This window comes from Halomonas sp. MCCC 1A13316 (genome assembly GCF_014931605.1).
In the GTDB taxonomy this organism is placed as follows: domain Bacteria; phylum Pseudomonadota; class Gammaproteobacteria; order Pseudomonadales; family Halomonadaceae; genus Halomonas.
This window is the reverse complement of sequence record NZ_CP053382.1, coordinates 1015160-1245845: the sequence shown is the minus strand read 5'-3', so window position 1 is coordinate 1245845 and position 230686 is coordinate 1015160. Positions and strand designations below refer to the sequence as shown.

203 protein-coding genes, 1 tRNA gene and 5 pseudogenes (2 of these 209 cut by a window edge) are annotated in these 230686 nt (G+C 60.9%); 97 read left to right on the top strand and 112 right to left on the bottom strand.

Features of this window, described 5'->3' with window-relative positions:
- Nucleotides 1-250: the beginning of a cytochrome b gene (locus HNO52_RS05865; protein ID WP_197568252.1), read on the bottom strand. 254 nt of this gene lie to the left of the window's left edge; only the first 250 of its 504 coding nucleotides appear in the window; the start codon lies at nt 248-250; the stop codon falls past the left edge of the window.
- Nucleotides 251-428: 178 nt separating this feature from the next.
- Here HNO52_RS05865 and HNO52_RS05860 point away from each other — a divergent pair, with 178 nt between their 5' ends.
- The 3 genes from HNO52_RS05860 to HNO52_RS05850 all read left to right on the top strand — a co-directional run bounded on the left by HNO52_RS05860 (nt 429) and on the right by HNO52_RS05850 (nt 3255).
- Nucleotides 429-1181, top strand: coding sequence for a response regulator (locus HNO52_RS05860; protein WP_197568251.1), 753 nt, complete (start codon nt 429-431; stop codon nt 1179-1181).
- Complete coding sequence (locus HNO52_RS05855; RefSeq protein ID WP_232090755.1) at nt 1181-2536, top strand: ATP-binding protein; 1356 nt, start codon at nt 1181-1183, stop codon at nt 2534-2536. Before HNO52_RS05860 ends, HNO52_RS05855 begins: the two co-directional genes overlap by 1 nt.
- Nucleotides 2537-3048: 512 nt before the next feature.
- A complete protein-coding gene (locus HNO52_RS05850; protein ID WP_197568249.1) occupies nt 3049-3255 on the top strand; it encodes a hypothetical protein in 207 nt (68 codons plus the stop codon).
- A 182-nt stretch (nt 3256-3437) separates the two neighbouring features.
- Here the strand turns inward: HNO52_RS05850 and HNO52_RS05845 are convergent, their stop codons facing one another.
- Genes HNO52_RS05845 through ftsH form a run of 4 tightly spaced genes read right to left on the bottom strand, consistent with a single transcriptional unit; the run spans nt 3438 to nt 8442 of the window.
- A complete protein-coding gene (locus HNO52_RS05845; RefSeq protein ID WP_197568248.1) occupies nt 3438-4154 on the bottom strand; it encodes an ABC transporter ATP-binding protein in 717 nt (238 codons plus the stop codon).
- 10 nt (nt 4155-4164) lie between these two features.
- Nucleotides 4165-5370 carry an ABC transporter permease gene (locus HNO52_RS05840; RefSeq protein ID WP_197568247.1) on the bottom strand — a complete coding sequence of 402 codons (1206 nt, stop codon included), beginning with the start codon at nt 5368-5370 and terminating at the stop codon, nt 4165-4167.
- 5 nt (nt 5371-5375) lie between these two features.
- Nucleotides 5376-6578, bottom strand: a complete 1203-nt coding sequence (locus tag HNO52_RS05835) for an efflux RND transporter periplasmic adaptor subunit (protein WP_197568246.1) — start codon at nt 6576-6578, stop codon at nt 5376-5378.
- 37 nt (nt 6579-6615) lie between these two features.
- Nucleotides 6616-8442 (bottom strand): ATP-dependent zinc metalloprotease FtsH, encoded by a 1827-nt coding sequence (ftsH, locus tag HNO52_RS05830; RefSeq protein WP_197568245.1) that lies wholly within the window; start codon nt 8440-8442, stop codon nt 6616-6618.
- Between the two features lie 216 nt (nt 8443-8658).
- Here ftsH and HNO52_RS05825 point away from each other — a divergent pair, with 216 nt between their 5' ends.
- Nucleotides 8659-10473 (top strand): PHA/PHB synthase family protein, encoded by a 1815-nt coding sequence (locus HNO52_RS05825; RefSeq protein WP_197568244.1) that lies wholly within the window; start codon nt 8659-8661, stop codon nt 10471-10473.
- A 53-nt stretch (nt 10474-10526) separates the two neighbouring features.
- Here the strand turns inward: HNO52_RS05825 and HNO52_RS05820 are convergent, their stop codons facing one another.
- Together HNO52_RS05820 and HNO52_RS05815 are read right to left on the bottom strand one after the other, a co-directional pair.
- The gene (locus HNO52_RS05820; protein ID WP_197568243.1) at nt 10527-13883 is read right to left on the bottom strand and encodes a cellulose binding domain-containing protein; all 3357 of its coding nucleotides are present in this window, start codon (nt 13881-13883) and stop codon (nt 10527-10529) included.
- 124 nt (nt 13884-14007) lie between these two features.
- The gene (locus HNO52_RS05815; RefSeq protein WP_197568242.1) at nt 14008-14703 is read right to left on the bottom strand and encodes a ZIP family metal transporter; all 696 of its coding nucleotides are present in this window, start codon (nt 14701-14703) and stop codon (nt 14008-14010) included.
- Nucleotides 14704-14849: 146 nt separating this feature from the next.
- Here HNO52_RS05815 and HNO52_RS05810 point away from each other — a divergent pair, with 146 nt between their 5' ends.
- Nucleotides 14850-15335: a phosphate-starvation-inducible PsiE family protein gene (locus HNO52_RS05810; RefSeq protein ID WP_197568241.1), complete on the top strand. Its 486-nt coding sequence runs from the start codon at nt 14850-14852 to the stop codon at nt 15333-15335.
- A 46-nt stretch (nt 15336-15381) separates the two neighbouring features.
- Here the strand turns inward: HNO52_RS05810 and HNO52_RS05805 are convergent, their stop codons facing one another.
- Together HNO52_RS05805 and HNO52_RS05800 are read right to left on the bottom strand one after the other, a co-directional pair.
- On the bottom strand, nt 15382-15969 hold the full coding sequence (locus tag HNO52_RS05805; protein ID WP_197568240.1) for a YdeI/OmpD-associated family protein: 588 nt from the start codon (nt 15967-15969) through the stop codon (nt 15382-15384).
- A gap of 180 nt (nt 15970-16149) precedes the next feature.
- Nucleotides 16150-16638, bottom strand: a complete 489-nt coding sequence (locus HNO52_RS05800) for an Lrp/AsnC family transcriptional regulator (RefSeq protein ID WP_197568239.1) — start codon at nt 16636-16638, stop codon at nt 16150-16152.
- A 135-nt stretch (nt 16639-16773) separates the two neighbouring features.
- Between HNO52_RS05800 and HNO52_RS05795 the strand changes: the two genes are divergently transcribed.
- Nucleotides 16774-17400, top strand: coding sequence for a LysE family translocator (locus HNO52_RS05795; RefSeq protein WP_197568238.1), 627 nt, complete (start codon nt 16774-16776; stop codon nt 17398-17400).
- A gap of 23 nt (nt 17401-17423) precedes the next feature.
- Here HNO52_RS05795 and HNO52_RS05790 read toward each other — a convergent pair whose 3' ends face one another.
- From HNO52_RS05790 to HNO52_RS05760, 7 genes and pseudogenes are all read right to left on the bottom strand, one after another.
- A complete protein-coding gene (locus HNO52_RS05790; RefSeq protein ID WP_197568237.1) occupies nt 17424-18134 on the bottom strand; it encodes an LrgB family protein in 711 nt (236 codons plus the stop codon).
- The gene (locus HNO52_RS05785; protein WP_197568236.1) at nt 18131-18508 is read right to left on the bottom strand and encodes a CidA/LrgA family protein; all 378 of its coding nucleotides are present in this window, start codon (nt 18506-18508) and stop codon (nt 18131-18133) included. Before HNO52_RS05785 ends, HNO52_RS05790 begins: the two co-directional genes overlap by 4 nt.
- Before the next feature lie 208 nt (nt 18509-18716).
- On the bottom strand, nt 18717-19721 hold the full coding sequence (locus tag HNO52_RS05780; RefSeq protein WP_232090598.1) for a nucleoside recognition domain-containing protein: 1005 nt from the start codon (nt 19719-19721) through the stop codon (nt 18717-18719).
- A 68-nt stretch (nt 19722-19789) separates the two neighbouring features.
- On the bottom strand, nt 19790-20200 hold the full coding sequence (locus HNO52_RS05775) for a VOC family protein (RefSeq protein WP_197568235.1): 411 nt from the start codon (nt 20198-20200) through the stop codon (nt 19790-19792).
- Nucleotides 20201-20247: 47 nt separating this feature from the next.
- Nucleotides 20248-20866, bottom strand: a pseudogene (locus tag HNO52_RS05770) (LysE family translocator).
- 57 nt (nt 20867-20923) lie between these two features.
- Nucleotides 20924-21463 carry a GNAT family N-acetyltransferase gene (locus tag HNO52_RS05765; protein WP_197568234.1) on the bottom strand — a complete coding sequence of 180 codons (540 nt, stop codon included), beginning with the start codon at nt 21461-21463 and terminating at the stop codon, nt 20924-20926.
- 17 nt (nt 21464-21480) lie between these two features.
- Nucleotides 21481-21831 (bottom strand): annotated as a pseudogene (locus HNO52_RS05760) (GNAT family N-acetyltransferase); the annotation flags it as partial.
- 269 nt (nt 21832-22100) lie between these two features.
- On the opposite strand from HNO52_RS05760, the gene HNO52_RS05755 reads away from it, so the two are divergent.
- Entirely contained in the window at nt 22101-22691 is a 591-nt protein-coding gene (locus HNO52_RS05755; RefSeq protein WP_197568232.1) for a YqaA family protein, read from the top strand.
- A gap of 200 nt (nt 22692-22891) precedes the next feature.
- Here the strand turns inward: HNO52_RS05755 and HNO52_RS05750 are convergent, their stop codons facing one another.
- Nucleotides 22892-23515, bottom strand: a complete 624-nt coding sequence (locus HNO52_RS05750; RefSeq protein ID WP_197568231.1) for a cell division protein ZipA C-terminal FtsZ-binding domain-containing protein — start codon at nt 23513-23515, stop codon at nt 22892-22894.
- A gap of 440 nt (nt 23516-23955) precedes the next feature.
- Between HNO52_RS05750 and HNO52_RS05745 the strand changes: the two genes are divergently transcribed.
- Nucleotides 23956-25371: a PhoH family protein gene (locus tag HNO52_RS05745; protein ID WP_197568230.1), complete on the top strand. Its 1416-nt coding sequence runs from the start codon at nt 23956-23958 to the stop codon at nt 25369-25371.
- Nucleotides 25372-25460: 89 nt separating this feature from the next.
- Here the strand turns inward: HNO52_RS05745 and HNO52_RS05740 are convergent, their stop codons facing one another.
- From HNO52_RS05740 to HNO52_RS05690, 11 genes are all read right to left on the bottom strand, one after another.
- Entirely contained in the window at nt 25461-27257 is a 1797-nt protein-coding gene (locus tag HNO52_RS05740) for a complex I subunit 5 family protein (RefSeq protein ID WP_197568229.1), read from the bottom strand.
- Nucleotides 27254-28759, bottom strand: coding sequence for a proton-conducting transporter transmembrane domain-containing protein (locus HNO52_RS05735; RefSeq protein ID WP_197568228.1), 1506 nt, complete (start codon nt 28757-28759; stop codon nt 27254-27256). The genes HNO52_RS05740 and HNO52_RS05735 overlap by 4 nt, the downstream gene beginning before the upstream one ends.
- Nucleotides 28756-30246, bottom strand: a complete 1491-nt coding sequence (locus tag HNO52_RS05730) for a complex I subunit 5 family protein (protein WP_232090591.1) — start codon at nt 30244-30246, stop codon at nt 28756-28758. Before HNO52_RS05730 ends, HNO52_RS05735 begins: the two co-directional genes overlap by 4 nt.
- Entirely contained in the window at nt 30243-30911 is a 669-nt protein-coding gene (locus HNO52_RS05725) for an NADH-quinone oxidoreductase subunit K (RefSeq protein WP_197568227.1), read from the bottom strand. Before HNO52_RS05725 ends, HNO52_RS05730 begins: the two co-directional genes overlap by 4 nt.
- 10 nt (nt 30912-30921) lie before the next feature.
- The gene (locus tag HNO52_RS05720; RefSeq protein ID WP_197568226.1) at nt 30922-31149 is read right to left on the bottom strand and encodes a hypothetical protein; all 228 of its coding nucleotides are present in this window, start codon (nt 31147-31149) and stop codon (nt 30922-30924) included.
- Nucleotides 31150-31255: 106 nt separating this feature from the next.
- Nucleotides 31256-32458, bottom strand: a complete 1203-nt coding sequence (gene trpB, locus HNO52_RS05715; RefSeq protein WP_197568225.1) for a tryptophan synthase subunit beta — start codon at nt 32456-32458, stop codon at nt 31256-31258.
- An 86-nt stretch (nt 32459-32544) separates the two neighbouring features.
- Entirely contained in the window at nt 32545-33477 is a 933-nt protein-coding gene (locus HNO52_RS05710) for a prenyltransferase (protein ID WP_197568224.1), read from the bottom strand.
- 6 nt (nt 33478-33483) lie between these two features.
- On the bottom strand, nt 33484-34149 hold the full coding sequence (locus HNO52_RS05705) for an alpha/beta hydrolase (RefSeq protein ID WP_197568223.1): 666 nt from the start codon (nt 34147-34149) through the stop codon (nt 33484-33486).
- 130 nt (nt 34150-34279) lie between these two features.
- Nucleotides 34280-36049 (bottom strand): SLC13 family permease, encoded by a 1770-nt coding sequence (locus HNO52_RS05700; protein WP_197568222.1) that lies wholly within the window; start codon nt 36047-36049, stop codon nt 34280-34282.
- 204 nt (nt 36050-36253) lie between these two features.
- On the bottom strand, nt 36254-36460 hold the full coding sequence (locus tag HNO52_RS05695) for a cold-shock protein (RefSeq protein ID WP_010629501.1): 207 nt from the start codon (nt 36458-36460) through the stop codon (nt 36254-36256).
- 175 nt (nt 36461-36635) lie between these two features.
- Nucleotides 36636-38312, bottom strand: coding sequence for a GMC family oxidoreductase (locus HNO52_RS05690; RefSeq protein ID WP_197568221.1), 1677 nt, complete (start codon nt 38310-38312; stop codon nt 36636-36638).
- Nucleotides 38313-38480: 168 nt separating this feature from the next.
- Here HNO52_RS05690 and HNO52_RS05685 point away from each other — a divergent pair, with 168 nt between their 5' ends.
- The gene (locus HNO52_RS05685) at nt 38481-39386 is read left to right on the top strand and encodes a LysR family transcriptional regulator (protein WP_197568220.1); all 906 of its coding nucleotides are present in this window, start codon (nt 38481-38483) and stop codon (nt 39384-39386) included.
- A 6-nt stretch (nt 39387-39392) separates the two neighbouring features.
- Here the strand turns inward: HNO52_RS05685 and HNO52_RS05680 are convergent, their stop codons facing one another.
- Nucleotides 39393-40289: a cation diffusion facilitator family transporter gene (locus HNO52_RS05680; RefSeq protein ID WP_197568219.1), complete on the bottom strand. Its 897-nt coding sequence runs from the start codon at nt 40287-40289 to the stop codon at nt 39393-39395.
- Between the two features lie 210 nt (nt 40290-40499).
- On the opposite strand from HNO52_RS05680, the gene HNO52_RS05675 reads away from it, so the two are divergent.
- From HNO52_RS05675 to HNO52_RS05650, 6 genes are all read left to right on the top strand, one after another.
- On the top strand, nt 40500-41021 hold the full coding sequence (locus HNO52_RS05675; protein ID WP_197568218.1) for a cytochrome b: 522 nt from the start codon (nt 40500-40502) through the stop codon (nt 41019-41021).
- Nucleotides 41022-41103: 82 nt separating this feature from the next.
- On the top strand, nt 41104-42294 hold the full coding sequence (locus tag HNO52_RS05670) for a glycosyltransferase family 9 protein (protein ID WP_197568217.1): 1191 nt from the start codon (nt 41104-41106) through the stop codon (nt 42292-42294).
- Entirely contained in the window at nt 42269-42940 is a 672-nt protein-coding gene (locus HNO52_RS05665) for a response regulator (RefSeq protein WP_197568216.1), read from the top strand. Before HNO52_RS05670 ends, HNO52_RS05665 begins: the two co-directional genes overlap by 26 nt.
- A complete protein-coding gene (locus HNO52_RS05660) occupies nt 42937-44337 on the top strand; it encodes an ATP-binding protein (RefSeq protein WP_197568215.1) in 1401 nt (466 codons plus the stop codon). Before HNO52_RS05665 ends, HNO52_RS05660 begins: the two co-directional genes overlap by 4 nt.
- Before the next feature lie 58 nt (nt 44338-44395).
- A complete protein-coding gene (locus tag HNO52_RS05655) occupies nt 44396-45160 on the top strand; it encodes a phosphatase PAP2 family protein (protein WP_197568214.1) in 765 nt (254 codons plus the stop codon).
- Complete coding sequence (locus tag HNO52_RS05650; protein WP_197568213.1) at nt 45160-46878, top strand: phosphoethanolamine transferase; 1719 nt, start codon at nt 45160-45162, stop codon at nt 46876-46878. Before HNO52_RS05655 ends, HNO52_RS05650 begins: the two co-directional genes overlap by 1 nt.
- A 105-nt stretch (nt 46879-46983) precedes the next feature.
- Here HNO52_RS05650 and HNO52_RS05645 read toward each other — a convergent pair whose 3' ends face one another.
- Both HNO52_RS05645 and HNO52_RS05640 read right to left on the bottom strand, forming a co-directional pair.
- Entirely contained in the window at nt 46984-47457 is a 474-nt protein-coding gene (locus HNO52_RS05645) for a PepSY domain-containing protein (RefSeq protein ID WP_197568212.1), read from the bottom strand.
- A gap of 156 nt (nt 47458-47613) precedes the next feature.
- Entirely contained in the window at nt 47614-48087 is a 474-nt protein-coding gene (locus HNO52_RS05640; protein WP_197568211.1) for a PepSY domain-containing protein, read from the bottom strand.
- Between the two features lie 148 nt (nt 48088-48235).
- Here HNO52_RS05640 and HNO52_RS05635 point away from each other — a divergent pair, with 148 nt between their 5' ends.
- Genes HNO52_RS05635 through HNO52_RS05625 form a run of 3 tightly spaced genes read left to right on the top strand, consistent with a single transcriptional unit; the run spans nt 48236 to nt 50642 of the window.
- Nucleotides 48236-48613, top strand: a complete 378-nt coding sequence (locus tag HNO52_RS05635; RefSeq protein WP_232090589.1) for a PepSY domain-containing protein — start codon at nt 48236-48238, stop codon at nt 48611-48613.
- The gene (locus tag HNO52_RS05630) at nt 48610-49281 is read left to right on the top strand and encodes a response regulator transcription factor (protein WP_197568209.1); all 672 of its coding nucleotides are present in this window, start codon (nt 48610-48612) and stop codon (nt 49279-49281) included. The genes HNO52_RS05635 and HNO52_RS05630 overlap by 4 nt, the downstream gene beginning before the upstream one ends.
- Nucleotides 49278-50642 (top strand): ATP-binding protein, encoded by a 1365-nt coding sequence (locus tag HNO52_RS05625; protein ID WP_197568208.1) that lies wholly within the window; start codon nt 49278-49280, stop codon nt 50640-50642. Before HNO52_RS05630 ends, HNO52_RS05625 begins: the two co-directional genes overlap by 4 nt.
- Here the strand turns inward: HNO52_RS05625 and HNO52_RS05620 are convergent.
- The 4 genes from HNO52_RS05620 to HNO52_RS05605 all read right to left on the bottom strand — a co-directional run bounded on the left by HNO52_RS05620 (nt 50639) and on the right by HNO52_RS05605 (nt 54980).
- Nucleotides 50639-51445, bottom strand: coding sequence for an ABC transporter permease (locus HNO52_RS05620; protein ID WP_197568207.1), 807 nt, complete (start codon nt 51443-51445; stop codon nt 50639-50641). The two genes, HNO52_RS05625 and HNO52_RS05620, sit on opposite strands and share 4 nt — an antisense overlap.
- Before the next feature lie 169 nt (nt 51446-51614).
- Nucleotides 51615-52502, bottom strand: a complete 888-nt coding sequence (locus HNO52_RS05615) for an ABC transporter permease (protein WP_197568206.1) — start codon at nt 52500-52502, stop codon at nt 51615-51617.
- The gene (locus tag HNO52_RS05610; RefSeq protein ID WP_197568205.1) at nt 52495-53664 is read right to left on the bottom strand and encodes an ABC transporter ATP-binding protein; all 1170 of its coding nucleotides are present in this window, start codon (nt 53662-53664) and stop codon (nt 52495-52497) included. The genes HNO52_RS05615 and HNO52_RS05610 overlap by 8 nt, the downstream gene beginning before the upstream one ends.
- Nucleotides 53665-53864: 200 nt before the next feature.
- A complete protein-coding gene (locus tag HNO52_RS05605; RefSeq protein ID WP_197568204.1) occupies nt 53865-54980 on the bottom strand; it encodes an extracellular solute-binding protein in 1116 nt (371 codons plus the stop codon).
- Nucleotides 54981-55377: 397 nt separating this feature from the next.
- Here HNO52_RS05605 and HNO52_RS05600 point away from each other — a divergent pair, with 397 nt between their 5' ends.
- A complete protein-coding gene (locus HNO52_RS05600) occupies nt 55378-56574 on the top strand; it encodes a GGDEF domain-containing protein (RefSeq protein ID WP_197568203.1) in 1197 nt (398 codons plus the stop codon).
- 9 nt (nt 56575-56583) lie between these two features.
- Here the strand turns inward: HNO52_RS05600 and HNO52_RS05595 are convergent, their stop codons facing one another.
- Entirely contained in the window at nt 56584-57663 is a 1080-nt protein-coding gene (locus HNO52_RS05595; RefSeq protein ID WP_197568202.1) for an NAD(P)-dependent alcohol dehydrogenase, read from the bottom strand.
- Between the two features lie 111 nt (nt 57664-57774).
- Nucleotides 57775-58332 carry an NnrU family protein gene (locus HNO52_RS05590; RefSeq protein WP_232090754.1) on the bottom strand — a complete coding sequence of 186 codons (558 nt, stop codon included), beginning with the start codon at nt 58330-58332 and terminating at the stop codon, nt 57775-57777.
- Between the two features lie 115 nt (nt 58333-58447).
- On the opposite strand from HNO52_RS05590, the gene HNO52_RS05585 reads away from it, so the two are divergent.
- Nucleotides 58448-60373 (top strand): metallophosphoesterase family protein, encoded by a 1926-nt coding sequence (locus HNO52_RS05585; protein ID WP_197568200.1) that lies wholly within the window; start codon nt 58448-58450, stop codon nt 60371-60373.
- 49 nt (nt 60374-60422) lie between these two features.
- Here HNO52_RS05585 and HNO52_RS05580 read toward each other — a convergent pair whose 3' ends face one another.
- Nucleotides 60423-61913: an FAD-dependent oxidoreductase gene (locus tag HNO52_RS05580; RefSeq protein ID WP_197568199.1), complete on the bottom strand. Its 1491-nt coding sequence runs from the start codon at nt 61911-61913 to the stop codon at nt 60423-60425.
- A 173-nt stretch (nt 61914-62086) separates the two neighbouring features.
- On the opposite strand from HNO52_RS05580, the gene HNO52_RS05575 reads away from it, so the two are divergent.
- A complete protein-coding gene (locus HNO52_RS05575; protein WP_197568198.1) occupies nt 62087-63226 on the top strand; it encodes a PQQ-dependent sugar dehydrogenase in 1140 nt (379 codons plus the stop codon).
- Between the two features lie 130 nt (nt 63227-63356).
- The gene (locus HNO52_RS05570) at nt 63357-63848 is read left to right on the top strand and encodes a YciE/YciF ferroxidase family protein (RefSeq protein WP_197568197.1); all 492 of its coding nucleotides are present in this window, start codon (nt 63357-63359) and stop codon (nt 63846-63848) included.
- Between the two features lie 92 nt (nt 63849-63940).
- Here the strand turns inward: HNO52_RS05570 and pncB are convergent, their stop codons facing one another.
- Genes pncB through HNO52_RS05555 form a run of 3 tightly spaced genes read right to left on the bottom strand, consistent with a single transcriptional unit; the run spans nt 63941 to nt 66895 of the window.
- Nucleotides 63941-65140 carry a nicotinate phosphoribosyltransferase gene (pncB, locus tag HNO52_RS05565; RefSeq protein WP_197568196.1) on the bottom strand — a complete coding sequence of 400 codons (1200 nt, stop codon included), beginning with the start codon at nt 65138-65140 and terminating at the stop codon, nt 63941-63943.
- Between the two features lie 47 nt (nt 65141-65187).
- On the bottom strand, nt 65188-66684 hold the full coding sequence (locus HNO52_RS05560) for a sodium:solute symporter family protein (protein ID WP_197568195.1): 1497 nt from the start codon (nt 66682-66684) through the stop codon (nt 65188-65190).
- Nucleotide 66685: 1 nt separating this feature from the next.
- The gene (locus HNO52_RS05555; RefSeq protein WP_197568194.1) at nt 66686-66895 is read right to left on the bottom strand and encodes a hypothetical protein; all 210 of its coding nucleotides are present in this window, start codon (nt 66893-66895) and stop codon (nt 66686-66688) included.
- 128 nt (nt 66896-67023) lie between these two features.
- Between HNO52_RS05555 and otsB the strand changes: the two genes are divergently transcribed.
- Together otsB and HNO52_RS05545 are read left to right on the top strand one after the other, a co-directional pair.
- Complete coding sequence (gene otsB / locus HNO52_RS05550) at nt 67024-68595, top strand: trehalose-phosphatase (protein WP_197568193.1); 1572 nt, start codon at nt 67024-67026, stop codon at nt 68593-68595.
- On the top strand, nt 68592-71018 hold the full coding sequence (locus HNO52_RS05545) for a glycoside hydrolase family 65 protein (RefSeq protein ID WP_197568192.1): 2427 nt from the start codon (nt 68592-68594) through the stop codon (nt 71016-71018). Before otsB ends, HNO52_RS05545 begins: the two co-directional genes overlap by 4 nt.
- Nucleotides 71019-71090: 72 nt before the next feature.
- Here the strand turns inward: HNO52_RS05545 and HNO52_RS05540 are convergent, their stop codons facing one another.
- The 3 genes from HNO52_RS05540 to HNO52_RS05530 all read right to left on the bottom strand — a co-directional run bounded on the left by HNO52_RS05540 (nt 71091) and on the right by HNO52_RS05530 (nt 81174).
- Entirely contained in the window at nt 71091-72056 is a 966-nt protein-coding gene (locus tag HNO52_RS05540) for a zinc-binding metallopeptidase family protein (protein WP_197568191.1), read from the bottom strand.
- Nucleotides 72057-72122: 66 nt separating this feature from the next.
- Nucleotides 72123-80621, bottom strand: coding sequence for a GH36-type glycosyl hydrolase domain-containing protein (locus HNO52_RS05535; protein ID WP_232090587.1), 8499 nt, complete (start codon nt 80619-80621; stop codon nt 72123-72125).
- A 310-nt stretch (nt 80622-80931) separates the two neighbouring features.
- Complete coding sequence (locus tag HNO52_RS05530; RefSeq protein ID WP_197568189.1) at nt 80932-81174, bottom strand: hypothetical protein; 243 nt, start codon at nt 81172-81174, stop codon at nt 80932-80934.
- A 352-nt stretch (nt 81175-81526) separates the two neighbouring features.
- Here HNO52_RS05530 and HNO52_RS05525 point away from each other — a divergent pair, with 352 nt between their 5' ends.
- A complete protein-coding gene (locus tag HNO52_RS05525) occupies nt 81527-81772 on the top strand; it encodes a hypothetical protein (protein ID WP_197568188.1) in 246 nt (81 codons plus the stop codon).
- A gap of 53 nt (nt 81773-81825) precedes the next feature.
- Here HNO52_RS05525 and HNO52_RS05520 read toward each other — a convergent pair whose 3' ends face one another.
- From HNO52_RS05520 to HNO52_RS05505, 4 genes are all read right to left on the bottom strand, one after another.
- Nucleotides 81826-82767, bottom strand: a complete 942-nt coding sequence (locus HNO52_RS05520) for a carbon-nitrogen hydrolase family protein (protein WP_197568187.1) — start codon at nt 82765-82767, stop codon at nt 81826-81828.
- Between the two features lie 91 nt (nt 82768-82858).
- Entirely contained in the window at nt 82859-84259 is a 1401-nt protein-coding gene (locus tag HNO52_RS05515) for an FAD-binding oxidoreductase (protein WP_197568186.1), read from the bottom strand.
- A 280-nt stretch (nt 84260-84539) separates the two neighbouring features.
- On the bottom strand, nt 84540-86564 hold the full coding sequence (locus tag HNO52_RS05510) for a CocE/NonD family hydrolase (protein ID WP_197568185.1): 2025 nt from the start codon (nt 86562-86564) through the stop codon (nt 84540-84542).
- Nucleotides 86561-87943, bottom strand: coding sequence for an ATP-grasp domain-containing protein (locus HNO52_RS05505; protein ID WP_197568184.1), 1383 nt, complete (start codon nt 87941-87943; stop codon nt 86561-86563). The genes HNO52_RS05510 and HNO52_RS05505 overlap by 4 nt, the downstream gene beginning before the upstream one ends.
- A 218-nt stretch (nt 87944-88161) precedes the next feature.
- On the opposite strand from HNO52_RS05505, the gene HNO52_RS05500 reads away from it, so the two are divergent.
- Genes HNO52_RS05500 through HNO52_RS05485 form a run of 4 tightly spaced genes read left to right on the top strand, consistent with a single transcriptional unit; the run spans nt 88162 to nt 91546 of the window.
- On the top strand, nt 88162-88689 hold the full coding sequence (locus HNO52_RS05500) for a helix-turn-helix domain-containing protein (RefSeq protein ID WP_197568183.1): 528 nt from the start codon (nt 88162-88164) through the stop codon (nt 88687-88689).
- Nucleotides 88686-89432 (top strand): AzlC family ABC transporter permease, encoded by a 747-nt coding sequence (locus HNO52_RS05495; RefSeq protein WP_197568182.1) that lies wholly within the window; start codon nt 88686-88688, stop codon nt 89430-89432. Before HNO52_RS05500 ends, HNO52_RS05495 begins: the two co-directional genes overlap by 4 nt.
- Entirely contained in the window at nt 89425-89775 is a 351-nt protein-coding gene (locus HNO52_RS05490; protein WP_197568181.1) for an AzlD domain-containing protein, read from the top strand. The genes HNO52_RS05495 and HNO52_RS05490 overlap by 8 nt, the downstream gene beginning before the upstream one ends.
- 40 nt (nt 89776-89815) lie before the next feature.
- Nucleotides 89816-91546 carry an ExeM/NucH family extracellular endonuclease gene (locus tag HNO52_RS05485; RefSeq protein WP_197568180.1) on the top strand — a complete coding sequence of 577 codons (1731 nt, stop codon included), beginning with the start codon at nt 89816-89818 and terminating at the stop codon, nt 91544-91546.
- Between the two features lie 361 nt (nt 91547-91907).
- Here the strand turns inward: HNO52_RS05485 and HNO52_RS05480 are convergent, their stop codons facing one another.
- Nucleotides 91908-92570 (bottom strand): GntR family transcriptional regulator, encoded by a 663-nt coding sequence (locus HNO52_RS05480; RefSeq protein ID WP_197568179.1) that lies wholly within the window; start codon nt 92568-92570, stop codon nt 91908-91910.
- A gap of 154 nt (nt 92571-92724) precedes the next feature.
- Here HNO52_RS05480 and HNO52_RS05475 point away from each other — a divergent pair, with 154 nt between their 5' ends.
- From HNO52_RS05475 to HNO52_RS05435, 9 genes are all read left to right on the top strand, one after another.
- Nucleotides 92725-93297, top strand: a complete 573-nt coding sequence (locus HNO52_RS05475) for a chromate transporter (RefSeq protein WP_197568178.1) — start codon at nt 92725-92727, stop codon at nt 93295-93297.
- Nucleotides 93294-93824: a chromate transporter gene (locus tag HNO52_RS05470; RefSeq protein ID WP_197568177.1), complete on the top strand. Its 531-nt coding sequence runs from the start codon at nt 93294-93296 to the stop codon at nt 93822-93824. The genes HNO52_RS05475 and HNO52_RS05470 overlap by 4 nt, the downstream gene beginning before the upstream one ends.
- Before the next feature lie 98 nt (nt 93825-93922).
- The gene (locus HNO52_RS05465) at nt 93923-94885 is read left to right on the top strand and encodes a Bug family tripartite tricarboxylate transporter substrate binding protein (protein WP_197568176.1); all 963 of its coding nucleotides are present in this window, start codon (nt 93923-93925) and stop codon (nt 94883-94885) included.
- Nucleotides 94886-94941: 56 nt separating this feature from the next.
- Nucleotides 94942-95424: a tripartite tricarboxylate transporter TctB family protein gene (locus HNO52_RS05460; protein ID WP_197568175.1), complete on the top strand. Its 483-nt coding sequence runs from the start codon at nt 94942-94944 to the stop codon at nt 95422-95424.
- A gap of 14 nt (nt 95425-95438) precedes the next feature.
- Complete coding sequence (locus tag HNO52_RS05455; protein ID WP_197568174.1) at nt 95439-96956, top strand: tripartite tricarboxylate transporter permease; 1518 nt, start codon at nt 95439-95441, stop codon at nt 96954-96956.
- A 19-nt stretch (nt 96957-96975) separates the two neighbouring features.
- Nucleotides 96976-98583 carry a gamma-glutamyltransferase family protein gene (locus HNO52_RS05450; protein ID WP_197568173.1) on the top strand — a complete coding sequence of 536 codons (1608 nt, stop codon included), beginning with the start codon at nt 96976-96978 and terminating at the stop codon, nt 98581-98583.
- A 71-nt stretch (nt 98584-98654) separates the two neighbouring features.
- Nucleotides 98655-99650, top strand: coding sequence for a Bug family tripartite tricarboxylate transporter substrate binding protein (locus HNO52_RS05445; protein ID WP_197568172.1), 996 nt, complete (start codon nt 98655-98657; stop codon nt 99648-99650).
- Complete coding sequence (locus tag HNO52_RS05440) at nt 99647-100186, top strand: tripartite tricarboxylate transporter TctB family protein (RefSeq protein WP_197568171.1); 540 nt, start codon at nt 99647-99649, stop codon at nt 100184-100186. Before HNO52_RS05445 ends, HNO52_RS05440 begins: the two co-directional genes overlap by 4 nt.
- A 36-nt stretch (nt 100187-100222) precedes the next feature.
- Complete coding sequence (locus tag HNO52_RS05435) at nt 100223-101728, top strand: tripartite tricarboxylate transporter permease (RefSeq protein WP_197568170.1); 1506 nt, start codon at nt 100223-100225, stop codon at nt 101726-101728.
- Between the two features lie 309 nt (nt 101729-102037).
- Here the strand turns inward: HNO52_RS05435 and HNO52_RS05430 are convergent, their stop codons facing one another.
- From HNO52_RS05430 to HNO52_RS05405, 6 genes are all read right to left on the bottom strand, one after another.
- Complete coding sequence (locus tag HNO52_RS05430; RefSeq protein ID WP_197568169.1) at nt 102038-102790, bottom strand: ZIP family metal transporter; 753 nt, start codon at nt 102788-102790, stop codon at nt 102038-102040.
- 334 nt (nt 102791-103124) lie between these two features.
- The gene (locus tag HNO52_RS05425) at nt 103125-103565 is read right to left on the bottom strand and encodes a phasin family protein (RefSeq protein ID WP_197568168.1); all 441 of its coding nucleotides are present in this window, start codon (nt 103563-103565) and stop codon (nt 103125-103127) included.
- Between the two features lie 671 nt (nt 103566-104236).
- Nucleotides 104237-105265, bottom strand: a complete 1029-nt coding sequence (locus HNO52_RS05420) for a zinc-binding metallopeptidase family protein (protein WP_197568167.1) — start codon at nt 105263-105265, stop codon at nt 104237-104239.
- Between the two features lie 190 nt (nt 105266-105455).
- Complete coding sequence (locus HNO52_RS05415) at nt 105456-105992, bottom strand: hypothetical protein (protein ID WP_197568166.1); 537 nt, start codon at nt 105990-105992, stop codon at nt 105456-105458.
- Between the two features lie 181 nt (nt 105993-106173).
- On the bottom strand, nt 106174-107397 hold the full coding sequence (locus HNO52_RS05410) for a TauD/TfdA family dioxygenase (RefSeq protein ID WP_197568165.1): 1224 nt from the start codon (nt 107395-107397) through the stop codon (nt 106174-106176).
- Nucleotides 107398-107476: 79 nt separating this feature from the next.
- Complete coding sequence (locus HNO52_RS05405; protein WP_197568164.1) at nt 107477-108445, bottom strand: GlxA family transcriptional regulator; 969 nt, start codon at nt 108443-108445, stop codon at nt 107477-107479.
- A gap of 263 nt (nt 108446-108708) precedes the next feature.
- Here HNO52_RS05405 and HNO52_RS05400 point away from each other — a divergent pair, with 263 nt between their 5' ends.
- The 3 genes from HNO52_RS05400 to HNO52_RS05390 are packed head-to-tail and all read left to right on the top strand — an operon-like array spanning nt 108709 to nt 111040.
- Entirely contained in the window at nt 108709-109629 is a 921-nt protein-coding gene (locus tag HNO52_RS05400) for a beta-keto acid cleavage family enzyme (RefSeq protein WP_197568163.1), read from the top strand.
- Complete coding sequence (locus HNO52_RS05395; RefSeq protein ID WP_197568162.1) at nt 109626-110582, top strand: L-carnitine dehydrogenase; 957 nt, start codon at nt 109626-109628, stop codon at nt 110580-110582. Before HNO52_RS05400 ends, HNO52_RS05395 begins: the two co-directional genes overlap by 4 nt.
- Nucleotides 110582-111040: a thioesterase family protein gene (locus tag HNO52_RS05390; RefSeq protein WP_197568161.1), complete on the top strand. Its 459-nt coding sequence runs from the start codon at nt 110582-110584 to the stop codon at nt 111038-111040. The genes HNO52_RS05395 and HNO52_RS05390 overlap by 1 nt, the downstream gene beginning before the upstream one ends.
- 55 nt (nt 111041-111095) lie before the next feature.
- Here the strand turns inward: HNO52_RS05390 and HNO52_RS05385 are convergent, their stop codons facing one another.
- Nucleotides 111096-112067, bottom strand: coding sequence for a GlxA family transcriptional regulator (locus HNO52_RS05385; protein ID WP_197569110.1), 972 nt, complete (start codon nt 112065-112067; stop codon nt 111096-111098).
- A gap of 98 nt (nt 112068-112165) precedes the next feature.
- Nucleotides 112166-113197 (bottom strand): GlxA family transcriptional regulator, encoded by a 1032-nt coding sequence (locus HNO52_RS05380; RefSeq protein WP_197568160.1) that lies wholly within the window; start codon nt 113195-113197, stop codon nt 112166-112168.
- 102 nt (nt 113198-113299) lie between these two features.
- On the opposite strand from HNO52_RS05380, the gene tmpA reads away from it, so the two are divergent.
- The 10 genes from tmpA (at nt 113300) to HNO52_RS05330 (ending at nt 123481) form a co-directional block, all read left to right on the top strand.
- Nucleotides 113300-114418 carry a 2-trimethylaminoethylphosphonate dioxygenase gene (tmpA, locus tag HNO52_RS05375; RefSeq protein WP_197568159.1) on the top strand — a complete coding sequence of 373 codons (1119 nt, stop codon included), beginning with the start codon at nt 113300-113302 and terminating at the stop codon, nt 114416-114418.
- Nucleotides 114415-115002: an HD domain-containing protein gene (locus tag HNO52_RS05370; RefSeq protein ID WP_197568158.1), complete on the top strand. Its 588-nt coding sequence runs from the start codon at nt 114415-114417 to the stop codon at nt 115000-115002. The genes tmpA and HNO52_RS05370 overlap by 4 nt, the downstream gene beginning before the upstream one ends.
- On the top strand, nt 114999-116597 hold the full coding sequence (locus HNO52_RS05365) for a 5-guanidino-2-oxopentanoate decarboxylase (protein WP_197568157.1): 1599 nt from the start codon (nt 114999-115001) through the stop codon (nt 116595-116597). The genes HNO52_RS05370 and HNO52_RS05365 overlap by 4 nt, the downstream gene beginning before the upstream one ends.
- 94 nt (nt 116598-116691) lie before the next feature.
- Nucleotides 116692-117633, top strand: coding sequence for a glycine betaine ABC transporter substrate-binding protein (locus HNO52_RS05360; RefSeq protein WP_197568156.1), 942 nt, complete (start codon nt 116692-116694; stop codon nt 117631-117633).
- 54 nt (nt 117634-117687) lie between these two features.
- Complete coding sequence (locus HNO52_RS05355) at nt 117688-118899, top strand: pyridoxal phosphate-dependent aminotransferase (RefSeq protein ID WP_197568155.1); 1212 nt, start codon at nt 117688-117690, stop codon at nt 118897-118899.
- Entirely contained in the window at nt 118896-119693 is a 798-nt protein-coding gene (locus HNO52_RS05350) for an ABC transporter ATP-binding protein (protein WP_197568154.1), read from the top strand. The genes HNO52_RS05355 and HNO52_RS05350 overlap by 4 nt, the downstream gene beginning before the upstream one ends.
- A gap of 34 nt (nt 119694-119727) precedes the next feature.
- Nucleotides 119728-120501 (top strand): transporter substrate-binding domain-containing protein, encoded by a 774-nt coding sequence (locus HNO52_RS05345; protein ID WP_232090585.1) that lies wholly within the window; start codon nt 119728-119730, stop codon nt 120499-120501.
- A gap of 84 nt (nt 120502-120585) precedes the next feature.
- Nucleotides 120586-121293 carry an ABC transporter permease gene (locus HNO52_RS05340; protein WP_197568153.1) on the top strand — a complete coding sequence of 236 codons (708 nt, stop codon included), beginning with the start codon at nt 120586-120588 and terminating at the stop codon, nt 121291-121293.
- A gap of 1 nt (nt 121294) precedes the next feature.
- A complete protein-coding gene (locus HNO52_RS05335) occupies nt 121295-122020 on the top strand; it encodes an ABC transporter permease (protein ID WP_197568152.1) in 726 nt (241 codons plus the stop codon).
- A gap of 15 nt (nt 122021-122035) precedes the next feature.
- On the top strand, nt 122036-123481 hold the full coding sequence (locus HNO52_RS05330) for an aldehyde dehydrogenase family protein (RefSeq protein ID WP_197568151.1): 1446 nt from the start codon (nt 122036-122038) through the stop codon (nt 123479-123481).
- A 928-nt stretch (nt 123482-124409) separates the two neighbouring features.
- Here the strand turns inward: HNO52_RS05330 and HNO52_RS05325 are convergent.
- From HNO52_RS05325 to HNO52_RS05300, 6 genes are all read right to left on the bottom strand, one after another.
- Nucleotides 124410-125192 (bottom strand): SDR family NAD(P)-dependent oxidoreductase, encoded by a 783-nt coding sequence (locus HNO52_RS05325; RefSeq protein WP_197568150.1) that lies wholly within the window; start codon nt 125190-125192, stop codon nt 124410-124412.
- A 421-nt stretch (nt 125193-125613) separates the two neighbouring features.
- The gene (locus HNO52_RS05320) at nt 125614-127122 is read right to left on the bottom strand and encodes a tripartite tricarboxylate transporter permease (protein WP_197568149.1); all 1509 of its coding nucleotides are present in this window, start codon (nt 127120-127122) and stop codon (nt 125614-125616) included.
- Nucleotides 127123-127132: 10 nt separating this feature from the next.
- Nucleotides 127133-127636, bottom strand: coding sequence for a tripartite tricarboxylate transporter TctB family protein (locus HNO52_RS05315; RefSeq protein ID WP_197568148.1), 504 nt, complete (start codon nt 127634-127636; stop codon nt 127133-127135).
- Nucleotides 127637-127728: 92 nt separating this feature from the next.
- Complete coding sequence (locus HNO52_RS05310; RefSeq protein ID WP_197568147.1) at nt 127729-128688, bottom strand: Bug family tripartite tricarboxylate transporter substrate binding protein; 960 nt, start codon at nt 128686-128688, stop codon at nt 127729-127731.
- 216 nt (nt 128689-128904) lie between these two features.
- On the bottom strand, nt 128905-129786 hold the full coding sequence (locus HNO52_RS05305; protein ID WP_197568146.1) for a beta-keto acid cleavage family enzyme: 882 nt from the start codon (nt 129784-129786) through the stop codon (nt 128905-128907).
- A 67-nt stretch (nt 129787-129853) separates the two neighbouring features.
- Nucleotides 129854-130567, bottom strand: a complete 714-nt coding sequence (locus HNO52_RS05300) for an SDR family oxidoreductase (protein ID WP_197568145.1) — start codon at nt 130565-130567, stop codon at nt 129854-129856.
- Nucleotides 130568-130844: 277 nt separating this feature from the next.
- Here HNO52_RS05300 and HNO52_RS05295 point away from each other — a divergent pair, with 277 nt between their 5' ends.
- The gene (locus HNO52_RS05295; protein ID WP_197568144.1) at nt 130845-131567 is read left to right on the top strand and encodes a GntR family transcriptional regulator; all 723 of its coding nucleotides are present in this window, start codon (nt 130845-130847) and stop codon (nt 131565-131567) included.
- A 379-nt stretch (nt 131568-131946) separates the two neighbouring features.
- Here HNO52_RS05295 and HNO52_RS05290 read toward each other — a convergent pair whose 3' ends face one another.
- A complete protein-coding gene (locus tag HNO52_RS05290; protein ID WP_197568143.1) occupies nt 131947-132348 on the bottom strand; it encodes a hypothetical protein in 402 nt (133 codons plus the stop codon).
- A 318-nt stretch (nt 132349-132666) separates the two neighbouring features.
- Here HNO52_RS05290 and HNO52_RS05285 point away from each other — a divergent pair, with 318 nt between their 5' ends.
- The 4 genes from HNO52_RS05285 (at nt 132667) to HNO52_RS05275 (ending at nt 134423) form a co-directional block, all read left to right on the top strand.
- The gene (locus tag HNO52_RS05285) at nt 132667-132885 is read left to right on the top strand and encodes a hypothetical protein (RefSeq protein ID WP_197568142.1); all 219 of its coding nucleotides are present in this window, start codon (nt 132667-132669) and stop codon (nt 132883-132885) included.
- Nucleotides 132886-132961: 76 nt separating this feature from the next.
- Nucleotides 132962-133189 (top strand): S-adenosylmethionine synthetase N-terminal domain-containing protein, encoded by a 228-nt coding sequence (locus HNO52_RS21425; RefSeq protein WP_197568141.1) that lies wholly within the window; start codon nt 132962-132964, stop codon nt 133187-133189.
- A 158-nt stretch (nt 133190-133347) separates the two neighbouring features.
- On the top strand, nt 133348-133500 hold the full coding sequence (locus HNO52_RS21420; RefSeq protein WP_442907114.1) for a transposase: 153 nt from the start codon (nt 133348-133350) through the stop codon (nt 133498-133500).
- 107 nt (nt 133501-133607) lie between these two features.
- The gene (locus HNO52_RS05275; protein WP_442907113.1) at nt 133608-134423 is read left to right on the top strand and encodes an IS3 family transposase; all 816 of its coding nucleotides are present in this window, start codon (nt 133608-133610) and stop codon (nt 134421-134423) included.
- A 142-nt stretch (nt 134424-134565) separates the two neighbouring features.
- On the opposite strand, the gene HNO52_RS05270 is transcribed toward HNO52_RS05275, so the two are convergent.
- Nucleotides 134566-135012, bottom strand: coding sequence for a hypothetical protein (locus tag HNO52_RS05270; RefSeq protein ID WP_197568140.1), 447 nt, complete (start codon nt 135010-135012; stop codon nt 134566-134568).
- Nucleotides 135013-135475: 463 nt separating this feature from the next.
- On the opposite strand from HNO52_RS05270, the gene HNO52_RS05265 reads away from it, so the two are divergent.
- The 4 genes from HNO52_RS05265 (at nt 135476) to HNO52_RS05250 (ending at nt 138992) form a co-directional block, all read left to right on the top strand.
- Nucleotides 135476-136426 (top strand): PDR/VanB family oxidoreductase, encoded by a 951-nt coding sequence (locus HNO52_RS05265; RefSeq protein WP_232090583.1) that lies wholly within the window; start codon nt 135476-135478, stop codon nt 136424-136426.
- 28 nt (nt 136427-136454) lie between these two features.
- A complete protein-coding gene (locus tag HNO52_RS05260) occupies nt 136455-137636 on the top strand; it encodes a Gfo/Idh/MocA family oxidoreductase (protein WP_197568138.1) in 1182 nt (393 codons plus the stop codon).
- A gap of 63 nt (nt 137637-137699) precedes the next feature.
- Nucleotides 137700-138185: a MarR family winged helix-turn-helix transcriptional regulator gene (locus tag HNO52_RS05255; RefSeq protein WP_197568137.1), complete on the top strand. Its 486-nt coding sequence runs from the start codon at nt 137700-137702 to the stop codon at nt 138183-138185.
- Nucleotides 138186-138227: 42 nt separating this feature from the next.
- Entirely contained in the window at nt 138228-138992 is a 765-nt protein-coding gene (locus HNO52_RS05250; RefSeq protein ID WP_197568136.1) for a class II aldolase/adducin family protein, read from the top strand.
- A 90-nt stretch (nt 138993-139082) separates the two neighbouring features.
- Here the strand turns inward: HNO52_RS05250 and nadC are convergent, their stop codons facing one another.
- From nadC to HNO52_RS05220, 6 genes are all read right to left on the bottom strand, one after another.
- Nucleotides 139083-139916, bottom strand: a complete 834-nt coding sequence (gene nadC, locus HNO52_RS05245) for a carboxylating nicotinate-nucleotide diphosphorylase (RefSeq protein ID WP_332107662.1) — start codon at nt 139914-139916, stop codon at nt 139083-139085.
- A 45-nt stretch (nt 139917-139961) separates the two neighbouring features.
- Nucleotides 139962-140858, bottom strand: coding sequence for an EamA family transporter (locus tag HNO52_RS05240; RefSeq protein ID WP_197568135.1), 897 nt, complete (start codon nt 140856-140858; stop codon nt 139962-139964).
- Nucleotides 140859-140939: 81 nt separating this feature from the next.
- Complete coding sequence (locus tag HNO52_RS05235) at nt 140940-142856, bottom strand: TRAP transporter permease (RefSeq protein WP_197568134.1); 1917 nt, start codon at nt 142854-142856, stop codon at nt 140940-140942.
- Between the two features lie 34 nt (nt 142857-142890).
- Nucleotides 142891-143889, bottom strand: a complete 999-nt coding sequence (locus HNO52_RS05230) for a TAXI family TRAP transporter solute-binding subunit (RefSeq protein WP_197568133.1) — start codon at nt 143887-143889, stop codon at nt 142891-142893.
- Between the two features lie 100 nt (nt 143890-143989).
- Nucleotides 143990-144982 carry an ABC transporter substrate-binding protein gene (locus HNO52_RS05225; protein ID WP_197568132.1) on the bottom strand — a complete coding sequence of 331 codons (993 nt, stop codon included), beginning with the start codon at nt 144980-144982 and terminating at the stop codon, nt 143990-143992.
- Nucleotides 144983-145069: 87 nt separating this feature from the next.
- Nucleotides 145070-146377 (bottom strand): Rieske 2Fe-2S domain-containing protein, encoded by a 1308-nt coding sequence (locus HNO52_RS05220; RefSeq protein WP_197568131.1) that lies wholly within the window; start codon nt 146375-146377, stop codon nt 145070-145072.
- Between the two features lie 1257 nt (nt 146378-147634).
- Here HNO52_RS05220 and HNO52_RS05215 point away from each other — a divergent pair.
- Nucleotides 147635-149584, top strand: a complete 1950-nt coding sequence (locus HNO52_RS05215) for an FAD-binding monooxygenase (RefSeq protein ID WP_197568130.1) — start codon at nt 147635-147637, stop codon at nt 149582-149584.
- A gap of 123 nt (nt 149585-149707) precedes the next feature.
- Nucleotides 149708-150178 carry a MarR family winged helix-turn-helix transcriptional regulator gene (locus tag HNO52_RS05210; RefSeq protein WP_197568129.1) on the top strand — a complete coding sequence of 157 codons (471 nt, stop codon included), beginning with the start codon at nt 149708-149710 and terminating at the stop codon, nt 150176-150178.
- A gap of 422 nt (nt 150179-150600) precedes the next feature.
- Here the strand turns inward: HNO52_RS05210 and HNO52_RS05205 are convergent, their stop codons facing one another.
- From HNO52_RS05205 to HNO52_RS05195, 3 genes and pseudogenes are all read right to left on the bottom strand, one after another.
- A complete protein-coding gene (locus tag HNO52_RS05205) occupies nt 150601-151593 on the bottom strand; it encodes an IS30 family transposase (RefSeq protein WP_197568128.1) in 993 nt (330 codons plus the stop codon).
- A gap of 495 nt (nt 151594-152088) precedes the next feature.
- Nucleotides 152089-152522 (bottom strand): annotated as a pseudogene (locus tag HNO52_RS05200) (JAB domain-containing protein).
- A 69-nt stretch (nt 152523-152591) separates the two neighbouring features.
- The gene (locus HNO52_RS05195; RefSeq protein WP_232090581.1) at nt 152592-152855 is read right to left on the bottom strand and encodes a PDDEXK family nuclease; all 264 of its coding nucleotides are present in this window, start codon (nt 152853-152855) and stop codon (nt 152592-152594) included.
- 277 nt (nt 152856-153132) lie between these two features.
- Between HNO52_RS05195 and HNO52_RS05190 the strand changes: the two genes are divergently transcribed.
- From HNO52_RS05190 to HNO52_RS05175, 4 genes are all read left to right on the top strand, one after another.
- Nucleotides 153133-155706, top strand: a complete 2574-nt coding sequence (locus tag HNO52_RS05190) for an EAL domain-containing protein (RefSeq protein WP_232090579.1) — start codon at nt 153133-153135, stop codon at nt 155704-155706.
- Nucleotides 155707-155929: 223 nt separating this feature from the next.
- Nucleotides 155930-157360, top strand: a complete 1431-nt coding sequence (locus HNO52_RS05185; RefSeq protein WP_232090576.1) for a PilZ domain-containing protein — start codon at nt 155930-155932, stop codon at nt 157358-157360.
- Between the two features lie 17 nt (nt 157361-157377).
- Nucleotides 157378-158456, top strand: a protein-coding gene (locus tag HNO52_RS05180) for an IS3 family transposase (RefSeq protein ID WP_197568127.1) whose coding sequence is annotated in 2 segments (ribosomal slippage) — nt 157378-157633 and nt 157633-158456 — 1080 coding nt in all. Because the reading frame shifts where the segments join, the coding sequence is not laid out codon by codon here.
- The gene (locus HNO52_RS05175) at nt 158437-158820 is read left to right on the top strand and encodes a hypothetical protein (protein ID WP_197568126.1); all 384 of its coding nucleotides are present in this window, start codon (nt 158437-158439) and stop codon (nt 158818-158820) included. Before HNO52_RS05180 ends, HNO52_RS05175 begins: the two co-directional genes overlap by 20 nt.
- Before the next feature lie 15 nt (nt 158821-158835).
- Here HNO52_RS05175 and HNO52_RS05170 read toward each other — a convergent pair whose 3' ends face one another.
- Together HNO52_RS05170 and HNO52_RS05165 are read right to left on the bottom strand one after the other, a co-directional pair.
- Nucleotides 158836-159195 (bottom strand): MbcA/ParS/Xre antitoxin family protein, encoded by a 360-nt coding sequence (locus HNO52_RS05170; RefSeq protein ID WP_197568125.1) that lies wholly within the window; start codon nt 159193-159195, stop codon nt 158836-158838.
- 214 nt (nt 159196-159409) lie between these two features.
- Nucleotides 159410-159580, bottom strand: a complete 171-nt coding sequence (locus HNO52_RS05165; protein WP_197568124.1) for a hypothetical protein — start codon at nt 159578-159580, stop codon at nt 159410-159412.
- Between the two features lie 660 nt (nt 159581-160240).
- Between HNO52_RS05165 and HNO52_RS05160 the strand changes: the two genes are divergently transcribed.
- The gene (locus HNO52_RS05160) at nt 160241-160594 is read left to right on the top strand and encodes a DUF2442 domain-containing protein (protein ID WP_197569105.1); all 354 of its coding nucleotides are present in this window, start codon (nt 160241-160243) and stop codon (nt 160592-160594) included.
- A gap of 368 nt (nt 160595-160962) precedes the next feature.
- On the opposite strand, the gene HNO52_RS05155 is transcribed toward HNO52_RS05160, so the two are convergent.
- The 3 genes and pseudogenes from HNO52_RS05155 to HNO52_RS05145 all read right to left on the bottom strand — a co-directional run bounded on the left by HNO52_RS05155 (nt 160963) and on the right by HNO52_RS05145 (nt 163837).
- Complete coding sequence (locus HNO52_RS05155) at nt 160963-162126, bottom strand: Fic family protein (protein ID WP_197568123.1); 1164 nt, start codon at nt 162124-162126, stop codon at nt 160963-160965.
- Between the two features lie 631 nt (nt 162127-162757).
- Nucleotides 162758-162943: a helix-turn-helix transcriptional regulator gene (locus HNO52_RS05150; RefSeq protein ID WP_197568122.1), complete on the bottom strand. Its 186-nt coding sequence runs from the start codon at nt 162941-162943 to the stop codon at nt 162758-162760.
- 181 nt (nt 162944-163124) lie between these two features.
- Nucleotides 163125-163837, bottom strand: a pseudogene (locus tag HNO52_RS05145) (integrase core domain-containing protein).
- Between the two features lie 182 nt (nt 163838-164019).
- Here HNO52_RS05145 and HNO52_RS05140 point away from each other — a divergent pair.
- The gene (locus tag HNO52_RS05140) at nt 164020-164550 is read left to right on the top strand and encodes a hypothetical protein (RefSeq protein ID WP_197568121.1); all 531 of its coding nucleotides are present in this window, start codon (nt 164020-164022) and stop codon (nt 164548-164550) included.
- A gap of 381 nt (nt 164551-164931) precedes the next feature.
- Here the strand turns inward: HNO52_RS05140 and HNO52_RS05135 are convergent, their stop codons facing one another.
- Genes HNO52_RS05135 through HNO52_RS05125 form a run of 3 tightly spaced genes read right to left on the bottom strand, consistent with a single transcriptional unit; the run spans nt 164932 to nt 168774 of the window.
- Nucleotides 164932-165537: a nucleotidyltransferase family protein gene (locus tag HNO52_RS05135; RefSeq protein ID WP_197568120.1), complete on the bottom strand. Its 606-nt coding sequence runs from the start codon at nt 165535-165537 to the stop codon at nt 164932-164934.
- On the bottom strand, nt 165527-166504 hold the full coding sequence (locus HNO52_RS05130) for an XdhC family protein (RefSeq protein ID WP_197568119.1): 978 nt from the start codon (nt 166502-166504) through the stop codon (nt 165527-165529). The genes HNO52_RS05135 and HNO52_RS05130 overlap by 11 nt, the downstream gene beginning before the upstream one ends.
- Nucleotides 166504-168774 (bottom strand): xanthine dehydrogenase family protein molybdopterin-binding subunit, encoded by a 2271-nt coding sequence (locus HNO52_RS05125; RefSeq protein WP_197568118.1) that lies wholly within the window; start codon nt 168772-168774, stop codon nt 166504-166506. The genes HNO52_RS05130 and HNO52_RS05125 overlap by 1 nt, the downstream gene beginning before the upstream one ends.
- Nucleotides 168775-169038: 264 nt before the next feature.
- On the opposite strand from HNO52_RS05125, the gene HNO52_RS05120 reads away from it, so the two are divergent.
- Nucleotides 169039-169518 carry a MarR family winged helix-turn-helix transcriptional regulator gene (locus HNO52_RS05120; protein WP_197568117.1) on the top strand — a complete coding sequence of 160 codons (480 nt, stop codon included), beginning with the start codon at nt 169039-169041 and terminating at the stop codon, nt 169516-169518.
- A gap of 36 nt (nt 169519-169554) precedes the next feature.
- On the opposite strand, the gene HNO52_RS05115 is transcribed toward HNO52_RS05120, so the two are convergent.
- From HNO52_RS05115 to HNO52_RS05100, 4 genes are read right to left on the bottom strand one after another with little or no spacing between them, the layout of a single operon-like run.
- Nucleotides 169555-170193, bottom strand: a complete 639-nt coding sequence (locus HNO52_RS05115; protein WP_197568116.1) for an N-carbamoylsarcosine amidohydrolase — start codon at nt 170191-170193, stop codon at nt 169555-169557.
- Nucleotides 170194-170203: 10 nt separating this feature from the next.
- Nucleotides 170204-170956 carry a maleate cis-trans isomerase family protein gene (locus HNO52_RS05110; RefSeq protein ID WP_269476077.1) on the bottom strand — a complete coding sequence of 251 codons (753 nt, stop codon included), beginning with the start codon at nt 170954-170956 and terminating at the stop codon, nt 170204-170206.
- 14 nt (nt 170957-170970) lie between these two features.
- Nucleotides 170971-171789: an alpha/beta fold hydrolase gene (locus HNO52_RS05105; RefSeq protein ID WP_197568115.1), complete on the bottom strand. Its 819-nt coding sequence runs from the start codon at nt 171787-171789 to the stop codon at nt 170971-170973.
- Nucleotides 171786-172952, bottom strand: a complete 1167-nt coding sequence (locus HNO52_RS05100) for an FAD-dependent monooxygenase (protein WP_197568114.1) — start codon at nt 172950-172952, stop codon at nt 171786-171788. The genes HNO52_RS05105 and HNO52_RS05100 overlap by 4 nt, the downstream gene beginning before the upstream one ends.
- A gap of 446 nt (nt 172953-173398) precedes the next feature.
- Here HNO52_RS05100 and HNO52_RS05095 point away from each other — a divergent pair, with 446 nt between their 5' ends.
- From HNO52_RS05095 to HNO52_RS05075, 5 genes are all read left to right on the top strand, one after another.
- Nucleotides 173399-173893, top strand: coding sequence for a (2Fe-2S)-binding protein (locus tag HNO52_RS05095; RefSeq protein ID WP_197568113.1), 495 nt, complete (start codon nt 173399-173401; stop codon nt 173891-173893).
- Nucleotides 173886-176906: a c-type cytochrome gene (locus HNO52_RS05090; RefSeq protein ID WP_197568112.1), complete on the top strand. Its 3021-nt coding sequence runs from the start codon at nt 173886-173888 to the stop codon at nt 176904-176906. Before HNO52_RS05095 ends, HNO52_RS05090 begins: the two co-directional genes overlap by 8 nt.
- Before the next feature lie 2 nt (nt 176907-176908).
- Nucleotides 176909-177097, top strand: coding sequence for a hypothetical protein (locus tag HNO52_RS05085; protein WP_197568111.1), 189 nt, complete (start codon nt 176909-176911; stop codon nt 177095-177097).
- The gene (locus HNO52_RS05080; RefSeq protein ID WP_197568110.1) at nt 177090-178616 is read left to right on the top strand and encodes a sodium:solute symporter family protein; all 1527 of its coding nucleotides are present in this window, start codon (nt 177090-177092) and stop codon (nt 178614-178616) included. Before HNO52_RS05085 ends, HNO52_RS05080 begins: the two co-directional genes overlap by 8 nt.
- 187 nt (nt 178617-178803) lie before the next feature.
- Complete coding sequence (locus HNO52_RS05075; protein ID WP_197568109.1) at nt 178804-179835, top strand: 2,5-dihydroxypyridine 5,6-dioxygenase NicX family protein; 1032 nt, start codon at nt 178804-178806, stop codon at nt 179833-179835.
- A gap of 98 nt (nt 179836-179933) precedes the next feature.
- Here HNO52_RS05075 and HNO52_RS05070 read toward each other — a convergent pair whose 3' ends face one another.
- Nucleotides 179934-180986, bottom strand: a complete 1053-nt coding sequence (locus HNO52_RS05070) for an IS481 family transposase (RefSeq protein WP_197567144.1) — start codon at nt 180984-180986, stop codon at nt 179934-179936.
- A gap of 234 nt (nt 180987-181220) precedes the next feature.
- On the opposite strand from HNO52_RS05070, the gene HNO52_RS05065 reads away from it, so the two are divergent.
- From HNO52_RS05065 to HNO52_RS05040, 6 genes are all read left to right on the top strand, one after another.
- Nucleotides 181221-182240: an IS30 family transposase gene (locus HNO52_RS05065; RefSeq protein ID WP_197565507.1), complete on the top strand. Its 1020-nt coding sequence runs from the start codon at nt 181221-181223 to the stop codon at nt 182238-182240.
- A 284-nt stretch (nt 182241-182524) separates the two neighbouring features.
- Nucleotides 182525-183337, top strand: coding sequence for an ABC transporter substrate-binding protein (locus tag HNO52_RS05060; RefSeq protein ID WP_197568108.1), 813 nt, complete (start codon nt 182525-182527; stop codon nt 183335-183337).
- A gap of 121 nt (nt 183338-183458) precedes the next feature.
- On the top strand, nt 183459-184124 hold the full coding sequence (locus HNO52_RS05055; RefSeq protein ID WP_197568107.1) for an amino acid ABC transporter permease: 666 nt from the start codon (nt 183459-183461) through the stop codon (nt 184122-184124).
- Complete coding sequence (locus tag HNO52_RS05050) at nt 184121-184849, top strand: amino acid ABC transporter ATP-binding protein (RefSeq protein ID WP_197568106.1); 729 nt, start codon at nt 184121-184123, stop codon at nt 184847-184849. The genes HNO52_RS05055 and HNO52_RS05050 overlap by 4 nt, the downstream gene beginning before the upstream one ends.
- 29 nt (nt 184850-184878) lie before the next feature.
- Nucleotides 184879-186168: an NAD(P)/FAD-dependent oxidoreductase gene (locus HNO52_RS05045; RefSeq protein WP_197568105.1), complete on the top strand. Its 1290-nt coding sequence runs from the start codon at nt 184879-184881 to the stop codon at nt 186166-186168.
- A gap of 17 nt (nt 186169-186185) precedes the next feature.
- Nucleotides 186186-186983 carry an IclR family transcriptional regulator gene (locus tag HNO52_RS05040; protein ID WP_197568104.1) on the top strand — a complete coding sequence of 266 codons (798 nt, stop codon included), beginning with the start codon at nt 186186-186188 and terminating at the stop codon, nt 186981-186983.
- Between the two features lie 98 nt (nt 186984-187081).
- On the opposite strand, the gene HNO52_RS05035 is transcribed toward HNO52_RS05040, so the two are convergent.
- Both HNO52_RS05035 and HNO52_RS05030 read right to left on the bottom strand, forming a co-directional pair.
- Nucleotides 187082-189121 carry a TRAP transporter permease gene (locus HNO52_RS05035; protein ID WP_197568103.1) on the bottom strand — a complete coding sequence of 680 codons (2040 nt, stop codon included), beginning with the start codon at nt 189119-189121 and terminating at the stop codon, nt 187082-187084.
- A 103-nt stretch (nt 189122-189224) separates the two neighbouring features.
- The gene (locus HNO52_RS05030; RefSeq protein ID WP_197568102.1) at nt 189225-190241 is read right to left on the bottom strand and encodes a TAXI family TRAP transporter solute-binding subunit; all 1017 of its coding nucleotides are present in this window, start codon (nt 190239-190241) and stop codon (nt 189225-189227) included.
- 277 nt (nt 190242-190518) lie between these two features.
- Between HNO52_RS05030 and HNO52_RS05025 the strand changes: the two genes are divergently transcribed.
- A complete protein-coding gene (locus HNO52_RS05025) occupies nt 190519-191307 on the top strand; it encodes an IclR family transcriptional regulator (RefSeq protein WP_197568101.1) in 789 nt (262 codons plus the stop codon).
- On the opposite strand, the gene HNO52_RS21415 is transcribed toward HNO52_RS05025, so the two are convergent.
- From HNO52_RS21415 to HNO52_RS05005, 4 genes and pseudogenes are all read right to left on the bottom strand, one after another.
- Nucleotides 191250-191429: a hypothetical protein gene (locus HNO52_RS21415; protein ID WP_197569103.1), complete on the bottom strand. Its 180-nt coding sequence runs from the start codon at nt 191427-191429 to the stop codon at nt 191250-191252. The two genes, HNO52_RS05025 and HNO52_RS21415, sit on opposite strands and share 58 nt — an antisense overlap.
- A complete protein-coding gene (locus tag HNO52_RS05015) occupies nt 191426-191821 on the bottom strand; it encodes a hypothetical protein (RefSeq protein ID WP_197568100.1) in 396 nt (131 codons plus the stop codon). Before HNO52_RS05015 ends, HNO52_RS21415 begins: the two co-directional genes overlap by 4 nt.
- A 56-nt stretch (nt 191822-191877) precedes the next feature.
- Nucleotides 191878-192348: pseudogene (locus tag HNO52_RS21410) on the bottom strand (RraA family protein); the annotation flags it as partial.
- Nucleotides 192349-192402: 54 nt separating this feature from the next.
- Complete coding sequence (locus tag HNO52_RS05005) at nt 192403-193656, bottom strand: MFS transporter (protein WP_197568098.1); 1254 nt, start codon at nt 193654-193656, stop codon at nt 192403-192405.
- Nucleotides 193657-193800: 144 nt separating this feature from the next.
- Between HNO52_RS05005 and HNO52_RS05000 the strand changes: the two genes are divergently transcribed.
- From HNO52_RS05000 to HNO52_RS04975, 6 genes are read left to right on the top strand one after another with little or no spacing between them, the layout of a single operon-like run.
- Nucleotides 193801-194577: an enoyl-CoA hydratase/isomerase family protein gene (locus tag HNO52_RS05000; protein ID WP_197568097.1), complete on the top strand. Its 777-nt coding sequence runs from the start codon at nt 193801-193803 to the stop codon at nt 194575-194577.
- A complete protein-coding gene (locus tag HNO52_RS04995) occupies nt 194574-196184 on the top strand; it encodes an acyl-CoA mutase large subunit family protein (RefSeq protein WP_197568096.1) in 1611 nt (536 codons plus the stop codon). The genes HNO52_RS05000 and HNO52_RS04995 overlap by 4 nt, the downstream gene beginning before the upstream one ends.
- 34 nt (nt 196185-196218) lie before the next feature.
- Nucleotides 196219-196614: a cobalamin-dependent protein gene (locus tag HNO52_RS04990; protein ID WP_197568095.1), complete on the top strand. Its 396-nt coding sequence runs from the start codon at nt 196219-196221 to the stop codon at nt 196612-196614.
- Entirely contained in the window at nt 196611-197789 is a 1179-nt protein-coding gene (locus HNO52_RS04985) for a CaiB/BaiF CoA transferase family protein (RefSeq protein ID WP_197568094.1), read from the top strand. The genes HNO52_RS04990 and HNO52_RS04985 overlap by 4 nt, the downstream gene beginning before the upstream one ends.
- 1 nt (nt 197790) lies before the next feature.
- Nucleotides 197791-198702, top strand: a complete 912-nt coding sequence (locus HNO52_RS04980) for an ArgK/MeaB family GTPase (RefSeq protein WP_197568093.1) — start codon at nt 197791-197793, stop codon at nt 198700-198702.
- A gap of 22 nt (nt 198703-198724) precedes the next feature.
- Entirely contained in the window at nt 198725-199288 is a 564-nt protein-coding gene (locus HNO52_RS04975) for a cob(I)yrinic acid a,c-diamide adenosyltransferase (RefSeq protein WP_197568092.1), read from the top strand.
- A 195-nt stretch (nt 199289-199483) separates the two neighbouring features.
- Here HNO52_RS04975 and mobV read toward each other — a convergent pair whose 3' ends face one another.
- Nucleotides 199484-200815 carry a MobV family relaxase gene (gene mobV, locus HNO52_RS04970; RefSeq protein WP_197568091.1) on the bottom strand — a complete coding sequence of 444 codons (1332 nt, stop codon included), beginning with the start codon at nt 200813-200815 and terminating at the stop codon, nt 199484-199486.
- A gap of 575 nt (nt 200816-201390) precedes the next feature.
- Between mobV and HNO52_RS04965 the strand changes: the two genes are divergently transcribed.
- A complete protein-coding gene (locus HNO52_RS04965; protein ID WP_197565507.1) occupies nt 201391-202410 on the top strand; it encodes an IS30 family transposase in 1020 nt (339 codons plus the stop codon).
- A gap of 117 nt (nt 202411-202527) precedes the next feature.
- On the opposite strand, the gene HNO52_RS04960 is transcribed toward HNO52_RS04965, so the two are convergent.
- The 4 genes from HNO52_RS04960 to HNO52_RS04945 all read right to left on the bottom strand — a co-directional run bounded on the left by HNO52_RS04960 (nt 202528) and on the right by HNO52_RS04945 (nt 205434).
- A complete protein-coding gene (locus HNO52_RS04960) occupies nt 202528-202950 on the bottom strand; it encodes a hypothetical protein (RefSeq protein WP_197568090.1) in 423 nt (140 codons plus the stop codon).
- 581 nt (nt 202951-203531) lie between these two features.
- Nucleotides 203532-203717 (bottom strand): helix-turn-helix transcriptional regulator, encoded by a 186-nt coding sequence (locus HNO52_RS04955; protein ID WP_197568089.1) that lies wholly within the window; start codon nt 203715-203717, stop codon nt 203532-203534.
- A 194-nt stretch (nt 203718-203911) separates the two neighbouring features.
- Nucleotides 203912-205195, bottom strand: coding sequence for a tyrosine-type recombinase/integrase (locus HNO52_RS04950; protein WP_197568088.1), 1284 nt, complete (start codon nt 205193-205195; stop codon nt 203912-203914).
- Between the two features lie 162 nt (nt 205196-205357).
- A tRNA-Ile gene (locus HNO52_RS04945) sits at nt 205358-205434 on the bottom strand.
- A 145-nt stretch (nt 205435-205579) separates the two neighbouring features.
- On the opposite strand from HNO52_RS04945, the gene HNO52_RS04940 reads away from it, so the two are divergent.
- Nucleotides 205580-206176, top strand: a complete 597-nt coding sequence (locus HNO52_RS04940) for a hypothetical protein (protein WP_197568087.1) — start codon at nt 205580-205582, stop codon at nt 206174-206176.
- 32 nt (nt 206177-206208) lie between these two features.
- Here HNO52_RS04940 and HNO52_RS04935 read toward each other — a convergent pair whose 3' ends face one another.
- Both HNO52_RS04935 and HNO52_RS04930 read right to left on the bottom strand, forming a co-directional pair.
- Nucleotides 206209-207486, bottom strand: coding sequence for a serine hydrolase domain-containing protein (locus tag HNO52_RS04935; RefSeq protein WP_232090752.1), 1278 nt, complete (start codon nt 207484-207486; stop codon nt 206209-206211).
- 167 nt (nt 207487-207653) lie between these two features.
- Nucleotides 207654-209459, bottom strand: coding sequence for an ABC transporter ATP-binding protein (locus HNO52_RS04930; RefSeq protein WP_197568086.1), 1806 nt, complete (start codon nt 209457-209459; stop codon nt 207654-207656).
- 140 nt (nt 209460-209599) lie between these two features.
- Here HNO52_RS04930 and HNO52_RS04925 point away from each other — a divergent pair, with 140 nt between their 5' ends.
- From HNO52_RS04925 to HNO52_RS04910, 4 genes are all read left to right on the top strand, one after another.
- Nucleotides 209600-210475, top strand: a complete 876-nt coding sequence (locus HNO52_RS04925; RefSeq protein ID WP_197568085.1) for an AEC family transporter — start codon at nt 209600-209602, stop codon at nt 210473-210475.
- Between the two features lie 93 nt (nt 210476-210568).
- The gene (locus HNO52_RS04920; RefSeq protein WP_197568084.1) at nt 210569-210712 is read left to right on the top strand and encodes a hypothetical protein; all 144 of its coding nucleotides are present in this window, start codon (nt 210569-210571) and stop codon (nt 210710-210712) included.
- 82 nt (nt 210713-210794) lie between these two features.
- The gene (locus HNO52_RS04915) at nt 210795-212252 is read left to right on the top strand and encodes a sensor histidine kinase (RefSeq protein ID WP_197568083.1); all 1458 of its coding nucleotides are present in this window, start codon (nt 210795-210797) and stop codon (nt 212250-212252) included.
- Nucleotides 212249-213634 carry a sigma-54-dependent transcriptional regulator gene (locus tag HNO52_RS04910; protein WP_197568082.1) on the top strand — a complete coding sequence of 462 codons (1386 nt, stop codon included), beginning with the start codon at nt 212249-212251 and terminating at the stop codon, nt 213632-213634. The genes HNO52_RS04915 and HNO52_RS04910 overlap by 4 nt, the downstream gene beginning before the upstream one ends.
- Before the next feature lie 215 nt (nt 213635-213849).
- Here HNO52_RS04910 and HNO52_RS04905 read toward each other — a convergent pair whose 3' ends face one another.
- The 6 genes from HNO52_RS04905 to HNO52_RS04880 all read right to left on the bottom strand — a co-directional run bounded on the left by HNO52_RS04905 (nt 213850) and on the right by HNO52_RS04880 (nt 219757).
- Nucleotides 213850-214404 (bottom strand): polyadenylate binding domain-containing protein, encoded by a 555-nt coding sequence (locus HNO52_RS04905; RefSeq protein WP_197568081.1) that lies wholly within the window; start codon nt 214402-214404, stop codon nt 213850-213852.
- A 68-nt stretch (nt 214405-214472) separates the two neighbouring features.
- A complete protein-coding gene (locus HNO52_RS04900; protein ID WP_197568080.1) occupies nt 214473-214958 on the bottom strand; it encodes a hypothetical protein in 486 nt (161 codons plus the stop codon).
- A gap of 284 nt (nt 214959-215242) precedes the next feature.
- On the bottom strand, nt 215243-216094 hold the full coding sequence (locus tag HNO52_RS04895; RefSeq protein ID WP_197568079.1) for an ABC transporter permease: 852 nt from the start codon (nt 216092-216094) through the stop codon (nt 215243-215245).
- Between the two features lie 4 nt (nt 216095-216098).
- A complete protein-coding gene (locus HNO52_RS04890; protein WP_232090569.1) occupies nt 216099-217352 on the bottom strand; it encodes an ABC transporter permease in 1254 nt (417 codons plus the stop codon).
- A gap of 86 nt (nt 217353-217438) precedes the next feature.
- Nucleotides 217439-218560 carry an extracellular solute-binding protein gene (locus HNO52_RS04885; RefSeq protein ID WP_197568078.1) on the bottom strand — a complete coding sequence of 374 codons (1122 nt, stop codon included), beginning with the start codon at nt 218558-218560 and terminating at the stop codon, nt 217439-217441.
- Between the two features lie 51 nt (nt 218561-218611).
- A complete protein-coding gene (locus HNO52_RS04880) occupies nt 218612-219757 on the bottom strand; it encodes an ABC transporter ATP-binding protein (RefSeq protein ID WP_197568077.1) in 1146 nt (381 codons plus the stop codon).
- 433 nt (nt 219758-220190) lie between these two features.
- Here HNO52_RS04880 and HNO52_RS04875 point away from each other — a divergent pair, with 433 nt between their 5' ends.
- From HNO52_RS04875 to HNO52_RS04865, 3 genes are all read left to right on the top strand, one after another.
- On the top strand, nt 220191-220616 hold the full coding sequence (locus HNO52_RS04875) for a universal stress protein (RefSeq protein ID WP_197568076.1): 426 nt from the start codon (nt 220191-220193) through the stop codon (nt 220614-220616).
- Nucleotides 220617-220655: 39 nt separating this feature from the next.
- Nucleotides 220656-222335 (top strand): BCCT family transporter, encoded by a 1680-nt coding sequence (locus HNO52_RS04870; RefSeq protein ID WP_197568075.1) that lies wholly within the window; start codon nt 220656-220658, stop codon nt 222333-222335.
- A gap of 238 nt (nt 222336-222573) precedes the next feature.
- Nucleotides 222574-224358 (top strand): putative bifunctional diguanylate cyclase/phosphodiesterase, encoded by a 1785-nt coding sequence (locus HNO52_RS04865; protein ID WP_197568074.1) that lies wholly within the window; start codon nt 222574-222576, stop codon nt 224356-224358.
- 2 nt (nt 224359-224360) lie between these two features.
- Here the strand turns inward: HNO52_RS04865 and HNO52_RS04860 are convergent, their stop codons facing one another.
- The 3 genes from HNO52_RS04860 to HNO52_RS04850 form a co-directional block, all read right to left on the bottom strand.
- Nucleotides 224361-225086, bottom strand: coding sequence for a 3'-5' exonuclease (locus HNO52_RS04860; protein ID WP_197568073.1), 726 nt, complete (start codon nt 225084-225086; stop codon nt 224361-224363).
- Nucleotides 225087-225089: 3 nt separating this feature from the next.
- Nucleotides 225090-227003 carry a DUF294 nucleotidyltransferase-like domain-containing protein gene (locus tag HNO52_RS04855; protein WP_197568072.1) on the bottom strand — a complete coding sequence of 638 codons (1914 nt, stop codon included), beginning with the start codon at nt 227001-227003 and terminating at the stop codon, nt 225090-225092.
- A 126-nt stretch (nt 227004-227129) separates the two neighbouring features.
- Nucleotides 227130-227519, bottom strand: a complete 390-nt coding sequence (locus HNO52_RS04850; RefSeq protein WP_197568071.1) for a DUF4168 domain-containing protein — start codon at nt 227517-227519, stop codon at nt 227130-227132.
- 213 nt (nt 227520-227732) lie between these two features.
- Here HNO52_RS04850 and HNO52_RS04845 point away from each other — a divergent pair, with 213 nt between their 5' ends.
- Complete coding sequence (locus HNO52_RS04845) at nt 227733-228635, top strand: DMT family transporter (RefSeq protein ID WP_197568070.1); 903 nt, start codon at nt 227733-227735, stop codon at nt 228633-228635.
- Nucleotides 228636-228666: 31 nt separating this feature from the next.
- On the opposite strand, the gene mtgA is transcribed toward HNO52_RS04845, so the two are convergent.
- The 3 genes from mtgA to HNO52_RS04830 all read right to left on the bottom strand — a co-directional run.
- Entirely contained in the window at nt 228667-229380 is a 714-nt protein-coding gene (gene mtgA, locus HNO52_RS04840) for a monofunctional biosynthetic peptidoglycan transglycosylase (RefSeq protein WP_197568069.1), read from the bottom strand.
- 24 nt (nt 229381-229404) lie between these two features.
- Complete coding sequence (gene fghA, locus HNO52_RS04835; protein ID WP_197568068.1) at nt 229405-230259, bottom strand: S-formylglutathione hydrolase; 855 nt, start codon at nt 230257-230259, stop codon at nt 229405-229407.
- 95 nt (nt 230260-230354) lie between these two features.
- On the bottom strand, nt 230355-230686 hold the 3' end of the coding sequence (locus HNO52_RS04830) for an S-(hydroxymethyl)glutathione dehydrogenase/class III alcohol dehydrogenase (RefSeq protein ID WP_197568067.1). The gene runs 778 nt beyond the window's last position; 332 of the gene's 1110 nt are visible here — the last part of the coding sequence; its start codon lies off the right edge, out of view; its stop codon occupies nt 230355-230357.

Sequence of the window (230686 nt, the reverse complement as noted above, 5' to 3'; positions counted from 1 at the left end):
CGACAGGCACGCCACGCTTCAGACGCAGAACCAGTCGCCAAACGACGAAGGCGAGGATCAAGCCGCCACCGACGACATGGGCAAGTATCAGTGGGTCAAAGGCAAAGTTCTCGCCTGCCCGGACCGAATCCCACGCGAGCGAGATGGCGTCCTTGAAGATGTATTGTGCCGCTATCAGCACGGCGACGACCCAGTGCAGGGCGATCTGTGCGGCAGAGTAACCCTGCGGGAATTGGCTTTGGGCGGTCATGGCTCTTCTCCTCTCTTCAACTTATTTCGTTGCAGTCATGACGAGAAGATGAAGGGAGCTTGTCGCAGGTCTATGTCAGCAAGACGAAAATATGTATCAATCTGTCGCAGAGACAGAAGCCGTGGAGAGCTACGCCGCAACTCATACCCAAAGGACGATAACTTGCGTAGAAAATGATATGAACGAACAGACGCACCACATCGCCCATATCCTTGTCGTCGATGATCACCCCGAGATTCGCGATGCCGTGATCCGCTATCTCGAGAAAAACGGTATGCATGCAACCGCTGCCGGAAGCACGGCGGAGATGGATGCTCATCTCAAGGAGGGCCGCTTCGATCTCGTGGTGCTGGACGTGATGATGCCAGGCGAAGACGGGTTATCGGCGGCACGCCGACTTGCCACCTCCAACGGCCCGCCGGTTCTGATGCTCAGTGCCCTCAGCGAGGACACCGATCGGATTGTCGGCCTGGAAGTCGGCGCCGACGACTATCTTTCCAAACCCTTCAATCCACGGGAACTACTGGCCCGCGTTAAGGCGATCCTGCGCCGCACGGCGCGCGCCGTACCGCTGTCGAACGGGCTCGAGGGGCACAAATTGGCCTTCGCAGGCTGGATCCTAGACACCGATACACGAGAACTTAGCCGCGAGGTAAGCGGCCCTGGTGAAAAAGACGAACAGGTCTCACTGACGACGGCAGAGTTCAAGCTTTTGTCGGCGTTTCTCGAGCGACCTAGATTCGTGCTTTCTCGGGATCAGTTGCTGGATATCACAAGTGGACGTACCGCCGATGTCTATGATCGGACCATCGATAACCAGGTCAGCCGCCTGCGCCGGGAAATTGAAGCGGACCCATCGCACCCGCACATCATCGTGACGGTCCGCGCGGGTGGCTACAGTCTGGCCGCAGATGTTCGTGAGGTATCTTGATGCGCCTCGTCCCTCGCAGCCTGCTGGGGCAATTGGCGTTTCTGATCCTGGCCGCTTTTCTTGCTGCGCAGGCGATCAGCGTATGGCTCTTCACCGACGAGCGCAGCGCGGCAATCCGAGCCGCCCAGCGTCTTGAAACCGTCGAACGGGCCACGGCCGTCGCCAGTGCGCTGAAAACTGCGCCGAAAGCGAGCCACGAAAGTATCCTGGCTGCCGCAAATTCACGTCTGGTACGGTTCAGCCTGGACAGGGAACCTCTGGTGACTGGCGATGCTTCTGGCCCAGCGGCAGTGGTTGACCTGCGCACCGAAGAGCTACCCCTTTCGCCCCACAGCGGGGAACTGGCCGAACCACCGGCTGCGCTCGCCTGGCTGCATGAGCGGATGCGGGTTGCCGGGGTCGCGCCAGTAGAGTTTCGTATAACGGTTCCGCTTGCAGATGGCGAATGGCTCAATGTTGCCGCCCGCTTCCAGCGGCCCGACCTGCAGGCGCCACCTGCGATCGTTGGCGCCACGATCCTGTCGCTGGTACTTGTCATGGCAGCGCTATGGCTCGGTTTGCGCCGGATCACCCATCCACTCAGTCAGCTCGCGGCTGCCGCCGACAAGGCCGACCTGGATAGCGGACTGCCGGAAGTACCGGTGGGCAGCCCTCGGGAAGTGCGAGCACTCTCCGAGGCGCTGGCAAGAATGAATGAGCGGATCACCGACATGCTCAACGATCGCACTCGCATGCTTGCCGCACTCGGGCACGATCTGCGCTCCCCGATCACGGCTCTGAAGGTGCGAGCCGAAATGGTCGAAGACGATGAGACCCGCGAGCGGATGATCGCCATCCTCGACGAGATGCAAGCCATGGTCGAGACGACGTTGGCCTTCGCGCGAGGCATCTCGACGGATCAACCTATGGAAGAGGTGGATCTTGCCGATTTAGTGCGCAACCTCGCGGCGGAATTGGCCGAAACAGGCCCCGAGATCATTGTGGAAGCGGAACATCCTGTGATCTCATGCATTCGTCGGGTACCCCTTCGCCGCGCACTACGCAACCTTCTCGAGAATGCACAGTTCTATGGCGGTGGTGCACGGGTTACGGTGCGCGAAACGGCTGGTGCTGCAGAAATTCTGATCGACGATTTTGGTCCCGGCATTCGTCCCGAGGACCTTGAACGCGTCTTCGACCCCTTCACGCGACTCGAAACCTCTCGATCGCGGGAAACGGGCGGGATCGGGCTGGGTCTGCCCATAACGCGGGCAATTCTGCACGCCCATGGTGGCGAAGTCGTCCTGTCTAACAGGCCGAGCGGTGGCTTGCGCGCAAGAATAGGTCTACCGCGAGCCAGTGCCCGGCCTGATTGAACAGACAAACCAAGAGAAGTTTCTGGGCGATTGGCGTTCGGGAGAGAAGCTTACTCCCCTGGGGATGGCGAGCCTGGGGTGAAGCGCCACGGAGAGCGCGACACCGAATGCCCAGCATAGCGAGGGGAAGCCACCCCCACCAGTCAGTGCTTACTTACTTGGCATAGGCTGCTTCAGCGTTATTTGGCTCCGGATATACCTACCAAACGTAACTGGCGGAGGCCACGATCCGGGCCTACGCCAGCACCGCTGTGCCCTTCCAAGGCCTCGCAAAAAAATGCTCAAGATTGCTAGGGGCAAGCCGATAAACTTTATACTAGGCTAAATGAAACTTAATGTTACAAAAAGAAAGTTTATTGTATCTGATCGACGGCGACACCGGTCATGCCTAATAGATGCAGCAGCGCTTTGGCGCCATGAAGCCCGCCGAGCAGACGAAATCAAAGTCGAGCGCAAGCCCGCTGCGGTGAACGGAAGAATCCTGGCGCTGTTGCGCCAGTGGAGGTGACGCCATGAACTGGACCAAACTCCCTGACAACTGGTGGTGCAACGAGTTCGGCGACCAGATCCACCGCTATGAGATCCTGGACGATGACGACCAATGCCAGATCGAGTACCACCTTCACCACGCAGGGGAGCGCCTGCCCTGGAGTGGCAAAACCCACACGCTGGCCGAAGCCCAGCGTCAGCTGGAGCACAGCCGGGCGTCGATGACATGAGGGCCTCAAGTTGGCGACTCGGATGAAAGCGCCGAAGCAGTGTGCACGAGCGCCAAGCCGACACTGTTTCGTCATACCTCGAGCCCCTGCCAGTCAGTGCTTACTTGGCAATTCAACGACACGAACCGCATTCGTCCCCTGACGGCGAGTTAGCCGGCCGACCACGGTGTTCCGCCTGCCTTTCATGGCCTTGTCTCGTCGTGGACGATGCGTCCGTCTACCAGTTCGATAACCCGGTCGCAGCGCGCCGAAATTCTCGGGTCGTGACTGACGATCAGCACCGCGCAATCGTGCTCGGCATTGAAGCGACGAAACAGCTCGAACACTTCATCGGCACTGGCGGTATCGAGGTTGCCGGTGGGTTCGTCGGCGAGCAGCAGCACCGGCTCGCTGACAAGGGCTCGGGCAATCGCCACGCGCTGCTGCTGGCCGCCCGAGAGTTCGTTGGGACGCCGGGACGCAAAGGCAGCCAGTCCTACCGCGGCCAGAAGTTCCCTTGCCCTGCCGATCATCGCTGCGTTCGGGCGACCTTGCCGAATCATCAAGGGCATCAACACGTTGTCCAGCACGCTGAAGGCCTGGATCAGGTGATGGAACTGGAAAACCAGTCCGATCGTGCCGCCGCGCAGTTCGGTGCGTTCCTGGTCGTCCATGGCGCTGGTCGGCCGCTCGAGCACGAACAGCTCTCCCGATGTCGGGGTATCGAGCAGGCCAATGAGGTTGAGCAGCGTACTCTTGCCCGAGCCGGAGGGTCCGGTGAGGCTGGCAAAGGTGCCGCGATCGAGGCGCAGGTCAATCGCATGCAGCACTTCGTTCTCCACCGGGGTGCCTACGTCATAGGCCTTGCACACGCCGGCCAGCCGCAGCACCTCATTGCCCTGAACCTCGTGGGTCTCCATCTAATGGCTCTCAGACATGGCGAATGGCCACCGCGGGGTCGAGCCGGGCCGCGCGGCTGGCGGGCCAGGCGGCAGCAGCGAGACCCGCCATACCGGCCAGCGCCATGGCCGCCGGAATGAGCCATGGGTTGAAGCCGATCACGAACAGGCGGGGACCGAACACGTCGAAGGCCAGCACCAGCAGCGAGCCGAACATCGCCCCCAGTCCCCCGCCGACCAGCCCCAGCAGTGCGCCCTGGATCAGAAACACGCGCAGGATTCGCCCCCGGCCGAGGCCCATTGCCCGCAGAATGCCGATCTCACGGGTTCGCTGCACCACACTGACCGCCAGCACGCTGGCGATGCCGAATGCCACCGAAAGGCTGACGAAGCTGCGAATCATGGTCGTGGAGAGGCTCTGGGAGCGCAGTGCATTGAGTAGCTGCGCATTCGTCTCCATCCAGCTCTCGGCACGCTGCCCAGTCAGTGCTCCGAGGCGAAGCGCCAGCCGGTCGGCAGCGAACACCTCCGCTACGGTGAGTTCGAGCGCCGTCACGCCCCCGGGCAGGTCGAGGAGGCTGCGAGCCTCGTCCAGGTCGAGATACATGAGTCGATTGTCGATTTCGCGCACCCCCAGCTCGAAGACCCCTGCGACGGTCATGACCACGGTGCGCTCCCCGGCGGTGTCGAGGCGCATCCGGTCACCGCTCTGAAGGCCCAGGTCATCGGCCAGCTCCCGGCCAATCAGGATCTCCCCGGGGCGCAGCCGGAACACGCCTTCGACCATGTGGTCGGCAATGGGCAGAATGGCCCGCAGCCGCTCCACGTCGGCCCCGATGATCGAGACCGAGCGATTGGCGCTGCCACGCACCGCCAGGGCCGGACCGCTGATCGTCGGCGATACCGCGGTCACGCCCGGCCAGCGGTCGAGCACGGGCACCAGTGCCTGCCAGTTGTCGATGGAACGCAGACGCTGCGGTCTGCGGTCCTCCAGCACCAGGGCGATCGGCGCTGGCTCCTGCAGCGGCAGTACGCGATTGAACTCCTCGAGCGGCAGCAGGCGAATGTGGGCCTGCGTGCCCAGGGTACGCTCGATGATGTTGGCCTGGAGCCCAGTGATAAGGACACTGATGAAGACCACCACGGCCGCCCCCACCATGATGCCGACCAGCATCAGGGCAGTCTGGGCGCGGCCATCACGCAGCAGGCTCCAGGCAATGAACCCTTCGATCCACATGAGCGTCACCGTATGAAGGAAAAAGGCTCCCGGGACGAGGCGGGCTCCCCCTGCTCCGGGTGGTCGGTTAAGTGAGGCCGGATGCGCTGTCCCGGGCTGAGGCCAGGATCGGTCAGCACGATCTCACCCGCCGTCAGACCTGCGGTGATCTCGGAGTGAAGCAGCCCCCTCAGCCCCAGGGTCACGCTGCGAGGTGAAACACGGCCCGCCTCGACCCCGTGGACCCGGGCAGAGGCGCCCTCGACCCCGAATATCGCATCGTTGGGCACTGTCAGCGCCCGCTCAAGGCGCGCAGTTTCCACATTCACCGAGACGGTCATGTCCTCGCGCAGAAACCAGGGTTCCTGCTCCATGACCAGCCTTACGTCCACGGTGCCGCGGGCGGCGTCGATGATCGGTGCGATCAGACTGATCGTGGCATCGAACGGTTGGTCGGGATAGGCGTCGGTGACGCAACGGGCACGCTGCCCCACGGCGAGTTGGCCGAGGTGTCGCTCGTCGAACGGCACCCGCAGTTCACGCTGCCCGGTGCGAGCGATCTCCAGCAGTACCCTGCCGGGCTGAACCACATCCCCCGGCTCCACGTTACGGGTCAACACCGTGCCGGTAACCGGAGAGTGGATAACGGCACGCTCCAGGGCAGCCTCGGCGGCGGCCAGTCGTGCCCGCAGCAGCGCCTCCTCCGCACCGCCGGGGGCCAGCGCTTCCACGTCGAGGCGCGAACGCTCCAGGGCGGCCCGGGCCGCGGCTTCGCGCTCTTCGGCCTGCTCGACCGCCTGGCGCGAGACCATGTTGCTCTCCAACAGGCGGCGCGCACGCTCATGTTCGCGCCGGGCCTGCTCGAAATGCGCCCTGGCGTCGGCAAGACCGGCCTCGGCCTGGGGCCGGCGCGCGCTCTCCAACTGGCGGAGTGCCGCGCGGGTTTCCTGTACGCGCTCGGCAAGTTCCGTTGAATCGAGCACCACCAGAATGTCGCCGGGTTCGACCTGCTGCCCTTCGCGTACCAGGCGCTCGGTCACCCGGCCCACGATCTCGCTGCCGATCTGCGCCCGCGACGAGGCCACCACCCGACCGCTGGCCACCACCTGCTGGGTCAATGCGCCTTCTTTCACTTCATACGCCGTGGCGGACACAGGCATCCGCCAGGAGAAAAGCCCCGCAGCCGCCAAGGCGACAAGCGCAACGAGGAGAACGATCCATCGGCTCATGGGCATCTCACGTTCTGCCGCCATCCATCGCGTAAAGTCAGGAAGACAGTCCCGTCCCGGACGGTTTCATGGCGGGAAAGTCATTGGCGGTCAGCGTTTCGCGATCCAGCAGCAGAGTAGCGCCGGAGGTCAGCTCATCGTGCCGCCGTTCCAGTATCTGCGATGCTTGGGTATAGGAATCCGCCACCAGGTCGCGCACCGCGAGATCGATCTCTCGCCCAGTCGCTTCGGAATAGTCCTTGGGATGTGACGTGCCGTAGAAATCGCTCCCCAGAAAGGCTTGGCGATCCTCTTCGAAGACTACCTGGCCAACGGAATCCGCCATGCCGAAGCGAGTTACCATGCGCCGTGCAATGTCGGTGACCTTGGCCAGGTCATCGGCCGCGCCAGTGGAAATTTCACCGAAAATCAGCTGCTCGGCGGCCCTTCCGCCCATAAGCACGACCATCCGATTTCTGAGTTCGGTGGTGGTCTGCAGGAAGCGATCCTCGGTCGGTCGCTGGATCGTATAGCCGAGTGCCCCTACGCCACGCGGAATGATCGATACCTTGTGGACAGGGTCCATGCCGGGTAGCGTCGCCGCTACCAAGGCATGCCCCATTTCATGATGCGCCACCACCGCGCGTTCATGCGGGTTCAACAGGCGGCTCTTCTTCTCGAGCCCCGCGACGATGCGCTCGATGGCATTGGTGAAGTCTGCCATGGTCACGGTGTCGGCCTCCCGCCGGGTTGCCAGCAGTGCCGCCTCGTTCACCAGGTTCGCGAGATCGGCCCCGGTAAAGCCGGGAGTAAGCGCCGCCAGGTGGTCGAGATCTACGTCGTCGCTCAGCTGCCAGATCTTCTTTATGTGCACCTTGAGAATGGCGAGACGCCCGCTACGCTCTGGTCGATCGACCAACACTTGACGATCGAAGCGTCCGGCCCGCAGGAGGGCAGGATCCAGGATCTCTGGCCGGTTGGTCGCCGCCAAGAGCACGATACCCTCGGAAGGATCGAACCCATCGAGTTCGGAGAGTAGCTGGTTCAGGGTCTGCTCCTTCTCATCGTACCCGCCCGTAAGCCCGGGACCGCGTGCCTTGCCAAGCGCATCCAGCTCATCGATAAAGATGATGCAAGGCTTGGTACTAGCCGCCTGAGCGAACAGATCCCGCACCCGGGCGGCTCCGACACCGACGAACATCTCCACGAACTCCGATCCTGAGATGGAGAAGAACGGCACCCCGGCTTCGCCGGCAACCGCCCGTGCTAGCAGGGTCTTGCCGGTGCCGGGCGGGCCGACCAGAAGAATGCCCTTGGGGATATGGGCACCCAGGCGGCCATAAGTCTTGGGATCGCGCAGGAAGGCGACGATCTCTTTGAGTTCTTCCTTGGCCTCATCGACACCGGCGACATCATCGAAAGTGACCTTGGTATCGGTTACCACATAAACCTTGGCTTTGGACTTGCCAACGGACATCAGCCCGCCCAGGCCCTGCTTCTCGGCGAAGCGGCGGAAAAAGAACATCCAGAACAGGTAGAAGATGCCGATGGGCAGCACCCAGGACATCAGGTTTCTGAAAAAGGTGCTTTCGACTTCGCCGTCGTATTGGATGCCGTGCTGGGTCAGCATGTCCGCGAGCGGCGGGTCTACCCGATAGGTGATGAAAGAAGTACGACCATCGGGCTGCGGTTGAGTGAACTGGCCAACGATGCGCTCAGGTCCCACCACGACGTCAGTGATCTTGCCTTCATCCAGCAGCTGTACGAATTCCGAATACGGTATTGGTTCCACATGACGCCAGTTCTCGAACCAGTTTAGAAAAGCCAGCCAAAGCAGGACCGCGGCGACTGCATACGCGAGATTGATCCGCTGCTTCTTGTCCATCTCAATTCACCGCCCAAGCGCTCAATGAGATTTACCTGATCATAGCCCACGAAGCCAGAATAGGACGGGGGTAGACCGAGGATCTTGATCCCAGGCAAGTTTGATGAATGTCAATGGCCAAAGCGACGAAGCCTGCAATACTGGTGCTTGAGCTTACCGGACCACCGCGACGGCGTTCGCCCGCGGCCACCCCGCCTCGATCATGGAGGCCATGCCATGTCGCCCGCTTCACCCAACCCGCCCGACCCCGTTATCGCTCCCCGGAACGTTCCTTGTGAACGACCTCCCACTGCCGCGGAACGCCCCAACCCAGGGTTCTACTCCACCCATGCGCTGGATCGAGCCTTTAAGGCCAATCTGGCCAGGCTGACCGCTGGCATCACGCCGGCCGGCCTGGCCAGCGTCTATTTCGAGTGGCTGGTCCACCTGATGCTGTCTCCCGGCAAGCAGCTGGAGCTGGGCGAGAAGTACACGCGCAAGCTGATGCGATTCGGCCAGTACCTCAGCCGCCAGGCGCTCAAGCCGGGTGCCGGGGCCTGCATCGAGCCCTTGGAGCAGGACCGCCGCTTCAGTGGCGAGGCGTGGCAGCGCTGGCCCTACAACCTGATCTACCAGTCCTTCCTGTTGACGCAGCAGTGGTGGCACAACGCCACCAGCGACGTGGACGGCCTGTCGCCGGATAGCGAACGGGTGGTGAACTTCATCACCCGCCAGATGCTGGACCGTTACTCGCCGTCCAACTCCCCATGGCTGAACCCCGAGGTGGTCGGCACCACCCTCGCGACTGGCGGGCAGAACCTGGTGGTCGGCTGGCAGCACTTCCTCGAGGACTGGGAGCGGGCCGTGTCCGGCAAGCCGCCGGTCGGTGCCGAGGCGTTCCGCGTCGGCCGGAACCTGGCGATCACGCCCGGCAAGGTGGTCTACCGAAACCGACTCATCGAGCTGATCCAGTACGCACCGACGACGAAACAGGTCTTCGCCGAGCCGGTGCTGATCGTGCCCGCCTGGATCATGAAGTACTACATTCTCGACCTCACGCCCACCCAATCCCTGGTCAAGTATCTGGTTGATGAGGGCTATACCGTGTTCATGATCTCGTGGCGCAACCCGGGCTCGGAGGAGCACAACCTGGGCATGGAGGGCTACCGCCGGCTGGGGCCGATGGCGGCGCTGGACGCTGTCTCCGCCATCACGGGCAGCAGCAAGGTGCACGGCGTGGGTTACTGCCTGGGAGGCACGCTGCTCTCCATCGCCGCGGCCGCCATGGCACGGGACGGTGACGACAGGCTGGCTACTCTTACTACCCTGGCCACCCAGGTGGACTTCACCGAGGCCGGCGAACTGATGCTGTTCATCGGCGAAAGCCAGGTGTCCTACCTGGAGAACATGATGTGGGATCAGGGCTACCTGGACGGCTATCAGATGGCCGGCGCCTTCCAGATCCTGCGCTCCAACGACCTGATCTGGTCGCGCATCGTGCACGACTACCTGCTGGGCGGCCGTCAGCCCATGAACGAGCTGATGGCCTGGAATGCGGACCTCACCCGCATGCCCTACCGCATGCACTCGGAGTATCTGCGCCAGTTGTTCCTGAACAACGAGCTGGCCAATGGCCATTATCGGGTGGACGAGCGGCCGGTCGTGATCCAGGACATCAAGACGCCGCTGTTCGTCGTCAGCACCACCACCGATCACGTGGCCCCTTGGAAATCCGTCTACAAGATCCATCTGCTGGCGGACACCGAAGAGGTGACATTTTTATTGACCAGTGGAGGCCACAACGCGGGGATCGTCAGCGAGCCGGGACACCCCGGGCGCCGTTATCGGATGGCTACGCAATATCATGGCAAGGCGTACCTGGACCCGGAGACCTGGCAACAGATCACCCCTGAGCAGGACGGCTCCTGGTGGCCGGCCTGGCATCAGTGGCTGGCGGGCCACTCCACGGAACGGGTGGCGCCGCCCGCCATGGGCGGCAACCAGCACCCGCCCCTCGCCGATGCGCCGGGCACCTACGTGCTCGCGCCGTGAGCGGAGGATGATTTGGGCGATTCAACCATCGCTCTCGAGGGCAATGCATGCCCTCAGCTCTGCAGGATGAAGTCGCCCAGCTCGAGCGCGTTGACCCCCAGCACGGCAAGCTGCAGATCGACGACGCCGTCACCGTTGACGTCCGCCTGCACGGTATTCCCCGAATTGCGCAGCTCACCGCCGTCGCCGCTGAAGCCTTCTTCGCCGCGCCAGGTAAACGCCTGGGTGCCCTCCAATTCGCTGTTGGCGTCGATCGCAGAGAGGTCGATCCGGTCGCCTTCGAGGCGGTTGAAATCGAGTAAGGTGTCCTGGCGTTGTGGGGTTGAATCCCAAGTGGAAAGGTATGCGAAGATGTCGGCACCCGCCCCGCCGGTCAGCGTATCGGCACCGCTGCCGCCCACCAGGCGGTCGTTGCCTGCGCCGCCGGTGAGGTAGTCGTCGCCGCGCAGGCCATTCAGGGTGTCGTCGCCGTCGGTGCCGGTCAGGGTACTCCCGGGTTCGCCCGTGACGGGGTTGCCGTCGCTATCCACCACCTGCTCTATCTCCGATGGGTCGAGCTTGGCGGGCTCGGCCTGACCCTCCACCACCAAGTCATCCGGTAGGTGCTGCTGCTCGTCGTAGACACGGTAGCTGAAGCGCCACACCTCGCCGGGCTGAAGCACGGTGGCGTCGTCATTGGAGACACGGTAGCGCTCGCCGTCACGCTCCAGCACGCCGTTCCACAGCGTGTCGACGTCGGCGGGCAGCGCGAAGTCTACGACGGGATCGGCGATGGCATCGGTAGACGTGTTTTCGACCATTACCTCGGTCGTATAGCCGCCCGACCACTCACTGATGATGTTGCTGGTCACGGCGGTCGTCTCGTTCGCCGGCACCTGGGGCGTGCCCTCCACCACGGCATTCGCCGGCAGCGCCTGGCTGGTGTCGTAGGCCTTGTAGGAGAAACGCCAGCTTTCGCCGGGTTGCAGCGTGGCCGGGTTGTCGTCGGAGACAGTATAGCGATTGCCGTCGCGCGTCGCCGTGCCGTTCCATAGCGTGTCGATCTCGCCGGGCAGGTCGAAACTGACCGAGGGGCTATCGATGGCCAGGTTGGAGCTGTTCTCGACGATCACCTCGGCGGTGTAGCCGCTCGACCAGGTACTGGTGAGGTTGCTGGTAATACTCGTTTCGGTGCCGAGCTCGGATTCGCTCTCCCTGCCGGCAACAAGCTGATCCAGGTCCACCTCGAGTTCCTGCCCATCGAGGCGCAGCCTCTGGGGCAGGTGGCTCTCAGGTGCATAGGCCTTGAAGGAGAAGCGCTGGGTCTCGCCCGGCGTCAGCGTATCGTCTCCGGACAGCGCCAGGGAGTAGGTATCGCCCTCCCGCGCGAGCAGGTTTGCCCCATAGAACTGGGTGATCTCGGCGGGCAGCTCGAAGTCGATTCGCGGGTCCTCGATGTTCGAGTCGGTTTCGTTGGTGATCTCGACGGCCATCACGTAGCCGCTCGCCCATCGGCTGACGCTCTCGAAGCGCACCGCCGCGGCAATGTCGTCCGCCGGCGGTTCGCCCGGCGCTTCCGGCGATTCCTCGTCGTCGGGAAAGCGAATGATATCGTCGGCGAGGATTTCATCGGCAGTGGGTATCTCCGGCGCCGCGCCGGTCGTGACGGTGCGCGATACGGTATCGAGCACGGTGCCGTCGCCGAACACCGCACGCTCTACGTCGACCAGCAGGTCGTCATCGCCCCAGCCATCCAGGAACAGGCCACCATCCGGCGTGGGCTGCAGGTCATAGGTCGCGTAGTCGCCCATCATCAGCGCCGTGTCGTTGCCTGGACCGCCCTCTAGCCGGTCATTGCCCGGGCCGCCGCGCAGGATGTCGTCGCCAGCGCCACCGAGCAGGGTGTCGTGGCCCCTGGCCCCGTCCAGATAGACACCATCGTCGGAGCCCGGCACCACGTCGTTGCGCCGTGACCCGACCACGTAGTCGAAGACTACCTGGTTGGCGGTGGGATCGGTCGGCGCACCAAAGCTCTCCCCGCCCTGGTTGATCCACAGGGTAGGCGACATGTTATCGGTCGCCGGGTCGCGCATGGATTGCGAAACCCGCACCGTGTTGTCATGATCCTGGCCGCCATGGAAGTTGATGTCGCGGTCGGTGTACTCGACGTGGATGTCGTTGCCCACGGAGGAGCGCCAGGAGGCGAACAGCGCGCTATGGCGCATGCCGCTGTCGCTCAGGTCGGTGAAGGTGCCGTCGTAGCTTTCGAACAGCTCGTAGGCGTAGCCGTTGCCGCCGCTACCCTTGTTGAAGGCACCCTCGGCATGGAGGTTCTCGGCCTGCATGTCGACGGAGCGATTGGCAACGAAGGCGACCGAAGGGCCGTTGGACACCTCGACATCGGCGACCCGCGCATCCACGGTGCCGTTGAACTCGACGGCGTGATAGCCCAGCAGCGACGGCAGCGTATTGTTGAACGCGCCTGCATCGGGCGTGCCGAGCTGATAGTCGATGGAGACTCCTTCCAGAGCGACGTTCTCAAGGGCATCGACGCGCTGAATCCTGGCCTCGCCGCCGTCGAAATCGAAGTGTACGCCGCGGTCGAGGGTGACTGTGCTGCCGTCGCGCTCGACGACTCGCGCCATGCTGGTGCGCAGCGGCGCGTACTGGCTTCCCTGCCAGGAGATGTTGCCGATCTCCTCGAAGTACTCGGCATCGTTGTCCTGCCAGATGCGCACCATGTCGCCGGTGGCCAGGCCATGGCCACTCTCGAGGGTCAGCGTGTCGTTGCCCTCCGCGGCATCCGCCTGCAGCCGGCCGGCGCTGGCCGTGCCCCTGCCCTCGAACAGCAAACCATGGGCGTCATCGCGCTCCAGCGCCGTGTCGCTGAAGGTGATGTTCGTCTTGCCGCTGCCGGCACCGATCAGCGAGACATCCGAGCGTGTGACGCTCACCGAATCGTCGAAGACGTACTCGCCCTCGGCCAGGCGCACGCTGGCTCCCTTCGGTGCTCCGTTGAGCAGGGTTTCCAGTTCTGCCGCGGAGACGCCGGGCTCGACCGTGGCCACGCCGTCGACGAACGCCTCGTCGACGCTGTCGGGTTCGTCGACCTCGGGAGATTCGACGATCACCGGTTGATCGTTGATGCTGAAGCGGGTCGGCATCTGCGAACTGCCATCTACGCTCTTGATCTTGAAGCTGACCGCCTGCCCCGGCGCGATGTCGTTGTCCGCGTCATCGTCCATGATCTCGTAGCGCTGGCCTTCGTGAGCGCTTATTCGGCCGCCCCAGACATCCGTCACTGAGCCCGGCAGGTCGAACCCCACCCGATAATCCTCGATGGGCAGCGTACCCTCGTTGGTCACCGTGACCTCGAAGACGAAGCCACTATTCCACTGGCTAGCCACCGTGTAACCGACGCGCGCCGACATGCCACCCTCCCTGTGCAAGAGAACGAGTTTACTAATAAAAAAGTACTAGGATACCTAATGCATCAGGCTAGATACGCAGCGAAGCCCCGACAAGCGAGGCGAAGCGCTAGCGCAGTAGAAATCTCTATGGCACCAGGGCGAGCCATAGCGTCAGTGCCAGGCCGAAGACGAAGCAGCCGAAGTGAACCAGGGCGTCACCGAGGCGCTTGTGCGCCTTGATTTCCGGCACCAGGTCGGAAGCGGCAATGTAGATGAACGTCCCCGCTCCGAAGAGCACCAGCCCCGAGACGTCGATCCTCTGGGAGACCAGATAGGCCAGTATCGCTCCGATCGGGAAGGTCAGCGCGGAAGCGAGGTTCCAGAGCAGGGCGCGACGTCGTTCGAAGCCGCCGTGCACGAGAATGCCGAAATCCCCGAGCTCCTGCGGCACTTCATGGGCCGCTGCCGCGATCCATGCGATGACCCCGGCTGAGGGGTTGATGAGAAAGGTGCTGGCAATGCTGAGGCCACCGAGGAAGTTATGAATGCCATCGCCGATGAGTATCAGGTAGGTGACCGGCTGGCGAACCTGTGCCGAAACCCGATGCGACTGGTGCCATTGCAGGAACTGCTCGAGACCGAGGAACACAGTGAAGCCCATGACGAGCCACACCGCCGAGGACAAGGGGCTCAGTGCAATCGCCCCTTCCGGGATCATGTGGAAGAAGGCGCCGCCAAGCAGCGTACCCGCCGCCAGCGAGATGAAAGGGAGCAGCAGCCTGTCGAGTGTGGCGGGCTTGAGCAGAGCCGTCACGCTGCCTACCAACGCAACGGCGCTCATGAGAAGGCCGCCTAAGAGAATCCACGCGAAGGTTCCGATGAGCATTTACTCCGAAGCGACTCCGCTGGCATTGAATATAGCAGCGCAACGTGAATCGTGGTCCTATGACGGTAACCGGGCCATGCGTGCAGCCTGAGGGGTAGACCATGGAAAAGCCTCGCGACGAAACACCGAAGCGTCTGGTACATCACCGCCTCTACCATGACGAGCTCCCCGAGGAGCACGAGGATCCTCTGATCCGCCAGCTCCACCGGATAATTCGGGGCGCCGTCAAAGTACTGGCGGTCTTGATGGTGCTGGTTATCATCTGGGGCGTAATCGATGTGGTCTACATGCTTTATACGCGCCTGGTCAGCCCGCCCTTCCTGCTGTTCGAAGTCAGCGACATCTTCGCCATCTTCAGCGCATTCATGGTGGTGCTGATCGCGATCGAGATCTTCATTAACATACGCCTCTATTTGGGCACCAACATGCTGCCCATACAGCTCGTGATTGCCACGGCCCTGATGGCGATCGCGCGCAAGGTCATCATCATGGATACGGAAACCGTCTCCTCCATGGAGATCATGGCGATCGCCGCCGTCGTGCTCGCGCTGGGTATCACGCACTGGCTAGTGGCGAGGAAGCCATAATCCATAGAGACGGTAACGCCAGTTGGCGATTCAGGACTGAGCGGACTCAGCGACCGTTCAGTCCCTTGCCCGCGAGGATACCGGGTAGGCACTTTTCGATTCGCGATGAGCGGGTGCTGGACTGCTTGGCGCTGCTGAAGTGCAGAATGTAGCCTCTTTTCCGTCCCGGCGTGAGTGCTTCGAAGGCGACCTTCAGTTCAGGGTGTCTTTCCAAGGCCGACTGAAGCTCTACCGGATATGACAGCTCATGCTTCTCGCTGAAATCCACCTTGGCGCCGGCCTCCTCCAGCTCGATAGCTTCCTGGAGGTAGGCTTTAATCGTAGCTGCCTGCTCATGGATCTCACGCAACTGGGTGAAGCGGATCTGTCGCATGGCCTGGGAGTGCTCGCCCGGCGCGACGAGTAATCGTTCCGGGTCGTTCAACAGACTGCCCTTGAAGAAGCCGAGGGCACAATAAGACTTAAGACCGAAGATCAATGCCACGTTGCCGGCCTGATACGAGTAGCAAAGCTTTCCCCACTTGACGTCTTCGCTCAATCCGCATTCAAGCAGCATGGCTCGCAATTTCTTTCTCTCTTCCTGCCATTCGGTCTTGCTCAAGAGCGCTTCGACTTTTGGATTTGTTGTCTTCATTGCCTCTCTTCTCTTTATCAATTAAACGAGCGCCTCGCCCCGGTCAGCGCTTACTTACACCGTATCCCAGTCAAACTCCCCTTACTGCGATTCGCCACTCACGAGAGAGCGGATTACCCGGCATGGATTACCGCCGGCAAACACATCCTCGGGACATCACATCTCCTTTTTCGAGCCGCTTCAACCTGGTTGCGGCAGGTGTCCCAGCGGCAGTGCGGAAGGAGCCTTCACGGTGGAGATCGCAAAGTTGCTGCGAATGTCACTGACTCCGGGTAGTTTGAGCAACTTATCCTGAAGCAGTGCTTCATAGGCGGCCAGATCCGGCACCACCACCTGCAGCAGGAAATCCGCCTCTCCCGAGACCAGATGACAGGAAACGACTTCCGGCAGCTTGACCACTTCCTCCCGAAACGCACGAGCCATTTCGTCATGGTGCTGCTTGACCTTGATACCGACGAAGACCGTGAGGCCCAACCCCACTTCACCGCGATCCAGCGAAGCATGATAGCCCTTGATGACGCCTTTCTCCTCGAGCAGCCTCACTCGGCGTAGACATGGCGATGGCGAGAGCCCCACCTCTTCGGCCAGTTGCACGTTGGTGAGCCGGGCGTCTCGCTGCAGGGCGGAGAGAATGCGGCGGTCAAGATTGTCGAGTTTCATTCTTGGCATGATTGATAAGCCCATCGGTCATTATCGTTACTAATGTTTCAATAATAGCCTTTTTGCAGTTCAACTACGCAACACGTCTCGACACGACATTCCTTATGCTGAAGCCATCCGGAGCCGATCAGGGGAGGTCGTGGCATGGAACACTTGGGCCTGTTCGTGGCCGCGCTGGCCATTGCCTATCTGGTGCCCGGGCCGGATATGGTGCTGATCCTGCAGACGGCTAGTCGCCAGGGTCGAGGGATTGCGTTGGCTACCGCATGCGGGCTGGGATTGGCTCGCGGTGCCCATGTGGCCCTGGCCGCTCTTGGCTTGGCAGCCTTGCTGAAAGCTGCGCCGCTGCTGTTCGACATCATGCGGGGCCTTGGTGCCGCCTATCTGGTCTGGTTGGGCATCAGGCTCGCGCGAACCGACATGTGGGCGGATACTCCAAGCGACACACCGCAAGCAGGCCTGCCCCGCTCTTATCGCATGGCATTCCAGCGCGGCTTGCTGACCAACATTGCCAACCCCAAGGCCCTGCTGTTCTGCTCGGTCCTTCTGCCGCAATTCATGCACGCAGATTCGGGTACGGTCGCACTGCAATTCGCACTGCTCGGCGTTGTGCTGGTGGGTGTCGGGCTGATGTTCGACCTGTTCTACACGGCGGTTGGCATGGCCCTGGGCCGCTGGATGACACGCTACCCGCTTGCGCAACGCTTCCAGCGGTGGTTGTTCGCCACCCTGTTGATGGGGTTTGGCACGAAGCTGGCGTTGAGTAGTTGAGGACGGTTGGCGCGGCAAGGACGTCACAAGCCGAAGAGACGCCACACCAGCGGCAGGATCAGCGCGGTGAACACGCCCGTCAGGCTCATGCCGAGCGAGGCGAAGGCGCCGGCGGTGGGGCCGAGTTCGAAGGCGCGCACGATGCCGATGGCGTGGCCGTTCACGCCGAGGGCGAAACCGAGAATACGCTTGTCGCTGATCTTGAGCAGGCGGGCCAGCAGCGAGACGAAGATGGTGGTCAACACGCCGGTGATCAGCAGCCCGCCCAGCATCAGCGAGAGCGAGCCGCCGATCTGTTCCCGAATGCCCATGGCCAAGGGCGCGGTGACCGATTTCGGCGCCAGCGAGGCCAGCACTTCCGGAGGCGCTCCCAACAGCCAGGCGATCAGCACGGCATAGAGCGCGGCCAGCACGGCGGCGAGCGGCACGCAGCAGAGGATCGGCTTCCATAGCGCGAAGATGTGCTGCCGCTGCTGGTAAAGCGGTACCGCCAGGGCTACCGTGGCGGGGCCAAGCAGCAGCGTTATCCAGCTGACGTTGCGCTGATAGTCGACGTACTCATAGCGCAGCAGCCACAGGCTTGCCGCCGTGAGCACGGCGCCTAGCAGCACCGCCGGGCACCAGCTCGGCCGGCCCATCCGTTCGAACAGATAAATGCCGCCAAGATAGGCGGCCAGAGTCAGCGAGATGGCGAGTATCGGCGTGTCCAACAGGGAGGCGTGCAGCTCGCTCATGACTGGCGCCCCCCTTCGTCGGCGTTTGCACCTTCCCGGGGCATGAAGCGCCGCATCAGCCAAAGCGTGGTCAGCACGCTGAGGAAGGTTCCCACACCCAGGGCGACCATGATCGCCGTCCAGTGGCCGGCGAACTCGTCGATCACGAAGAACACGCCCACCACGCCGGGCATGATCAGCATGGCGAGCAGCGGAATCAGCGCCTGGCTCGCGGTGGCCACGCTCTCGTTAAGACGCCGCTTCGCCAGCAGCCAGGCCAGCAGCAACAGCAGCCCCGCCATGGCGTGAGAGACGGGAAGCGTCAGCAGCTCGACGACAGCGTGGCCGAGCAGTTGGAAACCGAGCAGCCACAGGAACCCACGCAACAGCTTCATGCCATCTCCAGTCAGCTCAGGAAGGTGTCCGCTTGTGGCTGCCAACGAGCAGGCAGCCAGGACGGGGGCGTTGCAATAAAGATTATCACGCTACCGTTTGTGCGGGGATGCCCCTGAATTGTGCCCCGCTCACGTTCCTTGAGTGCCCCGCCCCAGTAAGCGTTTACCTACCTGGTAGCGACTGGCCCATGGGCTGCGAGACGCCGCCCTACCCTTCGCTGTGCGATTCTCTTCCCGCCACTGCCCGTGAGGAGAACATCCACGGCGGCATCTCGGCCCGCTTCAGCCAGGGCAGCCTGGCCAGCAGGGCGATGACCACTAGCGCGAAGCCGAGCCGTGCCCATAGCAGGCCGGAGAGGTCCGCTCCCATCAGCATGATCAGCAGTGTATCCTCGATCAGGCTGTGACAGAGGCCGAGGAAGCAGAGCGTGAGCACGATGTCCCGCGGGGTCAGGCGGCCCGAATGCGCCTCGCGCAGCAGCAGGCCGGCACCGAAGGTGAGCCCCAGGGTGATACCGATGACGGTGATGTTGGCCGCCGCCGGGCCGATGCCCAACAGCTGCAGCAGCGGATAGAGCAGCTTGTGGATCAGCCGTTCGACGCCCAGCCAGTGCAGCAGCCTGAGCAAGCTCATCAGGGCGAAGATCACCACGAAGATGGTTGCCAGCGTCGTGGCCTGACCCTGCAGCCAGGCCGTCAGCGTCGCTTCCTGGGCGGAAGGCTGCCACACCACATGATTGGCGTGCTGAAGCCAGCCTCCCCACGAATAGCTAAGGTGCAGCAGCCAACCCAGCAGCCAGGCACCGCCGACTCGCAGCAGCAGCGTCAGCCACCAGGGCACGCCGGCCATGCGCGCCACCGCCCCTTCTATCGGCAGTGAGTGCCCCACCGCCATCAGCGCACCCAGCACCGTCACCTGCGCCACGGTCAGCGGCGTATCCCGTGTGACTTCGAAGAAGATGACCAGCCCGGTGTAGATGTTGGTCAGCAGCGTTGCGGCCCATACCAGGCTCAATGGCTCGGGCAGCCCCAGCGGTACCATCAATGGCGAAAGCCAGTGGCCGAGCAGCTCGGTCATGCCCAGCATCTCGAGCGCCTTGACGATCAGCAGTGCCGGCACCATCACCTTGAGCAGGGTCCAGTAGACCGTCCAGGCCTCGCGCAACAGCTTGCCCATCGTGCCGAGCAGGTGGGCAGCAAGTCGTTGTGTCATGTGGGCGTCGTTCCGTCAGGGAGCCAGCCGCTTACTTTACTCACATACCGCACAAGGATGGCGTTTTTCTATTCGTCTCCAGGCCCGATCCAGACGAAGGGATTGTGTGCCACTTCCCAGAGGTAGCCGTCCGGGTCGGAGAAATACCCAGAGTAGCCACCCCAGAATACCTTCTGGCCGGGCTTGACCAGCTTGCCGCCGGCACTGACCGCCTGCTCCAGGAGTTCGTCGACCTCCGCCTCGGAGCCCAGGTTGTGGGCCAGGGCAATGCCGGCAAAGCCGCTGCCTTCGGCAGGGATGCCTGCATCCTCGGCCAATGACTCACGGCCGTAAATTCCCAACCAGGTGCCGTTGAGGGTGAAGAAAGCCACTTCGGGCGGCGACTCCATCCTGGGCAGACCCAGCCCCTGCTCATAGAACCGAATCGACGCTTCCAGGTCCCGCACGCCGAGCGTGATCATGCTGATCCTGGGCTTCATGTTGCGACTCCTCTATTGGTTTGCCAGTGGCACGCGGCAAGTCGCCATTAACGTCGGGCCACCAGCAAGCCCACCCCGGCACTTCCAAGCAGCGCCGCATAACTACGATTGAACAGCCGCCGCATGGCGGGGCGCGAGAACCAATGGCGCAGGAAAGCGCCGACATAAGCGTAGCCGGCGATGGCCACCCATTCGAGCAGCAGGAAGAGTGCGCCAAGAACGGTGAACTGCAGCGTAACGGGGCCTGCTGGGTCGACGAACTGCGGCAGTAAGGCGGTGAAGATCAGGATCGCCTTGGGGTTGCCCGCCGCCAGCAGAAACTCTTGGCGCGCCAAGCCCAGCAGGCTGCGCTTCCGCTCTTCCAGATCGTGCTCCTCGCCAGGCGCAGCGAACCACAGCTGGTAGGCCAGCCAGAACAGGTAAGCGGCCCCTAGCAGCTTGATAACAAGGAACAGCTTTTCCGAGGCATACAGCAGCGTGGCAAGCCCGGAGGCTGCCAGCGCAATCATTGCCACGAACGCGACCAGCCGGCCAATTCCCGCCAGGCAGGCGACGCTGACGCCGTAGCGCTTGGCATTGCTCATGGAGAGCAGGTTGTTGGGACCCGGCGCCAGGTTGAGCGCAAAGCAGGCCGGTTATGAACAGCAATAGCGTCGTCAGATCTATTTTTACTTCTCTTGCCTTGGGTGGTCCTGCTTGTATCCGCTGGCGTAGCCGAGCCGCTCAGCTCGGCTCGGCGACCGGCCGCTTCTGCCATTGTGCTCGCTGCATGCGGTACAGGCGCACCGGCCGCTTGTGGAACTCCAGCGCCTCGAAGCAGCCGAACCCGACCTTCTCCACCACCCGCAGCGATGCCGCGTGCGCCGACTCGACGATCGCCACGATCGAATCGAACCGCCGGTCGCTGAAAGCATGCTCCAGCGCAGCAAGAGCGGCTTCGGTCGCCAGTCCCTGGCCCCAGTAACGTTTGGCGAGCCGGTAGCCCAGGTTCAATTCCAAAGTGCCTTGAATCTTTTCAGGCGATACGCCACAGAAGCCGACGAAGTTGCCATCCTGCCTGTCCACCAGTGCCAGCGGCCCCGTACGGTGCTTGATGTAGCAGTCGAAGCACCAGTCTAGAAAAACGCGTGTCGCCATGTCATCGCAGACGCCGCGCAACGAGTGGCGCATGACCTCCGGGTCGGCGAGCATCTGGGCCAGCGCCGGCAAATCAGTAGTGGCCAGTGGGCGCAGCCGGAGGCGCGGCGTCTCCAAATCGAACATGGTTCCTCCCTGACAGATCATGCTTGGGCGCTGGGCGCTTCTGAGCTCGGCGGCACCAGTATATCGAAGTGCAGCACGTCCTCTCGTATGCCGAGTTTCGAATAGAGTTCGATGGCGGGGGGATCACCCAGGCCCGCCTGGACGTAGACGACATAGGCACCCCGCTGCGCTGCCATCGCCTTGAGTCTTTCGATCAACGCCGTGGCAATACCTTCGCGCCGGTGCGTTGCGGCCACCGCCAAATCACAAATATAGATCTCGCTGCGCTCCTGCTCGAACTTGTGCAGCTCATAGGCGGCAAGGCCTCCCACTATCTCGCCTCCCTTGCAGGCCACCAGGGCAATGAAGGTATCGCTTGCCAGCAGGCGATCCATTTAGCCCCGACCGGGCGAGCGACGCCATAGGTATCAATTCGTTGAACGCCTCACCGAACACGGTCAGCAGCTCATGCTGTCGCGGGGGGTAAGTGTCTCGATGACGAAACTCATTATTGTGTCCATCTTTCATCTTGTTCGTGCCAGCGCGGCCGCATGCTACCGGCAGGTTTCTGCTCGGAATTTCTGTGCAAGCCGTTCCGTTATGCGCTATTCGATGGTCTATGCTCAAGGTTTTCCACTCGCAAGGATGCGAACTGGCCATGGCACGACTCCATCCAACTTCCGCCAGGGACTGGTTCGAGCGACTGAATCGCTCACCTCACGCACTGTGGTTGCTGTTCGGCGCCTCGATGCTGGAAACCCTGCTTGTGCCGATCCCCATCGAGGTCATCCTCATCCCCTGGATGCTGTGCCATCCCGAACGCAAGTGGATAATTGCCGGCGTGGCACTGGCGGGCAACCTGTTGGCGGCATCGCTGGGCTACTTGTTGGGCGTTTTCGCCATGGAGCAGTGGGGGAATCAGCTGATCGGTATCTTCGGCAGCCAGGAGGTCTTCGAAGGCTATCGTTCCCGTCTCCAGGAAGAGGGGTTCATGGCCATTGTCACCATTGGCATAGTGCCGGTGCCCTTCCAGATCGCCATGCTGGCCGCCGGAGCGAGCGGCTACCCTTACCCGCTGTTTCTACTGGCAGCGATGCTGGGCCGTGGCGTGCGCTACTTCGGCCTCGCCCTGCTCGTCGCGCTGGCCGGCGATGCGGCGCTCAAGCTATGGGAACGACATGCCAGGAAGGTCGGCCTGGTGCTACTGGCGCTGTGCGGCACCTGGGTGTGGTATGAGGTGACCACATGAACCCCAGTATTCTGGGGTGCTTAATATAACTCGAAGCGAAAGTTGACCCAGATTAAGGCCTCTGGCGAAGTAATAAAAGCTGGGGCCCAGAAGGAATTTATTCAATATATAAAAAGCACACTTTACCTTTATTTAAATAAACAATATTTAAATAAAGAATATAAAAAAGAAAGCAATCCAAGCGCTTATAAGCTCTTGGATCACGGCTTCACTGCTTGCTGCCTGAGCTGCTCGAACTCCTCGTTACTGACGGCATTGCGCTCGGCATCAAGAATATGGCCGCCGATGGCGGCGATCGACTGAGTGATATCGATCAGTGTCTCGGGGTTGCGCGCCACGCTGCGCTTGCTGACGAAATGGATCAGGATCGAGACGCCAGGTACGGTGGGCTGGTCGTCGCCCTCGTGGATGGGCGGCAGGGTGCCGGGTGGAGAGGAGTTGGCAATGGTGAGCTTGTAGCCGGCGAGGGGGTCGCGAATCTTGTAGACACCCAGCTTGGCGTCATACTGGGCGTTGTACTCCTTGAGCAAGCGGGCAAGGCGACGGTTGGTGTCCAGCCCCGGCCAGTCGAGGATCACGAACAGGCACTGCTTGATCTCCTTGCCCGAGGCAACCTGGAAACGATGCATCGGCTCGGGTTTCGGTTCAGGCTCGGGTTCATCCGGCTTCACTGAAGTGGCTGTCTCCGTTGGCGGTGCACTTGATGCCGCGGCGACACGGGGCTGCGCCGCTTGCGCCAGCCCGGGCTCTTCTCGAGCACGTCGGCTCTTCAGGAACGCTACCAGGCACACCAGCGCCAGCAGCAGCGCTACCCCCGCTACCATCAGTACTCCTAAGACCGGATCCATCCTGCGCACCTCAACCTTTTAGTGGCCACGAGGTATTCACCCGTGCTGCTTCCACAACGTCCCTACGGGTCAAGCCGTGCGGCCAGCGTTATTTTTCGTAAAGATTACGCCGCTGGGCCGCGGCATGCCTAACGCCCTCTCAACGCTGACCGCCCCTCTTCACTTGCCTACCGCGCGGCATGCCTGGCATCGCAGCATCTGGGTGGAGCTCGCTACTTTATCAGGCAAGCCAGCTGTTTTGCGTTGAAGCATTTCGATGGCAACTGAAGCAGTGAAACGCCATGCTAAGAAAACCCTAGCCATAGAGGAGCCTGCCATTCGAAGTGACACTGGCCGCCAGAGAGCCGGACTGTCATGCCATGGATTGATGTGAAGGCCAGTGTTGTTGGTGCCGTCAACTCAGGAGCGCTGCCCCGATGGTACGACTCGACAAGAAAGCCAAGCGGTTGTATGTGCTGGATACCAACGTCCTGCTGCATGACCCCGCTGCCCTGTATCAGTTCGAGGAGCACGAAGTGGTCATCCCGATGACCGTGCTCGAGGAACTCGATAAACTAAAGAACGGCCTGCGCGAGATCGCCCGCACCGCCCGCCAGGTCAGCCGTACCCTCTCCGACCTGACCAACCAGGTCACCTTCGACGAAATTCAGCAAGGCATCCCGATTCCCCGCGCCGGGGGCACCACGCTCGGCAAACTCGTGTTTCTCTGCTATCCGGAGCTGAAACCGCTAGAACATCTCGAGGAGAGCCCCGACAACGTGCTGCTGGCGGAAACCTGCCGGCTGCGTGACGAGCGTCCGGATGCTTCGGTCGTTCTCGTGACCAAGGACATCAACCTGCGGGTCAAGGCCGCCGCCCTGCACGTGCCGGTGGAGGATTATCTGACCGACCGCGCCTTCAGCGACAGCGATGTGATGCTCGAAGGGGTGCGCATCTATCCTGATGAGGAAGGCAGCAGCAGTGGGCCATGGGGCCAGATGGAGGTCGACGTCGAGGTGGAGCGAGTCGACCACCACACCTTCTATCGGCTGGAAGGTCAGGTTCCGAATGACTGGCACCTGGGCATGCTGGTGTCCGACAGCGAGAACGGTGCCAGCTTCGAGGCCATCGTCCGTGAACTGGGCCCCAAGCAGGCGCGGCTGCAACTGCTGACCAACTATCGCCACAGGGATGGCGTCTGGGGAGTTCACGCTCACGACAGCCGCCAGAACTTCGCCCTCAACCTGCTGATGGATGACGACATCGATCTGGTCACCATCGCCGGCAGTGCCGGCACCGGCAAGACCTTCATGACGCTGGCGGCGGCCTTTCAGCAAACCCTCGATGCCAAGCGCTTCGAGCGCATCGTGTTCACCCGGGCACCGATCTCGATGAGCGAGGACATCGGCTTCCTGCCCGGCACCGAAGAGGAGAAGATGTCACCGTGGATGGGTGCCTTCCACGACAACATGGACAACCTGCTGCGCGACGAGCACGACGGCAGCACCAGCTGGAGCCAGGACGCCACGCGCAGCCTGATCGGCTCCCGGGTGCAGATCCGCGCCCCCGGCTTCATGCGCGGGCGTACCCTCAATGACACCTTCCTGATCATCGACGAGGCGCAGAACTTCACACCCAAGCAGCTCAAGACCCTGCTCACCCGAGCCGGGCGCAACACCAAGATCGTCTGCCTGGGCAACGTCGGTCAGATCGACACACCCTACCTCACCGCCAACACTTGCGGCATGGCGGCGGTAGTGCAGCGTTTCAGTAACTGGGCGCATGCCGGCCACGTGACGCTACGCAGTGTGGAGCGCTCGCGTCTGGCGCTGGCCGGAGAAGAACTGCTGTGAGCTAACCCCCAGGCCTGGGCGATGCCCAGGCCTGGGCTTGCGCTCGCCTTGCCCGGCCACCACTCGACGACTTTCAAACGAAGCCAAGGCTAGCCTAGCCAGAATCCCAGCAGCAGCATCAGCGCCACACCGATCATCAGCGGCATGGCCAGATGGGTGAAGACTCGCTCGTAGTGGCTCAGATCGTCAAGCCAGGCGGTTATGCGACGTTCCCGCGCCACCAGACCCGCTCGCAGCCATTGATTCCCGGTTCGGAGCCTGCCGCCCAGCATGCCAAGCAGCGCTACCAGGTGCCGTGCCAGTGCGGCATAGACCCACCACAGGTCACCTGCCGGCAAGGGCGAGAATCTTTCCCACTCACCTCTTCCCGCCTTCGCCGCCAGCATCACCAGGCCGGCCAGGATCACCCCCAGCCCCGCCGGCCACAGCAACCCGGGAAGCTCCTTGAGCGGTGGCCACGGCACGCCAGACTCGCCGATAGGTAGCCACAGCGGCACCCCAGCCGCCGCCAGCACGGCGAACAGCCAGGCCAGGAACATGGGCGAATGCAGGGAAGTGGTCGGTTCCCCCCGCCGCCGCCACTGTCGCCATAATGCGCGGGCCACCAGCAGGGTGCTGCCCACCGCCGCCACGCTGAGCCAGCTCACCAGCGTCGAGTACCCTCCTTCCTTGAGCACTTCCTTGATGAATCCCTTGGCGATCAGCCCCGAGGTCAAGGCGCCACCCAGCGAGAGCGCCGGCAGCGCCAGCAGCGTCACGATCAGCCAGGCCGGCAGGCGCGGCGGATGCTCACTGATACCCACCCCGAGGAACAGGGTGCCCTTGGTCATGCCATGATGAGCGGCGAAAAGCGTCACCGGTGCCAGCAGCGACGGCCACAGCGCAGGTGTCGCCAGCCCCACCCCCACCAGGCTGGCGAGCATGCCCAGTTGGCTGACACTCGAGTAGGCCAGCACTGCCTTGGGGTGGCGCTGGGCCACGCCCAGCAAGGCGGCCAGAAAAGCCCCCGCCAGCCCTACCGCGATGATGGCTTCGCCAAGCCGGGCCAGCCCCGCCTCGGCATCACCCAGCGGCAAGGTGTACAGCCAGCCCAGCACACCGGCCTTGACCATGACACCACTAAGCACGGCGCTGGCCGGCGTGGGCGCCACCGGATGCGCCAGCGGCAGCCAGACGTGCAGCCCGATCACCCCCGCCTTGACGCCGAAACCCAGCCACAGCAAGGCCGCCATCCATAGCCCCTGTTCCGCCTCGGCGATGGCGACACGCAGCTCGCTCAGGGTCAGTGCCTCAGCGCTGCCCGCCGCCCACAACAGGCCTCCCAGGATCAATGCCTCGCCGCAGAGCGCCATGACGATGTAGGCCAGACCGCCGCGCCTGGCGTCGCGATCGCCGGTGTGTACCACCAGCACGTAGGCGGCCAGGGTCATGGTAATGAACCCCAGATAGAAACTGGGAATGTCCTCGGCCAGAATCAGCAGCAGGTTGCCGGCCAGCGTCAGCGGCCAGAACAGCGAGAAGCCCAACAGCCGGCGAGTGGCGCTTCCGTCGCCGGCGACGGCGCTGTGCTGTTCGTCTGCCAGGTAGCCGCGCGCATAACAGCCGGCCAGGAACCACAACAGCGTGCCGAACATCAGCCAGGGCCGGCGCGCTGCATCGTGCTGCCACAAGCCACCCAGCAGCCAGCTATCCATCGCAAACGACAGCTCGCCGGGCCACAGTGCCAGGGCCAGTGCCGGCAGCGGTGCCGAGGCCCACCAGCCATCGAGCAGTTCCCGGCGCGGTTCGTGGCGGCGTCTGCCACCCTGCTCCATGGCCTGCATCAGCCCACTACGCAGTAGTACGAGCAGCGGCCAGAGCACGGCAATGGGAAGCAGCAGGTTCACGGCAGATACTCCTCTGCCACCACGAAGGTCGCCAGGTCCAGCGGACTGAAGGTCATTCCCGCCAATATTCCCACCAGAATACTGAACAGCGCCGTGGCGGCGGTGGGCAACAATAGCCAGGCACTGGTCTCGAAGCGCCCCAGGTTGCGCTCCTCCGGCCACTTGCCGCGGCCATGTGCCGGGCCGTGGCGGAACCACAACCGATGCAGGATCGGCAGGAAATAGGCGGCATTGAGCAGGCTGCTGGCCATCAGTACGGCGATCACCCACGACATGCCGGCCTGCACCGCGCCCATGCCCAGGTACCACTTGGTGATGAACCCGGCCACCGGCGGCAGGCCGATCATGCCCAGCGCCCCCACGGAGAATGCCAGGCTGGTCATAGGCATTCTCCGCCCGGCGCCGTCGAGATCGTCGATGCGGTGGATGCCGAGCTCCTCGGCGTAGTTGCCGGCACAGTAGAAAAGGGTGACCTTCATCAGCCCCTGGTGCATCAGGTGGACGAGCCCCGCGATGGTGCCGAAAGGCCCGAACAGGCTGATGCCGAGTACGATGTAGGAGACCTGGCTGACGGTTGAATAGGCCAGCCTCGGCTTGAGCTCCTGCTGCGACAGTGCCTTCAGCGAGCCGTACAGGATGGTGACGGTAGCGATGACGCTGAGCAGCGTCAGCAGGCCGAGTTCATGTACCAGGGAGATACCGTAGACGTCATAGACCAGGCGCACGATGCCGAACGCCCCCGCCTTGACCACCGCTACCGCATGCAGCAGCGCGCTGACCGGAGCCGGCGCCACCATGGCCCTTGGCAGCCAGCCATGCAGCGGTACCAGCGCGGCCTTGACGCCAAGCCCAAGCAATAACACCACGAATAACACGGTCAGCATCGGGTGGGCCTCGGGCCCCAGGTCGGCCAGCCTCTCGCGCTGGCCGAAGCTGACATCGCCCACCAGGACGTGTAGCGCCACTACGCCGAGCAGCAGCACCAGGCCGCCGGTCAAGGAATAGCGCAGGTAGACAGTCCCCGCCTCGAGTGCCTTATCGTGCCCGCGATGCACCACCAAGGGGTAGGTGGATAGCGTCAACATCTCGTAGAACAGCAGGAAGGTGAACAGGTTGCCGGCCAGGGCGATACCCACGGTACTGGCGATACACAGGCTGAAGAAGCCGAAGAAGCGCTTGCGGTTGGGCGAGTCTTCGAGATAGCCGATGGCATAGACCGTGGTGGCCAGCCACAGCAGCGAAGAGAGGCCGGCAAACATCAGCCCCAGGGCATCGACCTGAAGCAGGAAGGAAACGTCCTGCACAACGGTGAAATCGAAGGTGTAGTCGTATCCCTGATAGAATCCCCACACCAGCAGCGCGACCAGACCCAGCTTGAGCACGGCGGCTGACAGGTTGACCACGGCCCGTGCCCGCCAGGCGCGCTCCGGCAGCGCGAAGATCAGCGGCGCCACCAGCAGCGAGGTTGACAGGGCGAATACCGGCAGCCAGGCCTGGCTCATGACCCTCCCTCCGCACTGCGCAACAGCGCCAGGGGCCACTCGGCCGCCAGCCCCAGCAGCAGCGCCGACAGTGCCAGCAGCAGGGCAATGGCATCCATGCCCCAGGGTACCGGGTGAAACTCGTGCTCAGGTGCGTCCTCGACAAAGGAAAAATGGAAAATGCGGAAGACGTAGGCGGCGCTCAGCAGCGTACCGATGCCGAGCACCGCTATCCAAGGCCAGTGGCCGCCGGTCAGGGCGGCGTTCAGCAATAGCCACTTGGCGGTGAATCCCATGCTTGGGGGCAGTCCTACCAGGCTGATCCCCGCCATGCCGAAACTCAGCAGCGAGAGCGGAAAGCGTCGACTGGCTCCGGCCAGCCCCTCGGCCCGGGTCTCGCCGGTGGCCAGGATCAGGTTGCCGGTGGCCAGGAACATGGCGGCCTTGGCCAGGCCATGGGCAGCCAGCTGCAGCCAGGTGCCCTCCCAGGCCAGCGCGGCGACGTCGGAATCCGTACCGATCAGCAGCGGAAAGGCCAACAGCAAATAGCCCAGCTGCGAGACGGTAGACCAGGCCAGTACATCCTTGAGCTTCGCTGCGCGCCAGGCCTTGACGCCGCCCCAGATCACCGCACCGGCAGCCATGCCACCTATCGCCCATGCCGCCACCACCGCCTCGGGTACCAATAGCAGCCACAGCTGCAGGGCAATGAAGAACGAGGCCTTGATCACCAAGCTGGCATGCAGCGCACTGACCGGTATCCAGGCCGAGCCATGCACGGGAGCCAGCCAGGCATGCAGGGGAAAAGCGGCGGCCTTGAGCAGCAACCCTGCGCTGAGCAGCGCCATGGCCACCCATAGCAGCGCACCGGGTTCCGCCGCCTGGCTCAAGCCCGCCAGGTCCAGCCTGCCCCAGGCACCCAGCAGCAGCGAGACACCCAGCAGGAAGGCCAGCGAGCCCACCAGCGCCAGCAACAGATAGCGCAGCCCGGCGACCATGGCATGGATCTTTCCCGTCAACAGCATCAGACCGACGGCCGACAAGCCCATCAGCTCGAGGCCGAGGTAGAGCGAAAGCAAATCGACTGCCAGCCAGATCAGCGACAGGCTCGATGTCAGCAGCCCCAGCAGCGGCCAGAACCAGGCCTGGCTCCTGGGCTTGCGCTGCGGGTCCTCGTGCAGATAGGCAGGGGTATAGAGCGCACTGGCGTAAACGATCAGATAGGTCAGCAGCAGCAAGAGGAGAGCCAGCCCATTGAGGCGCCAGTACAGCACCAGGGAGCCAAGCTCGATCTCCCAGCTTAGGCCTGCCGCACCGCTCATTTCACTGAACAGCCAGGCCAGCGCCAACAGCGGCAGCAGGCCAGCCGCTGCCACGGGCCAGCCACGCGCCGGTCGGGCCACGCCGCCGAGGGCACCGAGCAGCAACGGCAGGCCGAGCACGACCCATAGCGCCACCGAACCGTCGACCGGAACCATAAGCTGCGACAACCCCAGGCGCTCGATCACCGGGGATGACCATACGTTCGGAACGCAGCCCCATGCCGCGATTCCAGCGCCTCGAGCCGCCTCACCAGCAGCGCTCCGAGCGCGGTCCCGACCAGCGCCACTACCAGGCCGGTAATGACCAGACCATGGGCGGCAGGCATGGCAGAAGCGCCAACCAAGGACATGAGCAGCAGGAAGATACCCGTGCCGACGACGTTGAACGCCAGCAGGCGCCGCAGCAGATGGCGATGCAAGGCAAAGGCCCATAGTCCCAGCACGAGCAGCCCCAGCCCCCCAAGGCGCAGTGAGCCGGTACTATCCCCCCCAAGTGCGGCCAGGGCGATACCCAGCATGGCGAGCACTGCCAGCGCCGGCAGCAGGCGCTCCAGGGCGAGCCGCCAGGTCAAGGGCACGGGATCGTGCCAGCGGGCGAAAAAGCCCCGCGGCCTTCTGACCCTGGGCGTCACACCCAGCGAATAGAACAGGAAACCGCCGGTAAGGACGGCACCCAGCAACAGCTCGAGCAGGGCCAGCCAAACCAGCCCGAGCCGAGCCCAGGCCAGCGCGACCACCAAGCAGAAAGCGACGAACCAGGAGCAGGCCCGCACCAGGTGGCGTTCGAACAATGACAAGGCGGCCAACAGCAATAGCGCCGTGGCCAGCAATGTCTCCTCGAGTGGCGGCATGGTGACCGCCTTAATGATGGTTGCGGTTGACGACCTCTTCGATCATGGCTTCGAGTTCGTCGCCCGTCCCCTTCTCCAGCATGTCCTGCGCTTCGTGATAGAGACACAGGAAGCGCTTGCAGGAGGCACAGAACACCTTGTCATCCGGGTTATGAACCTTCGAAACACGATAGAGGTGGCTGCCGCAGCTCGGGCAGGCCACGGGCAAACGCAACTCTTCGGACATATCGGGCATCATCACAGTCTCCTTGTGCTGCTGAAAGCACTATTCGATTACCTTGGGATCGTTCCTGCCCGACTCAACCCCTGAGTTCCAAATAGGCAGGCCCATTCCCCTTAGCCTGTCAGAGTCCGAGCTTGTCTGCCACGTAGTCGGCATCCTTGTCGCCACGGCCGGACAGGTTAATCAGGATGTGCTGGTCCTTGGGCAAAGTCGGCGCGACACGTATGGCCCAAGCCACGGCGTGGGCGCTTTCGAGTGCCGGGATGATGCCTTCTACTCGTGACAGGGTCAGGAAGGCGTCGAGGCACTCGGCGTCGGTGGCCGTCTCGTAGTCGACTCGCCCCAGTTCCTTGAGATAGCTGTGCTGCGGGCCGACGCCGGGGTAGTCGAGCCCCGAGGCGATGGAATGTACCGGCATCGGGTTTCCCTGCTCATCCTCCAGCACGTAGCAAGCCATGCCGTGGATCTCACCGGGTTTGCCGAGCGTCAGGGTAGCGGAGTGGCGCTGGGTATCGAGGCCTTCGCCGGCGGGCTCCACGCCCACCAGATGAACGGCTTCATCGTCGAGGAATGCAGTGAACATACCGATCGCATTGGAGCCGCCCCCCACACAGGCGGTAACGTGATCGGGCAGCCGACCATGGCGCTCCAGGAACTGCTCCCGAGCCTCGCGGCCAATGATCGACTGGAAGTCACGCACCATCTTGGGAAACGGGTGCGGCCCCACCACCGAGCCGATGGCGTAGATATAGTTCTGCGGATCCTTGAGGTACTCCTCGAAAGCGCTGTCCACGGCATCCTTGAGGGTGGCGGTGCCACGCGTGACCGCTACCAGTTTGCAGCCGAGAATCTTCATCTTGGTGACGTTGGGGTGTTCCTTCTCGATGTCCACCTGGCCCATGTGAATCTCGCAGGGAATGCCCACCAGGGCGCAGGCAGTGGCCAGCGCCACGCCGTGCTGGCCGGCCCCCGTCTCGGCGATGACCTTGGTCTTGCCCATGAACTTGGCCAGCAACGCCTCGCCCAGGCAGTGATTTATCTTGTGCGCGCCGGTGTGGTTCAGGTCCTCGCGCTTGAGATGGAGCTGGGCACCACCGAGCTTTTCGGACAGCCGGCGGGCATGAAAGATGGGGCTGGGCCGGCCGACGTAATCGGCGAACAGCTCGGCCAGCTCCTGCTGGAAATCGTCACGCACACGGATCTCTTCGTAGGCGGAGTCGATTTCATCCATCACTCGCTTCAATTCGGGCGGGATGTATTGGCCACCGAAACGGCCGAAGAAACCCTGGGAGTCGGGCAGATTGGCGAAGCGTGAAGTGCTCATGAGTCGGTCCTGAGGGCAGTAAATACGTTGGCTCATCTTGCCCAGCCGTCTTCGCCGTGTCGAGACAGACCTTGGGCGGGAACACCTCAGGCAGCAAGAAAGAGCCCGACGTTGAGCAGGGCCAGGCTCGCCAGCAGCAGTACGACGTTAACGCCCATCAGTGGCAACAGCGGCTTCATCTCGCCGCGCCCAACCTCGGGCGGTAAGCGCCACAGGCCATGCACCAGCCACGCCGCGGCCGGCAGCGTCAGCCACATCAGCCAGGCCGCGCCCGGTAGAGCCCCGGCCAGCCAGGCCACTGGCACCACGCCGAAGGCCAGGGCCAGCAACACCGCCACCAGCCGGGCGGCACGCTTCGGGCCCAGGCGGATCGCCAGGTGGTCGCGCCCCACCCGCCGGTCGGCATCGATGTCGGGAAGCTGGTTGATCAGCAGCAGCGCACTGACCATCAGCGTGGGTACTAGCGCCGCCGCGAGAGCCGTGGAGGTGAGCGTACCGGCCAGTGCCTGGTGGGCCCCTAGCACCATCAGCAGGCCGAAGCCCACTCCGGGTGCCAGCAGGCAGAGCCAGGGGCGGCGAGTCAGCCAAGCGGTATAGGCAACGACCAGGCCGAGTCCCAGCAGGCCGTAGAGCAGTACGGTCGGCCCCGTCCGCCACAGGAACCAGGCGCCGATCAGCATTACGCCCAGCAGACAGGCGTACGCCGTGGCACGCACCGCGTCAGCGGCCTCGGGCCGTTCGGGCAGAGAGCCGCTGCCGCCGGAGAACGGCGTGCGCTCGGTCATCGCATCCAGGCCGGAGTGGAAATCGTGGTGCTCGTTGAACAGGTTGACCGCCGCGTGGGCCAGCAGGGCGCCGAGCAGCACCAGCAGCGCATCGACCGTGGCGAACGAGTGGCCGTCGGCGATGGCTGCTGTGATAGCAAGCCCCGCGCACAGCGGCGCCAGGATCAGGAAGTTCGGCCGGCTACTGCGCAGGCAGGCACGCAGCAGCGATGCGTCCGCCGTAATGCCGCTCATCGAGGGTCAGCCCAGCCGGGCGTTCAGCCAGTTGGCGACATCGCCTATTTGTTGCGGGCACACCGCGTGCGCCATAGGATAGCTCTGGTAGTGGACCGAATAGCCCAAGGCCTGCAGGCGCTGGTAGGCCGCCTTGCCCAGCGATTCGGGTACCACCGGATCGAACGAGCCATGATGGATCTCTATCGGCAGCTCGCGGTTGGCCTCGGCAAGCGTGATGGTATCGGCGGTGGCGAAGTAGGTCGACATCGCCAGCAGCCCGCCCAGCGGCTCGGCAAAGGAGAGCGCAGCCTGGTAAGCCACCGCTCCGCCCTGGGAGAAGCCGGCGAGAATGATGCGCCGGCTGTCGATGCCGTGTCCGATCTGCTCCTGTACCAGCTCCTGGATACGCTCTGCGGATGCCACCAGTTGCCGGGTGTCAACGCGTCGGTCGAGGCTCATCTCGTGGATGTCGTACCACGCCGGCATCACCATGCCGCCGTTGATGGTCACCGGCAGCCGCGGCGCATGGGGCAGCACGAAGCGTACATTGAGCCCCTGCGCAAGCGGCAGGGCCGGCACCAGTGGCTCGAAATCGCGACCGTCGGCGCCCAGGCCGTGCAGGATGAAGACACAGGCGTCGGCCGGACGACCGCTCTTCGGCTCGATGATCAGTTCGCCGGGTTGGCTCATTGGGTTCTTCCATCGTAATCAAAAAACGTCACCCTACCCCAAAGACATGTTCCCGGCGAGCCCGTCACGTTGGCTTCGCCGTGGAACACACGGCGGCAGGCCTGCACTTCGAACGCTGCAGGAACCTCGCTCAGAACGGCCACACCAGCGGAATCAACGGCAGTGCCACCGCTGCCGTCAACAGGTTGAGTGGCCCGCCCACGCGCAGGAAGTCGCTGAAACGATAGCCGCCGGGGCCATGCACCATCAGGTTGGTCTGATAGCCGATCGGGGTGAGGAAGCTCGCCGAGGCGGCGAACATCACTGCCACAACGAAGGGCATCGGGCTGACCCCAAGGCTCTCGGCGCTAGTCACCACCACCGGAAAGGTAATCACCGCTGCGGCGTTGTTGGTCACCAACTCGGTGAGCAGTGCCACCAGCAGGTAGGTGCCGATGAGCAGCAGCCAGGGGTTGCCATCGGCCAGGCCCAGCGCCAGGCCGGCCAAGGCAGCCGCCGCCCCCGAGCTTTCCAGCGCCGACCCCAGGCCGAAGGAGGCGGCAATGGTCAGCAGTACCTGGGTATCGAGCCCACGCTTGGCCGCACCTACCGAGCAGCAGCCGCTGCCTAGCGCCAGCGCAGCACCCAGCATGGCAGCGTTCATCAGGCTCATGACGCCGAAAGCGGCGAGCACGACCACACCCGCCAGGATGCTCCAGGCTATCCAGGCCTTCTCGTGGACCGGGCGTGCCGCGCCGTTGACCTGGCTGATCAGCAGGAAGTCCCGCGACTGCCGATGGCGCTCGATGAAAGGCGGGCGCGCTTCCAACAGCAGCACATCGGCGGGCTGCAAACGCACCTGGCCCAGGTTGCCGGCCACCCGCTCGCCACCACGGCACACCGCCAGCACGGCGGCACCGTAAAGGGTGCGGAAGTGGCCATCGCGAATGCGCTGGCCAACGAACTGGCACTGGTCCGACACCACCGCCTCCACCAAGCGGCGTTCGCGAAACTCCTTCTTCAGGCTGGATTCCCCGTGGTACGAGGGCACCAGGCCGCGAATCTGCTGCAGCTCTACTGCGCCATCGGATGTGCCGGCGAACACCAGTCGGTCGCCGCCCTTGAGACGCTCACCCGGGCCCACCACGCTGACCACGTTGCCGTCACGTTCGATCTCCACCAGGAACAACTCCTGAAGGTGCCGCAGGCCGGCCTCCTCCACGGTTCGGTTGACCAACGGCCCGGCAGAATCGACTTCCATCTCGATGGTATATTCGCGCGGGTTCTCGAAAGCCTGACCGACATCGCGCCGTTGCGGCAGCAGGCGTGCGCCTGCCAGCATCAGATAGAGCAAGCCGACGACTGCCACCGGCACCCCCACCCAGGCGATATCGAACAGGCCCATGGTCAGCTCGGGTCGACGCTCCAATAACAAACCATGCACCACCAGGTTGGTACTGGTGCCGAACAGCGTAACGGTGCCACCCAGAATCGAAGCGAAGCTGAGCGGCATCAGCAGGCGATGAGGCGGTAGCTGCAAGCGCCGGCTCCAGCTCAACACTGCGGGAACGTAGGTGGCCACGATTGGCGTGTTGTTGAGAAAGCCGCTGAGAGCGGCCACCGGCAGTATCAGTCGTGCCAGTGCACCGCTCTCGCTGCGCGGCCGCCCGAGCACGTGGCGAATGATCAGGTCGATGCCACCGGTCTCGCGGATACTCGCCACCAGCACGTACATGAAGGCGACGGTGAACAGGCCGGTGCTGGAGAAGCCGCCCAGCGCCTGGGCCGGGTCGATCACGCCGAGGGTCAATAGCAGGACAACAGCCCCCAACAGTACGATATCGGGGCCGAGGCGGGAGAACGCCATCAATGGGAAGACGGCAAGGACGACGACAAAAGCTAGCCAGGCATCCAGCGGCATGGGGAAAGTCCGTGCGCAAGGGGAACGTCGGGCTATTGTGCACTGCCGTTGCTTATTCTAAAAAGTTATTTTTAGAAATTCAAAAATAACTAAATAACATAAGAAGATGGAGAGATAGGAAACATGACGCACAACGAAAAAGGCCCGCTTTCGCGGGCCTTCTCTGCCACCTGGGTGGCACATCAGTTCATGGTAAGCCGAAGCTTAGCCGATGACCTTGATGTTGGAGGCCTGAAGGCCTTTCTTGCCCTGAGTGACGTCGAAGGAGACCTTCTGACCGTCCTGCAGAGTCTTGAAGCCGTCAGCCTGAATCTCGGAGAAGTGAGCGAACAGGTCGTCACCGTTGTCGTCCGGAGAAATGAAGCCGAAGCCTTTGGTGTCGTTGAACCACTTGACTGTGCCAGTTGCCATTATCGAATTCCTCTAACAGCATTGATGTTCCGGGAGATACCCGAGTTGCAGTGGGTAAAACAAGAAACTTTTCACCGGGAAATCGATGCCATGAGCGTTTCGATGACCACTTGCGATGTTCGACTTGCTAACCAACTGCCGGCAGTTTGCGCTCTTCGCGCTCACAGGTCAAATACTATTTTGCCTGTATGTCAGGATTCTTACCATTGCCAAGAATCCATCCCGCGGCCTTCTCGGCGATCATCAGCGTCGGCGAGTTGGTGTTGCCACTGGTGATGGTGGGCATGATGCTGGCATCCACCACCCGCAGCCCTGCGACGCCGCGTACCCGCAGGCGGGCGTCCACTACCGCCATGGGATCGTCGTCGCGCCCCATCTTGGCCGTGCCCACCGGGTGGAAGATGGTGGTGCCGATGTCGCCGGCCAGCCTGGCCAGGTCATCGTCGCTCTGGTACTGCACGCCGGGCTTGACCTCCTCCGGGCGGTACTTGGCGAAGGCCGGCTGTTCGGCGATGCGCCGCGTGACCCGCAGCGAGTCCGCCGCCACGCGGCGATCCTCTTCGGTGCTGAGATAGTTGGGCGCGATGGCCGGGGCCTGATGCGGGTCACGGCTCTTGATGCGCACGCTGCCACGGCTGGTGGGGTTGAGGTTGCATACGCTGGCGGTGATCGCCGGATAGTCGTGCAGCGGCTGGCCGAAAGCCTCCAGGCTCAGCGGCTGTACGTGATATTCGATGTTGGGGTGTTCGTAATCGTCGCTGCTGCGAGTGAAAGCGCACAGCTGTGAAGGCGCCATGCTCATGGGGCCGGTACGGCGCAGCAGGTATTCCATGCCGATTTTCGCCTTGCCCAGCCAGGAGGCCGCCAGGGTATTGAGGGTCTTGGCGCCCGTGACGCGATAGACCGAGCGAATCTGCAGGTGATCCTGCAGGTTCTCGCCGACGCCGGGCAATTCATGGACCAGCGGGATATCATGCTCGGCCAGCAGCCCTGCCGGGCCGATGCCTGAGAGCTGCAGCAACTGCGGCGAGCCGATGGCCCCTGCCGTCAGTATCACTTCACGAGCCGCCTTGATCCGTATGACGCTACCGTCGCGCTCCACTTCCACACCGCTCGCCCGAGGTCTTCCGTCGTTGCCCTGGTCGAACAGCAGGCGGTGTACTTGGGAGGAGTGCCAGAGAGTGAAATTGTCGCGCTTTTCGCAAACCGGGCGCAGGAAGGCCTTGGCCGCGTTCCAACGCCAGCCGTCGCGCTGGTTGACCTCGAAGTAATCGACGCCCTCGTTGTCGCCGCGGTTGAAGTCACTCGTTCGCGGTATGCCCGCCTGTACCGCCGCTTCGGCGAAGTCTTCGAGCACCTGCCACTTGAGGCGCTGCTTCTCCACCCGCCACTCGCCGCCATGGCCGTGGTAGTCGCGGTGGGCGGCATCGTCATCGCCGCCTTCGTCCAGACGGTAGTGATCCTCGTGTTTCATGAAGTCCGGCAGGCAATTTTCCCAGCGCCAGGCGGCGTCGCCCACCAGCTCGGCCCAACCGTCGTAATCGCGGGCCTGACCGCGCATATAAAGCATGCCATTGATACTCGAGCAGCCGCCCAGGGTCTTGCCGCGCGGGTAGACCAGCGAGCGCCCGTTGAGGCCTTTGTCCGGCTCGGTCTTGAAGCACCAGTCGGTACGCGGGTTATTGATGCAATAGAGGTAGCCCACCGGGATATGCACCCAGTGATAGTTGTCGCGCCCACCCGCCTCGATCAGCAGCACCCGGTTAGCAGGATCGGCGCTGAGTCGGTTGGCCAGCAGGCAGCCGGCGGTGCCGGCGCCCACCACGATATAGTCGAATTCCTGCTCTGCCATGGCATGCTCTCTCTCTCGATGGTCCTGTGCTCGGCGAACCGGGCCGGACCATCGCATCGTTGTTATGTCGTGAGTCCAGACTACCGCGACGGACGCCAGGATCAATTGAGTAATACCAAAGCGAGATATAAGCTTTGCTCATATCACTCACTTGCGTGGTCAGTCCGCATGCACGACCTCCAGGCCCTGCGCGCCTTCGTCACCGTGGCCCGGGAAGGCAGCGTCTCCCGGGCCGCCGCCCGGCTGCACCTGACCCAGCCCGCCGTGAGCCTCAAGCTCAAGCATTTCCAGGAGGAATTGGGGCTGACGCTGTTCCGCCGCCGCCCCCAGGGGCTCGCGCTGTCCAAAGATGGCTACACCCTGCTGCCCGCAGCGGAACGGGCCCTGGCGGCCATGGCGGCCTTCGAGCAGAACGCCCGCGCCCTGCACGGTACGCTGCGCGGCAGGCTACGCATCGGCACCATCGTCGACCCGGAATTCATTCGCCTGGGCGCCTTCCTGCATCGCCTGGTGGAGCGCGCCCCGCAGCTCGAGACCGAACTGCAGCACGGCATGAGCGGCAGCGTGCTGGAGTGGGTACGCCACGACGAATTCGATGTCGGCTTCTTCCTCGCCCCGCCCGGCCAAGGCCCGGGCCTCGAAGCGCCCGAGATCGCCTACCGCGAGCTGACCCACTTTCACTACCACGTGGTCGCACCGCCGGGCTGGGGCAGCCGGGTGGCCAGCTCCGACTGGCCAAGCCTCGCCGGCCTGCCCTGGATCGTTACGCCGGCCCTGTCTGTCCATCATCGACTGCTGCGTGGCGTACTCGGCCCGCTCGGCCTGACGCCAAACGGCGTGGCCCAGGTGGACCAGGAAGCATGCATGCTCGACCTGGTCCGCGCCGGAGTCGGCCTGAGCCTGGCACGCGACGCGCTGGCCATGGCTGAGCGCCAGGAGCGCGGCCTGACGATGGTCGACGGCGTTCGCCTGCCCTGCGCACTGTGCTTCGTGTGGCGGCGCGAACGCAGCGAGGAGCCAGCCATCGCCGCGGCGCTCGAGGTGCTGGAGAGTGTGTGGGGTGGCCTAACCTGAGGCCCTTCAATCCCGCACATCGATGCAGTCGCCGGGGTCCTCGAGCTGGATGGTGGCATGGTGGATGTCGTAGCGCTCGGCCAGTAGCGCCTGGATCGCCACCAGGGCGGCCTGGCGATTCTCCCCTGCCTCCACGGCGGCATGCAGCGAAGCGAGACGATGCCCCGGCGTCAGCGACCAGACGTGAACGTGGTGTATATCGTGCACCACCGGCAACGCCTCGGGAATCTCGCGACGCAGCTGTGAAGCCTGCGCGTCGAGCGGTGATCCTTCCAGCAGGATGTGCCCCGATTCCAAGGTCAGTTTCCAGGCGCTCCTCAGGATCAGCGCCGCCACCAGTAGCGAAAGCAACGGATCGATGGGCGTCCAGCCGGAGGTGAGAATGACCAGCGCAGCGACAATCGCCGCCACCGACCCCAGGAGATCGCCCAGTACGTGGAGCGCCGCGCCGCGAATATTGAGGTTCTGGCGGTCGCCGCCATGCAGAGTGGCGAATACCACCAGATTGACGAATAGTCCCAGCACGGCGATAACCAGCATGGGTACGCCCATCACCTCCACTGGCGACATGAAGCGGCGGATCGCCTCGATGGCAATCCACACCACGATGGCGATCAATGCCAGGCCGTTGACGAAAGCCGCCAGAGTCTGCACCCGATAGTAGCCGTAGCTGCGCCGGTCGTCCGCTGGGCGGGCGCTGATCCGAGCCGCGAACCACGCCAGCGTCAGGGAGGCGGCATCCGTGAGCATGTGACCGGCATCGGCCAGCAGTGCCAGTGAGCCGGAAAGAATGCCACCCACCACCTCGGCGAGCATGAAGCCGCCGGTGAGCAGAATGCCCCAGGCCAGGCGGCGCTGGCTGTCCTGTTCATCGTGTCCGCTACGATGATGATCGTGTCCCATGTGATCTCCTGTGCTGGTCACAGCGTAGCGCCGGTTCGGCCCTGACTCCACGTGCCTTTAAGCCATTGGGCGCTCCCTGAAAAGCGAGATAGTAACGGCCGGCCACGGACAATGGCGATAGAGCATGAACGCAAGATGATCGGACCTTTAAGGATGGGTTAAGGCAAGCAGGCGTAGAAAGGGGACGTACCCTACCCAAGGAGTGAACCGATGAACTGGCTCGATACTGAAAACCGCTATGGCCTTGTCTCCCGCACCCTGCACTGGACCATGACTTTGCTGGTGCTGCTCATGCTTGCCAGTGATTGGTGGATGGAAGCCCTCGAAGACCTCGGCAAGTCCAACCTGATGGGCCTGCACAAGAGCATCGGGGTATTGCTGCTCGTACTGCTCGCCTTCCGCCTGGCTTGGCGCTGGCACAACCATGGTCGCCTGGCACCGCCGGTACACTGGCGCCGCGCTGCTCGTCTCGGCCACCTGGCAATCTACGGCCTGTTGCTTGCCATCCCGTTGAGTGGACTGCTGACCGCCTTGGGCAGTGGTCACGGCGTAGCGTTCTTCGGCCTCCCACTGATCTCCGCTGGCCCCGAGATCGAGTGGCTCGAGGAAGCCGCCGAAGAGACTCACGAGGTACTCGCCAATCTCATGTGGCTAATGATCGGCGGGCATGTCATAGCCGCCCTCGCTCATCAGTGGTGGCTGGGTGAGCGAAGCCTCAAGCGCATGGCCTGAACGGCAGCCAAGGCGATTGCTTAAGGTTGCGATAAGACCGAACGGGAAAAATGCAGGCGTCAACCTATCAAGGAGCGCCTGCATGTTCCCGTTCACCACCCTGCGCCGCCACCCAGCCATGCGCAAACTGGGAAGGCGCCTGGAAAGGGGTGCCAAGGCCTTTCTCTATCGAATACTGAGCCGACGCGCTGGCCCTTTGAGGCCAGCCAACCCGAGCACCCTGGAGGGAGTGCGGCGCGTACTGCTGGTACGCCCCAACTTCCGACTCGGCAATGCCGTTATCGGCGCCCGGCTCATCGAGGCCATCGCCGAGCAGCACCCTCACATCGAAGTCGATTACCTGGGAACGGACACCACCCGCGCCCTGTTTCTGAACATGCCGCTGGCGCACTACCATGCCTTGAGCCGCGACATGCCGCTCAGGCCCTGGCGCCTGTTCGGCTTGCTGGCTGCGCTGCGGTGGCGCCAGTATGACCTTGCCATTCAGGTCGGCGAAGGCTCGCTGACCAGTTGGCTGTTTACGCAGCTCTGCGGCGCCCGCCGCACGTTGGGCCAGCACGGCCGACTGGAAGGCACCTATGACTGGGTAGACGATCCCTCACCCGAGCACGCCCACGAGCTGGCCAGCAGTCTGGCGGCCTCACTCGGCCTGGCGTGCCGGCCGCGCCCTTGGCTTACGCTTTCGACGCAGGAGAGAAACGCCGCCGCCGCAACGCTGGTCGGGCTGTCGGTGCCGGGTACCGCCGTCGGCATCTTCATCGGCGGGCATCTGGACAAGCGACTGCCGCTCCCCTTCTGGCAGACCCTGTTGCAGGAGCTCAACGCACGCGGGCAGCCCTATCTGGTACTGCTGGGGCCGGAAGAGGCACAATATCTCACCGCTCTGACGTCCTCCTCGGGTGTCCACGGCCGCATCCTGCCACCCCTGCCGCTGCGTGAATTCGCCGCCGTACTGGCCCAGTTGCCACGCCTGATCACGCCGGATACGGGCCCCATGCACATGGCGGCGGCGCTGGAGGTTCCTGTGGTCGCGCTGCTCAATGTTCCCGGTTCACGCAGATTCGCCCCCCGCGGGCCCGCCGATTTGGTACTTTTCCAGCCAGAGCCGACGGCGGTTGCCGACCTGGTGTCGAGCTGCCCAGTGCCGGCCGCCCAACCTGCTCTGGAGCGGGTCCACGTTCCGGTCAAGCCCGAGACCGGGGCAACCCGGCACCGTTACCATGACGACAGAGGAAGAGATAACCTCCATGCGCATCCTGCTGGTGGAGGATGATCCGAGCCTGGCCTCGGGCATCCGCCTGGCCCTCAAGCCCGAGCACTACACCGTCGATCACCTGGCCGACGGCACCGCGGCCCTGAACGCCCTGCACGGCGACGAGCCGTTCGATGCCGTGATCCTCGACCTGGGCCTGCCGGGGCTCGACGGCATGCGGGTGCTGGAGAGCACCCGCCGACGGGGCAATCGGGTGCCGGTGCTGGTGCTCACCGCCCGGGATGCCGTCGACGACCGCATCGCCGGCCTGGATGCCGGCGCCGACGATTATCTGGTGAAACCCTTCGAGGTGGCCGAGCTCAAGGCACGTCTGCGCGCCCTGCTGCGTCGCAGCCAGGGCCAGGCGAGCCCCGTGCTGGAGTGTCGCGAGATCCGGCTCGATCCTGCCACCCTTGGCGTCAGCTACCGCGGCCGGCCGGTGGTGCTGTCGCGCCGCGAGTTTACCCTGCTGCATGAGTTCATGAGCCATCCGGGGCGCGTCTTCACCCGCGATACCCTGACACGACTGGTCTACGGTTGGGGAGAAGACGTCGAGAGCAACGCCATCGAGGTCCACGTTCACCATCTGCGCCGCAAGCTATTCCCGGGCATGATCCGCACGGTGCGCGGCATCGGCTACGTCATGGACGAGGCGGGCGAGCCATGACCTCGATCCGCCGCCGAACCTTGGGCCTGGTCCTGCTGGTCTTCGCCATCAGCATGCTGGCCATCGGGCTGGTCAGCTATTTCTATGCCGCCCATGAGATCGAGGAAACCTACGACGCCAGCCTGGCGCAGAACGCCCGCCTGCTCGAGGGGGTGGCGCAGGTATCCCTGCCGACCGGACAGCGTGAGGCCCTGCTCGACAGTCTCGAAGCGGCACTGATGCGCGCCGAGCAGTCGGACAAGCGTCTTGCCGGTCACCGCTACGAAAGCAAGCTGGCGTTTCAGATCTGGGAGGGGGAGCGCCTGCTGCTGCGCTCTGTCAGCGCGCCGGAGCAACCGTTCACCGATCGCCCCCCGGGCTACACCGACAACCGGGTGGCCGGGGACGACTGGCGAGTCTACGTGCTCGACGTGGCCGATTCGACGCGCCGGGTCATGGTCGCCGAACGCAGCGACGTGCGCGGCGAACTGACCCGCGCCGTGGCTCTACGCACCTTGATGCCTGACCTGATCGGCCTGCCGCTGCTGGCGCTGCTGCTGTGGTGGGCCACCGGCCGGGGGCTGCGCCCACTGTCGCGCCTGGCCGAAGCGATACGCCACCGCGATCCGCATAACTTGCAGCCGCTGGTCATGCATCCGCTGCCACGCGAGCTCGACACTATCGTCGGCGCGCTGAACCGGCTGCTGGAGCGCATCCGTGAGCTGCGGGTGCGCGAAAAGCGGTTCATCGCCGATGCCACTCATGAGCTGCGCACGCCCTTGGCGGTGCTGGACCTGCATGCCCAGAACGCGCTGGCCGCCGAGTCAGCCGAGGATCGTCGCGAGGCATTGACGGAACTGCGCACCGGGGTGGCCCGAGCCACACGGCTGGTGACACAACTGCTTACCCTCGCCCGCCTGGACCCCGATGAGGCACAGCCCGAGTTGCGCCAGGCCCATCTGCTCCACGAGGTGCGGGAGGCGCTGGCCGAACTTTCGCCACTCACTAGCGAGAACGAGTTGGTACTCACGCTGGAAGCCGACGATAGAAGCGATTGGCGGCTGCAGACCGAACCGGGCGTCATAGGTATCCTGGTGCAGAATCTGGTCGGCAATGCCCTGCGCCACTCACCGAGGGGCGGCCACGTCACGGTGGCCCTGGGTGTGGATGAACGACTGGTGAGCATATGCGTGGACGATCAGGGTCCGGGTATCCCCATCGAGGAGCGCAAGCGCGTCACAGAGCGCTTTCGTCGCGCCGGTCCGGGGGCCGGTGCGGGGCTGGGGCTGTCCATCGTCGAACGCCTACTGGCCCGGCATGGCGGACAGCTCATGCTGCAGGAGGCGCCCGGCGGCGGCCTGCGCGTCGTGGCGACCTTGCCGCGATCGCTCGATCGACAAGCCCCAGCGCAGCCTTAAGCACGCGTTAAGTTTGGTAGGTAAGCCTTGGTGTCGATAACCACCAAGAAGCCCTGCCATGACCGATTCCGTTTCCCCTTCTTCCAATGCGGCCCCGAGGGTCGTCACTGCCAAGACCAGCCAACTGACGCCTTGGCAACTGCTCGCGTTGAGCTGGTGCGGCTTCCTTGCCCTGGTGCTGGCCATCGCCTGGTTGGAACTCGATTTTCGGCTCGCCGACGTCCTGTACCGCTGGCAAGGAGACGACTGGGCGCTGCGCGAACATATTCTCCTGGAAGGCTGGCTGCATCGCGGCGGCCGTCAGTTGAGCCAGTGGCTGGGCGGGCTGGTGATATTGGCCCTGCTCGCCAGTCACGTGTCGCCGAAACTACTGCGCTGGCGCCGAGCGCTGTGGTACCTGTTCCTGGCCGTGGCAAGTGCGACGTTCTCGGTCGCCGCGATCAAGCAGTTGGTGACCATGGAATGCCCCTGGGACCTGGCTCGCTATGGCGGCAAGCTGCCGTTCATCGGGCTCCTCGAGGCTCGCCCCGCCGACCTGCCGGATACCGCCTGCTTTCCCGCCGGTCACGCCAGTGCCGGCTATGCCTGGGTGGCACTGTACTTCTTTTTCTCCTTCACCCTACCCCGCCTGCGCTGGGCCGGCCTGACCATCGGCTTGGGGCTGGGGCTCCTCTTCGGCGTTGCCCAGCAGCTACGAGGCGCTCACTTCCTGTCCCATGATCTATGGACGTTGATGCTGTGCTGGACGATCAGCGTGGCACTGGCAGGCTGGCTGCTCGTACCGGAGCAGCCAATCGCAGCGTCCCTACCGGAGGGCGCCTGATGCGAGCCGCCCCCATGAAGACTCGAGCGCTTTCCCTCCCACACCGGGCCGAGCTCGCCCTGCGCCGACGGCTGCCCGCCCTGTCGCCCCAGGCGCTTACCTTGCTGGTCTGCCTGGTCTTCACGTTCTTCTACAACCAGCGGTTCTGGGCAGAGACGTTTGCCGCCGAGCCCCCCGCCGGCCTGGCCGACTGGGGCCATGTGATCGGCTACGGCGTGATCCTGACCCTGCTGCACTATATGGTCTTCCTGCCATTCATTAACCGCATCTCCGTCAAGCCGCTGCTCTCGGCGCTGCTGCTGCTGGCCGCCGGGGTCAGCTACTTCACCGGCCACTACGGGGTCTACTTCGACACCCACATGATCGACAACCTCGTGCAGACCGATACCCGTGAGGCTACCGAACTGCTGACCCCGGGGCTCGCCACGTATATGGCGCTCTATGCGGCACTGCCGATGGCGTTGCTGTGGCTCTGGCCACTGCGGCAACGCACCTGGCAACGCGGCCTGGGCATGTCGCTGCTGTGGCTGACCGGTGCTATCGCCGTCCTGGTCGTGGCACTGCTGCTCTCGTTCCAGAGCGTGTCATCGTTGATGCGCAACCAACATGAGTTGCGCTTCCTGGTCACGCCGGGCAACGCCATCGTCTCGACCGGGCAGGTTCTCGCAGCCGACGACCCGCTGCCCAGCGAGCGGCTGCCCATCGGCGAAGATGCCCGGCGCCAGCCAAGCGCGACCGGGGCGCCGCGCCTGATGGTGCTGGTGGTGGGCGAGACCGTGCGCGCCGCCAACTGGGGGCTTTCCGGCTACTCGCGCCAAACCACTCCGAAGCTGGCGGAGCGCAAACTGGTCAACTTCCCTCGGGTTTCCAGCTGCGGGACCAGCACGGCGGTATCATTGCCCTGCATGTTTTCTCCGTTTGGCCGGGGCAATTACAACGAGCGGTACATTCTCAGCCATGAATCGGTGCTGGATGTCCTGCAACGAGCTGGCTACCGGGTGGTCTGGATAGATAACCAGTCGGGGTGCAAGGGCGTCTGCGATGGCGTGGAACGTCGCACCCCTTCTGCTGAAGATTATCCCGAGAAATGTCGCAGCGGTGCCTGCCTGGACGAGGTTCTGGTCGACGAACTCGAGCGCCAGGCAGCCAGTGTCGAGGAGGATACGGTGATCGTTCTGCATATGCTCGGCAACCATGGCCCGAGCTACTCTCACCGCTACCCCGCGACGCAACGCGCCTTCACACCGACCTGCGAGGAAGCCGACCTGGGGAAATGCACGCGTGATTCCATCGTGAACAGCTACGACAATGCCGTGCGCTACACGGACAGCGTGCTGGACGCCATGATCGAGGCCTTGGAGCATCAGCCTTCTCTGGATTCGGCGCTGCTCTACGTCTCGGATCACGGCGAGTCACTCGGGGAAGGCGGGATCTTCCTGCATGGTCTGCCGTATGCCATCGCACCGGACGAGCAGACGCGTGTCCCCATGATCTGGTGGTCGTCGCCAGGCTTCGACCGTGGTGCCGGACTCGATGCCGAATGCCTGTCACGCCAGGCTGAGCGAACAGTTAGCCATGACCACCTGTTTCATACCCTGCTCGGCGTGCTGGGTGTGGAGAGCTCCGTGATCGACGCTCGCCTTGACTTCACCCAGGACTGCCGACGCCTCGAGCCGGAATTCGTCGTCCAGCTCGATGCCTCCGACCGCGAACGTTGAACCTTTCGGTGCGCTGGGCAAGCGCAAGGCCCGCCGCGGACTGCGCGGCGGGCCTTGCAATGGGAGGGTGAATGAGGCGCGACCGGCTAGCTCGGCGACGGCGGCTCAGTCGCGCGCCGCCTGAAGCATGCCGCCCTCGTCCCGTCGAGCGTGAATCTCTAGTTCAAGGCCGTCGGCATCGCGGCCCTCGATCTCGATCCGGCCGTCGCGGTCGACTTGGACCTCCTCGAACTCGGCCAGTCCTTCGGCTACCGCGGCATCCATCGCCAGGCGCATATCGCCACTGGCCATGCCCCGGGCCCCTCCCTTGCGGCGCGTGAGCTCATCCACGCGGGAATCGCCGGCGGCGAGCGACAGCCCGACCCTGGCACGCCACTGCTCGTCGAACCAACCTCCGACCTCGACGCTGTCATCTCCCTTTACTTTGATCGATTGGTAGTGCTGGACACCGAAGGCCGAGGCCTGCTGCAGCACTTCGTCCAGACGCTCGACCGGCAAACGCTGGCTATCGGCCTGGACCGCGGCGGCGCTCAGCGCCAGGGTGGCCAAGGAACCTGCCACAATCATCTTGAGTTTCATGGGACTTGCCTCCGTTGTGGTGACTCTCTCGTTATACCTCCTGCCACCTTGCGTCGAGCTGACGGGGCCGTTCACACCGGGTTCATATATGCATGGGACGGCTTCGTCACCGAAGTGCAAGGTGACCCGGCAGGGCGAGGCTCGGCAGGCAGCGGCTCAGTCGCGCTCCACGTCGATCGCGCCGCTCTCGCCCTGCTGGCTAAGCACCTCGAGCTCACGTCCGTCGGCGTCGCGACCCTCGATCTCGATGCGGCCATCTCGGTCGACCTGGATCTCGTCGAACTCGGCCAGTCCTTCAGCCACCGCCGCTTCCATGGCCATACGGACATCATCCTCGCTCATGCCCCAGGCCCCGCCGTCGCGGCGCTTGCGCTCTTCTTCGAGGGTCTCGCCGCTCTCCAGCGACAGGCGCACCTCGGCCTGCCATTCGTCGTCGATCCAGCCCTCGATCTCAACGCTGTCGCGGCCCTTGGCCTCGATCTCTTGATAGTGCTGGAAGCCGAAGGATGCAGCATGCTCCAGCGCTTCATCGAGGCGATCCGTCGCCAAACTGCCATCGTCGGCCTGCGCCGTGGTGCCAGCGAGCATCAAGGTGGCCAGGGAGCCGATCAGGATAATCTTGCGTTTCATGGGTGGTCTCTCCATTCATGGTCACGTTCTAGGTGCCCCGTTCGGGGTACAGGTCAAGTTTTACCAGCGGCCGCCTTGCCCGAAGCTGACGGCGACGTTCATGATGTGTTCATGTCAAGTTCGGCATCCTTGCGACATGACGATACGCTTGCTTAGATCACTGCCTTCACACTGGCTCGCAGCGCCCGGTCGAAGAGCACTGCCCATCCTATTGCTGTCGGCGCTCATCTGCCTGACGGCGAGCCCTGCCCTGGCCGACGAGCACTGGCGCGACCTCCACGAAGCGGTACGCAGTGGACGTCTGGTCGCCCTGCCCGAGATTCTCGACTGGCTCGAAGCGCGCTACGCGGGGCAGGTGCTCGAAGTGGAGCTGGAGCGCGACGACGGCCGCGTGACCTACGAGGTGGAGATGCTCGGCCCCCAGGGCCAGGTGGTGGAGTTCGAGTTCGACGCCGAGAGCGGCGAGCTGATCGGCATGGAGGGAGTCAATATCGACGGCATGCGGCGCAAGGGGGAGATTCCATGAAGGTGCTGCTGGTGGAGGACGACGCCGCGCTGGCCGAGGCGTTGACGGAGGCGCTGCACGAGGCCGGGGTGCTGGTCGAGCGGGCCGACAGCGGCGGCGAGGCCGATTTCCTGGTGCGCACCGAAGCCTACGATGCCGTGATCCTCGATCTGGGACTGCCCGACGGCGACGGCAGCCGCTGGCTTGCCGAGTGGCGGGATGACGCCATCGAACTGCCGGTGCTGGTGCTGACCGCACGTTCCCGCTGGGCCGACAAGGCTGCCGGCTTCTCCGCTGGCGCCGACGATTACGTCACCAAGCCGTTCGAGACCGCCGAAGTGCTATTCCGCCTGCGCGCCCTGGTCCGCCGCAGCCACGGCCACGCCCATCCGGTATTGCGCATCGGTGAGCTGGCCTTCGATACCCACACCGGCAGCGTCAGCCTGGCCGGCCGACCGATAAGCCTGACCGCCCAGGAGTCTCGCCTGCTCGCTTATCTGGCCCATGCCGCCCCTAGAGTGGTCAGCCGCAGCGAGCTCGCCGAGCATGTCTACGACCGCGACCACGAGCCCGACTCCAACGTCATCGACGTCCAGATCAGCCGCCTGCGACGCAAGCTGGGCGCCGAGCGAATCGAGACTCGCCGCGGCCAGGGCTACCGGCTCATCGACGGTACCGAGGCCTCATGAATCGGCTACGCCGATTGTCGCTGGCCAGCCGACTGATACTGGCTACCCTGCTAGTCTTGGCGATTACCCTGCCGCTGGCCGGTCTCGGCCTCGCCCAGCATTTTCGCACCACCGCCACCGGCGCCTTCGATCGTCAGTTGGAGGCGCTGCTCAACGTGGTCATCGCCGGGCTCGCCTGGGGCAACGTGGAGCAGCGGCTGGTGCAGGAGCGCAACCTCGGCGACCCGCGCTTCGAACAAGTCTTCTCCGGCTGGTACTGGCAGGTCAGCGATGGTGCCGATCGGGTGCTGACCTCGCGCTCGCTATGGGATCAGCGCCTGCCCGTCCGCGAATCGGCCGGGGTGGTCCGGCATGATATGGAGGGGCCGCGCGGCGCACCGCTGCGTGTCGTTGAGCGCGACATCCTCCTGGCCCCGCTCGAGGCGCCGCTGCACGTCAGCGTGGCAGCGCCGCGCGAGCCGCTGGATCTCGAGCTGGATCGCTTCGCCCGGCTGGTGGCCCTGTCGCTCGCCGGCCTGGGTCTGCTGGTGCTGATCATGCTGGCGCTACAGGTGCGCTGGGGGCTGGCGCCGCTGCGGCGCATGCAGGGCAACCTGGCGCAAGTCGAGAACGGCGACGCCGAACGGCTCGACACCCGCCTGCCTGCCGAGCTGGCTCGCCTTGCCGGCGCCACGAACGCCGTGCTGGCTCGTGACCGGCGCCTTATGGAGCACGCTCGCCGTGCCGCCGGGAACCTGGCTCACGCCCTCAAGACCCCGGTGAGCGTGCTCACCACACTGGCCGATGGCATCGAGGAGCCACGCCGCAGCAAGATGCGCGACGAGCTCGGACGCATCGACGACGCCGTGCGCCATCATCTGGCCCGTGCCACCGCGGCGGGCGACGTTGGCCTGGCCCCCAAGGTCGCGGTGGCCGAGGTGCTGGCGCCCATACTCGACGGCCTGGGGCGGCTTGCCGGTCGCCGCGGCGTGACACTAGAACATAGCCTGCCGGACGGTCTGCGCGTACGCATGGCGCCCCAGGACCTTCAGGAGCTCGTCGGCAACCTGATGGACAACGCCTTGCGCTGGGCGAACGGTCATGTCCGCCTGGAGGGGCATAGCGGGGACGACGGGATCTGGCTCTGCGTAGAGGATGACGGCCCCGGCATGGACGAGACGCAGCGTGGGGCCGCCATGGCTCGCGGCTCACGCCTGGACGAGCGGCGCTCCGGCAGCGGCCTGGGGCTGGCCATCGTCGCCGACCTGGTGACGCTGCACGGCGGCCGGCTGCAACTGGATGCTTCCCCCCTCGGCGGGCTGTCAGCACTTGTCTGGCTACCGGTTCGGCCGCTCGCCGAGGTTCCGGCCATGCTGGATTAGACCCCTTTCACCAATCGCGCCGCTTCCCGCCGCCGCTTGAGCTCGTAGACGACGGCAAACAGTACCGTAATCAGAATCAGGATCAGCCCCAGGGCGTTGACCGCCGGCGTCAGCCCTGTGCGCACCTTGGAGGCGATGTAGACCGTCAGCGTGGTGTCGTAGCCGACCACGAACAGCGTGGTGTTGTAGTTCTCGAAGGATTGCAGGAAGGCGATGACGGCCGCCGAGTAGAGCGCCGGTTTGAGGTACGGCAGCAGGATGCGGCGGAACATCTGCCACTGGCTGGCACCGAGGTCCAGCGCTGCGCGCTCCATGGTGCGGTCGAAGCGCTGCAGGCGCGCGGTGACCATCAGCATCACATAGGCCGCGATGAAGGTGGCCTGGCCCAGCACGGTAAGGAAGATCCCACCGCTGACACCGAACTGGCGCCAGAAGATCAACGTCGAGATGCCGATGATCACGCCGGGCGTTAGCAGCGGCGAGAGAATCAGCGCGTAGAGGAACGGCTTGGCACGGCTCGACACTGTGTTGAGGAACAGCGCAGTGGCGATGCCGATCGGCACCGCCACCAGCAGCACGCCGGTGGCCACGATCAGGCTGTTGCCGAGTGCCTGCCACATGCCGCCGTCGGCGGCGAGTTCACCGAACCAGCGCAGGGTGGTGCCGTCCCACGGCGTCACCGTGGGAAAGCGGCTGTCATTGAAGGTTGCCGCCGCCATGATCAGTAGCGGCAGGAACAGATAGGCGAAGAAGATCACCACGTAGAAGCGCAGGCCGAAGGCGAGGAAGCGTTGCGAACTCATATTTTATTACCGGAAGCGCCGCAGAAATCGGCGAACGAAATAAAGCGCAAGGCGCACGGAGCACAGTAACTGGAGCACATGGGGTATATGTGAGGATTACGCCGGTCCGACGCCTCGGCACCGCGCAACGCAGCGATTCGTTCGTGCAGGCATTTATGCGGTGCTTCCCTCATCTTCCGATGTCCCCCAGACCAACCTTGAAGAACTTCATGACCAGCGACATGAAGCCGATGCACAGCACCAGCAGCAGGAAAGCGTAGGCCGCGCCCTGGTTCCAGTTGCCCCCTTCGAAGAACCAGTTGTAGATGATCTGAGTGAACCAGCGGCTGCCCGGCGAACCGAGCAGCGCCGGCACGGCGTAGCTGCCCGCCGCTAGCATGAAGGTCATGATGCAGCCGGTGGCGATGCCCGGCTTGGCGTGGGGAATGACGATGCGGCGGTGGGTACGCACGGTGCCGGCGCCGAGATCGCGGGCGGCGCGCACCTGGTTGTCGTCGAGGCTCTCGATGGCGTTGTAGACAGGGAACACCATGAACAGGATGTAGGCGTAGACCATGCCCACCATGACCCCACCGTTGCCGTTGAGAAAGCGGATCGGCCGCTCGATGAACCCGAGCGCCATCAGCACCTCGTTGAGCGGGCCGCGAAACGCCAGGATGATGAACCAGGAGTAGGTACGCAGGATCTCATTGATCCAGAACGGCACGATCAGCAGCAGAATGCACAGCGCGGCCTGGCGCGGGGTGGCGATCTTGGCCAGGTACCAGGCCAGCGGATAGCTCACCGCCAGCGTCAGCAGCGTGACCAGCACGCTCGACCAGATCGTCTTGAAGAAAATCGATCGATGGATGTCATTGCCGAACAGGGTGGCATAGTTTTCCAGCGTGAGGCGGTCCTCGGGCCCGCCAAGCTGGGCCGGCAGCAGGTTGGGCCTGAGCGAGTACTCGATCATCTGCAGCTGCGGCAGGGTCACCATCACGATCAGCCAGACACCCAGCAGGGTGATGATGGCCATCGCCAGCGGCCCGCCGAAGCGCGCCTGGAGTTGCCTAAACATGCGCTCCTCCGGCCTGCGCCCGGCTGCTTTCCACAACCTCGCCGGTTTCATCGTCGAGCACCGGGCTGCCGTCGTCGGGCAGTACCACGGCGTCGGTCGGGTCGTAGGCGAATGCCATGCGCTGGCCCACCTTGAGCGCATCGGCCTGGTTGCGTGACACCTCATGGCCGAGCTGAACGCGCAGCTTCTCGCCCGAGGCAATCAGGCGCGTCTCGAGCATCACCCAGGCGCCCTCGAAGTGCACCGCCTCGATCTCGGTGTCGAAACGGGGGCCTGTCATCCCTTCCGCAACCGGGCGCAGGTGCTCGGGGCGTATGAACAGTACCGCCGCCTCGCTATTGGCCAGGCGTGTCTCACTGCTGGCGCGGCCGCTCAGTTCGCCCAGGGCGCCGCCATCGAGGCGCACCCGCTCGCCTTCGCGGTCGACCACGCGCGCCTGAATGCGGTTGTTCTCGCCGACGAAGGCGGCAACGAAACCGGTGGCCGGCTCGCGGTAGAGCGTCATGGGATCGGCGACCTGCTGAATGCGGCCCGCCGACATCACCGCGACCCGGTCGGACATGGTCAACGCCTCGCCCTGGTCGTGAGTGATATAGATAAAGGTAATGCCGGTCTTGCGCTGGATCGCCTTGAGTTCTGCGCGCATGTGCTGGCGAAGCTTGAGGTCGAGCGCCGAGAGCGGCTCGTCGAGCAGCAGCACCCGCGGCTCCACCGCCAGCGCCCGGGCGATGGCCACGCGCTGCTTCTGCCCGCCAGAAAGCTCGGTCACCATTTTCGGCCCGCTGCCCTCCAGCGCCACCAGCGCCAGCAACCGCTCGGAGACTTCGCGCCGCTTGCGCTTGTCGACCCCGCGCACCTCGAGGCCGAACTCGATGTTCTCGAACACGGTCATCAGCGGGAACAGCGCCAGGTTCTGGAAGATCATCGCCGTGGGGCGGCGGTTGACCGGCACCCCGGCCATGGGCTCGCCGCCAATGATTACCTGCCCTTCGCTCGGGGTCAGAAAGCCGCTGACGACGTTGAGCAGGGTGGTCTTGCCGCAGCCCGAAGGGCCGAGAAAGCTGAAGAATTCGCCCGTACCTATCGCCAGCGAGGTCTTCTCGATGGCGGTGAAATCGCCGAAGCGCATCACCACCTCGTCCAGTCTGACGCTACCATCCATCAAATCTTTGCCTTTTTTGCGTACTGATTCCGACAGCGCAGGGAAGCGGCTTCGAATTAACAATCGAAGCCGCTTTCGGAAAGTCGGCGAGCGAAGGCCAGACTAGGCAAAAATCAGCGAAAGAGCGGAGTTTACTGTAGTAAAAGAGCATCTTGAGCTGATTTTTAACGACGTATGGCCGAGCGCAGCCACTTTCCTTCCTAAGCGCTCAGGTAGCGATCCTGGTACTCATTGCGCAGCGCCACGTACCACGGCTCCTGGATCGGCCACCACCAAAGATTGGCGAGGTCCTGCTCGGTATAGGAATCGGTGAAGAATTGCCGCGTCTCGTCGGGCAGCAGTTCGGTGGCACCCTTGGAGGTCGAGTTGTAGCCGGTCGCCTTGACGAACTGCGCGCCCGCCTCCGGCGTGTAGTACCAGTTGATCAGCTCGTAGACGGCATCCGGGTTCTGGGCATTCTTGGGAATCACGAAGCCTTCCATCCATGCCAGCGCTCCCTCCTTCGGCGCGCCGTAGGCGATGTCCTCGCCTTCCTGCTGCAGGCGGAAGGCGGTGGAGTCCCAGGTCTGGCCGATGATGGCGCCGTTGGTGCGGAAGGCCGCCTGGGCGTCGTTCTCGGTATCCCAGAACTGCACCAACATCTGCTTGTGCTTGACCGCCTCTTCGAGGATGACGTCGAAGTTGGCGCGCATGGCCTCCTCACTGCGGTAGGAATCGAGCAGCGGGTGCGGCAGCCTGCCCTCGCGCTCCAGCCACAGCCCGATGCCTACCAGTGCCGAGTGGCCACGCACGGTCACGCCCTGGCCGTGTTCGGGGTTCCACAGTTCGGCATAGCTGAGGTTGGCACGGTCGATCTTGGCGTCGCGGCGGTTCCAGGTGATCGCCTCGGTGCCCCAATCGCTGGGCGCAAAGAAGCGCTTGCCATCGACCACGCCGCCCACTTCGGAGCCCTCGATGGCGCTGTCGAGCGCGCCGGCCCAGTTGATGCGCGATTCGTCCAACGGCTGTACCAGGTCGTAGTCCAGGTAACCCGGCACCCGGTCCACGGTGGGCATGATCACGTCGAAGCCGGTGCCGTCGGTGGCCCGCAGCGAGTTCATCAGCTCGTCGTTGGTGCCGTAGGGAGTGAAGGTCGCGCGGATGCCAGTCTTCTCAGTGAAGTCAGCCAGCATCTCGTCGGAGAAATAGCCCGCCCAAGCGTAAATACGCAGGGTCTGCTCCTGGGCCAATACCTTGTTGATATAGAACGACGGCACGGTGGCAGCAGCGCCGGCAGCCAGGGTGCCTTTGAGGAAACGGCGACGTGTGAACGACATGACGGGTTCTCCATGAGGGTCTTGCACAGGGTGACAGGGTCAGTGGGAACTGCCCCCGACCCTTATCGCGCGACTCCATGACGATGGGATGAACATTGAATGACCGTTCAATGCTCGTGTAACAAAGAGTAGCAGCCTCTCAGGAAAAATCCGTAAGCACTTTCAACGCTGCATACCTTCCAGGCGCCCGGTCACGGGCGCGGATCAACCTGGCTGAATCATGAAGGTACTGAACTGCGCCGTAGCGAGCATGGCGAATATCACGGCTGGCTGAAGCATACCCTTGCTGATAGCCTGCCGAGATCTAACGAAAAAAAGCGTGCAGTCAGGGAGCAGGCCAGAACGCTGCGAACCTGCCTTTCCTACGACCTGACACGCCGAGGTACCACGAAGCCCCATGTCGGCCATTACGCAGGGCGCAAGCCCACCGCTGAGGCGTTTCAGTCTACGTTTCTGCGACCCGCAACTGGAACATGCCTATCGGCGTGAAACCTTTTCCCGAACCCTGATCCAGGGGCGCGCGGCGATTCTGGTAGGCATGCTCGTCTATCTTCTGTGCGGCCTGCTGGATATCTGGCATGTCCCGCCGGAGGCCAGGTGGGATGTCTGGCAGTCTCGTCTCACCGCCCTGATGGTGCCAAGTCTGCTGCTGGTCGTCAGTTTTACCGCGGCCTTCCAGCGCCTGGCACAGTGGTGGCTGCTGGCCGTCTGCGTGGCGGCCGGGTTTGGCCTGATCGCCATCCAGTCACAAGTGCCACTCGAGAATACGCCCTACTACTATCCCGCCATGGTGATGTTGACCTTCTACACCTACAACTTCATCGGGTTACGCTTTCCCTATGCCCTGGGCATCGATGCCCTGCTGCTGGCGACTTACAACCTGGTCTTCGGTGTTCTGCTCGACTATCCGGCGCACATTCTCTTCAGCCATAACGTCTTCATCGTCTCGGCCAACCTCATCGGCGGCACCACAGGCTATCTGGTAGAGCGACAAGGGCGGCAACTCTTCCTGCGTGAGAAGGAGCTCGAGGAGGAGCGACGCTTCCACCGGGAGCGGTCGCTGCATGATCCATTGACGGGACTCCCCAACCGCGAGCTTCTCTACGATCGCCTTGAGCAGGCTCTTGTCGCCTGCCAGCGCAATCAGATGTTACAGGGCGGACTTTTCATCGATCTGGACGGCTTCAAGCAGATAAACGACCGCCTCGGCCACCGGATGGGAGACAACCTGCTCGAACAGGTCGCACAGCGCCTGACGGACAGCGTGCGCAAGACTGATACGGTGGCGAGAATCGGCGGGGATGAGTTCTTCGTGCTGGCCCGCGACCTGGATTCCGAACAAGACATCCATCGCCTGGCGAGCAAGCTGCTGGAGAACCTCAGGCTGCCGCTGGCCGGCGTACCGGCGCCATTTGCCCTTAGGGCCAGCATTGGCGTATGCCTGTTTCCCTACCCTGACATGAGCGTCAACGACATCATTCACCGCGCCGACATGGCGATGTACCGGGTGAAAACGGCGGAGAAAGACAGCTACTGCCTGGCTGAACTCAAGCCATGCCAGAGTGGGACGAGCTACCGCCCCGGCACTGCCTGACGTCACGCCTCAGCTTGCCTGGATCGCCACCTTCAGCACGCCATCGCGCTGATGCGAGAAGAGCTCGTACGCCTCGACGATTTCCTCCAGCGCATAGCGGTGGGTCACCATGGGGCCGAGATCCAGCCGTCCGGTCTCGATCACCTGCATCAGGCGGCGCATGCGCTCCTTGCCGCCTGGGCACAGCGACGTGACGATCTTGTGATCGCCGAGGCCGGCGCAGAATGCACCGAGCGGAATGGTGAGATCGCCGGAGTAGACGCCCAGGCTCGACAGGGTGCCACCCGGTTTGACCACCCGCAGCGCCGCTTCGAAGGTGGACTGCAACCCCAGCGCTTCGATGGAAGCGTCTACGCCACGCCCACCGGTCAGGCGCAGGATCTCCTCGACCACGTCGACCTTGCGGAAGTCGAGGGTGATGTCGGCGCCCATCTGCCGGGCCATGGCCAGGCGCTCGTCGACGCCATCCACGGCGATGATCAGACCGGCGCCGCGCAGCCTGGCCCCGGCCGTGGCACACAGGCCGATCGGGCCCTGGGCAAACACCGCCACGCTGTCGCCGATCCTGATGCCCGCCGACTCGGCGCCGGCAAAACCGGTCGACATGATGTCGGGGCACATCAGTACCTGCTCGTCGGTCAGGCCATCGGGCACCGGGGCCAGGTTGGCCTGGGCGTCGGGTACAAGCAGGTATTCGGCCTGGGCGCCGTCGATGGTGTTACCGAAGCGCCAGCCGCCCATCGGCTTGTAGCCGTGAGCATGGTGGCCGCCATCCTGGGCGCTGCAGCCGTCCTGACAGGCATAGGAGGTAAAGCTGGGACAGATGGCACCGGCGATGACCCGCTGCCCCTCCTGATAGCCCCTGACGTTGGTGCCCAGCTTCTCGATCACGCCGACCGGCTCGTGGCCGATCGTCAGCCCCTTCTCGACCGGGTATTCGCCCTTGAGGATGTGTACATCGGTGCCGCAGATGGTGGTGGTCGTAACGCGAACCAGGGCGTCGTTGGGGCCGATGTCCGGGATGGGCTTGTCGTCGATCTCGATGCGGCCCGGCTCGACGAATATCGCGGCCTTCATCATGGCTGGCATGGCGTTTCCTCATGGCGTGATGCCGGTAGCCGGCAGATGCCATCAGGTTCGGCCAATATCGCCGGCAGCGCCTTGACCCAGGTCAATGCTGCCGGGCGCCAGCCCCCGCCGCTACATCACCGGCACGCCGGTGATCCACACGTGCAGATGGAAAGCGAACAGGTAGTAGGCGATCAAGCCCACCACGAGCGTAACGATGGTGCCTGAGGCGCGTGGCGTCACGGCCGGGGCGGGCTGGCGACGCCGGGCAGAGCGGAAGTCGAGCACTGCCCAGAGCAAGAAGGCCCCGAAGAAGACGATGTCGCCAAGTCGCCCATTGGCCAGCAGGTGAGCAAAGGCCCACACCTTGACCGCCAGCACCATGGGATGGCCCAGCTTGGCCTTGATGTGGTTATGGGGGACATAGGCCGCCACCAGCAGAATGAGGGCCGGAATCATCAGCAGCGACACCAGATGGCGCAGCCCTACCGGCGGCGACCACACCCAGATGGGGTCGAGCCGCATGCGCCCGAAGCCCCAGATCGCCAGCGCCAGCCCGACGATGGAGAGTACCGAGAACAGCGCCTTCCAGCGCTTCTCTCCCATACGACTCATTTGCTCGCGGCGCCAATCGTCGGCAAAGATACGAATCGAGTGCGTGCCAAGAAAGAGTATGAGGCCAACGATCATCACGAACACGGCAGTGCCTCCATCGAAAAGAATGAACGAAACGTAGCCAAGCCTACTCACTTGGTGTGTCATTCGCCAGCGACGGCGAAGCCCGGCCGCCACACAGGAGACCTTGATGAGTCATGATGCCCCGCCCTTGCCCGACGTGCTGGCCGGTCCGCTGCTGCGCCGCTTGACGACCGAACGCCTGGTCCTGTGGCTGGTGGGCTCTCGTCCTCTCGAGCTCTCTCTCATGCTGCACCCCGGGGGCCACCCACCGCGGCGTTTGCTGCTGGGCGAGGAGCGGCTGCAGCGTATCCCGGTGGGGCGTCATGCCTGGCTGCACTTGATCGACGTTTCCCTGGGCACCCCGCTGCCCACCGGCACGCTGATCGACTACGACCTGAAGGTACTCGGCGAAGCCGGTGAATGCGGCATCGCAGACTGGGCGCCGCACCTGCTGCATGAAGGCACGAGCTACCCGAGCTTCGTGCTGGGTGAGCGCCACCACCGCCTGCTGCACGGTTCCTGCCGCAAGCCGCATCACGACGGACCCGACGGCCTGGTGTGCGCCGACACCTGGCTCGCCGAACGGCGCCGGAAACCGCAGGAGTGGCCGGCCTGGCTGCTGATGACCGGCGACCAGATCTATGCCGATGACGTGGCCGGCCCCATGCTTGTGGCCATTCATGCGCTGATCGCACGGCTGGGGCTGTTCGACGAAACGCTGGAGGGCGCCACGGCACCCGACAGCCAGGCGCTCTATGGCGACGAAAACACCTACTATCAGCGTGCGGCGCTGCTGCCGGACACCGAGAGCGGCACCGCCCTGCGCGAGCGTTTCTTCGGCGGCGTGCGCAAGCCGGTATTCACCACGGCCAACGCGCACAACCACTTGATCACCTTCGCCGAGGTCATGGCCATGTACCTGCTGGCATGGTCGCCCGTGCCTTGGCGCCTGGTCGAGACGAACCCTCCCCCTCTCGACGGCGAGAACCACCAGCGCTTCCAGGCCGAGCGGGGCATCATCGAGCGATTCGTGGAGGGCCTGCCCGCCGGCGCTCGGCTACTTGCCCACCTGCCCACGCTGATGATCTTCGACGATCACGACGTGACCGACGACTGGAATCTCACCGCCGACTGGGAACATCTCGCCTACGGCCACCCCTTTTCACGACGCATCATCGGCAATGCCATGCTCGCCTATCTGTTCTGCCAGGGCTGGGGCAACGACCCCGACCGCCTGGCCGAACTCACCGCACGCGGCGCGGAGTTGATGGAGCAGGCCCGGCAGCGGGAGGGATGGCTCCTTGCCGAGGAGCAGGACGACCTGCTGCGGCGACTGCGGCACTTTCAAGGCTGGGAATTCCATATTCCGGGCCCGCCTCCGCTGCTGGTACTGGATACCCGCACGCGGCGCTGGCGCAGCGAACGCCACCCGACCCGCCCCTCGGGCCTGATGGACTGGGAGGCGCTGATCGAGCTTCAGGAGGCCATGATCGACGCCCCTTCGGCGATCATCGTCTCTCCCGCCCCCATGTTCGGCGTCAAGCTCATCGAGGCCGTGCAGCGTCTCTTCGTCCTGGCCGGCAAGCCGCTGATGGTGGATGCCGAGAACTGGATGGCCCATCGTGGCGCCGCGAGCGTCATGCTCAATATCTTTCGTCATTCACGCACGCCGGGTAACTACGTCATTCTCTCCGGCGACGTGCACTACTCCTTCGCCTACGACATTCAGCTGCGGCAACGGAAAGAAGGTCCGCGGCTCTGGCAGATCACTTCAAGCGGCATCAAGAACGCCTTTCCCGATACCCTGCTCGACTGGTTCGACCGACTCAATCGCTGGCTCTACTCGCCGCGCTCGCCGCTCAACTGGTTCACCAAGCGCCGGCGGCTGGCGATACATCCGCGCGACCCCGACCGTGCCAAGGCGGGTGAACGGCTGTGGAACGGCAGCGGCATCGGTTTGGTCGATTTCGACGACGCAGGACGCCCAAGCGATATCCGTCATCTCGACGCTCGCGGCTTCGAGGTGGGTTTCCCTCCCGCCCGGGAGCGTTAGGCAAGCAGCGGCGGATTTCGAGCGGCTCGCTAACGCTCTGCAGCTGACCCTATTGGCGCTCCTCAGGCGGCGCTAGGGGATGGTAGGCAGGGCCTTCGATCACCTCGCCGTCGGTATCGAAGCGGCTGCCATGGCAGGGACAATCCCATGTCGATTCGCTGGGGTTCCAGTGCACGATGCACTTCATGTGCGGGCACACTGCGGACAGGGTCTTGAGTTCACCGGTTTCGGTGCGATGGATGGCGAGCTTCTCGCCATCCACGGTAGCCACCCGACCCTGCCCCGGCTCGATGTCGTCGAAGGTGTCGAGTTTCTCGATACCCAGGTAGTCCTTGACCATGTGCTTGGTGACGGTGACATTCTCCTTGACGTACTGCAGCGCTGATTTACCCGGCGTGATACGCCGCGCCCCGAAGTGGGCATGCCAGGGATTGTCGCGCTCGAGTATCTGGTCGGCGATGATCCTGCCGGCGAGGGTGCCCCATATCAGGCCGTCGGCGGCGAAGCCGGTCGCCATGTAAAGGTTGTCGTGGCCATGCATGCGGCCAATGTAAGGCAGCCCGTCGGGCGAGCTGTATTGCTGGGCAGACCATTGAAAGGCGAAGCTTTCCACATCGAAGTGAGTTTCGAGGTATTCGCGCAGGTTGCGGTAGGCTTCGATCTGGTGGTGTCCGAGTGGATGCTTCTCGCCGATTACCATCAGGTAGCGCTGGTCGCCGTGGCGGTAACTGCGCAGCGAGTGAAAGGGATCAAGCACCCAAAAGATGCCTTCGGGATACTCGCCGCTCCTCAGCTTGGCGCTGACGGCATACTCCCGGGTTACCAGCATGCCCGCCTGGACCAGGTTGATGCCTTTGGGTGTATGGGTGGCTTGCACGATATGCTTCGCGGCGACGCTGGCCTCGTCGGTTCTGACGATGCCGCTATCCGGATCGACCTCGCGCACCGGGCAGTGCTGCACGATCACCACGCCCTCGCTCTGCAGGCGACCGGCTAAGCCTTCGACGTAGTGCAGCGGGTTGAACTGTGCCTGGTAGGCGATACGAATGCCCCAGCTATCGAAGGGTAATCCGGCGTCCTCGATCATTTCGGCATCGAGGCCGGCGCTGATCAGGGCATCGAGTTCCTCGTTCAGGTCGTGCCGGGCATGCTGCCGGTCCTCTGTCGACAGGCGATAGGCCGGCTGACGCTTGAACTGGCACTCGATGCCAAGGCGCTCGATCGTCGCCTCGATATGGTCGACGGCTTCGGTCCTGGCCCGAACCACGCTGGCTGCCACCTCGTCGCCCCACTTGCGGCGCAGAGGCGCCTGTCCCGAGGCCAGCATGGCGTAGAGATTGCCTGTGGAACCGCCTGTCACGCCGCCCCCCACCGTAGCAGCCTCCAACACCATGACCCGCTGCCCCGCTTCGGCCAGCGCCAGCGCCGCGGTGAGTCCGGTGATCCCGGCACCGATGATGGCGACGTCCACCTCGATCTCTTCGGTCAGGTGAGGATGTTCGGCCACACCGCGGCTGCCCAGCTTCCATATCGCTTCCATAACGACTCCTTCCGTCGGCAAATCAGGCTCCTGCCCACAGTTATAGTTGCCCCACCGAGGCTGCGCTAACGCGTGGGCGATGTTGCCGGGCCCGGCCCGCGCTTCGCTGCGCTTGTCAGACGGGGCCGAACGTTTACCTTGAAGACAATGCCCTTCAAGGAGGAACTCTCACGATGCGAACCATTCCGGCCGCTGCACTCGGCTTGGCTGCCGTTGCCTTTTCCCTGTCTCCACACGTTTTAGCGCAACCGAAGGAGTCCGTTCAGACCGAGGCCGGCGCCCTGGGTCTCGAAACCGTTGTGGATGGGCTCGTGCATCCATGGGGCATGGCGTTTCTGCCCAACGGCCAACTGCTGATCACCGAGCGCGAGGGGCGCCTGCGGCTCCTCTCGCAAGAGGAAAAGCTCTCCGACCCGCTCGAGGGCGTACCCGAGGTGTTCAACCAAGGCCAGGGCGGGCTGCTGGATGTCGCCCTGCACCCCGATTTCGAATCCAACCAGCAGGTCTATCTCTCCTTCTCGGAGCCCGGCGACGGAGGCGCGACCACGGCGCTGGGCCGGGCTCGACTCAACGACAACCGGCTCGAGGACTTCGAAGTCGTCTTCCGCATGGAGCCGAGGGTCGAGCACAAGAACCACTTCGGCGGCCGCATCGTCTTTGCCGACGATGGTACGCTTTTCCTCACCCTGGCCGAACGCTTCCAGTTCGACCCGGCCCAGGATTTGTCCAACCACCTGGGCACCGTCGTGCGCCTCAACGATGACGGCACGCCGGCCGACGGTAACCCCTTCCTCGATGACGCAGAGGCCCGCGACGAGATCTGGTCCTACGGCCACCGCAATATCGAGAGCGCCGCCCTCCATCCCGAGACGGGCGAGCTGTGGATCGCCGAGTTCGGCCCGCTGGGCGGCGACGAGCTCAATCGGCCCGAGGCGGGACGCAACTATGGTTGGCCTGAGGTGAGCTGGGGCAAACACTATGACGGCGAGGACATCCCCGACCCCAGCGATGACGACGGCTACGCGGATTCGGTGAAGCAGTGGACACCGGTCATCTCGCCTTCCGGCATGGCCTTCTATACCGGCGACACCCTGCCGGAGTGGCAAGGCAGCATGTTGATCGGCGGGCTCTCGGAGCAGGGCTTGGTGCGCATCACCCTGGACGGCGAAGCGGTCACCAATGAAGAGCGTATCCCACTTGGCGCTCGCATTCGCGACGTCGAGCTGGGGCCGGATGGGTTGGTCTACGTCCTCACCGACGAAGCGAACGGCAAGCTGATACGCCTCGCGCCGCTCGAGGACGACAGCGCTTGAGATCGGCATCGCTTACTTCGCAAGTGCTGAGTCACATAAAGCAACCGATGAATACCGTATAAAAGCCGTAGCATTGCTACGTTGTAGAAGCCAGACAAAGGAATGCTTTACCAAGCGAAAAGGAGGACACATGAAGATCGATAGCCCCCAGGAACTTTTCGTACGCCTGCTCTCCGAGACCAACAGCGCCGAGAAGCAGATCACCCGTGCACTGCCCAAGATGGCCCGTGCCGCCGATGACCCGAAGCTGGTCGAGGCTTTTCAGCATCACCTCGAGGAAACCCAGGGCCAGTTAGAGCGCATCGAACAAGCTGCCGACTCCATCCCCGACATCCGCGTCAAACGCCTCAAGAGCCATGCCATGGAAAGTCTGATTCAGGAAGGGGAAGAGCTGATCGATGCCACCGAGAAGGGTCCTCTGCGTGATGCCGGCCTGATCGCCGCGGCTCAGAAAGTGGAGCACTTCGAGATCGCCACCTACGGCACGCTGTGCGAACTAGCCGAGCAGTTGGGGCACACCAAGGCCAAGGAGATCCTGGCCGAAACGCTCAAGGAGGAGAAGGCCACCGATGACAAACTGAGCAAGATGGCCAAGCAGGACATCAACAGGAAGGCGAGCTAAGCGCTTTCTTATCCTCGCGGCAGGCCGGCTCTCGGCCTGCCCGATCTTTCGACTAGGCAACTTCCTTTACCCAGCGAGGTTGAGCGCGAGCACTACGCCTCCAGGCCGAAGACGTGCTTGAGGTAGCTCACGTAACTCTCGTCGCGCGACATGGTCTTGCCCGGCGAATCGGAGATCTTGGCCACCGGCTGGCCATTGCACGAGACCATCTTGATCACGATATTCATCGGCTTCACGCCCGGCACGTCGCAGGTCAGGTTGGTGCCGATGCCGAAGCTGGTGCGGATGCGTCCCTCCAGTGCCGTCTTGATGTGCATGGCCTTGTCGAAGGTCAGGCTGTCACTGAAGATCAGCGTCTTGGTCATCGGGTCGATGGCCAATGACTCGTAGTGGCGAATGCACTTCTCGGCAAACCACAGCGGGTCGCCGCTGTCGTGGCGCAGCCCATCGAATAGCTTGGCGAAGTAGAGGTCGAAGTCGCGCAGAAAGGCATCGAGAGTGACCGTGTCGGTCAAGGCGATGCCCAGGTAGCCGCGATACTCCTGCACCCAGGCCTCCAGCGCGGCCCGCTGGCTGTCCACCAGGCGACTGCCCAGTTGCTGGTGCGCCATGACCCATTCGTGAGCCATAGTGCCCATCGGGCTGATATCGTGACGCCGCGCGATGTCGACGTTGCTTGTGCCGACGAAGTTGCCCGGGAACTCCGCCTCCATCACCTCGACGATCGCCTCCTGCACCGGTTGGGAGAGGCGCCGGCGCGTGCCGAAATCGGCCAGGTTGAAGCCGGCAAGCTGTTCGGGCGTGTAGGCCTCGCGCAGGCTATCGAGCTTGCGGCGCAGCTGGGCCACGGCCTGGTCGATCTCGACTTCGGGATAGAGAGTGCGATTGCGCACCTCGCTGATGATGGCGAGTATCACGATCTCGAACAAGATGCTGTGCGACCACGGCCCGTCGATGACGATGCACAGCTCGCTGCCCTGCATGCCGACCCGGACGTACTCCGGCCGGAAGCGGAACAGCTCCAGGAAGCGGATGAAGTCGGGCGACATGTAGGCGAAGCTCGCCAGGTAGTCCGACTCCTCGCGGGACAGCTGCAGCGTGGCGAGCCGGTCGATCTGCTCGCGAATCTCGGGAATGTAGCGCTCCAGCGGCTCGGCATCGCGACAGCGGAACTCCCAGGTCACGCTGGCATTGGGGTACTGGTGATGGACCCCCTGCATCATGGTCAGCTTGTACCAGTCGGTATCCAGCAACGACCGGATAATCGGCCCTTCGCGGTAGGTCTCGCCCATGTCGTCTTCCGTTTGCGTGAAAAATAGCTTGCGTATTTCCGTTCAGGCTAGCGCTCGCCGCCCTTCTCCACCACCCGCAGCGTCCGCCCGGGGCTCTGCGGTACGGCGGCCAGGAATTCGTCCGCCGCGGCATGCGCAGGCCGGCTCGCCAAGCTGACGCCGACGAAGGTCAGGCTCGCGACGACGATACCCCACACTCCTGCCGGCAGCCCCAGGAAGCTGTTGCCGATGGCGTAGACGAACAGCACGAAGGCGCTGGCAACGATAACGCTTACCAGCACGCCGGTGGCGGTGCCCTGGCGCCAATAGAAGGCCCCGATGATGGCCGGCACCACGGCCACGAGCCCGGCCGACGCGGCCACCGAGAGCACCGCGATCAGGCTCAGCTGCAGTTCGGCGAAGCCCAGCGCCAGCAGCGCAATGACCGGGATGACCCACTTGCCGACGGTGAGCTGGCGCGCCTCGCTGCTGCCCGGCTTGAGATTGCCGTAGACGTCGCGGGCCACCATCGAGGAGAGCGTCAGCATGATCGAGTCGATGGTCGAGACCGCCGCCGCCAGGATGCCGATCATTACGATCACGCCCAGCAGGGGCGGCACGTGACCGGAGGTCAGCAGCGATGGCGTGGCCAGGTCTGCGTTGTCGAGCCCCGGAAAGGCGACCACGGCGGAGAGTCCCCACAGCACCGAGACCAGGGTGTAGATGAAGCCGAAGACCAGGAAGCCGAGCAGCATCTGGCGCATCGCCGAGAGCGACGCCGGCATGAACAGGCGCTGGCTGACCTGAGGGTTGGAAAGGCTGAAGAAGAACCACGGAATGGTCAGGCCCAGGAAGGTGGTGAAGGTGAACAGCCCCTCCCCCGGCACCACCAGCATCTCGGGGCGCTCCGCCGCCAGCGTATCGAACAGTACCTGAAAGCCGCCTAGCCCCTGAATGACCAGGAAGGTCACCAGCGTGGACGCCACGATCATCATGATCGCCTGCAGCGAGTCGGTCCACATCACCGAACGGATGCCGGCGATATAGGAGAAAAATAGCGCCAGCGCCGTGGCCAGCAGCACCCCGGCGGTGAAGGGCACCGCGCCCTGGGTGGTGCCCTGCAGCAGGTAGCCGATGCCGGCAAGCTGCACCGCCGCGTAGGGAATCAGGAACAGGCAGTTGGAGAGCGCCACCACAATCGCCACCGCCCGGCTGTCGTAGCGCCGGCCCAGCATCTCGCTGGGGGTGACGAAGCCGAAGGCCTTGCCCACGGCCCAGAAGCGCGGCCCGAACACCGCCACCAGCGAGACCCCGGCAAAGTAGACGATCTCGAAGCCCAGCGCCCCCACGCCACCGGCGTAGGTCAGCCCCGCCAGCCCCACCATCATGAAGGCGCTGTAGGTGGTCGCACTGTAGCTGAGCGCCGAGACGAAGCCGTTCATCTGCCGATTGCCGAGGAAGTAGCCCGACATGTCCTGGCTCTTGCCCTGACGCGACAGAAAGGCAATGACGATGGCGATCGCCAGATAGCCTGCGATGGCCCACCACACGAGGGAAACGGTCATGTCACCGGTCCTTGAAGTCGCGGGTGAGGAAGACGTTCAGCACGATCACGACCAGCCCCGCCAACGCCCAGAACAGGAAGCTGCCGTACCAGCGCGGCACGTCGCCGAGCAGCGTATACGGCACCGCGTAGCACAAGGCCACCACGATCCAGACCAGCCAGATCCCCTTGCTGCGCGTTTCCTGGCTCCTTACTTCCTTGCCTTTTCGCATAGGCCTCCCTTTCGCCTTGAAAGAAGTGTATGCCCTCAGCCTAGATGACAGTCGACGGAAACGTGGCCGCCCTGCCCCACTACACTTAGGGAGCAGGGAATGGAAACGAACACGGCCAGGTGACTTCGATGAAACAGTTACATTCAAAGCCCAACCTGACGTTAACTTGCTATCGTGCGGGGGTGTTCGACCTGGATGGGGTCGTGACCGATAGCGCCCGCCTGCATTGCCTTGCCTGGCAGCGGCTCTTCGATGCCTATCGCGCAGAGCGGGTCGAACAAGACAGGGTATCGTTTGCGGCGTTCGACCCCAACGAGGATTACCGGCGCTATATCGATGGCAAGCCACGCTACGAGGGGGTACGCAGCTTCCTTGAGTCGCGCATGATTCACTTGCCATTCGGCACCCCGCAGGATAGTGCGGACCGGGAAACCGTATGCGGTCTGGGTAATCGCAAGCAGCGATTTTTCGAACAGCTGCTGGCCTCCCAAGGCGTCGAGGTCTTCGCCTCCTCGATCGCGTTCATCGAGTCGATTCGTGCTGCCGGTCTCAAGACAGCCGTGGTCTCCTCGAGCAAGAATGCCCGTGTCGTACTCACCGGGGTGGGAGCGCACCATCTGTTCGATGCCGTGGTCGACGGAATCGATTCGGAGCGGCTGGGATTGAACGGCAAGCCGCACCCCGACATCTTCAGTCACGCCGCCAGCCTACTCGCCATACCGCCAGAACGGGCCTTTGCCGTGGAAGATGCCCTGTCGGGGGTGGAGGCCGCCAGCAGAGCGGGCTTCGGTCTGGTGGTCGGGGTCGACCGTGCCGGGCAGCGCGAGGATTTGCTGGCACATGGCGCAGATATCGTCATCGACGACCTGATCGAGTTGCTGCCGTCCGAAGCGGCACAAGGGGCTCCATTACCCGATGCACTGGCTGGCTTCGATGGCATTGCCGAGCGCCTGGGACACAGGCTTCCTGCGATATTCTTAGACTATGACGGCACCTTGACGCCTATCGTCGCCCGGCCCGAGCTCGCCATACTCGACGAGGCCATGCGCCTCATCCTCAAGCGCCTGGGCCAGCGCTGTAGCGTCGCTATCGTCAGCGGTCGCGATCGCGCCAACGTTGCCGAGCTAGTGGGTATCGGTAGCCTGGTGTATGCCGGAAGCCATGGATTCGACATCACCGGTCCCGGTGGACTCCACATGCAGTATGAGCGAGCGGCCGAATTCCTGCCGCACCTGGCCACCGCAGAAACCCAACTGCAGCAGCGCCTGGCCGGAATCCGCGGCGTGCTCGTCGAGCGCAAGCGCTTTGCTATCGCCATCCATTACCGGCTGGTTGCCGAGAGTGACGTGGATCGCGTCCTGACAACCGTCGAGTCGGTGGCGGAGGGGCTTCCCCAGCTGCGACGCACCGGCGGCAAGAAGGTCTTCGAGCTGCGCCCACGGCTACCTTGGGACAAGGGCAAGGCCGTTTTCTGGCTGCTCGAGGCCCTCGACCTATCGCAGGCTGATGTCATGCCGATCTACCTCGGCGACGACGAGACCGACGAGGATGCCTTCGCGGCGATGCGTGAGATTGGTGGTCTCGGCCTCTTTGTGGGTGACGCTTCCCAGGTCACCGCCGCTAGCCATCGTTTGAGCGACACCGTTTGCGTCGGGCGCTTCCTCGAGCGTCTGGCCGATATGCTGGAAACCCACTCATGAACGACTGGACACTCGACTACCTTCACTTCGATCCCACCCAGGAAGGGCTGCGTGAAGCGCTGTGCACGCTGGGCAACGGCTACTTTGCGACCCGAGCTGCCGCAGAGGAAACGGAAGCGGGCGAAATCCATTACCCGGGCACCTATCTCGCCGGCGGCTACAATCGGCTTACGACCGAGATCGCCGGCCGCGTGATCGAAAACGAGGACCTGGTGAACCTGCCCAACTGGCTATGCCTGACGTTTCGACCCGATGGCGGCGACTGGTTCAACCTGATGGCAGTCGATCTGCTCGACTACCGGCAGACTCTTGACCTCGAGGCGGGTGTACTCAAGCGCCAGCTCTTCTTTCGCGACCATCAGGGACGGGAGACTCGGCTGCTGACGCGACGTCTGGTGCATATGGCCCACCCCCACATCGGGGCTATCGAGTGGCGCCTGCTCCCTGAGAACTGGTCAGGCCGTGTCTTGGTTCGCTCGGCCCTGGACGGTCGTGTCATCAATGCTGGCGTCGAGCGATACCGTCAATTGGCAAGCACTCATCTGGTGCCGTTGTCGACGGATGTTCCCTGCGACGACACGGTTCGTCTGCAAGTCGAAACCTGTCACTCCCGGATGTATATCGCCCAAGCGGCACGTACACGCCTGCGCGTGAACGGCCAGACATGGGAGAATAAACGCCAAACATCCCAGGAGCCCGGCTACATCGCCCATGAGCTGGCCCTCGACCTTGCACCAGGCGACGAGGCCGTCATAGAGAAAGTCGTGGCGATGCATGCATCACGGGATCGAGCCATTGCCGAACCCGGCCTCGCCGCTTGCCAGTCGGTGTCCAGGGCGGGGGCATTCGACGATCTGCTGTCGAGCCATCAGCATTTCTGGAAGCATCTCTGGCAGCGCTGCGATGTGAAGCTCGATGGAGGTGGACGCGCCCAGATGATCCTTCGCCTGCACATCTTTCATCTGCTGCAAACGGTTTCGCCGCACATCGTCGACCTTGACGCCGGAGTACCGGCCCGCGGGCTTCACGGCGAGGCCTACCGGGGGCATATCTTTTGGGATGAGCTGTTCATCTTTCCCTTCCTGAACTATCGCATACCCGAGATTACGCGCGCACTGCTGCGCTATCGCTACCGGCGCCTTGAGGAAGCACGCCACTTGGCACGTAAGGCAGGCTATCAAGGCGCCATGTACCCATGGCAGAGCGGCAGTGATGGACGGGAAGAGAGCCAGCAGGTGCATCTCAATCCCAAGTCGGGGCGTTGGGTGCCCGACGACAGTTCCTTGCAGCGCCACGTCAATGCCGCGATCGCTTACAACATATGGCGGTACCACGAGGTTACCGAGGATTGCGAGTTCCTTTCCTACTTCGGCGCCGAGATGCTATTCGAGATCGCTCGATTCTGGCGAAGCGCAGCCACCTGGAATCCGCAGCGCAAACGCTACGACATACGTGGCGTGATGGGACCCGACGAGTTTCACGACCGCTACCCGGACGCGCAGACGCCGGGACTCGACAACAACACCTATACCAATGTCATGGCCGCCTGGGTACTGGCTCGTGCGGCACACGTCTACGACCTCATCGGCGAGCGGCGTCGAGGTGAGCTGAGCGATATTCTCGGCCTCGAGAACGAGGAAATCAGCGAGTGGATTACGCTCAGCCAAAACCTGTACGTGCCGTTCCATGCGGATGGCATACCCAGCCAGTTCGAGGGATACGAGGCCCTGCAGGAGTTCGACTGGGCCGGCTACCGCGAGCGCTATGGTGATATTCACCGTCTCGACCGGTTGCTCGAGGCGGAGGGAGATTCCGTCAACCGCTACAAGGCATCGAAGCAGGCCGACGTGCTGATGCTGTTCTACCTGTTCTCGGCCGAGGAACTGAGCGATATCTTCTCCCAGCTCGGTTATGCCTTCCCCCCCGAACTGATCCAGTCCACCATCAGCTACTACCAGCAGCGTACCTCGCACGGCTCCACCCTGAGCCGGGTCGTGACCGCCTGGGTGCTGGCACGCTCGGACCGCCGTCAGGCGTGGGACTTGTTCCAGCAAGTGCTGGAGAGCGATATCGGAGACAGTCAGGGGGGCACGACACAGGAAGGCATCCACCTGGGCGCCATGGCTGGCAGCGTGGACCTGATCCAGCGAGGCCACACCGGGCTCGAGGTTCGCGATGGCATGTTGCGCCTAAACCCCTGCCTTCCCGAAGCGCTGCCGGGCTTGCATATGCGGCTACGTTTCCGCGGTCACTGGCTCGAGCTCGACGTGAACCACGATCGCCTGACCCTGGTGGCACCCGAAGGCTGGGGCGAACCGAAGCGAATCATGTTCTGCAACGAAACGTATCCGTTCAGCGAGAGCCAGCCGCTGGAATTGCACTATTCTCCCGAGGCTCACTGCTGGCAGACAAACAAGGATTAAATGACCACCTGAGGGTAAGCTAACAGTGATTGGACAATAAGCTGACTCGCTCTCCTCCTGCCATGCACCGCTTCAAAGCCCCTGTGCACCTCGGCGCAGCCAATCATGCACGAAGGAGAGCTTGCGGAGTGCGGCACCCGACAGCACGAAGGGGTAGAGATCGGAAAGCCCCATGGATCGATTGACGTGGTTGACTCCGACCGCGAGGGAGGCCGCGACATGGATCAGGCGCATGGCATCAGGTTCCGAATAGGGATCCCAGCCCGGGTTCGGCAGCTCCGGGGTAGATAGGCCCGCCGCTACGAAGCTGTCCGTGATATCGGTCAGGTGCAGAAGGTGCGCCGCGGTCTCGGCCCAATCCTCGTGTGGATGCGCCGAGGCGTAGGTCGTCAGGAAGCGCTGCCTCCAGTCAGGTGGCGGACCATCCCGGTAATGTTGCTGGAGCGCAGCAGGGTAATCCGTACGTTCATCACCGAACTCGGCACGGAAGGCATCGAGGAAATCATCGCGAAGGCTGAGCCGCCACCAGAGCATATGCGAGATTTCATGACGCATGTGGCCGATCATGGTGCGGTAGGGTTCGTCCAGGGCCTGGCGTCGGGTTGTGCTCAACACCGGGTCCGCCTCGGCCACGCTGATGGTTACCTTACCGGCAACATGGCCCATGAGCACGGGTGTCAGCCCTTCGGCGAGTAGGTGAAAAACGGGGCGTGCGCCGGGATCCTCCGGCCGGAACCAGTGCCAGCGGCCGAGATTGTCGAGGACCCAGCGCTTGGCAGCCTCGGTCTTCGCCCAGTTCGGGATCGCACCGGGAATCGAGGGATCGGGGGCCAGCTCCGTCATGGCACAGGAGCGACAGAAAGCCCCCTGCTCTGGAGCGATCCAGTTGCAGCCGATGACCTCCCGGTTGACGCAGAAAGGAGGCATGGGCAAGAAGGCCCGCGCCTGCGGATCGTAAGCCACGGGGATACCGTCGGCGGTAGCGAGGTTATCGAACCAGAGCGAACCGGGACCCACTGGATTGGCAAAGACGCGCATATTTTCACCATAACTCTTTAACAAAATAAGAAAAATTCAAAACGATGCAGATGCTTATGGGCATGCCTATTCAATAGCCGAAAGTTGAGCATTTGGCAGAGCCACTGCCAGATGGTGCCGGGCGCCGTCGAGATGCACCCGGACCTCTCCTTTTTCGCAGTCTATGTCTTTACCATCGAGATGGGCGTGAGCAGTAACGAAACGCGCCTTGGGAAACTGCTCCACATGAACGGTGTAATGAGTAGAAGCCACTTCGATGGTCGCTTCGAAGCCCGGCCAGGCAGCGGGTAGACAGGGGGCAATGGTCAGATAATCGCCTTCGCGGCGAATACCCAGGATGCCTTCGAGCCCCGCTCGATACATCCAACCGGCAGCCCCTGTATACCAGGTCCAGCCGCCTCTACCGACATGCGGAGCAACGGAATAGACATCGGCAGCGACCACATAGGGCTCGACTTTATAGCGCGAGACCTCCTGAAGCGTACGGGCATGATTGATGGGGTTGAGCATCGAGAACAGGTCGGTGGCTTTATCGCCCTCTCCCAGCTGGGCATATGCCAGTATTGCCCACATCGCGGCATGACTGTACTGGCCGCCATTTTCTCGGAGCCCGGGAGGGTAGCCGCTGATATAACCCGGGTCGCGCGCGGGCTGGTCGAAGGGCGGCCAGAACAGCAGGGCAAGCCCGGGATCTGCGCGAAGCAATTCGCGCTCCAGCGAGCGCATGGCGGTTGCGGCCCGCTGAGGATTTGCCGCACCGGATAGTACCGCCCAGGATTGCGCAATCGAGTCGATACGGCATTCCTCGCTCTCCTGGGTACCGAGCCAACTGCCGTCGTCGTAGGTCGCCCGCCGATACCATTGGCCGTCCCAGGCGTGATGTTCGAGCGAATCCCGCAGCGAGGCTGCATGGGCCCGCCAGCGGCTGGCACGGGCAGCTTCCGAGCTGCGCTGTTCGGCAAGCGGAGTGAATATGTCCAGGGTGCGTACCAGCAGCCAGCCCAGCCAAACGCTCTCCCCCTTGCCCGCTTCTCCCATCCGGTTCATGCCATCGTTCCAGTCGCCGCCGCCGATCAGCGGCAGGCCATGCTCACCCGTCAACGCCAGGCACTGGTCCAAGCCGCGGGCGCAATGCTCGTAGAGCGAGGCGATTTCGTCGGCGATCATGGGCTGGAAAAAGGCGTCATGCTCGCCGTCACCGAGCAAGGCGCCTTCCAGGAAGCTCACCGGCTCGTCCAGTACGGCGGCATCTCCCGACGTCGCGATGTAGAGCGCACTGGCATAGGCCAGCCAGACCCGATCATCGGATATGCGGGTCCGGACGCCCTGACCGGAATGGGGCAGCCACCAGTGCTGCACATCCCCTTCGACGAACTGTCGCGAAGCGGCACGCAGCAGGTGAGCTCGGGTCGTCTCGGGGCTGGCAAAGGTCAGGGCCATGCCGTCCTGCAGTTGATCGCGAAAACCGTAAGCGCCACTGGCCTGGTAGAAGGCGGAACGGGCCGTGATGCGACAGGCGATGGTTTGGTAAAGCAGCCACCCATTGAGCATGATGTCCATGGCACGGTCGGGAGTGGAGACTTGCACTGCACCAAGCTGCTTCTGCCAGTAGGCCGTGACCTTGGCGAGCTCGGCATCAAGATCGGCCTCGCGATAACGGATGATGAGGTCTCTGGTTTCGTCGTCGGAGCGGCACTGCCCAATGAACGCGACGACGTCTATCGTCTCACCCACCGCCAGCTCGATGGTGCACTGCAGGGCTGTGCAGGGATCCAGGCCGGCACCGGTGGCGCCGGAAAGCGGGGTGCGACCGGCAAGCCCCGCAGGAGAGGCCAGGTTGCCCCCGTGGCCGAGAAATTCAGCGCGATCCGCTGTCCAGGCCGTTTGCAGATCGCACAGGTCGGCAAAGGCAACGCGACCGGGGAACGCCATGTTCCATGGATTGCGTACGAACATTGCGCCACTATTCTCATCCCGCTGCGTTATCAGGAACGGGCCTGACGAACTTCGAGACCGGCCAAGCGACCATTCCACGTAAGCGGTAACGGACAACCGGCGGGGCCGCCCAGAGCGGTTCTCGAGGGTCAAACGCGAAATACGAACAGGATCGTCGAGCGGCACGAAATGCACGAGGCCAAGTGCGATACCGTGTGCCTCGTGCTCGAAGCGGCTATAGCCGAAGCCGTGCCGGGCGACATAACGCCCCTCGTCACGCACCGGTAGTGCCGTGGCCGTCCACACCGCGTGGGTCTCTTCATCGCGCACGTAGATCGCGTCGCCGCTGGGGTCCATTACGGCATCGTTCGCCCAAGGGGTGAGCGGGTTTTCGCGGCTGTTGTCGGCCCAAAGGTAGCCTGAGCCTTCCGCCGACACCTGGAAACCGAACCCGGCATTGGCTATCACGTTGAGCCACGGGGCCGGCGTGGAGCGCCCTGCCTCGAGTACGGTCACATACTCCCTACCCTGCTTGTCGAAGCCCCCCAGGCCATTGAAGAATTCGAGAGCCGGCGGAGTCTCAGCGCCCGGCGCCTCATCTACCGTCTCGCGCGGAATCGCCTTCTTTGAGGCCAGCTCAGCTGGTGGGTAGCGAAGCGCGGGAGGGATCAGCGCGAGCTGATCGGCAATCGGCCCGCGGTGTGCCAGCAGCGCCACCCGCGCCACGGACTGCAGCAGAACACGTGCGTCGAGCCTCATCAGATCGGCACGCAAGGTGATGACCGAGCCCTGGGCATGGCCCTCATCGATACGTGGCCGCGACTGGCTGCTGTGCACCGCGGTCTCGATGGCTTGTTGGAGGTCCTGCACATAGGAGGAGGCACGTTCGTTGACTATCACCAGGTCGACGCCGAGACGTTTCATGCGCCAGTACTCGTGAGCGCGCAGCAGCTGACGAACCTGAGCCATGTCATCGATCGAATCGATGCGCAGCAGGACGATCGGCAGATCGCCGGAAATGGCGTGCGGCCATAGTGCCGACTGCGGGCCTGCCCCGCGCGCAATGGCCTCGCGCGAGGCCCTGAAACGGGGATCAGCATACAGGATGGGAGCGGCCAGGCGTTGGAAGTCCGCCGCTTCATCGAGGCTGATGGCCAAGTGACGCAGCTGAACTTGCGCCTGGGTCCAGGCCAGCGTCTTGGCCCGCTCAAAGGCGCTGCGGTCGTGGTGCTTGTCGATCAGGTCCAGCAGCGCCTCGCGCGATCTTGCCACGACGGTCCAGAAGGCGATACGGGCCACTTTGCCGGGGGCAACCCGGAGGCGATGGCGTAGCGAAAATATCGGATCGAGCACCGTGCCGGTGGTATTCGTCAGCGGCTGCTTTCCGGTCAGGGCAGCGGCTGTCGTCACCGTGTGCCCCCGACCGATGAATCGGGCACGATCAGTCTCGTATTGCGTTTCGCCCAGGAGCTGCCCTTCCACTACAGCGAAATGGGCGGCCCAGATCTCTGCCTCGTCCGGCCCACGCCGGCGTCGGGTGGCGATCAGTGCATCGAACTCATCGAGGTACTCGGTGACCACGAACAGCTTCGCGAAGGCGGGGTGGGCATTATCGGTAGCCGGTGTGGTCAGCACCAGTTCCGAGTATGAGGTCACCTCGATATCCCGCGTCTGCCGTCCACTGTTGGTCAGCGACACGCGCCGCACCTCGCTGTCGTCCTCGCCCGAGACAAGGACATCGAGGTGGGTGACGAGATCACCATGACTGTGCGTAAAGCGGGCATAATCCTCGGCAAAGAGCACGTCGTGGCGGTCCTTCTCGACACCCATGTCTTCGCCGGGCATGGGGCCGCTGGCCGACCAGGCGTGGGTCATGCGGCTGTCGCGCAAAAAGATGAAACTGCCCCAATGATCGCGGGTCGCATCCTCTTGCCAGCGACTGATGGCGATATGTCGCCAACGGCTGTACCCCGCCCCCCTCGCCGTCAACATGACCGAGTAGCGTCCGTTCGACAGCAGATGGGTCAGCGGCCCCCCTTCGTTCGTTGACGTAATACACCGAACCGCATGGCTCTCGTTGAGCGTCTCGCTCGGCGCCGACTTTACTTCCTCGGCACGCGGGTGAGCGATGGCGGCATCACGCGGCAGGCGTTCCTGCAGCAAGAGTTCGCTGGCCTGGATAATCGGCTCACGATGGAAACGTTCGCGCATACGGCCGTCATGCAGCGTATTGGCGATGGCCACGATGGTCATGCCCTGGTGGTGGGCCATGAAGCTACGCACGATAACGACTTCCTCACCCTCCGGGACACGCGAGCGAGTGAAGTCTAGCGCCTCGTAGAAACCAAGGCGGCCCAGTGCCCCCATGTCAGCGAGCCGCACGAAGTTGCGACGTGCACCAAGAGGATCGACCATGGTCGCCAGGCCCGTCGCATAAGGTGCCACGACCAGGTCGGCAGAGAGGCCACGCTTCAATCCCAGGCCGGGCACGCCGAAATTGGAATACTGGTAGGTGAATTCCAGGTCGCGGGCGTTGTAAGCGGATTCGGAGAGCCCCCAGGGGACGCCCAGCGAAGTGGCATACGCCATCTGGCGCTTGACCACCAGGCGGTTGCTTTGCTCGAGGAGGCTACCCGCGGGGGCGCGCATCACCAGCGACGGCATCAGGTATTCGAACATCGAACCCGACCAGGAAATCAGCGCCGAACCATGATCCAGCGGCGTGGCCGTACGCCCGAGGCGGAACCAGTGGCGCGTGGGTACATCGCCCTTGGCAATCGCCAGCAGGCTGGCCAGCCGCGCTTCGGAGGCGAGCAGGTCATAGCAACTGCTGTCGAGGGTATTTTCTTCCATGGAGTATCCGATCGACAGTAACTGCCGCTCAGGAACGAGCAAGAAGCCAAACTCCATCTCCAGCGCCATGCGCCGCGCCGTGCCAGCGATGTCTATGAACCGAGCCCGAAGCCGGTCTCGGAACTCGCTCTTGGCAATCAGCTCTCGCTCGCGGCAATGCTCGTCTACCGACGTGTGCAATGCGCCCACCCAGAACAGAACCTCTTCGGCCCAGTGACCTTCGAGGTTTTTCAGGGCCCCTTGGGCCATGCCCGCGGTGCGGTCGCTGAGTCGTTTCAGCCCCGGCAACCACGCCTCGTGATTGGGGTCTCCCTGCAAATGCGCCGCTACATCACCCAGGCCAGCCTTGAGCGATGTGAGCCCCGCGCCATGTGCCATGGGCGTCGCCTCGAGAGCCACCTGCGCCAGGTGGACGTGATCCGCAATCCCTGGGCGAGGATCGAATGACAGGTCGGTTTCCAACCACATCTCGCAGGCATTGGCGACCACCAGCAGATGGCCCGCAAGATTGCCGCTGTCGACCGAGGAGACGTACTTTGGGTCCAACGGGCGAAGATCCTGGGTGCCATACCAATTGAAGAAGTGCCCCCGATAGCGCGGCAGGGTCTGCATGATGCCCAGCGTGGCCTCGAGACGCTCGGCGCCAGCCAAGGCACCTAGCCAACCGAAATCGCGAGCGGCCAAGACCGAGAGAAGATAAAGCCCCATGTTGGTTGGGGAGGTACGCCGAGCAATGACGGGTTGTGGCGTTTCCTGGAAATTGTCCGGCGGCAGCCAGTTGTCGCGCGCCGTGACGAACGTTTCAAAGAAGCTCCAGGTGCGCCGAGCGATCAGTCGCAGTTCACGCGCCTCGGCCTCCGATAGCGCGTGCTGCGGCGCCAGACTCCGCGGCCGGCTGATCCACGCGGCAATAGCCGGTGCAGCCAGCCAGAGCAGCGCCAAGGGCAGTACCACCGGCCAGGCCCCTGGGGCATGGCTCACGGTGCCCAACGACACCACTAGAGCCAATGCGGTCCCGGGCGCCATGCTCAGGTAAAAGCCCGTCAACGTCAGTCGCGGGCGCCCCATCGACTGGGCGGCGGTCGTCCACTCGAGCAGATGGCGGCGAGTGATCGATACGCGTACCAGGGTCCTGACGATGGCATCCAGCATTCTCCAAGTTTGGTCGGGCAGTAAGGCAACCCACAGCAGCGTCTGGGCCGACGCTAGCTTCAGCTCGAGGATCCATTGGTGGAAATAGTGAGGCCAGTTGACGCCCGCTCGAGTCGGAACCAGCGATATCAGGAGGGGCAGCAGCGTGGGCGCAGCGATGGCCGTGACGACAAACAGCGTGCCTGCCAGCGCCGCCTGCAGCGGCAACAGCCAACTGACCACGAGACCCGCCAGCAGCAGCGGCGTCAGTAGCGAGCGGCGCATATTGCCCAGCAGTTTCAGACGCCCGGTCCAGGGCATCTTCCGCGCAAAAATCCATGGCACCAATTGCCAGTCTCCGCGGGTCCAGCGATGCTGGCGCTTGGCGGCGACATCGTAGCGGGAGGGGAACTCCTCGATGACCTCTACATCCGAGGCGAGACCGGCACGGGCGAAAACTCCTTCGAACAGATCGTGACTGAGCACGCTGTTCTCAGGGATCCGTCCGCTGAGTGAAGCTTCGAACGCATCGACATCGTAGATGCCCTTGCCGGCGAAAGAGCCCTCGCCGAGAAGATCCTGATACAGGTCGGAAATGGTTGCGGCATAGGGGTCGATACCCCCGGGCGCGGAGAAAAGGCGTTGATAGAGCGAACCCTGTTGACCCAACGGTAGCGAAGGCGTGACACGGGGCTGGAGGATGGCGTAGCCCTCCATGACACGCTGGTGGCGTTCATCGAACCTGGGTCGGTTCAGCGGGTGTGCCATCTTGCCGATTAGCCGGCTGGCCGAGCCACGGGGCAGGCGAGTATCGGCATCCAGAGTGATGACGTAACGCACGTCGCTCGGCAGAACGGCTGGATTCAGGAAGGTGGTATCACGGGCGCCACGAAGCAGGCGGTTGAGCTCATGCAATTTGCCACGTTTACGCTCCCACCCCAACCAGCAGTTTTCGCTGCGATTGAACACCCTCCTACGATGCAAGAGATAAAAACGCTCGTCACCCTCACTGTCGCCATAGCGGTGATTCAGCTGTTCGATTGCCATACCGGCGGCGGCCAGCAGCGGGGCATCCTCGGCGATATCCTCGTGCTGGGCATCGACCCCATCGGTCAGCAGAGCGTAAACAATGGCGCCGCCTCCGCTGGCCAGGTGATGAACCTCCAGCCGTTCGATCTGCTCCTGCAGGTCAGCCTCGCTGGTCAGCATCGTCGGTACGGCGACCAGTGTACGGAGTGAGGACGGAACACCTTCGGAGAGGTCCAGGCTCGGCAAGGGCTTCGCACTGACGGTGAAAATAATAAGGCGATTGACCAGCAGCGTAGCCACTTCGGTGGCGGGCAGCAGCCCCAATAACCCCAGTAACGACAGCCACCCCAGCGGGGACTCACCTGCGGAAAGTGATAGCGACCATAACGTCCCTATTACCAGCACCAGCAACCCGACGGTGACGAGCGCAATCAGGCCGACATAACCGCTCATGCCGTACGATAGAAAGGCCTGCCGCAAGCGCTCGCGCGGCGAAGGTCGAAAGCCGATCGCTTGCTCTAGTGAAGGCCGGCCTGACGCAATCAGGAAATAACCTGGGTCGCCCAGCCGGGCGGCCTCGACCGGACCTTCAGCATTCGCCGTCGCCTCACGCGCCGCGGCCAGAGCATATTCCACGACTTCCAGTTCCTCATGCCCGGAACCTCGGGCCAGTTGCTCTACGGCACTGCGGTAACTATTGCGTGTGGGGAAATCCTGCGTCGCGAAGGGGCTGCCTTGGTTCAGTCGTGCGTCGACCAGGCTGACGCTTTCGAAAAGTTCCGACCAGTCGATACTCGATACCAAGCGCATGCTGGTAATGACGTTGCGCACGGTGACGTTGGCCGCACCTTGGCGCTGCTGAGCCTGCTGAACCATGTCATCGATGGAGTCGCCCTGGGCAGCGACTCGCCCCTCCAACCAGTCCACCATGGGGTTGGCTCGCGAGTCCAGCCCTCGCAAACGCTTGGCCAGTTGGGCGACGAAAGGCGCTGCCAGTGGCTTCGTGTTACGCGGAGGCGTAGCTTCAGCCAAATTGGCACGATGCCCCTCGGGAGCGAGCCATCGAGTCGCCAGCGAGTCAGCCTGGTTGCGCGCCGCCTGTTCGCTGACGATCTGATCGGCAAGGCGTCGCAGGTTCTCGACAAGCACGATTCGCAGGGTAATCGCTACCGCCCATAGCTCGCCGATACTCAAAGGCTGAACGCGTTGATAGGCGGCAATGAAGCCTTGCAGGTTATCGGGATCGAGGTGGCTATCGGTATGGGCGACAAAGGCCCAGGCCAGGCCGAAGACACGCGGATAGCCGGCAAAGGGGCCTTCGGCCAGTTTCGGTAGCTGTCGATAATAACCGGGAGGCAGGTCGCCGCGGATCTCACGGATCTGGGCTTCGATGATATGGTAGTTGTCGAGCAGCCAGGCCGCGGCGGGAACGATATCTCGCCCTTCTGCCACCTCTGCGGCACTGGCGCGATATGCCTTCAGCAGAACCTGGGCGTTATCCTCGAGCCGTCTTGCCAGTGGCAACACCCGAGGGGGCTTGTCAGTGACACGCTGAGCCAGCGCAAGGCTGCCGGCGTGCTGTTCGAGCCGTTCGGCACTGAACAGCTCTTGCCGCACCGGGGCCGTGTCATTCCACGGCTTTGACGAGGCAAAAACCCCGAATGCAATACGATGAAGAAAGGCCACAAGTGCTGTCCTGGTCGATGCGTCTTACCCACTGGGGCAGGCAATATTTCACTACCAGCATCATGCAAAAAAACCATGCTCCTGTCGGTTCGCTAGCGCACACTCCTTGCTGGATCTGGACGTAAAGAAGCCGCTTAAGCGCGCTAGCGCACTGAACGTTTGGACGGGTTGGGGCAATATCGGTTGGTCGCCGCCATGCATTTCGCGGATGGCGTCACCGAGGCCGCCGATATGAAAAACTTTAACGCTCAGCCAGCCAACACTCGTGCCCCATGGTGCTTACATCCATTCGTCGCGCGCCGCCCCGTAGTGACTTGACCACATCCTCAGGCGAGACGCAGCGGGCAGTCATCGAGGGTCTGCGATCGATCATTGCATTCCATATCTGGCGAACTTCATCATAATTAGGGTCGTAGGGGATAATGACACTCCCCTCGAATTCGTCCGTGAACTCCTTCAATGTTTTTTTTGACATCTGATTCATGACGTTCACCATGAATAGTACTTAAGGACAGGCTAAAGACTGCTTCCTGATGGAGTGAACTTTCTTTGACCAATCTGGCAGGGGCAGCACGACTCACAGCAAGTTCATGTAAAGAAGGCGCTTCGTCAGAGGGCGCCAACAGTATAGCCCGGGATTCAAAACACCTCGCTTTTTCTATAAATTTAACGATCTTCAAAAAAGCTGGGAGAGGAAACATTGTTGTTTATATTTATATATCTAAATTAACTATTTCTGGTTCTACCTGCCACGCAGCGTACTGGTGCGGTGTGACTAGCCAAGCTGCCGCAGCATTGCTATGGGTTAGAGAGGAATCTTCAGGGAGAACGACACCGTGACCCAGCATGAAAGAACCGTGATGGCCTTCGACGATCAGGGCCGCGAGTACATGATCGACATGTTCGCCAATCCCCGCGAGCTCAGCGAAATGCAACACGAAGGGGCCGTTCGAGGCACGCCCACCTTCCGCACCCACGACGGACACGACGTGAGCTACCTGGGCAACGGCGAGTTCATGGTGATGGTGCCCGGCGAGGAAGGTGGCGTGACGGTGAGGACAGACGACTCAGAGTTCGTGTAGCGCGAGATTCGGCATCCAAGGCCGACTGTCAGCTTCGAGCGGCCGCGGGTGAGTCAGGCATCGTTAAAAGTGGCTGGTGGCTGCGGGGCGCGATTGACCGTCAACGAGAAGATATCTGGCCGGCCGTAGTGGCCTGCCACGTCCAGTGATCGCCGTGCCCGCAGTGCCGATTCGATCTCGATCCGTGCATACAGTATTCCCTTTTCACGGTTCAGTGGCCCCGCCGAGACACTGCCCGACGGAGCGACGACCACAGCGTTGCCCTCGTTGATCCACTCGTCGGGCGTATAGAGCCTGTCACGTTCGGGGAACGTGTCGGGGATATCGCTTCCCTGGAGGGCAGTCGCGGTACCTATGACCCAACATCCACCCTCCTTGGCGATATGTCGCAATGTCGCGAGACAGGTATCGCTGGAGTCCCAGGTGGGATTGATGAAAATTTCCATGCCTTGGGCATACAGGGCATAGCGCGCCAGCGGCATGTAACACTCCCAGCAGATCAGGCTGCCTAGCCGGCCGGCATTCGTCTCCACGACCCGGAGACCACTGCCGTCTCCCATGCCCCAGACCATTCGCTCAGGATTGGTCGGCATCAGCTTGCGGTGGCGATTCAGCAAGGTTCCTTCCGGACCGATCACCACGACACTGTTGTAGAGGGTCGTACCACTGTAGCGACTGTCGATTTCATTGATGCCCAGCACCAGGGTCAAGCCATGGCGGGCCGCTGCATCCTGCAGGGGAGCAAGATGCCCGGAACGCAGGTCAACGGCGTTTTCCCGTAGCTGGGCATGGATTTCGCTGGTCAAGGCCATGTCCCCGCCCGGTTTGAGTCGCCAAATCCAGGTGGGATAGCCCGGAATATACGCCTCAGGAAAAACGAGGAGTGTCGCCTTTTCCGCCACCGCTTCCTCGATCGAATCCAGCATCTGCTCGATGGTCGCGTCTCGCTGGAGCATTACCGGAGGTTTCTGGATGACGGCAACCTGGGTAGCCATGACCGCGCTCCTCGTGTGTGGCGGGCGAAGCGCCACTCAGCTCGCTCGCCGCCCTGAAGAATCCGACACCAAGGTATTGTCCAAGGGCTTGTCAGGCAGCCGGCATCGGGGCCGGATTGATGTTCTGGTTGATGCGAAAGACATTCGTCGGATCGAATTTATTCTTGAGTTCCACCAGCCGACCGTAGCTCGGCCCATAAGCAAACTCGATGCGCTCGGCCTCGTCCCCGGTCAGGAAATTCACGTAGGCGCCGTCACTGGCATAGGGTTTCGATCGGGCGAAGAAGTCTCGCGCCCAGGCAATACAGTGCGCGTCTTCGTCCGCCGTTTCCCAACGGGCATGGACGTTCAAGACGTAATTGGCGTCGCGGCTCGCGTAGGCCATTGCGTCAGGCTGCGCTCGGCCGGCCTGCCCTCCTATCGTGCCGATGAAGATTTCACACTGCGAGGACGGCAGTGAATCGGCGTATTCCACGATGGCATCGATAGCCCCTTCGCCCAGGCTTGAGAAATTATGCGATTTCCAATAGTTGCGGGCCCCCGCGGTCAAAAGCCCATCGAAGGCTTGCTGCCAGGCTATGTACGGCTGCACCGCGATATGCTCACCGTGCGCGGTGCCGAAGCCTCTCAGCGGCTCGATGGACCGCTCCCCTTCGGCAGGATCGCCGGAATAGCATAAGGCGAGCGCCACGACCTCCTTCCCGTGAACCTCCTCGGGCAGGAAGGGCAACGGGGGGGCCTGGCGGGTGACCATCCAGACGTTAAGTTCATCCGGCATCGTCTCGGTGAAGCGGGCAAACTGGGTGATCACCGATTTCGCCTGATCGAAGGGAAAGACGATGAGACCGCACAGCACGTTCGGCCCCACGGGATGCAGCTGGTACTCGAAACGCGTCACGATGCCGAAGTTACCCCCGCCACCGCGAAGGCCCCAGAAGAGGTCGGGGTTTTCCTCTTCGCTGGCGTGCAACTGGCGGCCATCCGCCGTGACCACGTCCATGGCGAGCAGGTTGTCTATGGTCATGCCGTACTTGCGGCTGAGCCAACCGAAACCACCGCCCAGGGTCAGACCGGCCACCCCCGTGGTGGAGTTGATGCCCAGCGGCGTGGCGAGGCCGTGCTGCTGGGCGGCGGCGTCGAAATCACCGAGAGTGCAGCCCGGCCCGACGGAAGCCCGTTGATGCGCCTGGTCGATATCGACTTGCCTCATCAGCGAAAGGTCGATCATGAGCCCCTCATCGCAGACGGCGTTGCCGGCGATGTTGTGCCCTCCGCCGCGAATGGAGAAAGGCAAATCGTGCTGGCGCATGAAGCTCAACGACTTGATGACATCCTCAGGCGAGACACAGCGTGCTATCAGGGAGGGCCTGCGATCAATCATGGCATTCCAGATCTGGCGAACTTCATCGTATTGCGGATCCTCGGGAAGCACGACGTCCCCCTCGAAATCAGAAATAAAATGCTTCAATGCCGTTGTCGATACGTTCTTCATCACAATCACCCTGCATGAGGCTCAAGCGCAGGCATGACCTGCCCCCGGGCAGATAATAAGGACTTCGACCAGTCTGGCGATTGTGCAACACGACTCACAGCAAGCCCGTGCGAATGAGGGCGTTTCGTCAGAGAGCGCCAACAGTATAGGCGGGCAATTACCTTCTCACCCGGTTTCTTTCTTTTAATACAAATGCTCTAGAATCCAAAAAATATTATAAAAAGTGTGAGTATATACTAACGTATTACTACTCCTACTCCGTCATTCGAGTCAGCATTGACTATACCAACCGCCTGGGAATGGCGTAGTCCCAACTGTGGCAAAACACCCTATGTTCGCCTTCATAGGCATCAAGCGTCGCGTGTAGATGAAATTCCTGAATGTCGGATGTCAGCACGGTGCATGTCGTCGTACTTACTTCCCAGTCATCCCGCTTGAGTGAACGGTGCCAGCTCACCTTTGCCCGTACCGAATCGAAGTCGTCAGCGCACGATTCATAGGTCTCCACCGAGCGCATCTGGACCTCGATTCCACTATCCTCGAGTCGCACCCGGCCATTGTCGTTGATTACCTCCAGGGTCGAGCGGTCTTCCGCCAGGTCGCGATGCACATACCAGTTGTGATGGCCGGGTTCGAGACGCCGGGTGGGGATGGACGAAGCTCCTTCCGCTACACCGAAAGGCGTCAAACCGGCATCCGACTCCCGGGGGGGACGGACGGGAAGAATCAGAGCGGAATGCTCAAGGGAGAGCGTCAAGCGCACCGGCTCGGGTGGCGGCCACGCCAGCGGCCAGTAAGAAGTCGATAGCGAGAGACGCAGGCGATGGCCGCGAGGAAATTTTTGGGCAACGTCATTCAACTGCACCTTGGCTCGATAGTGGCGACCCGGTTCCAGGGCGGACGGAACCTCATGCCCACCGCGATGGGTGAGATTGAGCAGCCCATAGGTCACCCGCGTCGCCTTGTCATCCGGCGCCACGTCGGAAAGGCGTACGGCTAGTTGGGCGACAGGGCGATTGGCCGCGACGTATAGCTCCAGCTCCGGCGCACCCATGATCTCCAGCGCTTCCTCCAGCGGAGGACTATCAAACGTGAGGGCGCCCCCGTCTTCCTCTCGCTGGTCATGGGCCAGGTCGGGTCCTGCGGCATAGGAGCACCACTTGCCGGCGAACAAGCCGCACGTCAGCGGCGACTGCACGCTGCGGGTGTCGTCATCGCGGCGGCGTTTTCCATCCACTACCAGCCGACCCGGTGCCAACGGCAGACGCCATGGGGCAACGTGGGGTGAAGGCCAGGAGGGCTCCGCCACCCAGCGCCCGGGGCGAAAGCCGGGAGTGGTTGTCGGGGGCATGCTGTCCTGCATCCAGACCCGGATCGCGGGATCCTCGTCGACGCCTCGATCCTCTTCCTTGAGCCACTGATCCCACCAGCGCAGGCACTCCTGCAGAAACCCGACGGCCGGCCCCGGTTCGCCGAGATGAGGATATTTGTGGCTCCAGGGGCCGATCAGCCCCTTGCAGAGATCCGGTAGGTGCTGTACCAGCCGCTTGACGGCATTCGAATAGCCGTCGGCCCAGCCGCTGGCGGCCAGTACCGGCACCTGCACGCGGGAAAAATTCTCGCAGATGGAGCCATGCTTCCAGTAGGCATCTCGATGCGGGTGCGAAAGCCAGGTGGCCAGCCACAACCCGCTGCCCTCCAGCCGTTGGTGCCACATTTCGCGCCAGGCCTCACCCACTACGCTGGGGTCGGGCGGCATTGAGTTGTAGGCGAACATGGTGGAAGCCCAGGAGATGTTGTCTCCCAGCAGGCAGCCGCCCATGTAGTGCACGTCATCGGCATAGCGATCGTCGGTGGAACAGACGCTAACCACCGCCTTGAGTTGCGGGGGGCGGCGGGCAGCCAGTTGCAGGCCGTTGAAGCCGCCCCAGGAAATACCGATCATCCCTACCCGGCCGTTGCACCAGAGTTGGGCGTCCAGCCAATGCAATATCGCCTCCCCGTCCGCCAATTCCTGTTCCAGGTATTCATCCTTCAATACCCCTTCGGAATTGCCGCTACCCCTTAAGTCGACCCGAAGCGATGCATAGCCATGCCCGGCGAAGTAGTAATGATGAATGGCGTCTCGCCGGGCGGAGCCATCCTGCAGGCGATAAGGAATGTATTCGACTATTGCCGGTACCGGATCGTCAACGGCTCCCTCGGGCAACCAGAGCCGAGCGTGGAGTCGAATGCCATCGGCCATGGGTATCCAGACCGAGTCCAGGCGTTCTACCCGGTGAGGAAAATCGCTCACCACTCTCATGTTGATGCTCCGTCATCCGGTCCGGCTGCGCTCGCGCCCTGGCCGGCGAGCGGCTCGATGTCGAACGACAGCCTGTCGCTGCACCAGGCGATGCGAGACAAGAGTTCGTCGTGACTGTCGGCCCCGATGAACAGCACGCCCAGCTCCCAGGAAAAGGAATCTTGGTGTCGCAAGTCGGAGAGCCGCATGCCCTCGTGAACATCGATATCGACCACCGTGCCAGGAAACGCCTCCTCAACGCATTGGATGTCTTCCCGGGAAGGGACTCGGCGCACCACGCCGTCTTCGAACACCCTCAGCATCTGCTTGGCCGCCAGCGGATAGAGACCTTCGCGATGCGGCATGCGTGGGGCCATGCCCAATGCCACGTCTACCATCACCTGGATATGCGGCGCCCCATCGACCAAATGAAAGATGGCCGCATGAGAGCGCGAAATACGCGTATTGATCTCGAGCAACCAGACGCAGTCGTTATCAGTTTCGTAGAAAAATTCGATATTGAACGGCGCATCATCGTAACCGACCTGCCCGATGATGCCCCGGGTCGCAGCCAACATCCGCTGCTGCACAGGCTCAGGTAAGGTTGAGGGATACTCGTAGCGCATCAGCACTGAAGGGTGCTGCGAGTCACGGATGCTGTCCACCGTTCCGGTGAGGTGTACTTCACCGTGCTGCACGTAGCCTTCAAGGGTACATTGCCGCCCTGAGGAGATGATGGATTCGAGGATACAGTGATGCCCGGTTACCGCCGCTATCTCTTCGGGCAGTTCGACATAGGCCATGACGTCGTCGAACGGCCTGCCGAAATGCCCTATTCCCTTGCGTATCAGCGGTAGGACATCACGCAGTTGCTCGACATCGGCCACATGGAAACCCAGGCGCGAGGAGTGAGCCTTCACCGGTTTGATCCAGAAGGGATAGTCGATGTGTATGCTTTCGGTGGCGCGATCGTCGAAGGGATCGAGCATCTGAAAAGACGGAACGTACTCGGGGACCACCTTGGCCTGCTCGAGGCGGCTCCAGTACTTATGCTCGCACTTGAGAACCGCCTCAAGCGAAGGGCCGCGCAGCCCAAGGCGTTGGCACAGTACTGGCGCCAGCAAACTGGTGGGAAAATCCCAGTAGCCGACAATCGCGTCCACCGAGCCGGGAAACTGTTCGAGCTGATCCAAGGCATCCTGCAGCAAGCGGTCGAAGCGATACTCGTCAGCGTGCACCACCTCATCAAGCGCCAGCAAAGGATGGATTACATATTCTTCGGCATGCCGCAGATGCGGCAGCAGATGATCACTCAGCTCATCCAAGCCGATCATGAAGATGTTCCAGGCCATGGTCTCTACCTCGCTTCCCAGAGTAACGGTGACGAGGTAGCGCTCCACTCCGATGCCTTAGCCGCTTCCCCTCTTTCAAGCATGGTAGTTCACGTTGAAAACACCTTGATCCAAGGCAAGCCAGCGGCGGTAATCCGGCGTCGCACGACACACTTAGCCGTAGCGCCTTCTAACTGCATGTATCCACAATTATACGCGTCTAGTTGACATACCACTGTTCCTTTTATAGAACGTTCGTTAAAAGGAACAACACGAGGTATCCTCAATTGGACAAACTCTCCCTCGGCACCCTGGGTCAGCACCTGCAGAACCTGCGCCAGGCGCAAGGCTTGTCGCTATCGCAACTGGCCGCCGCTGCCGGTATCGCCAAGTCGAACCTGTGTCGCCTGGAGCAGGGCAACGGCAACCCCACCCTGGATACCATCTGGCGCCTGGCGGTACAGCTGAAAGTGCCCTTCGGCACCCTGGTGGCGCCTATTGCCGTGCCCCTGGGCGAGGATGGCGTGGAGGTACGCCTACTCGACCAGGGCAAGGACACACCACAGGTTGACGCCTACTGGATGCGCTGCGCGCCGCATACCCTGCGTCTTGCCGAACCCCATACCCCCGGCGCCCGGGAATCGCTCACCCTGATCAGCGGTACGCTGGAGGCAGGCCCGGAAGGTGACACCCGAACACTCGCGGCCGGAGAGACCCTCACCTTCGCCGCGGACCGTCCCCACCTTTACCGCACCGGGGAAGCCTGGGCCACGCTGCTGCTCAGCGTCATCTATCACGAGGAACCCACGCCATGAACCTGCAAGCCGCTTCCTCGCCGTCCCGTCCCTGGCTGACCGGCATGAGCGAGGCCATCCCGCTGCTCGGCGGCTATGTGCCGGTGGCCATCTCCTTCGGGTTGATCGCGACCCAGGCCGGATTCAGCGCCTGGGAAGCCGTCGTCATCTCGACGCTGATCTATGCCGGCGCCTCGCAGTTCCTGTTCGTCGGCATGGTGGCCGCCGGCGCACCGCTATGGCTGGTGGTGGCCATGACGCTGCTGATCAACCTGCGCCATGTGGTCTATGCCCCTAACCTGGCACCCTGGCTGACCTCCAGCCGCCTGTGGCCTTGGCTGATGCACGGCCTCACCGACCAGGTCTTCGCCCTGGCTCATGCCCGCCTGCCCCAGTTGCCGGTATTCCAGCGCCTCGGCTGGTTCGGCGGCGCCGCGCTGCTGGCCTGGATGAGCTGGATCGGTGGCACGGCCCTGGGAGCGTTTGCCGGCGGCGAACTGGTCGCCCGCTGGGCCCTGATGGGTGAGATCCTGCCCTTCGCCCTGCCCGCTCTCTTCCTGGTGCTGATAGCGCCCCGCTTCACCTCACGGCGCTGGAGCCTGGCCCTCGGCCTGACCATCCTGGCCGCCCTGGCGCTGACCGTAACGGGCCTGACCAACCTGGCGATTCCTCTCGCCGCCGCCTGCGGCGCCCTGTGCTTCCAGGTCGTCAAGTTTGACCACACCCAAAGAAGCGAACACGCACAAGGAGAGCGCCATGAGTAGCACCCTGTGGATAGCCGTTCTCGCCTCGGCGCTTGGCACCCTGCTGATACGCGTGCTGCCACTGTTCTGGATGCAGCGCCGCCTCGCGCGGCAAGGCAACGGCGACAGCCTGGAAGCGATGCCCCAGTGGCTGAGCCTGCTCGGGCCGGTAATGATCGCCGCCGTGTTCGGGGTATCGCTGATGCCGGTGACGCCCAGCGCCACCTCCTGGCTGGCCACCGTCATCGGCGTTCTCGCGACCCTGGCCGTGTGGTGGTACAAACGCACCCTGGGCTGGCCGGTGGCGGCCGGGGTGGCCGCCTATGGCGTGGTGGTGATGCTGGCGGGCACTGTTGCTTTCTAATGTAGCCAGGACGGTGTCAGCTTTTGCCACGGAGAGCCCCATGACCATAACAGCCCAGCCGCGCACTACCGGCCAGCGCCGACCCCATGCCGTATCCCGCCAAACAGGACCAATCGCCCTGCTGCTGGCCTTGCTGACGGCAACCTCGACAGCGACAGCCGATTGCCCCGGCCCATCCAGTTTCGACCTTGCCGCCATCAGAGGCCTTGGCGAGGCTCCAGCCCTGCGCACCGGCCGGGAGGTGGTCGTCGACGGCGTGGTGACCGGCGAGTTTCTCGGCCGCGACCGGCTGGGCGGTTTCTATTTGCAGCAAGCGACGGAGCATGGCCCCGTCGGCCTGTTCGTCTATATGCCTGGCGCAACCTCGAGCGATGGGGCACTCATCGCTCCCGGCACACATCTGCAACTCCACGCCCGTACCGGCGAGTACCGCGGCCAGATCCAGCTGCAGCGGGTGGAGCGGATCGAGACCTGTGCCCGCGATCGACTGCCCGAACCGCTGGCAGTGAGCTGGCCACTCAGCGAGGATCAGCTGTCACGCAAGGAGGGTCTGCTACTGACGTTTCCTCAGGCGCTGATCGTCACTGGCAACGACGAACTTGCCCGCTACGGCTCCCTGAAACTGGCCTCAAACCGCCTGTTCCGGCCCACGAATACGCCCGGCGAGGCCCAGCAGCGGGACATCCTTGGGCTGGACGACGGCAGCTACCGCGGCTTTCCGAGCCCCATTCCCTACCTGGATGCGAACGGCACCCGCCGTGTCGGCAGCAGCGTTCAGGGCCTGACGGGGATACTTACCTACGCCTTCGACGCCTACCGCCTGCACCCGAACTTCGAGCCGCACTTCGAGGACACCAACCCCCGCCCGGGGCCGCTGCCAGCGCCGGGAGAACGGCTGCGGGTGGCGACCTTCAATGTCGAGAACTACTTCACCAGCCTGGGCCAGCGCGGCGCCGAGAGCGCCGAAGCGCTGGAGCGCCAGCGAGCCAAGCTCGCCGCCGCCGTCAGAGGACTGCAGGCCGACATCCTGGCCCTGGTGGAAGTCGAGAACGATCCGCGTGCCCTGGCCGACCTGGTCGAGCAGCTGAGCGAACGGACCGGAGTCCGCTATCGCGCGGTCGGGGGAGATGCCGACCTCGGCTCTGATGCCATTCAGCTCGCCCTGCTCTACCGGCCAGACCGGGTGGAGGCCGTGAGCGAGCTACATGCGGACAACGATCCCGTTCACCACCGCCCACCAGTGGCGGCCTTCTTTCGCAGCGTGGACGGCGGCCCGGCCTTCGGCGTCGTCACCGCCCACTTCAAGTCAAAGACCGGCTGCCCGCCACGGGGCGATATCGACCGCGGCCAGGGCTGCTGGAACCAGCGCCGGGTGGCGCAAGCGCAGGCCATGCACGGCTTTCTCGACCGCCTCGCTGTCGCCGAAGGACACGAGCGCCTGCTACTGATCGGCGATCTCAACGCCTACGGCGCCGAGGACCCCATCCACACGCTGACCCACGCAGGACTGGTCAACCTGATCGCCCGGGAGCTGCCGCCGGAACGCCGCTATAGTTATGTGTTCCACGGTGAGTCGGGGTACCTGGACCATGCCCTGGCCAGCCCCGAACTGGCAGCGGCAGTGGCAGAAGTTCGCCCTTGGCCCATCAATGCCGACGAGCCGCCTTTCCTCGGCTACGACGGGCCGGACAACGCAGCGCCGCACTTCCGCCCCGACCCCTTCCGCTCATCAGACCACGATCCGATCGTGGTGGACTTGGAGTGGCCGTGACCTACTGGGGTTGTGGGTGCGGCCCTGCCCGCCGCGGTGTTCGGATACCAGGTCTTCGGCGGAACGCACACGGCGCCCCCCGTCGATTACAACACGCCGGTGGGAAGACGCCTACGCTTATCGCTGTTGATGCTGCGGCTCTGAACAGGGACTCGATGCCGAGAGAGTCGAAGAGCTCGTCCTTGTCGGTGCAATGAGTCACGTCTGCATCAATGCGACCAGCCGTGCGGGTGCCGGCTATCAGTGCCGCTGGGCGGCGCCACGGTTTAAGCTATGGTTCGACTGGGATGCAATCTTGACCTGGTAGCCGCTAGGTAGCAGTGACGTCTTAGCTGAGGCTCTGCGTCTAACTTCAACGCATCTAAGGAGCAAAGCTGCCGAGGGCCACTTCGTACGAGCGCTGAATATGGTCTTCCATCAGTTCCCTTGCTGTCTTGACGTCCCTGGCCAGGGCCAGTTCCACCAGTTCACCATGTTGTGCATCCAGGATGCGTCTGACTTCCGGATCGCCAGGCGCCAAACGCCGATAGCGGTCAAACTGATCGTGCAATTGCTCAATGAAGCGCAGCAGCCACGCGGAACCGCAGGGAGCTACTAGCGTGCGATGGAAGCGCATGTGCAGCCGCTCCCACTCCTCGTCCATCTCCGGTACCGCATCGGCACGCTTCAGTCGATGTGCCGCTGCTAGAAGCTCTGATTCCCACTCGGCGTCACCTCGCTGAATGGCCCGTTCCAGCGCCATTCCTTCCAGTTTTTGCCGCATGTCTGCAACATCTTCGAGCTCGTCGCGTACCAGACGCGGCACCCGGAAGCCACGCTGGTTCTCCTGGATCAGCAGGCCATAAGCCGCGAGGCGATTGAGGGCTTCACGCAGCGGACTCAAGCCTACTCCATAGCGCTCCTTGAGGGCACTGATCGCCACCTTTTCGCCGGCGGTGAACCGTCCATTGACCAGATCCTGCCGCAGGGTGTCGTAGATCCTGCTGGAGGCCGTCACCCCCTCCTTGCGTTCGATAATGCCCATGCTACCTCCCCGTGACCGTCACACATTGAGGGTTGACGCTGCTTTCTTTTGCAAACTATATTCTAGTTCAAATAATCGTTTTTCTGGCGCAAAAAAGCAATTATGACAATAAACCAATTTATAGCACTAAGATCGACCATCCGAGGTTGGGCCCATGATTGACCAGTCGCCCGCTTCGCTGAGCAAGGTTTTCTGGGCTTTTACCCGCATCGGCCTGCTTGGCTTCGGCGGCGGGCCGGCCATGATCCCCCTGGTCCGCGACGAGGTCGTCACCCGTCATCGCTGGTTGGATGACGATGCCTTCGCCGACGTGCTCGCCATTGCCAATACCCTTCCCGGGCCCATCGCCACCAAGATGCCGGGCTACATCGGCTATCGCATTGGAGGCATCGCCGGCTGCGTTATCGCCGTCGCTGCCGTCATCGTTCCCATGATGCTTGCCATGATCCTGTTGCTGGGTCTGTTCAGCCGTTATCGCGATGTCGCCTGGATCCGCGGGATGGGATACGCCGTCGTGCCCGTGGTCATGGTCATGATGGGCCAGCTGACGCTGGACTTCTGGAACAAGTCGCGCCTTTCCCTGGGCCCCTGGTTGAGCCTTGCGATGGGGGCGGGATCAGGGGTGCTCATCTACCTGCTCGGTCTGCATCCCGGCTGGATCATCGGTGCCCTGCTAGTGACGGCGATGGTCTCACCGGAACCACGTCCGAGGGAGGCCCGTGAATGATTCACTGGGAGCTGTTCCTTGCCTTTTTCATTCCCAACATCATCGGTTACGGCGGAGGTCCTGCGATCATTCCGCTAATAGAGGCGGAAGTCGTGGGACGCTATGGCTGGATGACAGCCCAGGAATTCGCCGAAACCCTGGCGCTGGGCAATGCCTTGCCAAGCCCCATCGCCACCAAGATGGCCGGTCAGATCGGCTTTGACGTCGCCGGTGCCAGTGGCGCTGTCGTCGCTGTGCTGGCCACTGTGGTGCCTTCCCTATTGCTGATGCTGGGCGCTCTGGGACTTCTTTACCGTTACCGTGACTCGCCCCGCGTCAAGCGTATGAGTCAGTGGGTACGCCCGGTCATTGCCATGATGATGGCCTGGCTGACTTGGAGCTTCTTCACCGAAGGGCTGGAGACGGCAGGCCTTGTGCATACCCTGCTGATCGGCTCATTGGCGGCCGTGGCACTGCTGCGGCTGCGAATTCACCCGGCCTTTATTGTGATGGCCGCTCTGGCCTACGGGGGGCTCTTTCTCGGCTGAAAGACCCAGAACAAGAATCGATACGGAACACGCGCTCAACCGTGTTCGGCGCAGCCCGAACCTTACGACAAAAGCCACAACATCCGAGGTGTTACATCATGATGCGCAACAAGCTGACTCCCATCATTGCCACTCTTGGCCTTGCCATTGCCGGCAGTGCCCAAGCTGACTACCCGGAAAAGGACATCCGCCTTATTATTCCCTACGGCCCAGGCGGCGCCACCGATATCATCTTCCGGTTGATCTCGAAGGAGGCCGAAGAGCATCTGGGCGAATCGGTTGTGCCTGTGAACATGGCCGGGGCCGGCGCGACACTCGGTTCACGCAACGTCAAGGATGCCGATCCCGATGGCTACACCCTGTTGGGCAGCCATGACACCATTGCGCTCTCCAAGCTGGCCGGCACCGTGGACTACTCCTACGATGCCTTCGAGCCCGTCACCCTGCTGACCCAGACCATCAACCTTCCGGTTGCCCACGCCAATCATCCCGTCAAGAGTGCCGAGGAGATCGCCGACTACGTCAGCGAGAACCCCGGAGAAGTCCGCTTCAGCATGATCCCGAGTTCAACCGACCACTTCTTCTGGGTGCAGTTCTTCGATGCCGCGGGCATCGACATGGCTGACGTGCGCCTGGTCGGCTATCCCGATACCGGCGAGCAGGTTTCCGCCCTGCTTGCCGAAGAGATCGACTTCGCCATGTTCAACCTGCCTTCCGCCGGGGCCTTCTTCGAGGATGGCAGCTTCACCCCTCTGGGCGTGGCGCATCCCGAGCGGCTCGATAGCCTGCCCGATATCCCGACGCTGCGCGAGCAGGGTATCGAGATGGACCACTCCACCAGCCGTGGCCTGTTCGCTCCCAAGGGAACGCCGCAGGAAGTCCTCGACACCCTGGCGGACGCCTACGGCAAAGCGCTGGAAGATGACGAGGTCCGCAGTCGCATCGAGAACGACTTCGGCTCGGTAGTGCGCTACCTGCCCGGGGAGGAGTACCAGGCCTTTCTGGAGGAAAATGAGGCAGCCCTCACCGCCGCTGCCGAAAACATCGACTTTCAGAACTGAGACGTAGCGAGCCCCCGGAGGCCCAAGTCTCCGGGGCAAGCACGGAGAGCAAGACCATGCTGACCTTGACCAAGGACCGCGCCCTGGCACTCGCCATGCTGGTCATCACCGGCATCCTGATGGCAGAGACGCGAAACATCGCACCGCCCACCAGCTGGCAACCTTATGGGTCAGCTCTATTCCCGCAGATCCTGCTGGGCATCATTGCCGTCCTGTCCTTGCTACTGCTGCTACGCACCTGGTTGGTATCTCAGGGCGTAGCCAGCAGTGAACCGAGTCGGCCACGCCGCTCCCTCACCGAGTGGGTCCGACACAATGCCACTGTACTGTCCCTGTTCGGCTTGTTCGGACTCTATGCCCTGCTACTGCCGCTGATCGGCTATCTGATTGCCACGCTGGCCTTTTTGATGGCCTCACTGGCCTTGCTGCTGGGTATCGATACGCGCCGCAAGTGGCTCATCAATTTAGTGGTCTCGTGCACTATTGCCCCGTTGGTGTACGTGATCTTTCGTTTCGTCCTCAACGTCTGGCTACCCTGACGACGGAGTGACTAATGGCTGACTTTTTTTTACAAGCGCTTGCTCAGGTCGGCACTCCGTCGGTGCTGCTGCTGATCCTGATAGGTGTGCTGTTCGGTATCATCGGCGGGAGCATACCCGGCTTCACCGTGACCATGGCCATCCTGGTGGTGTTTCCCTTCACCTTTGCCATGGATCCCGTGAGTGGCGTTTCGCTGATGGTCGGTGTGTTCGTCGGGGGTTATTCGGGCGGCATCGTTTCCGGTGTGATGCTGGGGATACCCGGCACACCCTCCTCCATCACCACCGTCTACGATGGTTACCCCATGGCCCAGCGTGGGGAACCTGGGCGCGCGCTTGGCATCGGCGTCGCCGCCTCGTTCATCGGCACCCTGATCAGCGTGGCCGTGCTGGTCTACTTCGGTCCGTTGCTGGCCAGTTTCAGCATGAACTTCCGTCCTTGGGAGATCACGGCCTTGATCATCTTTGCGCTGACGCTGGTTGCCGGTCTCTCGCATGGAGCCCTGCTCAAGGGGCTGCTGGCCGCCGCCCTTGGCCTGTTGATCACCACGGTGGGTTATGACCGCAACAGCAACCTGCGCTTCGACTTCGGCTTCGATGCCCTCGGTGCTGGGTTCGAGATGCTTCCGGTGATGATCGGTATCTTTGCTTTCTCCCAGTTGATGGGGAATCTGGAGAAGCTGCGTGACGATCCGCAATCTGCCAAGGGCGCCAATACCAACGTCGCCATCCCCTACACGCGGATCCTGCGTGACATGGCCGGCCAGAAACTCAACACGCTTCGTTCGTCTTTGATCGGCAGCCTGATCGGCGCCCTGCCGGGTACCGGCGGCACCGTGGCCAACTTCGTCAGCTACGACCAGGCGAAGAAGTTCTCGCGCCACCCCGAACGCTTCGGCACCGGCATACCGGACGGTATCGTGGCTTCCGAAGCCTCCAACAGCGCGGTGGCAGGCGGGGCCTTCGTGCCGACCCTGGCACTGGGCATCCCCGGCGATCTGCCCATGGCCATCATGATGGGCGTGCTGATCCTGCACGGCATCACCCCCGGGCCGCTCATGTTCGAACAGAATCCGATATTGGTGGGGGCCATTTATGCCAGCCTGATGATCGGCGCGGTGGTGATGGTGCTGTGTCAGCTGCTATTGGTACGCTGGTTCGCAAAGATCTCTCTGATACCGCAGCAGATTCTGGTTCCGGTCGTGCTGATGCTGTGTGCCATCGGTTCCTATGCCCTGAACAATAACTTGTTCGATATCTGGGTGCTGTTCGCCTTCGGCATCCTCGGCTACCTGCTCTGGAAGGCCTCGGTACCCCTTACCCCGCTGATTCTCGGCGTGGTGTTGGGAGACAACCTGGAGCGTCAGCTGTTCCGCGCCCTGGAACTCGATAGCAGTTGGCTGACTTTCCTGACGCGGCCACTCTCGGCCCTCTTCTTGTCCCTGGCCGTCGCCTCCGTGATTTTCTCGCTCTACCAGAACCGCAAGATTCAGCGCCTTCAGGCCGATGAGGCCACGTCCCGCAACGCCTGACATCTTCAGAGGAACCCCTATGCAATTTGATGCGCGTTATTACCCCAGCCCCTCCCGTCGCATGGCAACGTTTGGTCGTCGCGGCATGGTCGCCACCTCACAGGCCCTAGGCGCCGAGGCGGGCATGCAGATCCTGCACGAGGGCGGCAATGCCGTGGATGCGGCAATCGCTACCGCCGCGGCGCTCACCGTGGTGGAGCCCACCTCCAATGGGCTGGGCAGCGACGCCTTCGCCATCGTCTGGATGAATGGAGAACTCCATGGCCTGAACGCCAGCGGGCCCGCACCACAGGCGGCCACCATCGAGGCTGTCAAAGGTCTTGGTCACGAGGCGATGCCCGAGCACGGCCTGATTCCCGTGACGGTTCCCGGCGCCCCTGCCGCTTGGGCCAAATTGTCTGAACGCTTCGGTCGATTGCCTTTCGCCAAACTGCTGGCACCAGCCATAACACTGGCCGAGGAAGGCTTCCCGATCTCACCATTGGTCAGTCAGCTATGGGAAGAAGCTTTCGAAACCTATAGCCGCTACAGTGAAGAAGCCTTCCAGCCTTGGTTCAAGACCTTCGCACCTAAGGGCCATGCACCACGCCCCGGCGAGATGTGGTCATCTCCTGATCATGCGCGCAGCCTGCGACTGATCGCTGAAACCCATGCCCGTGCCTTCTATGAGGGCGAGCTGGCCGACCACATGGATGCCTTCTTCCGCGAGCACGGCGGACTGTTGCGTCGCGAGGATCTCGAAGCCTTCACACCGGAGTGGGTGGAACCGATCAGCACCCGCTACCGCGAGCACGATATCTGGGAAATCCCGCCCAACGGCTGTGGCCTGATCGCTCTTCAGGCACTCGGCATGCTGGAGCACCTAGGGGAAGAAGTAAGGGATCCGGTCGAGACACTCCACCGGCGCATCGAAGCCACTAAACTGGCCTATGTGGACGGTCTGCACCACATTACCGACCGTGATGCGATGCACCCGAGCGTAGAGCAGATGCTGGCCGAGCCGTATCTCAAGGGGCGTGCCGCCATGATCGGCGACCAGGCGTTGGATCCCGTGCACGGCAACCCCATCACCGGCGGTACCGTCTATCTCGCCACTGCAGACGGCGAGGGCAACATGGTCTCCTTCATCCAGAGCAACTTCAAAGGCTTCGGCTCGGGCATCGTGGTACCCGGCACCGGCATCAGCCTTCAGAACCGCGGCTGGTCGTTCAAGCTAGATAAGAATCACGCCAACGCCCTGGCTCCGGGCAAGCGCACCTATCACACCATTATTCCCGGCTTCATCACACGCAACGGCCAGGCGGTGGGACCGTTCGGCGTTATGGGGGGGTTCATGCAGCCCCAGGGCCATGTCCAGGTGATCACCGGCATGCTCGATGACGCTCTGAATCCGCAGGCTGCGCTGGACATGCCACGTTGGAAGTGGACGAAAGGGCGCACCGTCGAGGTGGAACCCCACTTCCCCGATCATCTGGCCCAGGCGTTGGCGCGCCGCGGTCACCACATCGTCAAGCAGGCGGATTCCGTGAGTTTCGGTCGTGGGCAGATCATTCTGCGCGACGCGGAAACCGGGGTGCTTTGCGGCGGTACAGAGCCCCGCACAGATGCCGCGGTATTGCCTTGGTAAGTAACCGGGCGACTGCCGGCCGGAAGATGCGTCACGGTCGGCAAAGCAAACATAATGACAAGGAGATGCACATGCGATTTGCTCACTCTCAAACCGCTGATTCCATAAAACCTTGGACCCGCCGGGTTCTGACTGCCGTGGCTGGCTCGGTTCTTGCCGTTGGCTGCGCTTCCGTCAGTGCTCAGGAGGCCTACCCGGAGGAGCCTGTCGAATTTATCGTCCCGTGGGGGCCCGGCGGAGGCAGCGACGTTCTGATGCGGCTGGTCTCGAATAACATCGAGGAACACCTCGGTCAGCCACTGCCGGTCATCAACATGCCGGGCGTCAGCGGGACAGTAGGACTCGCTGATCTGGCCGAGCGTCCTGCCGACGGCTATACCGTGGGGCAGGTTCATGACGGGTTCCTGGTTTCCCATCACACTGGCCTGACCCCACTCAACTGGGACGACTTCGAGCCTATCGCCTCCATAACCGCCTCACCCCAGTACCTCACGGTCAATCCCGAGAGAGGCTGGGAAACGATGGCGGACTTTGTCGAATATGCCCGCGAAAACCCCGGTGAGATCCGCTTCGGCGTTACCTTGGGTGGCGTCCCCCACCTACACGCCGCGATGATCGCCGAGGCTGAGGATCTTGAGTTCCGCTACGTCGGTTTCGAAGGCACCGGGGAGCGCATTCGCGCCTTGGTCGGCGGACATATCGATGCCGCCATGGGCGACATCGCCTCTAGTAACCAGTTTGTCGAGAATGGTGACCTGGCCTTCCTGGCCGTGGGGCATACGGAGCGCATGGCACAGACGCCTGACGTCCCCACCCTGATGGAACTCGGTTACGAGGATCTCCAACTCTCGATTCTCAGGGGGCTCATCGCACCGAAGGGGACGCCGGAAGATCGCATCGCCGTGATGGCGGATGCGCTTGAAGCCACCGCTAACGATGAGGATTTCATCCGTGCCGTGAACAATTCGGGGGCAGAGGTCCATTACATGGGGCCCGACGAATACCGCGCCCACCTCGAGCGGCTCGATGCCACAGTCGAACGCCTCGCTGGGCAACTGCAGCAATGAGTGATGCAACACGCTCTGCCCGGTCATCGAATGACCGGGCTCAACTCGACGCCATGCGGGCCAGGGCGTGGGGGCATATCATTTTCAATGGTGCCCTTGCCCTGCTGTTTGCCTTCATGTTCCTGCGGGCCGGCGAGCTGCCCTCCTCGATGTGGGAGCCCATGGGAGCCGGCACCTTTCCCAGGTTGGTCCTTGCGCTTCTGGTCATCTTCAACTTCATGATCATCGTCAAGGAACTACCTCACCTTAAGAGGACATCGGCGCTCGCGTCTGGCGCCGTGCGGAACTGGCTACGCCAGCATCGGCTCGCCTTTGGAGTACTGCTCCTCTTCGGCCTGTTGACCGCCGCGGTTCCCGTCGTCGGATTCCGCTGGGCCAGCTTCCCGTTCCTGGTCGCCTGCCAGTATCTGCTCGGCGCGCGGAGCGGCAAGGCGCTGCTGATCGCCGCCCTCATTGCGCTGGTGATGTCGTTCGGCCTGGATATCCTGTTCCGCCACGTCTTGACCATCTCTCTGCCACGAGGCTTGTGGGGCTGACCCCATCATCAGGAAACCGCCAGGAGGAACCTGTACATGCTGGAAGCCATACTGTCCGGGGCCGATCAGCTCTTTACCCTGCCTACCCTGCTGACCATGCTGGTTGGGGTAACGGTGGGCGTCATCGCTGCCGCGATTCCAGGCTTCACCATCACCATGGCGATTGTCCTGACCCTGCCGCTGACCTTTACCATGCCACCACTGCAAGGGGTGGCCACCATGCTGGCCGTGTACATCGGCGGGTATACCGGCGGCATGATCAGCGCGGCCCTGCTGGGCATCCCGGGTACGCCATCAGCAGTGGCCACCACTTTCGATGCCTTTCCCATGGCGCGCAATGGAGAACCTGGACGTGCCTTGGCCCTAGGTATCTGGGCATCGTTCTTCGGCACCCTGATCAGCACTCTGGTGCTGATTGCCGCCGCGCCCCCGCTGGCGCTCATCGCTGTGAAACTGGGTGCCTGGGAGTATTTCTCGTTGGTCGTCTTTGCCCTGACCATCGTCGCCAGCCTGGTCGGGCGCTCGATGGTGCGTGGCCTGATGGCAGGGTTGCTGGGCCTTCTAATCGCCACCGTCGGCGCGGATCCGCTGATGGGTGTCACCCGTTTCACCTTCGACCTCCGCGTACTCTCGGCTGGCATACCCTTCCTGGTGGTCCTTATCGGCATCTATGCCGTCAGCCAACTGCTGCGCGAGGTGGAAAACCCCGACCAGGTGCAACAGGGCCGCGAACTGATCACGGGCCGCATCGAATTCCGGCCATTTGCGGCCCTGCGCGAAGTCGTGATGAATCCCATCAATCTGTTCCGTTCTTCAATGGTCGGGGTATTTATCGGCGCAGTCCCGGGCGCCGGTGGCAGCATCGCCAATCTGCTCGCCTACGACCAAGCCAAGCGCGGCTCCCGCCATCCCGAGGAATTCGGCAAAGGCAGTAGCGAAGGGGTCATTGCATCGGAGTCCGGTAATTCGGCAACGTCGGGTGGGGGTCTGATCCCGATGATCGCCCTGGGCATTCCAGGCAGTGCGGTCGATGCCGTGCTGATGGCAGCACTGATGGTACACGGCATCGGGGTCGGCCCCAGGCTGATCATGGATCACGCTGATACGGTCTACGGCATGTTTATGGCCATGTTCGTTGCCGGTGTCATGATGCTGGTCATCTGCCTGCTCAGCATGCGCCTGTTCCTCAAGGTCACCAGCATACCCAAGTCGGTGATCGTACCGGTGGTGCTCACCTGCTGCCTGGTCGGCGCATTCACCCTCAATAACCGGGTCACCGACATCTACCTGCTGCTGGGCATCGGTGTGGTGGGCTACATCATGACCAAACTCGACTATCCGCTTGCCCCGCTGGTACTTGGCGTCATTCTCGGCCCCATCGCCGAGACCAACCTTCGTCGAGCCTTGATGACCAATGAGGACTGGACGCTGTTCTTCACACGCCCCATCTCGGCAGTGCTGTTGGGTCTGGCCGTTATCTCCATTGTGCTGGCCATACGATACCATCTACGACAAAACCGCATCAGGCCGGAAGAGGCCTGATATCTTGTCTGTCTCCCCTTCTCTAGAAGAGAAGGGGAATCCTTCGACGCTCAGGCGCGGCCTACATTTACCCTCCTGAGCTCAGTTTGTCCTTCCATTCGCCGAAGAAGCCCCGGGCATGCTGGCCTCCGTGGCCTGGCGCGAAGTCGTAGATTACCCTCTCGGCTCGGCGTCGGGGCATTGTGGTCTAGGTCCAGATGTTGGCTTTCATACGTCTTATTCTTGCCTTGGGGCAGAATGGTGGCGCGACCGACCCGAGGCATATGGGCGGGTTGTGAAGCGAAATCGGACCCTCACTTACTGCCCTCTTCAGTTTGCCAAGGCAAAGGACACGACAAACCCCACGGCGGTGGCGAAGGAGTTCAATGGGCGGCCCCGCTCGAACGCCTCAGGCATAAGCGTATCGGCCAGCGAGGCCAGTACCGCCCCACCAGCGAAAGCCAAAGCGAATGCCAGAGTCCCGGCCTCCAAGCCTGTGGCAAGACTTCCGAATAGCACGGTCAACGTCAGGATCACGGCGGCTGCGGACCAGATGAGGATGACGCTGAGCGGCCTTTGGCCGCCTTTGCGCATGGCCATGGCGCCTACCAGAGACTCCGGCAGGTTGGAAGCAAAGATAGCCATCAGCAGGGTAAGACTGGCCTCTTGTTGCAGGCTGGCACCAAGCGCCAGATTCTCCGGCACGCCGTCCAGAGTCACCGAAGCCAGCAAGGCGAAGCCCATGCCCCGAGAAGCGCCCTCCTTGAGCACCTGGATCTCTTCGTCCTTGCCAGCACCGGCCTCTGTGTCGGCAGCAACCGGGGCGGCCTTCTTGTCCAGCCAGGTGTTGATGACAACGAAGACCCCGGCACCGGCGATGAGCCCGGTTGTGGAGCGGGCAAGCCCCCCGGCCTCTACAGCCAAGGGAAAGAGATCGAAAGCCAGAGCCGAGATCAAAGTGCCACTAGCGAAAGCCAGTAACACACCGGTGATACGGCGGCTCGGCGACCAGTACGACCCGGTAACTCCGCCGATGATCAATGCGATCGACGCAATTGCACCAAAGCCCAACGCCATTTCCATAGCCAATGCTCCCTTTATGATGACTGGTGTCAAAACTGCCCTGTCAAAGTCCCATAGCGAGAGGCACCTCTATACGGAGGTCAGGTCAGTCCAGCTCGTCCATGAGACAGGCATGAAAAGGAAGATAGCGGATATTTTTACCTTCTAAAATCAAGATGCTTCGAAGAAACAAGCTTCCAAGAGACTATCCAGAATGGTCGGCGTCAGCGTAGCTAGCCGTCAGCCGTGCGGGGGAGCCATCAGCCGGCCTGTGAGCATTGCTCACATAGCAAAAGCCGCCGATCATGGATCGGCGGCCTGAATCTTGCGTCGGTGCGGCCCGCAGGCTTAAGGCTTACTTGGCCTTGGAAGTGGTTTCCTTGGCCGCCTTGGGCGCGGACGTTGTCTGAGTCTCGCTCTCGGTGGCCGGCTTGACGTCTTGCTGGGCCTGCTTGACGCTATTCTCGGTCAGCTTCTGGCTTTGCTGCACGAAGTCCTGCTGCAGGGCCACGACTTTGCCGGCATCGCCCTTCAGGCGCTCGGTCAAGTCCTTGGCGACGGCCTGCTGACCTTCCAGATAGCTCTTAAGGCCCTCGGCATCCTTGACCTCGGCCAGGCTACGCAGCTGCGCCAGGGTGGTGTCGCTGTACGCTTTGGCAGCCTCGAGCTGGGCATTGACCAGCTTCTCGGTGTAGTCGACGGACAAGGCAGCGAAGGCACGCGCCGGTGCGAAGAACACGGACTCGAGCTGGGCGGTATCAAACTGCTTGGTATCGAATGCGAATGCGTTGCTCATGATGGGAACCTCCGGGGTTCTGAATGTCTTGGAGCGGGAGATTCCCGCTCTGCTGCATACCACACACAGTAGCAGTGACTTTTGTGCACTGCAACATAGATCGAAGCATGGATCTGCGCCTACCACTAGCCAGCCGCACAGCAACCGATCGAAAGCGACGATCTGCCGGGTTGGGTACAGCGAATGGCTAAGCTCGGTGTCAGCGCAGCAGGATGTGGGACGCGCGAGGGCGGGTTGGCCTGGCGTGTCAGCATGTTGGGCCGAGCAGCAGCATGCCCATTGATAACGCAACCTACAAGGCGGTGAAGGTTACTATCGGCTAAGGCACTATAACGCGAAACCCGGCCGAGAGGCCGGGCTGAATCTTCGCTTCCGTTCCACCTTCTCAAGCATCCTGCTCGAGCATCCTTGGTACCGAGCAATCCTTTGCTCTGCCTTCCCTCTAGGGCTCTCCGTCGCCCGTTACACACAAGGTAGTCGCTGCAAGCGAAGCGTGGTTTATCGCAAGTTAACCAGTCCTGTAAGAAATTGCCGTTTCGCTTTGTACGACATTTCTTACAAGCGATTAAGCGGGATAGATCAACCCAGCATCCTCGTCGTTCCCGGGCATCTGATAGCCAGGGCCCGAGTCGTGACGACCTGGCGCTTAACGAGCACTTGGCCAGCCGGGATCACTCCTGATCGTCAAGCCAGGCCACCACCAATTGCGTCAGAGCCACCAGGGAGTCGCAATGCACCCGTTCCCAACCATGGGAAGCATCAGCGCCGAAGCATGCCAGGGCGTTGCGCAAATCCATGCCTGCCTGGCTGGCTGAGTCCCCGTCACAGTAATAGAACGGGAAGCAGTCACGGGTGAAGGGAATCGCATGCTGCTGGCAGAGCGCCACCAGCCGACGGCTCGCCACCGGATGCAGGGGGCCTTGACTGTTCATGAACGCGATGGTCACACCGTCGGAACACACCTGCTGGCCTTCGCCCTGGGCGGCAATATCAAGGTTGAGTACCTCTTCCACCCCGGCCAGCAGCGGTTCATTCATCCCCACCCCAAGTTCTTCGGCACAGGAGAATACCAGTCGGGTGCCGGTGAGATCGGCACCGGCACGCAGTGCTGCGAGTACGCAGGCAATGGCCGCCTTGTTATCCAGATGCCGCGCGTTAATGAAGCCGGTCTCGGTGACCACCGGCTGGCTGTCAATGCTGACCAGGCTGCCGACGCCGATCCCAAGCGCTTCCAGGGCTTGGGATGAGACATTCAGTAGATCGAGCCGCAGGGCAGTGTGTTCCCAGCTGCTGGTCTGCGCATCCACCGCCTCGTTGAACACGTGCCCCGAGGCTTTCTCAGGTAGCAGGGTGCCGCTCGCAGCAAAGTTGCCATCGTAGTCGTGGACCCGCACCCGAGCACCGCTCGCAAAGCGCGCGTTCCAAGTTCCGATGGGGCGTATCGCCAAGCGCCCATCGTTGCGCTGGCGAACCACCATGGCGCCAAGCGTATCGAGATGCGCGGTGATGGCACGAAGCGGGCTATCCCCCTGGCGCTGGGCATATAGGTCACCTCGCGCCGTGGTGGCCACCTCCAGGCCAGCCGCCTCCAGCCTGGGAGCAAGCCAGACCACCATCTGCTGAGCATGGAGAGAGGGAGAAGGAATCGCCAGCATGGCGAGCAGATCGGCAACCAAGGCATCGGTATCGATTGGTGACATAAGAATCCTCAGGCTGATGGTAAGACCCTTGTTCTCAATGAGCGGTTGGTCGAGTTTGGGCACGCGTGCTATCAGGATAAACGTAGCGGAAATCTCACATTGGCGGTGGACCGGTTACGGGGGGAAGGTCAGGGACAGGAACTCTCCGCATTGTTGATAACTACAACTATGTGTTCACAGCCGCTTAGAATTACAACACTTCAGCGACAATATGAAGTTTTCGATCCAAGTCGGCGTCGCTTTCACCCTCACTCTTTCCATAGCCGAATACAAACATGTCCAGAATCCATCCTGACACCTGTTCTTCCTTTAGTTGACAACGCTGAAGCTCAATCATCAGCGGCTGCTGGTCGAGGGGAAAGCATCCCGTCGGTAGGATGGTCTGGAGCAAGTTTCCGGCGAACACCAACGCCTGGTCGTATCGAGTGAACTGGCTCCTATCTTGAAAGTGCATGCCGACACCGAAGCAATGCACCACCGAGTCTGTTTCGGTATACCACCTAACCATGCGAGCCGTCTCCATCAAGCCGCCGGGGCGATTCACCTTGAGAAGGAAGTCTTCCAAGAATGGGAAGCCTTCGATTTCAGGGATTGCCTTGATAGCACTCGGATTGTTGACCAGCCGCCGATACGGATGGATTTCGCCCTCTTCATACTGCTCTGCGCCGTAGGGAATACTGAAGGAGTCGTCATCAAGCCTGACGAGCATTTGAACTGTATTGGTCATGTTGCCTCCCATCGAGTACTCCAGCCGCGACTCTCTCCAGCCCCGTAACAACTGGCCTTGCCTAAGGTGCGGCGCACCGTAACACTCAGTCCACGGCTGGGGAAGTTCGCCCACCAACGAGCTGCAGCCGCACATCGGTTAGGCGAACAGTGAGAGGGGTGCATTACCCTGTCGAGCGGCTTCAGACTTCAGTATTACGTCGCCGGTGACGCCTGGCGCGCTGCACCATGCGGTAGCGCGAGCGGATCTCGTCACGCTCCATGTAGCAGCCCTGTAGCCAACGGTGGCCACTTGTGCCCTCGAAGGCGTCGCGGGCGTGCAGTAGCCGACGATTATCGAAAATCACCGCATCGCCGGGCTCGTAGGTGAAACGAATGGCGAAACCCGGCTCGCGCAGCATCCGCTGCAGGGTCATCAGCGCTTCATAGGCCGATTCCACTTCGTCGAAAGGGATCTGCAGCGGGCCTCGCAGGAAGTCGGCAATTCTCACTTCGAGCAGCTCGCCGCGATGGTCGAGACGGATCATCGGTGAGTACCAAACGTAGTCGGTGGTTCTGGCCGTATTGGCATAGCACCAGCGCACCCGTGTCAGGATAGTGAAGGCTTTTGGATTGCGCTCGCGCAGTGCCTCGGCCACGGCGAAGCCGTCTAGCATCACTGCTTCGCCGCCCTCAACGCTATTCTCCAGACAATGCAATATCTGTAGGCCAGGATGATATTCCCGCGTCGGCAGGTCAGTGTGCGGCGGCAGGGCGATCGAGGTGTAGGCGTTAGAGTCCGGATCCGGCTTCGCCTTGACATCAAATAGCAGGCCGAAGTTTGTGGGCCGGATTGGACCGATACGCTGGGCGATCGCCTTGAGCGAATCGGGCTCGGTAGGCAGGCCGCGGAGGCGCACAATCCCCTTGCTCAGCACGCTCATCAAGGCCGGGGCAAGGATCGCTTCCTCGGCCTCGCCAAGCGGCTCGGTGTCGAGCAGGCCGCTGGCATCCAGGCTATCCGGGCTTGCTTCAGCACCGCCGTACCAGAGCGTAACCGGTACCAGCGGCGCCTCGGGGTCACCAGCATTGTCGTAGTCGTGAGCACGTAACCAGCCGGGGTGGAAGCGTAGGTAGCCGACATCGGTGACAAAGTTCACGCACAGCGCACCGGCTTCATCAATCTCGGCGCTCGTAATTTCCGGCCAAACAGGCAGGGTAGAAAGATCCAGTATGCGCTCGCGGGTCGCCGGATTCACGGTTGTCTCATCCGCGGCGTTTTCGCGTAGCCAGATACTGTGATAGCGGCTCTCACGGCCGTCGCTCCAGCGTACCGTCAACAGCCTCGACGTGAACGATACTGCCTCAAGGTCGGCTTCTATTGGCCAGGCGTCATAGTCGGGGGACAGGGGAAGAGAAGTGGTCATCTTGGCCTCCTTAACGTTTCGTTATTCCGCCTAGAGTGCCACTGCGGTGGGCTCGAATCGCGACAGGATTCGACGCCCACTATGCACGGTTCGACAGTACCTGTCGGCGCAGCCGGCTAGGAGTGAGGCCGTGACGGCGGCGGAAGGCGCGAGAAAAGCTGGAAGCGGAGGCAAAGCCGCAGGCCAAGGCGATCTGCATGATGCTATGCGGCGTCTTGCGTAATAGCCAGTGGGCGTGATCCAGGCGTCGAGCAAGATAGACTTGCTGCGGCGAAGACTTGAAATGGCGAGCGAAGAGGCGGTCCAGGCGGCGCCATGAGATGTCGAGCTCACCGGCCAGCTCGCGAATGCCCAGCGGCAGCTCCAGGTTGGACTCCATCAGGGCGATGGCACGCTGCACCAGCGGCTCTTGGGGCATCACGGGGTCACGCTGGCGGCTGGCCGGTTGGCGGCCCTGATCGTGGATCAACTGATCGCGTACCTGTGCGGCCAGGTCGTCGCCATGCCGACGCCGGATCAGATCGAGACTCATATCAATAGCCGCGCTGCCGCCGGCGCAGGAGAAGCCTTCGTCGGTAACCTCGAAGACCGATTCCACGGCATCGACCTTGGGAAAACGAGTACGGAAATCGGGGAGGCATTCCCAATGCAGGGTTACCGTCTGGTCATCTAGCAGTCCAGCTGCAGCTAACGCATAGCAGCCGGTATCCATGCCGCCGAGTACGCAGTCGTCGGCGGCACGCGCCTGCAGCCAGCCGAGCAATTCGTCATCGATGCTGCTTTCAGGTTCGAAGCTGGCGCAGACCGCCAGGCTGGAAACCCGTGGCACGTCTTGCAGTGAGCAGCTCGTGGCCAGGGTCATGCCGTTGGAAGCCACGACCGGCTCACCGTCGCGGCTGATCGGGTCCCACTCGAACAGCGTCCGACCGCCTATACGGTTAGCGATGCGCAGCGGTTCGATGGCCGAGAAGAAGGCCACCATGGCGAAGCGCGGTAGAAGCAGAAAACCGATACGCTCGGGGACGGTGTGGGGAGGCTTGAGTCTCATGATCAGGGGAGAATACACCACATGTCGCCCGGAGGGGCGACTTACCAGTTGGTGACTCAGACCTATCAGGGCTCAATGTTATTTGGCAAAGGCTGGCCTTTATACTGAGGCACGCACATGCTAACGCAGCGTCCCGACAACCTTAAGGCCCCCTCCCTATTTGTCGCCTGAGGCCTATACATCGTCGCTCGGCGTCAAAACATTGCATCAAGAAGACCGCACACTGATGGCACTTTGCGTTCGTTCATTAAAGGAGGCCCAACATGAACCGCAATGTCATCCTGACTTGTGCCGTCACCGGCGCCGGCGATACTGCCGGCAAGAACCCCAACGTTCCCGTGACACCCAGACAGATCGCCGATGACTGCATCGCCGCGGCCAAGGCCGGCGCCAGCATTGCCCACATCCACGTGCGTGACCCCGAAACCGGCGGCATCAGCCACTCCACCGAGCACTTCCGCGAGGTGATGGAGCGAGTCCGCGAAGCGGATACCGATATCGTCATGAACATCACCGCCGGCGGCGGCGGCGACTGGATCCCTGACGCCGAAGACCCGACCCGGGGCGGCCCTGGCACCGATATCCAGACCCCGCGCGAACGCCACGCACCAGTAGGCGAGCTGCTGCCGGAGCTGTGCACCCTGGATTGCGGAAGCCTCAACTTCGGCGACATGGTCTACGTCAATCCTGCCGACTGGCTGCGCGAGCACGCCCGCCTGGTGCAGGCCGCCGGGGTCAAGCCCGAACTCGAGTGCTTCGACCTGGGCCACGTCTGGTTCGCCCGACAGCTGCAGCAAGAAGGCTTGATCGACGGCGACCCGCTCTATCAGCTCTGTCTTGGCATACCGTGGGGCGCCGAGGCCGACACAGAGACCATGCTGGCCATGCGCAACAAGCTACCGGACAACGCCAACTGGGCAGCCTTCGGCATCGGTCGTCAACAGATGCCCATGGCTGTGCAAGCCGTGCTTTTGGGCGGTCACGCCCGGGTCGGGCTCGAGGACAATCTTTATCTCGAAAAAGGTGTCTTGGCCACCAATGGCCAGCTGGTCGAGAAGGCCGCCGGTATCATCGAGAACTTGGGGGCTCGGGTCATGACTCCCGCGGAGACCCGCGCGCACCTGGCACTACGTGATCCGAGCACCGGCCAGACCGCTGCCAGCGCCGCGGGAGGTGAGGAATGAGCCGTCAACTCTCCGTCATCGGTACCGGCGTCATCGGTAACGGCTGGATCGCCCGGGCATTGGCCAATGGCTGGGATGTGGTCGCCTTCGACCCGGATCCGGCGGCCGAAGCACGCACCCGCGCCTTCGTCGATAACGCCTGGCCGTCTCTCGAGAGACGGGGGCTCGCCGAGGGTGCAGACCCTGCCCGGCTAACCTTCGTCGGCAACCTGGAGGAAGCAGTGGCCGGCGCCGACCTGGTCCAGGAGAACGTACCCGAACGCCTCGAGCTCAAACGCGAGATCCTCGCCGCCCTGGACGCCGCGGCGGCACCGCAAGCGATCCTCGGCTCCTCGACGTCCGGCTTCAAGCCGAGCGACCTGCAGCAGGCATGCACGAACTCACCGGGACGGGTCATCGTTGCCCATCCCTTTAACCCGGTCTACCTGCTGCCGTTGGTAGAGCTGGTCGGGGGCGAGGCTACCCAGCCCGACCAGATCGAACAGGCTCAAGGACTCTACCGGGAGCTGGCCATGCGCCCTCTGGTCGTGCGCCGTGAGATCGAGGGACATATCGCCGACCGCCTCATGGAAGCCCTATGGCGAGAGGCACTGCATCTGGTCAACGACGGCATAGCCACGACCGAGGAGATCGATGCCGCAGTGATCTATGGCTGCGGCCTGCGCTGGTCGTTGATGGGCACCTTCCTCACCTTTCACCTGGCAGGCGGTGATGCCGGAATGCGCCATATGTTGGAGCAGTTCGGTCCGGCACTGAAACTGCCCTGGACGAAGCTGGAGGCACCCGAACTCACCGACGAGCTGATCGACAAGGTAGTGGAAGGCTGCGAGCATCAGGCCGCAGGGCGCTCGGTGAGCGAGCTTGACCGCCGACGCGACGACTTTCTGGTAGAGATGCTCGACCTGGTACAGAAATACTGGCCCGAAGCCGAAGGTCTGGAGGGACGCATCTGATGCGGCTTCTGGAAACCCAGGTAGCCCCCGAATGGGTCGATTACAACGGACATATGAATGATGCCGAGTACGCCAGGGTCTTCTCCCTGGCCGTCGAGGCGCTGATGGAAAGCATCGGTCTGTGTGCAGCGGGTCGAAGCCGGTACGGCTATACGCTGTATACGCTTGAGACCCATCTCTGCTACCGCCGGGAAGCCCATGAGGGTCAGACACTGCGGGTCGAGGGAAGACTGCTGGATCGGGATGCCAAACGGCTGCATCTCTTCTTCGACTTGCGAGATGCCGAGGACAATCTGCTAGCGACCAGCGAACAGATGCTGATGGGCATGAACCAGCAAAGTGGCTGTCCCGACTCTTTTCCCGGACCTGTCGCAGAGGCCGTAACCACCCTGCCCCAGTCGGCAACGGGAGAATGGCCAGAACTCGCCGGGAGGCGTATCGGCATTCGACGAGCATGAGTGTGTCGATAGACCAAGCGCTGGCGCTGCCGACCTTCTTCGCTACAGGGTATCGTTAACCGGCATGCTGACGGCGCACTTCGCGGGGGGACACTCCGTAGCGGATTCTGAAGGCTCGCGAGAAACTGGAGCCGGAAGCAAAGCCGCACGCCAGCCCCACGGACAGAACCTCCATGTCGGACTCGATGAGAAGATGCCAGGCACGCTCCAACCGCAAGTTCCGATACCAATCGCGAGGAGATGTGCCAAGGTACTGCTCGAAGAGTCGCTGAAGTTGCCTTGGAGAAAGACCGCTACGGTGCGCCACTTCGCTCAGAGGTAGGGACACCTCTTGATGCCTCTCCATCAGTGAGATGGCCTCCACCAGACGGCGGTTATGGATGCCTAGCCGCCGGGCCAGCGACATGCGTTGCTGGTCGCTACGGGTACGAATTCGTTCGTGAATCAGCTGCTCTGATACATCGACGGCCAATCCCGGTCCGTGGCGACGAGCGATTACTTCTAAGGCCATATCCATGGCCGCCGTACCTCCAGCGCAGGAAAAACGTCGCTCGCCTAGCTCGAAGAGATCGTCAGACGTCTCGATACTTGGGAAGCGCTCCTGAAAGGCCGGCAGGCTTTCCCAGTGCAGAGTGACTCGCTCGCCTTCCAACAATCCCGCCTCGGCCAGCAAAAAGCCTCCCGTGTCGAGCCCTCCAAGGACACAGTTTGCCTGGTTCAAGCGATGCAGCCAGGCCATCAGCGGGCGGCTCAAAGTCTGCTCGGGACCAAAACCACTGCATACCGCCAGTGACGGAAGTTGATGCACGTCTCCAATGGCACAATCAGCCAGGAGGGTCATGCCGTTGGATGCCGTGATCGGCTGGCCGTCCTCGCTGATCAACATCCAATCGAAAAGCGGCTGCGCAGCGATTCGATTAGCGATTCGTAACGGTTCGACCGCGGAGAAGAATGCCATCATCGAGAATCGCGGCAGCAAAAGAAACCCCAGTATTTCGGGCAAGGGCCCTTGATAGTCCAGGCGCAAAGACCAGCTCCTCTTTGTTAACAACGACTCGAGGGTAACAGGAAGCTTTACTAACAAAGCGTTCGATTTTCACTCCGCCGCTCCCGAAATAGCAGGTATCAACTCCCATCACGATGTTGCCCAGCAACACTGCCCCGCTCGGCCGTGACACTGGGCGCCTCATCGAAGCGGCGCCGGTATGCCCGGGTGAAGTGTGCCAGCTGAGTAAAACCCGTAGCCAGGGCCGCTTCGGTCACCTGGCAGCGGCTATCAGCCAGCAACTGGCGGGCTCGGTCGAGGCGCATACCCAAGTAGCATTGCTGTGGACTCTCCCCGAAGTGACGCTGGAAGAGTCGTGTCAGCTGCCGCTGGGACTGTCCCACCTGCCGACATACCTCGGGGATCGGCAGCGCCTGGGCCAGGTTGGCTTCCATGGTGGCCAACGCCCGTACCACACTGCGTGACAGGTCCCGGTACCGTTGTCGTTGAGCGCTGCCACCGTCGCCACGCGCCCTCTCATGAACCAATTGGCGTCCCACCGCGTCGGCCAGCGCCGGTCCATAGGCTTGGTCTATCCACTCCAGCATCATGTCGATACTCGCCACGCCCCCCGAACCAGTCAGTCGCTGGGGATCGAATTCAAAGCGCGCCGGGCTGATCTCCAGATCCGGAAACTCGAGACGAAAGGCCGGCACGCTCTCCCAGTGCAATGCCACCCGATGCCCCTCCAGTACTCCCGCCCGGGCCAGGATGAAGGGTGCAGTATCCAGGCCACCCAGCCAGCCGCCGTGGGCGGCGATGCGCCGCAGCACGGCTCGGTCCTGGAAGCGCACCGTCGCCTCCGCTTCGTAGGAAGAGACGACCATCAGGCGCGTGATGTCTTCCAGCGACTCCAGCGCGCCATCCACGTCGATTCGGACGCCGTTGCTGGCCACTACCGCGTCGCCATTCGCCGAAAGGAGCCGCCAGGCGAACAGGTTGCGTCCGAAGCGATTGGCCACGCGCAGCGGCTCCAGTAGGCAAAACAGGGTCAGCATGGAGAACCGGGGTACCAGCCAAACGTTTAGGGTATGTTCGGCCTCCTCCGGAGTCAGCAGGGGGGGTGAGTCGGGACGCGGATAGGGCCACGCAGCATTGTTGCCATTGCTCATGGCCAATAGAATCAAGCCTACGGCCAATTTAATCAAGTCAGGTTCGGCGGGGAGGGGTAGTGTGGAGCGCAACCCCGTAGCATAGTCCGTGGAGATGCCGCCATGACACAAGTCACCCCCCTGGCCAATCGTCGGCGCCTGGTGATCGATCACCACGACCGGACACGAGAATTCGCTGCACTATGGCTGCGCGAACGAAGCCCGGATGCCGAGACCCGGGACCCGCGCACCGGCCAGCGGCTGATCGAGGCCGCCGAGCTACCGCTGGACCTGAGCATCGAGAGTGCCGAGGTCCATGATGGCCGGCTGAACATGCGCTTCAGCGACGGACATCACTCCGCCTTCGACCTCGCGGCGCTGTTCGACGACCCGGCCAGCGATCCACCCCTGAGACTCTGGGATGCGGTCAGCGCACCGCGCCCAGAGGCTGACTTCACCGCCGCGCTGGAAGAGGACTCGGCGCTGTCGGAGATGCTCGAGGCACTGCATCGCAACGGTTTCGTGATCGTCTCCGGGGTACCCATCGAAACTGACGGTATGCAGCCACTAATCGACCGCATCGGTCCCCTACGACGCACCAACTGGGGCGGCATCGCCGACGTCAAGTCGGTAGCCGATGCCTACGACCTGACCATGACCCAGCGCGGTCTGGAGCCGCATACCGATAATCCCTACCGTGACCCAATACCCGGGTATATCTGGCTGCACTGCCTGACCAACGCCGCTGAAGGCGGTGACAGTACCCTGGCCGATGGCTTCATGGCGGCCCGGCTGCTGCGTGAGCGTGATCCTGAAGCCTACGACTGTCTCACCCGGGTTACCCCGGGGTTCCGCTACCGCGACGATGACACTCATCTCGAGAGCGAGGGGCCACTGATCGAGCTGGACAGCCACGGCGAGCCGGTTCGGGTGCGCTATTCCAACCGCACCGAGCGAGTCCCGGCCCTGCTTGTTGAGGAGCTTGAGGCATACTATGCCGCTCGCCAGGCCTTCTATCAGCTGATCACGGGAGAAGAACTGACCCTTCACCTCAAGCTCGGCCCGGGCCAGATGCTGATCATGGACAACTATCGCCTGCTGCATGGCCGCAGCGCCTTCCAGCTCGCCGGTGGCGTACGTCACCTGCGTCAGGGCTACGTCGATCGTGATAGCACGGCCAGTCGGCGCCGCGTGCTGCGCCAGCGACTCGCCACCACCCAGTCCCATGGAGAGCCCGCATGAAACAGGCCCGCTTCCGCCACTTCGGCGAGGCCCAGCGTGATGACTGGGCGCTGATCGACAACCGCTTCCGAGACTATGTCGCCGATGCGCCGCGCCGGGTGCTCGGCCACCTGCACCGTCTGGCCGGCGACCATCACGGCTATCCGGTGGATCGCTACGAACACAGCCTGCAGACGGCAACCCGAGCGCTACGTGACGGCGCCGACGAGGAGATGGTCGTCTGCGCATTGCTCCACGACATCGGCGACGAACTGGCCCCGGCCAACCATGCCGAAATCGCCGCGGCCATCCTCGAGCCCTTCGTCGATCCGCTCAATGCCTGGATGATTCGCCATCACGAACTCTTTCAGGGCTATCATTACCGCCACTTCTTCGGTCAGGACCCCCACGCCCGGGAGCAGTACCGCGATCATCCGGCCTATGAGCGCACCGTGCGCTTCTGCGACCACTGGGATCAGACCAGCTTCGACCCCGACTACGACACCCTGCCGCTTGAGCATTTCGTGACCATGGTGGAAAGGGTCCTGGGGCGCACACCCCATGGCGGGCTGCCCGAGCCGCTTCCCGAGGAGGCGCTGCGATGAGTCGGACCTGCGCCCAACACCTGCTACGCCTGCTGGAAGCCTATGGCGTGGATACCGTCTTTGGCATTCCGGGGGTGCATACCATCGAGCTCTACCGTGCGCTGGGCGACAGCGCGATCCGCCATGTCACCCCGCGCCACGAGCAGGGTGCCGGCTTTATGGCCGACGGCTACGCCCGGGCCAGCGGCCGGCCGGCGGCCTGCTTCATCATCACAGGCCCCGGCATGACCAACATCGCCACCGCCATGGGTCAGGCACTGGCCGATTCGGTGCCGATGCTGGTGATCTCGAGCGTCAACCGCCGCGACACCCTGGGGCGCGGTCAGGGGCGCTTGCATGAGCTACCTGGACAGCAACAGACGCTGGCCGGCGTCAGCGTATTCAGCCACACGCTGCACGACCCGGCGGCGCTGCCGGAGATCCTGGCCCGCGCCTTCACGATCTTCCGAGGCGCGCGTCCCGGGCCGGTGCACATCGAGATTCCCATCGATCTGTTCGATGCCCCGGTTGACGAGACTGTGCGGCGCCCCATCGAGGTGTTCCCCCCGGCGCCCGCCCCGGCCGCCATTGCCCTTGCTGCCGAGTGGCTGACCCGCGCTGAGCGTCCTCTCCTGCTGCTAGGCGGTGGCTGCGTCGCCGCCCCCGAGGCCGCCCGCGCTCTGGTGGAACGGCTCCATGCCCCGACCCTGACCACCATTAACGCCAAGGGCGTGCTGGGTCTGGATCACCCCCAGGACCTGGGAGCCACCGGCAGCCTACCGGCCGCACGCCGCTTGGCGGCCGATGCCGACGTCATTCTGGCGCTGGGCACCGAACTGGGCGAGACCGACTACGACCTGGTGTTCGACGAGGGCTTCCGCCTCACCGGACGGCTGATTCGTGTGGATATCGATCCCCAGCAACTGGGGCGCAACCACGCCGCCGACCTGGCCCTGGTAGCCGACGCCGGCGAAACCTTGACCGCCCTGCTGGACGCACTGCCCGGGGAGCGTCGTGATGATGGTCGCGCCTCGCAGGTACGCCGCGAGCTGGCACTGGCCGAGGACCCCGAGCTGGCACCCTATGCACCGCTCTATGCCACGCTCCGGGCAACGCTGCCCGACGCGATCCTGGTGGGCGACTCCACCGGGCCGGTGTATGCCGGCAATTATCTCGCCTCATTGCCCGCGCCACGCCGCTGGTTCAATGCTGCCACTGGCTACGGCACCTTGGGCTATGGCCTGCCCGCCGCCTTGGGCGCCGCCCTGGCCTGCCCCGAGCGGCCAGCCGTGGCCCTGGTCGGTGACGGTGGCTTGCAATTCGTGATCGGCGAACTGGCCACCGCCCGGGATCTCGACCACCCAGTGGCCGTGGTGATCTGGAACAATCATGGCTACGACGAGATTCGCCGCTACATGGCCATGCATGAGGTGCCCCAGCTCGGCGTCGACCTGACGGCCCCGGACTTCGCGGGCCTGGCCACCGCCTACGCCTGCCGCTACCGCAAGGTGGACGATCCGGCAACCCTCGGCAAGGCCCTGGGGCAGCTGGATGCGGCGCGTTCCCCCCTGTTGATCGAGGTGGATGCCGAGGCTTGGATGGCGGCCATGCAATGACCGTCCCCCGCTCCGTGACCATCCACCGGGGTCACGATCAAGTGGCCCGCATCCAAAGACCACAACTCACAACGAGCCATTGAGGATTCCCGACATGCGTAGACCCGCCCTCCTGACCACCCTGGCCCTATCCGGTCTGCTGCCGCTCGGCGCCCAGGCGTCACAGGACGCCAGCGACGAACTGCGCCTGGTGGTGCCGCCCTGGCCAGGAGTAACCGTCAAGTCCGAGATTCTGGCCCAACTGGCCAAACCGCTGGGCTACCAAGTAGAGGCCCTGGAGATCAGCTCGACGGTGGGGTACCAGACCCTGCAGAGCGGCGAAAGCGATGTCTTCCTGGCTGGCTGGCTGCCCTCCCAGCAGCAAAGCTACGACGCCGCCATGGAGGCCGGCGGCATCGTCGACCTAGGCAACAATGTCACTGGCGCCCGCATGGGCTTTGCGGTGCCGGGCTATGTCCACGAAGCCGGCATTACCCATGCCGAGCAGTTGGCCGACGCGGAAGTGCGCGAGCGCTTCGGTGGAGAAATCTACTCCATCGAGAGCGGTTCCACGGTGAGCGATCACCTCCACGAAGCTGTCGAGGCCGATACCTATGGACTCGGCAGCTGGAATCTCCGTGAGTCCTCTACCCCAGGCATGCTGGCCGAGGTAGACGCAGCCAAGCGCGAGGAGCGCTGGATCCTGTTCTACGGCTGGACGCCTCACTGGATGGCACCGGCGTATGACATGGAGATCCTCGATGATCCGGAAGGCGTGTTCGGCGAGAACAACGGACAAAGCGATGTGCGTACCATCGTCGCCCGCGACTACCATGCCGCCAATCCCAACATGGTGCGCCTGCTGGACCAATTCGAGCTGACCGCCGACGAACAGAGCGAGTTCATCCGCGACTACGGACTTGAGCAGGGCGACCTGGAGACCGTCGCCCGAGACTGGCTCCAGGCTAACCCCGAGCGGGTGAGCACCTTTCTCGAGGGGGTCACCTCCCGCGATGGCGAGCCGGGCCTGGAAGCGGTGCGCACCAGTCTGGAGTGATGCCCGCCGGGCCGGAGGGAATCCGGCCCAGCGCTTACCACAGCGAGGAACCCCATGCGCTATTCACGATTGACCGAGCGGATCGCCGGCGAAGGCGCCGCAGCCTGGGACATTCATTACCGCGCCCTGGCGCGTCAGGCAGCCGGTGACGACATCACCGTGCTCTCGGTGGGCGACCCCGACTTCGACACTCCGGCGCCTATTGTCGAGAGCGCCGTTGCAAGCCTGCGCGGTGGCGCTACTCACTATCCCGACGTCCAGGGCAAGCTGATGCTTCGCCAGTCCATCGCTGGCGACTATCGCCGCCAGGGGCTCGAGGTGGGTCCGGAGAATGTCATCGTCATGGCCGGCGCCCAGTGCGGGCTCTATGCTGCCGCGCAGTGCCTGCTCGATCCTGGTGACGAGGTGCTGGTGCCCGAGCCCAGCTATGTCACCTATGAAGCGGTGCTGCGCGCCACCGGTGCCGAGCTGGTACAGGTGCCGCTGCGCGGCGAGGCGGACTTCCGCCTGGAGCCGGCGGCCCTGGAAGCCGCCGTAACCCCACGCACCCGTGCCATCCTGCTTAATAGCCCCCACAACCCCACAGGGCAGCTGATCGACGCAGCAGCCTGGGAGTCCATCGCCGAGCTGTGCCGTCGTCACGACCTCTGGCTGATCTCCGACGAGGTCTATGCCGAACTGATCTTCGAAGGCGAGCACATTTGCCCCGCCTCCTTGCCAGGCATGGCCGAACGCAGCGTGGTGATCAGCAGCCTATCCAAATCTCACGCCATGACCGGCTGGCGCCTGGGCTGGATATTGGGTCCCGAGCCGCTTATCCAGCATCTGACCCATCTGGCGTTGTGCATGCTCTACGGCTGCCCGGACTTCATCCAGGACGCCGCCTGCGCCGCTTTCAAGGCGCGCCCCGCTGAACTCGGGGCGATGCGCGAGATATACCGGGCACGCCGCGATACAGTCTGCGAGGCCCTCGCGGAGAGCCCTGCGGTCACAGCAATTCGCCCGCCGGCAGGCATGTTCCTGATGGTGGATGTTCGTGCTACCGGCCTCTCCTCGCAGGCCTTCGCTGACCGCCTACTCGACGAGGAGGGTATCTCGGTGCTCTCCGGCGAGGCCTTCGGGCCTTCAGCGGCCGGCTTCGTGCGTCTCAGTCTTACCGTGGAGGCCGAGCGCCTCGCCGCAGCCAGCCGCCGCTTGGCTGCCTGTGCCGAACGTGCTCGCGCCGAACTGCCACAGACCCCGGCCCAGGAGGCCCAGTGCCTATGACATCATCGCTAGAGCGATCATCCCATACACGGGCCACCACTGCGGCTGCGGTGAAGGCCGACCACCTGACCAAGCATTTCGGCGAACTGGAGGTGCTCAAGGGCGTCTCCCTCGAGGTTACCGAAGGCACCGTTACCTCCATCATTGGCGCCAGCGGCTCTGGTAAGAGCACCCTGCTGCGCTGCATGAACCTGCTGGAAAGGCCCGACCAAGGCAAGCTGCGGATTGCGGATGAGACGATTCGCTTCACTCGCAATCCACAGGGCGACATCATCGGTCTGGACCGGCACCAGCTGCAGCGGCTGCGCGCCAAAGTCACCATGGTCTTCCAGCAGTTCAACCTCTGGCCCCACCTGACCGTACTCGGCAATGTCATCGAGGCTCCCATGCGGGTCAAGGGGCTCTCACGCAAGCGGGCCATCGCGCTGGGCAAGCACTACCTGGAGCGGGTCGGCATGGCCGACCGACACGACGCCTATCCCGCCTTTCTCTCCGGGGGCCAACAGCAACGAGTTGCTATCGCCCGCGCCCTGGCCATGGAACCGCGTCTCCTGCTCTTCGACGAACCTACCTCGGCTCTTGACCCGGAACGGGTCAATGAAGTGCTCGGAGTGATTCGCGGCCTCGCCGACGAGGGCCGCACCATGCTGCTGGTCACCCACGAGATGCACTTCGCTCGGGAGGTCTCCGACCAGCTGGTCTATCTCGATCAGGGGCGCATTGCCGCCTCGGGTCCCCCGGAAGATGTCTTCGATGATCCCCGCTGCCGCCAGTTCATGGCGCCTGCAGCCTGAACGCTCCACTAACCATAACGACAGGAGAAGCGCCTTGAAATATCCGATTATGATGGCCGTCACCCTAACCGCCCTGGGCCTTGGCCAGGCGGCCCAAGCCAATGACCCCCTCCAGGTGGGCATCTCAGGCGAGCCCTATCCGCCCTTCACCTATAAAGCCGCAAGCGATGACTGGACCGGCTTCGAGGTAGAGCTGGCTCATGCCCTGTGCTCGGCCATGGAGCGCGAGTGCGAAATAGCGCCCACCGGCTGGAGTGGCATTATCCCTTCTCTCAAAGCCGGCCGCATCGACATGATCATGAATTCCATGTCGATCACCGAGAAGCGTCAGCAGGTCATCGACTTCACTCGCCCCTACTACTTCACTCCAGGTTCCTATGTGGCAGCCAGCGAATTGGAGCTCGATATTCCCGACGGCTTGGACGGCCTGGTGATGGGTGTGCAGGGGGCCACCACCAATGCCACCTACGCGCGCCGTGAACTTCGCGATAGCGGCGTGGATATTCGCATCTACGACCAGGCGGAACAGGTCAATAACGACCTGCTGGCTGGACGACTGGACGTGATCCTTGCCGACGAGATCGCCATGGTGCAATTCCTTGAGCGCGACGAGGCCGAAGGCTTCGAGATCAAGGCCACCGCCCCCCGACATGCCGCTTACGGCGAGGGCATCGGCATCGGCCTACGCCAGGAGGACGATGCCCTGGAGGACGACCTCAACCAGGCTATTGCCGCCGTGATCGAGGATGGAACCTGCGCCGACCTTTCCGAGGAGTACTTGGGCACTGACGTCTGCGTCTACGACTGAGCCACCACCGACAGTCATCGCTACCCTCGACGCCGATGCCGGTGTCGGGGGCATTTCGTCCTGTGACCGAGGAAAGACTCGACCATGATTGCCATGACACCGGAAGGGCTTGGCGACTGGGCCGGACCCATTTTGAGCGGGGCCCTGACCACCGTGCAGATCGCTGTGCTGGCCTATGCCATCGGCCTGTTGCTGGGGTTGCTGGGAGCCGGCGCAAAGCTCAGCCCCTGGGCGACCCTGCGTGGCGTGGCCACTGCCTACTCTACGCTGATCCGAGCGGTGCCGGAGCTGCTTCTGATCATCCTGCTCTACTACGCCGGCGCCCAGGTGTTGGACACGTTGCTGGCACATTTGGGCATGGCTGGCGCCGTGCAGATCACCGGCTTCGCCACCGCCGTCGGCGTGCTGGCCTTCGTCCAGGGTGCCTACATGACCGAGGTGTTCCGCGGTGCCATCCTGGCCATACCACGTGGACAGTTGGAAGCTGCCGACGCCTTCGGCTTCTCGCGCTGGACCCGCTTCCATCGCTTCGTGCTGCCGGCCATGTTGCCCAATGCCCTGCCGGGCATGTCCAACCTATGGCTGATCCTGATAAAGGACACCGCCTTGATCAGCGTGATCGGCTTTAATGAGCTGTTCTTCACCATCCAGCAAGCCGCCGCCAGCAGCCGCGCTTACTTTCTTTTTTACGCCACCGCAGGTGTCATCTACCTGCTGATGACTCTGACCTCCACGGCGCTGTTCGCCCGCCTCGAGCGCCATGTGCGTCGTGGCCAACCTACGGAGGCCTGAGATGAACTTTTCCTGGCTTAGCGATCCCTTCTATCAGGGCTATCTGTGGGAGGGCTTCATCAATACGTTATGGCTTTTGGCAGTCTCGGCGATAGGTGGACTTCTTCTCGCCGTGGGGGTGGCCCTGGCCCGACTGCGCGGTCCCCGCCCCCTGGCCTGGCTGGTCTGGGCCTTCACGACTGTCATCCGTGGCACCCCGCTACTCGTACAGCTTTTCTTCTTCTACTACGGAGTGGGGCGCCTGCTGGAAGGCGTGCCGGGCATACAGGACAGTGTCTTATGGCCACTGCTGCGCGACCCCTTCTTCTTCGGCGCCCTGACCTTCATTCTCAGCGTCGGCGCTTACTCAGGCGAGGTGATTCGTGGCGCAATGCAGAGCGTGCCTCGTGGTGAGCTGGAAGCCGGCCGGGCCTTCGGTCTCTCCGGTTTTCAAGTGCTGTACCGACTTTGGCTACCGCGGGCCATTCAGCTTTGCCTGCCGACCCTGACCGGCGAAATGATACTGCTGCTTAAGTCCGTACCCCTGGTCTCCACCATCGCGCTGATGGACTTGTTGCAGGCGGCCAACATCATTCGCGACGAGACATTTCTGGTCTACGAGCCACTGCTGTTGATCGCAGGCATTTACCTGGCCACCACCATCGTACTGACACTGATGCTGCGCCTGGTGGAATTGAACTTCCCTGGAATGCAGCCAACACGGCGCCGTTGGCTACCCATTCGCTGAGCAAGACGAGACATTATGATCACCTTGACCGAGCAGTTTATCGATAATACCTGGGTTAGCAGCCGTGCCGAGGCGCGCCTCACGGTGCTGGATCCATTTCGCGAGACGGTGATCGGCGAGGTGACCCGCGGCAACCCGGCGGATGTGGACGCCGCGGTAACTGCCGCGCGACGGACCCTGCCCGGCTGGCGGGCCACTCCGGAAGCTCGGCGCGGCGGCTACCTGGATGCCATTGCCACGGGGCTCGAGGCGCGCCGCGAGGACCTGGCCGAACTGTCAAGCCGCAACAACGGCAAGCCCTTGGCCGAGTCCCGACAGGACCTGGACGATGCCATTGAATGCTACCGCTACTACGCAACCCAGGCCCGGGACCTGGGCGAGCGCCAGGGCCAAGCTGACGCGAGCGGCATCGAGGGGCTCTCAGCACGGCGCTATTGGGATCCCATCGGCGTGGTGGGGCTGATCACTCCTTGGAATTTCCCTCTGGTCAGCAGTGCCTGGAAATTGGCTCCGGCACTCGCCGCCGGTTGCACAGTGGTGTTCAAACCCTCCGAGATCACGCCCTTGCCAGAGCGCGCACTGGCAGAAGTCATGCTGGAAGCAGGATTGCCCCCGGGGGTGTTCAATTTATTACATGGCGACGGCGAGAGTATCGGCGCCCCCCTGAGCCACCATGCCGGCGTCGACAAACTCTCCTTCACCGGCAGCAATCCGGTGGGCGAGCTGGTGATGCGCGCCGCCGCACCCGGCGTGAGACCGGTCTCCCTCGAGTTGGGCGGCAAGTCACCGATCCTGGTCACTGAAGATGCTGACCTCGGGCTCGCCCGCGACCTTGTGTTGGCCGGCATCTGCTACAACGCCGGTCAGATGTGCTCAGCCACCAGCCGTTTACTGGTCCATGAGAGGCTGGCGGACGAGCTATATTCAGCCATCGACGCCGCAATGAGCGCACTGCGTCTGGGCGACCCCCTAGCGCCGGAGACTGAGATGGGGCCATTGGTCAGCGCCACTCAGCGCGATCGAGTGCAGGGCTACCTAGCCATTGCCGACAGGGAGGGATTACACAGCAAGACCCCCTCCCCCCCCCTGCCCGAGCGAGGATTTTTCGTCGCCCCGCGTCTTTACCGGGACGTCCCTTCCAGCAGCCGCCTATGGCGAGAGGAGATCTTCGGGCCAGTACTCTGCGCACAACGGGTCGCCAGCGACGATGAGGCCATCGCCTTGGCCAATGACTGCGATTTCGGTCTGGCTGCCACCGTGGTGGCCGGTGACCCAGACCGCGCAGAAACCATCGCCCGGCGCCTGGAGGCGGGCAATGTATGGTGCAACTGCGACCAGGTGGCCCCACCGCACGCGAGCTGGGGCGGCATGAAACGCAGCGGCATCGGCCGCGAACTCGGCCCAGCCGGGCTCGATGCCTACCTGGAACCGAAGCGTATCACCCGACCGGCGGTGAATTAAGTTGCCTCAGACAGTCAGGGATCACATTTATAATGACTGATGGAAAGGCCAGTTAAACGAGCAGGCTATCAATTGGGATGATTGGTGGGCCCAGCTGGACTCGAACCAGCGACCAAGGGATTATGAGTGCAATTTTGCTAATATTGAGGACCGCGCCTGCCATGCGGTTATCTTTTAAAATCAGATAGTTGAGAATTTCCACTACTTACACTAACCACACCGATTCCTCGCAATCAGCAACCAACCAGCAACCAACGTAAGCCTCCGTCGAATACCGCCGGCGCGTGGTTAGGCGTTTTTGCCAGTACTGCGGCAGGGTTCGTGGAAATGGCTGTCCTTGTGAAACGGGAGCCGCTCCAGCACGTCCTTCAGGTAAGTGATGGGCTCATGGCCGTACGGGCGACAGCCGGCACGGCGGGGGTCGAGGGGCGGGCTAGGCACGAGCCGTCCTCGCGCGGAGCGCAAGATCGCCAAGGATGCGCAGGGTGGCGAAGCAGCCCGAAGGGCCGAAGCCCGGAGCAGCCCGACCGCGGGCGAGGAAAGTGCCGGCGGGGGTGGTCCAGGGTCAAGAGGTGATGTAGCCCTCGAAGCGGTCAAAGGCCATCATCAGCGTTATATGCCGTAACGAGTGCCCCTGCTAGCGAAACTACCAAGCTCAGAGGGCGAATTCCTCTACACGAATCTTAGTAGCAGGCCACTTGCCGCCCTTCTGGCAGCATAGCCGGGTAGATAGCCGCAGCAAGAGTTACCTGCGAGAAGCACTGCAACAAGGCTGACACCGAGCGCGGTGTGTTTTCATCAAACCGAGACCAGCATCCATTTGGATGCCGGTCATGGCAAGAACGTCAGGACTTGGGACCTGGGCAAGTGTCTCAGTCCCTCTTCATTTCTCTCCTCCCTGTGGTTTTTCTGCCAAGTATTCGACGGGCTAATACATAACCGCTCCGCCACAGATATTGATATCCTGGCCGGTTATCACCCAAGACTCATCCGAACAGAGGTAAACTACGCAGTGTGCAATATAATCGGGATCAACAAACGTTTTAAGCGCCGTTACCTCTGCCTTCTCTGTTGCCACCTCTTCGTAGCTCTTCCCTGACGCTTTCATGATGCCTTCAAAAACATGCTGCTGCCGTTCGCCGGTAACAGAACCGGGACAGACGGTGTTTACCCGAATTCCGAACTTGCCGACCTCAGCTGCCAGGGAGCGGCCAAGGCCGATGACTCCCATCTTGGAGGTCGCATAGGCGAGCCTGAGCGGCAGCGGCCGCTTACCGGTGATTGAGGCCACATTGATGATGCTGCCGGCTTTACGCTGTTTCATCACGGGAATGACGTGCTTGGAACTGAGGAACACTCCTCTCAAATTAACGGCCATAGTCACATCCCAGCCGTCGACATCCACCTTGTCTGTTTCATCCACCGGCCCCATGATGCCGGCATTGTTCACCAGTATGGTGACTGTGCCGAACCGCTCTACGGCAAACGCTATGAGCGCTTCAACCTGCCGCTCATCGGTGACATCTACTCCCATTCCCGCAGCCTCGCGGCCGTATGCGCGGGTAATCCCTACAGCAGCCTCCTCGGCGGCAGCGGCATCTATGTCTGCAATGACGACATGAGCGCCCTCGGAAGCAAGCTTACTGGCGATATGGAGACCAATCGCCTTCGCCCCGCCGGTGACAATAGCTACATTTCCCTCTAATTTCATAATGTTGTTCCTTTTATGCGTAATTTAAACTACGGTGTCCAGGCGATCGGCGGATTGCTCTTCCCGTCAGCCATCACTTCAACTACCATCGGAGCGTCGATCCTCAGAGCCCTCTCAAGGGTGGGAACGATATCCTCGCGCCTTTCCACACGATCCCCACACATCCTATATTCTCGGCAACCTTCCCAACGCAGGCCTCCACCTTTTGTTTATTGGTAATATCGGCAGCGAAGGCAAGATGTGCTGCTCCGAAGAGGTCGCTGACGTGGCGGGCGCTGGCTTGCTTTTATTCCTTCCGGAGATCGGCCAGTGCGGTGAGAGAGCCGCTGATGAGAACGCTTCAGCCAGGCCCTTCTCTATACACCCCGCTCCCCCGGTTATCACTACATGCTTTGCTTCAACGCTGAACAGTTCACCCTGATCATGCTTCATTGTTCTTTCTCCTATTAGAGATTCTTTCAGCGATGATCGGATAGAGAATGGAGACAAGGGAGAGCAGAAGCAGCACGACAGAGATGGGACGCGTAAGAAAGGGGGTTACATCGCCTCCTGTCGACATGGTGGCTAAGCGCCAGTTTTTCTCGATAATTTCGGTAAGAATATATCCCAGTACAATTGGAGCGAGGGGAATGTCGTTCTTTACGAATATGTAGCCCAAGACACCGAAGACCAGCAGGACCCACATATCGAAGACGCGGTTGTTCAGGGAGAAGACACCGATGACGCACATCATCATGATGGTCGGAAGCAGGAAATGCTTGGGTACCTGGATCATGCGGGCGAGCTTTCTCATCAGCCCCCCCTCTATGAAATACATCATGACGTTGGCGACTAAGAGGGCGACAAAGATCGTGCCAACCACATCGGCATTGTTCGTGAACAGCAGCGGTCCAGGCTGGAGGCCGTGGATCATGAGACCGCCCATGAGAATAGCGGTCACCACGTCTCCCGGTATGCCGAGGGTCATCATCGGGACCAACGCCCCGCCTGTTACCGCATTATTCGAGGTCTCCGAGGCGATAATTCCTTCGTAATGGCCTGTTCCGAATTTCTCTTTCTGGCGGGAAGCCTTCTTTGCCTGATCATAGGCTATAAATCCGGCGGTGCTGCCCCCGGCTCCCGGAAGAATCCCGATAAAGGTACCGATTGCCCCAGAGCGCAGGAAATTAATGACCTGATGTTTGACCAGCTTGAAGGGCATGGTCAGCAGATTCCGTTTATCCTGCAGTTTTATCGCCTTCGTCGCGGTGTTCACTTCCCTGGCGTCGAGAAAGATCTGGGTCGCCGCATAGAAGCCCAACATGGTGGCCAGAGCGGAAAACCCGCCCTCCATCTGGAGAAAGCCGAGCGTGAAGCGTGGACGGGCGGTGACCGGGTCCATCCCGACTGTTGCTATGAGCATGCCGATCAATGCGGCGATCAGCCCCTTGTTGAGATTCTTCGCCGAGAGACTGGCGACAACCGACAAGCCGAATACTCCCAGGGAGAAGTACTCCCAAGGTCCGAACTTGAGGGCGATCCGTGCCAGTTGCGGGGCGATGATGATAAGAATGACGGTACTGAAGATCCCCCCGACAAGCGAGGAGAAAACACCGATCGAGAGTGCCTCGAGCGGTTTCCCGTTCCGTGCCATGGGATAGGCGTCGAAGGTTGTCACAATCGATGAAGGGGTTCCGGGAATCTTCAGCAGCGTTGCGGAGATAAGACCGCCTGATATGGCGCCTACATAAATGCCCAGAAGCAGCGAGAGACCATTGAAGGCTCCGAGCCCGTAGGTGAACGGCAGCAGCAGGGCCACAGCCAGCGTTGCCGTCAAGCCCGGTATGGCGCCGAATATGATTCCGAAAAACACACCCCCGGCTATCAGCAGGAGAGGCACTAACGCAAATACATGTCCGATACCGAACTGAAGTGTCTCAAGAAATACCATAGAGGCCCCTCTATATGAGTATGCCCTGCGGGAGGAATACTGAAAGCACTGTGCTGAAGAGCACATACGCCGCAAGGCTGATGCCAATGACCACCGATACCGTAAAATACCAGGGGTGTTTCTTGTGAATCGAGCCGAGATAGAGGCTCGTTGCGCTCATGAAGGCTATTGTAGTGATCAAATAACCGATGAACGGAATAATGAGGATATACAGCGTTGTTGCTACGACCATAACCAGTACAGCCTGCTCATTGGTGGCTCCCATTTCCGGCTGTTCGAGACCACTCTCTGCGGCGGCTTCTGCCGACCCGCTTTTTCCCCGTCTATTCTGCATCACTGCCTTGATAATAAGGTATAGACTCGATGCAGCCAGAAGCATACTCACCACCCGCGGAAAAAAACTTGCTCCGGCCATCGGAGCAGTGATGGTGCTCTGGGTGATGTTGTAACTGCCAGCAAAGAAGAACGCACTCACAAGCAGCAGAAACACACCTATTCCTATATCTGACTTCACGATGGCTTTTCCATTGTTTAATCGTTACTGGTCACAGCCGGACGGAAAAGTCACATCCGACCGTGACACTTCACGTGGACGTAAACAGTCTTCTACTGTTCAGCTTTGAGCAGGTGACTGATCTTCGCAACTTCCTCGTGATTCCGCTTGATTTCAGCCAGGAACTCATCGGAATCCCTGAATTCGATCTGATATCCTAGCTTCTTCATAACGTCGATGAACTCCTCATTCTTCGTAGCCTCTTCGAAGGAGTCCGAGACTCTGCTGACTACTTCATCCGGAGTTCCCGCAGGTGCGAAGAAGCCTCTCCAGACCTGGAAGACGAAATCGATTCCCCGCTCTTTGAGCGACGGCACGTCGGGTGTCAGGTAATGCCGCTCGGACCCGGTTGTTGCCAAGATTCTCAGGTCACCTGCCTCAACCATGTCAATGATTTCTGAGACCTGTGAGCTCATTACGTCAATATGGCCGCCGGCCAATGCAGCACGGGAATCAGCCCCGCCCGAGAAGGGGATGAGGTTCACATCGATTCCGGTCTCATTTGCAAAACTTGCTGTTACCGTATGCGTCGTTCCGCCGACACCGGCGAAGCCGTAGCTGAGATCGCCCGGGTTTGCCTTAGCATACTTGATGAGTTCCTCGATCGTCTTGAACGGAGAATCCGCATTTACTGAAATCGCGCTATCCTCTAAGGTAATCGAGGAGATGGGAATGAGGTCTTCCCACGGAGGGGTATCATACAGACCTGCATGATACCCGATTGCGATTGCCATGACATGGCCGAGCAGGGTATATCCGTCGGGGCGGGCATTGACCACTTCCATGGTACCTATCTTCCCCCCGCCACCGGCGATGTTCCTGACCACAATGTCGTCCGCAAGGTCACTGAACCTAATAACATTACGGGCAAACGCATCTGTTCCCCCTCCGGCACTGTATGGAATTATCATCTGAATCGGCTTGTTCGGATATTCAGCCTGCTGGCCTTGCGCCGAGAGACTACCGGTAGCGAGAATCGCTACGGTTGTCATAAGCACTAATACCTTTTTCATCACAGTCTTCCTTTATTTTTGGCAAGTGATTCTATTTTAACGTAAAGCAGCATCTATACCCGTAAAATATTATTTTAATATTTTACGGGCTTACTTGCTGTGCATTTTGGTCTTACGATGTTTTCTAATCATATCCAGCCTCACTCCTTTAGAAAAATGCTACTTGTTTTTTGTAGCAAAGCTTCCCTACGCCGGCAAACGACACAGGGGCGAAAATCATCGTTTCGAGAGGCCGAGCAATTCGCGCGCCTCATCTGGCGTCGCTACGTTGCCACCCATTCGCTTGATAATGGTAACCGCGTTCTCCACAAGTTCGGCATTGCCCGCGGTAAGTTTGCCCCGTGATATATAGATGTTGTCTTCCATGCCGACCCTGACGTGGCCACCAAGTAGATAGGATTGGGCGACGATGGGAAACTCCATGCGTCCGATTCCGAATGCAGCCCATCGAGCATTATCTGGGAGAATGCTTCGCGCATAGAGCAGCGTCTCGGGTGTCGCCGAGAAACCATATTTGGCGCCAAGAACGATCTGGAAAAGCGGTGGGCTTTCTAAGACCCCTTCCTTGAGAAGATCATGAGCGAGGTGAATGTCGCCGCTGTCGAAACACTCGAGTTCCGGCATCACTCCGGCGTCCCGCATCATTTCCGCCATGATTCGAACGTTACTCGGTGTATTGATCACCACGGAGTCGCCCGAGAACATCGTGTTCAGGTCGAGGCTGCAGATATCCGGCTTGATCTGAACGACATGCTCCACGCGTTCTTGTGGTGGCAATAGTGTCGTGCCGCTCGCGGCCACCTTGGGATCATCCTTGTCCGGAACAAAGCGCCCGCCTGGTCCAGTAGTTAGGTTGATGATGACCCCGGAGCCCTTTTGCCTCAGTAGATCCACAACCTGACGGTAGAGGTCCACGCGCATGCTCGGCGCACCGGTCTCCGGATCGCGCACGTGAATATGCGCAATGGCCGCACCAGCCGCCTCTGCCTCGAGAATCTCAGAGACGATTTCCTGCGGAGTTATCGGCAGTTTCGGGTGCTGTTTTGGGCTTGTGATGTTCCCGGTGACTGCGACTGTAAGAATTGTTTTTTCTTGCAAAACCGGCTCTCCATTTTAGCTAGATTGGTGAATGGCAGGGAGTGAATGTCAGCCCCGGTCAACCAGGTCAGGCATGATCGCCTGTCAGGCCTCCGCAGACATGCAACGCTTGCCCGTTAACAAACCCTGAACGCTCATCAAGGAAGAAGCTCACCGCGTTTGCGATATAGTCTGGCGTGCCAATGCGGCTGGTGGGTATCGCGTCGATAATTGCGCGAGTTTTCGGATCATCGGACGGATTATTACGGTAAAAGGCGGTCGTCTCTATGGTCCCTGGCGCAACGGCATTTTCAGTGATTCCGAAGCCGGCAAGTTCAAGGGCCCATGTCTTAGCCATCGAAATCAACGCGGCCTTGCTTCCGCCGTAGAAGGTGCGACATTCCTTTCCGAGCGCCGTGCGGCTGGCGATATTCACAATGCGCCCGAACCCCGCATCCCTCATGCCCGGCATGAGTGCTTGAGCGCACTGTGCGTCAGTACGAACGTTCAGCGTCATGACAGTATCGAAATCATCCAGCGACAGCTCTTCGAGAGAAGCTGGCTTCACGACGCCGACATTGTTTACCAGTCGCGTAATCGCTCGCTCGCGCAGTATCTCGGCAAGTTCAGCCCGGGTCGCGTCCGGGTCGGATAGACCGACTTCGTGGTACTCCCCGATAGCCCTATCCTCGGGGGGACTCTGGTCGAGGATGATCGGGTGGTAGCCGTCAAGGCGGGCACAGCGGGCGATCACCCAATCGATATTGAGGGAGCCCCCCGTGATAAGGACGTGCTGTCTCAAACCTTCTCCTCCTCGCGATTCGCGCGTGAACCCGCTTGGCCGGCCTCATGCTCGATCAAGGCTTGTGGCGACTGGAGCCGCTTGGCGAGCCTCTTGGCATCGTGATCTCATTGGTAGCATCGCGTGATCAAACCAGTCAAGCCAATTTGATCATTCCTGCCTCTGGACTCGATCATAGTGTGTCACTATCATGTACTCAGTAATCATCAGGACGACGGGGCGCCCGCACAAAGGTGGACCACAGACCGTGAGGACAACGAAGAGGACATCCAACGACATGGGGCATGAAACGACGCACGCCCGCGTCTATCGCTTGTTAAGGCAACAGTTGATGAGTGGCGACTACCTCCCGGGGAGCTCACTCAGTATTCGCTTTGTAAGCGAGACGTTCGATGTGAGCGCGACCCCGGTGCGCGAGGCGCTCAAGCGCTTGGAGTCCCAGTACGCACTCACTAAGGGTCCCGGACGAACCATGATCGTCCCCCAGCTGTCGCTTGGTGAACTGAAGGACATGCGCGACATCCGGCTCAACCTGGAAGGCTTGCTGGCGGCGAAAGCGGCTGAGCGGGCAACGACTGAGGAGGTCGACGAAATCGCCAACATCTGTAGCCAGATGGAGACTGCGATCAATGAACGTCACCTTGATGAGTATTTCCGCCTGAACGCGGATTTTCATCGGGCCGTCTACGTCGCGAGCAAGGCGGAGGTGGCCATCGGCTTCGTCGATAGCCTCTGGATGCGCGCAGGACCCTACATGCGGCTCCCCGTCGCCGCCAAATCGGAGTCCGGCTTCAGCGAGGGGAGGCGACTCCCGATGGAATGCCACTGGGCATGCACGGATGCGCTTCGTCGTCGAGATCCCGAAAGCGCGCGCAAGTCCATCGAGACCGACATCTGGACCGCGAGCGCGCGAACCCTAGAGCACTTAGCCGAACAAAGCCGCACGCAACTCGATGGCGTCATACCGCAGTTCACTCTCCGTAGAGCACACGACGCGTAGTAAAGTACGCCGCTCAACAAAATCAGCCGAACACCCGCCCTGGTGGTTTCACTGACCAAGTGCAACACGTGACCCATTAGGTACGGTGTTGCCATGACTCACTGCTATCGCCATCTGTCTGATGAAGACCGAGCCGTCATCATGATGATGCGAGGTACGAATTCGATCCGGGCCATCGCCACTCTTCTGGGCCATGCGCCTAGCAGACACGGCCGCTGAATGCGCCCCAAGGCGTCGCGAAGCGCGGCCGTTTCCACTCGAGCGGCGAGAGTCGGCACGACAGCAACATAGCGTAAGCCGTGCGAGCCGATGATGCGCCCGGGCAAGCTGCAAATCTGCTAGAGAAGAGCCTCCACTTCCCCGGTCAAGGGCCGGAACCTCAATGGTTCAAGAAAAGGTGGCCACCGGTGACACCATCTAGCAGTAGTGAATGATCTCCGTACTGCGGATGGTGGGTACTGACCTCCCATAGCGGTTTGCGCAGGTGCAGCACCTTCTCGATGACCACCTCGGCGGAGTCGCGGCGTTTTAGCCCGTGTCGACGTGACTGCATCACATGGCGCTTGGCGTGGCGCTCCAGCGATGCATCATCCAGCGTCGGCGCTGGCAGATACGCCCCCTCCAGCGCCTCCCCCAGCACTACCGACTCGATGGTCGTGCTCACGCCCTGGCAGCGATCCACGCAACAGTGCATGATCTCGCGGCGCTGGTGCAGGAACTTGCGGTATTCCCAGCCGAAAGAGCACAGCAGATAGGGAAACCCAATGGGTTTGACGTGCAACCAAGCCGCATCAAGGATCGCGCCTGCAACGCATGTCTTTGGAATTTCAAAAGGTTATGGCTTTCCACACATTACATGGCTCACACCGATTTCACCCACTCAGCAACCAAAACGCAACCGGGCAGGATGCCCCGCTTTTTCCCAGCTCTCTCATCTTGGGCGTGGTGCACCGGGGCACCGGGGCACCGGGGCGCCGACTGGGACTTGAGATCATGGCGAGGCCCATATCGCTATCCTTGCAGGCGCACCACCGAATCTCACCGCACCGGGTAAAAGACGTCACCCCAATGACCGTGGGCGTTGTTGAGCAGGATCTCGATGATCACCAGCACCACCCATCAGCGCATCCTCGGCGAGCTGAAGACCGAGATCAACCGCCTTATCAGGGAAGCCGAGTCCCAAGCCGAGGCGGAGATCATCGTGCTGGCTCGCCGCCTCGGCCTAAGGCCCGGGTTTGCCGGTCCGTCACCGTCCGCCTGGTATGCCAACTGTCCTGGAAAATCCCCACCGCTTGATGGTCAGCAACAGCGCCAATGAGTTTGGCTACTGCTACGTCAAAGGTGGCAGTGCCGAACTCGAGGCGTTGGCCACTCAGCGCAAGTGAAGCCCGCTCGTGAGCCGCGGCTACCTGTTCACTTCCGAGTCGGCTTCCGATGGCCATCCCGACAAGCTCGCCGACCGGTTAACTGACGCCATCCTGGATCGCTACCTGGAGATCGAGCCGATGGCACGGGTCGCCATCAAGACTCTGGTCGCTCCCCTCCTCTGCGCGGTTGACCCGCTTCGACACCTGCAAGCCCTTCAGCTTCTCGGACAAGAGATCATCCACAGCGGATTTTGAATCCGTATTTCGACAACCACAGGCCGCGCTTGCTACGGGCTTTTGTCGATAATTCATCTACTTGAAATTTTACACTGGTTGACCTTATCCCCCAGAAACCGGTCCACCATCAATGTGAGATTTCCGCTATGTTTATCCTGATAGCAGGAGATCTCGCGATGAAGCGAAACCGACATACCGAAGAGCAGATCATCAGCATCCTCAAGGCCAACGAGCGCGGCGTCTCGATCGCCGAGCTGGCCCGGCAGAACGGCGTGACCGAGCAGACCCTCTACCGCTGGAAGGCCAAGTACAGCGGCATGGAAGTCTAGGAGGCCAAGCGCCTGCGCGAGCTGGAAAGCGAGAATGCCCGATTGAAGAAGCTGCTGGCGGAAAGCACCCTCGACAATGCCGCGCTCAAGGAGAACGTTTCGGGAAAGTGGTGACGCCCGAAGCGAAGCGGCGTGCGGTGAAGCACCTGGTGACAGGCGGCTGGCTCAGCCAGCGAGGCGCCTGTCGGCTGCTGGGCCTGGCCAGATCAATGGCTCGATACCAGGCCATACCGCGTGACGATGCGCCGCTTCGGGCACGCCTGCAAGCCTTGGCGACCTGCTATCCCCGCTACGGCTACTTGCTGCTGCACGCACCGTTGCGTCAGGAAGGCTTGGTGCTCAATCGCAAGCGTACCTACCGGCTGTACTGCGAGCATGGCCTTCTAGTTCGGACCCGGCGGCGCAAGCGGCTAATCCGGCCAAGGACATCGATGCCACTGCCGGACCGGCCCAACCAGCGCTGGTCGATGGACTTCGTGTCGGATCAGCTGGCCTCGGGTCGTCGCTTTCGTGTGCTGAGCATTGTGGACGACTTCAGCCAAGAGTATGTCGGGCAACTGGCGGACACATCCATTTCAGGACGTCGGCTGGCCCGGTTCCTGGATGAGATCGCGCAGCAGCGCTCATTGCCAGCCTCGATTGTATGCGATAACGGGCCGGAGCTGACCAGCAAGGCAATGTTCTTCTGGGCGCGTGAACGGAAGGTGACGCTCGTTCATCCAGCCGGGCAAGCTGACGCAGAATGCGTTCACCGAGAGCTTCAACGGCAAGTTCCGAGACGGCTGCTCAATCAGCACTGGTTCTTGAGCCTGGCGGATGCACGACACGTAATTACTGAATGGAGAACTCACTACAACCATGTCAGACCGCACAGCTCGCTGGGCTATTTGCTACCGGTAGCGTATGCCGAGAAGTGCGCATGAAGCAGCGGATCCTCACATTGGTAGCGGACCTAAACCAAGGGGAAGGTCCTCGGAAATCGTTTAATACCGTGCAGTGGGATGGCGACCTGATCGGTAGCGATCATATTGCCTAGGCGCTCTCTTCATGCGCATGCATCTTTGACTACACCTTCACTTTATCATTACCGCATCTTTCAAAAATATCTGCGCTAGGGCAAAAACTTAGTGCCTCCGCTGTCGAGGCTCCAGAGCGCATGGACTTCCAGCAATCACCAACTACAGGACAGTGATTGCAAGCTGCCTCCAAGGCTTCAAGCTGGGATGGATCGGTGTCAATAAAGTCATTTCTCGCCACCCCAAACTGGCTCATCATCACCGGCAAAAGCATTTCGGCGGGCATCATACCCAAGCGCCCCCCATTATTAAGTTGCCTCACGATCTCACGCTCAAAACTAGCTTCAAAACTGAAGCCGGCATCTTGAATCATTTTCCGATAGGCTTCGGTAGACCCATCCTGCATATCAAGAACGACTTTCCTCAATGAGTGTTTATAAAAAAAATTCGAAACCCTATGCATCCCAGCCACCAAATAATCGATAGAGATGTTCATGATGTATTTCACTCCGGGTAGATGTTTCTATGAAAAGGACGCAACACACAATGCTTTTATATCTAACCATTATAGGATGAAATTTGCAGTTTTCTTTGACGCAAGTCATTTTTTTCACAATTAGAAAACGGCGAGACTAATCCCCCGAAAGTGTCCCTTTTCTGTCAACTGACAGAAACCCATGCTCAATCGTGGGTTTCGGTCCTTCAGTCTGTTTTGTTGGCATTTGATAGGTAGCCCATAACCAGTGGATCCTGCCCCCTCGTCTCTACACCTATATGATCAAAATATTTAGGAGGTTGGCAGCATGTCGAACGTAGCAGGCGCCACCCAACCCATGCGACTAAAGTCGCATCATATTGCCTTGCATTACTATCGAAAAAATACTTAGATATAGAAGTATATTCAGCCACTCGACAAGAAAGGTGGGTATCCTATGGCTAGCCCCTCCGATGAACTTCCCATGAGCGAACTGCTCGTCACCGCACTGGACGCGATCGCAGATGGCATCTACCGCATAGAGCTCATTGATCCCGATGGCAATGATCTACCAGAATTCACACCCGGCGCTCATGTGTGCGTCGAGACTCCCAGCGGGCAAGTGAGACATTACTCGCTGTGTAACGATCCCGACGAGCAGGATCGGTATGTCATTGCGGTCAAGCGCGAGGAGGATGGCACTGGCGGTTCGAGGAGCCTGGTTGACGATTCCCAAGTAGGCGATCGCCTAAAGGTATCAGCTCCGCACAACGACTTCTCACTAACAGGCAACCCTGCTCGCTACATATTTATCGCCGGTGGAATTGGCATCACACCGATTCTCTCGATGATTGTTCACCTGCAGGCAACGGGTGGCAAACCATTCAAGCTTTATTACTTAACGCGTGAGCCGTCCCAAACCGCATTTCTTGAGCAGCTCAGCGCCCCCGAGTACCGAGGCAAGGTGGTCATCCATCACGACCATGGCGATCCCGACAACTCCTATGACCTGTGGCCGATCCTTGAGCAGCCAAAAGGGGCCCACATCTACTGTTGCGGTCCTCGGGGACTAATGGAAGCGGTTCGCGACATGACCGGACACTGGACTTCCTCCAGTGTGCATTTCGAGGACTTCGGCGGGAGCCAGTCGGCCAGCGCAGCTGAAGATACACCTTTCACCGTACGCCTCCACAAAACCGGAGAGGCGATTCCGGTACCGGCAGGCGTATCTATCCTCGAGGCGTTGAGAGTGAACGGCCATCAAGTGCCCTACTCCTGTGAGAGTGGTACCTGCGGCTCCTGTCGAACCCGACTGTTGGAAGGTGAAGCAGAGCACCGTGATCTGGTTTTGTCAGAAGCCGAGCGACAGGATCACCTCATGGTTTGTGTCTCACGCGCCTATACGAAGGAACTGGTAATCGATCTAGCGGAATAATCCATTGCATCACCACGGAGTGCTCACAATGCCCGTACCTCGCTTGAAACTCGGCGTTGCCGGTCTAGGGCGTGGCTTCATGCTGCTCTTACCTACCCTCGCGGCCCATCCAGGTATTCGCTTAGTAGCCGCGGCCGATCCACGAGAGGATGCTCGCCGGCAGTTTAGAACCGATTTCGACGCGAGAACCTATGCCGAGGTCGCCGACCTGTGCGCCGACCCCGATGTTGAAGCGGTTTATGTCGCTACTCCTCATCAATTTCATCGCGAGCATGTCGAACTGGCAGCAGCACATGGCAAGCATGTCCTGGTCGAGAAGCCAATGGCGCTCTCAATCGAGGATTGCCACAGCATGATCGATGCCATGCGTCGCGCCGGATGCTGGCTGGTCGTCGGGCACAGCCATAGCTTTGATGCGCCCTATCTTAGAACTCGCGAGCTGATAGACAGCAAAGACTTCGGCGCGGTTCGCATGATCAGTGCACTTAATTACACGGACTTTCTCTACCGTCCCCGCCGTCCGGAAGAGCTGGATACCTCACAGGGTGGCGGTGTTGTTTTCAGCCAAGCAGCCCATCAGGTTGATATCGTGCGCCTGCTCGGTGGGGGGGACGTCAAAAGTGTACGGGCCGCCACTGGAAGCTGGGATCCAGCACGCCCCACGGAAGGCGCCTATAGTGCCCTACTCACCTTCAATAATGGTATCTTTGCCAGCATGACCTACAGCGGATTCGCACATTTCGATAGCGATGAATTTTGTGGTTGGTCAGGCGAACTAGGCCAAGCCCGAGATCCCGGGCAGTACGGCACCGCCAGGGCGAAGTTGGCGAAGATTCAGGGGCCTGAAGAAGAGGCCACTTTCAAGAATACCCGCACTTACGGTGCCGGCCTGTCCCTGGCCAATAGCCAGTTACAAGACGCGGCACACAATCATTTCGGCTTCATCCTCGTTTCCTGCGATGGCGCCGACCTTCGCCCCGTACCACAAGGGGTACAGGTCTATGCCCATACTCGACGCTACCTGGAAACTATACCGTCACCGAAGATCCCGAGACGTGAAGTCCTTGATGAACTGATAGGCGCCATACGCCATGATCGCAACCCCATTCACACCGGTGAGTGGGGCATGGCCACGATGGAAGTCTGTTTGGCGCTGCTGGAATCAGCAAGAGATGGCCGTGAAATCTCGCTATCTCACCAGCAAGCATGACTGAATTGGTGTTATAATGTTGTGTAGGAGTAGGGAAATATTGCTTTCTTGGAGAATTTCACAATGCCCCGTACTGATAACCGGGAAACGCAAACAGTACTTCGTCATTGGCAAGAGGATGTGCCGGACGATCGCCTAGCACACTTGATACGTGATGCTGGCCGAGTTCTGACAAAGAGCCTACAAACACGTTTGACGGAGCACTCGGTAAGTTTCGGTCACTGGTCATTCCTACGCATCCTCTGGGTAACGGAAGGTTTGACGCAACGCGAGCTCAGTGAACAGGCTGGCCTGATGGAGCCCACGACCTTTACCGCCCTGAAGGCGATGGAGGCAAAAGGGCTTATCGTCCGTCGACAACTCAATGGTAACCGTAAAAACATTCATATCTACCTTACGGAAAAAGGGCGTGATCTTAAGAAATCCCTAATTCCACTGGCTGAGGAAGTCAATGATATTGCTGTGCAGGGTGTCGAATGTGAAGACCTCCGTGTGACACGGCGCACCTTGCTCAAGATTATTAGCAACCTGGCCGAGGATAACGAATAGCTCCAGACCATCACCTAAATATTCACCACTCTTGGAATAGCGATGAATACCGATAATTCGACCTCCGTCACGATCTCCGAAACAAAAGAAGAACTATTGAGGGACTTGGTGGATGCCAATCATATCCTTTTTAATGAAGGCGTACTTGATGCCTTCGGACATGTCAGTATCCGACACCCGAAAAATACCGAACGGTTTATGCTGGCGCGCAACATGGCCCCCGGGCTCGTCACGTCGGACGATATCCTGACATTCGATCTTGATGGTACCCCTATCAATGCCGACGATCGGCCTGTCTATCTTGAGCGCTTCATTCATGGAGAGATCTACCGTGCACGACCGGATGTCATGGCGGTTGTGCATAGTCACTCGCCTTCCGTCGTCCCCTTCAGCGCTGTCAAGTCGACCCCCTTACGGCCAATGTGCCACATGAGCGGCTTTCTGGGTGCAGGTGCTCCAATCTTCGAGATCCGGGACTCGGCTGGCACGGCGACAGACCTGCTGATCCGGGATCGTGCGCTGGGGGCTTCACTTGCCGACTCCCTAGGAAACGACAATGTCGTGTTGATGCGCGGGCATGGCGCAACAGTTATCGGGCCAACCTTGAAGCAAGCAGTCTATCGAGCCATCTATGTTGAGGTGAATGCACGGCTTCAAGCTGATGCACTGCGCCTTGGCCCCATCGAATATCTCACACCCGAGGAGGCCAACTCAGCCAGGGAGGCGACCGAGGGGCAGGTGGAAAGGCCCTGGCAACTATGGAAAATGCGAGCCCGCCAGGCGCAGGCCCACTTTGGAAGAATTTGAGGCCTCGGTACATCGAAAAAATCTGCAACTGCCGACACCATGCTCAGTATCCGAGCGACGTCGGCAGTCCCCCTTTGGCCTCTCACCCTTTTACATCGATAGACGCATGGACAGATCGATCGCCTTCAGGTCCTTGGTCAGGGTGCCAAGGGAAATGTAATCGACCCCTGTCCTTGCGATATCGATCAAGGTGGTCTCGGTCACGCCTCCCGAGGCCTCGAGCGCCACGCCTCTTGCTGCCAACTTCACTGCCGTGCGTATATTCTCTACAGAGAAGTTGTCCAACATAATAATGTCCGGCCTCGCCTCAAGTGCTTGCTGGAATTCCTTTAGGTCTTCGACTTCCACTTCGATAGGCCTCGCGGGCACCAGACGCTTCGCTTGTTCTATCGCCTTCGCAATACCCCCACAAGCTGAAATATGATTCTCCTTGATAAGAAAAGCATCATACAATCCCATTCGATGACTATAGCAGCCTCCACAATATACCGCATATTTCTGAGCCAAACGTAATCCAGGTAGCGTCTTCCTAGTATCTAATAGCTTAGAAGCAGTACCTTCAATCAGCTTGCTAAAGAAATGGCTACGAGTTGCAGTACCCGAGAGTGTCTGCAGGTAATTGAGTGCCGTTCTTTCCCCTGTTAAAATTGACTTCGCATTTCCAGAAATATGACAAAGCTCTTGACCAACATCTACATGATCACCATCCGTGACGTACCAGACAACTTTTACCTCAGGATCAATCTGACAAAAAACCTCATTAACCCAATCAGCACCACAAACCACGGCTTTTTCCTTTGCTGTAATAACAGCCTTGCCAATACAATCACCCGGCACTAACTCAGAGGTGACGTCACCACTACCAATATCCTCCTCCAACGCAGCGGCCACATTATTTTTCATGTCACTTTCTAGTCTTTTCATATCCATCTCATACATAAATATAACCCACCTGCAAGGTTTACGTTATTAACTCATACCAAATGATACAATGAGTACCACACCCAATACGGTGAAAATGGTGCCGAGAACAACCCATCTATTTAAGACCTCTTCGTTTCTCATGTATAGACCTGTAACAAGCAACACAAAAAAAGGTGTAGTCGAAGCCAAGGGGGCAACAACGGAAACTTTACCTACTTGCAGAGCCATATATAGAAACACAGGACCCAGGCTCGAAAACACGCCTGCGCCTACAAACTTTATAAACTCATGGGACTTACATGTGAAAACACCTGAAGGCCTAAAAATCACCAGATATATAGCGAATAACAGCCAAGATGTTGAGGTCGTCACCGCTGCCGCAGTGACTGCGTCCGACCCCATATCGATCCCTAATTTTCTAAATAAAACAGACACTCCATAAGCCAAGGATGCTGCCAAAGGCAATAACAAAAATTTGTACGGAGTACCAGTACAAACCATCGTTCCCCGTCCGCCCTGAAAGCCAAGAAGTATACCTCCACCTAGCACCAGAAAAATTCCGTAAAGAGCTCCTCTACCAAGACTTTCATCCAAGAAAATAACTGATAATAGCACCGTAAAAATCGGATGTGTCAATGTAATAGGCGTGGTAATGTTAGCGCCCAATTTTGCCATGCCCTGAAACTGAAACATTCGCCCAAGCAAAGGCGCAAAAATACCAGCGAGAACGAAATACTGCCACTCCGGTGAAGGCGAGATAATACCATTCTCCCTTAGCAGACTCCATGACCAGAGAAAGCCCACGTTAGTGCTGAGGGTAACCCATATAGCAGCTAGAGATGATGATGCTTGACCAGCCATCTTGATGAGAAAAAATGTGCTAGCGAACATCAGTGACGATGCCAGAGACAGCAGGATAGGTAAGGATTGCGAACTGGCCACCTTGACCTCGCAGAAAACAGAAAAAAAAGACAGGGTATAACTTCCTCCCCTGTCTCCATGAAGTTATGAACGCAAAAAAATTCAACCCATGCTCGGACCTTTATTTTGCAAGCGCAAATGAGGCGTGGCGGCTATTGCCAAGCCGAGACATACCAAAGCCAGTATTACTGCCCACCAACTAGGGGCGATGAACAGCAACCCTGCCAGCCCGAAGCCTAGCCTCGGCATTGTGCTAAACGGCCCGCGCCAGTACCCTTCCACTGCGATACTCAGAAGTAGTACACCGATTATTGCGGTGATACAGCTCAAAGCAATCTCTGTCCAAGTACCGACCATCAGCAGTCCTTCACCATACACGAAGGCAAAGGGCACGATGAACGCTGTAATGGCCAACCTCACGGCCCCAGTGGCAATCTCTAGGGGCTTCGCGTCTGCGATGGCCGATGCGGCGAAGGCGGCCACAGCCACCGGGGGGGTCATGGCCGAGAGCACGGCAAAGTAAAGGATAAACATATTGGTCTGGAGGACGCTGAAGTCTAAGCCCAGCAAGGTGGGTCCCACTAAAACGGCGGCCAAGATGAAGGCCGAGGGAGTCGGCATGCCCATGCCCAAGATAATCGCCAGTACGGCAGAGATGACCAGTGCCAGAAAAGCGGTATCTCCAGCCAGCAGGTAGACGAGATCGGCAAACTTGCCGCCCAGGCCCGTCATGGAGATTCCTCCAATCACCAGACCCGCCGCTGCGCAGGCTGCGACGACGGAGACCATGCGTAGCGTAGTGACGGCCAAGGCATCCCAAATTGCCTTAGGCCCCATCCGGGTCGAACTGCGGACCGCCGATACAATCAATACCACCGCAGTAGCAAGCGCCGCGACAAAGGTCGGGGAATACCCCAACAACAGAGCCACCGATAACGCGACAAGCGGTAGAATAAACAGGCCGCCGTTCTTGAGAGTCGCCTTCAGGGGGGGAGTTTCCTCCTTTGACAGTCCACGCAGTCCCAGTTTCTGGGAGCGTAAATGCACCTGCGCATATACGCAAAGGAAATAGAGCAGTGCGGGAATGATACCGGCAATGGCGATATTGCGATACTCGATACCCGTATACTCCGCCATGATGAAAGCTGCAGATCCCATGACCGGGGGCAGCAGACTTCCACCGGTTGAGGCAGCCACTTCTACGCTACCGGATAGTGGCTTACTATATCCGAGGCGCTGCATGATCGGGATAGTAACGGAGCCCGTTGTGACGACGTCCGAGGTTGGGCTCCCTGACATGGTACCGTAAAGTGCCGAGGAAATGACGGCAATTTTAGCCGGCCCCCCGGTTCTACGGCCGGCAACCGCAGAGGCCAGATTATAGAAGAAGTCGGCACCACCCGCCTTGGACAGAAAGGTTCCGAACATTACAAACAGGAAGGCATAGGTCGCTGCGACGCGAAGTGGCACCCCGAACAGACCATCCGATGTAAACATCATAATATCGAGAAAGTGGTTGTAGCTGACCTCCCGAAAACCAAGTGCTCCCGGTAAGTCGTGCCCCCAAAGATTATAGACGACAAAGACCAGGACGACGCTGGTCAGGCCAAAGCCAACCGTACGTCTTGTTGCCTCGATGGTCAGTACTAGGAGCACGCTGGCGGCCAGCAAGTCAAAGGTCTCAAGAGGGAACAGCAAAGTGATGCGCTCAACGATCCGCTGACTTTCCATTAGAAAATAGAGGCCTACAACGATACTCGCCACGACAAGACACCAGTCGAACACGCTAGGGCGGTCCTGACGCCCCTCTGGCCCAGCGCTCACATTAAGAAACAGTAAGGCCAGCATGGCGGAAAGGAAAACGACCATCATTGCATATAGGTCCACATACACAATCGTCGTCGTATAGATGACGGCCAGCGCTACGAGGGCAGCGCATCCATGCACTGCCATTCCCAGCTTGCCCGTGAGAGTTCGCTTGGCACCGGTTCCCGTTACATTCGAGAAGAACTGATTCATTGACAAACCTCTGAGCAGAAATACTCTTTGCCGATTAGCGGAGTCCGACTTCCTTGAGGTAACGCTCGGCGCCATCGTGGTAGGGCACAACCTCGACATTCGCCATTATTTCCGGAGTCAAGCTTTCCATAGCAGGATGAACGCCAGAAATCTTTTCATAGTTTTCATAAAGGGCCTTTGTGAGGTTATAGGCCATGGCTTCGTCCATATCGCTTCGCACAGCCAATGTAGCGCTGATCGACACAGTTGGCGTTTCATCCGGCGCCCACTCGTAGGCTCCCCCAGGAATCGTGAATGCGTTGGTTCCCGTCTTCTCTGTGACCTCCTGTATGACGTCCTCGGACAAGGGCAACAGATTCACATCGACACTTGATGCCGCCTGCATTATCGAACTTTGTCCCACGAACAGGCTATTCAGGAACATGTCGATACGACGGTCCTGAATCAGGCCAGATTGCTCGCTGGAAGCGGCATAGATAATGTCACCTCCCCAGCTCTTGATTTCCTCGGGTCCTGCACCGATGGCCTCCAACATGGCTTCAGCAACACTCGATGCAATATTACCGCGTTTGTTTATGGCAATGGTGATCGGCGGCTTAACTTCGGCAATATCCTCGAAGCTTGAAATACCATGTTTTTCGGCAAACTCCTCCCTTATAACAGCTTGCATCGGCGCCCAAGTGTAGAGGTAAGATAGTACCCGGATATCATCATTGACAGCTTCTCGGAAAGGGTCTTCCCCATCACGAGCCAGCTGCAGCACGGCATCTTCTACAATTCCCAAGCTAGCGTCACCGCGTTGCAACACAGCCACATTGGCGATGCCACCCCCTGAGGTCTGATAGGTCACCGTCGAACCGGAATATTCTGCTTTCAGGGCACTATCCAAGCCAGCACCGAGCAACGACCACAGTCCTCCTGGCGAGGCTCCGGCCACAGTAAGATTGTATTCTTGGGCAGATGCAGCATTCATCATCAATCCAGGAACGACAAGGGCCATGGCCATCACGGAATTCTTGATTGATACTTTCATTTATTCACCTCTTGTACTGGCGTCAACATTGGTTATACGGGGCTTCGTTTATTTTTGTAAGGTGTCGCTGTGCGACGGATATTTCCATCCCAAGGTCCGGTCAGATCTTGAAGCTTTCCAGCGTAGCGGGATGAAACAGTTCCTCCGGCTTCACGAGACGCCTAGACAGTCCTTCCGCATGGTGTTGCTCGAGAAATCGCTCCAGGGTTTGTCGATTGGTAGCAAAGCCATATGACCAGAAATCCTCACCCATCAGGCGCCGGGCGGCCTGAAGCTGGTCCTCGATGAAGGGCAGTGTCACCTTAGTTGCCGAGGTATCACTGAGCTTCGCTAGTGCCTTAGCCTTGGATTGTTCGAAAGCCTTGTAAACGGAGAACGGTAGCCATGGATGGCGGTCAACAAGCGTCTTGCGAATGCCCAGCAGATGCATGATGGGGAAGATGCCTGTTCTCCGATACCAGTCCGAGGCTGCCATTTGAGGATCACGGTAAAGGTAATCCACATGAGGATGCCCCTGCGTGAAACAGGACGGAGCTCGCGGTCCCATTACTGCATCCAATTCGCCCGTGGCGAGCATGCCGGATAGCGTTTCCCCTTCCGGAATGTTTTCCACGCGGACTCCTTCGGGGAGATTGAGGTTGATCTTCTCGACCCGACCTGGCTCCTCGTAGCCGCCACGCATCCAAGTCATATCTCGTGGCTGGAGGCCATGGTCCTCCTCAAGGAACAAGCGGGCCCAGACATTGGCGGTCAATTGATATTCAGGAACACCAATACGCTTACCCTGCAGGTCTGCTGGCGTTTCGATGCCGCGATCGGTCCGTATGTAAATAGAAGTATGCCGAAACGCGCGAGAGGGAAAGACGGGTACCCCAACATAGGGACAATTATCCTCTGCTGTTTTCACTGTGTAACTACTCAGCGAGAGTTCCGTGATATCGAAATCGGCATGCCGAAAGGCGCGAAAGAAGATCTCCTCCGGGTCATGTAGCAGGAACACGGGCTCCACACCATCTATCTGCACCTCTCCATCTATCAGTGGCCTCACGCGGTCGTAGTTGCCGACGGCAACCGAAAGTTCCAATTTTTTCATCAGGGCTCCTGTTTTCTTATCTGTGAGTCGGGATGTTCAGCAACATAAATGGTTTTATCCTTGACTCAACGTATCGACTACCTACCATCAGGAGTGCTGCGGCTCACTTTCATACAATTCTGCCTCTTCGGGAGCGGTACCCAATTGACGCCAATCCTCTTCTTTAGGGACAATTCCCTGGAAGGATTTGAGCTTGTAATACGGAATTCGTGGCTCTTTGGTGCCAATAGCCGACCCTCCTTGTTGTATTGTCTTGGCGGCCTGCACCATTTGGCGACGGAATTCGACTATCGCCAAGTCACTCGCTCCGAGACGATCGTGCGTCCGATCGGCAATCGGCCCCATGGTTTCCCACATCGCGATATCTTGGTTGGGAATGCCCTTGATTCCGGTGAAACTAGTACCAAGCTGCATGATGCGGCGATCCTGCCAGTAGTTGTTTTCACGGGTGCGGAACTTTCGAAAATGCTTGTCCACATCTATGCCAATCTGGGTGCCAAGGAACTTACGCCAGGACTCGGTATCAGGCGTAGTGCTCGCGTCGCCCCAGGCAATGAAGTGGAACGCGGTGTGCGTGTCGTCGATGGGCACGTGCAGAATCGCGATATCGTAGAGGTTGTTCGGTGGAATCTGAACGGTGTAGGGCGCGATGAACAATGTGGTGCGCACGTAATCATGCGTCTTTGCATCTTTAATCGGACGACGTATCGCGGCGTAGCGGAAGCCGAACGGCGTGGGCTGCACCTGAAGACGCGGTGCCTTGTCCGTGGATGGACGCAGCCAGAGCTTGTCGGTTGCCTCGGCGCCATCCTTGCGGGCTGGCACCATGTCGGTGGAATGCAGGCTTGAGGAGTGAGCCGAGTCTATAGCGCCTTCAAGGATCTGGGCCCAATTGCAATCGACAATTACTTTGGAGATGGATATCTTGGTTTCCGGCGTCGGCTGAAACACAGGCGGCATAAACTCCGGCTGCTCCTCGGGTGGCCCCATGTAAACCCAGACAAAACCGGCCGCCTCGTGGGTGGGGTACGCCTTGTGCTTGACCTTCTCGGTCAGCTTCGATTCCGGCGGCTCGGAGGCCATCTCGAGGACATTGCCCTCGACGTCCATCTTCCAGCCATGGTACAGGCAGCGCAGACCGCACTCCTCGTTACGCCCCAGCACCAGCGACGCACGCCGATGAGGGCACATCTCGTCTAGTACTCCCACGCGCCCTTCGGTATCGCGAAAGGCCACCAGATCCTCACCGAGCAGTCGAACCCGTATCGGATCACCGTCTGGCTCCTCGACTTCCTCGGATAGGCAAGCGGGCAGCCAGTGACGACGCATGATTTGCCCCATAGGGGCATGACCTTCAACACGGCACAGCAAGTCATTCTCTTCTTGTGTCAGCATAAGGCACGGTCTCCAAGGGTTAGGGAGCTACACGATCAGCTCTCGCCGATATACTTAGATATCTAACTTCAATGCCTAACCATAGCGCCTCAAGCGGCCATGTCAAACAGACTAAAGTCGCATACTGGGTGTATCGGGTACTCTAAAACTGACGTGCCCCACCTCCGCCAAGCTGCACATCGCTCGCCTAAGCAACCTTTCGGAGCACGGCTGCACGATTTAATGGCGCTATGAGGTGAAGGGAAAATAATTAGACTCACATGGCAGAGCTGTCATCTCTCAACGAACTATGACAGGGGAGCAACCTCGATCGGTTAACCAAATTCGGCACGAATGCGGGCAACTTCTCGAGGTTTCAGCCAGGCAATGTTCCATGCCGACTTTCTGCAGCTAGTATCGCAGGTTGAAGATCACGCCGCCTGGGATCTGATGCACGTAAGACTTCTCGTCATACTCGACAGGCGCACCGATCGCCAAGCCCTCGCGATAAGCGACCGCGGTGAGTTAATCTGTCGCTTTGGTCAGACTCGCCTCGTCGACGACGCAGCCGTTGCCAAGCGAGCGGATATTGCTCGCGAAGTTGTACACCCGAAGGATGAGACGAGCCTTTGGCCAGCGGTGGCATCGCTGTATGCACGTAATGAGACCCGTGCTTGACCGACTCCATGGCGTTTAGTGGACCGAGCCTTTTGTGGCAGCGGCCAAGAACACGATAACTATGACGCCAGCGACACTGGAGGACGTGAACTCCGGCTTTTCCTCGGTTCGGCCCATGAAGCACCCACACGACACCCGACGCTTTATTAGGGGCCGGATAGATCTTTTGCTTGCCCTGCTCGTTCAGATTCGATTACTTCGGCTCGGAGGCCATTTCGAGGACATTGCCCTTGACGTCCATCTTCCAGCCATGGTACAGGCAGCGCATACCGCACTCCTCGTTACGTCACAGCACCAGCGACGTGCGCCGATGAGGGTATATCTCCCCAACACCTTGGCACCTCTCAGTATTGCGGAAGTCCTCAATGCCCTTTCACAACAGACGTATACCTGTCGGATCGCCATCCAGCACTTCAATCTTGATGACGAAGAGCGATAGCCAAATCGACGAAGGTCGAATACGCCTGGGCTAGCCCTGATACCTAGCAGAGCGGTTCCGCTGAGCTGCAGTAGCAAAAAGTCGTATTGCGAATAGCGGACAAAGCTATAGCGTAATAAGCACAATAGTGATTAAATTTCCCGTAACCCGTCGAGGCCTCTATGCAATTTCATCTCAACGGAGTCCAGACTGGCGACCCGACCGTCCACGCGCCTGTCGGTGAGCTTAAAAATACCTATACCCTGCCCGAGGAAGTCGATGTGCTGATCGTCGGCTGCGGTCCGGCTGGTCTGACCTTGGCGGCCCAACTATCGGCGTTCCCCGAAATCAGGACGCGCATCGTCGAGCAAAAGGACGGCCCGCTGAAGCTCGGCCAGGCCGATGGCATCGCCTGCCGCACCATGGAGATGTTTAATGCCTTCGGCTTCGTCGATAAGGTTCTCAATGAAGCCTGCTGGATCAACGAGACAGTATTCTGGAAGCCGGATGAGGCAAACCGCAAGAACATCATGCGCCATGGCCGTACACAGGACACCGAGGACGATCTCTCCGAATTCCCTCACACAGTGCTCAACCAGGCCCGGGTACACGACTTCTATTTGGAGCTGATGCGTAAATCTCCTACCCAGTTGGAACCCGACTACTCCCGCCGCGTAATTGATGTGGCGATCGACCACATCAAATCGCAAGCGGCCACCCTACACGCTGAGGACTACCCGATAACTGTTACACTAGAGCGGATCGACCCTGCTCATGAGGGCGAGGTGGAAAACGTGAGGGCTCGTTATGTGGTGGGCTGCGACGGCGCACGCAGCGCGGTGCGCAAGTCCCTGGGACGCTCCCTGCAGGGCGATTCCGCCAACCAGGCCTGGGGCGTGATGGATGTGCTGGCAGTCACCGACTTCCCAGACATCCGCATGAAGGCGGCGATACACTCCGGCAATGCTGGAAACGTCCTGATCATACCGCGGGAAGGCGGCTACCTGACGCGTTTGTACATCGAATTAGATAAACTTAATGAATGCGAGCGCGTCGCCAGCCGCAACATCACCACCGACCAGCTGGTGGCCGCGGCGCAGCGCATCCTGCACCCTTATACCTTAGACGTGAAGGAAATCGCTTGGTGGTCAGTTTACGAGATCGGTCAGCGCCTCTGCGACAAGTTCGACGATGTGCCTGCCGAGGAAGCTGACAAGCGATTCCCGCATGTCTTTATCGCTGGAGACGCCTGTCACACCCATAGCCCAAAGGCGGGCCAGGGCATGAACGTCTCCATGCGCGACACCTTCAATCTAGGGTGGAAACTGGCTTCGGTGCTGCAAGGAAAATGCACACCGGAGATCTTGCACACCTATACCACCGAGCGCCAGACCGTGGCCAAGGAGCTGATCGACTTCGATCGAGAATTCGCCAAGATGTTCAGTGCCCCACCCAAGGGTTCTCCAGAGGACAAGGGTGACGGTGTGGACCCCAAAGAGTTTCAAAAGTACTTCATCAAACAGGGGCGCTTCACCGCCGGCACAGCCATTCAGTACTCACCCTCACTGATCTCCGCCGACCCGACCCACCAGCACCTAGCAAGCGGTCTTGGAATTGGCACACGTTTCCATTCTGCACCCGTTGTGCGGCTGGCGGATGCCAAGCCCATGCATCTAGGTCACACAGTGACAGCAGATGGTCGCTGGCGACTGTTCGCATTCGCGGGTGCCAGCGACCCCACCGCGCCGGAGTCAGGCCTCAGTCGGCTGTGCCGGTTTTTGAGTGAATCACCCGACTCACCGGTGCGTAGGTTCACACCTGCATGCGACGACATCGACTCGGTGTTCGACCTGCGCGCCATTTGCCAACAGGGATTCCGCGAGCTCTCTCTGGATGACTTCCCTCAGATGCTCTGGCCTCGAAAGGGACGCTACGGCCTCCATGATTATGAAAAGGTGTTCTGCCCCGATCTTAAGAACGACCAAGACATTTTCGACTTGCGCGGAGTCGACCGGGAGAGCGGCTGTCTGGTGATCGTGCGGCCTGACCAGCATATTGCTCATGTCTTGCCCCTACAGGCTCATGACGAACTAGCTATATTTTTTGATCGTTTCATGATCGATGTAGAATAAATCTAAGCCTTCAATTTTTGCATACAACTATGCGATTTTTTCCATTTCGACAAAGATATATTACATTTCGTAAACCGTGTCGCATTGGCCACGAAATATGTCCAACATAGAGAACAAGATGCCATGGCTAGCAATCCCTTATCACAAGCCAACACAATGCCAGGAAACCTGCTGAGGCGTTGCCATCAAATAAGCGTGGCAATTTTCCTACGCCAATGCGAGGCACATAACCTGACCCAGCTACAATATGTTACGCTAGCCGCATTGGAAGAGCTGGGTCCAGTTGACCAAATTACTTTGGGAAGCCACACCGCCCTAGACCGCAACACAGTAGCCGTTGTGGTTAAAAAGCTAGAGGAACGCGGCTTATTGATCCGGCAACGCAGTCAAGCGGATTTGCGCTCTAAGCAGGTTTCTCTGACTGAAGAAGGCAGGCGTCTTCGTCGTTCCGCCGAACCTGCCGTGGCGAACGTTCAAGAAGAATTACTTTTTCCACTAAGTGAAAATGAAAAGAAAACACTGTGTAAACTACTGCAGAAACTAGCCACGGAAAATAACCACCTTAGCCGCGTACCGATTCGTAAGCCATGTTGAACAGTAGTAGGTAAATCCATCACCCCTCGCAGATAAATAGCCGTTCGATTTTCCATTACTGAGGCAGAAGCTCTTCGAGCTGGCTGGCCTTCTCTGTCGGCAGGGGAACCAGCACGTATGTTCTGGCCATGCGCTGATGGCAGAATTTGCGGTCGGACATGAACCAACAAGTACATGAGCGCGGTGGATTTTGAATCCGTATTTAGATAACTACAGGCCGCGCTTGCCACGGGCTTTTGTTTTAATAACCAATCCATTATCAGTTTTTACTTGCCATGGAAATCGAAATGTCAGACTGCTCACAGCGCGACCTGATGCGAGACTTCGCCAAACATCTCCAATCCGATGCTGAATATTAGGTCATGGTATTCCAGCACAAGACAGAAGATGACGTGCAAACGGCTTTTGTGCATTTCCTGAATTCAAGCAATAAGCGCAGCACCTGCGGTATTCAGGGCTCCTGAGTATTCTCCCTGGAACACCTGTGCCGGTGTACGATAGCCGAGACGCTTTCGGGGGCGGTCATTCAGCTTCTTGATCACCTTCCTGAGCTCGGCATCAGTGACCTGTCGGAAGTCCGTTCCCTTGGGGAAGTACTGCCGTATCAGCCCATTGGTATTCTCGTTGCTCCCTCGCTGGCCGGAGCAGTAGGGGTCACAAAAGTAGGTCGCGGCGGTCACCGCCTCGGCCACGGCTTGGTGACCAGCGAACTCCGAGCCATTGTCCAGGGTGATGGTCTGCACCGCTCCTCGGCGAGGTTTCAGCAGGCGGATCATGGCCGCTTGTGTCAGCTCCGCCGATATCCTGGGCAGCCGTGCTGCCAGCAGGTAGCCGCTGCGGCGCTCTACCAGCGTGACCAGTCCCGATTGCTTGTGCCCATGGATCACGGTATCCCCTTCCCAGTGGCCGATGAAATGCCGGTCATTGGCCTCAGCCGGGCGGTACTCGATGCCTACCCGGTTGGGAATCTTGCCCAGCCCTGCGCTCTTGGCCTGGGCTCGGTGCTTGCTGCGCCGTTTGGGCTGACGGAGATACCGCCAGAGATCGCCACCCTGCGCCTTGTCATCCCAGATCACGGAGTAGATCCACTGATGACTGACGCCGACGCCTGCCAAGGGCGCCATGAAGCCGCTGATCTGCTGTGGGCTCCACTCCTCACGCAGCCGGCCGACAACGGCGGCAATCATGCTCGGCAAGCGCTTCGTCCACTTCCAGGCTGTACGGCGCCGGTGATCACTCAGGGCCTGGGCCTGCTCGGGATCGTAGCCACCGGAGGTGGTGTTGCGGCGCAGCTCACGACTGATCGTGCTGCTGTGGAGGCCCAGCTCCCTGCCGATCTGCCGCTGGCTCATACCCAAGTCATAGCGGGCGTGGATCTGGTATCGTTGGGTCTGGGTCAGCTGTCGGTATCCCATGCTCTGCTTCACTTTGGTCGGTAAAGCAGGGAGGGTACCGGCGCTGGCCCTCCTGCCTCCACCGTAGTGTCCAAAGTGCTGCGGTTATTCTATGAATCCAGGAAATTCAGCTCGGTCACAATCTACCTCATTGAGAATTCTGTCTCGACAATACCATGCATGAATTCTATCCGTGCGGGTGACCCCTGAGAACCCCGAGCTCGTCAACCATAAGCATAAGCCACTGATTATAATGAACACGCTTTTAAAATTTCCCCTCCACGAGTTATGAGGCAGGTGCCGGTAGGCCAAACGCCTCGAAAAGGTCGCTGCTCCATGCCGAAGTAGTCGCCGGTGATCGGCGCCTCGGCGATGATGACTCCGGAGAGCTGGTTGACAAGGGAGACCGAATGGTTTGGCCATCTACCATGTAGCGGAGAAAAAAAGGTCCACCAGCATGCCGGTGCAACCCCTCAGGAGTAGCACCGGCATTATATTGCGTTCAGGTTCAGGCCGTTACAGACTCCCCGTCTCGGCCAACGACACGCAGCCTTCGCTCCCCACCACGATATGATCGATGACGCGGATGTCCACTAACCCAAGCACGTCCTTCAGTCGCTGTGTAATACGCCGGTCCGCATCGCTGGGGTCGGGGTCGCCACTTGATTGTGGACCAGAATCACGGCGGCAGCATTGTTGGCCAGGGCCAGCTTGACCAACTCGCGTGGATAGACGCTGGCCGAGTCGATAGTGCCGCGGAACAACTCCTCGAAGCATATGACGCGATGTTGGCTATCGAGGAAGATGGCACTGAACACCTCGTGCTCGTAGTCCTGCAGCAGGATCTGCAGGTACTCGAAAGCTAGCGCTGGCTGGGTGATCTTGCGCCACTTAGCCAGGCGGCGACGGGCGAAGGCCTTGGCGATGCTCAAGAGCTCCGCTTCGGTCACCGTGTCGGTGATACGGTAGGTGCCGGCGAGACCGCCGGCACTCAGCTAACGACTGTACATGGCCGCCCCTCAGGCCGCCATAACCATGGCCATACGGCGCTCAATTTCTTCGTAGAACGCCTCGACCCGCTCCGCGATGTAGCGAATCTTCGCCTCATCCCGATAGGCCCGCTTCACAAAGAGCGGCATGCCGGGCCAGTAGCTGACGAAGTCGATCCACTCTCGCTCGCTGACCCACAGGCCGCCCTGGCACTGCGCCACGTGCTCCTGGGGCAGCTCATCGGCCAGGAGCAGCTCGATCTGGTACTTGGGCAACTTGGTCTTGACCTCCACCAGGCCGTGGCCGTCACTTCCACAGCTAAAGTTTTATCGCTTGCGGCCGATAGGCTTTCAGCTACCGTTAACTACCAGAGAAATCAATATCACCCTTGCCCAAACATGCTGCCCAAACCCTCACATCGGAAAAATATATATTAAATATCAAATAGTTGCATGCTTTTCTTGACTTATGATTGATTTCGTTGATTAGCCTTCTGAATTCCTGCACTATTGAACTGAGTTTTCTAAGACCTCTTAACATTCGGGGAGGGGCATGTATGGAGGCACAGGCGTGACCGACGATTTGCCCTTGCTGGAGGCTCAGCAAGAGATCCATGAATTGATTGCTCAGCAGGCACCGCTTGAGCAGACCCTGGATGCGATTGCTCACTGGATTGGCTTTATACTCCCCGATGCTGTCGTCGCCTTCATGCGCTTCGATTCGGCACGTTGCTCACTGAGTTTGTTCCCCAGCCAACGCTTCTCAGATCGTTATGTCGAACAGCTTCAGGATGTCCCCGTCGGTTCGGAGGTTGCCTCCTTCGGTACCGCCGCTTACCTTCGTCGTCCCGTGTTTACGGAGGACATCCAAACGGATCCGCGCTGGGAATCTTTCCGCAGCGCGGCGCTTGCCGAAGGGCTCCGTGCCTGTTGGTCAAGTCCCGTACTCACCACCCAAGGCGAGCTGTTGGGCACGTTCGGCACCTATTATCGAAAGCCCAAGGCGCCCAGTGAGCTGAGTCAGCGCCGTTTGCGCCAAGCCGCGGCGCTCATCGCTTTGGCGATTCTTAAGGATCGTGACAACCGTCGCCACCGGACCTTGGCCGAGTGGCATCGCTCCCTGTTTGTGAATCACCCAGATGGCGTCTATGAATTCGACCTTGAGGGGCGATTCCAGCGTTGCAACGGGGCCCTTGAGCGGATTTCAGGCTTTCCGGAGGAGGCGTTCCTGGGACGACATTTCAATAAGTTCGTCGAGCCCAGCTATCGCGAATTGACCCAAACCGCCTTCGATGCCGCCAAAGCCGGCGCCTCCCGTTATTACGAAACCATGGGTATTCATGCCGATGGTCGGGCCTACCACCTTGAGGTCACCAACTTTCCGGTGACTGTTGAAGGAGAAATTGTCGGTGTCTATGGCATTTGCCATGACATCACACATCGCAAACGTCAGGAGGCCAAGATGCATCTGCTACAGCGGGGCATCGAGGCTACCCCCAATGGCGTGCTCATGGCCGAAGCCTCGCACGATATGCCGCTTGTCTACGTTAATGAGGCTTTCAGTCAGCTGACGGGTTATGCCGCTGAGGAAGCGCTCGGCAAAAACTGTCGGTTCCTCCAAGGCAGCGAGACCAGCCCAGTAGCCGTCAGGGCTATTCGACAAGCCTTAACGACACAAACCAACCTGCAAGTCACGCTGCTCAATTACCGCAAGGACGGCACCTCCTTCTGGAACCGTTTGGCCATTAGCCCCGTATTTGATAACCATGGGCTCTGCACACATTTCATTGGAATACAGGAAGACATTTCCCAGCAGCGCAGCCAGGAAGCACAGATCGCCTATCAGGCCACTCACGACTTGCTCACCGACTTACCCAACCGTGCGTTGCTGGATGACCAGCTCGAGGAAGATTTCCGGCTCTGTCGAAAAAAGCAGCGCCTATTAGCGGTGCTGTATCTCGACCTGGATGGATTCAAGGCGATCAATGATGGACTAGGGCACCCGATAGGCAACCAGTTGTTGGTTGCCATCGCCGACCGTCTGCGGCAACTGCTTAGTCCCGGCGATCTTCTGGCCCGCGTCACCGGCGACGAATTCGTCTATCTATTGCCCAGTTTCACAACCCGTGAGGAAGCGGTAGACGCTGCGGAGCGTATCCTGGAGTCACTTGAACGGCCGTTTGACATCGATGGGCGTGCCCTGCATATCAGTACCAGTATCGGTGTAGCCTGCAGCGACGAGGATATCGACCAGGCACACGAGTTGATACAGCATGCCGGTCTAGCCATGGAAGCTGCGAAACGGCAAGGGCGCAACACGTGGCAGTGGTATCGGGGGGAGGTAAGGCGAAGCGTCAGCGAACACGTGCTGCTACGCCATGATCTTCAAACTGCGTTACGTGAGAATCAGTTCGAGCTCTACTACCAACCCATTGTCGATGCTGCCAGTGGCCAAATATATAGCGTCGAGGCCTTGGTCCGGTGGCATCACCCTCGTCACGGGCTCGTCTCCCCCGGGATTTTCATTCCCATAGCTGAGAAGACAGGACAGATCATTCCGTTGGGCCGTTGGGTACTGCGCCAAGCCTGCCAGGACCTGGCCGTCTTGCGCGCCAACGACGCGCGGATATTCCCAGTGGCGGTCAACATCTCTTCGCTGCAGTTCCATCGTGACGGCTTCCTTACTGAAGTACGGCAACTGCTGGACGATACAGGCCTACCACCGGAGCTCCTCGAGTTGGAAATGACTGAGAGCATCCTGATGGGAGGCGCAGCAGAGGCCATCGAGATGATCCGGATGCTGCGTGGGATGCGAATCGCGGTGGCTATCGATGATTTCGGCACCGGCTATTCCAGCCTTAGCTACCTGCGTGATCTGCCCATTCACAAGATTAAACTGGACCGCGCCTTTATCCGGGACATCCTGACGGACCAGCGCAATGCTGCACTGGTGCAGGGCATCATTACCATGGCCCATCACATGGATTTGACTGTTGTCGCCGAGGGTGTCGAAACGCTTGAGCAGCAGCAAGATCTGATCGATCGCAACTGTGACCTGCTGCAGGGCTTCTATTTCGCCAGACCCATGCCCTTAGAAGATCTCCAGGCGCTACCTGACCTACTGCCGGCAGCTCCTCTGCCGTAGCTAAGCAGTCCCTGACGTGATGAAGCGTTTTCCACGCCTCGGACAGCAGAAGAACTGAAATCCGAATACGACCGCCCCTGAAAAGATGTATTTCAAGAGTTTCTAAAAAAAGATTAACGAATACTAACGACAGCAGGAAATACCCACGGCCACCACGCCTCACCCCGGTAACCCTTCAGCTCAGGTAATTCGCGCCCTGCTGCAACACAAGCACGAGCTGTCGGTGTATTCGAAGTACGCGCCCTATGCCCTGCCGGCGGAAGTCGCGGAGCTGGATCTCGACGCTGGCCATCTGGTGCTGGAAGCGGAGTACGGTGGCTCAGACATCGAGCAGTATGTCTGCGGCGGCCACTTGAGCTTCGATATTGAGGCCTTAAGGGCACCAGAGCCCAGTGAACGCGAGGTATACAGTCTCAGTAACGTGCCGACGAAAATCCTAAAAACGGATAGCACGACCTATCGCCTGGTCTGTCAGCTGCCGGAATCAGTGTTCGTACATGAGAGTCGTGGGGCGGTTCGCATCCCTTTTATCCTGGGAATGCAAGCACGGGTCAGTGTCGAGGTGTACCTTCATGAGCTCAGCATTCCGGGGCGATTGCGGAATCTTTCCGTCGGCGGCTGCATGGTGGATATCGCTATCGCCGATAGCATCGCCATCACCGTCGGGCAGAGCGTACCGGGCGTCACACTGGAGTTTCCCAACGGGGCAAGCTTCTTCGCTGAAGCCTGCGTCCGGCATATGCGCCCATTTGGCAACCATGGCTATGCTGCGGTGGGGCTCCAGTTCATCAACCTGACGGCGCCCCAAACGGAAGCCCTGTTCCATTATGTCGCGGAAACGGAGCGTGAGGCCGCTTATAGGTCAGGGGTCAACGACAAGGTGTCCAGCCACTCCCCTCTGTTTATTCCTGGCGCCAAGGAGAAGAAGATTCTGCAGCGAGAAGAGCAAGAGCGACAGAAGCGCGCTCGCCAAACCCCCATGCAACGTGGCGTTCAAGAGGTTGCCCATCAGCTTCAGATCGGCCTGATGTACATGAAGACCCGCCACTTCTTTCCCGAAGAGACGTTGTACGATTGTGTTGACTCGTTGCTGTATCTGGTGGGGCAGGATAGGAAGGCATTCCTCTATGCCCTCGCGTTCCTGCGTGAGGAGCCTGACTGGGTACGCCATGCCGTTCAGGTTGCTGGACAATTGGCCGACATGATGCTGCTACGCGATCCTCACTCCCCTCACGTGCGCGAAGCCGTCTTGGGTGGGCTGCTGCACACCATGGGCAAGCCAATGTTGGTCAGTCAGGAGCTGCTATCGCTCAAGACGCATATGAAGCCTCACCAGAAGGAGATGTTGAAGGGGCATGTGGCAGCGCTCCGGGACAAACTGCGCGCTTTTGATTGGTCACCCAGTCCGGTCTGCCGCGATGTACTAGAAAGTGCAAATGAGCGACTCGATGGGTCCGGCTACCCAGCGGGCAAACGGGGAAACCAGCTTTCCGAAATCACCAAGCTGGTCTCGGTTCTCAAGGCGCTCAACAAGTTGATGCATGAGCGCAACGGTATTCCACCTCGAGCGCCGCTAGATGCCTACCGTTGGGTTGACCTTCCCCCCAGAAACCGGTCCACCGTCGATGTGAGATTTCCGCTACGTTTACCCTGATAGCAGGAGATCTCGCGATGAAGCGTAACCGACATACCGAAGAGCAGATCATCAGCATTCTCAAGGCCAACGAGCGCGGCGTCTCGATCGCCGAGCTGGCCCGGCAGAACGGCGTGACTGAGCAGACCATCTACCGCTGGAAGGCCAAGTACAGCGGCATGGAGGTTTCGGAGGCTAAGCGCCTGCGCGAGCTGGAAAGCGAAAATGCCCGGCTAAAGAAGCTGCTGGCGGAAAGCGCCCTCGACAATGCCGCGCTCAAGGAGATCGTTTCGGGAAAGTGGTGACGCCCGAAGCGAAGCGGCGTGCGGTGGAACACCTGGTGACAGGCGGCTGGCTCAGCCAGCGAGGCGCCTGCCGATTGCTGGGCCTGGCAAGGTCGGTAGCCCGGTACCAGGCCATACCGCGTGACGATGAGCCGCTTCGGGCACGCCTGCAAGCCTTGGCGACCTGCTATCCCCGCTACGGCTACTTGCTGCTGCATGCGCTGTTGCGTCAGGAGGGCTTGGTGATCAATCGCAAGCGCACCTACCGCCTGTACTGCGAGTATGGCCTTCAAGTTCGCACCCGGCGGCGCAAGCGGCTGATCCGGCCAAGGGCACCGATGCCACTGCCGGACCGCCCCAACCAGCGCTGGTCGATGGACTTCGTGTCGGATCAGTTGGCCTCGGGGCGTCGGTTTCGCGTGCTGAACATCGTGGACGACTTCAGCCGAGAGTGTGTCGGGCAACTGACGGACACGTCCATTTCAGGACGTCGGCTAGCCCGGTTCCTGGACGAGATCGCGCAGCAGCGCTCACTGCCAGCCTCAATTGTCTGCGATAACGGGCCGGAGCTGACCAGCAAGGCCATGTTCTTTTGGGCACGTGAGCGGAAGGTGACACTGGCATTCATCCAGCCGGGCAAGCCGACGCAGAATGCGTTCATCGAGAGCTTCAACGGCAAGTTCCGAGACGGCTGTCTCAATCAGCACTGGTTCTTGAGCCTGGCGGATGCACGACACGAAATCACACAATGGAGAACCCACTACAACCATGTAAGACCGCACAGCTCGCTGGGCTATTTGCCACCCGTAGCCTATGCCCAGCAATGTGCCTGAAGGAGCGGTTTCTCACATTGATGACGGACCTAAACCAGGGGGAAGGTCAATCCTACGCATCTCTCCCGATACCTATGCCCAGGCAAAGCAGCAAAAACCGGAATGGCAGATCACTCTGGATGAGGATCAGCTTGCTCGCATCAGCTACGTACTGAACATTCATGCGGCGCTACGAGTATTGTTTGACAATCCTGACAACCTGTATGGCTTCATGGCGATGCCCAATTTCAACAAAGGTTCCGATGGCCGCTCAGCCCTGGAAGTCATCGCTTGCGGCGACATCGGTACGCTTCGCGAGACTTGGCTACGCGTGAACATGGAGCGCCCAGCGCTCATCGCTGATGAAGGCCGGGTTAAGCTGTAACCATGGGCTTAAGGGTTATGAGCTTATTCCATGCTCTATCCGGCCTATCAGATCCAAAACTCGCTGAGGGTTTTCTTGCATAACATCGACAGGGCGCCTCCAGCCCAGCCCCCTTACTTCCTTATGCATCCAGCGATCTGCTGCTGCTCGATCCCCCTCAAACAATTCTCCTGCCGCCCGCCAGACCGCAAGCGTCCGTGGTTCATCCGATACCTCGAGAACTGCCCAATCCTCGGTGCCCACCGGATCACACGGCTGATCGTATTCGTATACCGAGCCACGCAGCTTCTCGAGAGGCTGATCACGGCTAATGAGGGGGTCGTCACTTACGTCTTTGCCGTCAATCGACACGTCCTGCTCGTCTTGCTTCGCCATGACGCCTCTTTTCAGCAGACAACTCTATGCTCTTTACAGAATGATGGCATATGGCAGGCATTACCAGTCGGACAGACATTATTCAGTAATACTTAGAGATTCACCTGCAGGCTTCAGTCCCGCTGGAGAAAGCCCCTTACGTCCACCTCTGCGCTTCTGCCGTCATCAGACCCTGCGCTGGATTCAACCCTTGCAATGAATGCAGATTCCACTTCTACCGCTCGTCACCCAACTCCTTTCGCAGTTCCCATAGGTCATGCGCAATTAACTGTGTGGTGTGCGCTGCCTCGGGGTCGGAGCTAGACAACCGCTCGCTCAGCGCTCGCAACGTCTGCGCGTGTTCCTCAAGCTCGCTCATGATGTGTTCAATATCGACAGTGGCCACTGCCTCTCCTCCATTCCGCTCTCGACCAGACGGATACTGACAGCCCCCGGCTTGCGGCATGTGAACTGAGCAATGCCAGAGGGGCTATCTACGCCTCTCCAGCATGCCTCATTCCAAACTGTCTGGAAACGCTGCTGGTCATGGGCTGAATTAATTAGCTGGCAGCGCTCGATGATGCAGGGAGTGGCAGGGACTTGCTTCTCGATGCATTGACACCAGACCTTGCGGATACTGTAAACACCGTAGTTCTCTTCCTAGACGCGCTGGATTCCAGCACACAGCCAATGATCGCGCTGGACTCGGAGTGGCGCGCGATCATGCCAAGTTTCACGGGCTTGTGTACGTAGTAAGTCACAGGGCAATCGGCAGGACACGGCCGCTTTGCTCGACCCGTACGCCTTCCGGTTATCATCGATGAACGCCAACTACAGCACCATCGTCGGCAGCGACTTCCGCGGCATTACCGCCTGGCACGGCATCACTTTCCGCGGCGGTCGAGTTCCGCCTGGGCAAATTACGAAGACGCCTTACGCAGGAACTCGTTGGTCTGCTTCAACCCCCGGCACTCACGCTTCAGCGCCTTGATCCGCTCACGCTCAGAGGTGGTGATGCCTTCACGGCGGACCCGCATCAACCCCCTCCTCCCCTACCTGGGCGCGTATAGAGCGAGAACGGCTAGTTGTCGGCCAAGCGGATGGCCGCTGGGTGAGTTGTCCGATCTGTTGGTATCCGCGTCTGGAACGTGCCAGCGCCAGCGAACGCGTGCGATACGAGCTCAACCCGGTGGGCATTCACTGGCCCGCCGTGGACGAAGACATCAGTGAGAAGGGAATGCTCGCCGGCCGCGGGGATCGAACGATTTCCGCTGGGATTCGAGACAAGCTGCCAGCGCCAGAGGAGGGCCGGCGCATCGTAGAGACCATCGACAGGCGTGAGACGATCACGATCAGGTTGGGCGATGGACGCTGCCTGGGTGTGCCGCTGCGCTGGTGTTTTGCCAGACGAGAGATTTGATGTGTCATACGCGGCGACACAATAGGGTCGTAAGCGCCGCTATCGACAATATTGTATCGGCCAGGCAGGGTGCTTGGTGGCCATGGTAAAGCAGGTGGTGATTGGCTATGTCGCAGCAGTACCGTAGTGAGGCCCTCGCTTCGATCCATGAAACTATGGTGGCGCTGCATTGGGGTCGGCGCCATCGACAGGCGGGCCTTGCATGACTTCGATGAGCGGTAACCTTGCTAGCCTCATTGCCGAGGCAGAACGCCTGACGGCGGGCATGGAGGTAAACCTTGATGAAGAGCTTCCGGATGAAGAGGGGTACATAGGCGCCGAACTTGGAGCCAATAACACGCCCCCCTTAGACATTGTCACAGGGAGGTCTACTCCCCGTCGTTCTGACGGAACCGTTCGGGCACCTGATAGCGCGTGTTGCGACCACCTCCCGGCAGCTTCACCAAGGCCCCCTTCTCGACCAGACCTGTGAGGTGACGGGTCGCAGTTGCCTTACTGACCTTGGCGACTTTCTGGTACTGCGACGCACTAATGCCTTGCTCAAACCCTCGCTCTCCTCCATCCAGCAGGCGGTTCAGCACCTTCACCTGCTCGGGGTAGAGATCGGCCGCCCTGTAGCGCTGCCAGAAGCGGGCCTTGGCCAGCGTCCGCTCAACCTGCTCCAAGACGTCCAACAAGGTGGCATCGAGAGTGTCCAGGAACCAGACAAGCCAGGCCGTCAGGTCCGGCGTGCCCCGTTGGCTCTCCTCCAGGCGGCGATAGTAGTCGGCGCGGCGCTCCAGGATGGCGGCCGACATGGCATACAGGCGGATACTCTGCTGATCCGCCTGCGCCAAGGCGCGATCGGCGATGGCCCGGGCAATCCGGCCGTTGCCATCTTCAAACGGATGCAGCGTCACGAACCAGAAGTGTGCCAGGCCAGCCCGAATCAGGGGGTCCAGGGCCGGGTCATGACGGCTGGCCTCAAACCATGCGAGGAACTGGTCAACTTCGTGTTCCAACCCCTCTCGTGGCGGCGCCTCGAAATGTACCTTGGGACGATCCAGGCGACCCGACACCACCTGCATTGGCTCCACCCCGCGCCATTGCCCGGGCCGCAGCGCCGTCAGCGCGGCATCAGCCTCTGGGAACAGCCAGCGATGCCACTGAAACAGCCTTACGACGTCCAGCGGCGTGTCAGGATTGAGGGTGGCATCCAGCATCAACTCCGCCAGGCCTTCAGAACGCGGCGAGGTAGCGCCCTCCGGCTCCTCCACGCCAAGGCGCCGGGCCAAGGAGGAGCGAACTGACGCCACATTCAGACGCTCTCCCTCGATGGCCGAGGAGGTGACGATGTTCTGCAATAGCGTGTCCAGGGCGGCTCTCGCCTCAGCGTCCTGGTCATCCGCGGAGGTCAGGGCCCCCGACCGTCCCAGTAAGATGCCGAGATCCCGCCAGCATGCCTGGGCCCGCGGCTGAACCTCGGCCGCTTGCCTGGTGAAGCCCGGCCAGCCGGGATGCTGCCAGATCCATGTCGAGGCGTGATCGGTCATGACAGAACTCCGAGAAGGCGGAAGAGCCGAATGGCAACGACATTCGGCTCACGACATGAGCCGAATAGTGATCGCTTTCGGCTCAGCTGGCAAGCCTTGGAGCGGCAGGGCCGTGCGCGGCAAGCCTTTCCGTGGAACAACATAGTGGCCAGCGTTGCCAGCGAAGATGAAGTTCAGCGCCATCTGGTGCTCTATGGGAAGCGTCTTACCCATGCCCTGATTGATGAGGTGCTCGCGGACATAAGTAGCATCCCAGGCCGAGTCGGGGGTAAGCCCTCCGACGTATGACGACTTTGGGTTTCCGGGCGAATCCGCCGGCACCTGGACGCTGTCGCTGGAGCATCCTGTGGGTGGGCGGAACGCTGAGGCTATGTTCATTTGGGAGCGGCTGCTCTTGCTGGCGCTTATGAAGCACTCTGGATAGTGGGTGACTACCGGATGGTTGCAGTGGCTTGCGGGCGGTCAGATGGTTCAAGCCGCCATGCTTGGAGCAGGCATGGCGGCAGAGGGCAGGGCCTGGTCGGGGCAAGTACTCTAGCCAGGCTGCTAGGCTGGGTCGATCTCGACAGCTCTGCTATAGAGCTGCCGGCGTGACTCAGGTGATCCAGACCGACATGCAGCATTGGCACAATCAGTCGTCATCTGGCCCATCGATACGCCCACGAATCCAGGCATCGACATCCTCCTCGACCCAGGCCACTGCACGGACCGTAAGCTGAACTGGTGCCGGAAAGGCTTTCGCTTTGATCAGACGATGCATGGTTGAGTTGCTAAAACCGCAGCGCTGAAGAACCTCGGGACGGCGAATCATTCGCATGGCTTGTTCCATTCGCATGGCTTATTTTCTCATAGTGGTGGAATTTCATTGATCCACCACCTATAAGGGGTACAGCCCTACCTTCCTCGTCGTTTTTATCTTTAGCCAGCTCAGCGAGGCCTCATCCTCAGTGTGACCTTCTCCTAGTTTAGGTTTGTCATCAATGCGAGGATGCGCCTCTTCATGCACACTGCTCGGCCACGGGTGGCAAATAGCTCAGCGAGCTGGGCGGTATGAGATGGTTGTAGTGGGTTCTCCCTTGAGTAATTTCGTGTCGTACATCGGCAAGACTCAGGATCCAATACTGTTTGAGGCAGCTGGACCGGAATTTGCCGTTGAAGCTCTCTATGAACGCATTCTGTGTTGGTTTACCTGGCTGAATGAAGGCCAGCGTCACCTTCTGCTCACGCGCCCAGAAGAACATCCCCTTGCAGTCAGCTCCGGTCCGTTATCGCAGACAATCGAGGCCGGCGGTTAGCAATAGTTCGCGATCTCGTCGAGGTCACGCGTTGCAGCCTGATAGCGCGCCACTGATCTTGCCAAGCCCAGCAGCCGATAGGCGCCTCGCTGGCTGAGCCAGCCGTCTGTCACCAGGTGCTTCACCACTCGCCGCTTTGCTTCGGGCGTCACCACTTTCCCGAGACGATCTCCTTGAGGGCAGCGTTATCAAGAGCGCTTTCCGTCAGCAGCTTCTCGAGCCGGGCGTTCTCGACCTCCCGCTCGCGCAGAGGCTGGGCCTCTAAGACCTCCATGCCGCTGTACTTGGCCTTCCAGCGGTAAATGGTCTGTTCGCTCATACCGTTCTGCAGGGCCAGCTCGGTAATCGAGACGCCGCGCTCGTTGCTCCTTGAGGATGCTGATGATCTGCTCTTCGGTATGTAGGTTACGCTTCATCGCGAGATCTCTTGCTATCAGTGAAACGTAGCGGAAAACTCACATTGGCGGTGGACCGGTTTCTGGCGAAAGGTCAGAACCAAGAACAGAAAGCCCTTTGCCTCACAAATTGACACCCATGCTTGACAGTGCACATGATTTTCCTAATTATGATTACATATTCTAAAGTCTTAAGGTCTTAAATGTACTTTGTCATTGAACGCCAGCACATTGGTCCTAAGCGTCAACAGGACGCTGATTCCGACCTGCATTGTTTTGAGGTCTTATCTCAACCGGCTCGTCATGTCTCCAGTGGCGAAGCATGTCTTAATGATAGTTGCGGCGAGGAGTGGGGTATCGAGACTTACGCGCATGGCGAGCACCCCACTGCTGAAGCAGCGGAGTTTTTCATCAGGAACTACATGGCTGATTTGGGACTCGAGTACCGGGAGGATGAGGAGTTGAAAGGCGAGGTGGTCTCACGCTTCTACGTAGGACGCTACAAGACGCTCGGCGTTAGAAAAACCCAGGAGTGGCTGTACGGTATTGACATGAGCGACACTGATGCTGACACGACTGACGAGGATATAGCGGAGATAGTCAGGACTATCCAGGAGGGTGCCCACGAAACAGGAGAGGAATATTGCGCGGCTACACTCGAGAAAGCGTTCAAAGAGCATCGGCTTAATTGCCGCGACGAGCTGGGCGGTAAATTAACCACAAGCACCCGATAGACCCCGGCCTTCGCAACGGGGCGACACCGGGAGCAAGGCAGCACGATACCTGATGTGCCAGGTTTTTCCCTTGCTCATTGAGGCCGCCTTTTTTTCGTAGTTGAGCGAGGTAGCCAGCTCTGAGGTGCTATATTTACTCGTACTCTGTGCTGGCTCATCCTCCTCTACCATGTCCCCTTAACAGATGCTACCCATCACTGAACTCTGATCCGAATGTTATCGGACTTGGCTGGAAGAGCCTCATCGACGTTATGAATGAAAATCCTCAGTAGGTGTTGGATCTCATCGGCAGGATAGAACACGAGGTTTCCAAATGACCCAGCCTAACGGAGCCGTACCGGTACCTCTATGGTGATGGTGACTGATCTTGTGCGGCTCTCTCTATCTGCATGTGCGGTTCAACTCCCGAATCGCACTGGGATAGTCGATGTCATAGACCACCCCCGGATCCGCAACTGGCTCGGCTACAAACTTATCTAAAAACTGTGCAAGTACCGACCTAGCCCCTTGATCGTCAAGGTTGTCGGCCAGGGCGGGCCAGAAGGATCGACCGAAGAAGACTGGATGACCGGGAATATTTGAGTAGACAGGTCTAAGAATGGTGTTTGCGGTGGCTCGCGCTGCCAGCAGACCGTAAGTTTCGGGCTTCACCCAAGGCATATCGCCCAAACAGATAGCGATACTGTCGATATTCCGAGGCAACTGCTCGATATGAAGCGCTCGAACAGCATGGGCGATGCTGCCTCCAAGCCCCACCGGGGCTACGGGTCGGATGACCAGCGCCATTGCCTCGGGAATCCCCAGATCGGTGGGTACCACCTGGGTATTCACCACCACCCTTACCTGCTCGAAGGCGTCCATGGCAGCAGACAGGGTAGTGGCGAGAAGCGTCCGCCCATCAGCGAGCTGAGCCAATCTCTTGTCACTACCGAAGCGCCTGGAGTATCCCGCTGCCATGATTAGCGCCAACGATTTATCAGAGCGCATGTCGTGCCCTCCCCCGATGCACTCGAACGATATCTGCCATAACCGCTAGGGCGATCTCCGCTGGTGTCTTGCTGCCCAGACCAAGGCCGATCGGCATATGAATTCTGGCGATCTGCTCGGGGCCGAGTCCCCCCGAACGGTGCAGCCGCACCTCGCGCTGGCGCGAGGTCTGCAGCGAGCCCATGACGCCGATATAGAAGGCCTCGGTGCGCACGGCCTCGATCATCGCCAGATCGTCGATGCGAGGATCGTGGGTCAGGGCCACCACGGCGGTGGCGGCATGGCAGCCGCCCGAAGCGATGAAGGTCGAGGGCATCACCGCTTGCACCTCCACCCCCGGTACCGCAAACCCCCGACGCGCCTCCTCCCGAGGATCGCAGACAATGACCTCGAAGCCCAGGGTACTGGCGAAGCTAGCACAGGCCTGAGAGACCGGTGAGATACCCGCGATAATAAGGCGCAATGCCGGGCCGAGGCGCACACCGATGATGCCCTCCTCCCGCAGAATGGCAAGGCCCGGCGACTCAGCCAGGACGAAGTGCGCCCCTCGACCATCCAGCGGTACACGCCGAATCAGCGCTCGTCGGCCGAGCAGGGTGGCATGCATCACCTCCAGGTGGGTCAGGGTGGCAGCATCGGGCTCCAGCCGCTCTACCAGCACTTCCAGGCTACCCCCACAGGGCAACCGTACACGGCCTGACCCCGGTGCATTCCCCTCGCCGCCATAACGCACCCGTTGCACCGGCTCGCTGAATTCCCCCTGGCGCAGCCGCTCGAGAAAGTCCTCCTCCACGCAGCCACCGGACAGCGAACCCAGGTGTTCACCATCCTGGCGTGCCACCAGCATGGCGCCGGGCTCCCGAGGGGACGAGCCGAAGGTGGCCAGTACCGTGCACAGCCACAGATGATGGCCCCGGTTGGCCCAATGCAGGGCGCGCTCGATAACCTGTAAGTCGAGATGCTGCATCAGCCGATCGCCTCAACCGGGACCGACCGAGCAGCGGCAAGGGTGCGGCGCACCAACTCCGGTGTGAAGGGGGGGCGGGTGAAGCGCACCCCGATGGCGTCGTACAGGGCGTTGGCGATGGCCGGAGCGCCGGGCAGTGACGTGGATTCCCCGACCCCCAGCGGCGGTGCCTCGGAGCGCTCGAGAAGAATGACGTCGATCTCGGGCAGCTCCGAGAACCGCAGGATCGGATAGCCGCCCCACTCCCGGCTCACCGGCAGGTCGTCCTCGAAGGCGACCCGCTCCTTGAGGGTCCGGCTCAGCGTCTGGATCACATTGCCATGGACCTGGTGACGCACCCCCGCCGGGTTGACCATCAGGCCCGCGTCCTGCCCCACGACCAGCCGCTCGATGACAATGCGTCCGCTCTCGGGGTGCACTTTCAGCTCCACCACCCAGGCCGCCAGGGCCGCGCCAAAGCCGGGGAACTTGCTGTGCACGTACTGGGCGTAGGCTACCCCTCGCCCATGGTGCCAACCATCCACCACTCGTGGTAGCGAATGGGCGATCCGCGGTTGCCAGCCCGCTCGCATTGCTACGGCCTCGGTCAGCTCCACCGCGCGCGGGTCAGCCAGGTATCGCAGCCGATAGGCCACCGGATCCTCGCCAGCCAACTGGGCGAGTTCGTCGATATGGCTCTCATGTGCGAAGGTGTTGGGCATGGCTGAGACGCCGCGCAACCAGGAGGCGCGAACCAGGGTCGGGACGTCATCGCAGGCAATCTGCCGATGAGGGTAACGATACGGCGGGACCGAGGTACGATCTCCCATCTCGAAGGGGATATCGCTGGGTTTGACGATGCCGGTCAACAGCAGGGCCAGGGTCGGGGCATTGTTCGAGGGATAGCGAGCGACGAAGCGATAGGCGGCAGGGCTGCCATCGGCGTTCAGGCCCCCCTGGACCTCCATCAACTGGGCCGCGCCCTTGGGCTCCCAGCCATGCTCTTGCTCGCGAGTCAGCTGTACCCGCACCGGCCGTCCCACCGCCCGAGACAGCAGCGCAGCATCGGCCCCCACATCGTCGGCACAATTGCGCCCATAGCAACCAGCGGCTTCCATGCGAGTGATCGTGACTAAGCTCTCATCGAGCCCCATCAGTCGTGACAAGTCGGCGCGCAAGCTGTGGGGGTTTTGGGTGCCAGACCACACCTGCAGCCGATCACCACGATAGTCGGCCACTGAGCAGGAGGGACCGATGGATCCATGCAGTTGGAAGGGCCAGACATAGGTGCGAGATACACGATGCGCAGCCTTGGCCAGCGCTCCCTCCACGTCGCCCTCCTCCAGCAGAGGACGTCGCTGTGCCGGCAGTTCCCGCAGAGCCATTTCGAGATCGTCGAGCTGCGGCAACCCTTCGGGCTGGCGCCAGCTTACCTGGAGTCGCCGGGCAGCCGCTGCGGCCTGTTCCTCACGCTCGGCGACTACGCCCACGAAATCGCCGATCACTACCACCTGGATCAGCCCGGGCATGCCGGCCACCGAAGCCTCATCTACCCCCAGTAAGCTGGTTCCAACGAAGCTCCCCCGATCATGGCCGGTATAGGGAGGACGAATCACTCGACCGTGCAGCATGTCAGGCAGTCGCATGTCATGCACGAAGGTTAGTTTTCCGGCCACCTTGTCGGGAATATCGACACGCGGCGCCGCCCGCCCCACCAGTCGATAGTCACTGACCGGCTTGAGCGGTACATCATCAGCAAGCGTCAAGGCATGCCGTTCACCATGAAGAAGTTCACCGTAACTCACAGCGGGGTGATCACCTTCGACCGGTTGAATGGCTCCCTCGACACAACGCAGGCGGCCTCGCGCGACGCCGTAGTGGCTGGCGGCCAGATCCAGCAGGTGTTCTCGAGCCTGGGCCGCCGCACGCCTCAAGGGTTCGGCGGTGATTTGGATGGTGGCACTAGCAATGGTTGGCCCTTGGTTGGGTACCTCAAAGGGATGCCCCAACACCATAGTGACCCGTTCGAGGTCCACTTCGAGCTCCTCGGCGACAATCTGGGCCAGAGCTGTGCGGATGCCGGTGCCTAGATCCACGTGTCCGTTGAAAGCCATCACTCGACTATCGGCGAGCACAGCGATGAAGAGTTCAGGCTCCGTGGGCACGAAATCTGAGTGTGTACCCGGTTGACCAGGAGCCGGCTTGGGTGGGATCACGGGCTCTCGGTAGACTACCAGCAGGTCGGTCCCATGGAGGAGAGCTTGTCGATCCGGCAGTGTTGTGGACGCCATTCTAGCCTCATTGGTGTTATCGGTGGCTTAGAGCACAATATGAAGGTGACTTAGGCCTTGCATGGCAGGAGCAGGCCCACTTGCCCTTCTCGCCATTTAATTATAGTGTGTACACCATAAATAAACATGACTTCTCTATCGCCTGCAAGCCGAGTCACACCTGCGTTGACATTCCAGGCTGCTCCGCTCCGCCACGGGGACCATACTCGGCGGAGAGATCGTGATAACAACGATATGTCGTCGCCAGCATACCAAGGAAGCCTTATGACAATAGAGACGTCAGCTCACGCCTCGTCCAGCGATCACCGCTCACCCGCCGAGCAGGGTTATGACTTCTCCGAACAGGTCGGTCACCTGCTGCGTAAGGCCTACCAGCGCCATACAGCGATCTTCCAGCGTCACAGCTGCGACAAGCAATTGACTGCCATACAGTTCGTCACCCTGTGCACTGTTATGGAACGTGGGCCAAGCTCGCTTACGGAGATCGTCAATGCCACTGCCATTGACCCCGCCACGATACGCGGGGTGATCAAGCGGCTCAAAGCGCGTGAATGGATCACCCTGACCACTGATCCTGGTGACCAGCGCAAGGTGATGGTGGTTATTACCGAGGCGGGAGAGTCCCTGGTGGAAAACATGGTGCCTATCGCCAAGCAAGTCAGCGATCAGACAATGGGAAACCTAAATCCTGCCGAGCGCATCGCTTTGCTGCATCTGCTAGAAAAGATGAACGCCGACGACTGAGAAGGTTGCCCGGTCGGCAACGACCGGGCAACCGCCTTAGCTACGCCCCAAGTAATCCAGTGTCTCGTCGAGCGAGACCACGTCGCCGTACTTGCTGTCGATATCGAACAGGTTGGCCTCATGTGGCGCAGGATGACGATCGCCAACGCAATCGCGCACCACCATCACACGGAAACCATGCTGAAGGCCGTCCACGGCTGTGGCACGAATACAGCCACTGGTCGAACATCCCGTCAGGATGAGTGTATCCACACCCATTGCCACCAACGTCGAGGCCAATGACGTACCAAAGAAGGCACTGGCGTACTGCTTGGTCATCACCAGCTCATCCTCGGCGGGAGTCACCTCCTCGCAGAATGCTGCATAGGGGTTGCCCGGCACCATGGCACGCATCACGGGGGCCTTCTTGACCCAGATGCCACCGTCACGCTGGTCAGGGGCCTGGTAGAGAATGTTGGTATGGATTACCGGCAATTGGGTCTCACGTGCCGCGGCCAACAATCGCGGCATCCTCGCCACCGCCTCTACCACGCCCTGAGCAAATAAGGGTGAGCCAGGCGTGGTGTAACCCTGCATGAAATCGACAACTACAAGGGCTGCCTTGTCACCGAACCCAATCCGACCGTCCCAGACGCCCTTGTAGTTGTCACTGGCTTCCTGAGCGTGTTGCGTCATGACTACCTCCTCAGTAGGCGCCCGATAGCAGGGCTCCGGCTCCCGGTACCACTGGTTCAAGATCGAGGGCCTTGAGCATGGCATAGGTAGTGGCGATAGCCGCGGTGACAACCGGTTTGCCAGTGATCGCTTCAACCTTGGACACGGCGGCCAGCGAGGGCATCTGAACACAAGCAGAAAGCACAATGGCATCCACGTCGCTGTAGTCGAGGCCGGCGACTATCTCGGGCAAATTGGCGGGATCGTGGCGAGCCACGTCGAGGTTGTTGGGAATCTCCAGCGCCCGGTAGTCGACGACTTCGATACCCTCCTGACGTATGTAGTCCACCACCATCTCGGTCAGCGGTTTCATATAAGGAGCCACCACGACAACGCGCTTGGCCTTCATTACGCCCAGGGCATCCACCAGAGCACCGGCACTGGTGACAACGGGAGTATCGCTACCGTTCTCCTCGGTGCGGCTACGCAAGCGACGCTGGGACTCGCGGTGATAACCCGGCCCCATGGACATAATCGCCACCAGGCATGCGTAACCCATCACATGGACTGCCGCGTCAGAAAGCTCAAGTGCACAGCGATCAGACTCGGCATCCATGGCGGCGAGCTCGTCCTTGCTGACAGTCTTCATGCGCATGCGGCTGGAGTGGAAAGTGAAACGCTCGGGGCGTATCAGCTGCCGCGCGGTCAGCATGGCGGGAATTTCCGTTTCCATGGTTATATTGGAACTGGGTACGATCTGGCCGATACGGTATGTCTTGGTCATTGTGAAGGCCTCTTTCAGAGTTCAGTGCCCAGGAAGTCCTCAAAGGCGGCGAAGAAGCCCTCGTAGTCGTCCCAGGGAATCATGTGTCCCGCCTGCTCGGCGGTGGTGATGCGAACCGATGGCAGCAGGTCGCGGATCTCGGCACGATCTTGATCCTGTATCACCCCGCCCTTGCCGGCGCAGATCAACAGCGTCGGTACCCTCACACCGGGAAGATCCTGGTGAATATCCACGCTGTGGAATTCCTCGAAGGCCTGGACGATGGCTGACTCGTAGCAGGTATGCAGCCACTCGGCGCGCAGGTGCAGCTGATCCTCGCTCCAGGTCGGGCAGTACCGACGCATGGTCTCGAGATCAGCACCCCTGATGCAGTCGCGGATCGAATCCACGTACCAGGGCAGCTTGCTGGGGTACTCGCGGCGCCCTGGTCCGGAGACCGGCGGATCGATCAGCACCAGCTTGTCGATATCTCGAGCACCCCGGGACAGGGCACGCAATGCGAAGCGGGCGCCCATGGAGTGGCCGGCAAGAATGACATGTTCCAGCCCCAGCGCCGCGACGAACGCATTCACGTCATCGGCACAGGTATCGGTGTCGTAGGCGAGCTCAGGACCGCTAGAAGAGAGGCCGCGCCCGCGCACGTCGAGCACATAGGTATCGAAGCTTCGACCGAGGCGCTCGGCTACGAAGCCCCAGGTCACGGCCGGGCTGGTGATACCGGGGATCAGCACCAGCGGCTGGCGGGTGGCCGATGCCTCGCCGGCATAGCGCAGGTAGTGCTGGCGAATGCCATTGGCCTGGACGTTAGCGCCGTACAGGAAGGTACTGCTCATGCCGGGCTCTCCTCGTCGGTGTGCTGCAGCTGCCTGAGTGGCACCTCGTAGACGTCATAGCCGAACACCCAGGCAGGGTCTTCGTCCTGACGCAGCCAAGTGTTGTCGTGAGAGACTTTCTGCACGCGGGAGGCGCGCTCGAAGCGGTTGGTACGGTACAGCTCGAAGGCGTCCTGATAACGGTCGGCGCCGACCTCATCCAGGCAGCGCACCAGCATGGCGGCATCCTCGATGGCCATGGCGGCGCCCTGGGCCATGTGCGGCTTCATCGGATGGCAAGCATCGCCAAGCAACACCAGGCGGTTGTCATGCCACAGTGGCAAGGGATTGCGCTCGAGCAGCGGCCACTTGGTAACCGTCTCGGTGCAATCGATCAGTGCCTGGACCGTGGGGTGATAACCCTCGAAGGCCTTGCGCATCTCTTCGCGAGAGCTGTCCACGAAGGAGGTACCGTGTTTCCACTCCGGCTCCGGCACCCCGGTAACGTAGTAGTACTCCTTCTCATCGCCAGTCACGAAGTAGACCATCATGTGGCGATCCTCCGACCACCACTTCACGCAAGCCTCGAAATCCAGATCATAGGCCTTAAGCTTCTCCGCCGAGATGATCGCCCGATGGGCGACCCAGCCGCTGTAGATGGGCGCCTCGGGCCCCAGCAGTTTCTCGCGGATGCATGAATTGACACCATCGGCGCCGATCACCAGGTCGGCCTCGTCGGTAGTGCCATCGGCGAAAGTCATGATCACCTTGTCGCCGCTATCGTCGACGTTCACCAAACGCTTGTCGAAGTAGAGCCGCTCCTGATCCAGGGTGCTTACCATCAACTCATGCAGGTCGCCGCGGTGCACGGTGATATAGGCCGCACCGTACTCTTCGCGGGCGAAATCGCCGAGCGGGATTCGCGACAGGTACTCGCCGCTCCTGCCATCGCGACTAAACCAGTGCGTTGGGTGGGAGCCCATGGCGTTGAGCTTGTCCTCGATGCCGATGCGACGCATCACCTTCATGACGTTGGGGCCGAGGTGAATACCGGCGCCGAGCCGTGAAAAGGCTGGTGCCTGCTCGTAGACCCTTGTGTCGTAGCCAGCCTGCTGCAGGAGCGCACCCGCTGCAGCGCCTCCGAGACCTGCACCGATGACAGCAATTCTTCGATTCTTGGTCATTTACTCCACCTGTTTGATTTTATTGATCTTCCTCGATGCCCAATGGGCAGGGGGCATGCGCAGAGCAACTCTTCGCCGGGGGCGCTCCAGCATGGGGCATGCGCCGAGGGTGACACGAGGCTCGAATACAACGTATACGCCATAATTTTTTACGTCAAGCACCGTTTATTCGTTCGTTACGCCAAACACCCAAGCCAGGACAAAATGAGAGAAACTTTGATCAAGGCCCATAAAACGGTGACTTTTATAAGGGAAAACATGACGCAGATCACAGCTTGCAGAAACAGGACTCTAGGTGCTATATGTGTAGAAACCTGAAATTAAGAGCGTGTACACTGCAATCATGCGGCACACCCGGATCCTCAAAGGAGGCACAGGGTGATGCCTGAGCAGGCTCCCTCAGGAGTCGAAAACGTGGATAACGCCAAGAATAATGACGAGTCCCTATGACCCAAGCGATCTCCCTGACTGTGAATGGCTGCGCGTACGAGCTAGCAATACCGCCGGACACCCCCCTGTTGGCCGTCCTGCGCAATGACCTGGAGCTCAATGGCCCCAAGTACGGATGCGGCCTGGGCGAGTGCGGTGCCTGCAGTGTACTCATCGACGGGATGGCCGCACGCGCCTGTGTCCTGCCGGTTTCGGTTGCGATCGGGCATGACATCCTGACCCTCGAGGGCCTGGCCAACGAAGGCCGCCTCGACCCCGTCCAGCGCGCCTTTATCGATGCCCAGGCCGCCCAGTGCGGCTACTGCCTCAATGGCATGATCATCAGCGTGCGCGCCCTGCTCAATCACACTCCTCGGCCCTCATCGGCCCAGTTGCGGGCCGCTTTGGAGTACAACCTCTGTCGCTGCGGCACCCACGTGGAAATACTCGAGGCGGCGAATCGCGCCGTGGCAATCAATGCCACCGAGTCGCCGGAGGCGCCCCATGAGTGATCGGCAGCCCCCCTCCCCCCAGGCTGAACCCACAGAGCTCCCCGCTCCGCTGGCGTCGCCCAAGCGCTTTGGTGTAGCGGTGAGGCCGCCCCACTATGCTTGGAACGGCGAGCACTTCGTCAGCGATCGACTGGTAGCCGTGGATCGGACTAGCGTGGCGGGCCTGCCGGGCCGGGTTGAAGTCGTCACCGAGGGCGATTTCGTGGGTGTGGTGGCCGACAGTCTGACTGCTGCACAAGACGCCGCGCGTCGCCTGCGGCTCGAATGGCGGGCGCCCTCCGGCGCAGGTCAAGGTGGTGGCGCCCCGCTTCCCATGGCAACCGAGGCGGCGTCCCGGGGGCTGGCTGCCGAACATGACGAGGTGACCTCGGCCCATCGCCATGATTATGGCTGGCCGAGCCGCCTGCGCTGGGGCGATGCCCCCGGCTGGGTGGTGGCCGATTGCTCCGATCAACGCCTCATGCTACGGGGAGAGACCGTCACGCCCGAGGCCTTGATCCACGACCTTATGACTCTCACCGGCCTACCGGCCGAGCGGATCGAGCTCTACGGGAACACCCCGGCGCGGGTCTCCGGCCTGGGTCGCCACTGCGGTGACGACGCTGCCGTTGATGCCGCAGTGATGTCCCAGCAACTGGGCTGCCCCGTGGCGGTCTGGCTGGATGCCTCCTACACCCGTGATGTGCATGCACTGGGGCAGGCACAGCGCATCACCCTGAGCGCCGACCTGCTAGAGAGCGGCAGTATCGCCGACTACCACTACCATCAGGCCCATGCTTCGGGCGATATCGCCGCCGTGGGTCTATGGCTCTGCGGCAGGCCACCCATCCGGCGGACCGAAGCCGGCGGAACTCCGCCTTTCTCGCCCTATGCCTTTAGTAGCGCCCAACTGACCACCCGACGCGACGATCATGGTGCCGGTCGGCTGAACGGGAACCTCGCCGAGATTCAGCAAGCCTTTGCCCGGGAATCCTTTCTGGATGAAGTGGCCCACGACAGTGATCAGGACCCACTGACACTGCGACTACGTCACCTCGATGATGCCCGTGGCGTCGAGCTAATCACCTCAGTGTCGCAGCGTGCCCGCTGGGGCGAAACGCTGTCATCCACTGCCTCCACATCGCCGGATCGCCTGCGCGGTCGCGGCTTCGCCTATTCACAGTTGCCCGACCGGCATCAACGCATCCCAGAAGGTGTGCGCTCGGCCTGGATCGCCGACGTGGAGGTCAACGGTATCACCGGCGACGTGACCCTGACTCGGCTGGTGGTTGGCCAGGACGCCGGCCCCGAGGTAGATACGGATCGCCTGCAACAGACACTGCAAACCCGGGTCCTGGGTAGCGCTCGCCCGCTGCTGGGACGCGACCCGGCCTTCGATGAATGGGGCGATGGCAGCGAGGACGCACAGAATGTCGACCCGACGCCTGTCGGTGTTCTGGCGACCCGTACCGACATGCCAACCAAGGAGAGCGCAGACGGCGAGGCGACGACTTCGCTGCCGCAGCCGCTCGACGACGTAAATCTTGCACCCGGCGTGGCGGTGATCGCCAATGCCCTGTTCGATGCCACCGGCGTCCGCTTCCGCCAACCACCCTTCACCGCCGGCCGCGTACGTCAGGCTCTCCACGACCAGGCCAATCCCTTGCAGGAAGAGGCAGCCGGCAGACCGACCCGGCGCCCCGGACGCCACTGGCTCAAGGTGGCGGCCCTGACCGCTGTTGCCGGTACGGCGGTCATGGCCTGGCCCTGGAAGGGGGCGATCGCACCGATTAACCGCCCCTCGGCCAACCTTTATTCCGCCGCGACCATCGAACGTGGACGCCTGGTGGCCGCAGCCGGCGACTGTGCGGCCTGCCACACCGCCGAGGGAGGTCGGGAGAATGCCGGTGGGCGCGCCTTCGAGACACCCTTCGGGATCCTCTACAGCACCAACCTCACGCCCGACGAGGGGACAGGGATTGGCCAGTGGTCCTATGCGGCCTTCGAACGCGCCATGCGTCACGGCATCAGCCGCGATGGCAAGCATCTTTATCCGGCCTTCCCTTACACGGCCTTCGCCAAGATCAGCGATGCGGACATGCAGGCGCTGTATGCCTACCTGATGGCGCAGCCCGCAGTGAGCGCCGAGACACCGGCCAATGCGCTGAGCTTTCCGTACAATTTCCGACCATTGATGGCCGGCTGGAACGCACTCTATCACGACCCCAGGCCCTTCGAGGCCGATCCTGGCCAGAGCGACCTCTACAATCGTGGCGCCTACCTCGCCGAAGGCCTGGGGCACTGCAGCGCCTGTCACACGCCGCGCAACGCCATGGGGGCCGAGCGGAAGGGAGAGCACAGCCTGGCCGGTGCCATGGTGGACGGCTGGGAGGCGCCGCCGCTCAATCGGCTATCAAGCTCGCCGATTCCCTGGAGCGAGGCTTCCCTCTACGACTACTTACGCCACGGCGCGTCGCCACTGCATGGAGCGGCCTCGGGTCCCATGGCACCGGTGGTGGCCGGCCTGGGCGAGCTACCCGAGTATGACGTACGCGCCCTGGCTCACTTTGTGGCGGTCCAGATGGACGCACCGGCGGGCGATAGCGAGACCGTACGAGCCGACGCTGCGGCGCGCATCGTAACGGCTCAGCGCAGCCTCGCCGGCATGGAGGAGGGAGAACGCCTGTTCGAAGGGGCCTGCGCCAGTTGTCATATGGAGAGTGGTGCGCCTTCCTTCACCAGCGCCCAGACCACATTAGCATTGAATACCAACCTACATAGCCAGCATCCCGACAACGTCATCCAGTCGATCCTAGGTGGCGTACATGCCGACCATGTACCCGGTCTCGGCAATATGCCCGGTTTCGCCGACAATTTTAGCGACTCCCAGGTCGTCACCCTGACGGCCTATCTACGGGCGCGCTTTGCGCCCGACCAAGCCCCCTGGCGAAACATCGAGTCGCGCGTGACGACGATTCGCCAGCATAACAACAACCCTTCCCCCACCCCTGACGCAACAACAAGACGAGGTTGATCATGAAAAGAAGTAAGTGGATATGGCTGGTCTGGGCAGTTGTCCTGCTCTGCTACCTGGTTCCCTACACGCTGTTGACCGATGTGCAGGCATGGTATGGCAGCTTCCTGTTCTGGTCGATTGCCGGTCTCGCGGTCATCGCTCTGAACCTCTTCATCACCAAGGACTTCGAGGAGCACAGCAATGACTGAGTCACTGATCTGGTGGTCGATAGCCATCTATCTCTTGATTGCCATCGGCATTGCCATCCTATCGCGCCAAGGCAAGTCGGAGAGCATGTCGGGCTACTTCCTGGGTAACCGGCAGATGAACGGCTTCGTGTCGGCGTTGAGCTATAGTGCGACGACCTACAGTGCCTTCATGATGGTGGGGCTCGCCGGGCTCACCTACGCCGGTGGCGTTGGCGCCCTAGGCTTCGAGATCATCTACTTTGCGGGTGTCTCGCTGGTGGCCATCTTCGGGCCGAAGTTCTGGGCCGTCGGCAAGAAGTTCAACTTCGTGACCCCGAGCGAGATGTTGGGGCACCGCTACAACAGCAAGCGGGTCGCCATGGCAGTGTCGGTCGCCAGCTGCATCTTCCTGATTCCCTATGCGGCAGTGCAACTGGCGGGGGTCGGCTACCTGTTGCAAGGCACCACCAACGGCGCTATTCCCTTCACCACCGGCGTGATGCTGGCCACGGCGATTGCGATTTTCTTCTCCTATGTGGCAGGCATTCGCTCGGTCATGTGGACCGACTCGCTACAGGCAATCATGATGATCGTCGCCTCGACACTGGTCGCCTTCCTGGTCATCCAAGGCCTCGGCGGCTTCGCCGCTCTGTTCGATACCCTGGCCACCGAGCATCCCCAGTCGCTGACGGTACCGGGCTCCGGCCTGTTCAGCTTCATCACCTTCCTCGGCCTGACCATCCCTTGGTTCTTCTTCAGTCTCTCCAATCCCCAGGTCAGCCAGCGCCTGTTCATGCCTTCCTCGCTGCGTTCCATGCGGCAGATGCTGATCGGCTTCCTGGTCTTCGGCTTCATCTACACCCTGGTGTCGGTCCTCTGGGGCTTCTCGGCCTTGGCCGCCTTCCCGGGCCTGGAAAGCGCTGACCTGGCCACGCCATCGCTGCTGGCGTCCGAGTTCGTGCCGCCGGTGCTGGGCGTTATCGTGATGATCGGGATCATGGCCGCAGCGGTCTCCACCATCGACTCGATCATGCTGACCCTCTCCTCGATGCTGGCGCGTGACGTCTATGCCAATGTCAAACCGGGTACCAGCGAGAAGCGTCAGCTGCTGGTCGGCAAGATCGTCATTCCGGTAATCGCGCTCATGGCGCTGGGCTTCGCCGAGCTACAGCTCGACCTGATCGCGGTACTGTCGGTGGCAGCCTCCTCCGGACTGGTGGCCATGGTGCCGGCGATCATCGGTGCCTTCTATTGGAAACGCGGTACTGCCGCCGGCGCTCTGGTGAGCGTGCTGGGCACCGGCGCCTTCGTACTGTTCGTCTACGCCACCGGCAACTCCTTCCTGGGACTCCCCGCTGGGATATGGGGAATCATCGTCTCTAGCGTACTTTTCGTTGGCGTAAGTCTTGCTACCCAACCATGCCAAACTTCTGCCGATAGATTTATGGAAGCTATCAAGGAAGAGCTTTCAAAAAAATCACAGAAGCCGAAGGAAAGCGATATAGAACTTCCTTCATCACTTCAGAGTAAAGTCCAGTAGCAACACGGACACCATGTCAAACCAATAGAGCAATTAGCGCTCGACAGGGGGGGGCGAAATCGCCCCCCTGTCTTAAAACGCACAACTACCAAAGGCGGATGTACCAAAAGAACTCTCATTCAATCCAGATTCGCACGACACATCCAACCCTTTAACTCACCCATCTACGTGAAACGGAGAGAAGATCATGGACCAGGCGAGCTTTGCAGAAATTTGCCTTCATCAGCTAAAAATGTCAGGCGTTCATGAAGGCGAAAAAGTGATCGTACTAACGCAGGGAAATGAAAGAATCGAATACGCTGACGCATTTATGGCGGCAGGACAGAGGCTTGGAGCTAAAATGTATCACATGCGCCTGCCAGCGCCACTACCTACTGGAGGCTGGAATGTCGGCGTCAATAGCTTATCAACCATGCCTGAGGCAGTTGACGCATTGAAACAATGCGACATGCTGATAGACTGTATTTTCCTTCTTTTTTCCCCAGAGCAAATGGCCATACAGGCAGCTGGGACGCGCATACTCACTGTCGTAGAGCCCCCGGAGCTTTTGGCCAGAATGCTTCCTAACCCAGAGCTAAAGGAGAAGGTCGAGATAGCCGGCGAGCTTCTTTCTAAAGCAAAGGTGATGCGTATCACATCGGCTCATGGCACGGATGTCACATACAAACTAAACACTTACCCTACTGTCACAGAGTACGCCTGCACAGACGAGCCGGGACGATGGGATCATTGGCCGTCAGGGTTTGTTTTTACAGGCGGGGACGACGACGGAGTTGATGGTCAGATCGTCGTTGCTCCCGGTGACGTCCTACTGCCACAAAATATCTATGTCCGCGAACCGATCACCTACACGATAGAAAAAGGGTGGATCACTGATATTCGTGGAGGACTTGATGCCGATATCGTTAAATCGTATATGAGGGATTTCAATGATGAACGTGGCTTTGGTATGAGTCACGTCGGCTGGGGAATGAACCGAGATGCCAAATGGCATAGAATGGTTCCAGGAGAATTCCCTGGCGGGATGGGTATGGAGCCCAGAAGTTTTTATGGCAATGTCATGTTTTCAACAGGGCCAAACAGCGAACTTGGCGGAACAAATGACACTGCGTGTCACTTAGACATTCCAATGAGAAACTGTTCTCTTTTCCTAGATGACAGACCGATACTGGTTAACGGAGATATTGTAGAAAAAGACATTGCTATGCCGGAGAAATAGCTTTAGTAGAGTCCCGAAAAACTCCCATTCGGGACTCAACACCTTATCTGTACAGTGATGGTATTCACCTGACACATGCCCCCATGGGCTCCCTATAGTTAAGCAGTGTTTTCTGCCGTTTTCCTGGGTTCCTTCTTCGTCTCTTTGGGGAGCCCTTTCTTGAACACGGCATAGGGCGTCGCCCCCTTCATGTTGCGGCCTTGATGCGGCCGTTTCGTGTTGTAGGTGGCCAGATAGTCGTCCAGGTCCTGCTGCATTTCTTCCAGGGCTTCGTACCACTTGGTGCGCCCCTGGATGCGAAAGTGCTCGTCCAGCAGGGTGCGGTGCAACCGCTCGACGAAGCCGTTGCTCTGCGGTCGGCGAACCTTGGTGGTGCGGTGCTCGATTTCTTCGAGCTGAAGGAACAGCTCATACGGATGCTGATCCTTACGGCCGCAGAACTCGCGGCCGTTGTCGCTGAGTACCGTGCTGACTTTGGCGTTGTGAGCCTCGAAGAAGGGCAGCACGTCATTATTGAGCACATGCACGGCCGTGATGGGCAGTTTGCTGGTGTAGAGGCGGCCCCAGGCGTAGCGGCTGAAGCAGTCGATGACGGACTGGAGATAGACCTTGCCAACCCCCTTGAGCGTACCGACGAAGAAGGTGTCGACAGCGACCAGCTCGCCGGTGTGATGGACTTCGATATGCCGTTCACGAAACTCAGGGCTGAACCGCTCCAGGTGGCGGACTTGATCTTCGGTCAGCTCGATCTTCTGCTCGCGTGTGGCCCTCTCGAGCCGCAGAAGGCGTTCATGACGGGTCAGCAAGTCATGGCGTCCCCAGACGCCTCTGACGCCCGTAGAGCTGACCTGAATGCCACGTAGCGCCAGTTCTTGCGCGACACGAACCGGACCGTGAGTGGGGAAGGCCAGGCTGTGCTCGAGGATAGCCGTTTCGATCTCTTCGCTGACGCGATTGGGGTGTGGTCCCCGTGGCCCGGGGAGCTTGTCGATCAGCCCTTCAGAGCCGAAGGTTTGATAGTTGCGACGGATCTCATAGAACTGCTGCCGGGAGTAGCCCATGACCTTGCAGGCCTTGCTGACGTTCTGCAGATCCTTGGCCAGTTCTAGGAGACTGAGCTTGCGACGTGCTACCTTTTCTTCGGTGGTCATAGTCGTTTCCTCATGGTGTTACAGCCGAGCGTCAGACACTCGTTCTATAACCCACGGGGAGCACTATGGCCACTCTGCTTTTCAGCGGCCGACTGTCAGGTAAATACCGTCACACTTCACCTTATCAGCAACCACACCTCAACTTAAGCTATAACCCACCTTCATTACCTAAACCAAGGAGGGGCGGTCTCAATGACGAAGTGCAACACCTGACCCATCAGGTATCGTGTTGCCATGCCTCATTGCTATCGCCACCTCACTGCTGAAGACCGAGCCGCCATCATGATGATGCGAACCACCCACTCGATCCGGGCCATCGCCGCTCACTTGGGGCGCGCGCCAAGTACCGTGTCACGGGAGCTTGCTCGCCATACGGTCGATGCCAGCAGAGGCTACGATGCCAGCCTGGCAGGCTATAGAGCTCGGTTGGCGCGTCACCGGCCACGTCAGCAACCAAAGCTGCATCCCGGCAGCGAGCTATTCGATTTAGTCGCCTATCTGCTGCGCCAGTACTGGTCACCGCAGCAGATCGCCAGCACACTGTCACTCATGTTTCCTGATGATAATCGCCGCCAGGTCTCCCACGAGACCATCTACAACGCGCTCTATGTGATGCCCCGAGGCTCTCTCAAGAAAGAGCTCATCGCCTGCTTGCGGCAGGGCAACGGCAAGCGTCGGCCGCGCAGCCGGGGTAAAGACCGGCGTGGCCAGATCCCGGACCTGGTTAGCATTCATATGCGGCCGCCCGAGATCGAAGACCGCCTGATGCCCGGCCACTGGGAAGGTGACCTGATCATGGGAGCCAACAACCGATCCGCTGTCGGCACGCTGGTGGAGCGCACCACGCGCCTGGTGATACTGGCCAAACTGGACGGCACGACGGCCACCGCCGCTGCCATCGGGTTCAGCGACAAGCTGAACGAGGTCCCACGCGCCTTGCGGCTCTCCATGACCTACGACCAGGGCAGGGAGATGATGCAGCATGCCGAGATCACACAACGGACCGGGACGGCCATCTATTTCGCCGATCCCCATAGCCCGTGGCAACGAGGCTCTAACGAAAATACCAACGGTTTGTTGCGGCAGTACCTGCCGAAGGGCACGGACCTGTCGGTCTATAGCCAGGAAGAGCTCGATGCCATTGCGGATTCCTTGAACACACGACCGCGCAAGACATTGGACTGGCGAACGCCTCTGGAAGTCTATTCCGAGGTGCTCAAGAAATCGGTCGCTGGACCGGGCACCCTTCAATAGTGTTGCGCTTGGAACTTGAGACCGCCAGGTAATAATTCTGGAATTTCTCGAATTCTTGCTATGAAAAGATGGTAGTCGCCTCGCGACTGAGCCAGCGGCCTGTCACCAGGAGCCCTCCGCTATCTATTCGCCACACCGAGCTTAACCCCAAGCTCTGGGGAACCTATTTTTATCGCATAGCGATAACAATTAACTCTTGCCGATAAAAATGAACTCGTCTAGGGTCTAGGTGTGCCTCATGCACAACCTGTCGATAACAATCCAAGACCTAGACAAGGTGCCCCATGACTTTCACCGATTCTTCAGCTCAGCCGAACGTCCTTGCCCGCCGCTCTGCCAAAAGGGCCAAGCAACTCTTGTTACCGGGATTGCTGGGCCTCACCTTGGCGATAAGCGGAATCACCACCGCGCAAGCTCAGGAAACTCTCCGCGCCGGCGGCACACCCAGCGGCATCCCCTTTACTTTTCTGGATGTGCAGACCAATGAAATTACCGGCGCCATGGTCGATGTGATCAATGCGGTCGGTGAGGACATGGGCTACGAGGTCACTGTCCAGGAATCACCATTCAATGCTCTGATCCCCTCCTTGACGTCCGGAAAGATCGATATCATCTCGGCTGCCATGCTCAAGACGCCAAAACGCGCCGAAGTAGTCGCATTTAGCGATGATATCTACCCCTATGGGGAAGGCGTCATCATCAAAGACGATTTTTCAGGCGACATAACGAACCTGGAAGACCTTGAGGGTCAGGTGATTGGCGCTCAGGTGGGAACGACCTATGTTCGTCAGCTTGAGGAAACGGGCCTCTTCCCCGAGATCCGCAACTACGACACTCTTGCCGACATGATGCGTGATGTCTCGCTTGGGCGGATTGTGGCCGGAGTGGGTGATGCGCCGATCATGAGCTATCAGCTCAACCAAGGTCGCTTTTCCGATCTGAAGCTCGCCGAGGATTATGACCAGCAGATGGTTGGCCATATCGGCCTGGCTGTCGCTCAGGACAATACCGAGCTGTTGGATCAGGTTAATGCCTCTCTGGCCAAGCTGAAGGGAGATGGCACCCTGGACGCCATCTTCGATGAATGGGGCCTGTAACTAAAAAGCTCCTGCGCCGGCCCTGACCGGCGCCCTTCCACTTCCCCTGACGAGACGCTCTCTGAAGCGGCCGCACTGCGATGCCGCGCACGGTGAGCGCATGGCTACCAGAAGGCATCTTATGGAGTTCTCTGACGTCGCAGCGTTCTTCCCTATTCTGCTCAAGGGCGCAGTTGTCACTGTTCAGATTACGATTGGCGCACTAATACTCAGTTCCGTTCTGGGACTTTTGCTGGCCCTCATGAAGCTTTCGCCAATCCGCGTGTTCGCAGTGACAGCAGGTACCATCATCAATGTGATCCGTGGCCTGCCCATCATTGTGCAGCTTTTCTATATTTATTTCGTGATACCCGAGCTTGGCATCCAGCTAAGCGCCTTCCAGGCGAGCATCATTGGGCTGGGCATCGCCTATAGCGCCTACCAGGCGGAAAATTTTCGCGCCGGTATCGAAGCGATTGATTCAGGACAGATAGAGGCAGCTAAATCGATCGGCATGAAGAGCCGCCTGATCATGCGTCGGGTCATCCTGCCTCAGGCCATCCGCATCACTCTGCCGCCCTACGGAAACACCTCGGTGATGATCCTCAAGGACTCTTCCCTGGCGTCCACCATCACGGTCGCTGAAATGACGCGTGCCGGACAGCTGATTGCCGCCTCCACCTTCCAGAACACTACGGTCTATACCATGTTGGCGCTGATGTACTTGGCCCTCAGCCTGCCGCTGATATTCGGGGTTAACCGCCTGGAGCGTTATTTCGGCAAGTCAGCCAAGGGAGGCGGCAAGTGATAATCATCGACAACATCCACAAGTCTTTCGGTGACACAGAAGTGCTCAAGGGCGTCAGCCTAGAGGTACAACCTGGCGAGGTAGTCTGCTTGATTGGCCCATCGGGTTCAGGGAAATCCACCGTGCTTCGCTGCGTCAATGGGTTGGAAAGCTATGACGATGGCGAAATAACCATCAACGGCCGCCGCGTGAATACGGATCAGAAGGACATCAACGAACTGCGGACGAAAGTCGGAATGGTTTTCCAACGTTTCAACCTGTTCCCCCATCGCTCAGTAGTGGAGAACGTTATGGAGGGTCCTGTCTACGTCAAGCACGAACCCCGCCAACAAGCCCGTCTGCACGCCATCGAGCTACTCGAAAAAGTTGGTCTTGGCGACAAGATAGACGCCTACCCCCAGTCACTTTCCGGGGGGCAGCAACAGCGCGTGGCCATCGCTCGTGCCTTGGCGATGAGACCTGATGCGATTCTCTTCGATGAACCAACCTCAGCCCTGGACCCTGAGCTGGTGGGTGACGTGCTTAAGGTCATGCGCGACCTTGCCGAAGAAGGCATGACCATGGTCGTAGTCACCCATGAGATGAGCTTTGCCCGAGAGGTCGCTGACCGAGTGTGCTTCCTGTATGGCGGACAGATTGTCGAGGAGGGGGCTGCTTCGACAGTTCTCAGCACGCCACAACATGAGCGCACGCAGGATTTCCTGAGGCGTGTACTCAATCACTGACACAGCGCAAGAACGGAAGGATTCGATTAATGACTGATACCAACATGCCGCCTTCGCTGTGGGCCGATACGGCACAACCGCCCCCTCCTCGCCCTCCCTTGGAGGGGCAACAACGAACTGACGTACTGGTGGTCGGCGGCGGATTCACAGGCTTGTCTGCTGCGCTGGCACTCGCAGAACGGGGGATCGACGCAACGCTCGTCGATGCTTGCTCTGTTGGTTGGGGTGCGTCAGGCCGAAATGGTGGCCAAGTGATACCGGGACTGAAATATGATCCGGATGAGCTAATCGCTCGTTATGGTCGAGATCTCGGGGAGCGGATGATTGACATCAGCGGACGCAATAGTGACGTTGTCTTCGATTTGATCAAGCGACACGACATACGCTGTGAGGCCACCCGTAATGGCTGGATCCAGCCTGCAGCGACGCATACTGCCTTGAAAGTGACCCAGTCGCGAGCCCAGCAGTGGGCTGCCCGGGGGGTAGAGGTAAAGTGGCTCGATCGCGCCGAGTGCTCTCGGCGCTTGGGCTCTGAAGCTTATCTCGGCGGTTGGCTTGATCCGCGGGCTGGCGGGTTGAACCCCCTAGCCTATGCACGTGGGCTGGCCAGTGCTGCGGAACATGCTGGCGCCAAGCTCTACGAGCACTCTGCGGTTGAATCCATCAACCGTGAGGCGGGCAGGTGGCAGGTTACGCTATCCAACCGAGGGAAGGTGGAGGCCGACCAGGTGCTTATATGCACCAACGGGTATACGGGTGGTTTGCAGAAAGGGTTGGAGAAGAGCCTGATTGCTGCCAACAGCTTCCAGATAGCGACCCGGCCGCTGACCGAGGCAGAAGGAAAGAATATTCTGCCAGAAGGTGAAGTAGCCTCAGACGCTCGCAAGCTATTGCTATATTTTCGTCGCGACAGTTCGGGCCGATTCCTAATGGGCGGCCGTGGGCCATTCCATGACCCCAAAGGAGCACAGGACTTTCGTCATCTGGAACGGGCCATCCATAAGCTCTATCCGGCGTTGAGAGGGGTCGAGATCGAATATCGTTGGGCGGGTCGCGTGGCGCTCACACGCGACGCCATCCCGCATGTCCACCAGCCAGCGCCTGGGCTCACGGTGGCGCTGGGGTATAACGGTCGTGGCGTGGGGATGGGAACCCATCTGGGCAAGCTTGTTGGTGAATACCTGGGAAGCGACTCGCTGCAAGATCACCTGCCCTTCCCCATCAGCACAGTTAGGCAGATTCCGCTGCATGGGCTCCAGCGGTTCTACGTCGGAAGCGTCGTAAACTACTATCGGGTCAAGGACTGGCTGGAACGATAGTCAAAGGAAATCGCGACATGACAACAACAGAACGGGATGCAAGTCGCTCGGCGCTATTCAATCAATCCATAGAGAAGGCATTCAGCCTTCTCGGGTTGTTCAATGCGCACCATAGCCAGATGAGCCTGTCTGAGCTGGCTGAACTTAGCGGTATGAGCATGGGGTCGGTACAGCGGATTACTCATACCCTGCAGGAGCTTGGCTACCTGGAGCGTGTGCCCGGCACCCGTAAGTACCGCATCGGTATCAAGATTATGACAGTCGCTGCACAATACCTCGAAGCCGACCTGTTGGTGGACTGCGCCAATCCCTACCTATCGGATCTCAGCAACCGATGCATGGAAACGGTGTCTCTTACCGAGCCCAGTGGTAATGACATGGTATACGTTGCACGATTCACCAGCCGCCACTACATCCCCATCCACATGCCCATCGGCAGCAGCTTGCCCATGTATTGCACGGCATCAGGGCGTGCATACTTGTCGGCTTTGCCTGAAACAATGGTTCGCGATTACCTGGCAAGCACCGAACTGGTGAAGCATACACCCGATACGGTGACAGATGTCGACGAGCTAGTGCAGATCATTCAGGAGTGCAAGACACACGGTGTGGCTTGGAATAATGCCGAATTCTTTCTTGGCGACCTGAACATCGCCGCACCGGTGTTAAATGCTGCGGGTATGCCTGTTGCTGCCGTTCATATCACGACACCGACCAGCCGCTGGACCCTCCAAGATGCATTAAGCCAACTAGGTCCGCCGTTGATGGAGTGTGCGAGAGCCATTACGAAAACCGCCAGGACCAAGGCTCGTTAGCGCAGCAGAATGCAAACTCATGCATCACAGAAAAAGACAGCCCCGCTGATAACAGGGCTGTCTCCGTCACTCTTCCAACCCAGCTACCTAGGCTGCGCCTATCGGGTCATACCTGTACGCTTTCGAGCATTGGGGCTTTTATTGAAGCAGCCTGCACTGAACCACACGCGATGAAGCCACAGCCCTGCCAGCAAGCCCACCATGCCGACCATGTCAAACCACAGGCCGGGGGTGACCATGACGATAGCCCCGGCGCCTACCATGAGCCGAGGCAGCAATCTCATGCTCTCCCCCAGTTGGCCAATGGCTGCCACCGACAGGAAACCGATGCCCACCATCGCGCTGAGCACGGCAAGCACAATAGTCAATGGATCACCGGCCAGGGTTAGTTCAGGGTTGAGAATGAACAGGAACGGCAGCAGGAAAAGGCTGCAGGCCAACGTCAGCGCATAGCGAGCAGTGCCGAGGAAGGTTCCTCCGCTGATCGCTATAGCGGCGAAAATCCCTGCCGCCACCGGCGGGGTGATCGCCGAAACGCTGGCGAAGAAGTACAGGAAAAGGTGAGACGGAAGGCGATCGAAGCCTAGATTCAACAAGGGCGGAGCCAGCACCGCGGCTCCCACCGCGTAAGCCGCCGGGGTCGGCATTCCCATGCCGAGCACGATGGCCAACGCCATGGTCAGCAGCAGCGAGACGATCAGATAATCGCCGCCTATAGAGAGAATTACCTGCGACAGCGTAACCCCAAGCCCCGTCAGGTTGATCACCGAAACCATCACCTGAGCGGCAGCGATAATCATAGCAATGTAAACCACGCTGAGCGAGGCACTGTAAAGCCCATCATAGGTGGCACGAAGTAACTCGGCCACGCGTCCTTGCACCGATGCTTCCTTTGGCCGTGGCGACGGCGCCTCGAGCCCTGCCAGATCACGCGAGCGATCGCTGACTTCGGTAACTCTCTGACGTTGCGGCAGCAGCGAGCTGATGGTCATTATGAAGAGGATCGACATCAGCGACCAGAACACCGCCGTCTGAATGGTGTAATGCTGCAAAATGAAAAACAATAACACCATGATCGGTATCAGCAGGTTGGCCATGGCCCATGGCTCGAAGGCCTTCCTGCGTGTGGGGATCAGTTGCGGCGGCAGCGCCTCCAGCCCGTAGCGACGGGCCATCAGATAGACCCCCAGTAGCAACGCAGTAAAGAACAGCACCGACGGCACTAGGGCAGCCTTGACCACCTCCAGATAGGGGATTCCCAGCAACTCCGCCATCAAGAAGGCGCCGGGGCCCATGATGGGCGGCATGATCTGTCCGCCAGTGGAAGCGACAGCCTCGATAGAGCCAGCCAGGTTGCGATTAAAACCCAGCCGTCGCATCAGTGGGATGGTCAGTACGCCGGTACTGGTCACGTTCGCCACCGTACTGCCGTTGATCATGCCCATGAAGGCGCTACCGATAACCGCCACCATGCCCGCCCCGCCACGTAAACGCCCCCCCAGGCGCATGGCAATGCGAATGAAGGTATCGCCTGCCCCACTGACGTTGAGCAACGCCCCCAGAATTAGGAACAGTGCCACCACTGTGGCAGAAATCCCCATAAGCGTGCCCAGCACCCCGTTGTTGCCCAGATAGAAAACGTAAATCATCCGCTCGAGTGAAAGGCCTCTGTGCCCGAACGGGTCCGGAAGATAGGGCCCAAAGTAGGCATAACAGCAAAATAGCGTGATCAGCCCGACAAACATCCAACCCAGGGTCCGCCGTACCGCCTCAAGTAGCAGTAAGAACAACGACACACCAAAGACCTTCTCTATCGCTTCGTTCACGTACCAGTTGCTCATGACGATAGCGTCATAATTGACGAACACGTAACCTAACAGCACAACGCAGGCACAGGCACAAGGCAGGTCGAGGAGGAACAGTTGCAGGCGCGGAAAACGGGGGCGCCCCTGGTAGAGCAGAAACACGAAGAACAGCGCTCCGCCCAGATGGACAGCACGCTGCTGATAATTAGGAAGCGTGCCCACACCAGCCGTCACGACGTGAAACAGAATCCATGCCAATGCCAGGCTTCCGACAATCCAGCCTGCCACTCCGCTGAAGCGGCGTAAATGTGTGATGCGCTCATCTGAACTCATAGAAGAAGCCCCGACATCCCGAACTCACTATCGACAAGCGGAGCAGAGCCCCAGGCCCTACTCCGCCTACCATGCGACGTAGAAATATTCGCCAAGTCGGTAGTTACTCGGCATATTCGGGCGGAATCAAACGCTCTGGAACGTCGTGGCCCTGTTCCTCGAGATAGCGCACCACGCCTGCATGTAGCGGCGCCACGCTCGCATTGAGCGTCAGCTGCACCGGGTCGATAGCAGCAGCCGGCGCATAACCATCGGCAGCCGCCTGGATGCCAGCCTCGGAGAACGCTTGCGCAACGATGCCGTAGGCGGTCTCCTCGTCCAACTCGCTGGTGGTGTTGATACCAATGCCAGTCTGAATGGTCACCAAGGGGCTTTGCTGCTCGCCGTAATGATCTTGGGCATCGATTTCACCGACGCTAAAGTAGGGGCGTGCATCTGCGACTTGCTCCGCCTGCTCCTGAGACATCGAAAGCAACCGCACAGGGCGTGATGAATGCGCCTGTTGAATGTAACCATCGGGATGCAAGCCGGCCTTGACGAAGGCATCAAGACGCCGGTTCTGGTAGGCATCCAGCGCATCGCTGGCCCCGGCGCGATAGTACTCGGGTTCGATACCCAGAATCTCGAGCACCGTCTCGGTCTGTCCTTCGGTCGCGGTGCCCCGGCCACCGGAGTTAAAATCCTGGCCTTCCAGGTCCTCCAGCGAATGAATGTCTGTATCGGCCGAAACGACCCAGTTCAGCGGCAGCGGTGCGAAAAAATACAGGGTGCGCAGGTTCTCTGCCGGCGAGCCATACTCACCCTCGCCCTGCATGGCCTGGTGATCGGAAGATGTAACCGCGATGCCCATGTCGACTTCGCCGCGTAGCAGCCCTTGGGTCGATGCCGAGGCACCTCCCAGCTCCTGGATGCTCATGTTGACGCCGTCAACGTTGTCGTTCCAATCGGATACCACGGCTACCTGGTAGGAGTAGAAGGCTGAGCCGCTGTGGGTGCCGCCCATGGCCAGTCGGGCCTGTGCTTCCGAGTCCGGCGACACCAGACCGAGCGTAAGAAAACCCGCAGCGCTGAAAGTGAGGGCGTTCAGGCTAAACGAAAATCGATGCTTGATGATAGGCATTGTTGTTGTCCTCTTGGCGTGTCCGTGGTGCGTTGGCTTTGCTCGCTTGGAAATGTCGTCCTTCCCTGGGGGTCAAGTTTGCCGGAGCGCAAGCTCTCTCAAACTGCTGCCGGCTCGTTTTACTGCTTGGTACAAACCTAGCAGATTTTCACCCATGCGTAATACTATTCAGCAAATCGAATAATATGAAAGAGTCGCATGACCGAATTTCGCAAACCCTAGCGCATCAAGTACCCTTGTGGATCGGCGGGGCCTCAAGAGCAATGGACGAGTCACTATGAAGCAAGCCTCTAGCGTCAGTACCGGCGTTGGCCAGAAAGCCCCTTCCCGGCCCGAAAGCGTCAAGACGGCAGCCCGTACCCTGAGCCTCTTCGAAGCCTTCGCCAAAGCCCAGACCCCTCTCTCGCTGACGGATCTTGCCAAGCGCATCGATGCCCCGGTCAGCAGCTGCCACGCCCTGGTCAAGACACTACAGACCCTGGGTTACGTCTACGTATTGGAGCGAAAGAAGCGCGTTTACCCGACTAAGCGGCTGCTGCAGGTCGCCCAGTCGATCGCCTCGCATGACCCGCTGCTCGAGAGTGTCTCGCCCGTGCTGCAGGACCTTCGGGACGAACTCGGTGAAACCGTGATTCTCGGAAAGCGCCAGGATCACAGCGTGGTGTACCTCGACATCATCGAAGGCACCCATACCGTGCGCTATGCCGCGAGTCCCGGTGACGCCAAACCGTTACACTCCAGTGCCATCGGCAAGGCCATGCTCGGCGAGGAAAGCGGCGTGCAGTTGCAGAGTCTGTTGGAGCGTCTTCCCTTGCCCAGCGTGACATCGAGCACCATTACTGACCGCGACCAACTGCTAGATGATATCCTTAATGGCCAGCGTCGCGGCTACTTCGTCACTCGCGGCGAGAATGTCGATGACGTGATGGCAATGGCCATCGCCCGACCGGTGTTTGGTGAAACATTGGGGCTGGCAATTGCCGGGCCGATGGAGCGGATGTCCCGTCACTACGAGCGGTACCGCGAGGCCCTGATGCGACATGGCGACCGGCTGGCCTCGCTTTGACTTGGCCCGTGGCATTCACGAATCGTCCATGCTGTCTTTCCCCCCTCGCTATCGATATCGATGATGGTGGAACACGGCGATGCCACCTTCGCGCCAATGCCGGCTGGCCACTCGAATCCTATGCTGCCGAATCCAGAGCTGAACTGAAAGCCACGCGGCGTTGATACCTGTCAGTGCTGCATCGCCCACATCTGTTGTTGGCCGACACCCGTCGTGACAATAGGTCGGATGGCAGGTGACCGGGCAGACAGGCAATGACCGACGCCCCCGTCATGACACCCTCTTTCAATATCGGCTCCAGCGGATACTGGAGGTCAACCCGCTTCAGGTAGCCTTGCCACTCGCTGGTTTCAAGCGGCATGGCAATCTCCAGCAGTTGCCAGAGTGCATGCGGTGGGTCGGCGGTAATGTCCATATATACAGGCTTGGTTTTACCGATCTCGTTGGTTTCCACATCGATATGCACGATACGGGCAGCATGGGCGGAGGCCTCGGGGTCGCCGATGTCCCTCACGGGACAGAGCGTTAGAACCTCCAGGTTGGCACCGCCCGGCTAGCAGAACACCCTCGTCACACCCAGTGCCACCAGGCAGGCCATGAGCCAATACATCGGTGCCTTTGATAGGCTCCCCTGCCACCGGCTGCATTGTTTTCATGGCTAACGCCTCCCGTCATCAATGGCTCACCTCGGAGGGCCCCATCATCAAAGACTTGGTCGAGTTCGTTGATGGTCCCCGCAGAGCTTGCCGCCGCTCCACTCAACTCCCCAAGGGAGGTGCCATTGGCAATCAATCGCCTCGATGGCTTCGTCCTCCTTTTGGGTACGGTCGATAGCAAGGTCCACCACCTCGTCGGCGTATTGCTTCGGCACGCGCAAGTCACCATCTCCGTTAGCGACAATGCGCCCCCCGGATTCATAGTCACGCCATCGCACACGATGGGTGCGTTGACCCGACCGTGCCCACATTTGTCCGGATGAATCGAACTGACTTGCGTGTACCACACGGGAAAACCCAAGGAACGCCCCGTATCCGTGTCCCGTACGCTGCTGTGGAATAAACCGTTGCTGTACCGACGCTCCGGTACGTATAGGCGTTACCTATCGATGCCGTGAGCGCTCGGCACCTCCTGGGTGCGACTGGACGCCCTGAGACAGAACAGCGCCAGCAGCGACGCCAGCATCGGAAGCAGGAAGCCGGCAGAATAGCTGCCACCGAGCGAGACGATGACACTGAACAACGCGGGCCCAGTCAGCACTCCCATGTAGGTCAGCACCAGAACCGCGGCGGTAGCCTCACTCACCTCGGCCTTTGGGCTGCGCCGCGCTACCTCCGAAAGGTAAACGCCGTTCCAGCCAATCGCCGTGCCCCCGGCGGCACTCAGCAGCGCTATCACCAGCCAGACCGGGGTGTCTGGCCCCAGCAGTGAGACCGCGACAAACAACACCAACATGGCAACGGCCAGGCCGCACAACACGGGAACACTCCGGCCCAATCGGTCGGCCAGCATCCCCCAGCCAACGCGGCCAAACACGCCAGAAGCGTGAACGACCGACATAATCACCCCGGCCGTGACGAGGGTAATCAGTAGCTCTTCCACCATGAACGCCACAGTAAAGCTCAACAGTGACAACTGCGCTGCAGCCAGACAGAACCCAGCCATCCCGAGCCACAGTATCTGCGGACGCCGATAGAGCACGGTGAGGCTGCCGGAGCCCCGCAGCAGCGTGGTGGGCGCGCGATCGCGGTCCCAATCGCGGCGCCGCAGCTGCAATGCCAAACCGGTGACCAGCGCGGCCAGGCTCAAGACAAGAAACGCGGCGTGCCAGCTCCAGGCATGAGCAAGTGACGGCGCCAGGGAGCCCGACAGCACACCACCCAGCGGAACACCGGACTGCTTGATCGAATAGAGCAGGTTGCGATGGCGCAGCGGCGTATAACGCGCCAGAAGCTGTGCCGCCGCGGGGTTGGTCAAGCCGTAGGCAACGCCGAGAAGCAATGTGGTAAGCAGCAGCGCGGCCGGCGTGCCGCCCCCTGCCATCGCGCAGCCCAACATTACCAGGGCCATGGCCACCTGACTGGAGCGACAGGCACCGAGGCGCCGCGCCAGCGATCCTGCCTGCAACGACACCAGCATGGCAATCCCATACAGCAAACTCACCTGCATCCCCACCAGGCCGGTGGGGATGCCGAAATCGGCCGCGATCTGCGGTGCCAACACGGGCACCAGCAGCATGGCGGCACTGGTCAAGGCCTGCACCCAAGTGGTAGTCGCCACCACGATCCAAGCCTCCCACCTAGAGGCCGGGGGTTGGTCAAGCGTTGCTGCAGGTGGGAGAAACTTCGGCATGCCATGGCTCCTTTCACCTCGGTGCCCAGTCCCGAGGATCGGCTTGCTGGGGATACCTCAACTTGACAGATAATTTCACATATAAGTATGTTTATTCATTATGCGGAAATAAACAACGCCAACATCCTCCGTCGGAGCGCCTCCATGGCCGAACATCTTCTTGTCGACGCGCAAGGCCCTCTGCTGAGGGTGACTATCCATCGTCCCGAGAAACGCAACGCCCTGTCCCGGGCGGTACTCAATGAACTCGCCGACGTCTTTACTGAGCAGGCGGCAATCCCAGAGTTGAAGGTGGTCGTGCTGACCGGTGCCGGTGACAAGAGCTTCGCCGCCGGTGGCGATCTGCGGGATCTCGCTCAGGTACGCAGCGAAGAGCAAGCCACCACCATGAGCCACGAAGCAAGGCGCGCGCTCGATGCGGTGAGCCAGTTTCCGGTTCCCGTCATCGCCGCCCTCAATGGCGATGCCATTGGCGGTGGCGCAGAACTCGCCGTGGCTTGCGATTTCATCATCGCCCCACCCACCAGCCGCATTGGCTTCATACAGGGCAAGCTCAACATCACGACCGCCTGGGGCGGCGGCGCTCGCCTGTTGAGCCGTCTCCCGGCACCGCTGGCATTGCGCCTGCTGACCCGATCCGAGCTACTCGACGCCCATGCCGCACAGCGCATCGGCTTGATTGACCAAGTGGCCGAGGAGGGTCAGACGCTCGAGCAATGTGTCGAGCAGTTCACCAAGCCCATGCTCGCCCAGGCACCTCAGGTCCTGCGGGGCTTCAAGGCCCTTGCGCTGAGCCATACCGACGGTCTGTCGAAAGCAGAACTGGCCGAGATCGAGACCCGCCATCTCGTCGCCACCTGGACACATGACGATCACTGGGATGCCGCCGACAAGATTCTGAATACGAGGAAATCTCCATGAGCGATTCCGGAAACCGCACACCCCCCATTCCTGCGCCGCATACCGCCTCCGGTATCGAGATTCCCGAGCGAATCACTCCCGACATGCTCCGCCAACCCGACCCGGGAAACCCCGGCGAGCCACCCTACACACGCGGCATCTTTCCCAACGGCTACCGCGGGCGACTATGGACGTTCCGTCAGTACTCCGGCTTCGGCACTGCAGAGGACACTAACGAGCGTTATCGCTTCCTGCTGGAAAGCGGCCAGACCGGCCTCTCGGTGGCCCTCGACCTGCCCACCCAGTGCGGCTTCGATCCCAACGACCCCATGGCACGCTCCGAAGTGGGCAAGGTAGGGGTCTCGTTATCCAACCTCGCCGAAGCGGAAATCCTCTTCGATGGCATCGACCTGGGCGGTATTTCCACCTCCTTCACCATCAACGGCACCGCAGCCATCGTCTATGCCATGTACTGTGCGGTGGCTGACAAGCAGGGCGTGCCGCGCGAAAAACTCACCGGCACCATCCAGAACGACATTCTCAAGGAGTACGTGGCCCGCGGCACCTGGATCTTCCCGGTACGCCCCTCAATGCGTCTGATCTCGGACACGATCCTGTTCTCCAACCGCGAGACCCCGCGTTTCAACCCGATCAGCATCGCCGGCGCCCACGTGCGCGACGCTGGCGCCACCGCGGTAGAGGAGTTGGGCTATACCCTGGCCAATGGCCTGGCCTACGTCGAGGAGCTGATGCGCCGTGGTGGCGATGCCGCCAAGTTCGCCAACCGGCTGAGCTTCTTCTTCTACGTCCACATGGATTTCTTCGAGGAAGTCTGCAAGTTCCGCGCGGCACGTCGCCTTTGGGCAGCCCTGCTGGAGGAGCGCTTCGGCATCACCGACCCCAAGGCGCAGCGCTTCCGCTTCGGGGTGGTCTGCGGCGGCTCCTCGCTGACCGCCGCCCAGCCTTACAACAACATCGTGCGCGTGGGCATCGAGACGCTGGCAGCCACCCTGGGCGGCGCACAGTCGGTCTTCACCTGCGCCTATGACGAGGCCTTCCAGATCCCCACCGAGTTCAGCGCCGAGATTGCCCTGCGCACCCAGCAGATCATCGCCTACGAGAGCGGCATCTCGAAGATCGTGGACCCCCTGGGGGGCAGCCACTATGTGGAATGGCTCACCGACAAGATGGAAGAAGAAACGCGACGGGTCATCGAAGAAATCGATGAGTATGGCGGGGTGGAGAAGGCAATCGAGGATGGCTACCTGCAGGCGCGCATCGCCGAGCGTGCCCATGAGCGCAAGCAGAAGGTTGACAAGGGAGAGACCGTCATCGTCGGACAAAACTACTTCCGCCGTGACGATCAGAGCGACGACTTCGGGGAGGTGTTCAAGGTCGACCCGCAGGCCGCGCAGCGAGTGCAGGAGAAGTATCGGCGCGTCCTGGACGAGCGCGACTCGGCCAAGGTGGAGCAGACGCTGAAAGCCCTGGAACGGGCCGCAGCGAAGGATGACGAAAATCTCATGCCCTACCTGATCGACTGCTGCCACGCCTATGCCACGGTGGGCGAGATGGTCGCCACGCTCAAATCGCAGTGGGGCGAGTTTCAGGAACCCATCCGACTGTGAGCCGGCCCTCACCCATCCCCAGTGGAGACACCCCATGAGCTTGAAAGGAAAGAGAATTCTGATCGCCAAACCCGGCCTGGACGGCCATGACGTAGGCGCCAAGGTGATCGCCCTGGCGCTTCGCGACGCCGGTGCCGACGTCATCTACACCGGGCTGCGAAAAAGCTCGGAATATATCGCCAAGGTGGCGGTGGATGAGGACGTGGACGTGGTGGGACTGAGCATGCTGTCCGGTAGCCACATGGCGCTGGTCAGCGACACCATGCGCTGTCTGGAAGAGTACGACGCCAGCGACATCAAGATCTTCGTGGGCGGCACCATTCCCGAGAAAGACCGCGCGGCCCTGATCGAAGCCGGGGTATGCGGCGTGTTCACCGCCGACATGCCACTGGAAGAGGTCATACGTGCCATCGAGAGGGAGCTATCATGAGCCATACCGCCACCCCCTCAGGCCCGCTCAGCGGTATCCGCATCCTCGAGGTGAGCCATATGCTGGCAGGCCCCTACTGCGGCATGTTGCTTGCCGACCTGGGTGCTGAAGTGCTCAAGATCGAGGCTCCCCGGAAAGGCGACATCGGCCGCCAGATCGGCCCCCACTTCATCGGCCCCCACAACGCCTACTTTGCCAGCCTCAACCGCAACAAGCGCAGCATCAGCCTGGATCTGACCAGCGAGGCAGGACAACAGCGCCTGGGCGAACTGGCAGCAAATTCACACGCCCTGCTCACCAATGTGCGGCCCGCGGCTGTCCGCAAGCTGGGGCTGACCTATGAGGCCCTGCGCAAGTACAACGACAAGATCGTCTGCCTGGCACTGACAGGCTTCGGCCTCGAGGGCCCTTTCGCCGAGAAGCCCGCCTACGACTACGTCATTCAAGCCTTGGCCGGCGTCATGGCCATGACCGGTGACCCGAATGGCCCGCCAGTAAAGACCGGCTACTCCGTGGTCGACAACTCCGCCGGGATCATGGGCGCATTGGGGCTTACCGCCAAGCTGGTCGAGGGCAAGGGCGGCCAAGTGGACGTTTCCCTCTACGACACCATGCTCTCGCAGCTCAACTACCTGGCAGGGGGCTACCTCAACGCCGGGCAAAAGGCGCAGCGCTACCCCGGCGGCGGCCACCCCTACATCGTTCCGGCACAGATCTTTCCTACCCAGGACGGCCACTTGGCACTGTTCATCACCCACGACGGTTTCTGGGCCGACTTCTGCCGTGAGATCGGTTGCGAAGCCTGGATCACCGATACGCGCTACGCCACGATGGCCGCACGCACCGCGAATCGCGAGGCGGTGATCGCCGATGTCCAGGCGGTGCTGGCCACGGGCTCCACCGACAGCTGGGTCGAACGACTCGCCCCCCTCGGTGTGGTCGTGGCCGGGGTCCAGAGCCTGGAGGATGCCCTGGAATCAGAGTTGACGCGCTCACGGCAGATGGTCGTCTCGGTGCCCACGCCACATGGCGAGATCCGCATGGTGGGAAACCCCATCAAGCTTCAGGGCCAGCCGACCCACTACGGCCCCCCGCCGCTACTCGACGAAGATGCCGGGAAGTTCGAGGAACTGGATGGGCAGAGTCACGTTTCGCACAACGCTAGCGGAGGCTGACATGAGTGGTCTTGCCCCTCGTTCGCGCCGCGCGCTCGGCCGCGAGCTGACCCGCCTGGCCCAGGCGTCGGTGGCGGAAAGCCTGGCACACAGTGCCCAGCGCCCCGAGCCTTCCATGCAGACGGCACGTATCGGTTTTACCGGCGCACCAGGCGCCGGCAAGAGCACCCTGATCAGTCGGCTTGCCAAGCTTCGGTTGGCCGCCTGCCGCGACCAGGGCGGCGTCGCCATCCTCGGCATCGACCCCACCAGCCCACTGACCGGCGGTTCGATTCTCGGTGACCGTATCCGCATGGACGCCATCGCCAACGAACCAGAACTCTATATCCGCTCGCTGGCTAGCCGCAGTTCCAACGACGGCCTGGCAGACAACGTGCTGGATCTACTGGAAACCGTAGAGATCTACGGATTTCGTGAAGTGCTGCTAGAAACAGTAGGCGTGGGCCAGGCCGAGCACGCCATTCGCCACTCAGTGGACACCTTGGTGATGGTCCTGCAGCCCAACGCCGGCGATGCCATCCAGGCGATGAAATCAGGGGTGCTCGAACTCGCCGATATTTACGTGATCAACAAGGCCGACCTGCCCGGCTCCAAGAAGAGTGCCTTGGAAATCCGTGGCATCGTCCAGCGCTCTCAGGCAGCGTGGCGCCCCCCGGTGATCGAGGTCAGCCAGCAGCACGAAGAGGGGCTGGCCAAGCTGGATTCTGCCATCAGTGAACACCTCGCCTGGCAGGCAGAGCACCGCAACGCCAGCGAAACACTGCGGCGGCGGCGCCACTATCACGTTCAATCGCTGATCGTACGTCGCGTCTCCGAACTGCTCGAGCATCAGCCTCAGTTGCTCGATGCAACGAGCCTGGCAGAAGCCTATGCCGACATCCTTAGAACACTCGGCCAATATGCCAAGCAATAAAGCCCTCGCAGGAGAAATCGGAATGGTAAAGCTCAACAAGATCTATACCCGCACTGGCGATAAGGGACAAACTGGGCTTGGTGATGGAACCCGGGTCGCAAAGCATGATTTGCGAGTGGCAGCCTACGGCACGGTGGACGAAACTAACGCCGCCATTGGCTTGACGCAGTGCCATGCCAAGGGCGACATGAAACTCCTGCTAACCAGGGTCCAGAACGATTTGTTTGATGTCGGTGCTGATCTGTGCACGCCCGATCAATATGCCCCGCCCTTTCCCCCCTTGCGAGTCACCTCGTCACAGGTTGAATTTCTCGAGAAGAGAATTGACGAATTCAATGCAGATCTGGAGAGCTTGCGCTCGTTCATCCTCCCTGGCGGCACCCAGCTATCCGCTCACTTACATATGGCCCGCACCATAGCCCGAAGGGCAGAACGGCTTATAAGCAAGCTGGTGGAAGGCGCGCCGAGCCATCTCGAAACTTTGCGATACATGAATCGTCTCTCCGACCTGTTATTCGTCTCAGCCCGTAAGGCCAATTCCAATGGCTCCCAAGACGTGCTCTGGGTACCGGGGGCTAACCGATAGGGTTGAGCTACCCCTTCTACACCAATATGAACCGATACAGACGGAATCCCGGCTGAAGGCCTTTCAACGATTCCCACGGCACCGCTCCCCTTAATCCAAGCGCAACATAATCTAGGTTATGATGCATTTAGATCGAATGCCCATACCGGGGCATCCCGGCATGGGCAGTTCGATGGATATTTTTACCTACTGATTTTACCTTCCAAAATCTTTCGCGGTAGTTGGCGTCACCTGAAACAAGTTTAGGTTTTCGTCAGATTCCCGCTTCATAGGCACTCTGCAAAGTGCGCCGTCAGGCTCGAATAAACCACTACTCATGAGGCGCTCAAGCTCCGGTTCAAGTGCATCGTGCTTGATCATCTCCTGCCATAGAGCACGGCGTTCGCTATCAGACAGGTCCACAACTTGCTCAGCTGTCATATACCGTACGGAAGCTACGATCTTATTAACGTGCTTTGCCTGCATTTTCTGTTTTTCGGCGTGGAGCTTCTTCCTTTCTTCTTCTCGCTGCGCTAGACACTTTAATCGGTATTGGCGAACTTTTTCCAACTCCGCGAGACTGAGACCACCAATAAATTTCTCATTTTCCAGTCGCGTTTTGCGATGTTTTTCAATCTCTCGATAACGATCTGCCTGTGCATTTTCAGCAGTTTTCTTCCACTCTTCGGCACGGCGACGATCTAGTTCTGCAGTTGCTGCCTGGGCAGCAAGAGGAGCAACTTGTGCTTGAAGCACTTCTACCAGCCGTGCTGCCACCTGCTCTGGAGTCTCTCTTGAGAGCAACCCTCCTTTGCGTTGGAGTAGATCAGGGTCTATCTTTAAACTAGTTTTACCCCCCCGCATCACAGCATCATGATACTGCTTCAAATCTACATGTTTAAGAGCACTACGCTCAACACCTCGACGCAGACCATGGCGGCTTCCCACCTTTTCAGCGAAATCAGACTGCATCAATATCATTTTCTCACGTGAACCAAGGTAGTGATCAGCGCTTAATACAATATGCTCAGGTACTTTATATTCACGCAATTCTCGTTGCTGCTGACCGGTCAGAGGATCTTTCTTACCTAGTACAGAACGTTTTCGTGTCGTTGCCTCCATATAAGCCAAGGGGCACACATAGGCAACCATATGAGGCGTAATTTCATCCAATTGTATGTTGACTGCAACTACATTATCCCGCCCGTGACGCTCCTCTATCCAAGCCAGAGCATCCTCAAAATAATTGCGCCATTCCACTGGCCCACCATTTTCCTGAAAAGCCGCGTGAGGAGCAGTAATTAAATACTCTATAGCTAATACTGGTGTTTTAGACTTCTGATCGGCGATAAGCAGACGTGTTTCAAGCGTTTGACGCAACTCGACAGGCGTTTTCACGTCTCGCCAATTTTCGTTGAGGTGGGTTTTGCCCTGGTTTGCATGAGCAACGGGCATTGTCCGCCATGTATGTGCTGCGCTTGAACCGACCGCCTCCCAGCTTCTTAACTTGCTTGTCCGAATAATTGCAGGATAGCTCAGGTTACGCATATTTTTCTCCTTAAAGGGTGTGTGCGAAGGGGTACCTTTCTTCCCCTCCCATTCCTATAAGGGGTATGGCGGTACTCAACTCGAATTTTTCGCGTCGTCGCCGTTTTGGGCGGGGCTTCAAGCATGCCGTTACTACTCCAAGAGAAGGGCGGGCGACAGGGACTACCTATGCAGCCTGCCTCGGTGTCTTGCATAAGCCTCTAGGGACTTTGGCACCACGAAGCACACCCGGAATCAGCCGCGTCGGGTGGACAGCAACCAGGGGGTATCACAGAAGCCCCCTATTGCAGCAGACTGTGCTCAGCTGAAGACCCGTAACTCACTATGGGGGTTGTGCAACCAAATTTATGGAAACATTTTCCGTAATACAAGAATTGGAAATGGAACAGCTCAGCAGAATGCGTAAATAACGAAGGATATTTCAATAAACAATTAGAAAATTGTTCATGCTACTTTCTTAATCCTATTGATCGTAAGCCGTATAAATTGAGCAACCAAAGCCTTAATATCATAAATATTACCCGGCGGTCTCAATGACGAAGTGCAACACCTGACCCATCAGGTATCGTGTTGCCATGCCTCATTGCTATCGCCACCTCACTGCTGAAGACCGAGCCGCCATCATGATGATGCGAACCACCCACTCGATCCGGGCCATCGCCGCTCACTTGGGGCGCGCGCCAAGTACCGTGTCACGGGAGCTTGCTCGCCATACGGTCGATGCCAGCAGAGGCTACGATGCCAGCCTGGCAGGCTATAGAGCTCGGTTGGCGCGTCACCGGCCACGTCAGCAACCAAAGCTGCATCCCGGCAGCGAGCTATTCGATTTAGTCGCCTATCTGCTGCGCCAGTACTGGTCACCGCAGCAGATCGCCAGCACACTGTCACTCATGTTTCCTGATGATAATCGCCGCCAGGTCTCCCACGAGACCATCTACAACGCGCTCTATGTGATGCCCCGAGGCTCTCTCAAGAAAGAGCTCATCGCCTGCTTGCGGCAGGGCAACGGCAAGCGTCGGCCGCGCAGCCGGGGTAAAGACCGGCGTGGCCAGATCCCGGACCTGGTTAGCATTCATATGCGGCCGCCCGAGATCGAAGACCGCCTGATGCCCGGCCACTGGGAAGGTGACCTGATCATGGGAGCCAACAACCGATCCGCTGTCGGCACGCTGGTGGAGCGCACCACGCGCCTGGTGATACTGGCCAAACTGGACGGCACGACGGCCACCGCCGCTGCCATCGGGTTCAGCGACAAGCTGAACGAGGTCCCACGCGCCTTGCGGCTCTCCATGACCTACGACCAGGGCAGGGAGATGATGCAGCATGCCGAGATCACACAACGGACCGGGACGGCCATCTATTTCGCCGATCCCCATAGCCCGTGGCAACGAGGCTCTAACGAAAATACCAACGGTTTGTTGCGGCAGTACCTGCCGAAGGGCACGGACCTGTCGGTCTATAGCCAGGAAGAGCTCGATGCCATTGCGGATTCCTTGAACACACGACCGCGCAAGACATTGGACTGGCGAACGCCTCTGGAAGTCTATTCCGAGGTGCTCAAGAAATCGGTCGCTGGACCGGGCACCCTTCAATAGTGTTGCGCTTGGAACTTGAGACCGCCATTCCTGGAGAATTAGACATCCTCCCTCCTTATGCATAACGCTGAAGGAAGCGGCGCGTGAAACGCGTCCCCCGGCCTGACTGATTATACATTAAACGGTTACTGAAGGCTCTTCAGACAACATTTGTTCAAAATGCTCTACAAAATTTTGAGACAAAGGGAAAAGACCAAACCCAAAATTCCCATGAGCACTCAAGAATTGTGCGAACCAAGGCTTCAAAGCCTTTGACAGTGTGATTGGCGGATTAAAAACCGTAGTCGCACCTTCCTCGCCATACAACTTAAGTGAATCTCCAGAATCATCGAGATCATTCACTTTGAATGTATAGCCGACAAAATATTCGTTATCATCAGGTGAACTTCGATAGATGAGCCAAACACGCTCGCTTTCAGCCCAAGCGTTCAATGCCAAACCTTCTTTCGCTGCAATATTCGATGTGAATACATAGGGTTTGGGCGCTTGCATAGGATTCCCCAGCTCCCAACTTTTGTGATATTGAATGAGATGCCTCATGCTCCCTTCCTTAGGTATAACAACAATCATAATACATGCTGAATAACACAACCGAGCGCGACTGCTGCCTTTTCTGGCAATGGCCGCTCAGGGTCGATTCCGGCCATCAGCCAGGCGCTATCGATTCATGCACCAATCCAGCCGCCCCCCCATGTGGAAGGCCGCGTTAACCAGATACTGAAGCCATTGGCTTCCGCACATCTCGGCCGCACCACCACAGATTACAAGCTGATACATATAGCCTATACGCTAGGTCCGGGTTGCACCAGGCTCTCAGATCAACGCAAACGAAACAGGAGTCCGCGAGCGCATAGGTTCTCAAGAAGGCTGTTGGTCTGTGGTCACTAAGTTCACGGAAAAGCCCACATAGGGGGTGTCTACCGGATGGGGCAGTGGCTTGCGGGCGGTCGGTTGGTGCAAGCCGCCATGCTGGGAGCAAGCAAGGCGACAGAGGGGCGAAATGTGTACGCGCGCGACATACTTCGGCGAGGGCCGCTAGGCGCAGTAGAGCTCACCGCCGCTGCTGTAGAGCGACAGTGAGTCTCAGGTGATCTAGCAGCTACTTGCAGACATGGGAACAATCAGTCGTCATCCGGCCCATCGATACGCTCACGGATCCAGGCATCGACATCCTCCTCAACCCAGGCCACAGCCCGGATCCCTAACAGTACTGGTGATGGAAAGTCTTCGGCCTTGATAAGACGATGCATGGTCGAGTTGCTGAAACCACAGCGCTTCAAAACCTCAGGTCGGCGAATCAGTCGCATGGTACGTTCCTCAATTGAAGGTAAATTTTCTTTGGCTCGCCTTCTATAAGGGGTACAACACTCACCAACTCGACATTTGATTGTCTGCGCCGCTCTTCGGCACCTCATCTCGATGAGCCGATACGCATCCCACTCGGTGACAGCTGCTTGTTTGAGAGCCCTGCTAACGGTCAGCAGACGCCATCAGCGGCACCCTAGCCAGCCGCAAGAGCTGCGTTTCTACGTGACTCGTCTTCTCTGCCATGGCGATACTGCTCAGCGTTATCCAGCCCCTCACGAAGTTCGTCCAAGTAGTTCGCCCACGTTTGCAGCATCTCCCGCCGCTGATCCAAAAATTTGGTCCGGTTATAGGCTCGGCCGTTGGCATCTTTCACCTTATGAGCCAGCTGTTGCTCAACGTAATGCTCGGGGTAATCCAAGCGCTCAGCGATGATTGTTCTCGCCGTGGCCCGGAAGCCGTGAGCGGTTTGTCTTCCCTTGTACCCCATGGAATCCAGGGCGCCCTTCATCGTGTTCTCGGACATCGGGCGTTTGCTGCTGCGCAGGCCAGGCAAGACAAAGTGTCCGCGACCGGTGAGAGGATAGAGTTCACGAAGAATGGCCACGGCCTGCCGGGGTAGCGGCACAATCAGCGGCGGTGAGTTCTTGCTAGGCAGGAAGCTCCAGATTGCTTCATCGAGATCGAAGTCCTTCCAATCCGCATGGCGCAGCTCACCGGGACGCACGAACAGCAAGGTAGCCAGCTTCAGAGCAGCGATCGTGACAGGCTGGCCGCGATAGCCATCAATTGCACGGAGGAGCCCGGTGAGTTCTTCGGGATCGGTGATGGCCGCGTAATGGCTCACTGTTGGCTGTCGCAAGGCGCCTCGCAGGTCGGTCGTTGGGTCACGGTCAGCTCGTCCCGTGGTGACGGCATACCGGATGACCTGGCCCACAACGGTCTTGATGCGAATCGCGGTCTCCAGGTGCCCCCGCTTCTCGACCTTGCGCAAGCACTCCAGCAATTCGAGCGGGGTGATGTCCGCTACAGGTCGGCTGCCCAGGTAAGGATAGACATCACGTTCTAGCCGGCTCTTGTTCTTGCTGTAGTGCGTCGGCACGACATTATGCTTGTGAACTTCTTCCAGCCATTCTGTCGCTACGGCCCTGAAGGTGTTCGCCACACCGGCCTTGCCCTCCAGCTTGGCGATACGCTTGACGGTGCTGGGATCTGAACCTTGAGCTAAAAGCTTTTTTGCCTTGTCCCGCTCGTCCCGGGCCTGAGCAAGCGATACCTCGCCGTCCTTCGAGCCATAGACGCCGATAGCCAGGCGCTTCTCCTTCCCGTGGAAGCGGTACTTCAGCCGCCAATATTTTCCGCCGGACGGAGTCACCTCCAAATAGAGACCGCCCCCATCGGCTAAGCGATAGGTCCTATCGCGAGGCTTGGCGTTGCGCACAGCGGTGGCGGTCAGTTTATTGGTCTGGCGTTGGCTCATGGGGGCACCAAATGGGCATCATGTGGTTGTGCCCCCATTGATGCCCCCTTTGGAGGGGGCATGTCAAGAATCTTTCTGACATGTCATGAAACGTCGCCCAACCAATGAAGCCCATGGTTGCGGGGTTTATGGCATGTTCTGGGATGGAGCGGGAAGGAAATTTGGTGGGCCCAGCTGGACTCGAACCAGCGACCAAGGGATTATGAGTCCCCTGCTCTAACCAACTGAGCTATAGGCCCTGCATTGCGCTGCCGTATGATAGCGAAAGCTGAAGTGCGAGGCCAGAGGCTCGCGGAGGCCAATTTCGTTTCACCGCTCCGGGCACTTCCCGGCGTTTGGCGTGTCTTCTGGGGTAAGCCTTCCGCTCCAGGAGACGCATCTTTCATGAAACGCCTTTTCTCTTCTTTCCCGCTGGTTGCCCTGGGTGCCTCCGCCCTTCTGTTCGCCCTGCCGCTGGCGGCCTGGGAGCTCGACCCCGAACGCTCGCGGGTTTCCGCCACGGTGATTCAGATGACGCCCGACGGCCCCATTCCCCGCCAGCATGAGGTGCGGCGGCTGCGGGGCAGTGCCGATGCCGGCGGCAACCTGGAGCTGCCGCTGCGGCTCAACCAGAGCGACGTGGTCGAGCGGCTCGGGCAACTGCCGCCTTGGCTTTCCGGCATTACCGAGCGGCCCATGGCCACCTTGACCACTCGCTTTCCCCCCGAGCGGCTGGAGCGCCTGGCGGTGGGCGATTCGCTGGTGGAAAACCTGACGATGACGGTGCGCTCCGGCAATGCCGAGCGCAAGGAGTCGCTGCCGGTTCGTTTCATCAAGACGGCCGAGGGGCAGGTCCAGATCACCAACGCCGAGCGAGTGGCGCTGGATGGCCAGGCGCTGATGGCCGACCCCACCCTACGCTCGGTACTGTTGTTGCTCGGCTACGAGCAGATCGGCGACGAGGTACCACTCAGCCTCGACGCCGTACTCGTCCAACGCTGACGTCACTGACTCGAGGCTGCCCTTTTCGCCCTCTACTCGCGAGCCATGAGGTATTCGGCCAGCGCCTGATAGGCGGGCAACGAAGTCGGATCGTTGGCTGCATTTCCCGCCACCGGGTGAGAAGCGAAACGCACGATCACCATGCGGGCGGTAGGGTCGATGTAGATCGTTTGCCCATGCACGCCGCGCGCGGCTAAAGCGCCATGATCGTTGTGCAGCACCCACCACATGCCGCGGTAGCTGCCGCCGGGAAGCGTCGCATAGCCGGCCCGAGCAAAGGCGTCGCGGCTGCCTCCCTGACGGATACGCTGGACCGCCGCCTGGGGAAACAGTCGCTCACCATTGAGTTGCCCACCGTCCAGCACCAGTTGACCGAGGCGTGCCAGGTCGCGCAAGCCGGCACTGAGGCCGCCACCGGCAAAGGGAGTACCGATGGAGTCCACGGTGTAATAGGCGTCCTGTTCGGCGCCCATAGGCTGCCAAAGCCGTTCGGAGAGCAGGTCCGCTACAGAACGGCCGGTCGTTCGTGAAATGATCCAGCCCAGCGCGTCGCTGTTGACGGTGCGGTAGCCGAAGACCTCGCCGTGGATGCCTGCGGGCTGCACGGTAGCCAGGTACTCATAGTAGCTACGTGGTCCCTCGTAGCCTTCCGACTTGGGCAGGGGGCTGGCCGCCGCGTTGTAGCTCCAGATTTCGGCGTCGGGATCGGCATAGTCCTCACTGAAGGCGAGCCCGGCGGTCATCTCCATGACCTGCTGCACACTGGCATTGCTGAAGGCGCTGTCGGCCAATTCCGGCAGGATGGAGGCAACCCGTGCCGTCTCGTCCAGCGCCCCTTCGGCGACGAGTATCTCGGCCAGCAGACCGGTAAGCGACTTGGTCACCGACATGGCGCCATGCACGCCAGCCTCGTCCAGGCAGCCCGCATAGCGTTCATAGACCACCTTTCCCTCATGCAAGACCAGGATGCCGTCGGTATAGTTCGCCGCGAGAGAGGCCTCCCAGGACATCGGTTCACCTCCTCCCAACGGTGAAAAAGTCACTGAGTCGATGCCTTTATCCAGCGCATAGGGCAACGGACGTGGTGCCTCGAGGCCACGGCTGACCCGGCGAGTAGGCAAAAGCTCGCGAAAGTGGCAGACCGTCCAGCGCAGCTTGGGAAAGCTGAAGTAATCGCTGTCGGGCTGGCCGATCACGCGCTCGGGGGGTGGCGGGAAGCCCTGCATCCAGCCCAGGGTCACGGGGTCGGTTTCGGCCGCGGTAAGCGGCCGCTCGGTCGCCGCTGCCGGCAGGGCCATGCCTGTCGCCATCAGCACGAGGAGCAGCGTCCGGCACCTTCTGCCTTCTTGCCGAATCGGCCATGAAGGGTCTTCTGGAGTGATGCCCATGACGCTCGCTCCTAGGTGGGATTCATGAAGCGAGTCTTGATCACAACCCTCCGAAGCGCAACGTCGCAAAAACGTCGCTACCGGCCGGATCAGGCAAGCGGCGCAGGTTCCTCCAGCGCGCCGGTCTGCACTCTCCACTGGGCGGCGTAGCGGCCGTCCCTGTCGAGCAGTTCGGCATGGGTGCCCTGCTCGACGACCCTCCCGCCGTCGACCACCACGATCTCGTCGGCGTGGACGATGGTCGAGAGCCGGTGGGCGATCATGATCACCGTGCGGCCATGGCCGATCTTGGCCAGCGAGCGCTGGATGGCGGCCTCGGTCTCGTTGTCCACCGCGCTGGTGGCTTCGTCGAGCACCAGGATCGGCGGGTCCTTGAGCAGTGCGCGGGCCAGCGATAGGCGCTGACGCTGGCCGCCGGAGAGGCGTACGCCGCGCTCGCCCACCGCAGTGTCCAGCCCCTGGGGCAGCGCCTGGATGAACTCCCACGCCTCGGCGGTGCGCGCCGCTTCGATCACCTCGGCTTCGCTGGCCTCGGGGCGGCCGTAGGCGATGTTGTCGCGAATCGAGCCCTCGAACAGGTAGACGTCCTGGCTCACCAGGCCGATAGCTTGGCGCAACGAAGCGAGGCTGACCTCGCCGATCGGCTGGCCGTCGATGCGCACCTGGCCGGCCTCAGGGTCGTAGAAGCGCAGCAGCAGCTTCATCAGGGTCGACTTGCCGGAGCCGGTGGCGCCCACCAGCGCCAGGGTATTGCCGGCGGGCACCTGCAGGCCCACCCCGTCCACGCCCACGCCGCTGGCGGCATAGTGGAAGCTGATGTCCTCGAAGCTCACTTCGCCGCGTACCGGTTCCGCCAACGGCTGGCCCTCGTTGTCCTTCACCGTGATGGGCACCGACAGCAGGTCGAGGATACGCCGGGTACTGGCCATGGCGCGCTCGAACAGGTCGATGACTTCGGCGAGGCCGGTGAGCGGCCACAGCAGCCGCTGGGTGAGGAACACCAGCACGCCGTAGGCACCGACATTGAGGTCGCCGTTCAACGCCTGCATGCCGCCTACGGTGAAGGTGGCGAGGAAGCCGGCCAGGATCGCCATGCGGATCACCGGGATGAAGGCCGAGCTGACCTGGATGGCACGACGGTTGGCCTCGACGTAAGCCTCGCTGACCTGACGCAGCCGCTCGGCCTCGCGCGCTTCGCTGGTGAAGCTCTTGATGGTGGCGATGCCGGAGAGATTGTTGGAGAGCCGGCTCGCGAGATCGCCCACCTTCTCGCGCACGTCGGCGTAGAGCGGGCCGGCCTTGCGCTGGAAGTAGAACGCGCCCCAGATGATCAGCGGGATCGGCGTAAAGGCGAGCAGCGCGATCAGCGGCGAGATGACGAAGAACACCGCACCCACCGCGACCACGGTGACGCCGACCTGGATCAGCGCGTTGGCGCCGCCGTCGAGGAAGCGCTCGAGCTGGTTGACGTCGTCGTTCATGGTGGCCACTAGCTGGCCCGAGCTCTTCGACTCGAAGTAGGCCATATCGAGGCGCTGGGCATGCTCGTAGGTATCCAGGCGCATGTCGGCCTGCAGCCGCTGGGCCAGGTTGCGCCACAGGATCTTGTAAAGGTACTCGAAGATCGATTCGCCGGCCCAGATGAAGAAGGTGAGCACGGCGAGCACCATGATCTGCTGCTGTGCAGTCTCGAAGCCGATCCGCGCGACGAAGCTGCGCTCCTGGTTGACCACTACGTCGATGGCTACGCCGATGAGAATTTCCGGCGCGATGTCGAAGATCTTGTTGATGACGGAGCAGGTCGTGGCGGCGACGATGCGGCGACGGTAACCGCGCGCATAGCGCACCAAGCGCACCAGCGCCTGAAAACTGTTGGCGGAAGCACGGGTTGTCATTTGAGAATTCCTTGCGAATAAGAGTCGCAGCTTACCGGGTCATGGCCGCTAATACCAAGCCGCTGCCGTTCATTGGCGACTTGCGCCGTCAGGGACGTATTCATCACAATGCTTAGCTTGCTCACCGCCAAGGATGCTCGATGGTCGCCGACCTTTTTGCCGTGATGGCTCCCGTTCTGGCCGGCGCCGGCCTGGGCTTCACCTGGATTCGCCTGGGCCAGCCCTACCCCGTGGACTTCGTCACCCGCCTAGTCTTCAACATCGGCACGCCGGCCCTGGTCATTGCCTCGCTGAGCAGCGCCGTGATCGATGCCGGCAGTTTCGGGCGTACCATGCTGGCCACCGCGCTGGTAATGATCAGCATGGGAATCGCCACCTTCGCCATGGCACGCCTGCTGCGCAGGGATTGGCGGGTGCTGCTGGCACCGATGATGTACCCCAACACCGGCAACATGGGGCTGCCGGTGGTGCTCTACGCCTTCGGCAGTGCTGGCTTCGCGTTCGGCATCACGGTGATGGTCACGGTCTCGCTTTTCCAGTTCACCATCGGTGCCGTCATCGCCAGCAGTGGCAATCCCCTGCGAACCCTGGTCAGGACACCCACGGTTTACGCTATCCTGATTGCACTGGCCCTGCTGCTGAGCGACACCGAACTGCCGCGATGGCTGGCCAATAGCGTGGACCTGATCTCGGGCTTCACCGTACCGCTCATGCTGATCACGTTGGGAGTCTCGTTGGCCAGCATTCAGGTGAAGAACCTGCGTTCGGGCATCAGCTTCAGCCTTCTGCGCATACCGGTCGCCGCTTTGCTGGCCTGGGGGATCGGCACGCTGCTGGGTCTGCCGCCGTTAGCGCTCAGCATCCTCGTGATGCAGATGAGCATGCCGGTGGCCGTTTTCAATTACCTGTTCGCGCAGCGCGCCAAGCGTGAGCCGGTATATGTGGCCAGCCTGGTGTTCTGCTCGACGCTGCTGGCCCTGCTCTACCTGCCGATCCTGTTGGCGATTCTGATGTAGTCGCCAACGGTCTCGTACGGGCGATGGGAACGCCCGGAGCGCTCCCGAGTCTCTATCTATCGGGAGCGGTAGCGAAACGCAAGGGAGGGAGTCATGCATGAAGCAAGCAAGCGGCTGGCGGTTTCGCTGGCGTGTTTCGCCGCACGCGCAGGATTGGCCCAAGCCACGAAGGCCGTCGCCGAGCGCACCGAACATTCATGGTCAACGACGATCCGCAGGGTACTCTCTACCGGCTGAGGCCGGCAGCTTGATTCCCGGCGCGGCGCCGGTCCCGCAGTCCGCCACGGCAATAATCGTCAACCACCGTCCACGAGCCGCCATGCGCCTACGCAATCTCATACTTCTGACCATCATTGCACCGCTCTTTCTTGCGCTGCTGATCTTCAGCCTGGTGGCCATCAAGTCACTGGAGGACAACGTGCGCAATCGCCTGGAGCGGGAGGTCCAGGTCATCACCAACGTGATCGGCACCACCCTGAGCCAGGCCATGGCGCGCAACGCTACCGAGCCTCTCGAGGAGTCGCTCTACTCCGCCTTCTCGTTCCACCGCATCTACGGCGCCTACGTGTTCGACGCCAGTGGTCGGGAAATCTACGGCCTGGGGCTGGGTCAGGCGCTGTTCAGCCCCGAGACCATTCGCGAAGTGGCCGAAGATGGCGAGATGCGAGCCGCCTACCGCGAGCACGAGGGTTGGCACTACTACTCGGCGCTGAAACCGCTGCTTTCGGCCACTGGCGAGGTGCAAGGCGTACTGCAGGTCAATCGGCTCAACACGGGCGTCGAGAACTACACCGGGTTTCTCAGTCAATTGGCCCTGCTGGCGTTCGTCATCGGTGCGGCCGGTATCGTGCTGGGCATCTGGTGGGGCTTTCGGCGACACATCGAGCGGCCGCTGGAACGCCTGCTTACCGTCATGCAGCGCGTCGAGTCCGGCGACCGGGGCCAGCGCGCCGAAGCCAAAGGACCGCAGGAGTACGAACGCCTCGCCGTGGCCCTGAACGGCATGCTGGATGCCATGGCCGAGAAGGATGCCGACATCGAGGCGCGCCAGCGCAAGGAGATCGAACTCGAGAAGCGCCTGCGCAAGTCGAAGAAGCTCGCCGAACTGGGGGTGCTGGCTGCCGGGGTCGCGCACGAGATCGGCGCACCGCTCACGGTGATCAATGGGCAGGCCCAGCGGCTGTCCCGACGCGACACGCTCAACGACGCCGACCGGGCCAGGCTGGGGCGAATCCGCAGCGAGGTGGAGCGTATCGTTGAAATCGTGCGCCAGCTGATGGAGCTGGGGCGCCGCCACAATGTCGAAAAAGAGTCGCTGAACCTGACCGAGCTCGTCGACACGGCACACGAACTGGTCGAGGAGGACTTCGAGCAGAACGCCATCCGGCTCGAAACCGACCTGGCCCCGTCCTCTTCCCAGCTGCTGGCCAACGGCCAGCAGCTGGTCCAAGTATTGACCAATCTTCTACGCAACGCTGCCCAGGCCAAGGAAGTCAGCCGTGTGCGCATAAGAGCACAGGAGAAGGAGGGCTGGCTGACGTTATGGGTGGAAGACAACGGTTCGGGTATCGTCGACAAGGACAAAGCGAAGGTCTTCGATCCATTTTTCACCACCAAGCCCGTTGGCCAGGGCAGCGGTCTGGGGCTTTCCATGGTGCACCGAATCATCAACGACCACGGCGGTACCGTCGGGGTGTTCGACAGCGAACTGGGGGGAGCCGGCTTCGAAATCGGACTGCCACTGAACGATGCCGATGAAGGAGGAACTGCCACGTGACAGGGAGCCACAGCCATACCGACCTTCCGATACTCATCGTCGAGGATGACGCCGCCATTCTCGAACTGCTGGAAGAGGAGCTTCAGGAAACCGGTTACCAGACGCTAGGCGTCGGCAGCGCCGAGGAAGCCGTCGTGACCCTGAGCCACAGCGAAGTGGCCCTGGTGATCAGTGACGTCCGCCTTCCCGGCATGAACGGCATGCAGCTGCTCGAACAATTGCGCCATGAAGGTAGCCGCTTGGGATTCATCATCATCACCGCTTTCGGCACCATCGACCAGGCCGTCGAGGCCTTGAAGATCGGTGCCGACGACTTCCTCACCAAGCCGCTGGATCTGGAGAGCGTGGGAGAAGCGGTTTTTCGGGTGCTGGAGAACCGGCGCCTGGCCGAACGCTTGCACCAGGACGAGCCGACGGGACACTTCCATGGCATCGTCGGTGAGAGCGAGACGATGCAGGCGCTCTTCCACGATGCGGCCCGACTGGCCAAGAGCGATGCGCCGATTCTCATACTCGGCGAGAGCGGTACCGGCAAGGAGTTGCTGGCTCGCGCCATTCACGCCGAGAGCCCGCGCTCCGATAAGCCTTTCGTGGCCATCAACTGTGCCAGCATCCCTTCGGAGCTGATGGAGAGTGAATTCTTCGGCCACGTGAAAGGCGCCTTTACCGGCGCCAGCGATTCGCGCCAGGGCCTGTTCCAGGCGGCCAATGGCGGCAGCCTCTTTCTCGACGAGATCGGCGAAATGTCGCCCGGCCTGCAGGCCAAGCTGCTGCGGGCACTGCAGGAAAAGACGATCAAGGCTGTCGGTGCCGAGCGAGAGGAAGCGGTGGACGTCCGCATCATTGCCGCCACCCATCGCGACCTGGAGCAGGAGATCGAGGAGGGAAACTTCCGCAGCGACCTGTTCTACCGCCTGGAAACCTTCTCGCTTCGCATTCCCCCCCTGCGTGAACGTCAAGGGGATATCGAGCGGCTGATCTCCGCCATGATTGAAAAGCACGCCGGCGCCCAGGACAAGAGCATCGAGCGCATCGAACCCTTGGCCCTGCAGACCCTGCTGGACTACCCCTATCCCGGCAACGTACGCGAACTCGAGAATGCCGTCATGCGCGCCGTGACCCTGACGGAAGACGGCGTGCTCAGCCACACCGACCTACCGGAGCGCATTCGCCAGCATGGCCTCGATCAGCGTGGGACCCGCCAGGTCGAGACTGGCAAGTCGCTGGTTACCAGCGGCCAGCAGAATTGGCCTAGCCTGGAAGAGGTCGAAAAGCGTTATATCCAGAAAGTGCTTGAGGCAACGGGGGGCAACAAGCGACGCACCGCCGACATTCTCGGCATCGCCAGGCGCACCCTATATCGCCGCCTCGAAGAGGAGTAGCATGCGCGTTGTTCCTTGCGCCGTTATTGCAGGCATAAAAAAGCCCCCGTGGGAGCTCGGGGGCGAAGCACGCCATGCAATCCGACTGACGGTGCAAGGGGGGAGGGTGGCGGGCCGTCAGCCGATTGCGCCGCGTCATGCTTAGGTGACGCATCCTTGCGTCGGTCTTACTCCTCTGGCCCCAACCGCTCGGCAGGGACCAATACCGCGGAGAATCAAGAAGCGTCGTCGTTCTCATCCTCCGGATAGTCCCACTCTTCTTCCTCGTTCTCGTATTCGTACTCGGGTTCCTCTCCCGGCACCGCCTCGGTTCCCTGGCCGAAGCCGGGGTCGTCTTGCGCGCCAGGCACTGCGGTACCCGGTGCGGCTTCAGTGCCTGGCTGCTGCTCCATGCCAGGCTCTTGCTGCATGCCCGGAGCCTGTTCCATGCCCGGATCCTGCTGCATGCCAGGATCCTGCTGCATGCCCGGATCCTGCGGCATGCCCGGAGCCTGCTGCATGCCTGGGTCCTGCTGCATGCCCGGATCCTGCTGCATACCCGGATTCTGCTGCATACCCGGATTCTGATGCATCCCCGGATCGGCTTCGGCCCCCGGAATGGCAGGATCCTCTGCGTTCGGCTGCGTCTGATATTCGTCCTGCTGTGTCTGCTGCGCCAAGGCCAACGGGCTTGCAGTCAGACCCATGGTCACGCCAATGACGCCGAGCTTCTTCAGAAATTCCTTGGACATCATACTTTCCACCTCCTGGAAGATCGCCTTGCGGCGCATGAAATGGGCGTCCTGCCTCTTGCCCTCAACGCGTTTCGATGACGGCACTTGAATCAACGGGTGACGGGTTAGGTGCCACCCTGCTGCTCTTCCTCATCTTCAGGGGACCCCTCATCCTGGCTACCTTCCATAGTGGGCTGCTGCCCTTCAGGTTGTTGGCCAGTGATCGGTTCCTGCTCGGCTTCAGGGAGCGGATCCTCTTCGGGGGCTACGTCGCCAGTGGTTTCGTCACCAGTAGCTGCATCGCTATTGGAAGCCTCGTCGCCGGACTCTGTCGAACCCGAGCCCTCCAGACTCTCCTCGACGCCAGACTCAGGCTCTGCAGCTCCATCCCCGGCAGCCGTATCGGTCTGATCGATACCCGGATCAGACGTAGCGTCCTGCATCGGCGAACCTTGTTCCTCCATGGTGGGACGCTCTTCCTCGACCGGCGGGAGCTCCTCATCCTCATTGCCGCAACCGGCGAGTGACAGCGTTCCCAACGCTACAGCCACTGCTGAGGCCAAGGCAGTCATTCGCCTGGCAGATCTGCTTGCACGCTTGTCTTGGCTCATGTGGGTCTCTCCCTGGGTTGGTTCGTCCTCTCCACTCACTTAGCATAGGTCGCGCCATCTCTTGCAAAAAAAATAAAAAAATGCGTTAAAATAATTGCTTACAAAAAAAGAAGGTTTTAACCCTTACCTTTCAAGCCTGGCTTTGCTGTGGAGCAAACTGACACATGGCTAGCTCTGCCACAGCGCTCAGGTTTCGCTTGGCTGTGACATGACGCCACAACGAAAAGGGGAGCACCGATTGGTGCCCCCTTTTCTTTTGTACCGAGTGTCGAAGCGCCGATGCGCTATTCCGGCGTGATTCCCCGCAATCGCTCGCTGCGCCGCCGCAACAGCTCCAGCGTCGTCAGCAGCAGCATGGAAAGCAGCACCAGCATGGTGGCCACGGCCAGGATCGTCGGGCTGATCTGCTCACGGATACCCGACCACATCTGAATCGGCATGGTGGTCTGCGCGGGCCCGGAGATGAACAGCACTACCACTACCTCGTCGAAGGAAGTGATGAAGGCGAACAGGGCACCGGATACGACGCCCGGCGTCACCAGCGGCAACACCACCTTGAAAAAGGTACGTGTGGGGTTGGCGCCAAGGCTGTGTGCCGCCTTGATCAAGGTCGTATCGAAGCTCGACAGGGTCGCCGTCACGGTGATGACAACGAACGGTATGCCAAGAGCGGTATGCGCCAGGATCACGCCAAGGTAGGTTTGCGCCAAGTTGACCTTGGAGAAGAAGAAGAACATGGCCGCTGCGGAAATGATCAGCGGGACGATCATCGGTGAAATCAGTAGCGCCATGATCGCTCCGCGTGCGGGCATGTGCCGGTTGGAGAGCCCCAGCGCGGCAACCGTACCCAGGATCGTGGCCAGGATCGTCGAGGCAATACCAATGATGAAGCTGTTCTTGATCGAGTTGAGCCAGGCGCTGGAAGTGAAGAAATCCGCGTACCAGCGCAGCGAGTAGCCTGCCGGGTCGAGACTGAGCATTTTCTCCGAGAAGGTGAAGTAGGGCTCCGCATTGAACGATAGCGGGATGATGATAAGCAGCGGCCCCACCAGGAAAAGGAAGATCAGCGCACAGATGCCCAGGAAGACGTAATGCCAGATGCGCTCGCCGCGAGTTGCGTAGGAAGGAATGGCCATCGGATTACCCCAGCTTGACCTTGTCGACGCCGATAAGGCGATTGAAGATCATGTAGAAGACAATCACCACGAACAGCAGGATCGAGGCAATGGCTGCGGCCAGCCCCCAGTTGAGCGAGGTCTGCATGTGATAGGCGATGTAGTTGGTGATGAAGCGCCCTGACTGTCCCCCCACCAGCGCAGGCGTGATGTAGTAGCCGATCGACAGGATGAACACCAGAATGCCCCCGGCGGCTATGCCAGGAATAGTGAGTGGGAAGTAGACTCGCCGAAAGCTCAGGAAAGGCTTGCCACCCAATGAGCGAGCCGCACGCATGTAGCTCGGCGGAATGGTCTTCATCACCGAATAGAGTGGCAGGATCATGAACGGCAGCAGAATATGGGTCATGGCAATGATGGTGCCGGCCTTGTTATGAATCATCTGCCAGCGTGCCTCGTCGGCAATCACGCCAAGGGCGACCATGACATCGTTGAGTACGCCCTGGGACTGCAGAATGGCGATCCAGGTGGTTGTACGCACCAGCAGCGAGGTCCAGAACGGCAGCAGTACCAGAATCATCAACAGGTTCGAATGGCGCAGCGGCAGGTTCGTCAGCAGGAAAGCGATCGGATAGCCGAGCAGCAGCGTCAGGCCAGTGATCATTGCACTCATCCAGAAGGTGCGCCAGAACAGCCCGACGTGCACCTTGAGATGGTCCGGTACCTGAACAATCTCGCCCGTCGGCGAGAGCTGGAGGTCCACCGCCGCCAAGTAATAGGAGAGCGTGTAGGGAGTTGCCTCACGCTGGATCAGCTTCCAGGTATCGAGCTCACCCCAGGTGTCGTTGATCTCGATCAGCGCTTCCCGGAAAGGCGGTTCGACGCGGCCGATGCGCCGTGCCGTCCGGCTGATCGTCGAGCGCATGCCCGACTTCTCGTAGTTGAGCCGGCTCGACAACAGCCCCAGGTTGCGCGCTTCCTGCCCCTCACGCAGATCCTCGGCAAGAGCGGCAAATACAGGTTCGCCGGGCAGCGACTCGCCGTCCCAACCTTCCAGGGCAGCGACGGTGCGCGACAGCTGAGTGGAGACTTCGGGGTTGTCGACGCTGCGCCATAGCATTTCGACGATCGGCATGACGAAGGCAATGCCCAGGAACAGCAGCAACGGCGATACCAGCAGGAAGGCCTTGACCTTCGAGCGCCGCACGGCGCGCCGCAGGCTGGTCTTGAGCGGCACGCCATCCGCGGTGGTCAGGGGTACAGAGGGCGATTGGGACACTCAGACCTCTCCATCTAGCAAAGGAAGCGATTGGAAAACGCGATGACGAAGGCCGTCGCCCGGGAACTCCCGGGCGACGGCGGGTCTTACTGGGCCAGCCAGGCGTCGAAGCGCTGGGTCAGTTCGTCGTTGTAGTCGGCCCAGAATTCGTCGTCCTTCTGGATGGCAGTCGCAAAGTTGGGCGGGAATGTCGGCATGTGCGGCATCATGTCGATACCCGCCTCGGCGTGGACCGAAACCAGGTCCGAGGAGGAGTAGCGCGCCGGGCCGTAGGAGATGTACTGGGCCTGGTCGGCGAGCCGCTGCGTGTCGGTGGCGAAGTGGAGGTAGTCCTTCACTTTGTCGAGCTTGCCGGTCGGGACCACCCAGCCATCCAGCTCGAATACCTGTGCATCCCAGATGATCTCGAAGGGTTGGTCCTCGGTAACCATGGCATTGAAGATACGGCCGTTGTAAGCGGAGCCGAAGGCTACTTCCTGATCGGCGAGCAACTGCGGCGGCTGAGCGCCCTCCTCCCACCAGATGACCTCGTCCTTGATCGTGTCGAGCTTGGCAAAGGCGCGCTGGATGCCCTCCTCCGTCTCGAGCACGTCGTAGACGTCTTCAGGCGCCACGCCGTCAGCGACCAACGCCCACTCGAGGTTGTTGATCGGCTTGCGCAGCAGGGTGCGCTTGCCGGGGAAGTTCTCCAGGTCGAAGACATCGGCGATGGTGCTGGGCTGTTTGTCCTCGGGGAACATCTCGGAGTTGAAGGCGACGATGTTGGAATAGACGATCGAGGCCACGAAGCACTCGCCCAAGGCGCCGTCGACGAAGTCCTCGCTCGGCGGCGTGCCGTCCGGCGCATCCGCCAGCAGTTCATCGTGATTCAGCGGCTCAATCAGGCCCTCGGCACAAGCAATCATGGCATCGGCCGGCAGCATGTCGACCAGGTCCCAGGTCACGTTGCCCGCCTGCGATTGTGCGCGCAGGCCGGCCAGGGCGTTGCCGCTGCGGTCGAGGTTGATGATCTCGTCGCCGGTCTGCTCCATCCACGGCTCGTGGTAAGCCTGTTGCTGGCTCATGGTATAGGCACCGCCCCAGGAGACGATATTCAGTGTCTGCTGCGCCTGCGCCACGCTTGCCAGGCCCAGGGCCGATGCTCCCGCCACGGCACATGTGATCAGCTTGAGAACCGGTTTCCCTGCTTGCTTGTGATCGCGTTTCATCTTCTATCTCCACTTGTTGTACTTATTGACACAGCTTCAAGTTGAAGCGCATCAGGCATCGAGTGCCCGACAGTCACTACTGGACCAGCCGATATCGACCGACTGCCCCGGCATCAGCGAAGCGTATCCCTTCGCATTGGGTGCCTTGAGAATGAACTCATCGTTTCCGCAAACGTTGACGCGGGTGCGCAGGTGATCGCCAAGATAGATCACCTCCTTGACCTCGGCTCGGAAGCGGTTGTCGAAAGTCTCGTCGGCCTCATCCGCTATGATACTGACGCGCTCCGGGCGCAAGGAAAGGGTCGTGCGTGCCCCGACACTGCCCGCGGCGACGGCCTTGGCCAGCACCGTCTCACCGCTGTCGAGACGGACCTGGCATCTGTCGCCTATGGTTTCGGTCACTTCACCATAAAGTCGATTGTTCTCACCGATGAAATTGGCAACGAAAGCATTCTCGGGCGCTTCGTATAGCACTTCGGGGCTGGCAAGCTGCTGCACGATGCCATCGTTGAAAACGGCGATGCGATCGGACATGGTCAAGGCTTCGGTCTGATCGTGGGTCACGTAGATCATGGTGACGCCCAGATCGGCATGGATACGCTTGATCTCGTACTGCATCTCTTCGCGCAGATTCTTGTCGAGTGCACCCAATGGCTCGTCCATCAACACCAGCTCGGGCTCGAAGACCAGCGCTCGGGCCAGGGCGACGCGTTGTTGCTGGCCCCCGGAGAGCTGTGCCGGCCGCCGGTCGCCGAAATCCTCCAGGCGTACCATGGCCAGCGCGCGATCGACCTTGCGCTTGGTCTCGGCTTTTGAAAGGTGGCGAACCTCAAGAGGAAAGGCGAGGTTCTCGGCTACCGACATATGAGGGAAGAGAGCGTAATTCTGGAAGACCATTCCGATGCCACGCTTGTGCGGAGGCAGGTCGTTGATCGGGTCGCCCTTGAGCAGAATCTGGCCGTGGGTAGGGGTCTCGAAGCCCGCCATCATCATCAGGCAAGTGGTCTTGCCCGACCCGGATGGACCCAGCAGAGTGACGAATTCGCCACGATGAATGTCGAGATTGAAGCCCTTGACGACCAGCTCGACCCCGTCGTAGCTCTTCTGTACGTCGATGAAACGGGCAAAGTGCGTATCCGTCTCGTGTTCAGCTTCCCTTGCGTTGTCGTTGCGTTCTTGTTGCAGGGTTTCGTTCATGCAGGGTTCCCACTAATGGCCAACCGAAAGCGAAGGAGGTTGCATTCCTTACAGGCTGGTCCTTGTTCTTATCGGAATACCATGACCCTATTCCTTTCCAGGCAGTAACCGCAATCCCCGCAGAGTTCAAATAGCGTTGAACGATAGATGGGACAGGAGCAGGAATATCGGGTAACTCGCGGTTACCCAAAGAAAAACCTTACGTTACGCTGAATATCGGCAGCCTGGACAAAGGACAGACTCGGCAGCGTCGCCTCACATGCGTACAATACTTGTTCACATAATAAATGCTGCTGATACGCTCTGGGACGTCGGTTCCAGGACTGGCGTCACACGCCAAAGCCGCCACACTGACGTTGTGTAACGTCCCATACGTGCACCCGCGTACGTCTCGTCGAACAGCCGACATCACGTAAATCAGGAGAGCACGAACATGTATAGCAAAATCATGGTTCCTGTCGATCTTGCCCACCTGAAGGTCCTCGAGCCTTCCCTGCAAGCCGTGGCCGATCTGGCCCGGCACTATCAGACCGAGGTCTGCTATGTCGGGGTAACCTCCAGCGCACCAAGCAGCGTGGCCAGGACACCGGAGGAATACCAGCAGAAGCTGGAGGCGTTTGCCCAGCAGCAGGCATCAGCGCATGGCCAGCCCGTCAGCGCTCACACCATCAGCAGCTCGGATCCGGTCGCCGATCTCGACGACCTCCTGATCAAGGCGATTGATGACGTGGGCGCCGATCTCGTGGTCATGCTGACCCACCCACCGAAGCATCTCGACGTCATCATGCCGTCTCACGGTGGCAAGATCGCCACCCATACCAATGCCTCGGTTTTTCTGATCAGGCCACCCCGCTCCTGACAGTCTTCATTTCATTGCCATCACATCTTCGACGTTTCAATGGGAGAGCGTAACGTGGATAACGATTCTCGCGACGAACGCGCCAAGGAGGCCGAACCCTCGGAAGGCGTGCCAGCGCCGGAAGGACCGGCCAATCTGATCGATACCGATTACGTAATCGGACAGGATAACCTGGCCACCGACAAGCTCGGCTTCAGCATAGACCTGCACGGCAAGGTCTTTACCATTTCGGCTCTGGTCACGGTGTTCTTCGTGGTCTTGACCCTTGCCCTGCAGGACCAGGTCGAGCCGCTTTTTTCAGCCGTACGCGACTGGCTCACCGCCAATCTGGACTGGTTCTTCCTGCTGGCCGGGAACGTTTTCGTGCTGCTGTGCCTGGCGCTGATCGTTTCGCCGCTGGGCAAGGTGCGCATTGGTGGCATGCATGCCAAGCCGGACTTCAGCTACACCGGCTGGTTCGCCATGCTGTTTGCCGCCGGCATGGGCATCGGCCTGATGTTCTATGGTGTCTCCGAGCCGATGTCTCATTTCGGTTCAGCCTTGGGCGGTACCACCGTCGAGGATGGCGTGCGCACTGACTGGGCCCCGCTCGGTGCCGCCGCAGGCGACCCAGCAGCCGCAGCGCGCCTGGGCATGGCCGCCACCATCTACCACTGGGGCCTGCACCCCTGGGCGATCTATGCCGTAGTGGCACTGGCGCTGGCCATCTTCTCGTTCAACAAGGGGCTGCCGCTGACCATGCGCTCGATCTTCTACCCGATACTGGGGGAGCGGGTATGGGGCTGGCCTGGGCACATCGTCGATATCCTGGCGGTATTCGCCACCCTGTTCGGGCTGGCCACCTCACTGGGGATTGGGGCCTCACAGGCCTCAGCCGGGCTGACCTTTCTCTTCGGTTTGCCCGAGGGAGATACCACCATGGTGCTGCTGATACTCGGCATCACCGCCGTCGCCATCGTGTCGATCCTGGCCGGGGTGGACAAGGGCGTGCGCCGACTCTCGGAAATCAACATGGGCCTGGCGATACTGCTGCTGCTGTTCGTCATCCTGGTGGGACCGACCGTGATGATCCTCACCGGCTTCTTCAAGAACCTGGGCGCCTATGCCGTTCACCTACCGGCGCTGTCCAACCCCTTCGGCCGTGAGGATGCCAACTTCAGCCAGGGCTGGACCGCTTTCTACTGGGCCTGGTGGATCTCCTGGTCGCCCTTCGTCGGCATGTTCATCGCACGCGTGAGTCGTGGACGCAGCGTGCGCGAGTTCCTGATCGCCGTACTGCTGGTGCCTTCGCTGGTCTCGGTACTGTGGATGACCGCCTTTGGCGGCACCGCCATCGATCAGTTGGCTGGCGACGGCTTCGAGGGCGTGCGCGACGCGGCCCTCGAGCTGCAGCTGTTCGTCATGCTCGGCGAGCTGCCGTTGACCGCCATCACCTCGTTCGTGGGGATTGTGCTGGTAGTGGTGTTCTTCATCACCTCGTCGGATTCCGGTTCGCTGGTGATCGATACCATTACCGCTGGGGGCAAGGTCGATGCCCCCAAGCCACAGCGCGTGTTCTGGGCCGTCATCGAGGGTGTCATCGCGATTGCCCTTTTGCTGGGAGGCGGTCTCGCCGCCCTGCAGGCGATGGCCGTGTCGACGGGGCTGCCCTTCACCCTGGTGCTCCTGGTCGGCTGCTATGCCATCGTCAAAGGCTTGATGAGCGAGCCGCGCACCTGACCGGCAATTGACGAACGACAGGCGGCCCGAGGGCTGCCTGTCGTTGACGACTCCCTCCTCGAGCTTGCCTGAAATATGCTTGCTTTTCCGGGCGACCTCAACGAGCCTCGACTGCAGGCTGAAAAATGCTCAATCGTCAAGCGTTTCATACGCCTAACAGCCACTAGTAACGCGCTAGCGCTTCGGGCATATTTCGAGTAGATCATTACAACTATGCTTAAGGAGCCGTTCTACGCCCATGATGGCCCCCGAAGACGCCTTTCGTCTGCTCGCCGATGGCTTGGGCAAGGCCGGCACTCCCCAAGCGTTCGATCATTTGGTCGAACGCCTATCCACGATCCTTGATGGGGAGCATGTGCTCATCGGAAAGCTGCTTTCCGATAGTGCCTCCATCAGGACCGTCGCCTTCTGGTCGAAGGGCTCGCTTCAGCCTACGTCGGTATATGCCCTGGCTGGCACGCCGTGCGAGCACGTGTTGAATGACCAAATTTGCCAATTTTCCGACGGCGTTTGTCAACGCTTTCCGGACGACATCATGCTTCAGGAGCTCGAAGTCGATAGCTACATAGGCATTCCGCTACGCGCGCCACAAGGGCACCTTGTCGGCCTGCTCGCGGTATTCTCCAGCCATCCTCTCGAGCTGGCCGCCTATGCCTCGGAAGTATTGCGCATTGCCGCCACCCAGGCAGGCGCCGAGATGGCGCGGCGGGCAGAGGAAGAGAAGCGACGCAGCAGCGACTACCGTATTCAGCAGCTCATCTATTGGGACAGCGTCACGGGCTTACCCAACCGACGCTACTTCATGGAACGGCTGGAGGAAGCCTGCGAGCAGGCCCGTTTGCGTGACAACAGCCTGGGGCTGCTCTATCTCGACCTGCAACGCTTCCGCCAGATCAACGATACCCAGGGACACGAACTGGGTGACCTGATGCTGGCCGAGATTGCCGGTCGCTTCGGTGCCCAGGCCGAACCAGGAGAGTTCGTCGCCCGCCTGGGGGGTGATGAGTTCATGGTATTGCTCACCGATACCCGGCCAGCTGCCATGGCTCACGCCATCGAGCGTTATCGCAACAGTCTCACTGCACCGATCCAGTTGTCGGAACGCAGCTTCTCGATTTCCGCCAGTGTCGGCGCAGCGCTGTTCCCCCGCGATGCCGACAATGCCCAATCGCTGTTCCAGCACGCCAGTATCGCGCTCAATCATGCAAAACGGGACAGTAGCCGCACCCGCTTCTTCACGGCCACCATGGCGGACGAGCTCCACCAGCATGAGCTGCTGCAGCTACGTTTCAGCGAAGCCTTGGCCAAGGGCAAGCTATCGCTAGCCTTCCAGCCTCAGTTCAGTCTCAAGACAGGCAAGCTGACCGGCGCCGAAGCCCTATGCCGTTGGCATGACGAAATTCTGGGCCACGTCAGCCCAGGTACCTTCATCCCATTGGCGGAAGAGCAAGGCCTCATCTGTGCCTTGGGCGAATGGGTACTGGAAGCTGCCTGTCTGCAGCTCATGACCTGGGAGCGCCAGGGCAAGCCATTCCCCGGTCGGTTGAGTGTCAACGTCTCGGCCCAGCAAATGGACGACCCGCGCCTGGCCGAACACATCCAGCGTATCGCCACACGCATTGCCCCCGGCAAGCTGGGGCTGGAACTCACCGAAAGCGGCCTGATGCGCAACCCCGAGCAGACGGTGCGCATCACCCGAGCGCTATGCAAGGCGGGCTTCAGCCTGGCGATTGACGACTTCGGCACGGGCTACTCATCGCTGTCCTACCTCAAGCGCTTTGCCGCCGACACCCTGAAGATCGACATGTCCTTCGTCCAGGACATGCTCAAGAGCAGCCATGATCACGCCATCGTCGCCACCATCATTGCCATGGCCCAAACCCTGGGCATGTTGACGGTGGCGGAAGGCGTCGAAGCCGCTGAACAGGCCGAGGCCTTGCGTGCGCTGGGCTGTACCGGGGTTCAAGGCTTTCATTTCGGCCGCCCCGTGGATGGCGACACTTTCGCCGAGCTCTGGCTATGAGGCTAGGTCCATAGCGCGCTGACAGGATGCGTGGGATCGTAGTGCCTCGCCACTTGAGCCTGGAACAATTCGGCCGTTGCCAGTGCGTCGACCATGGCATGGTGCCCCTGGTAATCAGGCAACCCATAGCGCCGACGACTGTCGCCCAGGCGTATCGAAACGGGTGGCCGCCGCATCCAGCGCCTCAGGCGCGACCACAGCGAAAGCCGATGCAGCCGGGCTTCCAGCGACATGGTATCGATCATCGGAAACCGAATCCCCTCTCCCAGCCGCGCCTTGATCGCCTCATCGAGAAAGGGTCGCTCGATGTGTCGGAAGTGCACCACGACGACCCGCCCCGCCAGTGCCTCGAGCAGCTCGGGCAGGACCTCTTCCAGGTCGGGCGCCTGGGCCACTTCAGAGTGCGTGATGTGGTGATAGGTTATCGAGGTCTCGGACAGCGGGCGGCTGGGGCGCACCACCCAGTAGCGCCGCTCGGCCACAGGGATTCGGCTCAGGTTAAAGGGAACCAGGCCGATGCTGACGATGGCATGTCGCTGCACGTCGAGGCCGGTGGTTTCCAGGTCCAGGGCCACCAGCGGCGCCTCGCCGATGGGTGTCTCTGGAGCGGGACAGCCCGCTGCGAAGAACGCCTGCAGCGAAGGATCTTGTACTTCCGCCGCCCGGCGCTGCAGGTAGGAGGGCCACTCGTGTCCCTGCGAGCGCGCAGTCAATCGATGAGATAGCATGGCTCAGCGCGCTCGGCCAGAGTGTGCCGGCACCGGATAGCGATATTTCAAGAATTTCTGAGCATGGCTCAGTACCTGGAAAGCATCCTTCAAGTGATGGCGCTCATTGTCGGCGACGTTTTCCGGCTCGATGTTGTTGTCCGGCTCATGCTCATGCTGCAGGTCGAAGACCTGATGACGTAGCCGCACCATGGAGAGTAGCTCCATGGCGTAGCGCAGCTTGTCGCCGACGCCTGGAGCCAGCAGTTGTGTGGCGGCGATGTCGTCCAGCCGCTCGAAGCTGTTCTGGGCACGCGAGCCGCAAGCCAGCGCATGGACACGGATCAGATCGACTAACGGGGCCGTTCCCCGGCGCTTGAGATTGATCGAATTATTGTGCTTGCCATCTTTCTCCATCACGAAGGTACGAAAGAAGCCCAGCGGTGGCTTTCGATTCAATGCGTTACGTGCCATGGCGGCCAGGAAGCGGGGGCTATCCGGCGCCTTTGTGGCAATTACATCCTGCAGTTGCTCGACGTACGCTTCCTCGCCATAGGCGCTGTCGAGATCGAAGAAAATCGAGCAGTGCAGTAGCCGCTCCGGTGTCGGCGACTCTATCCACTCGTTGAAATAACGCTTCCAGACCGACACGGGCTGGCGCCACTGGGGATTGGTCGCCATCACCTCGCCCTTGCAGTAGGCATAGCCGCAGGCCGCCAGGCCATCACTGACGAACTGTGCCAGGGCAAGGAAATAGGCATCGTGCTGCGCTGGCTCGAAATCGTCGGCGAGAATCAGGGCATTGTCCTGGTCGGTGACGACGGTCTGCTCGTTGCGCGCCATGGATCCATTGACCATGAAGCAGTACGCCACTGGCGGCGGCCCCAGCGCTTCCTCGGCCAGTTCCAGCAGGCGACGCACGAAGCTGCGGCCGATGGTGGACAGGGCGCTCCCAACCATCTGCGAGTTGGCCCCCTCCTCCACCATGCGCATGAATGCGGCACGCACGTCGGGCGCCAACCGAGCCAACCCCTCGATGCTGGACTGATGAAAGATATTGCTGACAAGATACAGGCTGCTGTGGGTCTCGTAGCGGATAATATCGGACAGATGAACGATCCCCACCGGACGGCGCCGATACAGCACCGGCAAATGGTGGATGTTATTGCGCAGCATGCACAGCATGGCCTCGTGCACCGACTCGTCCGATTGGATGGTGATCAGCCGTCCGCTCGCCAGCTCGCCCACGGGCGTATCCGGCGATAGCCCCTCTGCCACGATACGGGTTCGAAAATCGCTGTCGGTCAGGATGCCGCGTAGGCGCCAAGGGCGATCCTCGCTGTCGGCGAAGGTATACCGCGGGTCGCCGTCCGGCTCGTCGAGAATCAACGCCGCCGAGGCCTGGGCTTCGGTAATCTGGCGTGCCGCCTCCTGTACCGACGCACCCGCTTCAACCATCACCGGGTAGCGCGTAAGCAGCTTGCGTACCCGTGTGATCATCATGTCGTTGGCTTTCTTGTGCTCCTCCACCGCCGCTTCCAGCCGCGGGCGCTCCAGCTCTACGAAATCGGCGAAATTTTCGTCGGCTTCGCAAAGGTGCTGAAAGACCGTCTCGGGGATGTGGTAGATCAGGGTGTCTTCCAACGCGCGGGCTGGAAAGCGCACCCGATTGTTTCTCAGCAGACTGAAATGGCCAAAGATGTCGCCCTCGCCCAGACGATCGTAGAGATCACCCGTACGCCGCCGAACCTCCACCGCCCCGCTACGAATATAGCAAAGCTCATGAAGTTCCTGGTCGAGCTGGAGTATGTCGGAGCCGGCCTTGAAATAACTCACCTCGACCTGCCCGGCCACGCTGTCCAACAGCTCATCGTCGAGGACATCGAAGGGAGGAAAGCGCCCCATGTGCTGCCGAATTTCGAGTAGTTCCGCGTCCATGTCCTGTCAGGCTCCACTGGCGATGCTAAGCAACCATCATACCCTTGAGGGTAGAGCGCCATAGACTCCCGACACAAGAAAGGCCACCCGCGGGTGGCCTTTCTCGCTTGGATGGCGCAGATCGATTTACGACTGCTCGGCCATCTGCTGCACGCGTTGCATCAGCTCAGGATCCTGCTGGATCGCATGACCAATGGCGTTGAATGTATCCACGTCGAGGCCATTCTCCTCGACGACTTCGACCATCTTGTCGTTGGCTTCCATGCGCACTTCCTGCTGGGTCTGCTCGTCTTCGGCCGCATGCAGACGCTCGGTGTACTCCTGCGAAATCACAGCGATTTCCTGGGAGGCATCGGCAAACTGCTGCAGCTGATCATCGGAGAAGTCCTGTGCGGGTGCCTGCGCTTGCGGCTGGCCGGCAGGATCCTGGGCGGGCTCCTGCTGAGCGTGCGCCTGTACGGTCATCAACCCGGCGGCGAGCAGGGCGGCCGAGAACAGTGCAGTCATCCGTTGCATGAATACCTCCAAGGGGTGTTGCTGTGAATGTAGGAAGTCTGACGGAAGGGAACGAATGGAGTTCAGTTTTTTATGTTACATAACGTAAAAAATCATAGGCTATACACCTCATAGCCGAAACGCTTCGATAAAAAGTTAACCTGCTAGCTTTCGCCCGTTCCGCCGAACACGTATCTTCAACAGCCCGATTGTCTGTGCATAAGGACCGCTTTCATGACGTCGTCCGCCAACTCTCGTCTCGACGCCGCGCTGCTGGCCAGCATGCCGGTGCTGTTCGTTGCTCTGTGGAGTACCGGGTTCATTGGCGCCAAGTTCGGCCTGCCCCACGCCGAGCCCTTCACCTTCCTGTTCGTTCGCTTCGTGCTGACGCTCGCCCTGCTGGCTCCTCTGGTGAAACTGATGGGGAGCGGTTGGCCGACAAGCTGGAGACTGAGAGGACATATTGCCGTATCAGGCCTGCTGGTCCATGCAGCCTATCTGGGCGGTGTGTTCTACGGTATCTATCTAGGCATGCCGGCAGGCCTAACGGCGCTACTGGTCGGCCTGCAGCCGCTGCTGACTGCCACTCTGGCAGGCCCGCTGCTGGGCGAGCGCATCACTGCCGTCCAATGGCTTGGGTTGGCCCTGGGGCTGGCCGGCATCGCCATGGTACTGGGCAGTAAGCTCGATCCGGGTGCCGCCCTGTTCCAGGGCTTCGGTTTCGCTGCCCTGGCTTGCGTCCTCGTCGCCCTGGCGGGCATTACTTTGGGCACGCTCTACCAGAAGCGCTTCTGCACCGGCATGCCGCTGCTCTCGGGCACGGTAGTGCAGTATCTCTCCGCCAGCGCAGTGCTCGGCCTCGGTGCCCTGCTGCTCGAAAAGCGCCACATCGAGTGGACACCGACTTTCATGCTGACCTTGGGCTGGCTGGTACTGGTCCTTTCCATCGCTGCCATTCTGCTGCTGATGGCGCTGATTCGGCGCGGCGAAGCCTCGCGCGTAGCCAGCCTTTTTTACCTTGTGCCGCCTGTCACGGCGCTACAGGCCTGGTTGCTGTTCGACGAACGCCTGCCGCCGATGGCACTGGTCGGTATGGCCATTACCATCCTGGGCGTGGTTCTCGCGGCACGCCGCTAGCGTTGGCCGAACCGGTTGACAAGCGCCTCCTTCAATCACTCGACAGCTGTTCGAGATAGCTTGCCCCACCGAGGTTACGCATCTGCTGGCGAATCCATTGGCTGCGGCTTGCCACGTGTGGCCCAGGCCGGCTGGCGTCCCAGGCCCTGGGATTGGGCAAGATCGCCGCCAGGCGGCTGGCTTGCACCTCGCTCAAGCGATCGGCGGAAACCCCGAAGTAGTGCTGGCCGGCAGCCTCCAGGCCGAACACACCATGGTCCCACTCGACGATATTGAGATAGACCTCGAGGATACGCTGCTTCGGCCACAGCGCCTCGATCAGCACGGTGAACCAGGCTTCGACTCCCTTGCGCACCCAGTTGCGTCCCGTCCACAGGAACAGGTTCTTGGCGGTCTGCTGACTGATGGTGCTGGCCCCACGCAGGCGCTCCCCGTTGCGGCTCGCCTCCCAGGCCCGGCGCATCTCGTCCACATCGAACCCATGGTGAACGGCAAAGCGCTGATCCTCGGCGGCGATCACCGCGAGCTTGGCATGGCCGGAGAGCTCCTCCCAAGGGCGCCACTGATGCCGGATGGGCAGAGATTCACCGGCCGCCCACGCCTCGACCTTGCGTTCGAGCATTACCATGGAGCCGTATACGGGCACAAAGCGCAGCAAGATCACCATGATAATGGACAGTACGACGAAGGCGGCCCCGACAAGGGCCGCCCAACGTAGCGCGCGATACAACAAGTCCCGGATCATGCACCACCCTGGCGGATGGAGCGCTCAGCGCTTGTGGAGATGCTCGGCATGGTAACGCAGGTGATCCTCGATGAAGGTGGCGATGAAGAAATAGCTATGATCATACCCCGGCTGACGACGCAGCGTCAGGGGGTGATCGTGTTCTTCGCACACCGCCTCGAGGCGCTCTGGCTTGAGTTGCTCCTCCAGGAACTGGTCCGCCTCTCCCTGGTCGATGAAGAGATGCTGGCTCGAGGCGCCTTTGGCCACCAACTCGCAGGCATCGTACTGTGTCCAGGAACCGGGATCGTCGCCCAGGTATTCGCGGAAGGCCTTGCGGCCCCAAGGGCACTGGGTGGGATTGACGATGGGTGAGAAAGCCGACACCGAGCGGTAATGCCCCGGGCGGCGCAGCGCCAGGGTGAGCGCACCGTGTCCCCCCATCGAGTGGCCGCTGATCGCTTCCCGGCCATTGACCGGAAAATGCTGGCGCACCACCGAGGGCAGTTCCTCGGCCACGTAGTCGTACATCCGATAGTGCTGTTTCCAGGGCTCCTGGGTGGCATTGACATAGAAACCCGCCCCCGAACCGAAGTCATAGCTATCGTGCTCGCCCGGGAGATCAGTACCTCGCGGGCTGGTATCGGGACAGACGATGGCAATGCCGAGCTCAGCCGCCACACGATGCGCCCCCGCCTTCTGCATGAAGTTCTCGTCGGTGCAGGTCAGCCCCGACAGCCACCACAGAAGCGGTACGCGCTCGGTCTCGGCCTGAGGTGGCAGATAGATGGCGAACTCCATCTCGCAATCCAGCGCCCGCGAACGATGCCGGTAGCGCTTGTGCCAGCCGCCGAAGCTCTTGTTGCTCGATACCGGCTCGAGATTCTCGGTCATGGTCATGGTCGGTCTCCTTACGGTCACCCTCAACGGGCAGCTTACCAGGCCCTACGCACTGTTGCGGACACGTATGTCAGCCGCGCGGCACCAAGCGTCTGTCAAAAGCGAAGCACGGTACGAATGCTCTTGCCTTCATGCAGCAGCTCGAACGCCTCGTTGATCTTCTCGAACGGCATCTCGTGGGTGATGAACTCGTCGATCTTGAGCTCGCCGTCCATGTAGCGCTGCACGTAGCCGGGCAGCTCGCTGCGCCCCTTCACCCCGCCGAATGCCGAGCCGCGCCACACCCGGCCGGTGACCAGCTGGAACGGCCGCGTCGATATCTCCTCGCCGGCCCCGGCCACGCCGATGATCACCGACTCGCCCCAGCCCTTGTGGCAGCACTCCAGCGCCGAGCGCATCACGTTTACGTTGCCGATGCACTCGAAGG

What these genes read in the sequence shown, in the direction of transcription:
- HNO52_RS05860 (WP_197568251.1), top strand. Translation starts at nt 429, where the DNA reads ATGAACGAACAGACGCACCACATCGCCCATATCCTTGTCGTCGATGAT.
- HNO52_RS05855 (WP_232090755.1), top strand. Translation starts at nt 1,181, where the DNA reads ATGCGCCTCGTCCCTCGCAGCCTGCTGGGGCAATTGGCGTTTCTGATC.
- HNO52_RS05850 (WP_197568249.1), top strand. Translation starts at nt 3,049, where the DNA reads ATGAACTGGACCAAACTCCCTGACAACTGGTGGTGCAACGAGTTCGGC.
- HNO52_RS05845 (WP_197568248.1), bottom strand. Translation starts at nt 4,154, where the DNA reads ATGGAGACCCACGAGGTTCAGGGCAATGAGGTGCTGCGGCTGGCCGGC.
- HNO52_RS05840 (WP_197568247.1), bottom strand. Translation starts at nt 5,370, where the DNA reads ATGTGGATCGAAGGGTTCATTGCCTGGAGCCTGCTGCGTGATGGCCGC.
- HNO52_RS05835 (WP_197568246.1), bottom strand. Translation starts at nt 6,578, where the DNA reads ATGAGCCGATGGATCGTTCTCCTCGTTGCGCTTGTCGCCTTGGCGGCT.
- ftsH (WP_197568245.1), bottom strand. Translation starts at nt 8,442, where the DNA reads ATGGACAAGAAGCAGCGGATCAATCTCGCGTATGCAGTCGCCGCGGTC.
- HNO52_RS05825 (WP_197568244.1), top strand. Translation starts at nt 8,659, where the DNA reads ATGTCGCCCGCTTCACCCAACCCGCCCGACCCCGTTATCGCTCCCCGG.
- HNO52_RS05820 (WP_197568243.1), bottom strand. Translation starts at nt 13,883, where the DNA reads ATGTCGGCGCGCGTCGGTTACACGGTGGCTAGCCAGTGGAATAGTGGC.
- HNO52_RS05815 (WP_197568242.1), bottom strand. Translation starts at nt 14,703, where the DNA reads ATGAGCGCCGTTGCGTTGGTAGGCAGCGTGACGGCTCTGCTCAAGCCC.
- HNO52_RS05810 (WP_197568241.1), top strand. Translation starts at nt 14,850, where the DNA reads ATGGAAAAGCCTCGCGACGAAACACCGAAGCGTCTGGTACATCACCGC.
- HNO52_RS05805 (WP_197568240.1), bottom strand. Translation starts at nt 15,969, where the DNA reads ATGAAGACAACAAATCCAAAAGTCGAAGCGCTCTTGAGCAAGACCGAA.
- HNO52_RS05800 (WP_197568239.1), bottom strand. Translation starts at nt 16,638, where the DNA reads ATGCCAAGAATGAAACTCGACAATCTTGACCGCCGCATTCTCTCCGCC.
- HNO52_RS05795 (WP_197568238.1), top strand. Translation starts at nt 16,774, where the DNA reads ATGGAACACTTGGGCCTGTTCGTGGCCGCGCTGGCCATTGCCTATCTG.
- HNO52_RS05790 (WP_197568237.1), bottom strand. Translation starts at nt 18,134, where the DNA reads ATGAGCGAGCTGCACGCCTCCCTGTTGGACACGCCGATACTCGCCATC.
- HNO52_RS05785 (WP_197568236.1), bottom strand. Translation starts at nt 18,508, where the DNA reads ATGAAGCTGTTGCGTGGGTTCCTGTGGCTGCTCGGTTTCCAACTGCTC.
- HNO52_RS05780 (WP_232090598.1), bottom strand. Translation starts at nt 19,721, where the DNA reads ATGACACAACGACTTGCTGCCCACCTGCTCGGCACGATGGGCAAGCTG.
- HNO52_RS05775 (WP_197568235.1), bottom strand. Translation starts at nt 20,200, where the DNA reads ATGAAGCCCAGGATCAGCATGATCACGCTCGGCGTGCGGGACCTGGAA.
- HNO52_RS05765 (WP_197568234.1), bottom strand. Translation starts at nt 21,463, where the DNA reads ATGTTCGATTTGGAGACGCCGCGCCTCCGGCTGCGCCCACTGGCCACT.
- HNO52_RS05755 (WP_197568232.1), top strand. Translation starts at nt 22,101, where the DNA reads ATGGCACGACTCCATCCAACTTCCGCCAGGGACTGGTTCGAGCGACTG.
- HNO52_RS05750 (WP_197568231.1), bottom strand. Translation starts at nt 23,515, where the DNA reads ATGGTAGCGGGGGTAGCGCTGCTGCTGGCGCTGGTGTGCCTGGTAGCG.
- HNO52_RS05745 (WP_197568230.1), top strand. Translation starts at nt 23,956, where the DNA reads ATGGTACGACTCGACAAGAAAGCCAAGCGGTTGTATGTGCTGGATACC.
- HNO52_RS05735 (WP_197568228.1), bottom strand. Translation starts at nt 28,759, where the DNA reads ATGAGCCAGGCCTGGCTGCCGGTATTCGCCCTGTCAACCTCGCTGCTG.
- HNO52_RS05725 (WP_197568227.1), bottom strand. Translation starts at nt 30,911, where the DNA reads ATGCCGCCACTCGAGGAGACATTGCTGGCCACGGCGCTATTGCTGTTG.
- HNO52_RS05720 (WP_197568226.1), bottom strand. Translation starts at nt 31,149, where the DNA reads ATGATGCCCGATATGTCCGAAGAGTTGCGTTTGCCCGTGGCCTGCCCG.
- trpB (WP_197568225.1), bottom strand. Translation starts at nt 32,458, where the DNA reads ATGAGCACTTCACGCTTCGCCAATCTGCCCGACTCCCAGGGTTTCTTC.
- HNO52_RS05710 (WP_197568224.1), bottom strand. Translation starts at nt 33,477, where the DNA reads ATGAGCGGCATTACGGCGGACGCATCGCTGCTGCGTGCCTGCCTGCGC.
- HNO52_RS05705 (WP_197568223.1), bottom strand. Translation starts at nt 34,149, where the DNA reads ATGAGCCAACCCGGCGAACTGATCATCGAGCCGAAGAGCGGTCGTCCG.
- HNO52_RS05700 (WP_197568222.1), bottom strand. Translation starts at nt 36,049, where the DNA reads ATGCCGCTGGATGCCTGGCTAGCTTTTGTCGTCGTCCTTGCCGTCTTC.
- HNO52_RS05695 (WP_010629501.1), bottom strand. Translation starts at nt 36,460, where the DNA reads ATGGCAACTGGCACAGTCAAGTGGTTCAACGACACCAAAGGCTTCGGC.
- HNO52_RS05690 (WP_197568221.1), bottom strand. Translation starts at nt 38,312, where the DNA reads ATGGCAGAGCAGGAATTCGACTATATCGTGGTGGGCGCCGGCACCGCC.
- HNO52_RS05685 (WP_197568220.1), top strand. Translation starts at nt 38,481, where the DNA reads ATGCACGACCTCCAGGCCCTGCGCGCCTTCGTCACCGTGGCCCGGGAA.
- HNO52_RS05680 (WP_197568219.1), bottom strand. Translation starts at nt 40,289, where the DNA reads ATGGGACACGATCATCATCGTAGCGGACACGATGAACAGGACAGCCAG.
- HNO52_RS05675 (WP_197568218.1), top strand. Translation starts at nt 40,500, where the DNA reads ATGAACTGGCTCGATACTGAAAACCGCTATGGCCTTGTCTCCCGCACC.
- HNO52_RS05670 (WP_197568217.1), top strand. Translation starts at nt 41,104, where the DNA reads ATGTTCCCGTTCACCACCCTGCGCCGCCACCCAGCCATGCGCAAACTG.
- HNO52_RS05665 (WP_197568216.1), top strand. Translation starts at nt 42,269, where the DNA reads ATGCGCATCCTGCTGGTGGAGGATGATCCGAGCCTGGCCTCGGGCATC.
- HNO52_RS05660 (WP_197568215.1), top strand. Translation starts at nt 42,937, where the DNA reads ATGACCTCGATCCGCCGCCGAACCTTGGGCCTGGTCCTGCTGGTCTTC.
- HNO52_RS05655 (WP_197568214.1), top strand. Translation starts at nt 44,396, where the DNA reads ATGACCGATTCCGTTTCCCCTTCTTCCAATGCGGCCCCGAGGGTCGTC.
- HNO52_RS05650 (WP_197568213.1), top strand. Translation starts at nt 45,160, where the DNA reads ATGCGAGCCGCCCCCATGAAGACTCGAGCGCTTTCCCTCCCACACCGG.
- HNO52_RS05645 (WP_197568212.1), bottom strand. Translation starts at nt 47,457, where the DNA reads ATGAAACTCAAGATGATTGTGGCAGGTTCCTTGGCCACCCTGGCGCTG.
- HNO52_RS05640 (WP_197568211.1), bottom strand. Translation starts at nt 48,087, where the DNA reads ATGAAACGCAAGATTATCCTGATCGGCTCCCTGGCCACCTTGATGCTC.
- HNO52_RS05630 (WP_197568209.1), top strand. Translation starts at nt 48,610, where the DNA reads ATGAAGGTGCTGCTGGTGGAGGACGACGCCGCGCTGGCCGAGGCGTTG.
- HNO52_RS05625 (WP_197568208.1), top strand. Translation starts at nt 49,278, where the DNA reads ATGAATCGGCTACGCCGATTGTCGCTGGCCAGCCGACTGATACTGGCT.
- HNO52_RS05620 (WP_197568207.1), bottom strand. Translation starts at nt 51,445, where the DNA reads ATGAGTTCGCAACGCTTCCTCGCCTTCGGCCTGCGCTTCTACGTGGTG.
- HNO52_RS05615 (WP_197568206.1), bottom strand. Translation starts at nt 52,502, where the DNA reads ATGTTTAGGCAACTCCAGGCGCGCTTCGGCGGGCCGCTGGCGATGGCC.
- HNO52_RS05610 (WP_197568205.1), bottom strand. Translation starts at nt 53,664, where the DNA reads ATGGATGGTAGCGTCAGACTGGACGAGGTGGTGATGCGCTTCGGCGAT.
- HNO52_RS05605 (WP_197568204.1), bottom strand. Translation starts at nt 54,980, where the DNA reads ATGTCGTTCACACGTCGCCGTTTCCTCAAAGGCACCCTGGCTGCCGGC.
- HNO52_RS05600 (WP_197568203.1), top strand. Translation starts at nt 55,378, where the DNA reads ATGTCGGCCATTACGCAGGGCGCAAGCCCACCGCTGAGGCGTTTCAGT.
- HNO52_RS05595 (WP_197568202.1), bottom strand. Translation starts at nt 57,663, where the DNA reads ATGCCAGCCATGATGAAGGCCGCGATATTCGTCGAGCCGGGCCGCATC.
- HNO52_RS05590 (WP_232090754.1), bottom strand. Translation starts at nt 58,332, where the DNA reads ATGATCGTTGGCCTCATACTCTTTCTTGGCACGCACTCGATTCGTATC.
- HNO52_RS05585 (WP_197568200.1), top strand. Translation starts at nt 58,448, where the DNA reads ATGAGTCATGATGCCCCGCCCTTGCCCGACGTGCTGGCCGGTCCGCTG.
- HNO52_RS05580 (WP_197568199.1), bottom strand. Translation starts at nt 61,913, where the DNA reads ATGGAAGCGATATGGAAGCTGGGCAGCCGCGGTGTGGCCGAACATCCT.
- HNO52_RS05575 (WP_197568198.1), top strand. Translation starts at nt 62,087, where the DNA reads ATGCGAACCATTCCGGCCGCTGCACTCGGCTTGGCTGCCGTTGCCTTT.
- HNO52_RS05570 (WP_197568197.1), top strand. Translation starts at nt 63,357, where the DNA reads ATGAAGATCGATAGCCCCCAGGAACTTTTCGTACGCCTGCTCTCCGAG.
- pncB (WP_197568196.1), bottom strand. Translation starts at nt 65,140, where the DNA reads ATGGGCGAGACCTACCGCGAAGGGCCGATTATCCGGTCGTTGCTGGAT.
- HNO52_RS05560 (WP_197568195.1), bottom strand. Translation starts at nt 66,684, where the DNA reads ATGACCGTTTCCCTCGTGTGGTGGGCCATCGCAGGCTATCTGGCGATC.
- HNO52_RS05555 (WP_197568194.1), bottom strand. Translation starts at nt 66,895, where the DNA reads ATGCGAAAAGGCAAGGAAGTAAGGAGCCAGGAAACGCGCAGCAAGGGG.
- otsB (WP_197568193.1), top strand. Translation starts at nt 67,024, where the DNA reads ATGAAACAGTTACATTCAAAGCCCAACCTGACGTTAACTTGCTATCGT.
- HNO52_RS05545 (WP_197568192.1), top strand. Translation starts at nt 68,592, where the DNA reads ATGAACGACTGGACACTCGACTACCTTCACTTCGATCCCACCCAGGAA.
- HNO52_RS05540 (WP_197568191.1), bottom strand. Translation starts at nt 72,056, where the DNA reads ATGCGCGTCTTTGCCAATCCAGTGGGTCCCGGTTCGCTCTGGTTCGAT.
- HNO52_RS05530 (WP_197568189.1), bottom strand. Translation starts at nt 81,174, where the DNA reads ATGAATCAGATGTCAAAAAAAACATTGAAGGAGTTCACGGACGAATTC.
- HNO52_RS05520 (WP_197568187.1), bottom strand. Translation starts at nt 82,767, where the DNA reads ATGGCTACCCAGGTTGCCGTCATCCAGAAACCTCCGGTAATGCTCCAG.
- HNO52_RS05515 (WP_197568186.1), bottom strand. Translation starts at nt 84,259, where the DNA reads ATGAAGAACGTATCGACAACGGCATTGAAGCATTTTATTTCTGATTTC.
- HNO52_RS05510 (WP_197568185.1), bottom strand. Translation starts at nt 86,564, where the DNA reads ATGAGAGTGGTGAGCGATTTTCCTCACCGGGTAGAACGCCTGGACTCG.
- HNO52_RS05495 (WP_197568182.1), top strand. Translation starts at nt 88,686, where the DNA reads ATGAACCTGCAAGCCGCTTCCTCGCCGTCCCGTCCCTGGCTGACCGGC.
- HNO52_RS05490 (WP_197568181.1), top strand. Translation starts at nt 89,425, where the DNA reads ATGAGTAGCACCCTGTGGATAGCCGTTCTCGCCTCGGCGCTTGGCACC.
- HNO52_RS05485 (WP_197568180.1), top strand. Translation starts at nt 89,816, where the DNA reads ATGACCATAACAGCCCAGCCGCGCACTACCGGCCAGCGCCGACCCCAT.
- HNO52_RS05480 (WP_197568179.1), bottom strand. Translation starts at nt 92,570, where the DNA reads ATGGGCATTATCGAACGCAAGGAGGGGGTGACGGCCTCCAGCAGGATC.
- HNO52_RS05475 (WP_197568178.1), top strand. Translation starts at nt 92,725, where the DNA reads ATGATTGACCAGTCGCCCGCTTCGCTGAGCAAGGTTTTCTGGGCTTTT.
- HNO52_RS05470 (WP_197568177.1), top strand. Translation starts at nt 93,294, where the DNA reads ATGATTCACTGGGAGCTGTTCCTTGCCTTTTTCATTCCCAACATCATC.
- HNO52_RS05465 (WP_197568176.1), top strand. Translation starts at nt 93,923, where the DNA reads ATGATGCGCAACAAGCTGACTCCCATCATTGCCACTCTTGGCCTTGCC.
- HNO52_RS05460 (WP_197568175.1), top strand. Translation starts at nt 94,942, where the DNA reads ATGCTGACCTTGACCAAGGACCGCGCCCTGGCACTCGCCATGCTGGTC.
- HNO52_RS05455 (WP_197568174.1), top strand. Translation starts at nt 95,439, where the DNA reads ATGGCTGACTTTTTTTTACAAGCGCTTGCTCAGGTCGGCACTCCGTCG.
- HNO52_RS05450 (WP_197568173.1), top strand. Translation starts at nt 96,976, where the DNA reads ATGCAATTTGATGCGCGTTATTACCCCAGCCCCTCCCGTCGCATGGCA.
- HNO52_RS05445 (WP_197568172.1), top strand. Translation starts at nt 98,655, where the DNA reads ATGCGATTTGCTCACTCTCAAACCGCTGATTCCATAAAACCTTGGACC.
- HNO52_RS05440 (WP_197568171.1), top strand. Translation starts at nt 99,647, where the DNA reads ATGAGTGATGCAACACGCTCTGCCCGGTCATCGAATGACCGGGCTCAA.
- HNO52_RS05435 (WP_197568170.1), top strand. Translation starts at nt 100,223, where the DNA reads ATGCTGGAAGCCATACTGTCCGGGGCCGATCAGCTCTTTACCCTGCCT.
- HNO52_RS05430 (WP_197568169.1), bottom strand. Translation starts at nt 102,790, where the DNA reads ATGGAAATGGCGTTGGGCTTTGGTGCAATTGCGTCGATCGCATTGATC.
- HNO52_RS05425 (WP_197568168.1), bottom strand. Translation starts at nt 103,565, where the DNA reads ATGAGCAACGCATTCGCATTCGATACCAAGCAGTTTGATACCGCCCAG.
- HNO52_RS05420 (WP_197568167.1), bottom strand. Translation starts at nt 105,265, where the DNA reads ATGTCACCAATCGATACCGATGCCTTGGTTGCCGATCTGCTCGCCATG.
- HNO52_RS05415 (WP_197568166.1), bottom strand. Translation starts at nt 105,992, where the DNA reads ATGACCAATACAGTTCAAATGCTCGTCAGGCTTGATGACGACTCCTTC.
- HNO52_RS05410 (WP_197568165.1), bottom strand. Translation starts at nt 107,397, where the DNA reads ATGACCACTTCTCTTCCCCTGTCCCCCGACTATGACGCCTGGCCAATA.
- HNO52_RS05405 (WP_197568164.1), bottom strand. Translation starts at nt 108,445, where the DNA reads ATGAGACTCAAGCCTCCCCACACCGTCCCCGAGCGTATCGGTTTTCTG.
- HNO52_RS05400 (WP_197568163.1), top strand. Translation starts at nt 108,709, where the DNA reads ATGAACCGCAATGTCATCCTGACTTGTGCCGTCACCGGCGCCGGCGAT.
- HNO52_RS05395 (WP_197568162.1), top strand. Translation starts at nt 109,626, where the DNA reads ATGAGCCGTCAACTCTCCGTCATCGGTACCGGCGTCATCGGTAACGGC.
- HNO52_RS05390 (WP_197568161.1), top strand. Translation starts at nt 110,582, where the DNA reads ATGCGGCTTCTGGAAACCCAGGTAGCCCCCGAATGGGTCGATTACAAC.
- HNO52_RS05380 (WP_197568160.1), bottom strand. Translation starts at nt 113,197, where the DNA reads ATGAGCAATGGCAACAATGCTGCGTGGCCCTATCCGCGTCCCGACTCA.
- tmpA (WP_197568159.1), top strand. Translation starts at nt 113,300, where the DNA reads ATGACACAAGTCACCCCCCTGGCCAATCGTCGGCGCCTGGTGATCGAT.
- HNO52_RS05370 (WP_197568158.1), top strand. Translation starts at nt 114,415, where the DNA reads ATGAAACAGGCCCGCTTCCGCCACTTCGGCGAGGCCCAGCGTGATGAC.
- HNO52_RS05365 (WP_197568157.1), top strand. Translation starts at nt 114,999, where the DNA reads ATGAGTCGGACCTGCGCCCAACACCTGCTACGCCTGCTGGAAGCCTAT.
- HNO52_RS05360 (WP_197568156.1), top strand. Translation starts at nt 116,692, where the DNA reads ATGCGTAGACCCGCCCTCCTGACCACCCTGGCCCTATCCGGTCTGCTG.
- HNO52_RS05355 (WP_197568155.1), top strand. Translation starts at nt 117,688, where the DNA reads ATGCGCTATTCACGATTGACCGAGCGGATCGCCGGCGAAGGCGCCGCA.
- HNO52_RS05350 (WP_197568154.1), top strand. Translation starts at nt 118,896, where the DNA reads ATGACATCATCGCTAGAGCGATCATCCCATACACGGGCCACCACTGCG.
- HNO52_RS05340 (WP_197568153.1), top strand. Translation starts at nt 120,586, where the DNA reads ATGATTGCCATGACACCGGAAGGGCTTGGCGACTGGGCCGGACCCATT.
- HNO52_RS05335 (WP_197568152.1), top strand. Translation starts at nt 121,295, where the DNA reads ATGAACTTTTCCTGGCTTAGCGATCCCTTCTATCAGGGCTATCTGTGG.
- HNO52_RS05330 (WP_197568151.1), top strand. Translation starts at nt 122,036, where the DNA reads ATGATCACCTTGACCGAGCAGTTTATCGATAATACCTGGGTTAGCAGC.
- HNO52_RS05325 (WP_197568150.1), bottom strand. Translation starts at nt 125,192, where the DNA reads ATGAAATTAGAGGGAAATGTAGCTATTGTCACCGGCGGGGCGAAGGCG.
- HNO52_RS05320 (WP_197568149.1), bottom strand. Translation starts at nt 127,122, where the DNA reads ATGGTATTTCTTGAGACACTTCAGTTCGGTATCGGACATGTATTTGCG.
- HNO52_RS05310 (WP_197568147.1), bottom strand. Translation starts at nt 128,688, where the DNA reads ATGAAAAAGGTATTAGTGCTTATGACAACCGTAGCGATTCTCGCTACC.
- HNO52_RS05295 (WP_197568144.1), top strand. Translation starts at nt 130,845, where the DNA reads ATGGGGCATGAAACGACGCACGCCCGCGTCTATCGCTTGTTAAGGCAA.
- HNO52_RS05285 (WP_197568142.1), top strand. Translation starts at nt 132,667, where the DNA reads ATGATCACCAGCACCACCCATCAGCGCATCCTCGGCGAGCTGAAGACC.
- HNO52_RS21420 (WP_442907114.1), top strand. Translation starts at nt 133,348, where the DNA reads ATGAAGCGAAACCGACATACCGAAGAGCAGATCATCAGCATCCTCAAG.
- HNO52_RS05270 (WP_197568140.1), bottom strand. Translation starts at nt 135,012, where the DNA reads ATGAACATCTCTATCGATTATTTGGTGGCTGGGATGCATAGGGTTTCG.
- HNO52_RS05265 (WP_232090583.1), top strand. Translation starts at nt 135,476, where the DNA reads ATGAGCGAACTGCTCGTCACCGCACTGGACGCGATCGCAGATGGCATC.
- HNO52_RS05260 (WP_197568138.1), top strand. Translation starts at nt 136,455, where the DNA reads ATGCCCGTACCTCGCTTGAAACTCGGCGTTGCCGGTCTAGGGCGTGGC.
- HNO52_RS05255 (WP_197568137.1), top strand. Translation starts at nt 137,700, where the DNA reads ATGCCCCGTACTGATAACCGGGAAACGCAAACAGTACTTCGTCATTGG.
- HNO52_RS05250 (WP_197568136.1), top strand. Translation starts at nt 138,228, where the DNA reads ATGAATACCGATAATTCGACCTCCGTCACGATCTCCGAAACAAAAGAA.
- nadC (WP_332107662.1), bottom strand. Translation starts at nt 139,916, where the DNA reads ATGAAAAGACTAGAAAGTGACATGAAAAATAATGTGGCCGCTGCGTTG.
- HNO52_RS05235 (WP_197568134.1), bottom strand. Translation starts at nt 142,856, where the DNA reads ATGAATCAGTTCTTCTCGAATGTAACGGGAACCGGTGCCAAGCGAACT.
- HNO52_RS05230 (WP_197568133.1), bottom strand. Translation starts at nt 143,889, where the DNA reads ATGAAAGTATCAATCAAGAATTCCGTGATGGCCATGGCCCTTGTCGTT.
- HNO52_RS05225 (WP_197568132.1), bottom strand. Translation starts at nt 144,982, where the DNA reads ATGAAAAAATTGGAACTTTCGGTTGCCGTCGGCAACTACGACCGCGTG.
- HNO52_RS05220 (WP_197568131.1), bottom strand. Translation starts at nt 146,377, where the DNA reads ATGCTGACACAAGAAGAGAATGACTTGCTGTGCCGTGTTGAAGGTCAT.
- HNO52_RS05215 (WP_197568130.1), top strand. Translation starts at nt 147,635, where the DNA reads ATGCAATTTCATCTCAACGGAGTCCAGACTGGCGACCCGACCGTCCAC.
- HNO52_RS05210 (WP_197568129.1), top strand. Translation starts at nt 149,708, where the DNA reads ATGGCTAGCAATCCCTTATCACAAGCCAACACAATGCCAGGAAACCTG.
- HNO52_RS05205 (WP_197568128.1), bottom strand. Translation starts at nt 151,593, where the DNA reads ATGGGATACCGACAGCTGACCCAGACCCAACGATACCAGATCCACGCC.
- HNO52_RS05175 (WP_197568126.1), top strand. Translation starts at nt 158,437, where the DNA reads ATGCCCAGCAATGTGCCTGAAGGAGCGGTTTCTCACATTGATGACGGA.
- HNO52_RS05170 (WP_197568125.1), bottom strand. Translation starts at nt 159,195, where the DNA reads ATGGCGAAGCAAGACGAGCAGGACGTGTCGATTGACGGCAAAGACGTA.
- HNO52_RS05155 (WP_197568123.1), bottom strand. Translation starts at nt 162,126, where the DNA reads ATGACCGATCACGCCTCGACATGGATCTGGCAGCATCCCGGCTGGCCG.
- HNO52_RS05150 (WP_197568122.1), bottom strand. Translation starts at nt 162,943, where the DNA reads ATGCGAATGATTCGCCGTCCCGAGGTTCTTCAGCGCTGCGGTTTTAGC.
- HNO52_RS05140 (WP_197568121.1), top strand. Translation starts at nt 164,020, where the DNA reads ATGTACTTTGTCATTGAACGCCAGCACATTGGTCCTAAGCGTCAACAG.
- HNO52_RS05135 (WP_197568120.1), bottom strand. Translation starts at nt 165,537, where the DNA reads ATGCGCTCTGATAAATCGTTGGCGCTAATCATGGCAGCGGGATACTCC.
- HNO52_RS05130 (WP_197568119.1), bottom strand. Translation starts at nt 166,504, where the DNA reads ATGCAGCATCTCGACTTACAGGTTATCGAGCGCGCCCTGCATTGGGCC.
- HNO52_RS05125 (WP_197568118.1), bottom strand. Translation starts at nt 168,774, where the DNA reads ATGGCGTCCACAACACTGCCGGATCGACAAGCTCTCCTCCATGGGACC.
- HNO52_RS05120 (WP_197568117.1), top strand. Translation starts at nt 169,039, where the DNA reads ATGACAATAGAGACGTCAGCTCACGCCTCGTCCAGCGATCACCGCTCA.
- HNO52_RS05115 (WP_197568116.1), bottom strand. Translation starts at nt 170,193, where the DNA reads ATGACGCAACACGCTCAGGAAGCCAGTGACAACTACAAGGGCGTCTGG.
- HNO52_RS05110 (WP_269476077.1), bottom strand. Translation starts at nt 170,956, where the DNA reads ATGACCAAGACATACCGTATCGGCCAGATCGTACCCAGTTCCAATATA.
- HNO52_RS05105 (WP_197568115.1), bottom strand. Translation starts at nt 171,789, where the DNA reads ATGAGCAGTACCTTCCTGTACGGCGCTAACGTCCAGGCCAATGGCATT.
- HNO52_RS05100 (WP_197568114.1), bottom strand. Translation starts at nt 172,952, where the DNA reads ATGACCAAGAATCGAAGAATTGCTGTCATCGGTGCAGGTCTCGGAGGC.
- HNO52_RS05095 (WP_197568113.1), top strand. Translation starts at nt 173,399, where the DNA reads ATGACCCAAGCGATCTCCCTGACTGTGAATGGCTGCGCGTACGAGCTA.
- HNO52_RS05090 (WP_197568112.1), top strand. Translation starts at nt 173,886, where the DNA reads ATGAGTGATCGGCAGCCCCCCTCCCCCCAGGCTGAACCCACAGAGCTC.
- HNO52_RS05085 (WP_197568111.1), top strand. Translation starts at nt 176,909, where the DNA reads ATGAAAAGAAGTAAGTGGATATGGCTGGTCTGGGCAGTTGTCCTGCTC.
- HNO52_RS05080 (WP_197568110.1), top strand. Translation starts at nt 177,090, where the DNA reads ATGACTGAGTCACTGATCTGGTGGTCGATAGCCATCTATCTCTTGATT.
- HNO52_RS05075 (WP_197568109.1), top strand. Translation starts at nt 178,804, where the DNA reads ATGGACCAGGCGAGCTTTGCAGAAATTTGCCTTCATCAGCTAAAAATG.
- HNO52_RS05070 (WP_197567144.1), bottom strand. Translation starts at nt 180,986, where the DNA reads ATGACCACCGAAGAAAAGGTAGCACGTCGCAAGCTCAGTCTCCTAGAA.
- HNO52_RS05065 (WP_197565507.1), top strand. Translation starts at nt 181,221, where the DNA reads ATGCCTCATTGCTATCGCCACCTCACTGCTGAAGACCGAGCCGCCATC.
- HNO52_RS05060 (WP_197568108.1), top strand. Translation starts at nt 182,525, where the DNA reads ATGACTTTCACCGATTCTTCAGCTCAGCCGAACGTCCTTGCCCGCCGC.
- HNO52_RS05055 (WP_197568107.1), top strand. Translation starts at nt 183,459, where the DNA reads ATGGAGTTCTCTGACGTCGCAGCGTTCTTCCCTATTCTGCTCAAGGGC.
- HNO52_RS05045 (WP_197568105.1), top strand. Translation starts at nt 184,879, where the DNA reads ATGACTGATACCAACATGCCGCCTTCGCTGTGGGCCGATACGGCACAA.
- HNO52_RS05040 (WP_197568104.1), top strand. Translation starts at nt 186,186, where the DNA reads ATGACAACAACAGAACGGGATGCAAGTCGCTCGGCGCTATTCAATCAA.
- HNO52_RS05035 (WP_197568103.1), bottom strand. Translation starts at nt 189,121, where the DNA reads ATGAGTTCAGATGAGCGCATCACACATTTACGCCGCTTCAGCGGAGTG.
- HNO52_RS05030 (WP_197568102.1), bottom strand. Translation starts at nt 190,241, where the DNA reads ATGCCTATCATCAAGCATCGATTTTCGTTTAGCCTGAACGCCCTCACT.
- HNO52_RS05025 (WP_197568101.1), top strand. Translation starts at nt 190,519, where the DNA reads ATGAAGCAAGCCTCTAGCGTCAGTACCGGCGTTGGCCAGAAAGCCCCT.
- HNO52_RS05005 (WP_197568098.1), bottom strand. Translation starts at nt 193,656, where the DNA reads ATGCCGAAGTTTCTCCCACCTGCAGCAACGCTTGACCAACCCCCGGCC.
- HNO52_RS05000 (WP_197568097.1), top strand. Translation starts at nt 193,801, where the DNA reads ATGGCCGAACATCTTCTTGTCGACGCGCAAGGCCCTCTGCTGAGGGTG.
- HNO52_RS04995 (WP_197568096.1), top strand. Translation starts at nt 194,574, where the DNA reads ATGAGCGATTCCGGAAACCGCACACCCCCCATTCCTGCGCCGCATACC.
- HNO52_RS04990 (WP_197568095.1), top strand. Translation starts at nt 196,219, where the DNA reads ATGAGCTTGAAAGGAAAGAGAATTCTGATCGCCAAACCCGGCCTGGAC.
- HNO52_RS04985 (WP_197568094.1), top strand. Translation starts at nt 196,611, where the DNA reads ATGAGCCATACCGCCACCCCCTCAGGCCCGCTCAGCGGTATCCGCATC.
- HNO52_RS04980 (WP_197568093.1), top strand. Translation starts at nt 197,791, where the DNA reads ATGAGTGGTCTTGCCCCTCGTTCGCGCCGCGCGCTCGGCCGCGAGCTG.
- HNO52_RS04975 (WP_197568092.1), top strand. Translation starts at nt 198,725, where the DNA reads ATGGTAAAGCTCAACAAGATCTATACCCGCACTGGCGATAAGGGACAA.
- mobV (WP_197568091.1), bottom strand. Translation starts at nt 200,815, where the DNA reads ATGCGTAACCTGAGCTATCCTGCAATTATTCGGACAAGCAAGTTAAGA.
- HNO52_RS04965 (WP_197565507.1), top strand. Translation starts at nt 201,391, where the DNA reads ATGCCTCATTGCTATCGCCACCTCACTGCTGAAGACCGAGCCGCCATC.
- HNO52_RS04960 (WP_197568090.1), bottom strand. Translation starts at nt 202,950, where the DNA reads ATGAGGCATCTCATTCAATATCACAAAAGTTGGGAGCTGGGGAATCCT.
- HNO52_RS04955 (WP_197568089.1), bottom strand. Translation starts at nt 203,717, where the DNA reads ATGCGACTGATTCGCCGACCTGAGGTTTTGAAGCGCTGTGGTTTCAGC.
- HNO52_RS04950 (WP_197568088.1), bottom strand. Translation starts at nt 205,195, where the DNA reads ATGAGCCAACGCCAGACCAATAAACTGACCGCCACCGCTGTGCGCAAC.
- HNO52_RS04940 (WP_197568087.1), top strand. Translation starts at nt 205,580, where the DNA reads ATGAAACGCCTTTTCTCTTCTTTCCCGCTGGTTGCCCTGGGTGCCTCC.
- HNO52_RS04935 (WP_232090752.1), bottom strand. Translation starts at nt 207,486, where the DNA reads ATGGCGACAGGCATGGCCCTGCCGGCAGCGGCGACCGAGCGGCCGCTT.
- HNO52_RS04930 (WP_197568086.1), bottom strand. Translation starts at nt 209,459, where the DNA reads ATGACAACCCGTGCTTCCGCCAACAGTTTTCAGGCGCTGGTGCGCTTG.
- HNO52_RS04925 (WP_197568085.1), top strand. Translation starts at nt 209,600, where the DNA reads ATGGTCGCCGACCTTTTTGCCGTGATGGCTCCCGTTCTGGCCGGCGCC.
- HNO52_RS04920 (WP_197568084.1), top strand. Translation starts at nt 210,569, where the DNA reads ATGCATGAAGCAAGCAAGCGGCTGGCGGTTTCGCTGGCGTGTTTCGCC.
- HNO52_RS04915 (WP_197568083.1), top strand. Translation starts at nt 210,795, where the DNA reads ATGCGCCTACGCAATCTCATACTTCTGACCATCATTGCACCGCTCTTT.
- HNO52_RS04905 (WP_197568081.1), bottom strand. Translation starts at nt 214,404, where the DNA reads ATGCGCCGCAAGGCGATCTTCCAGGAGGTGGAAAGTATGATGTCCAAG.
- HNO52_RS04900 (WP_197568080.1), bottom strand. Translation starts at nt 214,958, where the DNA reads ATGAGCCAAGACAAGCGTGCAAGCAGATCTGCCAGGCGAATGACTGCC.
- HNO52_RS04895 (WP_197568079.1), bottom strand. Translation starts at nt 216,094, where the DNA reads ATGGCCATTCCTTCCTACGCAACTCGCGGCGAGCGCATCTGGCATTAC.
- HNO52_RS04885 (WP_197568078.1), bottom strand. Translation starts at nt 218,560, where the DNA reads ATGAAACGCGATCACAAGCAAGCAGGGAAACCGGTTCTCAAGCTGATC.
- HNO52_RS04880 (WP_197568077.1), bottom strand. Translation starts at nt 219,757, where the DNA reads ATGAACGAAACCCTGCAACAAGAACGCAACGACAACGCAAGGGAAGCT.
- HNO52_RS04875 (WP_197568076.1), top strand. Translation starts at nt 220,191, where the DNA reads ATGTATAGCAAAATCATGGTTCCTGTCGATCTTGCCCACCTGAAGGTC.
- HNO52_RS04870 (WP_197568075.1), top strand. Translation starts at nt 220,656, where the DNA reads ATGGGAGAGCGTAACGTGGATAACGATTCTCGCGACGAACGCGCCAAG.
- HNO52_RS04865 (WP_197568074.1), top strand. Translation starts at nt 222,574, where the DNA reads ATGATGGCCCCCGAAGACGCCTTTCGTCTGCTCGCCGATGGCTTGGGC.
- HNO52_RS04860 (WP_197568073.1), bottom strand. Translation starts at nt 225,086, where the DNA reads ATGCTATCTCATCGATTGACTGCGCGCTCGCAGGGACACGAGTGGCCC.
- HNO52_RS04855 (WP_197568072.1), bottom strand. Translation starts at nt 227,003, where the DNA reads ATGGACGCGGAACTACTCGAAATTCGGCAGCACATGGGGCGCTTTCCT.
- HNO52_RS04850 (WP_197568071.1), bottom strand. Translation starts at nt 227,519, where the DNA reads ATGCAACGGATGACTGCACTGTTCTCGGCCGCCCTGCTCGCCGCCGGG.
- HNO52_RS04845 (WP_197568070.1), top strand. Translation starts at nt 227,733, where the DNA reads ATGACGTCGTCCGCCAACTCTCGTCTCGACGCCGCGCTGCTGGCCAGC.
- mtgA (WP_197568069.1), bottom strand. Translation starts at nt 229,380, where the DNA reads ATGATCCGGGACTTGTTGTATCGCGCGCTACGTTGGGCGGCCCTTGTC.
- fghA (WP_197568068.1), bottom strand. Translation starts at nt 230,259, where the DNA reads ATGACCATGACCGAGAATCTCGAGCCGGTATCGAGCAACAAGAGCTTC.